The sequence below is a fragment of the Thiolinea disciformis DSM 14473 genome (assembly GCF_000371925.1).
Taxonomy (GTDB): Bacteria; Pseudomonadota; Gammaproteobacteria; order Thiotrichales; family Thiotrichaceae; genus Thiolinea; species Thiolinea disciformis.
The window spans coordinates 115343-322078 of sequence record NZ_AQVE01000001.1 but is presented as its reverse complement, the minus strand read 5'-3'; the positions used below and the strand labels follow the sequence as shown (position 1 = coordinate 322078).

Genomic DNA, 206736 nt, shown 5'->3' with positions numbered 1-206736 from the left:
AGCGCTACGAGCCCCCCAGCCTGCATTGAAATTAGGGCCAAATACACCGCCGAGGCTAGGCTTATAACCCATCAGGTCACGGCCAAAGCCACCAGGTAACAAACCACGGCCAAAGCCAGCCGTTGGTAAGCCACGACCCATATCACCAAAGCCACGGCCTAAACCAAAACCACGACCCATATCACCAAAGCCACGGCCTAAACCAAAACCACGACCCATATCACCAAAGCCACGGCCTAAACCAAAACCACGGCCCATATCACCAAAGCCACGACCCACATCACCAAAACCACGACCTAAACCCAAGCCACGGCCTAAATAGCCATCATTAATCATAACAGTGCTAGTTGAAATAGATTTAGCGGTCGCTACAGTTGCAGCAGAATTGCCTGCCCAAGGTGAAACTGAAAATCCCATGTTTAGATCTCCTAAATGAATATTTACTTAGGTGGTTATAAAAAAGCCAAACCATAAGAAAAATTAATTAATAATTTTCCTGTATTTAGGACTTTATTAAGCTGTCCGTGCCGCTATAGTGCTTAATTTACTATTTCAACTAAACCCCAACAATGATCACCGCCTAGTAAATGACGATAAAATGTAATGATACATGCTGAAGCAAGAAATTCTTTCCCGAAAAATATCCTTTGAACCCAGTTACATACCAAACAGACCATAAAAAATTGGATAGAATTATTACACTTCAGCAAGTTAAAATATTAGGATTTTCTGTAAAAAAACAAGCACAGGATGTGTGATCCTATAACTCAAAAAATCAACTTTAGCCAATCTTAACCAGAATAGTATTTTCTATTATCAATAATAAGCGTTTTTAAGCCGAAAAATAGACGTTTTATGTAAGCCAAAAATCCAGCAACTTAATGTTTTAACTCACTATAATTTTGCAAGAATATTAATCCCCAGAAAAGCCAAAGATTAATTTTAGAAACAATTACTATACTGAAACAGCAAAACAAAAAGGCTAGCATATCTGCTAGCCTTTTTAATAATATTCAGTTCTTTTAAGATAACTTAAAAGTAGTATTAGTGAATATTACGTTTCCAACCGCTGAAAAGATTTGCAAAGTGGTTGTCAAAACGATCACCACGTGGGCCATGGTTTGCACCCCAACCCCAGTTACCACGACCAAAGCCATAGTCACCACGTGGGCCATGGTTTGCACCCCAGCTACCACGACCAAAGCCATAGTCACCACGTGGGCCATGGTTTGCACCCCAGCTACCGCGACCCCAGTTACCACGGTGATCATTGTCACGACCCCAGTTACCACGGTGATCATTGTCACGACCCCAGTTACCATGTGGACGGTCATTACCAAAACGATTAATTGAGTTCATTGGAATCTCCAGTTTAAATAAATTGTTATAAAATCAAGCTATAAATTAGCTGATTTTTTCTCAGCTTGTGGAAGCTATATACTGCTTGTCCACGCCTATAATCATCCATCAGGCTTTATTTTAAAGATAGCCACTGGGCGATGAACGTAGCATAAGGCACGATAAAATCTGCAAATTCCATATAAAACCAAAAATATAAAATATCTGTACAGCTTAACAAAAAAGTTAGCATACATTTTTGAAAAAAAAGATAATAGGAGCTTAAAGCTTGCTTTTTTAAAATAACTATAAACAGAAGATTTTAAAGTATTTAGTGAGAATAGGACTCTGAGAAGAGTCAGCTATTCAACAACAGATAGCAATCAAACGAATTTTATTTATCCTATAAGGGCTTATCAAAAAAAAGAGACTGTTTTTAAACAGTCTCTTTCCAAGCTAACTGACAAATGTCAGGATATTAATGCATTAATTAGCAAATATCACAGAAATTGTCATATAAACGGCCAGCTCTCAAATCAAGATCACTGTTCCAACGTGGTGAAAAACCGAAACTACCCCAGTTGTTACCGCGATCAGGATTACCCCAGCTGCTGCCCCAAGCGTCAGTTTGTGAACGGCCTTCAGTGCGATGACGTACAACTTGCTCATCACCCCATGAATTGCGATCTAATACAACTGGACCATAGTTTCTGCCGTTGCCCCAGTCATTAAAACGACCACCCCAGCTGTCACCGCCCCAGCGACCGAAGTCACCACGACCACCCCAACGACCACCGAAGTCTGCTAAATCACCACGATGATGACGGCCACCCCAGTTGCCCCAGTCACCTGAGTTGCCCCAGTTGCCCCAGTTGCTACCGCAAGCACCAGTGTTGCAATCATTATAAGCACGTGAAATACCAGTCATGAGAATATCTCCTTATATTCGGAATTTATATTAATTTAAAGTATTTAGAACGCATAGCTAGTTCCAAGCTTTTCTATCTACTTATGAACAATTGCCTTGTCCATGTGCTAGAGAATGAAACAAGAACTGGTCAGCGTTAAATAATCAGTATGACTGTCGTAGCATAAACGACGACAGAGTGTGCATTCTTGGAAAATTGCTGAGTTAGTAAAATGGAAAAGGTCAGCGATTTACTGACCTTTTGAAACTATCGCATTGAACTCAAATGGTAGTGATTACCAAAAATTCTTAACGTTTGAAGTAGAATTTGAATTCGAAATCGCAGTGCTAGATAAATTGTTAATAATATTAATAATATTAGTATCTTGACCACGGCCCCACTGTGGACGATTAGCACCCCAGAACTGAGGACGATTCCAAGCATTGAAACCATGGTTATAGCCGTAACGGCCTTTATCAAAACCGTGACCTTTGTAAGCCCAATCCTTATTAAAACCGTGGAAAGAAGGTCCCCAATCTCCACGATGAGCATGGTGCCCATGGTGACTATGACGATTCCAATCATTTTTCCAGCTTTGCGTTGGGTGGAAATTTGGGCGATAAACTGCTGTCATAATAAATCCTTACTGAATTGTTTAGTTTTAGAACGGCAAATAAAGGTATTAATTTAGAGGCTGACCTTTATATTTTTAGGGCAAAGAACCTTGCCTCTGGAAACAAATTCTACTTATAGGTTTCATTTAGCAAACCCTAGTAAGGACTATCGAGCTTGAATTATTGATGAGCTGCACTTATGAGAGATAAGAAAAAAATATATTTTCTAAACCGAGAAAGCTAAGGAAAACATAACCATGGACTATAAGTAGAAGATGCCATTGATCTAAAACAGCCAGATTGCACGGAAAAATAAAGTAGTGTGCTACGGTTGCGGAGCACTAAGTGTTAACTTGGAAAGTAAGTGACCATCATATAGATTGAGACAAATGCCACAAGAAGCAAGCAATAAGAGGGTAATCAGCCTACAGTTAGCTTAGCAAGCGAAGAAAAACGGCTAAGTGTATTAGCCGCCTTCTAAATTTTTTGCAAGCGCAAACTATTTATAGAATGCCGCCTAAAATACCGCGAAATAGATTACCTAAGAGACCACCTTGTGGTGCTTTCGGTTGTGGTGCTACAGGCTGTGCATAAGGCTGTGGAGCATAAGGCGCATAGCCGTATGGAGGGTAATACATAGGAAAACCATATTGAGGGTAGCCCTGAAACACTGGTGGCTGAGCTACTGGCTGAGCAGGAGCACCTCCGAACAAACCACTGCCAGCGCCCATAATTCCGTTTAGGACATTAACTGGGATATTTAACCAACTGAATGGATTTAAGGGATTAACACTATTAAACATGTAGAAACTCCTGAGAATTTAATAACCACTTAGTCGCTAAGTAGTTTTAGGAAGAACACAGCAAACATATAGGTTTTATGAGAAAATTGCTTTCTAGTCTTGCAAAGGCTGAACATCAGCATATTCTGTATCAAAATTGATCTAACTATTATCAAAATAATCGGAGCGCATCTTGACTCAACAAATTGTGGACTGCGTGCAATTTCATCATGAGACTCATGGCCTTTAGCATGAAAGAAATCTTAATCAAAAGCTTAGAGAGATTTGATTACCGCGAAGAGTGGAGCGACAAAGTGTAAAGTCAATGTGTCTGCTAGGCGTTGTCGGCAGCTAGGTGGGTCAATTTGGCAGCTTTAATAATAAATTACATTTATATAAATTTATTTTATAAAAAAATTTATTTTGACAATAATTTTATCTTATCCTTTATTTTTCCCAAATATAAAATTTTCAATAAAAACAATTAAAATCAAAGACTTAATTTGATATTAATTATACTTCAAGACAAATCAACTTAGCGACCAACTGCAAATTACGGACTACCAGAACTATCCAATTATCCATTAAAAAAAGCCTTCAGTATTTTAAATAGTCGCACGGATCAGTGCTTTTCTGGATTATGACATCAGTATAAGAGCATAGACGCTCTATATGAAACGTTCATACTCGTAAAAAAAAGGTGACAAAATGCAACCTACATATCCAATGCAACCAATGCAATCTATGTATTCACCACAAGGCATGTACCCAGCTCAAGGCATGTATCCACAGGGTTATAATCCAGCTCAATTCGGTGCGGGTTATCCAGGCATGGCCGGTAATGGTTATACTGTTCCTTATCCTGTTCCTTATCCTGTTCCTTATACCGTACCAAGAGCACAACCACGTCAAGAATCTGGCCCTGCTGGTCTAGGTGGCGCTTTAGCGGGTGCTGTCTCTGGTTTTTCCTTAGGCGGCCTGTATGGTTATAAACCGGGCGGATTAACTGCCTTAGTCGGTACACCAGTATTAGCCATCGCTGGTGGTATTTTAGGTGCACTCTATGGTTTAGTTAATAGTGAACAAGATGTTGATGATATGATGGACAGCGTACCAGCATCTGCTGCATTAGGCATTGGTACCACTAATCCAAGTACTATTATCTAATAGTTCTTGCTAGCAAGATCGAAAATCCTCAAACAGTGCGTCTGTTTGGGGTTTTTTTTTTGCTTCCATTGAAAATAGATTAAGTTACTCCCCCATCTATAGACCAATTTTTAATCAGCCCCTCGGTGCACAATCCAGTAGATTGCTGGCATAGACTAGGCATAACAAGATTTACAGCCAGTCTATAATTAATGCTGTATTCATAAAATACGTTTATGCTGTATTAAGCACAAGGATAGTTTGCTTGGATGGAAGTTTGGAGCTTGACGAGAAAAAACTTACTCGACGCATAAACGACTACAGCACGCCGAGTAAGGTATTCTTAGATTTCTAATAAGATATCGGCAGTGACTAATTACCAAATATTAGCTAAGTTATCGCCAATCATATGGTTCATGCCAACAGAAACTTGTTCAGAAGTACGTGTCTGACTATAGCCATTGGTTTCAGCAATTCCTACAGGACCACCCCAAGGGTAAGGGCTACCCAAAACAGTGGTCTCACCCCAACGACGATTGCTTTCCACATCTTGGCCACGAGTCCACTCGTCACCAACCACTTGTGTATCATTACCGAGCCAATTATTGGCACCTAATCCAAAGTCAGGTAATTGGTTATACCAAGGATTATTCCAAGCATAGTTTGGCAAAGCACCCCAATTATTTGGCATATACATACAATATCTCCTTATTCATAAGTCCATCATAAATTGATTAGTATTTTAACTAGCTTTTATCAAAAGCATTCTTCAATGCTCTCAATTAAGGATTCTTTAGAAAACGGGTGGAGAAATAAATTACTAGGCCGATCACCGCTTTTCTAAAAGCGATGAAGTGAGGATAATTTGTGGCAACAATTTTTAATAAATTATTTTTATAAAAATAAAAAAGGGCTAGCTAGATAGCAGCCCTTAGATATGTCTTAGGTAGTGAGCTGCTTACGAAACAGGACGACCAAAAATACCGCCAACTAATCTATTCAGGATTCCCCCTAAACCGAAATCGATACGTTGACTACGAACTTGTACTGGCGCTGGACGCTGTTGAACAGGGATGACCACAGGATAAGGAATCTCATTCATCATGGGCATCATACCCATGTAAGGGTTCATCATGCCCATGCTTTGGTAAGGATTTGCCATGCCCATTGCTTGGTAAGGATTCGCCATACCCATACTTTGAGGTGCCATACCCATTGCTTGGTAAGGACTCGCCATACCCATGCTTTGAGGTGCCATACCCATGCCTTGAGGTGCCATACCCATCGCTTGGTAAGGATTCGCCATACCCATGCTAGCATAGGGGTTAGCACCACCTGCAGCAGGATTCATACTTGGCATTGCCATGATCGTATCTCCTAAGTACTGACTAATATTGTCGTGCTAGTCAGTCTATTAATGTAAAAAAATACATAGACTAAAGTTTTCTTATTAATCTTTGTGAGGTTCGTTTACTACCGAGCCTTAGACATTAATGACCTGAAACTTTAAAGAGAACTTAGACACGGATCATCGCCCGTTAAAATACGACAATCTGTAATACTAAAATGGCTTAGCTTTCCTCCACTCCCAGCTCTTTCAGTTTACGGGTTAAGGTATTGCGTCCCCAACCAAGCAACTCAGCGGCTTCAATTTTGCGCCCACTGGTTTTATTCAAGGCACCTTGCAACAAAATACGTTCAAAAATAGGACTTAATTCATCCAAGAGGTTTTTAGCGCCATTGGCTAAACGTTCTTCCACAAACTGCGCTAAAGCCTTTTCCCAGTCTAACATTTGCTCAGAACGCACGAGCTCCCGATCGAGTAGTTCTGACGGCAAATCCTCCATCACGACCTCTTGCCCCGAAGCCATGACGGTGAGCCAACGACAGGTATTTTCCAATTGCCGAACATTACCAGCCCACGGCAAACCTTCTAAAAAATGACTAACTTGTGGCGATAAAACTTTCGCTTCGACGTGTAATTCCTCAGCAGCGCGATGCAAGAATTTTCGCAGTAATAGTGGTATATCTTCGCGTCGCTCGCGTAAGGGAGGGTTATGAATGCGGATCACATTTAAGCGATGAAACAAGTCCTCACGAAAATTTCCGCGCCGCACTAATTCTTCTAAATTTTGGTGGGTCGCTGCAATAATTCTGACATCGACTTTGACTGGCATATGCCCACCTACTCGATAAAAAGTCCCTTCTGCCAGCACCCGTAATAGGCGGGTTTGCAGCTCAGCAGGCATATCACCAATTTCATCTAAAAATAAAGTACCACCGTCCGCTTGTTCAAATCTGCCTTTGCGCTGTGCATAAGCGCCGGTGAATGCACCTTTTTCGTGCCCAAATAATTCTGACTCTAATAATTCACTGGGAATGGCTGCTGTATTGAGTGCAATAAACGGTTTATTGGTACGTGGACTGTGTGTGTGAAGTGCTTTAGCCACTAATTCTTTACCGGTACCCGACTCTCCCGTGATAAGTACCGTAATGCTGGATTTGGATAAGCGCCCAATGGCACGAAATACCTCCTGCATGGCGGGGGCTTTACCGATAATATCCCCACCACTCATTAATTCTGAAGAAACTTCGGCTGGCTCAGGGCGACGGCTTTCTTGACGCATGCGATAAGCACGCTTCACCAAATCCACCGCTTCATTCACATCAAAGGGCTTAGGCAAATATTCAAATGCCCCACCTTGATAAGCTGAAACCGCACTATCTAAATCGGAATGTGCTGTCATAATAATGACTGGAACATCAGGATGCTCTGCTTGCATCCGTGCTAATAATCCCAAACCATCCGTACCGGGCATACGAATATCGGTCAACAATACATAAGGTTCTTGCAGGCGTAGGGCTGAAATGACTTGATCGGCATCTTCGAAAGTTCGTGCTTTTATACCCACTTTTTGCAAAGCCCGCTCCAAGACCCAACGTATGGAACGATCATCGTCCGCAATCCAAATCGGCTCAGCCTGTTTCGTTTCCATCGTTGCCTTCTCCTTTTTCTAGGGGTATTAAGATTGAAAAACAGGTTCGCCCAGGCACCGATTCGCACTGAATCAAGCCACTGTATTGACGTACGAGCGCTTGCGCTATCGCTAGGCCCAAGCCACTACCACCCGTATGCCCACTGACCATCGGTAAAAATATCTTATCTTGTAAATGCTCTGGCACACCTTCGCCATCGTCACAAATATCGGTACGCAGCACTAACCGATAGCGGTGTTTTTGGATCGTAAATTGACGCAACACGCGCGTGCGTAAACAAATCGTGCCCTCACCTTTTACGGCACGGACTGCGTTTTTCACAATATTGAGACACACTTGCACCATGTGACCTCGATCCCCTTCAAACTCCGGAATACTCGGATCATAATCTCGCACAAAATGCAACTGCGCTGAGCCTTCAATTTCAACTAGCTGGCGCACATGCTCCAAAACTTCATGAATATTCACTGACTCGCGGCGCGGCAATTTGCCAGGCCCCAAAATACTATTGACTAGATTTTTCAGCCGGTCCGCTTCGGAAATAATAATTTGGGTATATTCCCTCAGCTCGGGATCATTCAATTCCGACTCTAATAGCTGTGCAGCCCCACGAATACCGCCCAGTGGATTTTTGATTTCATGACTGATCCCACGAACCAATTCATGCGCGGCTTGCTGTTGATTAAGAATTTGTTTTTCACGCACGATGCGCAGCTGATGATCGACACGTTGCATTTCCAACAACAACCCATCGGGTGGCAATAATTCAGACGTATCTGGGGTATGAATCGGCGTAATGATGCAGTCTAAAGTAATAAACTGATCATCAAATAATTGGAGAATCTGCTCACGTACTGCCTGCGGCCCCCCACTCATACCGATCACTTGCGCCAGCAACTGATGAAAGTCCTCGCTCTGCACCAAATAAGTGATATTCACTTTACGCATACGCTGCAGACTTTGCCCAAACAGCATTTCCGCCGATTGGTTCATATACGTAATGCACATATTATGGTCAAGCACCACAATAGCGCAGGCCATCATATCCATTAGATTAGATTGATTTAATTGGGATAATGTCATAGCTTCAGCCAAGCAAATTTGATGCCAAACACTTGCTAGATAAAGTGCGCCCTTTGGCAAAGTGCAGCAATAAGCACTAAAAAGAGGCAAGCACTTGATAACTAAGCCAGAACCGTTTGAGTTTATCGCTTTTTAGACGTTTAGTCAGATTGTCGACAATCTTGCTAAACTTGGATAAAAAAACTTCTAAAAACCAGTACTATAATCAAAAAGATTCTACAGAATCCCGAAAAACCCTAAAAAAACCCTTATAAGGGAATTGCTTGCCTGTTTGTATTCACGCTACACTCGCTTTGTTTGTACAACAAACGGAGGAGCTATTCATGTCAGCACTAGCCTCATTGGCTAAAGTACGCATTTTTAATAGTGTCAGTGCGTCAGATGAAGATAACTACTTTCCGCTCCGGCTTGATATCACCACAGGATGATAAGAGATCCTTGTTCACAGTGTAGGATTGTTTTTGATAGAGAGTGCTATCACGAAAACCACAATGAGCCATCAATGGAGTTTTTCGGCGATAGCGTGTCAGTGTTTTACTAAACGGAGGAGTCATCTCGATGGCGCAAGAACAAACGGTCAACTGGGCCGCTATAGATAACGACCCACGCTTTCAAGCGTTGCACAAGAAAAAATCTGGTTTCCTTTGGGGATTGATGATTTTTTCGGTTGTGTATTACTTCCTATTGCCAATTGGAGCGGGCTACTTCCCTGAGCTATTTAAGATCAAGGTTTGGGGTCCCGTTAATGTCGGCATTCTGTTCGCATTATCTGAATTCATTGTGGCATGGGGTATTGCTTTCATTTACTCCACGCGTGCTAACCGCACCTTTGATGCAATGACCGCCGAAATTGCGCGCGAAGCTTATAACATTAAGTAGTCGTTAGGGATCACACTATGAGAAAAGTTCTTTGGACAAGTACCTTCATCGGTCTTAGCTTGATGCTAAGCGATGCAGCGATGGCCGCCAGTAGCGGTGCTGTTGCTGACAAGTATAAATGGCTAACCTTCTTGGTTTTTGGTGCGATTATTGGTTTAACCATGTTCGTTACCTATCGTGCTGCGAAACAAACCCACTCGACTGCTGATTTCTATGCAGCAGGTCGTTCCGTTTCTGGGATTCAAAATGGTTGGGCGATTGCGGGTGACTATTTATCCGCGGCATCCTTCTTGGGTATTGCTGGTTTAATCTCACTCTATGGTTATGATGGATTCATGTATTCCGTCGGTTGGTTGGTTGCTTATATTACCGTATTGCTCCTCATCGCTGAGCCTTGCCGTAATATTGGTAAATATACCTTAGGTGACATCTTAGCCTTCCGTAATAACCCAAAAGCTTCTAAAACGATTGCTGCGGTTTCTACCGTATTGGTCTCTACTTTCTACCTCACTGCCCAAATGGTCGGTGGCGGTGTATTGGTAAAGACCTTGATCGGTATTGACTACACAGTTTCTGTCATTGTGGTTGGTATCTTAATGTTGACCTATGTTGTTTTCGGCGGCATGAAAGCAACGACTTGGGTACAAATCATTAAGGCAATTTTGTTAGTTACCGCTTCTATCTTGTTGGTCATTTTCACGTGGGGCAAGTTTGGTTTCTCTTTACCCGGCTTCTTACAAGCTGCGGTAGACAATCCAGATATTCAAGCACAAGTTAAGAAACTATTAGGCGAATCTGCGGCTAACATGGCTCCTGCTGACTTAGGGCAGCGCTTTTTAGAACCCGGTTTATATCTGAAAAGTCCTATTGACCAAATCTCTTTAGGTATGGCCTTAGTATTAGGTACTGCTGGTATGCCACACATTCTGATGCGTTTCTTTACCGTTCCAACCGCACAAGATGCACGTAAATCCGTTATTTGGGCAATGGGAATTATCGGTGGCTTCTATGTTCTGACATTGTTCATGGGCTTAGGCGCTGCGATGAATGTAACCTCTGCTAAGATTGCTGCTTTGGATGCGGGTGGTAATATGGCTGCTCCATTATTAGCGCAATATGTGGGTGGTGGACCAGACTCCATGTTAGGTAATCTGTTCTTAGCCTTCGTAGCAGCGGTTGCCTTTGCCACTATCGTTGCTGTTGTTGCTGGTTTGGTATTAGCCTCTGCCTCTGCGATGTCACATGATTTATATGTTGGCGTATTCCGTGGTGACCACGCTTCTCCACAAGAGCAAGTTATGGCTGCTCGTGTTTCTACAGTTATCGTTGGCGCATTAGCAATCTATGTAGGTATTGCCGCTCAAGGTCAAAACGTTGCGCACTTAGTTGCTTTAGCGTTTGCGGTAGCCGCTTCTTCTAACTTACCGGCTGTATTCTTAACACTGTATTGGAAAAAGACTAATACTTGGGGCGTTGTGGGCGGTATGTTAGCAGGCTCATTGACTGCGATTTACCTCGTGATGATTTCCCCTAATATGTCTTATCCAAAAGCCATTATTGCTAACGCTAATAAAGTGTTGGACGGTACTCCAGAAGTCACTGAAGCTAAGCCAGCGGTTGCAGCAAGTACTGGCCTATGCACTCTGTGGGCCATGGAAGGTTGTGTGGCGGCCTCTCCAGCCGTTGCGGTAGGCCCAGCCAAACCGGGTGCACGTGCTAAGTTAGAAGCAGCTAAAACTGAATTAGCTACTTTAACAGACGAAGCAGCTAAAGCCGCTAAGCAAAAGGAAATCGAAGGTTTAGAAAAAACCATCGCCAAGGCGGAAGGCGACCTGAAAAAATGGGAAGGCCAAACCACCAGCATGATGGGCTTTGAAAAACCTAAGTTCATGTTAAAGAATCCTGGCTTAATCTCTATTCCCGTTGGCTTCTTAGTAACGATCTTGCTGTCTTTATTCACACGTGATCGTCGCTCTGAAGAAATGTGGGATGAACTTTATGTTCGCCAGAACACAGGTATCCATGCTGAAGGTGCCGTTGCACACTAAGTTAGGCTGCTTTGTGTAAGTTTAGAAAACCCTCCTTGTGAGGGTTTTCTTTTTATAGATCAATGCCTTTTTGAGCTTGGATACCTGCACGATAGGCATGTTTCACATCCACAAGCTCTGACACCGTATCTGCTAAGGCTATCAAGGCTGGGGAAGCCGCACGTCCCGTGATGATTACATGCTGCATAGCAGGGCGATTACGTAGCGCGTCCAATACACGCTGTTCTTCAAGCCAATGGTAATTGAGCAAATAGGTCATTTCATCCAATACCACCACCTGATAACGCGCATCCGCTAAGAAACGTTCTGCGACTAACCAACCTTGCTCAGCGGTTTGAATATCCTGTGCTAAGTTCTGGGTATCCCAAGTAAAGCCATCCCCTAACACATGCCACTCAACATTCGGGTGTTGGTTGAAAAACGCCTCCTCACCGGTATCACGGCGATTCTTAATAAATTGTGCCACGCCCACCCTCATCCCATGACCAATTGCGCGTGCCACCATCCCAAACGCAGAACTCGACTTGCCTTTTCCATTGCCAGTCAGCAACACGATCAGACCTTTGTCCTGATTCGATTTAGCAATTTGCGCATCAATATGAGACTTTTTGCGCTGCATTCGGAGCTGATGCTTGATTTGTTGTTGATCATTCATTTGTCATCATATTTATTTAATAGGTAATTGGAAAACTTTGCAGAAAACAAACAAAGTTGCAATAATGCCCTTCATTATTCAGGGCACATTCAGCCAAAAAAACGGCTAAACTTAGTGAAAGTATAAAGGCAAAACTCTATTGAGCTTGAGTTTATTTAACTTTTTACATGAGCCTTTGCTTAATTTTTCGGAACTAATAATCAGTTTTAACAACAAAACCTCAGGTGCAAGCTCTGGGCTAGCTAACACCTTCAGGAGTGTCTATGGCATTTGGTAAAACAGGCATTGACTGGCGTTCAACCACCGCTGCGGTATGGCGTTCTAATCGCCATTTTCTAAAACCCATCGCACGGGTGGATATGATAGACCCAGATAGCTTACTGGGTATCGATGAGCAAAAGGCTTTGCTCTATAAAAATACCGAAAATTTTTTACGCGGTAAACCAGCCAGTCATGCTTTATTGTGGGGTGCACGGGGTGTAGGAAAATCATCATTGATTAAAACCCTACTCTCGCGTTATCACCATTATGGGTTGCGTATGATTCAAATCTCACACGACGACCTGCATTTATTGCCAGATATTACCGATGATATTGCCGATAACCATCAACACTTCATTATTTATTGCGATGATCTCACTTTTGAGGCCGGTCATAACGAACATCGTATGCTAAAAAGCAGTATGGAAGGTACGCTTGAACAGCCATCTAATAATGTACTGATTTATGCAACCTCCAACCGTCGCCATTTATTACCCCAATATATGGCTGACAACATGAGTATGCGCGATGAGAGTGTACCCGCTCCTGATACGGAAAGTTTGGAAGAGTATTTATCATTAGCGGATCGGTTTGGACTGTCTCTAGCATTTGAGCCTATGAGTCGCGAAACCTATCTAAGCATTGTGGATAGGTTATTTAAAGGCAAAAAAGTGGACCGAGAAACCCTGCATACAGAAGCCGAGCGCTTTGCGATGCAGCGTGGGGGGCACAGTGGACGCATGGCCCGTCACTTTTTAAATCATTACCAGATGTACTTGTAGCCCTATGAATAGACACATAAAATTCTCAGTTGTCGCCTTACTGGCAACAACCCCTTTAGGCGTCAGTCTTGCCGAACCCGGTGATGCTAACGCGTTTTTTAATAATCGCCCAACCACTACTCCTGCTGCTACCCCAGCACCACCTCCCCCAAAACCTGAGCCTATTGTGGTAGCACCCACACCCCCAATAAACCCTGCACCTGCTATAAGTAATCCAGTTGTCATTAGACCAGCTGTAGCTACGACACCAGCGAATCGTGCTTTACGTTCCAGCTACACGCCTCCGGATAGCTACGTACCCCCTAGCAGTAATATCAGTAGCGCGCCCACTATCAACACCAGACCTACCGTTAGCAGTGATAAGCAAGCTGAACAACCACAAATGTCTCAACGTGAAATGGACGAGCGTTTATGGTTAGCAGCCTTAGCAGGTCATTATAATGTGGTAGTCGACATGATTGAGCAAGGTGCTAATCCAATGATTGCTACGCAGTTCGGTGAAACGGCCATGCACGCTGCCGCTGCTCGGGGGCACACACAAGTTGTGATGTATCTTCGAGAGCACGGTGCCAATATTCACGCACGGACTTCCAAAGGTTGGACTCCCTTGCACCATGCTGCTCGCTTTGGACAAGTAGCTGTTGCAGGTTATTTGGTTAAACAGGGCGCAAACCCTAATCACCCCACTACCGATAATGCACACAAAACGCCTTTGGATTTAGCATTGGATAAAAACGATCTGCGCATGGCAAGAACTTTAGGATATTAAAAGACACTGCTACACTAGACTTTTCACTATACCGTTGTAGCAAGGAATCAAGATGCGCAATTTAGCAAAAGCGTTGATCGTGAGTGCAATCGCCGCTGTAGCAATGTCTGCTTGTACTCAAGAAACCCAAAATAAATTGGGTCGAGCGATTAATAACTGGACAGGCACGAATGGTGTGCTAGAAATTTATGCGGGTGACAAAGTCGCTAGACGCTTTATTCGGATCGATAAATTGACCACGGCTGAAGGTACAAGTAGTTCTGATGCACGTCCTTATCGTTATGGCTATGGCTATTTGGACTCCAATCTAAACGGCATCGTGGATAAAACCGAAAGCTATGTTTATTTTGAAGTGAGTGACTATTCCACTCCTTATGTGTTCTTTGAAGAACCTAAGGGCGGCGCTGTAGCTGCGCAATAAACCCTGCAATAAAACCTACTAGATGACCGACTTCTCGTGAGTCGGTCACTTATCTGTTTTCACCGTGGGATTCCACTGACTGAATCAGTGTATCTAGATGCAATGACAAAGCTCTTGAGACTAAGCCACCTAATTGACTAATAAATAAAGTCCCCATAGCAGGGTGAAAGCGATCCGCTTGTTTACTACCCAAAGCCAAGACGCCTATTTCACGCGCTTCAAATAATGGGATCAACACTGCTGATTTAATCGCCGAGCTATCCTCGCCAAATAAAAACACTTGCTGGCGCGGGCGTAAACGACCACAAACAGGCTGACGCTTTTGAAATAAGCCAGACATTTGCTTTAAGGAGCGATCTTCTGGATCAATAAAATAAAGGCTATTCTCACGTGACTTGCCCCGACCAATAAGACGCAATACCACCTCATCGGCATCAAACTCCGATAACATTAAATCACGGCAGGTGGCCACTACATCATCTAAATCATCGCAAGTCATCAACTCCAAGGCTAAATGATGCAAGCTTACGACAACACGTTCATTTTCACGCGCCACCCGCAAAATATCTTCGAGCTGTCTTCCTAGTTGCATTTGACGATCGCGCTGGCGTTGCACCAAACGCTCTAACAGGGAAATAGCTTCACCGCTTTGTGGGTGTGGCAATTTGAGGACATCCAGCAAGGTTTCATGTGCCTCAAAAAAATCACGATGCTGATCTAAATAGCTCGCTACTTGTTCTGCTGTGAGTTCTGCTTTATTGCTCATATTGCCAAGACACCTGAATAAACTGTTGTTGTCGGGCCAGTCATTAACACAGCCTGCCCTTCACCATACCACTGAATCGCTAAACGACCGCCGCGCAAATCGACTTGCACAGCCTCATCCAGCAACCCTTGCAAACGCCCTACTACGACAGCCGCACAAGCGCCCGTACCACAAGCCAAGGTTTCACCCACACCGCGCTCAAATACTCGTAAACGAATATGCCCACGATTAAGAATTTGCATAAAACCAATATTGGCGCGTTGTGGAAATACCGGATGAGATTCTAACCAAGGCCCAAGGTTTGCAACGGGTGCTGTATCGACATTCTCAACTACAATTACACCATGCGGATTGCCCATGGAAACGGACGCGAAACTTAGTGCAGTCCCATCCCAGTCGACAGTATAGAGGGTTTGGCGCTGTTCGGAAACCAGCGGAATTTGCTTAGGCTCTAATTTAGGAATTCCCATATTCACGGTAATCTGACCATCGGCTTGAACATTCAATACGATACGTCCACCCGAAGTCATCACCGGAATTTCTGTTTTCGTTGTTAAGCCTTGTTCACGTACAAATGTTGCAAAACAGCGCGCACCATTACCGCATTGCTCAACTTCACCACCATCCGCATTAAAAATGCGATAACGAAAATCGGCATCATTGCCCTGATAAGGCCCTACCACGAGCAGTTGATCAAAGCCAATCCCAAAATGCCGATCCGCTAATTGTTGAATCTGTGCTGTAGAAAGATTAAAGGACTGGCGTACAGCATCCACGACCATAAAATCATTCCCTAAACCGTGCATTTTGCTAAAGCGTAACGGTGAAGCTGCCATGAATTTACCTTGCATTCCTTTGGTATATTAGTATAGAAATATATAGCGAAACATTAAAATTGATGCTATGTTAGCGCACAATAATAGACTGTACGTCTTTATACTTAACGTCAACTGAAATCAGGAGAGGAAAATGACCGATTTCAATATCGAGCTGGATGCGCGTAACTTGAATTGCCCCCTACCCATTTTGCGCACCAAAAAATCCATGAACGGCATGAATGCTGGTGAAGTTTTAAAAGTCATTGCAACCGACCCCGGCTCCGTTAAAGATATGGAAGCTTATGCACGTCAAACGGGTAACGAGTTAGTGGCTACTGCTGAGAATAACGGCGAATTTGTTTTCTATATTAAGAAAAACTAAGTCACGCGCGCCCAGACCTAGGCATAATAAAGACACCTTCGGGTGTCTTTTGCGTTTTAGGAAAGCCTATGAGCCTGTCACAACGTATTCAACACACGCTTGAGCAACGTCGGACTGCATCCCTTTATCGTTCCACACGTAGCTTTGAGATGGCGCAACAGCCGCAACGCCTCTTAAATGGCAAGCCCATCCTAACTTTTTGTAGCAATGATTATCTTGGCTTAGCCAATCATCCTGCTGTCATTCAAGCTTTCCAACAGGCCAGCAATCAGTATGGGGTTGGCAGTGGGGCTGCTCATCTAGTGAGTGGTCATACTCGCCTTCACCAAGCCTTAGAAGAAGCACTAGCAGCCTTTACCGGTCGAAAGCGAGCCTTGCTTTTTTCCACAGGCTATATGGCAAATCTGGGGGTGGTAACTGCTTTGTTAGATCGGCATGACACGGTTTTCGAAGATAAATTAAATCATGCCTCCTTAATTGATGCTGGCAGCCTATGTGGTGCAAAACGGGTGCGTTATCCGCATAACGATGTCGCACAGTTGGCTAAGCGCTTGGCGCAAACTGAGACGGGCGAAAAACTGATTGTCAGCGATGGCGTATTCAGTATGGATGGTGATGTAGCGCCTATGCGCAATCTTGCCCAATTGGCACACCAATATAACGCTTGGTTAATGATAGATGATGCACATGGTTTGGGGGTCTTGGGGAAAAACGGCGCGGGTGTGGTGGAAGTTGAAGATTTGACACAACAGGATGTTCCTGTATTGATGGGTACGCTGGGGAAAGCGCTGGGCACAGCCGGTGCTTTTGTAGCGGGGAGTCAGGATTTGATTGAATATCTGATTCAAACGGCACGCCCTTATATTTATACCACCGGACAACCGCCCGCAATTGCCGCCGCGAGCTTAGCTAGTCTGAAATTGGTACAGACTGAAGCGTGGCGACGTGACTATTTGCAGCAACTCATTCAGCGTTTTCGCCACGGCGCGCAACAACTTGGCCTAGCCTTAACGGATTCTACCACGCCGATTCAACCGATTATCTTAGGTAGCAGTGAAGCGGCCTTGCAAGCAAGTCGGCAATTAGAACAAAAGGGCATTTTAGTAACCGCCATTCGCCCGCCTACAGTACCTGCCAATACAGCTCGTCTGCGCGTGACCTTGAGTGCTGCTCACACGGAACAAGAACTGGATCAATTGCTTAGTGCATTGGCTCAACTTGCGTACTAAAACGTCCTAATTGTGCCAAAACCACAGTGGCATAAGCACCCGCTGGTAAACTAAAACTTAAAACGAATGTGGCTTTTGTTGCATCGAGGCTGCGTAATTGTAGATTTTCTACTTTAACACGCAAGGCGCGGCGTTCTTGTTTCAAACCTTGCTGCTCTAAACCTTGGCAAAATAAACCAAACCTCGCCGCCTGTTCTGTTTCTAAATGCAGCATCTCCGCTTGCGTCGGCAAAGCGCCACGCCCCCACAAAGCGCCTGTTGGATGAATCTCCAAACGCTTTAAACGCTCGCTCAAATCAGGGCTAGCATCATCTGCAAACCAAGCACTGCCACCCTCAAACTGAAAAATATCGCCCACCATGCGCTGATGCCATGTCCTGTTCCGCACGCGCTTGGCCAGAATATGATTAAAAATCCATGAACGTGCCGCTGATAAATAAAGGCTGATTTGTTGGCGTTGCTTGGGCTTAAATGCTCCATTAAACCAAGCTTCGGCTTTATGCAAATTGCCGAGTTCATTGCCAAAACGTTGTGCACCAAAATAATTAGGGACACCCTGCTGAGTGATTTCCTGACAAAGCTGTTGCGCTGCTGACCAATCACCCCTGCACTCGCGCAAGGTCAACTCAAAATAATTTCCTAATAAAGCACCACGGCGCAATTTCTTATCGTGACGCTGCGCTTCAAGAATTGCAATTTCGGGTGGTAAGGCTTGAAAACTGGGATCAGTCTTACCGGCTAATTGCAAGCTGAACCATTGGGTAGTGACAGCATGACGATCTTTTAAGCCTGCATAGCCCACTTCTGCTGGACTAAGTCCCGCTACCCGCGCTAATTGACCTGCCACCCAGTCGGTATTGGAATTAGTTTTACGCACTTTGAGCCATAGGTGTTCGCCCTGACCTGATAAAGGAATATCCAGCAGCTCGTCTACCCGAAAATCCTCAGGCTTTACACGATAAAGACCCTCAAGGGAAGACATATACGCACTCGGAAAGTCAACAATATAGGCTGTCATGGAATATTATCTAAGCAAAGAAGCACTTAGTGTGCTAAATAAGCAGCGTTACGACAAGGTTTACATACATGCACTAACACCTAAACATTTTACACAGCCCTAGACATTAAAAATAATGTTAACAAAATGTGAATTATTTTTTTGGAACAGGTGCATTTTGAATAAAAATAATTACAATGCGCGATGTGCATTCATTATGCACACTTTCTATACATGGTGATGGTCTTGGAGTGTCATCCTTATCCATCATTACCCCCTTATTAAGGATTATTGGAGGAGTCACCAATATGAAATCATTCACTACGATTATTAGCGCTGCTTTATTAGCACTCAGTCTGAATGTCATGGCAGAAGATGCTAAACCAGCCGCTCCTGCAGACATGGGCACTGAAGCTGAAGCGCAAGAAATGAGCGAAAAAGCAGCCAAATTAGTCGATGAAAAAGGCGAAGCCGCTTTCGAAACCTTCAAGGCTAAAGATAGCGGTTTCATCGCTAAAGACCTGTATGTGTTCTGCATGGATGAAGCAGGCAAAATGTTGTCTCATGCTTTGAAAGATGATTTAGTTGGCAAAGACATGCTAGGTTTTGACAAATACGGCGATAAACCTTTCGAAAAAATGGTTGAAGTTTCTAAAAGTGCGGAAGGCAAAGGTTGGGTTGATTACAAATGGCCTTTACCGGGCGGCACTGAACCACAAGATAAAAAAAGCTACATCATTAAGAACTCTAAAGGTTTCTTCTGTGGTGTTGGCGTTTACGTGAAGAAATAAGTCTCGGCTGATTTCCCTCGGGTTGTAGGTTTTGCTTACAACCCATTTCACTCAAAACTGCTACGCTCGGCAAAAAATCTCAACACCTAGCAGCTTTAAGCAATCTGATTTTTCTTAACCACCTCCGTCACTGCCGCACTTGCTCCATCGGTTCTAGCTTACAACACAAAGTGGTTACTTCTAGCCTAATTGCCTAATCCCACTAAAACCATCATCCAAAGCGGCAAGGCTTGTAGGTATTCGGACTATAATAATTAAACTGAACAATATTTATAAAAATTCTTGGTTTAAGGGAGATAACCATGAACACAGTCAAGCAGTATTTAATGTTTTTGCCACTCTGCTGGATGATCACTTACGCCACCACTTATGCCAGTGAAGCCAATCTAGCTGCCACTCAAACTACCATGCTCAGTGTGAATAAAGTACCACCAAAAGGACGGGGAAGCCTGAGCGAAACGGAGCTAACTTATTATAAAGAATTGGGACCACTGCAATTAGCGGCCCATCAACTACCCTTACCCCAATATCCGACATGGCGTTTGTACTTTGCCCTTTATCCCAGCCTAGATGCCGAGGGCATTTTGTCTGGCTATCAGGTGAAGGCGCAGCGGATTAATTTATCGCCGTTGCTGTATCAGTCATTAGTGGAGGAATATGGCAAAGAAAATGCTGACCCCACATTAAATAATAAAACGCCCTCAGACCAATTCACTCTGACTTATCAAATTGTGCAAACTATCACTGCCGACCCCATTGAAAAGGCCATTAAATACATCCCTAAGCTCCTCACCAAGCAAGCATGTGGCCTGCAATTACAGTGCAATCAGCTGTGGAATGACACGCCCGCCAAGTGGAGCAAAGCAAAACCAATCCAATTGGAGCGTGCGCCTTGGGATAAGCAATTACATTTGCCTGCTGCACTGATTCGCGCACTCGCCCAGCAAACTAACTGGCTGCAAAAGCAAGGAAAAGTCTGGCAATGGGTGACACCAGAATTGCCGGAAGGCATTGATGCTAAGCATCCTTGGGTCGAAGTGGTGATTGATAATTATACGGGTAATGGCGGTATGATAGCTGCCGATTGGATTGAGCGGGTAGCCGATGATAGTGTGACGCAAAAAGTCACCCGCATTATGCTGGGCGATGATGAAGTCAAAGGTTTAGCGTATCAAGCCAATCGTTGTGCACGGGGTAATAACAAAACGTTGTTACCAGTTTGCCCTTAAGCGAACCTTGTACACTAAAGACTTATCCATAACTTAGATCTGACGGCTAAACTCAAGCGCTATGAAAATGAATAGATTGTTCGAATTTTACGACCAATCAATGGTGTGCTGTCATGATAGCCTGACTTTTTCAAGTGCTTATTCAAGGAGCTTGTATGCGAATTAATCTTGATCATTGTGTTATTCATGTTTCCAACTGGGAACGCTCTAATGCGTTTTATCAGAACGTTTTGGGTGCAGAAGTCATTCCTCGCGGTAATGGTTTTGCCTATCGCCTAGGAAATGCCCAATTAAATTGTCATGGCCCCAATGTCAATGCAGCACCCGTGGCACAAATTCCCGTTCAGCCTGGTAATAGTGACTTGTGCTTTATCTGGTCTGAGTCGATTGAAAGTGCCATTGAACATCTAAAGCAGCATGGCATTCTTGTTGAACTAGGCCCAGTAGCACGCTTTGGGTCAAAAGGTCACGGAACCAGTGTGTATTTCCGCGACCCTGATGGCTCATTGTTGGAGTTTATTTCGTATAAGGTTTAAGGTTTTAATGTGGGTTGCAAGGTTTGTCTTTGCATCCAGACATTCACTAGCATTACCAAAGCCAATACCACCAACAAGCCCCTATTCAAGCCCTGCCAGCTAAAGATTTGAATTAATAAACCACCCGCCGCTACACCAATAATGGCGGCGATTGCAATAATCAATTCCGCAATCCCTTGGGCACGTCCCTTTTCATTCGCAGGATAGGCTTTATTGTATTGGTTGGTACCTGCCACATACATCAGGTTCCAAGCAATCCCTAAGAGAAAAAGACTAATGTGATAGTGCAGCTCTGTCGTCCCTAAAATCGAAGCAAGTGCACTCAAGGCAAAAACCACTAAGCCTGCTAACAGTACAGGTTGCGTCCCCCATTTATCGACTAATTTTCCACTGATAAACGAAGGCAGGAACATCCCAATAATATGCCAGCCAATCACCGATATACCTGCATCGACTGAATAATGGTGTTGATGCATGGCTAAGGGGGCGACCAACATCATTAACATCATAACACCCTGCCCAAAGGCTGTATTACCAACCCCTAACCAATAAGCTGGTAGTTTTAAGAAGTTGGCAGTGCTTGCTTTATTCACAGCTTGGGCGGCTGGTTTTGCCCCCAAAAAACTAATCATGACTAAGGCGAATAGACTAAAACAGGCGACTAAGGCATAAGCGCCCCAATACTTAGGTTCAGCTAGCCATTGATTAGCAAATTTTGCCAAGCTCGGGCCTAGAATCGCCGCTAATAAGCTCCCACTTAAAACCCAACCAATAGCCACACCGGATTGTTGGGCTGGCATTTCATCCAATGCGGCAAGGCGATAATAAACCGAAGATGCTTGATAGATGCCCATTAATAAACTAGCGATACAGAAAATTAAGAAGCTTTGCAACGATAGAGCTAGCATAGCGAGCAAGGCAGCAATCACACCAGCCAAAGCACCGACTTGAAAACCTAAACGCCGCCCAGAGCGCTGCATCAGAATGGATAATAGATAAGTTGCTCCCAACGCACCTAGGCTAATTAAAGCATAAGGTAAGGTTGCCAAACTGGAATGGGGCGCTAATTGCAAACCAATCACAGTGGATAAACTAATACCAACCAAGACCGCAAACCAATAACAAGCCTGCGCAAGTGACAAAATCATAATTTTAGGATGCATGGTCTAAATCCTCTCGATAAACAGAAAAACGCTTGCGATAGTCGGCAGGCGCGACATTTAAGGCTTGCAGGAATTTGCGGCGTAAGATTTCGCTACTTTGAAAACCACATTGTTGTGCAATACGCGGAATGGATAAATCGCTCGATTCTAATAACCAACGTGCTTGATTGAGACGGGCTTGCGCAATATAACGCGAGGGGGCTAAACCTGTGGCTGCACTAAATTGACGGGAAAAATTCCGCACACTCATGGCAACTAAATCAGCCAATTGAGCAACCTCTAAGGCTTGGTCAAGATGCTGATGAATATACTGTTGCGCTTTGCGTAACGCAGGATGTTGCAATTCACGCAGCCCCTTTATAGGTGAACTAAATTGATTTTGCCCACCTGGGCGATGATAAAACGCCACCATCTGCCGTGCCGTTTCCAAAGCTAATGGCTGCCCACAATCGTCTTGTACCAATTGCAAAGTAAGATCAATACCCGCTGTGACTCCAGCTGAACAATAATATTTGCCATCGTGGGTAAATAGCGCATCAATATCCAACTGTACTTGAGGAAAACGTGTTCTAAACTCTGCATAACGTTTCCAATGCGTGGTTGCGCGTCGCCCATTGAGCACGCCTGTTGCTGCTAAAATAAAAGCACCACTACAGACGGAAGCGACCCGTCGTGCCTTGGATAATAAATCTTGTAACGGTTTAATCAGGGTCTGATCTTGAGAAAGCGTGGTGGCAGGTGTCCCGCCAACAATAAGGAGTGTATCTAAGCTGAACTGCGCTAACTCCGCCAAACTCGTATCACACAGCACCCGTGTTTGCGTGGCAAGGGTGATTTGTAGCTGATTCTGTAAAGAAACTAAACGCGTGCGATAACGGGGTTTGGAAATATTTTGTGGCTGTGCATCCAATAATTCATTGGCTGAAGCAAACACTTGTAAAGGGCCGAATACATCGACTGCATTGGCATCATCGTAAGCAAGCAACGCGATTTCAATGAAGGTTGGGGTCATGACAGCCGCTAATAGGATTTGAATAGCCGTCATTATAAGGCGCACCAGCATGGCTGATAGGACAGAAAAGCTCTAAAATCGGACAAATTAGCTTTTGTCCACGCATTTAGATAAATAAATCTCGATTTTTCTCTTGCTTCTAACGTTTTTACGCTTGAATGCGTTATGCTGCGCGCGCTAATCCCAGCTTTAAAGGTACAGAATGACATTTTCAGATTTAGGTTTAGATGCCGCCTTGGTTCGCACGGTAGAAGAGAAGGGCTATCTCGAACCCTCGCCCATTCAAGCGCAAGCCATTCCCGCCATTTTACAAGGCAGCGACATCATGGCTGCGGCACAAACGGGCACAGGCAAAACCGCTGGTTTCACTCTTCCCTTATTGCATCGCTTAAATCTCGGCAAGCCCGTACGCAACAATAGAGTGCGTGCCTTAGTACTTACTCCAACCCGCGAATTGGCGGCACAAGTGCATGAAAGTGTGCAGACCTATGGGCAACATCTGAAATTACAATCTAGCGTGGTCTTTGGTGGCGTCAAGATTAATCCGCAGATGATGCGCTTGCGCCGTGGTGCTGATATTTTGGTGGCAACGCCTGGGCGCTTAATCGATCTCTACGAGCAAAATGCCTTACAATTCAACGACCTGGAAATCCTAGTGCTTGATGAAGCTGATCGTATGTTGGATATGGGCTTTATTAATGACATTCGCAAAATCCTAGCGTTATTGCCCAAAAAACGCCAAAACCTTCTATTCTCTGCAACTTTCTCGGATGACATTCGCAAACTTGCCAAAGGTCTATTAAAAGACCCGCTCGAGATCAGTGTTAGCCCACAAAATTCCACCGCTCCTGCAGTCGAGCAAATCATCTACGAAGTCGATAAAACAAACAAAACCGCTCTGCTGGCTCACTTAATCAAAGAGCAGCAGTGGAATCAAGTGCTGGTATTTGGTCGCACTAAACATGGGGCAGATCGCTTAGTACGCCAATTAACTGCACTAGACATTCCCTCTGCCGTCATTCATGGCAACCGCAGCCAAAACCAACGCACCGAGGCCTTAGCTGGCTTCAAACAAGGCAAAGTACAGGTGTTAGTGGCAACCGATATCGCGGCACGGGGTATTGATATTGACCAGTTGCCTTATGTAGTGAACTACGACTTGCCACAAGTGGCGGAAGATTATGTGCATCGGATTGGACGCACAGGACGCGCTGGAGCAAGTGGCTACGCGATTTCCTTAGTGTCTATGGATGAAAAAAAACAGCTCGTGGATATTGAAAAACTCACCAAACAAAAATTCGAGCGCCAACAAGTACTCGGGTTTGAACCTGATCCTCATGCCCCTAAAACGGATACCAAACCGAAAAATTCGCAGAATATCAAAAGCCCCAATAGCACTGTCAAAGTCAAAATGAATCATAGTGCGAAGGCGCTGGGAGCAAAATCAAAAGCGGGTGCTAAACCGAAAGCAGCTAGCCAACCAGCCAATACTCCAGCACGCTCTAAAAATCGTCCGCGTCAGCAGCGCGCACCGTAACGCAATGGAAAACTTAAATCTTTTTAGCAAGCCGATAGGGTTATGATGAAACTGTTCTACTCTCCCACTTCACCGTATGCGCGCAAAGTTCGTCTATTGGCTATCGAGAAAGGTCTGGATACGCTGATTGAAACGGTAACGATTGATACCGCCAACCCTGCACCAGAATTATTAAACGCTAATCCACTAGGTAAAGTGCCTGCATTATGGCTAGACCATGGTGAAACTATTTTCGATAGTCCGGTGATTTGCCGCTATCTGGACAATCTTAAACAGCCTTATTGGATTCCGCGTGAGCCGACTGCTGAAATTGAGGTGTTGCGTTGGGAAGCTTTGGCAGATGGGTTAACAGATGCGGCGTATAATTTGGTGATGGAGCAGCGCGGCCGTCCGGAACAAGAACGTTCACCGCGCGCGATGGAGCGTTGGACGACAGAAATTACGCGTACTTTGCGCTATATCGAAACGCACATGGCAACGCTTCCTAGTGGAACTACTTTAGCACCTTTGGCTTTAGCTGCTGCACTAGGCTATTTAGATTTTCGTCTATCGCATTTACTACGCAGTGAGCGCAGTGAGCAGTATCCTACACTTCTTGCGTGGTATGACACCCTGCGTGAAAGCCCTGCCATGCGAGCGACCCAACCAAGTTAAACCTTAGTCACCTGCCAAAAACGAGGTCATTTTCCACTTACCGTTTTTCTTTTCAAAAAAAGCGCGGTAATCAATGGGACTACGTGCATAGATGTTAGATACATATCCCTTTTTACCATTAGGCGCTATGACACTCACCCACTGTTCAGTCCATTGACTATTAGGGCTAATAGGTAAAATGACATAGCTAACAGTGGTAATAACTTTGCTAGTAGTACTCGGTTTTTCACGAATACGTACATCCTTACCCACGATAGCAATATTTTCAAATCCATCCTTATTGTCAGGCCATGCTGCGGCCACATAAGGAGCATTGAACGTCGTTCGATCGATAAATTTTCCACCTAAGGCTAAGACTGTGCCCAATTCTTTCCACAAAGCACTATGCTTGACATTCGCTTGATTAAGCTTCCAAATTTTTTTGAAGTTCTCGAAGCCATTATCGTCGCCAAACCCATTTTGGATTTTCAAATCAACCACTGCTAAAACAGCTTTCGTGTCGTGACGGGCGACCGCTGTACTTAATTGCTGGCGAAACGCGAGAAAGTCACGTTGCTTAGCAGCTTCATCCACGGGTTTGAAAGAAACAGGCGCCGCAAAAGCACTCGTAAATACGAAAGCGCAGGCTAGGCTCAATCCAGCGACACTGCTATGCAAACCTTTCATTCACTCAACTCCCTCGTGATGATTAAGCTAGTAAGGTATCTGATCTAGCACCCAAAGCTGGTGCCCTAGGATGTTAAGGCTTACGAATACCGGTCTCAATGGTCTTGAGCAACATCTCTTCATAATAAGGCAACGGTTGATCCAACATGCCATCCAAACGTAATTGGATCAGGCGAATCGCCCCGCCAAATACACTAGCGGACATGACCCAAGGGTCAAGTGCGATAAATTCGCCACATTCAATCCCTTTCTTAATGATGGAGCGCATCTTAATAAAAGGTTGTGACAAGGTAGCGAGTGGATCTTCACTCAAAAACTCATTGTGTTTCGCATGAAAAATAAAGGCAATAATATTACGGTGGGTTTCGGTATAACCAAATAACTGCCTAATTAAGGAGGCGCATTGTTGCCATGGTGAGGCATATTCAGCGACTACACTATCCACTAAATCATCTAATTCTTTCAGAATATGCTTATAAAGTGCCTGTGCTATCCCTTCTTTGCCGCCGAAATAATTGTATATTGAACCGATACTGACGCCCGCACGCTTTTGCACTTCGTGAATCGACACATTATGGTAGCCATTTTCAACAAACAGGTCTAAAGCCGCCGTCAAAATACGGCAGTCAATAGGTTCAGGTTGTGGTGGACAAGTTCTTAAATAAGGCATAAGAGTTAGCGTAATGAATTACTTGCTAAATATCAATTGACAAGAATGAACATTCATTCTATTTTGACTTAAAGTCCCTTGAAAACGAGAGGAGAGTACTATGAAATGCCGTGCAGCGGTGGCTTGGGAGCCACAAAAACCCTTAGTGATTGAAGAAGTTGAAGTCGAAGGACCACGCGAAGGCGAAGTGCTCCTCAAAGTTGTAGCCACTGGCGTATGCCACACGGATGCGTTTACGCTGTCTGGCGATGATCCTGAAGGTGCTTTCCCTTGTATTTTGGGTCACGAAGGCGGCTGTATTGTAGAAGAATGTGGCCCTGGTGTGAAAAATCTCAAGCCCGGCGATCATGTGATTCCTTTATACATTCCAGAATGCGGGGTGTGCGAATACTGCCAATCGCCAAAAACGAATCTTTGCCAGTCGATTGCAGCCACCGTTTGGACAGGTTATATGCCGGATCATACCCGTCGCTTCAAGTGTAAAGGCCAAGATATTTTCCATTATATGGGCTGCTCAACTTTCTCCGAATACACCGTAGTTCCAGAAATCGCCCTCGCCAAAATCAATCCTGCTGCCCCTTTAGATAAAGTTTGCTTACTGGGTTGTGGTGTAACGACTGGTATCGGTGCTGTCTTGAATACTGCTAAAGTTGAACCAGGTTCTACCGTGGCTGTATTTGGCTTAGGGGGTATCGGTTTGTCCGTCATTCAGGGGGCGGTGATGGCACAAGCGGGACGCATTATTGCCGTGGACTTGAATCCAGCCAAATGGGAAATCGCCAAAGCGCTAGGTGCTACGGATTTCGTGAATCCTAAAGAGGTGAATGGTTCAGTGGTGGAGTATATTAAAGACCTAACCAATGGTGGCGTAGATTACTCCTTTGAATGTATTGGTAATGTTAAAGTCATGCGTGATGCGCTTGAGTGCACCCATATGGGCTGGGGGGTTTCTACCATTATTGGCGTCGCTGGCGCAGGCCAAGAAATTTCTACTCGCCCCTTCCAACTCGTCACCGGCCGTACTTGGAAAGGTACAGCTTTCGGTGGTGTAAAAGGCCGCACTCAATTGCCAAGTTATGTCGAGAATTACATGAATGGCAAGATTGAATTGGATAGTTTAGTCACGCATACCATGCCACTAGAAGACATTAATAAAGCCTTTGATTTAATGCATCATGGCGAAAGCATTCGCTCAGTGATTATTTTCTGAGGTGAGTATGCAGCAGATCGAAAGTATTAAAGAATGGGGCGGTTATCTCAATCGCTACACACATGAATCACAAGCCTGCGCTTGCACCATGACCTTTTCGGTCTATTTGCCGCCGCAAGCTGAAACCCAGAAAGTGCCAGCCTTGTATTGGCTGTCGGGCTTAACCTGTACTGATGATAATTTCCGCGTCAAAGCCGGTGCACAGCGCTATGCAGCAGAACACGGCATTGCTTTAATTATCCCCGATACCAGCCCGCGTGGTGATGATGTGCCGGATGCACCCGAGCGCTATGATTTAGGCAAGGGTGCAGGGTTTTATGTGAATGCCACGCAGGCACCTTGGGATAAAAACTATCACATGTATGCCTATGTCACTGAGGAATTACCTACTTTAATTGAGGCCAATTTTCCAGTGATAGCGGGTGTGAAGTCGATTTCTGGACATTCGATGGGTGGGCATGGTGCGCTGATTGTAGCGCTGAAAAATCCACAAGCTTATCGCTCAGTATCGGCGTTTTCACCGATTTGTAATCCCGTGAAAGGTGCATGGGGTCAAGGCTGCTTTACAGCTTATATCGGCTCGAATCAACTGGATTGGCAAGCCTACGATGCGACTTGTTTAGTACAAGCAGGCGCACGAGTACCGGATATTTTGATTGACCAAGGTACGGCAGATGAATTCTTAACTGAAGGTCAATTGCTGCCAGAAAACTTTAAAGCGGCCTGCGAACAAGCTGGGCAAAAGCTAACGCTGCGGATGCAAGATGGCTATGACCATGGCTATCATTTCATTGGCAGTTTTATTGGCGAACACATTGCTTGGCATGCACAACTGTTGAAGCACTAACTAGCTTCGGCAAGGGCGTTTAAGTGAAGCGCCCTTGACCGCAAGTAAAGATGATCAGAATCAAATCAAACGATGATTCATGACAAAATGATCAATGATTTGATGAACCTCATGGGAACGTTGTGGGTTTTCTTGGCTTTCGACATGCTCTAAATAGGTTTGCAAATACTGCAACATCCGCCTTGAACTTCTAGCACTTTGCTCAGCATCCTGTGCCAACACACAAGCTTCTAGGGCATTGACGCCTGCACCATATTGAATGGCAGACACAGCATCATCCGACAGACCACAATAATCGACACAATCTTTTAAACTCAGCATAACATCCTCCTCTGACAAAACATGGGCATGTTTTGTAGGCAAATCCCTCGTGTTTGCATTTCTCTCTAATCTAATTCACTAGACTAAAGAGCGTAACTTATTGAAATGTAATATTTTTAACTTAACGAACGAGAAGTCATACAGCTTTTTAGTGTTGTTGGTAATGTTTAACAAAACATTCAACTATTCTTATAGCATAGATATTTAACAAAACCTTATTAAACTTTAATGAAATTTTTTGAGCTGCTTTTCTGAAAAAAAGCTAAGCCGCCACCTTGAGTAGCATCTAACGCTACCTTTGCACTGAGTGATTGGCATAAGGTCACAAAACATCGTATGGTGTGTCATCCTATAACCACTCAGTCAGCTAAGGAGAATGCGGATGTGGCAGCTATTACGTGTTCAAGGTTTTAGCGCCTTTATCACTATGGCATTTTTGAATGCTTTCGTGATTTTTGGCCATACCATTATTCTGCAAAATACCATTTTCAAGTTAGCTAATAGCCAAGAACAGGTGATTCGAGCCGCTTTAGCCAATGCATTATTATTAATTCCTTTCGTATTAAGCCTGACTCCCGCTGGTTTTGTATCGGATAAATACCCTAAAGTAACTATTATGCGCTATACTGCTTGGGGAAGTTTAGCTACAACTTTATTAATTACCTTAAGTTATTACATGGGATGGTTTTGGCTATCCTTTTCTCTAACTTTTGTTTTAGGCTTATTAGCTGCCTTTTACTCTCCTGCTCGCACTGGCTATATTCGTGAGTTAATTGGTGAATCCCGCCTTACTCAAGGCAATGCTTTTCTCCAATCTGCAACCATGATTGCTATTTTGCTTAGCTCTTTTTTCTTTTCTATGCTATTTGAAATGAAGCTCGCTAATGAAATTTTTAGCAGTGAATCGCAAGTTTTGGCTTTAATAGCTAGTTTAGGCTGGGCTTTATTTTTACTTTCTGGTTTTGTTGTCTGGTGCTCCTATCAACTCCCCTTAACACGATCTACTAACCATGAGCTAATATTTGACAAGAAACGTTATGTTGCAGGTCAATTCGCACGTGCCAATTTCCAAACAGTCTATCGAAGCCAAATTATTTGGCTAACTATTATTGCCCTATCCGTATTTTGGGCGGTTTCACAGTTTATTGTTTTAGCTTATCCAGCTTATGCAAAGCAATACCTGAATATTCATAATACCGTGACTGTCCAAGCGCTGATTGCCTGCTCGGGCATCGGTATTATGCTTGGATCGCTATGGGCGGGAAAATTATCGCGCAACTATATTGAAATCGGCCTTATTCCGGTTGGTGCGCTAGGCATTATGATCAATGTGGCTTTGATCACTTGGTTGGATAGTTTATTTTTCCAAGCCTTGAATTTTTTCAGCTTAGGGATTATGGGTGGTTTATTTGTAGTACCGCTGAATGCTTTAATGCAATACCATGCTCCCCTTGAAAAACTAGGTCGTGTCTTATCTACTTTCAATCTAGTCAGCAATATCCTCATGCTCAGTTTTATTGGCATTGCGGTGATGCTTACCTTAAGACAAGTCGACAGCCAAGCCTTATTTACCTTTCTTAGTTTTCTTGTCAGTGCTGGTGCACTTTATACAGTTTATAAAATGCCGCATTCTCTATTACGTTTTTTGGTGGGACGTTTATTTAAAGTACGTTATCGCTTAAAAGTTCTTGGATTCAATAATCTACCTTCGAAAGGTGGAGTTTTATTATTAGGCAATCACATTAGCTGGATTGATTGGGCTTTAGTACAAATCGCCAGCCCTCGTGCTATTCGCTTTGTAATGGACAAGGGCTATTATGAACAGTGGTATTTAAAAGGCATTCTAAGCTTCTTCGGTGTTATTCCCATTAGCTCTGGCTCTAGTGAAGGAGCTTTAAGTGAAGTAAAACGCTATTTAAATGAAGGCGATGTGGTTTGCTTATTTCCTGAAGGCACCATTAGCCGTACAGGGCATTTATCAGAATTTAAACGCGGCTATGAAAAAGCGGTTAAAGATACTAATGCGATTATTATTCCCTTTTACTTACATGGCCTTTGGGGTAGTCGTTTCTCACGCTCTAGCGGCTTTTTGCGCGAAACCCGCCCCTCAGGTTTAAAACGTGACTTGATTGTGTCTTTCGGCCAACCCTTGCCACCAGACACCAAAGCGCCTGAGCTGAAGCAAAAAGTATTTGAACTATCCTTCGAAACTTGGCAAGTCTATTCGCATATGATCGACCCCATTCCCGTCACTTGGCTGCATGTTGCCAAGCGTCTTGGAATGCGCATGGCAGCGACTGACGTGCTGGGTGAGCCATTGGGCAATTATCGCTTTATGACTGCCGTGTTCCGTTTTGCCAAGCTCATCAAACAAGGGAATCCGGAACAAAACGTCGGTATTTTATTGCCCACCAGTATGGGTGGAACCATGGCGAATATGGCGGTATTGAGCTTAGCCAAAACCGTGGTCAACATTAACTACACCGCTAGCCCTGAGGCCATCAAAAGCTCGGTAGAACAAGCGGGCTTAAAACGCCTATACACCTCGAAGTTATTTCTCAAGCGTCTCGCTGAGCAGCGCAGTTTGGATATTCAAGCGATTTTGCCGAATACCGAGATGGTGTTTATGGATGATATGAAAGCAGCTATTCCTAAACATCAGCTCTTATTAACGATGGCAGCAGTGATTTTGTTACCTGCACGCTTGTTAGAACTGCTGTATTTACGCTATACCTCGCTTGAATTAACGGCTGCGATTCTTTTTTCTAGTGGTAGTGAAGGTACACCAAAAGGGGTTGAATTAAGCCATCGTAATTTGGCTATTAATGCACGTCAGGTCGCGGATATGCTTAACACGCGTGAGGATGATGTATTGATGGCAACCTTGCCTAGCTTTCATGCCTTTGGCTTGCTCGCCAATATTCTCATGCCACTTTCTGAAGGTATTCCCATCGTTTGTCATCCTGATCCCACTGATGCCGTGAATATTGCCAAAGGTGTGGCAAAATACGAGGCCACTGTACTATTTGGGACCTCGACATTCTTACGCCTCTACGCACGCAACCAACGTGTTCATCCATTGATGTTCCAAAGCTTACGCTATGTGGTGGCAGGCGCGGAAAAGCTTGCGCCCGAAGTACGTCAACTGTTTAGTCAGCGTTTCAATAAATCTATCTTAGAGGGCTATGGCATGACAGAAACTTCTCCCGTAGCCAGTGTGAATGTGCCCGACAAATTAGACTCCAGTTCTTGGAAAATACAGATGGGTAGTCGCGAAGGCACCGTCGGTATGCCTTTACCCGGCACGACTTTCCGCATTGTTGATCCTGAGACTATGGAAACCTTAGCGGCAGGTACAGATGGCTTAATTCTCGCCGGTGGTCCACAAGTGATGAAGGGCTATTTGAATGCACCCGAAAAAACAGCACAAGTGATTGCGGAATTAGACGGTAAACGTTGGTATAAGACCGGTGATAAAGGTCATTTAGACGAAGATGGCTTCTTAACCATTGTGGATCGTTATTCACGCTTCGCCAAATTAGGCGGTGAAATGGTGAGTTTGACCGCAGTTGAGCAGGCGATTCGCAAAAGCCTGCAAGATCCTGAACTCGATATTGTTGCTATTAACTGTCCTGACGAGAAAAAAGGCGAGAAAATCATTTTGTTGCTCGGTGGCGAGCATGAGCCAAAAGCAGTCCGCGACCAATTACTGGCAGATGGTAGTTTCAATGGCTTAATGTTACCGGCTGAGATCAAAAAAGTAGCTGAAGTACCAAAACTCGGCAGTGGTAAAACAGACTTCGCCACTTCTCGCAAACTCGCGCAAAGTTTAATGTCCTAAACTTTTTCGCCAATAGGCTGCCTAAGCACACAGGCAGCCTGTGTAACTGTTGTGATACGACGATCTTGTTATACTAGGCGCAGGAATCCACTCTTACAGACTAAGGAAGGCAGATATGCGCTATTTCCGTTCTACACTTTTTTTGCTATTTTCCGTGGCCAGTACGTCCGCTTGGGCTGATTGCCGCTCTCCTGATTTCGATGCATGGTTAAGTGATTTTAAACAAGAAGCCGCTGCTTCAGGTATCTCTGCCGCCACGCTAGACAATGCCTTAACCAATATTCGTCCCGACCCTTCCGTTATTCAGCGCGACCGTTCTCAGGGGGTGTTTGCACAAACCTTTTTGGAGTTTTCCTCTAAAAAAGTGAATAGCAATCGTATGAATTTGGGGCGTGCCAATATTGCCAAAAATGGCGCTTTATTTAGTCGTATTGAACAGCAATTTGGTGTTCCCGCTGAGATTCTGGCTGCGTTCTGGGGCTTGGAAACTGATTTTGGGGCAGTGACAGGCGACTTTCCCACGATTCGCTCTTTAGTCACACTGGCACACGATTGTCGCCGCCCCGACTTATTCCGCCCCGAATTAATGCACGCCTTGCAATTAGTCCAAAAAGGTGACCAAACGCCAGCCAGTATGCGGGGCGCGTGGGCTGGTGAATTAGGGCAAATGCAATTTATTCCGTCTAGTTATAACAAATTCGGGATTGATTTTGATGGCGATGGGCATCGTGATTTGATTCACTCCAGAGCGGATGCCTTAGCCTCAGGGGCTAGCATGTTGCGCAATTATGGCTGGCGGGCGGGTGAACCGTGGTTGCGCGAAGTACGTGTGCCAAAAGATATGGATTGGTCACTGGCACGCCTCGACAATAAACTGCCCATTAGCGAATGGGCTGCACAAGGTGTTACTACCCCAAGCGGCAAAGCGTTAAATGGCGGAGGCAGTGCCGCGTTATTACTACCCATGGGACGACTCGGCCCTGCGTTTTTGGCCTATCCCAACTTCGATGTGTTATTACAATGGAATGAATCAACTGTTTACACTACGACCGCTGCCTATTTTGCCACGCGCCTAGCAGGAGCAGGTGCTATGAGTCCGGGCAATGGTTTAGTGCCCAAGCTTTCGTTAAACCAAGTCCGTGATTTGCAAGCGCGCTTACAAGCCCGTGGTATGAATGTGGGTAAAATCGATGGCATTATCGGCGAGCAAACCCGTGCAGCGGTACGTTCTGTACAAAAACAATTAGGTTTACCTGCGGATGGTTATCCTGACCCTAGCTTATTAAGCAAACTGTGAGAGCGTTTCGTCCCGAACTATTAAGGCCGCCACGTGATTTTGTGCGCCCACAACTGCCCCATGATCGGCCTATTTGCTTGGAAATTGGTGCAGGCGTGGGCTTACACGCCTTAAGTTTTGCGGCACAACATCCTACGATAGAGCTGTATGCGATTGAGCGTACGGCTGAGAAATTTCAGAAGTTTTGGCACAGTTATCAAGCCAATCCGCTTAGGAATTTGCATCCCATTCATGCGGATGCGATTCCTTGGGTGGTACATGCTTTACCGCCAGAAAGCTTGGAGCGGGTCTTTATTCTCTATCCCAATCCCGAACCCAAAAACCCTGCGCAACGCTGGCTCAATATGCCATTTTTCGCATTTTTGTTATCACGCCTCAAACCTCGGGGACACGTTCATTTAGCGAGCAATATTCCCGAGTACCTTGCCGAAGCGAAGCAGCAAGCCGAACAAACTTGGCAGCTACCTTACGAAGAAAAGACTCTTTCAGAACCGGGGCGAACACACTTTGAGATTAAGTATTTACAGCGCGGTGAACCTTGTCGAGAGTTAGTGTTTACGAAACCTATTATAGGCAGCTAAGTTAGGGGAAGGCCTTCTTCAATAGGCTTTGCAAAGCTTATTTCTGGCTTATGCCAAACTTAGGTTATGGAGTGAGTAGCCTACTGCCGCAGTAAGCTACTTATCAAGTAAATCAACTTATTGAGCAGGCAACAATTCTGCTTTGCCAGATTCAGTCACAATAGTTTGTAAATGTTGTGGATCTGAGCGATATAAATCCAAAGTAGGTTTGCCAGTTTGAATAAAAGACACAATATCTTTGGCTATTTCTTTAGGTGCTTCCCATTGAATATTATGCCCTATATCGTTTTCTTGTGAACCAGAAGCAGGTAAAGGAATAGTACCATATTGCTTCCAGAAATAGTTGGTTTTGCCTGCTTTAGCCGCTTCAGTCAAAGCCGCTTTTATGCCAGTTTGATCAGGGTCGTTATAGAAGATTGCATCTTGTGTACCCCACAGTACTAAAGCGGGAATGGTTAAATTTTTGAGTCGTTCAGTATTGTCCTGCCCCAGTAAGGCTTTGGTTGCGCCCATCCATGTACCTAATTTGACGTGGGCAGTTTCTTTAACGATAGCGGCAACTAATTTAGGATCAGCTATGACATCCACATCCCAAGAGTTGGCCAACCATGCTTCAATATTAGGGTCAGCATCACTGGGGCTGGCGTTATAAATAGCTTCAGGCTGTGTGATTTTCTTTTCATCCAATGCTTTTTTCCACGCTCCCTCCACTGGCTCCTTCAATACATAATCACGTAACACTGGATTGTCTAGCCCCTTATTGGAGGTAGCAACGAGCACTACCTTATTGACTTTATCAGGGTGTGCCAATGCCATTTCTTGGGTAATAAAACTACCCATCGAATGCCCTACGAAGTGAGCTTTAGCAATATTTTTAGCTTGCATAAAGGCCACAATATCGTCTGCAAAATCACTCATCTTGTAGCAGGTTTCCGGCTTTTCCGCGCACTTTTCTGCGGGTGGTAAAGAGCTAGCACCATGTCCGCGTTGATCTAAGGCAATAATGTGCCAATCAGGTTGCATTTCACGCAATGTCCGCATCACCAGAGACCACGAGCGACTACTATCGGTTAAACCGTGGAGCAAAAAAACGGTTTCACCATCTGGTTTACCCGCTTCAACATAGGCCATTTTAATGCCTGTGCTCAGTTCAAGCGTACATTTACCTTGATCCACATCTTCACAAGATTCAGCAGCGAAGCCCTTACTGGTACTCACTAAAGCAAGGCTCATTGCCATAGCTGCCATAATTTGCCGATGCCATTTACTGAGTGGCTGCTGCATATCTTCTCTCCTCAAGTGGTGTGTAACTTTAAGAAACGCTTCTTCAAACACTGGGCTTTCAACAGCTACCTAAGTTGTGATTAGGTGAAGTTAACAACTTCGCTTATTTATTTGACCTAAGAAACGCTCAGTGTTTGTAACTTAATAAAGTTATCACTTCTAGGTTTTTACAAAAAGAACCCTGTTAAAGTGATTCTTTTTTCATGAGCACGACCACCGTGCGAGATCCGTCCTACGGGGCAGTCGATAACCCTCTGAATTGGGCGTTTAATCCCAGCCATATCAATCAAGTGTGGGCGGCTGACATCAATTATCTACATGCCTTTGAAGGTTGGTTATACTTGGCTATCGTGATGGATTTATATTCTCGACGGATTATTGGTTGGGCACTATCGGCACGTATCACTACCGATGTAGTCTTACAGGTATTGCACAATGCCTTAGTGTACGACAGCCGACTCCTCAAGCATGGTTGTTGTTTCATTCCGATCGGGGATCGCAATACACTAGCCTGCGCTTTCAACAAACACTTGCTTTACACCGCATCCAGCCTTTATGGGCGTTAAAGGCGCTCGCTATGATAATGCAGTGGTTGAACGTTTCTTCGGCAGCCTTAAACACGAGTGGTTAAACAACCTAGTTGAACAAAAAAACGCTTAAACAGGTATCTTAAATCACTTGACCAGAACATAAGTAAGGAGCGCAATGGTCTTGTAAAAGGTGATGAATTCGTTGTTGGCTAATTAAAATAAATGATTATTTTGTGAGCATTGTTGTCCAAGTGACGACTTGTTAAACTAGTTATGATAATAATCTAAAAAACAATTCGGTAATGGGATGATAATCACACCACATAAGCATTAATCGATTTTAATTTCACGCTTATGTTTACCACCAAAGGAACAATTTATGCAGCAACTCCTACAGGGTGAGCCTTGCCCTGATCAGGCTGTAAATGGCTTAATGCCACATTTATTACATCAATTACACGCCATTCAACAACAGTATCGTTATATACCTACACAGCAATCTAAACAGGTTTCTGAAACCCTGCAATTACCACTAGCACAAATCGAATCCGTTATCGACTTCTATTCCTTTTTCACCCGCACACCACGCGGTCAGTACACTCTGTTATTTAGTAATTGCACCAGTTGTGGTGATTTAGCATTAATGCGCGAGCTTTGCCAATTGCTCAAAGTAGAACAAGGTATTACACGCACAGATGGACTGGTTAGTATTGATGAAACCTCTTGCATTGGTATGTGCGATCATGGCGCTTCACTACTGATTAATGATCGAGTGATCGCGCATTTAGATTCAACGCGTCTTAAACAGATTGCCGAGTACATTGAAAGCAAAACACCCTTAGATCAATGGTCACCTGAACTGTTTAGCATTAACACCCAAATTTATAAAAAGGGTTTGTTGCTGGAGCAACCTTTGGAACAAGGTAGTGCTTTAACTGCCGCATTTAAATTAGGTAGCGATGCTTTAATTCAAACCCTTAAACAATCTGGCTTACGCGGTCGTGGTGGCGCAGGGTTTACTACAGGGATGAAATGGGAGTTTTGTCGTCAAGCGCAAGGAGCACAACATTATGTAGTGTGTAATGCGGATGAGGGTGAACCTGGCACGTTTAAAGATCGGATTTTATTAACCGATCATGCACACGAACTGTTTGAAGGTATGACCGTGGCGGCGTATGCGCTTGGTGCACAGCAAGGTTATTTATATCTGCGCGGTGAATACCGTTATCTTGTGCCGCACATTCAACAAGTACTGACTGAGCGCCGTCAGCAACAGTTATTAGGGCAAAACATCTTAGGTCAACAAGGCTTTACTTTTGATATTGAATTAGTGGTGGGTGCGGGGGCTTATATTTGTGGTGAAGAATCAGCACTACTAGAGTCTTTAGAACAGAAACGTGGTGTACCACGCATTCGACCACCGTTTCCTGTGACACACGGTTATTTAGGCCAACCTACTGTGGTGAATAATGTCGAGACCTTTGTCGCTGCGGCACATATCGTATCTAAAGGCGCAAACTGGTTTAAAGCACATGGTACGGAACAATCAGCGGGTTCTAAACTGTTGAGTATTAGCGGCGATTGCACCAAAGCGGGCATTTATGAGTATGCGTTTGGTGTTACGGTGCAACAAGTATTAGACGATTGTGGGGCTAGTGATGCGCAAGCCGTACAAGTGGGTGGCCCTTCAGGTACTTTAGTGCATCGCAAAGACTTTGGACGCCAATTAGCATTTGAAGATTTAGCCACGGGCGGCTCGATCATGATTTATGGGCAACAGCGTGATCTGTTGAAAGTCGTGCGTAATTTCACCCATTTCTTTGCGCATGAAAGCTGCGGCTTTTGTACACCCTGTCGTGTGGGTACGCCGTTATTGCGCAAGTACTTAGATAAAATCGAAGCAGGACACGGCACAGCTTATGACCGTGAAGAAATGGCACGCTTAGCCAAATTGGTAAAAAAACGTTCGCATTGTGGTCTGGGGCAAACCGCAGCCAATCCGATTTTGGATTTATTAGAACACTTTCCGCATGTGTGTGAGCAACGCTTATTGCATCAAGAGTATGAACCATTTTTCAATCTGGATGCGGCGCTGGAAACAACACGTCAACTCAGCCATCGCGACGATGCGGAGGCGCATTTAGCATGAATCAATTATTAGAAAACACCCTGACGATTGATGGTCAGGTAGTACCCTTTAGTGCAGGGCAAACCATTATGGATGCAGCCTTGGCGGCAGGGATTTACATTCCGCATTTATGCCACAAGCCCGAACTCAAACCACATGGCAGTTGCAAACTGTGCACGGTAGATGTGGACGGGCGCAGCATGTCGGCGTGTACCTTTCCCGCCAGTCAGGGTATGCAAGTTGCCAATAATACGCCTGCCTTAACCGAAGTCCGTAAGACCTTAGTGCAAATGTTATTTGTCGAGGGCAATCATTTATGCCCCACCTGTGACAAAACGGGTGACTGTACCTTGCAAGCTTTGGGCTACCACTTAGGGATGCTCGATGGGCATTTCCCACCCTTTTATCCGCGTCGTGAAGTGGATGCGTCCCACCCTGATCTGATTTTGGATCGTGACCGTTGCATTATGTGTGGTTTGTGTGTGCGTGCCAGCCAACAGATTGATGGCAAAAATGTATTTGCTTTAAGCGGACGGGGTGCGCAAAACCATGTAATTGTAAACTCACCCTCTGGCAAATTGGGCGATAGCGATTTAAACAAAGACGATTTAGCTGCACATATTTGTCCTGTAGGGGCAATTCTGCCGAAAAATCACGGGCATGAAGTCCCGATTGGACGGCGTACCTTTGATTTGCACACGGTTGCAGAATCGGATATTGCCACCTTCAATCTGCACAAAACGGAACACCATGATGACTAATAAAGTACGCGTTGCTACGACCTCGTTGGCAGGTTGTTTTGGTTGCCATATGTCGTTTTTAGATATGGATGAACGCTTGGTGGGTTTGCTCGAACACGTGGAATTTGATCGTTCACCCTTGACCGATATTAAACACTGTCAGCCTTGCGATATTGGTTTGGTCGAAGGTGGTTTGTGTAATGCTGAGAATGTGCATGTACTGCGCGAATTTCGCAACAACTGCAAGATTCTGATTGCGGTCGGTGCGTGCGCTATCAATGGTGGTGTGCCTGCGATGCGCAATCATTATGAGGTGCAAGAGTGTTTGCAAGAAGCCTATTTGAATGGCGTGGGCGTGGATAATCCGATGATTCCCAGTGATCCTGAATTGCCCTTATTGCTTTCCAAAGTACATCCGCTGCATGAAGTGGTGCGTGTGGATTATTACCTACCTGGTTGTCCACCGTCTGGTGATGCATTTTATGCGATCTTAAGTGATTTACTCGCGGGGCGTGAGCCGTCTTTGTCGAAAACCATGCTGCACTACGATTAAGGAATTACTATGTCAGACAAGCACTTACGCCGTATTGCCATAGACCCGATTTCGCGGGTAGAAGGTCACGGCAAAATCACTTTATTGATGGATCAAGATAATCATGTGCAAGAAGCACGTTTGCACATTGTCGAATTTCGCGGTTTTGAAAAATTCATTCAAGGTCGTCCCTTTACTGAAGTCCCTTATTTCGTACAGCGTTTATGCGGGATTTGCCCTGTTTCGCATCACTTAGCCGCAGCGAAAGCCGTTGATCAATTGGTCGGTGTTGACCCAGAAAGTGTCACGCCCACAACCCATAAATTGCGTCGTTTATTGCATTTTGGACAAGTGTTGCAATCACATGCTTTGCATTTCTTCCACTTGTCTTCACCGGATTTATTGTTCGGTTTTAGCTCTAATCTCGCGCATCGTAATATTGTGGGTGTACTGGAAGATTATCCCGATATTGGCTTAAAAGGCGTGAAGCTGCGCAAGTATGGGCAACAAGTGATTGCCGCGATTGCAGGTAAACGTATTCACGGTGCTGCAACCGTACCAGGGGGTATGAATAAGTCGTTGAGCGATGAGGAACGCAAAGCCTTATTGGTCGATATTAAAGATATTATTCAATGGTCACAGGATGCGGTCGATTTAAACGAACAGATTCACTTGCAACACCCTGAAAATCATGGCTTTGCCACCCTCACGACCAGTTATTTAGGTATGGTCGGCAAGCAAGGTGAAATGGAGCTGTATCACGGCGGTTTGCGGGCGCGTCACGCCGATGGTTCAGCCATTATTGATCAGTTTGATTATACGAATTACACGCAATTGCTACGTGAAGAAGTGCGCAACTGGTCGTATATGAAATTCCCGTACTTAACTAGCTTGGGTAGGGAAAACGGCTGGTATCGGGTAGGGCCGTTAGCACGGGTCAATTTAGCTGATTTCATTACTACCCCTAAAGCCGAAGCCGCACGCCAGAAGTTTCGAGCCTTTGCTCATGGTGGCTATGTGCATGACACGCTGGCTTATCACTGGGCGCGTATGATTGAAATGTTGCACTGTGCCGAAGCGATTGAGGAACTGTTACATGACCCTGACATTATGGGTACGGATTTAGTAGTAAAAGGCACGGCGCGGCGTGAAGGTATTGGTGTGATTGAAGCACCACGTGGTACGTTGTTCCATCATTATCAAATTGACGAACAAGGCTTGATTGAAAAAGCTAATCTGATTGTCTCCACCACTAGTAATAATCAGGCAATGAATGAGTCGGTACGTTCGGTGGCGAATCAGTACTTGGAGGGGCAAGAGATCACTGAAGGTTTGCTCAATCATTTAGAGGTGGCGATTCGTGCTTATGACCCCTGTTTATCGTGTGCCACACACGCGTTGGGCAAAATGCCGCTGCAAGTGGAATTGCACAATGCACAGGGCGACGTGATCAGTTCCTTAAGCAAAAGTGCCAATGGTACTATTGGATGCACATTTGATTAAGCCAGCCCCGATTCTACTGTTCGGCTATGGCAACCCAGGGCGCGGCGACGACGCTCTGGGCTATCTCTTCATCGAAGCCATGAATGCCAAACCGTTACCCCATGTCGAGTGCCTCACCGACATGCAACTGCAAGTCGAACACATCACCGATTTAGTCGGGCGTGAAAAAATCATTTTCATCGATGCGGATGTCAGTTGCGCTGAACCTTATGTGTTTGAGCCTTTAACAGCACAACAGGATTGCAGCTACACCAGCCACGCGATGACACCTGCGGCGTTGTTACATGCTTATCAGGAAGTGTATCAATGTGAAGCCCCACCTGCGTATCTGTTGAGGATTCGGGGGTATGCGTTTGAGTTGGGGGCGGGGTTGAGTGAGGGAGCTATGAAAAATTTGGGTGAAGCGTTTAATCAGGTGAAAGAGGTTTACCGAATCCAGTAGCCCTAACCCATGATATACTCAAACCTAACCTCAGAAACGAGTCGTACTCCATGACGCAGCGCAAAAAACTACCCATTGGCATCCAGACCTTCCGCGAAATTCGCGTGGATAATCATTACTATGTCGATAAAACCGCACTAGCATTAGACTTGATCAATCATGGCAAACACTACTTTCTCTCACGTCCGCGTCGTTTTGGTAAAAGTCTATTCCTAGACACGTTAAAAGAGCTGTTTGAAGGCAACGAGTCACTATTTCAAGGCTTAGCCGCACAAAATCAATGGGATTGGTCAGTTAAATATCCCGTACTACGTTTTAGCTTCGGGAGTGGGAAATTTACGGATACTGAGGGTTTGGAAAACTCGCTAAATACCCAATTACTTTTACTGGAAGATAAATGGGGTATAACTAAAAGAGTACCTGATATTGGTGGTCGCTTTGCTTATTTAATAGCTGAAATTTACAAAGTAACGCAATTACCGATAATTATATTAATTGATGAATATGATAAGCCGATTTTAGATGCTTTAGATAAGCCCGATTTAGCAAGAGCTAATCGTGACGCACTACGCAGCTTCTACGCCACTATCAAGGATTACGATCCTTATATTAAGTTTAGCTTCCTAACTGGAGTTAGTAAGTTTTCTAAAGTCAGCTTATTTTCTGGTTTAAATAATCTATATGATCTTACTTTAGACCCTCATTATAGTTCTATTTGCGGTTATACAGATTATGATATTGATACTATATTTGCGCCTGAATTAATTGACCTTGATCGTGAGCAAATAAAGCAATGGTACAATGGTTATAATTGGCTAGGTGAAGGTGTTTATAATCCGTTTGATATATTGCTACTATTTAGACAACGTCACTTTAAAAACTACTGGTTTGAAACAGGCACGCCTACCTTCTTGATTAACCTACTAGTAAAACGAAAAGTAACAAGTCTAGCACTAGACAAAATGATTGCCAACTCAGCTCTTTTATCTAGTTTTGACGTAGAGGATATTGCAACAGAAGCCCTATTATTTCAAACAGGGTATTTAACCATTCATCATTATGAAAACTTAGCAGGGCAAGAGTTTTTTACTTTAGGATACCCTAATCAAGAGGTACGTCAAAGTTTAAATGAAAGTATACTGCAAGCTCTCGTAAAAGATGCGTCTAAACAAGTTGTGAATAGCGCCCAACTCTATCGCTTACTATTAGTCAATAACTTTGATGGTTTGCGACAACTCTTTCACTCGTTTTACGCCAGCATTCCTTATAACTGGTATAGTAGTAATGATATTCAAAACTATGAAGGCTATTATGCCAGTGTATTTTATTCCTACTTTGCAGCCTTAGGTTTAGATGTCATTATTGAAGATGCCTCTAATCATGGTCGCCTCGATATGGCATTAAGATTTAATGGACAAGTGTACTTATTTGAATTTAAAGCCGTTGATGAAAAACCCACAGGTGCAGCCTTACAACAAATCCATGACAAACGTTATGCCGATAAATATCGTGCTTTAAATCAGCCGATTCATCTAATTGGTGTAGAGTTTAGTAAGCAGGATCGGAATATAGTAGGCTTTGTGGTAGAGCAAGGTTAATTATCAAACCAAACCACTAGCCGAACATGTTCTTCGCCGTAACGCTGAGCCATTGCCCCCATTAAAGCCATTAAGTCATCAAAACCGCATTAGCATTTTTATCGAACAACGCCTTTTCACCTCCTCTAAATCATGTCCAGCCTTTAAATATAGAGCTCCGTCAAAGCGTTTTCAACTCCCTCAAATCATGACCGAGGATTGATCAGTATTATAGGGTAGCTTAATTAGCAGAATTTACTATATATGATTGAACTTTAATTTTTCCATGATAAGCCACAATGGCCACATTGATGGATGTCAGCTTGCAGAAAATGATGATATGACTTGGATCGTCTAAAGCCACTCATAAAAAAAGGAGCTGATTTTCTTTCAAAAAAGAACTGTGAGCATCTTGGACAAATAGATAAAGTGCAACTAAAAAAAATAGATTAATATAAGCAAAATACCTAATAAAGCTCCCAGCATAAAATATTCTTTTTGCAGAATAGTATAAAAACTCAAAGATAACAAGAGAAGCTCTAAACCGACACAAGCCATCAAATAACGAAATTTTAAATTTTTTAATCTATTGATTTCGAACTCAGATTTCGAATCATCGACTTTTAGATCTTTGTTATTTACAATAAACAACTTGAACAAATGCACTAGAATATAGACAGCGGCAAGCAAGCCGATAAATGCGAGGATAGTATCTACATACTGCGTGAAAAATAATAGGAAAACGATCCACGCAATAAGCCTAAAAGAGAATTTTTTACTTAACTTGAAGAGCCTTTCCATCTAAATTTTAAAAAACCTTAAAGTCATGCATCTTACTCCTGTATTTAAAAAGTCGGTAAGTATACTTACCGACTGGTATCTTTATTCAGCTAATTACAGCTTTCAAATATCAAATCTCACACCCTGAGCCAGCGGCAAACTGCGTGAATAATTCACGGTACTTGTTTGTCTACGCATGTACGCTTTCCACGCATCCGAGCCAGATTCACGTCCACCACCCGTTTCTTTTTCGCCGCCAAACGCCCCGCCGATTTCTGCACCAGATGGGCCGATATTCACATTGGCGATACCGCAATCGGAACCGGTAACCGATACAAAGGTTTCCGCTTCGCGCACATCGTTGGTGAAGATGCAGGAAGATAAGCCTTGAGGGACATTATTTTGCAGAGCGATAGCTTCATCCAGTGTTTTATAGCGCAACACGTATAAGATAGGCGCGAAGGTTTCTTCTTGCACCACGGCGGTTTGCACTGGCATTTCGACTAAGGCCGGTTTCACATAAGCACCACCTTTTACCCCGTCCACCAACTCACCACCGTGAACTGTACCACCTTGGGCTTTAGCATTTTCGAGAGCATGTTGCATGGCTTGAAGTGCCGCTTGATCAATGAGGGGGCCGACTAAAGTGCCTTGCTCCAAAGGACTGCCAATCGGGACAGACTTGTAAGCGTTCAATAATTTAGGAAGCAATTGATCAGCAATCGATTCGTGCACAATCAAACGTCTTAGGCTGGTACAGCGCTGCCCACAAGTACCAATCGCCGAGAACGTAATTGCGCGTACTGCCAAATCTAAATCCGCACTCGGTGCAACAATCATGGCATTATTGCCGCCCAACTCCAGCAAACATTTGCCGAAACGTGCTGCAACTTTGGGGGCAATGGCGCGTCCCATGCGTGTTGAACCAGTTGCTGAGATCAATGCTACTTTAGGCGATTCCACCAAAGCATTGCCCAAACTCGCGCCACCAATAACGACTTGCAATAAATGTTCAGGCGCATCACCAAACCGTTTTAAGGCACGCTTGGCAATTTCATGCGTTGCTAAAGCGGTCAATGGCGTTTTTTCGGACGGCTTCCAAATAACTGCATTACCGCAAATCAAGGCGAGCGCGCTATTCCACGCCCACACTGCGACGGGGAAATTGAATGCGGTAATCACACCGACCACCCCCAAAGGTTGCCACGTTTCCATCATGCGATGGCCGGGGCGCTCTGAGGCGATGGTGAGCCCAAATAATTGGCGCGATTGTCCTACGGCAAGATCGCAAATATCGATCATTTCCTGAACTTCGCCCAAACCTTCGGAGAGTATCTTGCCCGCTTCCAGAGATACTAAACGCCCCAGTTCTTGCTTGGCAGCACGTAATTCTTCACCTAATAAACGTACTAATTCACCCCGTCGTGGAGCCGGAATGGAACGCCATGCTAAAAAGGCTTGCTCCGCATGGGCTATTATTTGCGCCATATTTGCTTCAGGGGTTTCTTGCAGCTTGGCTAATTCTGAGCCATCGACAGGGGTACGCACACTCAAGCTGCCATTGGCTTTATTAAACTGCTGCAAATCAAATACGCCCAAAATATCTTGATAAGGCATGTTTCAAGCTCCTTGCGTTTCAAATCGGTTATACAGCGAACCATTACGCGTTTTAAGCAATAAATCCAGTGGAATGTCTTCTTGTTTTAAAAAGCCCTGTTGCGGCAATAAGCCTTGGCTCACTAATTCAATCACTGCACAGGCAGAGGCCGAAGTCGTCCACGCAATCGCGGTGCGCATAACAGCATTGACCTCTACAGGATAATAAGCGCGTACCAATTCTTTGCGCCCCAAACGCCCATGTTGCCAACCTTCCGCAGCCGCATGGACATAGACCACATCATCCGCCACAGGTGGTTTCGCATTCGTAAGAATCTGCCCCGCTTCCTCGCGCCGCTCACGCATCAAAAGCTCATGAAAAAAGAAATTCATCAACTGTACATGCCCCGGATAACGCATGGTTTTGTAATCGAGATTATCAATTTTGCCTAAATAGGTTTCGCACATCGTACCTAAACCACCCGAGGTGGTGAACGCCTCTAACTTAATCCCGTGAATATAAATCGTTTCCAGCCACTCCATTGCTGACACCCATTTATGCTGCCCGCCCTCAATCACCTCACAATCATTGAGATACTCATTTACCACCCCTTCTGGCGACCAATTGAAAGCATACCCTAACAGTCCCGTTGGATTTTGTGGTAAAGCACCAACCCGCAAACGTAATGAGCGCACTTTATCAAACTGGTTTACCAAGTGTGCCCCCACAATCCCAATAAAACCCGGTGCAAGCCCACATTGAGGCGCCATTAAACCTTTAGAGGTTTTGCTCAACTCAATAATCGCTTGAGTAGTAGGCACATCTTCGGTCAGATCAAAGTAGTGCATACCAAGATCATGCGCAACCTTGGCAATAGCTTTATTGAGGTGATAAGGCAAACATGAGAGTACAGCTTGATAAGGGGTTAGGGTGGTTTGCAGACTAGCAAGATCGGATAAATTTGCCACTTGGGTCTTGAACGTTTTTGGTTCAAACGCTTGGCTATCGATACCGGTGACTTGAAAACCCGTATCGTGCAGTAATTGAGCGGCAAGAGCACCCACTTTACCCAGACCGAGAACAGCGATGCGATTAAATGTCATTGTTATACTTCCTCCTAGTTGAAGCACTTATACGGTGCTTTTTGTCAACTTTGCAGAGTTTGCGCTGAAAAGTCAAAGCGCTGCGGTAGCTGGTGCTAGCTTTATCTTCCAGCTTAAAGTAAGCAGGAAATTATCAAGTACATAGCCATAATTCGGGTAAAAAACCACTATTTTTGTCTATGCGTCACCAAAAATAATACTCAAATCAATTTCAGCTTCAGCAAACGGGGGAATACGCACTTTAGCCGCTTGTACATCGCGGTATTCGGCAGAAAACACCACATGATAATGCTCACCCACTAGTTGATAAGCAATCAGGGTGCGATCTTCAGGTGAGATAATCCAATAAAAGGGCACACCATAACGTTGTAAAGCCATAAATTGAGTGAAAATATCTTTGCGCTCATGCCCTGGGGAGGTAATTTCGCACACCCAATCTGGCAACAACTCCATTACACCTTGCGGGCGTTTTGGATGGCGCTCTTTACACCACCCTGCTAAATCGTGAGTGGGCGCGTGATGTTCATTATAGCGCACACTGATTTCGGTCATGACCCACCAACCACCTTCATCTGAGCGGCGTTTGAAAGGCAGGATTTCGTCAGATAATCCTGATTGAACTAAAGCGTGCTCAGAACGCGCCATGGGGCGTTTTACTATCTCACCATGGATTAGCTCAATACGTTCTTCATGCAATTCAAGTAGATTGGCAACGGTTTTTAAGCGCTGAGCTTCCACAATTGAGTACTCCCGTTATAAAGGTTTCTTTTAACATGCAGTCAAGACCTTACACAAATCTTAGATATTGGCGTTATTGGATCGAAGCAACGCTTTTAGCTGCCCTATTTCTAATGGTGGATTAGCAGTATGCAACATCGCATGGCAATTAGGGCAAACTGGCCTGAGATCATTGATAGGATCAACTTGATAGTGTTCACCAATATATGCCACGGGCACTAAATGGTGCACATGCATAAAACCATCACCAATAGCGCCATAAACTTTAGAAAATTCAAACTCACAGACCGAGCACCGCTTACCCCAGTAAGCAATGCATTGTTTACGGGCTTTTATATTTCTTTCATAAGCGTTAACGATGATGGTTTTTTTGCACCCTCATAAAACTCTGTTTCTGGATCAAAAACTAATTCTTCAGCATAAGGTTGCTCGCCTGTTAAGTGGCAATCTACTAATGCATCTACAAGCTCTGGCTTTAATTGCCATACAAAAAAACGCCCCTCTTCCCAGCCATTGAAAAACAAATCCCAGTATTTATACCTTTTTGAGCTGCGTTGTGTCAGTTGAATATCGTAAAATCTAGCGATACGTTTTGCATACCTGCCAATCTCCGAATTTAAAGGGGCATGAGGGTGGGTACCTTGATAACCCAACAAAATACCTATTTGACTAGCATAAGCCTTATACTCATTAGACGAGTACAAAATTTGAAAAATAGCTAAGTCCATTTCATGGGTTAATTCTGTATTGCGAAGAATTTCAGACCATTGTTTCTTGCTTAACGTGCTTGCCATTATGCTTTCCTATCAGTTATCAAAAGAAAACTTTATGATAAAGCTGCCTAAACACTAACGGTTTTAGAACCCTAAACTAATCGTGGCTGCGTCAACACCTCAGGCCGCAAAATATCATCCAGCTTTTCTTTTGATAATAGACCTTTAGCCAGCACTAAATCGTAGACACTCCCGCCTGTTACCAAAGCCTCTTGCGCAATTTCCGTCGCATTGGTGTAGCCAATATAAGGGTTCAGCGCAGTGACAATGCCAATTGAGTTTTCTACCGTGCGACGCAAGTGATCACGATTAGCAGTAATGCCATCCACGCATTTATGAGCCAAAGTCAAGCAGGCATTTTGCAGATGATTCACGCTTTTATAGAGGCTATGCGCAATAATTGGCTCAAAGGCATTGAGTTGTAACTGACCCGCTTCCGCCGCAAATGTGACCGTCACATCATTCCCGATGACCTCAAAAGCCACTTGGTTCATGACCTCTGGAATCACCGGATTGACTTTGCCCGGCATAATCGATGAACCCGCTTGCATCGGCGGCAAATTGATTTCCCCAAAGCCTGCACGCGGCCCGCTCGAGAGTAAACGCAAGTCATTACAAACTTTAGAAAGCTTTACTGCAATACGTTTCAACACACCCGACAATTGCACAAAGCCGCCGCAGTCTTGGGTCGCCTCAATGAGATTGGGGGCAGTGATGACCGGCACACCGGTTAATTCGCGTAAGTGTTTACACACCAAGGCTGCATATTCAGGACGCGTGTTAATACCGGTACCAATCGCGGTTGCACCTAGATTTATTTCGGTAATTAAGGACAAAGCCTCACGCAAACGCTGTTCATCTTCACCCAACATTACCGCATAAGTACTAAACTCCTGTCCCAAGGTCATAGGCACTGCATCTTGCAATTGGGTGCGCCCCATCTTCAAAATATCTTTGAATGCTTCCGCTTTCGCTTCAAACGATTGACGCAATACCGACATCGCCGTGAGTAATTTCATCACGCCAAAATAGCCTGCGACTTTCAATGCACTGGGGTACACATCATTGGTTGACTGGCTCATATTCACATGCTCGTTTGGATGCAGCACTTTATAAGCGCCTTTCGGCTCACCCAAACTTTCTAAGGCTAAATTGGCAATAACCTCATTCGCATTCATATTGGTGGAAGTTCCTGCCCCGCCTTGAATCACATCCACTACGAATTGATCATGGCAGCGCCCCGCATAAATTTGCTCGCACGCTTTGGCAATAGCCGTGGTTTTGATGTCGTCTAACAACCCTAAGTCGTGATTAGCGAGAGCAGCCGCGTGCTTGATATAAGCCAGTGCCAAAATCAAATCGGGATAAATGGAAATCGAAACGCCTGTGATAGGGAAGTTTTCGACAGCGCGCAAGGTGTGTACGCCATAGTAAGCCTCGGCTGGAATTTCTTTGTCGCCGAGTAAATCATGTTCTATACGGGTGGTGGTCATGTGGTGGCTCGTATTTTTAGGATATAGAAGCCATCTATTATTACCGAAATAGCCGCGTTTCAGAGTGAATTTTAAGTGGCAAGTGAAAATAGTGAGGCTTTCGTAAGGCTAAACGCAATTGACCACATCGTCACCCCGACAAGTGTATCCAGTAGGCGCCAGCTCATGGGATTGGCAAACCAAGGTGCTAAACACCGTCCACCCCATGCTAATAAACTAAACCACGTGAGCGAAGCAAACCCCGCTCCAATTGCAAACCAAATATTTTGCGGTTGGGGCAATTGACCACCCAGACTACCCAACAAAATTACCGTGTCCAAATACACATGTGGATTGAGTAAGCTCAAGGCTAAGGTTGTTAAGATGGCGGCTGGTAGACTAGCAGCCGTTGCACTATTGGCCGTCAACTGGCTAGGATGTAACGCACGTTTAAACGCTAGCAAACCATAGATAAACAAAAACACTGCACCGCCCCAAGTGGTTATTTGTAATAGCCAAGGAAACTGTTGAATTAATGTGCCTAGCCCCCAAACCCCTGCGCTAATCAACGCTACATCAATCAGAATACATAAGCCTGCCACCAGCATCACATGCTGATTGCGCAATGCACTGGTGAGAACGAAAGCATTTTGCGAACCAATCGCCACGATTAAGCCAGCGCCCATGCCAAAACCTTTCATGAATGCGGTTACGGCCATTTCACGTTTCTCGATAAAACTACGAATCTGAGCTAGCCCATCGCTTGAGTAATTATGGTTCTAGCTCAACGCTGATGAGCAAAGCAGGTTAATCGGGGAAATATTCGGTATGACTTTCGCCGTCACGTCCCCAATACACTACACGCCGTCCATTTAAAAACGCAAAATAGCCTACCACACCCGCAGCCATGGAGCGGCGTGTAAAGATTTCGTAAGACTGATGATTAACTTGGCTGTCGAGAATAATGGTTTTGAGGGTGAGTTTATCTAAAGCCCGCGCAATAGGCGGCAAATTTTGATAATGAATCAGGGTCTCCACAGTTTGCCCGTCATTGCTATAAAAGGTTTTGCCCTGCTTTACATAATCCACATAATAGTAATCTACATCGGCCTTGAGCAGATTGCCGACCACCTCAGGAAAAGCCATTCGACTGGCTAAAGTGGCATCGGAGACGTGCTGAATTAAAGCTTTGTCCATTAATAAAACCCCTCAATAAAAAAATTATTTTTGTGTTGCGTTAAAAAATTCCCAATAAAACGCCTTCGGCCATGGCCTCGCCCAACTCTTCGCAGGTTTGCAAAAACTCAGATCTGAATGCACCTTTCAGTACAATAGGCTCTTGTACCAGCTTCCAGCGTAGGCCGATCATAATACGTTCCACGCTATTCACGGTACCCGTTCCATCAGTCCCCGCACGGACATAAAGCGCCACTGGCAACGCTTGGGTCTGCTCTAAACAAGGGTAATAAATGCGCTCGAAAAAGTCCTTCAGCGCACCACTCATGTAGCCAAAATTCTCGGTTGTGCCCAAAATAATCGCGCTAGCATTCAAGACATGCTCAGCATTAGCCTCAAAAGGCGATAGCTCAAGTACTGGCAAATCAGTACGCTTTGCACCAGCCGCCACCGCTTGGCGCAAGGCTAGCGTATTGTCCGAGGGCGTGTTCGCGATAAGCAATAAGGGGCGCATCTTCAGTTTTCGTGTTGGCCAATAAGTTTGATAGTATCATGCACGCTTCAAAGCCATTCAAACTACCCGTGTATTGATTAAGATGTCGAAAAAACCTCCCATTCCAATTTTCAATCACCCGATTATCGAAACGCATTGCCACCTTGATTATCTTGAAGGTGAAGTGCTGGAAGCGGCACTAGAAGCCGCCAAAGCCGTGAATATTGAGCGGATTATTACCATTGGCGTATCGCCGGACAATCTGGAAGCTGTGATGCAACTGGCACAACACTACGCGCAAGTTTGGGGGACACAAGGGATTCATCCACATGATTCCAAAGACTATAACGTGGCTGTTGAAGCACAGATTCGTGCGAATGCCCAACACCCCAAAATGCTGGCGATTGGCGAAATTGGTTTGGATTATTACTATGATCACTCCGACCGTGCCGTCCAGCGTCAAGTGTTTGAAAGCCAATTACAAATCGCCATTGACTTAAATATGCCCGTCGTCATTCATACCCGTGATGCGGATGAAGATACGCAAGCGATTTTGCAAAACTTCGTTGGATTAATGCAGCAACGCGGAGTCATTCATAGCTTCACTTCGAGTAAAGTCTTGGCGGAATACTGTTTAGGCGAAGGTTTCTGTTTAGGTTTCAATGGCATTAGCACTTTTAAACCAGCGGACAATGTGCGAGAAATTATTGGTTTAACACCGGTCGAACAAATTCTATTTGAAACCGATGCACCATATTTAACCCCTATCCCCTATCGGGGACAAAAAAACGAACCGAAGTATCTACCCTTTATTGCGGAGCAAGTGGCAAGAGTGAAGGGTCTAGCGGTGGAGGAGCTATTACCGCAGGTCTGGCAAAACAGTATGCGAGTGTTTTGGAATGGTTCTCATTAAAGGCTAAGCTCAAACCCTAGGGATTCAACACTGGGTTTAAGCGATAAACGCTATTTAGGCCACTGCCTTATTCTGTTTTACCAGCTCAGTTACATTCGCCCAACCACGTCCAGACCCCACATTTGATGAGCGGGTACGTCAAGCTTTAGAACCGCCTTTTTGTGGGCAGAGTTAGGGTATTTTGGTAAAGGCGTGGGCAAGCATTATCACGACGTGAATGAGCTGTTAAAGTGGATTGATAATCATACTCGCGGATCAACCCCTAACTCCCCTACCACTGCCCCCGCCAGCAACACTTTTAAGTGTGTGGTATGTTTCATAAGCTCCCTCGTTGCCTTGGTTTTTTGCTGAGCTCCGCAATCATTTGGGGCGGTTTTTCTTGAAATAAGCGCTCGAACTCATTCATCTCCCCTAGCACATACGCGATTTTCAGTAGGTTCTGAAAGTTAATCTGCCCAGTGGTTTCAAAGCGTTTGATATTGGCCTCCGCTACACCCGATTTACCAGCTAAGGTGCGCCGTGTCAGTTTTTCCGCCAAACGCCTTGCCTTCGCCCTAGCTGCTATGACAAGTAATAAAGATTCTGGTGTATTAAAACTAAAAGTCATTATATTACCTTTAATAGTTAATCTTTCTTTACTATAGCTATAATATTAGCTTTTAACTTTAAGTAGATAAAACTTAATCTGCAATTTCATTCAATCATTCCCAAGCGCGAAGCGGTAAACTAACGACTATTGAATCTATCTGTCCTTAAGTTTATGAAGTTTGATATGCAGCAGCCCAGCGTTTGGCTTAAACGCTCAAGCGCAGCTATGGCGATTGAGTTGCGTCGCAATTGGCGCAGTTCAATCGGCTATGATCTACATACTCATGCTGAGTATTCAATCGGGCTAGTGGATGAGGGGCAGGCACTGTATCAATCGGGTCAACAACAGTGCTTCATTAAAGTCGGTGATCTCATCACCATAGATGCTGCATTAGTTCATGCTTGCAATCCCAGCGCTGAACCTTGGTCTTATCGTATGGTATTCGTCGAAGCACCCTACTTAAACACATTACTCCAAAGCTCTCAAACACTAAGCTTTGCCCACCCTTATCAAAACTCTCCAAAGCTTCACAACTTATTCAATGCACTATTTACTAGCGTGGTAGAGGACGAGACGGCCTTCATTATCGAGTCTCAGCTCATCGATTTATGTGGTGCTTTGTGGCGAAGACACGAACCCACTGTTCAAATGATTGAGCCAGCCGGTTTGCGGCGGGTAAGAAATCTACTACATGAACAAGCGGATCAGGAATTCCATTTGCAAGAACTCAGTGCAGTAGCTGGTTTGACACCTTATCAGTTGGTGCGGCATTTTAAGAAAACTTATGGTTTACCACCTCATGCGTTTCAATTGGATCGGCGCATCCAACAAGCTAAACCTTTATTGCGGCAAGGTGCTCATTTAAGTGAAGTGGCTCAAACACTAGGCTTTGCAGATCAGGCTCATTTTCAGCGCCACTTCAAAAGACGCCTGGCCCTTACCCCAAAAACGTATCAACAACATTTTATGAGAATCTAATGCGATGAAATATCAACTCGCTCAATTGAATATTGCGACATTATTAGCACCCCTTGATTCACCGGAACTCAAGGACTTTGTCGATAATTTAGATCGCATCAATGCGCTAGCAGAACAATCTCAGGGCTTTGTGTGGCGCTTACAAACAGCAGCGGGCGACGCGACAGCCTTACGTCCATTTGGTGAGGATGTGATTGTTAATTTATCCGTGTGGGACAGTGTAGAAGCCTTGCATCAGTTTGTCTATCGTAGCGCCCATGCGCCAATTATGAGTCGCCGCCGCGAATGGTTTGCACGCATGGCGCAGGCTTATATGGTGTTATGGTGGGTTCCCACAGGCCATCAGCCAAGCGTCGAAGAAGCGAAACAGCGTTTGGAGCAATTACAAACGCAAGAGCCCAGTGCAGAGGCTTTTACCTTCAAAAAACTGTTTCCGCCCGAAGCCCTTGACGCATCATTTTAACACCCATTTCCTCTTAACACCCGCTTCGCAAAAGGCGAGGAGGATAACAAGACTTAGCCTAGGCGGCGGCAGCCATGCGTAATTGCGTTTGTTCGGCGACCAAACTTTGCCCTTGCTTGACTAACTGGTCAATTTCAATACTCACCAAGCGCCCCAAAATACGCTCATTTAAGCCGGATGCACGTGTCAGCGCTTCTTGTCGGGTATAAATGAAACTTTCGATAATCAAACCACACACCGTAGCATGTAACTTGTGCAGAATATGAATAACCTGTTGCGCTTCTTGCGCTGGTAACTCCGCCAGTAAGCGCTCTTGCAAGAAATTCATAATCCATGACCACATACTCAGTACTGCCGAATTGGGGACATTATGTTTCACCCGCACAATGCCCATTAAGGCTTGCCAATTCCAATACAAATCATCGAAACCGGCTGACATGGTAACACGATACCATTCTTGCAAAATGGACTCACGCTGCTGGCGTGTCATGCCGGTGATATGCGCATGTGCTTCAGGATCAGAATAAATGAGGTCGTAAAAGCCTTTGATAACCGTTGTTTCATAACGCGTAAAAAAATCACTGTAGCGGCGCAGTGTTATCCCATCTTCTACCGTGGGGCGCATAAAAACGGGAATATTTTGCAGGATTAACTGTGTCATTGCTGAGAGGTTCATAGCCCATTCCTTTGAACGTTTGTCATTAAGCTTTAGTTGTTATAGTGCCCAAATGCATTCGCTTGAAGCACGCTAAAAGATAACGAAATCAGTCAACATTTCCTAGTAATATGGTGTAAAACAAAAGGTAACATGAATTCATAATACCTAGCGGCTTGCTAACAAATATTGCAACTTAGTTTCAATTTTTATAGAGCTTTGACCCCGTTTACTCTACACTAATCTACCTTCTGTGTTATACAAGGAATAGCGGGTAATGATGTTGTCTTACTCATGGCACAAACGCGTTTTATGGCAAGCTTTTGTGTTGATGCTTCTTTTTTTTACCCAAGCAAGCCCTGCTAGTGATGAAACTGTGTTGCGTGTTTTTACCAGTGTTGTCCCTCAACAATATTTTGCGCAGCGTGTGGGCGGGGCCTTCGTCAAAGCGGAAGCCTTAGTGCAACCGGGTTTCAGTCCAGAATTATATGAGCCCAGTGCGCGTCAAATCGCCGAATTAGCGCAAGCGGATATTTTTGTACGCGTTGGAATGCCTTTTGAAGAGGGTTTATTACCGCGTATTCAAAGTATTAATAAAACGATGCGCATTGCTGATGCACGTACTGGTTTAAACTTACGCAAGTTGGAAGCACACCAGCATGGCGACGACCATGCCCACGCTGTGGAAAATGAATTAGACCCACACTTATGGACGAGTCCGCGCCTTGCCAAACAAATGGCAGCTCAATTACGGGAGCTATTTAGCGAATTACGTCCTGTACACAAAGCTGAATTTGAGAAAAATTACGCAGCGTTTGTCGCTGATTTGGAAACACTCGATAAAGAATTAAGCGCGCGCTTTGCCAAGACTGGGCAAAAAACCTTTATGGTATTCCACCCCGCTTGGGGCTATTTCGCCGATGATTATGGTTTAGTGCAATTGTCGATTGAATCAGAAGGCAAAGAACCGAGTGCAAAAACCTTGGCGACGATTATCGAACAAGCAAAACAAGCCAAGGTTAAGACCATTCTTGTGCAACCTGAATTTAGTCAACGTGCCGCTGAGCAAGTTGCAAAAGCCATTGAAGGACAAGTCGTCGCAGCCAATCCTTTAGCCTATGACTATCTAGAAAATTTACGTCAGGTCTCTAGGTTGATTGCTGGAGAAAAGTAATGAATGAGCAACTTGCTGCGATTGATATTCAGGATGTCAGCTTTGCTTATGGACTAGCGCCGGTACTACAAAACGTTAATCTAAGCATTGCCCAAGGCGAATTCTTAGGGATAGTTGGCCCCAATGCTGGCGGCAAAAGTACGCTTCTGAAAATCATGCTCGGTTTTCTACCCTTACAACACGGCAGCGTGCTCATTTTTGGCAAGTCCCCTGAACAACAAAGGTCGTTAATTGGTTATGTGCCACAATATCCCGCTTTTGCACGCGACTTTCCCATTACAGTAGAGCAAGCCGTTTTATTAGGCCGTTTAGGCGCTACCAAACGTTTCGGGCCTTACAGCGCCGCAGATCGTCAGGCCGCACGACAAGCATTGCAGGAAGTGGAAGCCGACCAACTCGCCCAGCGCGTTATTTCAGCCTTGTCAGGTGGGCAACTTCAGCGGGTTATGTTGGCACGCGCATTGGTGAGTAATCCCAAAATTCTGATCTTGGATGAACCCACCGCGAATATTGATATGCGCTTGGAAACCGATATTTTTGACCATCTACGCAAATTGAATAAGCGTATGACCATTGTAGTGGTTTCGCACGATGTCGCGTTTATTTCCGATTATGTCAGTCGTGTGGCTTGTTTAAATCGCACGCTGATATGCCACAACACCGACGCCATTGACGGGCAGCTCATTCAAGAGCTTTATGGTTATCATGTACACCATGTTTCGCATCAACACCTGCCATTCGCCCCTGCCGCCTAAAGATGATCACTGAATTTCTACAAGCGCTTAGCACGCAAAGTTTTCTACAAATGGCGTTGATCGCCGGTTTACTTGCCAGCCTTGGCTGCGGTGTTGTGGGTACCTTTGTCGTTGTTAAGCGTATTACCTTTCTGGCCGGTGGCATTGCCCACTCTGTCTTAGCTGGCATGGGCGCAGCGGCTTATTATGGTTTTGACCCGTTATTGGGGGCTTTGGTGGCGGCGATTCTCTCCGCCCTTTTAATGGGCTGGATTCATCTGCACTGGCAAGCCCAAGAGGATACCTTGATTGGCGCACTTTGGGCGATTGGCATGGCGATTGGCCTCTTATTTATCTCCCAAACCCCGGGTTATACCAGCAATCTCACCAGCTACTTATTCGGCAATATCCTACTCGTCCCCGAACAAGATTTATGGTTGATGGCAGGCTTAAATGTGCTTTTGCTTCTACTGGTGGGGCTATTTTATCACCAATTCCTTGCGGTGATTTTCGATGAGGAATTTGCACGCTTACGCAATGTGCCCGTGACCTTTTTCTATTTATTATTACTGTGCCTAATCGCTGTCACAGTAGTGTTACTCATTCATGTGGTGGGATTAATTTTGGTCATTGCACTCCTTACTTTGCCAGCAGCGATTGCTGGGCATTATGTGCATTCACTCGGCAAAATGATGGTGATCGCTACGGTATTAGGTAGTATTTTTACTTCGGGTGGTTTAGCCTTATCGTATGCACCCGATTTACCTGCAGGACCTACGATTATTCTGCTAGCTGGCAGTGCTTATGTAGGCTCAGAAATCGTGCGCCGCTACCGTGCCCAACGTTTAGCACGGCGCAGCATAGCATCGCTCTAAAGCTTAAAAGCAGCCTGCATCGCCTGAATACGATCTTGTGCTTGCTCAGGCGTATAGGCCTGCGCGGGATGCTTTCCCCACACCGGTGCAGGCCATGCAGCATCGCTTTTGAAACGCGCAATATGATGCAAATGCAATTGCGGAACCATATTACCCAACGCCGCGATATTCAGCTTATCGGGTTGAAAGTGACGCATTAATTCACGACTGAGCCAATCCGACTCCTGCCATAATTGCCGACGCTCATCCTCACTTAACTCAATAATTTCACGAATACCCGCACGGCGTGGCACGAGAATAAACCACGGATAATGGCTATCGTTCATTAGCAATAAACGGCATAGCTCCAAATCGCCCACCACAAAACAATCTGCCGCTAATTGCGCATGGAGTTCAAAACTCATGCTTTCGCCTCAGCACTGAGCGCACGCAAGGTATCTAAACCATATTCAAACGAGTCAGAATACATTTGTTCGCTAGGTAAACCACGCTCCATAAACGCCACACGTGCGGCTTGAATCATAGGCGGTGGGCCACTTAAATAAACATCATAGCTTGCTAAATCACTATTATCTTCCAAGACCGCTTGATGCACCCAACCAGTACGACCTTGCCACTGATCTTCTGGCTTTGGTTCGGACAATACAGGCACATAATTGAATAATGGCGAGCGCGAAGCCCAATCACGCGGCAAATAATCCATGTATAAATCCGCTTGACTACGCACTCCCCAATAGAACTTCACGGGTTTGTCAATACCCTTAGCTTTGAGCTGCTCCACTATGCTTTTGAGTGGTGCAAAGCCTGTGCCGCCGCCGATTAAGAGGATGGGGCGATCCGAGTCGCGTAGATAGAAATTTCCTAATGGCCCTTCAATACGCAACAGCGCTTTTTCCTTCATCTCGCCGAAGACTTGCGTGGTGAATTGGCCGCCTGGTACGTGGCGAATATGCAATTCTAAATATTGGTCATCATAAGGCGCATTGGCGAGTGAAAAGGCGCGGCGCTTACCATCACGCAAAATAACTTCAATATATTGTCCCGCCCGAAACCGCATTCGCTCCGTAGCAGGCAATTTTAGGGTTAACTCCATCACATCATGATTTAATTTGCGCATTTTCTCGACACGAGCAGGCAAGGTCTTCACCTCTAACTCAGGCTCCACGCCGACCTGAGGGTTATGCACAACCAAATCCGTCATAGCTACTGCTTGACATAATAAGGCTTTGCCACGCTCCATATCGTAAGGCGCAAGCGCAAGCGGCTCACCTTCTGGGTAATCCACAATGCCTTTTTCAATCTGGGTCAAACACGACCCACAAGAACCGCCACGACAGCTATAAGGCAAAGCAATCCCTTGGCGCAAACCTGCTTCAAGAACATTCTCACCTTCTTCAACCGTAAATTGTTGACCGGATGGATTCACTGTAACTGTGTACATAGTGCGCGTGCCTAAGCTAAAAAAACCATTTTAGACTGAGACACATCACACGACAAATCCCCAGAGTTCTACACGGCTTTGCTTATGCTATGCTTAGCACTATGATTAGATTTATCTTTAGCTTAGTTATTTTATGTTGTGCTACACCCAGTCTTGCGGCAAGCAATCCTTTTAGTACACCCTACTCAGCCTTAGACGCCCATGATCTGGCTGCGGTAAAATCCTATATTCCGCCGCATTGGCAAGCGATAGCGCTAAGCGCTGGCTTATTGAATCAGGATCAAAAAACTGATTACGCGATAGTATTGGAAGCAGCTCCTCAAGAAGCACCCCAATCCCTGCCCGCCTTCGTAAAACCACCCAAAGCATTGATCCGCCTCTGGCAAAATCAACATCCTCTTAATGGTAGGCGTTTGGTCGTGGTATTGAGTGGTGAACCTGTTAAAGTCTTAAGCTACGCAAAGTTCTTGCCCGCAAAACCTTCTGAAACCAAAGACGAAACACTAGCGCATATTGCTATTCAGGATCAGGTCTTGGAGTTTCGCTTTAGCCAAACGCGTTCTAATGCCGCTGGTGGGCAACGCATTGAACAAATTTTTCAGTTCAAACCTGATCAGAATGGCTTAATCCTAACTAGCTACCAACAATCCAAAACGAATCGTGCTACCGCCATGTTCAATGAAGTAAAAATAGACTGGCAGAAAGGCCAGTGCCAAACCACTTCCGGCAGCATGTCCAGTCCGCGTCACAAAAAATCCACGGAGGCATTCAAGGGGAAAACTTGGGCTTTGGATGAAATTAAGGATGCCTTGCGTTTTGAACCCTAAGCAAGCTTAGGGAAAGTGTGTAAAACTGCTTCAGCTTAGCTATTAGACTGGGCTTTGAGCCATTGTTCAACCGAGGGCGAAACACGCTAACCCACCCTCGTCATCTTACTTCTTACCCAATAAACTCACGCCCCCAATAACCAAAGCCATCCCGAGTAAATGCGTCCAACCGAATGGCTCATTCAAGAACATGACCGCTAATAAAATGGTAATAATTGGGCCTGCTGTACCCATGATGCTGGCACGCGCTGACCCAATGCGCCCAATCGCTTCACTCAACATAAAACTCGGCAAAACGGTACTGAAAAAACCTAAGAGGATCGCATAAAACCATGCATTAGCATTGACCCATAAAGCACTCACAGGATGCGTGACTAAGAAATGGATAAACACAAACCCCGTCGCTGCTAACATGGCGATGCTGGTAAACAGGGTGCTACCCACTCGACCAATCACACGTTTGCTAAACACCACGTAAAACGCAAAACTGAAGGCGGCAATTCCTACCAAAACTGCACCTAAGCTTACATGCGCACCACTTAATTTGGCTTCATGTGCATAGAGCAATAAGACACCGCTATAAGTGAACAACAAGGCTAGCATGATGCGTTTAGTAATCACCTCGCGAAACACTAACCAGCCCAATAAAGTGGTCATAATCGGATAGGTATAGAGCATTAAGCGTTCTAACTGTGCCGAGATGTAATTCAATCCCTGCATATCGAGAAACGATGAGAAATAATAGCCGATGAAACCCAGCCCAATCATCATACCGAGATCAGAGTGAACGGGTGGAGTGAGAGGAGTTTTATAAAAAAGCCACAACAGCACACCGAGATAAAAAGGTGCTGCCACCAGCATACGCAAGGTTAGCAATGTAACCGTATCCACGCCTTGTGCATAAGCGAGTTTGATAAAAATAGATTTCACCGCAAAGAGCACGGTGCCGCCAAACGCTAACCACAACCCGATACGAAAATGGTGTTTTGTGGTGAAAGATGTTAAGGCTTGTTCCCGCATGAAGGTACTCCTAAAAGCACTACGGGATAAAAAGACTTAGCTGAGGGTTATCCCGCAGCCAATAACGATAAAACTAGCTGCTCCGTGAGGTATCGCGGAGACTTAGCCAGCCGAGGATGGATAGAGTAAAAAGTGTCTGTTGATTCATGTGGGACACTATACAAGGAATCCCGTATTTTACAAGTTGCGCCTATTGAAGCGGCTTCTCAAGGCGCATCGGCAAAAAGTAGACTAATTCCCCCAAGAATCAGCCTACTTCCAAAACCCTATTACTTATTAAGCATTAAGAAACACGCAATAACTGACCGATTTCGATGTGGTTGGCTTCATAAGCACTCATATTATTGAGGCGCATTAAGCGTGAAACGGTAGTACCACGACGTGCTGCAATTTTGGATAAGGTATCACCGGGTCTTACCACGATGACTTTGTAGTTATGATGCTTATTCCAGTTTTTGCCCCAACGCTTTTCGAAACGATCTTGGTGATAACGTGCACCATGACGATCCACACGAATCGCTGGGCGCATACCTAAACCATAATCGCCTACTACACTAATGCTCGTTGTAGCACGTGGGGTAGCATGACCATGGTGAGTGGAAATGTTAGTCATGGGTTGGCTAACATAAGTGCGCATACTATCGGCAAAGCTTGCGCCTGAAACCGCTGTGATAGTGAAGGCTAAGATACTGGCGACGATGTGACGAACTTTCATGACTGTGCTCCTAAGATTGAAGTTTGTTTGTTTCGGTCTGCTGGTTGACCATGAAGCCAGTATCAATCAAAGCACTAAGTTTGAAACTCCCTTGAATAAAGGTGAAGCTTAAAAAATCACCTCCCTTAAATGAGGGATCAAAGACTGCTTACGGGAGTTTAGTGGGTCAAACTGCACAGTATCTGCACAAAAGCTCTGCGATTTCTCAGCACACTCCACACCGTAGCTGCACGTTCAAATCCTAAGCTAGTCTTCGAACTCTCTCAGCTAAACCGGAAAGTTGGACGATGAAAAAAATAATCCTCTTCTTAATGTCCATCGTAGCACTGGGATTTTTGCTCCCAGAATCGGTTCGGATTCCAGTGCAGGGTGCTACGCCAGCCGACTGGAATCCGCGCTCCTTTTGGTACTATCCGTGGGGACGATCCGGAGCCCATAAAGGTATCGACATCTTCGCCAAACAAGGCACGCCTGTCATTGCCGCCGCTAGCGGATTGGTACTGAATGCTGACTATGATGAAATGGGTGGAAATTTCGTTTGGATTTTAAGTGCGCATTGGCGTGTACATTACTATGCGCATCTTCAACAAAGCACGGTGAGCGCCGGACAAATCGTTAAATCAGGACAGGCGCTTGGTACAGTGGGTTCCACCGGCAACGCTAGCGGCAAAGCACCACACCTGCATTATGCAATCCGCAGCCTTTTCCCGCTACTTCGTCAATTAGATCGCACAGCACCGCAAGCATGGCATAAAATGTTTTTTGTGAATCCTGATCCTCTGCTGCGCAAAGCGAGTGTAAACCATGAGTAAACATATTCTAGTGGCTGATGACGACCTACATATCCGTGACGTGATTAGCTTTGCTTTAGAAAAAGCGGGGATGCAAGTCACGCTCGCCGAAGATGGTCGTCAAGCAGTAGAGACTTTCCGTAAACAACCAGCGCACCTGATCGTACTGGATATTAATATGCCGGAAATGGATGGCTTGGAAGTGTGCCGCGAATTGCGTAAATCCTCTAATGTGCCCATTCTATTTCTATCGTCGCGTGATGATGAAATTGACCGTATCTTAGGTCTCGAAATTGGCGGTGATGATTATGTCACTAAACCGTTTAGCCCACGCGAATTGGTAGCACGCATCAATGCGATTCTAAAACGCTCAACACCAGTTCGTAATGAAGAAACCAAAGCGGAAGATGAAATCCAGCGCGGTAAACTCAGCATGAGCCCCGAACAACATCAAGTACGTTGGGATGGGCAGTTAGTCAGTCTAACAGCTACCGAATTTGCCATGTTACTGCTGCTAGTACGAGCGCCCAATCGTGTTTTTAATCGCGACCTCATTATGCAGCAAGCGTATGACAATAATGTGTATGTGAGTGATCGCACTATCGATAGTCATGTGCGCCATATTCGCCAAAAATTCGCTGAAGTAGGCTGTGAGGCCGTGATTGAAACGGTTCATGGTGTTGGTTATAAGCTCGCCGCATGTTAATTAATGCTCAGCTTCCACTTCCGCGTCGTATTCGATTCAGCTTACGCAGCATCTTATTGATTATGATGTTAACTTTGCTGCTCTTGCCATTAGCCGGCTTATACTTTTTTCGCATCTATGAAAATGAATTGGTACGCCAAACCGAGCTGGAATTAATTTCTCAATCGGCCGTATTAGCCGCCAATTACCGACAAATTATTAGCTTTATTCATCCAAACCCTAAAACTTATGGTTATCTGACGCCCGATTCACCCTTGATTGGGGGCAAAATGATACCGGCTGTACCCAGTAAAGTTTATGCCAGCACCAGCCGTCAAACCCCAACACCGGAAGCCTATTATACTCCGATCACACCCGAATTAGATTTAGTACGTCCGATTTTACCGCCTCGTCCACCTGCTTGGGCCCTGTCGCAACCCTTGCCAGATCCCTATGCACTTAAGGTCGGCAAGGCGATGCAATCGGTGATTCAAAACACGCAGCAAGTCACCTTGGTTGGCGTGCGTATTTTAGACATGAATGGTCTTGTAGTGGGTGGGCGAGAAGAAAATCGTCTTTCGATGGCCCATATTCCCGAGATCAAACAAGCCCTGAGTGGCTATTACGCCAGTACGATTCGTCAGCGTCGCTCGGACGAACCTTCTCCGCCGTTATATTCCATTAGTCGCGGCACAAATATTCGTGTTTTTACGGCTTTTCCCATTATGGAGGGGCAGCGTTTACAAGGGGTCATCTACCTTTCACGCACCCCCAAAAACATCCTGAAGCACCTCTATACCGTACAAGATAAACTATATATGGTGACCGCTTTATTATTGGCGATTGCTATATTTTTAGTAGTGTTTGTATCGTCCAGTATTTCGCGCCCGATTCGCGAACTCATCCATCAAACCCAATTAGTCGCTAAAGGTGAACAAACCAAAATTGCGCCTATTAAACACCCCGTCACTTATGAGATCGCCCAACTATCCGACAGTTTCGCGTCGATGTCACACACCTTGGCCGAGCGCTCTGACTATATCCGCCGCTTCGCTACTCATGTTTCACACGAATTCAAAACCCCACTAACCTCCATGCAAGGTGCTTTGGAATTATTACAAGAACATTTTGACGCCATGACTCCCGAGCGTCGCCAGCATTTTTTGGATAATTTACTCAGCGATACACAACGCCTCAAAAATCTGGTCAACCGTTTATTAGAATTAGCGCGTGCTGATGCCCTAGAACCCAGCACTCAAACCACCCCTTGGCCAGACTTCTTACAAACCGTGAAAAATCGCTATCAAGAGCGTGGTTTAAGCTTGGAATTATTGGAATCACCCAATGTAGAATTGGCTATTGCACCTGATGCCTTGGAAACGGTGCTATGTAATTTATTTGATAATAGCTTGTCGCACGGGGCCACTAAAGTAGTGATTCGCGGCCAACCAATTCACCACCAACTTCAATTACAAGTGCATGACAACGGTGAAGGTATTTCTGCGGCCAATCGCGAACGTATCTTCACACCGTTCTTCACAACACGCCGCAATACCGGCGGCACAGGCTTAGGTCTGGAAATTAGCCTATCCTTATTGAAAGCCTATAATGGGCATATTCAGCTCGGCTCAGCCACCGAAGGCGCAGAATTTCTGTTGCACCTGCCGCTTGCCTAATCGCAGAACATCACCATATTCTCCTACATCGATCATTATATGATAAATAATCGTATGGATTTTGATCGGCTTTATCATTAGAATCCGCTTTCATTAATCGTTTTATTAAATAATTATTTTGTTTTCATTCTATTAAGGAGAATAATATGCTACCTAATCACGAGGGTAAACCCGTTCCAAATGTGACGTTCCACACACGTCAAGATAATGCGTGGGTTGATGTAAGCACTGAGCAATTATTCAAAGGTAAGACAGTGGTAGTGTTTTCATTACCCGGCGCCTTTACCCCAACTTGTTCTTCTACGCACGTACCACGCTATAACCAATTAGCCGATGCACTGAAAGCCAATGGCGTGGATGACATTATTTGTATGTCTGTGAACGACACCTTTGTCATGAACGAGTGGAAAGCAGCGCAAGAAGCCGACAAAATTACCTTCATTCCAGATGGTAATGGCGAATTCACACAAGGCATGGGTCTATTAGTTGACAAAGACCAGCTTGGTTTCGGCAAGCGCTCTTGGCGTTATTCTATGCTGGTGAAAGATGGTGTCGTAGTAAAGATGTTCATCGAGCCTGAGAAAGATGGTGACCCCTTCGAAGTCTCTGATGCTGACACCATGTTGAATTATATTGCGCCAAATGCGAAAAAGCCTTTGGATGTCACGGTGTTCACACGCCCCGGCTGCCCATTCTGTGCAAAAGCCAAAGGTATGTTGAAAGAAAAAGGCATTGCCTTCGACGAATTGGTTCTCAATAAAGACTATCGCAATGTAACCTTGCGTGCGGTTGCTGGCGCCGATGCCGTTCCACAAGTGTTTATCAATGGTAAATTAATTGGTGGTTCTGACAAATTAGAAGCTTGGTTGGCAAGCAACACGTAATTGATCCTACACTAGCCCGCTCACTAGCAGTGCGGGCTAGTTGCACATTTTTCACCGACTCTATGACGAGAATAATCCATGAACCAGCATTATGATGTGATTGCAATTGGCGCAGGCAGCGGCGGTTTATCCGTTGTTGAAAAAGCTGCCGTGCACGGTAAAAAAGCGGCAGTCATTGAGATGAATGATGACCTTGGTGGCACTTGTGTGAATCGCGGTTGCGTACCTAAAAAAGTTATGTGGTATGCCGCCGAATTAGCCCACACGCAACATCACATGCTGGATTATGGTTTTGCTATTAAAACCGGTGCGATTGATTGGGCTAAATTAGTCATGAAACGTGAAAACATGATTAGTGGCATCAATGATTGGTATCTGGATGAATTCTTAGGCAAATCGGACATTGACTTAATTCGTGGTCAAGCGCGTTTTTTGGATGCCCATACTGTAGAAGTTAATGGCGAGCGCTATACAGCAGACCATATTGTTATTTCAACCGGAAGCCGACCCATTATACCCAAGGATATTCCAGGTGCTGAGTTAGGCATTACCTCTGATGGATTTTTTGAATTAGAAGAACAGCCTAAGAAAGTTGCTGTAGTAGGTGGTGGCTATATTGCCCTAGAATTAGCAGGAGTATTGAATGCTTTAGGGAGCGAAACCCATGTCCTGCACCAAGGCTTTCCTGTATTAATTGGCTTCGATGAAATGCTTCAACGTGGCTTACGTAAGCAAATGGAAGCAGATGGTCTAATTTTCCATGATAATGACAAAATAATCCGCGTTGAAAAACAAGCGAACGGGCAGTTAACCGTCCATTATCAAAGTGGTGAAACCTTAAAAGATTTAGATCAATTACTCTGGGCGATTGGCCGTTTGCCGAATACCGATGATATAGGTTTGGATAAGATCGGTTTAAAACCTGCGAAAAATGGCTTAATTGATGTCAATGAATATCAGGAAACCTCAGTCGCAGGGGTATATGCCATTGGTGATATTATTAATATGCGCGGTGTGCAATTAACACCAGTCGCCATTGCAGCAGGTCGACGTTTATCCGATCGTTTATTTGGTGGTATGAAAGATCGCAAAGTGGATTATAACTTAATCCCAACCGTGATGTTTACTCATCCACCGATTGGTACAATTGGTTTGTCAGAAGAAGCGGCTCGCGAAAAATACGGTGATGAAGTCAAAGTTTATCAAACTGATTTTAACTCCATGTATTACTCTTTTGTGAAACACAAAGTAAAAACCTATATGAAGCTCATTGTGGTTGGCAAAGATGAGAAAATTGTCGGCTGTCATGCCATGGGCAAAGGTGTGGATGAAATGATGCAAGGTTTTGCAGTAGCACTCAAAATGGGTGCCACTAAGAAAGACTTTGACGATACGATTGCTATTCATCCTGTCAGTGCGGAAGAAATGGTAACGATGAAATAATCGTTACTGCTCATTTGAGGATTGATTAACCCCGCTTAGGCGGGGTTTTTGCTATTGCCCTTATTCATACTGGTTGCTCATCTTAGCTTGTTGGTTATATTTGCTTTCTACAAGAGGCGTGATAAGCATAATTAGCGCTATAATGCACAAGGCATATCAAGCCATAACCGTGGAGGAGCTACCGCATGAATGATTTCCCGATGAGTCGTTTCCCTATCCCAAGCTTAGACACCCTGCCAGCGGATATTCGTGAGCGTATACAGGCGGTACAAGAAAAATCGGGATTTATTCCGAATGTGTTTCTAGCCCTCGCACACCGTCCTGATGAGTTTCGCGCCTTTTTCGCTTATCACGATGCGCTGATGGAAAAACCTAGTGGTTTAAGTAAGGCCGAGCGCGAAATGATTGTGGTTGCCACCTCAAATGCAAACCAGTGCCACTATTGCGTGATCGCGCATGGGGCAATTTTGCGGATTCGCGCCAAAAATCCGCTGTTGGCAGACCAAATTGCGGTGAACTATCGCAAAGCTGACATTAGCCCTCGCCAACGCGCGATGCTTGATTTCGCCATGAAAGTGTCTCAGGCAGCCTATGAGGTCAATGAGAGCGACTATAAGTTGCTATATGAGCATGGCTTTAGTGATGAAGACATTTGGGATATTGGCGCGGTTGCTGCGTTTTTTGGTATGAGTAATCGGATGGCAAATATGCTATCCCTGCGTGCTAACGATGAATTCTATCAGTTAGGCAGAACCTCTTAACTATCTGCGTCTAAATTTTCATTCCCTATTCATACAGCGTTTTTCATCGGTGTTTAACAATAAACAAACCTGTTGTTAAACTATTCATCTTTATAAAAATAACTATGAAAAGCTATCGTATTGTCTGGATTGCTATCACCCTTGCAACTGTTGCTGTAAGCGCTTGTACTACCACCTTAAGCGAGTTTAATCCCCTAGCGAGTGACGTTGAAACGCAAGTTAGCAATCGGGCCAGCGGCGTAGAAACTGACACGCGTAGCCCTCAAAATTGGAATATGGCGTTTCGTATTGCACAAGTTTATGCGCCCCCCAAACCGCGTTGGACGCCACAACAAGCTGAGCATTTCGCCGCACATCGCCAATATTTTGAAATAAATTTAGCGACAGGACAGATTCATTCTGATGCCGAATCCACCACTAAACGCTGTCAATCAGCAAAACTAAACGTACAGGCTATTAATCTTGCTCAGTATTTAAAAAATAACTACGGCTTATCATCCACTCAACTAGCCACTAACTTAAATCTACAAGCGCGTGAATTAAAGCGTGCCACTTTAGTAGAAAGTGATTGTGAGATGCCGTGGGCCAAGCAATTTATCGTGCTAGCTGATAAAGCGAATCTAAGAAGTGCTGATATTTTCAAAGCGAAATTACTCCTATTACAAGGTGGCGTGGTATTTCTAGCAACCCCCTATAACCATCCGCACTAAACTTTTTTGGGTATCAAGCCCTGCAATCGCAGGGTTTCTTGTGGCTTACGACAAATCCTTGCGAACCTTCTACACTAAGCTGTCACATTAATAAGGATCGCGGTATGCAAGCACAGGGCGCAACACCGAACGCACCGATTATGGAGGTGCGTAATCTCATCAAACATTATCCCAAAGTTCAGGCCGTCAATGGCGTCGATTTTGTCGTACCCCAAGGTATTTGTTTTGGCTTATTGGGGCCTAATGGCGCCGGTAAAACCACTACTATTGAAATGATGGAGGGCATCACCAAACCTACTTCGGGTGAAATTCTCTATAAAGGTGAACCGATTGGTGCACGTTTTCGGGCTGAAGCGGGCATTCAATTCCAATCCACCGCCTTACAAGATTTTCTGACGGTGCGTGAGAATCTAACTTATTTCAGCAGTCTTTACCCCAAACACTTACCGCTAGAAGAATTAGTCGCCATTTGCCGCCTACAGGATTATTTGGATCGCGATGCGAATAAACTTTCCGGTGGTCAACGCCAACGTATGTTATTAGCGCTTGCGTTGGTAAATGACCCTGCTGTGGTATTCTTGGATGAACCGACCACGGGTCTTGATCCACAAGCACGCCTCAATTTTTGGGACTTAGTGAATAGCATTAAGGCGCGTAATAAAACCATTTTGCTTACTACACATTACATGGAAGAAGCGTATAACCTCTGTGATGAAATCGCGATTATGGATCACGGTAAAATCATCGCGCACGGCTCGCCTGCTAGCCTATTAGCAGAGCACTTTCAGGATGTCGTGATTGAATTGCCTGCTAAAGATTTTCCTGAGGCTGCCGCCATTAAGATTCCGCATCGCGTGCTAGATAAAGTCACCCAAGCGGTACAAATTAATACTGCAGATGTGAATAATACGCTTTCTGAATTAATGAGCCATGGCGCATCCCTTGCACAATTACAGGTGCGCCCACGTACTTTAGAAGACTTATTTATTGAATTAACGGGCAAGGAGTTACGTGCATGATGAAACGCATTTGGGCCACTTTCTATGCGCGTAGCTTGGAATTTGTGCGCGACCGCTCCACCATGGGCTGGAACTTAATTCTGCCAATCGCCTTAGTTTTTGGCTTAGCTTTTGTATTCTCTGGTACAGGTCAACCTTTATTCAAAGTGGGCGTGATTGCCGATCAGCAAACCAGCGATACTGTTAATAAGGCGGCGCATCCCTTTTTAAATACCGCACATATTGATTTTTATCCTGTTGCCGCCAACGACAAAACCGTGACCATGCGCAAAGTGGGGCGCCACCAAATCGATATGCTAGTCGATGTGCGTCCCCATGAAATGCACTATTGGGTGAACCAAGACTCTGCCAAAGGGGATGTGGTAGAAAAATTACTACAAGCTAGCGGCGGTACAGCCTTAACCAAGGAAAATGTCACGGGTCAAGAAATCCGGTATGTGGATTGGGTGGTGCCGGGCATTTTAGGTATGAATCTAATGTTTAGCTGCTTATTTGGCGTAGGTTTTGTGATTGTACGTTATCGCAAAAGCGGCTATTTAAAGCGCCTCAACGCAACACCGTTAAGCGCTAGCGAATTTCTATTAGCACAGATTTTCTCGCGTTTACTTTTAGTCGTGTTGGTCACTTGTATCGTCTTTGTAGGTACTAACTTATTCCTACACTTTACTATGGAAGGTAGTTATTGGCTGTTGTTCTTGGTCTTGGTACTGGGTTCATTTTGCTTAATTTCGTTGAGTTTAGTGGTGACGGCACGCGTCAGCAGCGAAGAATTAGCCGGTGGTTTATTGAATCTGCTGACATGGCCAATGATGGTTTTATCCGGAGTGTGGTTCTCGATGGAAGGGACACACCCAGCCATGCAAATGTTAAGTCAATTATCACCACTGACGCATATGCTCAGTGCTGCACGTGCGATTATGTTGGATGGAGCAGGCTTAGCGCAGATTAGTACTCAGATGCTGGTCATGGGGTTCATGTCGATAGTATTTTTGGCAATAGGTGCTGTTATGTTCAAGTGGACTACGGATTAAATTTCTGATTTAAAAATGAGCTAGTGCTTTACAGCACACTAGCTCCTAACCGTATACTATATCGTCTAAATTAGGCTGTTGGTTTCATCCCATTGTCATTAGCAAGGTCTATCCTCGCGGCTGTCAGCCTATTCCAATCACCACGGAGGAAATGCATGTTTACACCCCGCAAAACCCTATTAGCTTGCAGCATGGCCCTATTATTAACTAGCCTGAATACTGCTCAAGCTGACTTAGCTGAAATCGAGAAAGCTGCTAAAGCAGAAGGCATGTTAACCACTATCGCTCTACCTCATGACTGGTGTGGCTATGGCGACATGATGGAAAGCTTCAAGAAAAAATACCCTGACATTAAAATTAATGAATTAAATCCTGATGCTGGCTCAGCCGATGAGTTAGAAGCCGTTCGCGCTAACAAGGATAACAAAGGCCCACAAGCACCAGACGTTATTGATGTAGGTTTCTCCTTTGGTACAACTGCTCAGAAAGAGGGTTTATTGCAACCTTATAAAGTGTCTACTTGGGACAGTATTCCTGCTGAATTAAAAGATGCTGAAGGCCATTGGTATGGTGACTATTATGGCGTTTTGACCTTCATGGTCAACAAAGACATCATTAAAGAATCACCCCAAGATTGGGCGGATTTACTCAAGCCTGAATTCAAAAATAGTGTAGCACTCGCAGGGGATCCACGCGCGTCTAATCAAGCGATTTTGGCAGTCTATGCAGCCGGTTTAAGTGCTGGTGCGAAAGATGCAGAAGGTGCTGCTACCGCTGGTTTGGACTTCTTCGCCAAGCTCAATAAAGATGGCAATTTCATTCCAACCATTGCAAAGACAGGTACCTTGGCTCAAGGTGCAACTCCTATCATTATTTACTGGGATTACAATGGTTTAGCAGGACGCGATACCTTAAAAGATAACCCGCCAGTAGACGTAGTGGTACCAAAATCAGGTGTGGTAGCGGGGGTTTATGTCCAAGGCATCAGTAAGTATGCACCTCATCCCAATGCAGCTAAATTATGGATGGAACACATCTACTCCGATGAAGGCCAGTTGACCTATTTGAAGGGTTATTGCCACCCCATTCGCTTCAAGGATTTGGTGGCCAACAACAAAGTGCCCAAAGAGTTAATGGACAAACTGCCACCTGCTGAAGCCTATGACAAAGCCATTTTCCCAACGATTGCCGATCAAGAAGCCTCCAAGGCTATTATTACTGGCAAATGGGATAGTGTTGTCGGTGCTAATGTAAAGTAATTTGCCTACTAACACGCTCTTTCCATGTGGGAAGAGCGTTTTTCTAAGAGAGTTTCGGTATGTCCAACTCACTCACCGTACACCAGCGAACGACACTATCTTGGGCTTGGCTTGGTGTACTACCTTTTCTTTTGTTTGCTTTACTGTTTCTTATTTTACCCACTCTGAATATTGTCATTGGCGCCTTCCAAAACCCTGAAGGTAATTTTACCTTGGAGAATATTGCCAATTTATTTAAACCCTCCATACTCGACTCCTACTGGATCAGTATTAAGATCAGCCTAGCCTCAGCGTTGTTAGGTTGTATTGCAGGGTTCCTGATCGCCGTCGCAGTCGTATTAGGTGGCTTACCGCGCTTCATTCGCTCACCCATTATGACTTTCTCAGGTGTTGCATCGAATTTTGCGGGTGTACCTTTAGCGTTCGCCTTCATTGCAACCTTGGGGCGTGTCGGTCTAGTGACGGTCTTATTGCGTGATTGGCTGGGTTTCAATCTCTACGGAACAGGCTTTAATATTCTAAGTTTTTGGGGGCTAACACTCACTTATTTATTTTTCCAAATCCCCCTGATGATTCTGATCATCACCCCTGCTTTAGATGGCCTAAAGCGTGAGTGGCGTGAAGCAGCGGCAATGTTGGGAGCATCCGGCTTTCAATATTGGCGCATGGTTGCTTTACCCATTTTATGGCCTGCTTTGCTAGGCACTTTTGCGCTCTTATTTGCGAATTCCTTTGGTGCAGTAGCAACTGCCTATGCCTTGACAGGGAGCTCGCTCTCTATCGTTCCCATTTTGCTGTTCGCACAGATTCGCGGTGATGTCTTACATGATCCACATCTAGGTTATGCACTCGCGTTCGGCATGATCCTGATTACTATGGTTGCTAATGGCCTTTATCTATGGATGCGTGCACGCAGTGAGCGGTGGATGAAATGAAAATCAGTTTCCTGCAACGCTTTTCTTCATGGATTATTTTACTCTTAGGTATTTTGTATTTTGCCTTGCCACTCCTAGGAACTTTTGAATTCTCGCTACGCATGAAGCGCGGCGAATATAGCCTAGAAGCCTATCGTGTTATTTTAAGCGACTCACGTTTTCAGCAGACCTTTTCGTTCTCAGTCATGATGGCACTATTAACCATCGTACTGGGTGTTTTGCTGATCGTTCCTACCGCTTATTGGGTGCGTTTGAAGCTGCCACGTTGGCGTCCGATTATTGAGTTTATCACCCTCTTGCCCTTGGTTATTCCCGCGATTGTCATCGTATTTGGCTATATCCGTTTATATAACACCTCCTCATGGCTACCATTGACTGGCTCGTCATTTGGCACAGATATTCTGATGGTGTGTGGTTATACCACGCTGGCTTTGCCTTATATGTATCGCGCGGTGGATACGGGTTTACGCACTTTGGATATTGCCACTTTGACCGAAGCGGCAGAAATCTTGGGCGCTAATAAAATTACCATTTTGTTTCGTGTTATTCTGCCCAATGTCACTGTTGCCATTCTGTCCGGCGCGTTCTTAACGTTTGCCATTGTCATTGGTGAGTTCGTATTCGCCGCCTTATTGAATCGCCCTGCTTTTGGCCCTTATATGCAATTGGTGGGTGCAAATCGTGCCTACGAGCCTGCGGCTTTGGCAATTATTGCATTTGGCATTACTTGGATGTGCATGGGTTTAATTCAACTGGTAACCCGCTTACAGAAACATACACGCATACAAGCACCGCGCTAAGGATTTCTGCACTATGGCATTTTTAGAAATTAACCATTTAGTAAAAGACTTTGGCGCTCAACGGGTTGTCAAAGACTTTAACTTGTCCGTGGAAAAAGGGGAGTTTGTCTCCTTCCTCGGCCCTAGCGGCTGCGGAAAAACCACCGTATTGCGCATGATCGCAGGTTTTGAAACGCCAAGCTCTGGCCATATTCTGGTGGATGGCCGTGATATGGTGAAACTCAAACCTAATCAACGCAATATGGGCATGGTCTTCCAAGCTTATGCACTGTTTCCGAATATGACCGTAGCGCAAAACATTGCGTTTGGTTTAAAGGTCGCAGGCAAATCGAGTAGTGATATTCAAGCCACCGTTAAAGAAATGTTGAGTTTGATTAAGCTGGAAGAATTAGGCGAGCGCTATCCATTTCAACTCTCAGGCGGACAACAACAGCGGGTTGCGTTGGCACGTGCCCTAGCGGTCAAGCCAACCTTGCTTTTATTGGATGAGCCCCTGTCCGCCTTGGATGCAAAAATTCGTGTTTCCTTACGCGAAGAAATTCGCAGCATTCAACGCAATCTCGGTATTACTACCATCTTCGTGACCCACGATCAGGAAGAAGCCTTATCAATTTCCGACCGTATTGTTGTGATGTACCAAGGTAAGGCAGATCAAATCGGGACACCCTTTGAGATTTATAATCGTCCTGCTACACGCTTTGTAGCATCGTTCGTCGGCACGATTAATGTCTTGGAGGCACAGGTGGTTGAACCCAGCACCGGCCAAGTAAACCTCGCGGATCAAACGCTTCATCTACAGCGAGCGCTGCCCCAAACCCATGGTAACAGTGTTAGTCTGGCACTACGTCCTGAGACAGTCGTTTTGGGAAATAGTAGATCGGTGGTACTCAATGGAATGGTACAAGAAGTTAGTTTCTTAGGCTCTGTGATACGTCTACGCATTAGTATAGGTTCGCAAAGTTTATCGATGGATGGTTTCAATCAACCCAATACGCAACCGCCCAGCATAGGGCAAAGTGTACAAATTAGTTTTGAACCGAATGATGTATTAGTACTGGCTGACGCTTAATACCAATCAGTCTAAGAGTAGGTTAATACCTACTCCTCAACAGCATAGCTTTTTACGACAGAGCTCATTCACAAGGCTGAGCTTTGCGCCACTTGCTCACACCACGCATAACATCAGTTATGGTGTTTTTCCCTTGTTTGTTAGTATTAGTCGTTATCGTTTCCCATTTAAAAGCACTGATAGCCTTAGCTTTATAACTTAGCGGCATAGCCCAATATTCGGTGGTAGAAATACTGCCGTCTTCTTCGCGACAAATCTCTTTTGTACCAAATTGCCAATTAGCTTGTCCCTGTTTGCCGCGCTGTTGAGCGATTAACGGCTCACAATCCTCTTCACCATCACTAGGCGCTAAAGCCTCTTTGCGCCAATCAGAATAATTGGTACAAAGCTCTACGGCAGCAGAATCATTTTTCACTGTATTGCCATCTTCGTAGCTCACCTCATTAAGCCATAAGCCCGTTAATTGAGGAATAGGATCTGTTAAAGGCATTACACCCGCTGCTGACTCTACTCTCAATGCTTCAGGCGTCGTTTGCTTAGTGGAGACCAGCTTATCCCCTTCGAACGTATAAACGTTTTCCTCTTGGTAGGTAGCACTGCGTTTTTTCTCAATCACTTGTTTTTTATTCGAATCAAAAATCAGTTCACTAGCCTCTCGTGCAGAAAGTGCTTTAGACATCTCAGTGGTTTGAAAGCGCTTTTTTGTAGGATCATAGAACCAAAACTGATAGGCTAACCATGTTGCTCCTAAACTACGCGGAGCAGCTATATCCAAATAACCATCAAAATTAAAGTCCTCTATTCTTAGCCAGCAAAACGCATCACTATAAGGAAAATCAGGGGCCAACTCAGCATTTAACTCAAGGGTCTGTAAAGGCTTAGCAGGCTGGCCTTGAGTAAGAGTAAAGATACTGGTTTGCGCATAAGCATTTCCCTTAGCTGGGATTAATTTAGCGGGTATTGTTAGCTGAATGTCAGACCCTAACTTATTGGGCTTAAATTGTAGAGTGAGATCTTTTTTTCCGATTACTGAGCGGCACGCTTGACTATTCTTGGTTGTATTAAAATCATCCAATTTTAATGCATTTGCCTGACTAACAGAAAATAAGTTAAGCAATAGCACAGAAAATACAATTTCAGCTCTCATTACAACCTCCTTATTCAGGTCGATAATAGACCTCTCGCGAAAATCATTTTTCAAACAATTTTTCAGGAAAGTTTTTGACCAAGATTAGGTATAGACCCTATACAGGACATACGTTAGCGAAAAAATGAAATTGCTCAATTTTCAACTCTCGCAGGAAGCCTAATAAATTTTTTTATCTACATTGCTCGCGTCCAAGACGCTTTCTGGTATGCATAGATACAAGCTCAACGTAAGCACTTCATCACTTTGTAGCATTCATTTTAACTTTAATTTATTGGCATTAAATATATATTTATTGGTATTAGTAAAAATATTTAGTTACTAGGCTGTAGTGGCTAGGTAAATTAAAAGCTAAATTAAGTTACAGGTGGTGTAACCGTTGGCTGCGTCAACGCTTCTGCCGGTGTCTTTGGTTCATGAATATCAGCACGTAATACCCTTGCTTCATAAAACTCTTGCTCAATGGAAGGAATGCCACTCGCTAGTTTATTAATTAAACGCGCACGTGTTTTATCACGCCACTCGACTCCCAAACTTTCACACAAACTATTCGCGAGCAAAAAACGTTGCGTCACCTCTAAACGCCCTTGGAATAAATTTAATTGGGCTAAGGTTCTGCCATACAAATAAAAATTCACTCCAGCAATCACCTCAACTAACCCACCGCTGATTAAAGTAATCGTAGAGAGTTGGGTGGATGTGTTCCATAACATAAAAGCAATCGCTGCTACAAAGAACGCCATACCAATGATGCTAGCGACTAATGCCCAGCGAAAACTACGCCCTGCCTGCAATAGCGACAGATCATAAAAGCTGGATAAGAGTTGGATTTGTGAAGCAGCAATCGCCTTCACATCCCCCTCATTCGCATCGGATAAATGTTGTAACGCTTGTCGTGTGGCACCCTCAATTGAATGCTGACGCGGATTGAGCAGATTGTCTAAGCGGCTAGGTTGTTCGGGCTGATTCATGACTTGCACTCTTAACTAGCAGATTCTCAGCAAGTATAGCAGTTACAGGTTCACTATCCTTTGCCGCCCTAAAACCGGATCAACTTTGATCATATTTAGATCAAAAATTCCGTTTATCTTAAAAATCAATTTAACTAATGACAAAATCATGGATAAACCCTAACCTATGTTAAACGCAATATGAACAACCTTGTACTTACTGGCTTAGTAAGCAGATCAATAAGCGTTTGAGTGCCCTCGACGACCTAGCAGCCTTAACACGCAATTTATAAAAATAATCAAACCCAAAGTTTTTAGACCTAATAAAAAATCATACTATGACTAAAAAATCAACTTTATCTCGTCAAGTGTTCGTGACTGCTTCGGTTAGTATATTACTAGCATTCAGTAGTGCTAGCTGGGCTGCCCCTAATGAAAACGCCATGGGTTATGGCTTAAAAAATCCCATCACTGTAGACACCTTGCCGGAAGGAGACTTCAAAAAGAAATTAAAAACCTTGCCGCCACAAAGCCAGAAAAATGCTGAAAAATGGTTAAATAAAATCAACTTTCACAAGCATGATTTGCAACACATGCGTGTGGATAAAACAGGGGGTATTTATTTTGCTGATACCTTCACCGTGCCACCACCAACAGCTGGTAGCACCACAACGACCTCGGCTACTGACCCTGTGGTAAGCACGATTACGGCACTCACAGACGTCTTTAAATTGCATAGCAAAAAAGACTCTAAAAATACTATCTATTTAGACTTTAATGGCGAAACAATCAGTAATACCGCGTGGAATAATTCGTTAGGAGTGGCAACTTATAATGCCTTGCCTTATGACACTGATGGCGTAGCTGATACTTTTAGTAGTGAAGAGCGCACGAATATTGCTTCAATCTGGCGCCGTGTTGCAGAAGACTTTGCTCCCTTCGATGTCAACATCACCACCGAAGCACCCAGCGCTTTTACTAACGTCATTGGTCATTTACTGGTAACCAAGAGTGTCGACGCTAATGGTGTGCCAATGCCTTCTACAAATGCAGGAGGGGTTGCTTATCTCAATGTATGGGGTTCGAGTTCATTCAATTATTACTCGCCCGCTTTTGCTTATTACAACAATCTCTATGATCCCGATGTCATTGCTGAAGCTGCCTCTCATGAAATAGGCCACAATTTGGGTTTATCCCATGATGGTAGTGCCACAGGCTCTTATTACTGGGGGCATGGCACCGGCAATATTAGCTGGGCACCTATTATGGGGGCTGGGTATTATAAGACCGTCACTCAATGGAGCAAGGGTGAATATACAGGTGCTAATCAAACCCAAGATGACCTTGCCATCATTAGTAGTAAATTACCCCCGATTCTGGACGATCATGGTAATCAAGCCAGTCAAGCGACTGCACTCATAATAGGGGATACTGGATATATTTCCGCCACAACGCTACTGACTGACCCTGATAATCTTAAAACTGAGAATAAAGGCATCATTGACTCTAATACCGATGTCGATTTCTTCAAGTTTAACACTAATGGTGGTTTAGTAACCTTACAAGCAACACCAGCTTATGAACCCGCCAATACACGCGGCGCTAATTTGGACATTGCCTTATCATTGTATGATAGTAATGGAAACTTAATCACGGATAGCAATCCTGCTGACGATACAGATGCAGGAGTGAGTCTAAGTTTGGCGGCAGGTACTTATTATCTTGCCGTAAAAGGTTCAGGCAGTGCTAACTACAGTAATTATGCTAGCCTAGGACAATACACCATTCAAGGCCAAATCCCTCCAACTGTTGTAGACACCACACCCCCTAATCCTAATCCCATGGGCTGGTCTGTTGCACCCAAAGCACTTGATTCACAAAGCATTCAAATGACTGCCGTGCAAGCAACTGATGATCGCTCTAGTGTAGAGTATTATTTTGATTGTACGTCAAGCGGTGCAGGTTGTGTTGATAGTGGTTGGATTCCGACTAACAGTTATACACTCAAAGGTTTAAGCGCCAATACCGCTTATAGCTTCACGGTTAAAGCACGCGATGCCTCAGGCAATGAAACCGGTATGTCCGCTACAGCCAGTGCTACAACAGCCGCTTTACCCAATCAAGCACCGGTTGCAATGGCTGACATCATCACCATCAGAACCAAAGCGGCAACCACGATTGATGTATTGAGAAATGATAGTGATCCAGACAAAGACCCCTTAACCATTACTTCGGTTAGTGCAGGCCAAAGAGGTTTAGCGACCCTATCCAATAATACGATTGTGTATCAGGCTTATAACTTACGCGGCTCGGATACCCTAAGCTATGTTATCAGTGATGGTCATGGTCATACTGCTACCACAACTGTAACCATTAAATTTAGCAAATAAGCTTCGCAATTAAATAAAAAGCCAGTAACTCTACTGGCTTTTTAGTAAGCGTCATTGTTAGGCTTAAGTGCTCGACAACACGCGTTCCAGTTCTGCCATACCTGCCGGTAAATCTAATTCAGCACCCGCGAAACGCATACTTGAGCCAAGCGCGTGTAAAGTACGGAATAAATTATGGGCACGGCTTTGTTCACCCATTTGCCCAATACGCAGAATGTTCAAGCCAAAGGCTCCTGAAATTTCTACTTTATGTGCTTGTGACATATGCGCACGAACCATGTCCGCAGAAACTTGCTCAGGCACGACTAAGCCTACGACCGAATTTAAACGATGCTCTTTTTTGACTAATAAGCGTAAGCCCATTGCCTCAATACCCGCTTGTAACGCATTCGAGCAGCGCTCATGGCGGTAGAAGCGTTTTGGTAAGGTTTCTTCACACACCAAACGTAAGGCTTCGTGCAAGGCTAAAATCCCAGAGACCGGTGCGGTGTAGTGATAAGACTTTTGATTCCAGAATTTATCGGCTAAACCAGCATCCAAACACCAATGAAAAGGCAATTCAGCGCGATGTGCAATTTTTCTTTCCCAAGCCTCTTCTGAAAACGCCAGCAAAGAAACCCCAGGGATGGACGATAAACCTTTCTGACCACCCGTAATAATCGCATCGACTTGCCAGCGATCCATTTCTAAAGGCATGGTACTTAAAGTACAGACTGCATCTACAATTGTTAGGCAACCATAACGCTTAGCAAGTTTAGCAATATGCTCAAGGTTCTTATTACAAACAGTATTCGAGGTTTCGCCTTGCACCATGGTCACCACATCGTAGTTTCCGCGCTGCAATTCTTTCTCGACACGCTCAGGGTCAGCACTTTCATTATTGCCAAACTCTAAGAGGGTTGGCTCACCCCGCACACGACGCACTAACTCGGCTAAGCGCGAACTGAAATAACCATTACAAATACACAATACCCGTGACCCCGGAGTCACGAGATTGGCAACCGCCATTTCCATCGCGGCGGAACCAGGGCCGCTCACACCGAGCACATGCGAAGAGCGCGTCTGGAACACATAACGCCCCAAATCCTTCACTTGCCCAATGACACGATTCATGGTTTCGCCTAAGTGATTAATCACAATTGAATTCGCCGCCGCGACGCGTTGCGGAATCGGAACAGGACCCGCCCCCATCATTAGCAACGGTTCATCAGGCAATATATGCTCAAGCGGTACGATACTCGGCGCTTGGACGGATTCAATCATGGATAAAGATTCCTATGGTTTAGTTAAAGGGGGACGTTGTACGCCAAGCTATGTGCGATTGCAACAATCCTATGGTGCTATGCCTTAAGAGCCTCTTAAGATTTCACACGCAAACTACCTCCCATCGTAAATAAGATTTTTATGGACAAACGGGAGCGAAGCATGGTTAAAAATATATTACTGATTACGCTAAGTGTTGTGACGCTAGCTAGTATGAATACTGTTTATGCAGAAACACCTCAGCAAATCTTGGATAATTATCGTACTCAAGCAAAAACAGAAGTGGCTAACTTCAAAGATTTCTCGGCCACAAATGGCGAAACCTTCTTTAAAAACACCCATGGTTCAGATTGGAGCTGTGCGACCTGCCACACCAGCAATCCTCTGAAGCAAGGAAAACACGCCAGCACCAGTAAAGCGATTGATCCTTTATCACCCAATGCGAATGCCAAACGCTTTACTGAACCTGCTAAAGTTGAAAAATGGTTTAAGCGTAATTGCAAAGATGTATTAAAACGTGAGTGCACCACTTTAGAAAAAGGTGATGTGATGGCTTATTTAATGGCGCTAAAACCTTAAGGAGTGGCCATGAGAAAGTTACATAAATTTCTTGTACTCGGTTTATTGGCAACCGCCTTAACTAGCCTTGGCGTATTTCAGGCTTACGCCGATGATGATGAAGATGAGAAACAAGAATATAGCGAACATAAGGGTGACAAAGGTAGAGGGGAGCATGGAGAGAAAGGTGAAGCGAAAAATCTTGGCGTAAAACTCACCAATGAAACGTGGAAGACTGAATGCAGTGCTTGTCACATGGCCTATCCCCCAGGCTTATTACCCGCTGCCTCATGGCAGGCTTTAATGGGGGATTTACCCAATCACTTTGGTACAGATGCAAGTCTGGATGACCAAGTGATGAAAGAAATTCTACCGTTCTTAACTGAAAATGCTGCATCCGAGCGCCGTCAAGAAACGAATAAAGATGGTAAGCCGATGTTACGCATTACGGAAACGCAGTGGTTTAAAAAAGAGCATGATGAAATCTCCGCGGCTACTTGGAAGAGTGACAAAGTAAAAAGTGCCTCCAACTGTCTTGCCTGCCATACCACCGCAGAGCAAGGTAATTTCGACGAGGATAATGTGAAAATTCCGCGCTAAGGAGTGTTTATGTTGCAACGTATTTTGGTGTGGGACTTACCAACACGTGTGTTCCACTGGTCATTGGCTCTGAGTTTTCTTGGAGCCTATTTAAGCTCGGAAACTGAACGTTATCGCAATCTTCATATTGCTTTAGGCTATGTTCTAGCGGGCTTAATTATTTTCCGGCTGATCTGGGGACTTGTAGGCTCACCTTATGCCAAATTTAATTCATTTTTGTTTAAACCTAGTGAAATTATTGCTTACTTAAAATCACTGTTAACCACTAATCCTTTGCATTATATAGGGCATAACCCAGCGGGCAGTTTAGCGGTGTATTTATTGTTGGCATTAGGTGCGCTCACTGCATTTAGTGGTATGGGTCTATACTTTGAATGGGGCGGAAGCTTTGAAGAAAGTGAAGATTTCTTTGAGGAAATTCACGAATTTGCTGCTAATGGAATGCTGATCGTTGTGCTAATACACATTGCTGGTGTGGTAGTGAGTAGTGTTATGCACAAAGAAAACCTTCCCCGCTGCATGGTAACGGGTTATAAGCAATGCCAACACGATGAGGCTTCTTCGTCCAATCATACTTGGCTCGGCCTTGCCATGCTGGTCAGCATTGTGGGCTTTTTAAGTTATTACCTGTTGAGTTAAACATGCGCATTTTAGTTGTCGAGGATGACAGCTTACTCGGGGACGCACTGCAAGTCGGCCTGAAACAGGCTGGCTATGCGGTGGATTGGGTACGCGATGGTATTCAAGCAGAACAAGCTCTCGCCCATGAACCCTATGCGGCATTGGTCTTAGATCTGGGTCTACCCAAGCGCTCTGGCTTACAAGTGTTACGTCAACTGCGTCAACAAGACTCTGCGCTTCCGGTCATCATTCTCACCGCACGTGATACCGTGGATGATCGCATTCAAGGTTTAGATGCGGGGGCAGACGACTATCTCATTAAACCCTTCGATATGGGCGAGCTCTCAGCTCGTTTACGCGCTTTATTACGTCGCTCCAGTGGTTTTAGTCAGCCGTTATTACAAGTTGGTGACGTTGAGCTAGACCCAGCAGCACATCGCGTTACTTATAAAGGCAAAGTAGTTGAACTGGCGGCGCGTGAGTTTATGGTATTACAAACCTTTATGCTCGCGGCAGGACGTGTTTTATCACGTGCACAACTCGAGGAACGTTTATACGCATGGGGCGAAGAAGTAGAAAGTAATGCCATTGAAGTGCACATTCACCATCTGCGCAAAAAACTGTTTCCACAAGTCATTGAGACGGTGCGTGGAGTCGGTTATTTAATGCCACGTGATCGTCACCCATGACTAAAAATCTCTCTTTACGCAATCGCTTATTGATACTGGTATTAGGAGCGGTAAGCTTGGTCTGGGCGGCCGCGGCCATTTTTACCTATTACGACGCACGACACGAACTCAATGAAATACTCGATGCCCATCTGGCACAGTCGGCCACCTTGCTAGCCGCACAGTTTGCCGAAGAATTGGATGATATAGATACCGAACACGTCCCACTCTTACATAAATACTCAAGACGAGTGGCCTTCCAAGTCTGGGAAGAAGGCAAATTACGCTTACACTCCGAAAACGCTCCCTCAGAACCTTTAGCCACTAAACAAGAGGGCTTCAGTGATAGCACTATTCGTGGACAAAATTGGCGGGTATTCAGTACGCACTTGCAACATGAAGATGAGGAGTTAGCCCTTTATGTCGCTGAATTACGCGAAGTTCGTAATGAATTAGCACGCCATGTGGCACGTAATTTAATTGTACCTTTATTGATTGCCTTACCTATCTTGGGGCTATTGTTATGGTTTGCTGTGCGTGCCAGCTTGCGCCCCTTAGTCAGTCTCACCCAAGCGGTTGCCAAGCGTCAGCCAGAAAATCTTACCGATCTTACGATTGATGCCCCCAAAGAAGTGACGCCCTTAGTCGAGCGTCTTAACCATTTATTTCAGCGTACCCGTAATTTGATCGCTAATGAACGACGTTTTACAGCCGATGCTGCTCACGAATTACGTACACCCATTGCAGGCATTAAGGCACAAGTACAAGTCGCACAAGCAGCAGACAATCTAGCCGAACGTCAACGCGCCATGCAGCAAGCTTTACAAGGTTGTCATCATGCCACACACCTGATTGAACAATTGCTCACCTTGGCACGCTTGGAAAGTACTGCCAACGTGGCATGGCAAACCGTCGATCTCCATGCTTTAGCTGCTAAAGTCATTGCTGAGCGCGCCCCCGAAGCATGGCAGCAACAGGTCTGGTTAGAATTACATGCGGAGTGCGCCTGTGCGGTGCAAGGCTTACCCGCTTTGCTGGAAGTGTTGCTAAACAATTTAATTGATAATGCGATTCGTCACACCCCACCACAAACGCGCGTAAAAATTAAGGTAGTGTGCACTGGAGAAGAGGCTTGCCTTGAAGTCTGTGACAATGGCACGGGTGTAGCCGCTGATGAGTTGGAAAAAATTACCCAACGCTTCTACCGCCCGGCGGATAGCCTCACCAAAGGGACTGGTTTAGGCTTATCCATTGTGCAACGCATTGCCGACATTCATCACGCCCAATTGAAGCTTGAGCCAGCGGATCAGCACCAAGGTTTATGTGTTAGTGTGGTGTTTAGCTTATAATAGCCCGTTTCAAGCCCACTAGCGCGAGATACTATGAAGCACGACTATGACGATGATGAAGCAATCGAGATCATCAGCAAAGGCCAAACGCGCCGCGAAGCCGAAGCCTTACAAGTCCTTGGCGAGAAATTGATTGAGCTACCGCATGACAAATTAGTCCAACTCGATTTGCCTGAAAAACTATTGGATGCGGTGATCGAGGCGAAACGTTTAACCGCCCATGGTGCCTTACGTCGCCAACGCCAATATATTGGCAAACTCATGCGTCAAGTTGAACCCGAACCCATTCAAGCCAAATTTAATGAATGGGAAAACCAAGGCCGTGTTGAGATAGCCAAATTTCATCGTTTGGAGCAATGGCGTGATAAATTGATTGCCGATGAGGAGGCTTTAGGCAAATTAATGCAGGATTATGCTGAGGTCGATGTGCAGCATGTGCGTAATTTGATTCGTAATGCGCGCAAAGAAGCCAGTCTGCAGAAAGCGCCAAAAAGTAGCCGCGAACTGTTTCAGTATCTAAAAAACTTAAGCACTTGATAAGTGGAGGGGAAATCACTCTCCACTACCTTTATCTCGTTCATTAAACGCGCCGAAAACCTTCATCAAGGCTATAAAACTGCGGATTTAATGCAGCTAAGGGGGCTTTTAGCTTGTCGATTTCGGCGGCTGGGGCATGAATTTCAAGCCGAGCCAGTTTAGAAATTTTTAGCGCCTCTTGCAGTAAGTCCCCAACATTTTCCAGATGTGCCAATATAGCGGCACCATCTACGTAGCCTTCGCGGCAATGCGCCATATTCTCATAAAATGAAAAGGCATAATGCACGCAACCCGCTTCCGAGCGTGTTTTCTCAACAAACTTTATCCCCAAAGCTTTAAATGCCTCCATCTGTCCCTCTTGCACCTCAAAATAAGGTACTAAAGTGCAGCAAGTATCTCGCTCCAACATACGCTCCTCCTGATTAGTTGAATTACTCGAAAACCAAATGGCTTCTTTCCTCTTCATTATAGTCAGATTTTAACTGTACACTCACCAGCCTTATCACTTAGTCCTGTGCGTGATCGAAAGCTTTTTGTTATAGTCACCCTTCCCAATCCCATCATGATTCCTCTGGCAGGCGAGGTGCCTATGAAAGAACGTATTCAAAAATTGCTAGCGCGTGCCGGTTATGGTTCACGACGCGAGATTGAGCAGTGGGTCGTCGCCGGAGAAGTATTAGTTAATGGCCAAATGGCGCACCTAGGCCAACAAATTAGCACACAAGATAAAGTCTCTTGGCGTGGTAAAACCTTACATCTCGAATCGCGTCTACAGGCCACCCCTAAGGTTTTGCTCTATCACAAAACAGCCGGTGAGGTATGCACTCGTACCGACCCAGAAGGTCGCCCAACAGTCTTTGAAAATCTTCCGCGCCTTCGACAAGGGCGTTGGGTAATGGTCGGGCGTTTAGATGTCAATACCGATGGCTTATTACTCTTCACGACCGATGGCGAGTTGGCCAATCGTTTAATGCATCCTTCTTCGGAAATTGAACGCGAATATGCGACCCGTGTATTAGGGGAAGTGGATGCTGAGATGCTCCACCGCTTACAAACAGGGGTTGAATTAGAAGATGGCCCTGCCAAATTCTTACGCATCACCGATGCAGGCGGCGAAGGTGCTAATCATTGGTATCATGTAGTTCTAGCAGAAGGACGCAATCGCGAAGTTCGCCGTTTGTGGGAATCACAAGATGTCCGCGTTAGTCGCCTCATTCGGATTCGTTATGGGCATATTAGCTTACCTCGCCATTTGCGCGGCGGACATCACGAAGAACTCGATGTGAAAGGGATGCGCCGTTTGTATGAATCGGTGGGTTTAAGCTTTGATGATGGCTCATTGCAGCAAGAACGACCGCGTCGTACTGTCAACAAAGCACGCTCAGAACCAACATCGGAGCGCGGCGATTTTCGTAAATCCTCTACACCGCGCCCCCGTGTTGAATCACGCGAAAAACCTTATGCAAACGCACGCGCCAAATCCACTGGTCGCCCAAATCTAACCTCATCTAAACCGCGCTCACGCGATTAACCGAATTTCTGTAGGGCTAGTCTAGCAGCTACTGTTGCGTCTCCTCATCAATTGGCAAGCTTAAATCATAAAGCTTGCTTATGGAGATTAATATGATTCGCAGCACTCTTCTGATAGTCTCAACCCTACTGACGCTTAGTTATAGCATTACAGTTCAGGCAGTAGAAAAACCCAACGTGGATTTAATCCTCACCGAACACATCGATGAAGCCTGTCAGGGTACAGTGAAAAAGGCGAAAACAGCCGCCCCTAAAGACTGTATTCAATACCGTGTCACTATCACCAATCACGGTACTAGCACGATTCAACATTTGCGCATTAATACCAAAATTCCAGAGCATACCGTTCTAGAACAGATGCCCGAAAACGCTTTATGGCGCATCGAAGGCCAAAATTTACGTTTAGTGTTAAATGAATTACCCGCAGGGGAAGACAATAGCATCAGCTTTAATTATCGCGTCAAAGTTTTATAAACGTGATGGAGGCTCTTGCAGCAAATTGTTCAACACTGCTTGGTGGTGTTGAACTTGCCGCGCTAATTGCAAACGATGGCTATTAAAAATAGCGAGCAAGTTTTCCAAGGTATCACCAAAATCATCATTGATGACTAGATAATCATATTCATCATAATGCGACATTTCTTGGCGTGCATCACGCATACGGCGTTGAATTACCGCTTCATCATCTTGATTACGCGCCCGCAATCGCTGCTCCAAAGCTTCGCGACTGGGCGGTAGTATAAAAATACTGACTACCTCTTCAGTCGCTGACTTGACCAAACGTGCGCCCTGCCAGTCAATTTCTAAAATCACATCCACCCCCGCATCCAATAACGTCTGCACCGCAACACGCGAAGTACCGTAATAATTATCAAATACCTTGGCATATTCCAAAAATAAGCCCTGCTCGATTTCACGCTGAAAAGTTTCCACATCAACAAAGTGGTAATGGACGCCATTTTCCTCCCCGGGGCGGGGCTTGCGAGTCGTGTGAGAAACCGACACTTTGACATAGTTTAGACGCGCGCATAAGGCATTCATTAGACTGGTTTTTCCAGCGCCTGATGGCGCAGAAACGATATAAAGTTGACCTGGTTTCATAAGCAATCCTAAGCTAAAGCCTGAGCCAGCTTGACCTAACAGACAAGCGCACATAGCAGTAAAGTTGTGAATGTGTTAAAGATGTAATTATAAAAGGAAGCGTAAGCGAGTGAACATGACAGGATGCACAAATTCAGTAAGCGGGAGGTGCAAAGCATGATTCAAGTTATCCGAATTCCTGCCTTTACCGATAATTATATCTGGTTAATTACGAATGAAGCGCGCCGATATGGCGTTTTGGTGGATCCGGGTTCAGCGGCTCCCGTCTTAGCCGAATTAGAGCAGCGTCAGATAGAGCCGCTCGCGATCCTCATTACCCACAAACATAATGATCATATAGGTGGTATTAACGCTATTCGCGAAAAATACCCCCACATTGAAATTTATGGACCCGCTACAGAAGAGATTCCACACCGCGATCACGCCCTAACAGAAGGCGATTTAGTGCATTTTGATAAACTGGACGCTACCTTCCAAGTGATGGATGTTTTCGGACATACTGCGGGGCATATTGCTTATCACGGTGAGGCGAGTTTGTTCTGTGGTGATACCATTTTCGGTGCAGGCTGCGGCCGTGTTTTTGATGGCACGATGGAAGACTTACACCACGCCCTCCACCGTATTGCCCAATTGCCACCGGAAACGCTTATTTACTGTGCCCATGAATACACCTTGGATAACCTAGGTTTTGCCAAATGGGTAGAACCGGATAATAAGGATATTGACGAGCGCCAAGAAGATTGCTGGGAATTATTGGATTCAGGTCAGGCAACCGTACCTTTTACGCTAGAAATGGAATTTAAAACCAATCCCTTCTTGCGCACCCATATACCCGAAGTCATTGCTAAAGCCGAAGAAGTGGCTGGGCGAGAGCTGGCAACACAATCAGAGGTTTTCGCAGCCTTGCGCATTTGGAAAGACACCGAATACGACTAACTCCATAGCGTTAAGGCTAGTGCTATTGAATAAAATTATGTTAGCTATCGTTTTATGCTTGCTAGCCTTAACCCTAAGCTGGCTGATCTCCCAAGTCAAAATAGATCGCTGTTTAGATAATGGTGGGAGATGGAATTATAAAAACGAAGGGTGTGAGTTTGACTGAAGCACCCTCTAGGTACGGCGTAATACATCCAAAAATGCCTTGCCATAACGCGCTAATTTTTGCTGCCCAATCCCGCTGATTTGTGCCATTTGCGCTAAGGTCTGTGGTCGTTCTTCGAGTAAATTTGCAAGGACTTTATTACTCAAAATGACATAGGGTGGAACGTTTTGCTCGCGCGCAAGGAGTAAACGCACTTCGCGCAACAATTCCCACAAAGTCTCATCGGCAATTTTCATCAAGCTTGGCTTAACGGCTTTATGCTTTTCTTTTGAGATTTTACGTTCGCGGCGCAACGATAAACGCTCCTCACCGCGTAATAAAGGGCGGGCTTTTTCGCTGAGTTTTAGTGCACCATATTCAATATCGCTGTCTAAATACCCCAAGGCGATTAGCTGGCGGAACAAACTACGCCATTGTGCAACACTTAACTCTTTACCAATTCCGAACGTGGACACGCTATCATGTCGATTCGCTTTAATGCGCTCGTCATCTTTGCCGATTAATACTTCAATCACATAATTCACCCCGAAGCGCTGTCCAGTGCGATAGACACAGGATAAGGCTTTGCGGGCAGCCTCACTAGCCTCCCACGTTTCAGGCGGATTCAAACAATTATCACAATTGCCACAAGGCTCACTACCCTCCTCCCCAAAATAACTCAACAACGCTTGGCGACGGCAAGAACTCATCTCACACAAGCCCAATAAGGCTTCTAATTTGTGATGTTCAACACGCTTATGTTGCACACTTGCAGTCGACTCATCGCTCATGCGTCGTAAAGTGATGGCATCTTGTAAGCCATAAGCCATCCACGCATTTGCTGCCTCACCATCACGTCCGGCACGCCCCGTTTCTTGGTAATAGGCTTCAATACTTTTTGGCAAGTTTAGGTGCGCTACAAAGCGTACATCAGGCTTATCGATCCCCATGCCAAACGCAATCGTAGCGACAATAATAATACCGTCTTCGCGTAAAAAACGCTCTTGGTGATAGCGACGTAATTCCGCCGGTAAACCTGCATGATAAGGTAAGGCAATACGTCCTTGTTCAGACAACCAGTTCGCAATTTCTTCTACTTTTTTACGCGACAAGCAATACACAATACCTGCATCGTCCGCATGATGGATTTGAATAAAACGCCATAATTGTTGACGTGCACTACTTTGCTCCGTTTCTTGAATCTGATAGCGGATATTAGGGCGATCAAAGCTATTAATGAAAACGACTGGATCTTGTAGCGCGAGATGATCGATGATTTCTTGGCGGGTACGCAAATCGGCCGTGGCGGTTAAGGCCAAGCGTGGCACCCCTTCGAAGCGCTCCGCTAAAATAGCAAGCTGTTGATACTCAGGGCGAAAATCATGTCCCCACTGTGATACGCAATGCGCCTCATCAATGGCGAATAAGGCCAAGCCATGATTCGCGTGCACCAAGGTTAATAAATTCAACATCCGTGCCGTTACTAGACGTTCGGGTGCGACATACACTAAATCCAACTCACCTGCTAACAAATGCCTTTCAGTCGCTTGCCATTCCTCCATAGTCAAACTGGAGTTAATGAAGGCGGCACGAATGCCTAATTGTTTTAAAGCATCGACTTGGTCTTGCATGAGGGCGATCAAGGGCGAAATCACCACCCCGACACCTTTTAGGGTCAACGCAGGAATTTGATAGCAGAGTGATTTACCGCCTCCGGTAGGCATTAAAGCCAACACATCCCGTCCCGCCAACACCGATTCGATAATAGACTGCTGGTTGAGACGAAACTCGTCATAGCCATAGATGGTTTTAAGGATTTGTTGGGCACGTTTCATGGAGTGGTATTATGCGGATTCTCTTAAAGCTTGGGTATAAAGTTTTGTTAAGCAACCCCAGAGCGGCAGCGTAGTTTTTGAAAAAAACGACTCTAGACCGCTTTCATAAATCAACTATTAAGCAATTCGCAGTGGTAGAGACCGATGATTAAATTAAAACCTAACAGAGGCAGTAGCGGCTGATACGGTTTGTCTAAAAATTAAAAAATCGACTCATTGCTTATGCTATATAAAGAAATTTAATTTAATAAAAATAATCCGTTTTCTAATTTAGAGAAACTTATGTATTGCTTTAATGTAAAAGTATCTAGCTTGAGTTTTGGCGGTGAAAGTGCTGGTACAGAACCCATTTTTTTTAGTAGTTCAGTGGAGGTCTTGACGGTTGCTGCCTTGATTGAACGGACTGTTACTGAGCAAATTAAGCAACAAGCTAAGCCAAAAACAATGGCTAAATTACCAGAAGAAATACACCGTGCCCAACAAGCATTTCAAGAAAATCACTATTTCATTATTGCTGATGGTCGGCAGCTGACTACGCTTGATGAGACTATTACGCTACGAGCGAATAGTGAGGTGCAATTTATACGCTTACTGCCCTTAATAGGAGGATAAAAATGACAATAACACTCGAAGAACCCCCACAAAGCACTAAGCTAACCACAGAGTCGGTCAATCAGGAAAGCAGCTATTTAAGTTTACTAAAGCAGCAAATTGAGCCAGGTGAAGCTTGGGCGGATGATGCACACATTTTTATGGCAACATTGGATGCTACACAGCAGCAAGCATGGTCAGAATTAATTGAGTTGTGTCGCACTGCTAAGAGTACTGCGCCCTCAGCAAAGTGGCTAAAAAGCGCTCGAAAAATGATGGCAGTGATTGGCGCACATCATGTTGAAGCCAAACTACTAGATTGGTTACCCTTACTAAAACACGACCGCACTGACGATAGGGATCAAAGCGATGCGTTTGCGCCTTGGACTAATGAGTGCATTACACCAGAAAAATTTACACTCAATAATATATCTGTCCTTAAAAGCTTAATTTGGTTAGCACAAGATTTTAATACGCCTGCCATGCGTAGCTGCTTACGTCAGGTCGCTAGCATGATGTATAAGAAAATCCCCTATGTCGGTATGCGTAGTGTAAAGCTTGCTAATACAGCGGTCATGACGTTAGGGAATATGGGTGACGACGGCATGGCACAAATTATTATACTGCGTGCCAATACTAAATTTATCTCCGCCTCAAAGCAGATTAATCGTATCCTCGAAAAGATTGCTAGTGCAGAAGGTGTTACCGTTCAAGAATTAGAAGAACGCTCTTTGCCGGATTATGGTCTTACGGAAATAGGGCTGCATCGTGTAAAGATACGGGACTTTACTGCAAAAATCACACTCACACAGGTGGGGGAAGCAGAGGTAGTCTGGCTGAAGTCGGATGGCACAGAGCAGAAAACTGTACCTACTGCCATTAAGTCTCTGGCTCTGACCAAAGAGACTCAGGCGCTTGCGCAGGAATTAAAAATTATTAGTTCGGCCTACAGTAAGCGTTTAGAACAAAGTTATTTGAATCTTGAAAGCTATTCGCTTGAGCAATGGCTAAAAAAATATATTAATCATCCTATTATGGGGGTATTAGGCCGGCGTTTAATTTGGCGTATTGAGCAGGATAAGCAAATACTTGATGTTATCTATCAGCAAGATCATTTTGTTGATGTCCAAGGTCAAGGTATTGCGCTGCCTGAAGCTGGCCAAGTCCGCTTGTGGCATCCTATTCACGCTCGCACAGAAGTGATTGAGCAGTGGCGACAATTCATTATGCAGCAGCAAATTACGCAGCCGTTTAAACAAGCACACCGTGAGGTTTATAGTGTAACGGAGGCTGAGCGTACCAGCGTCGATCATAGTTTACGCTTTGCTGGACATGTATTGAGCCAATACCAGCTACATGCTATTGCTACCCATCGTACTTGGGAGCAAAAGCGTGGTGGCGATTGGGATAGCGGCGACAACACTGCTGCGTATCGCAAACTTCCACAGCACAATCTCATTATTGCTTTTAAAAATACCCCGATTAGCTTAGCAGGCGAGGGCGTTTATACTTACTTAACTTCACAAGAAGTTCGTTTTGCCGCGATCAATGCTCCCTATGGACAGTCATTGGCACTAGACAGCGTGCATCCACTCATCTTTTCAGAGATTATGCGCGACATTGATCTCTTTGTGGCGCTTGCCAGTGTAGGTAATGAGCCTGAATGGCGCGAGCGGATGAATACTGCGCAATGGCATGATTATTGGGATCGCTATAGTTTTGGTGATTTGAGTCTGCTAGCTAAAACCCGTCAGGCCACACTGAAGAGCCTAATTCCCAGTTTGAAAATTGCGAAGCAACTAGCGCTTGAGGGGAATTTTTTATGTGTGCAAGGTCAATTACGCCGCTACAAAATCCACTTAGGTTCAGCCAATATTTTAATGGAGCCGGATGACCGCTATCTCTGTATTGTAGAAAGTACAGGCAGTACTAAGTGCTATCTACCTTATGAAGGTGATGTACGTTTGTCGATGATTTTATCCAAGGCAATGTTGTTGGCTGCGGATGATAAGATTAAAGATTCAAGTATTTTGTCGCAGATTCAGCGTTAATCCATGTAAAAAACTAAGGCTATCTGCAAGGATAGCCTTGTATTTAGAATTTTGCCCACCATTATATTTACTTGCCTCTCTATACTCATGAGTGTTGCATCGTTTTTGATTTATGAAAGCGCTCTTCTATATTTAGGCTTAATGGCGATACGAGGGAGTTAAATATGTTAGAACTTAGACTAAGTGAAGCGCGTGGCAAAGCCAATTTGGGTTGGTTGGACTCAAAACATAGTTTCTCATTTGGTTCTTATTACGATCCCGAACAAGTAGGCTTTTCCGATTTATTGGTGATCAATGATGATACAGTCCAAGCGGGACAAGGTTTTGGTACGCATCCGCACCGCGATATGGAGATTTTTTCCTATGTCTTAGAAGGTGCGTTGGCACATAAAGATTCCATGGGTAATGGTTCAGTCATTGAAACAGGCGATGTGCAAATGATGAGCGCTGGCACAGGCATTACGCACAGCGAATTTAATGCTTCACCATCAGCATTAGTCCACTTTTTACAAATTTGGATCGTACCCAATCAAAAAAGTGTCAAGCCCCGTTATCAGCAAATCCACTTTAGTGATGAAGAAAAACGTGGGCGCTTACGTTTGATTATTTCCCCCGACGGAGCACAAAACTCTTTATCTGTGTATCAAGATACGCGGGTTTACGCAGGCTTATTCGATGGTAATGAGCAAGCACAGTTGACATTAGCTGAGCAACGCTATGCCTATGTGCATGTGGCTCGCGGATCCATAAAGGTCAATGGTCAGCGATTAGAAACGGGTGATGGTGTACGGATTCGCGATGAGACAAGCTTGAACTTTAGTGAGGGTAAGCAAGCGGAGGTCTTGGTGTTCGACTTGCGTCCTAAAGAAAGACCGCAACTCTAAGGTGCTCCTACGCCGTTTAACACTTCTATAAACACACAAAACTGGCTTGCTTGCCACGCCTTTTTGCGTTAAAACCGACTTATATTTTAAGCGGAAGCTAATGCAATGACATCCGAAACCACAGTGGCGCGTGCGCTCTGGCGGCACTTACCTTCAGTTGATCGCTTATTGCAATCAACTGAATGCCTAAACTGGCTAGCTAGCTATGGTCATACAGAAACAACTCAAGCCCTGCGCCGAGCTTTAGAGCAAGCGCGTCAACACTTGACTGAGCTAACCCTCCCCCCTAGTGAGGCTGAGTTATTAAAATCCGCTCACACTATTTTGCAAAAGCGTGCTAGCTCCCAATTGCGAGCGGTATTCAATCTTACCGGCACGGTGCTACATACCAATCTTGGACGTGCTACCTTAGCGGAAAGTGTCATCGAGGCTGTGGCGCGAGCGGCACGTTCGCCTTGTGCCTTGGAATATGCTTTGGATGAGGGTGAGCGTGGCGATCGTGATGAGGTGGTACGCGAATTATTGTGCGAATTGACCGGTGCCGAAGCGGCCACTGTGGTCAATAATAATGCCGCTGCCGTATTTCTCTTGCTTAATACCCTTGCCAACCGTAAAGAAGTGATTGTTTCGCGTGGCGAGTTGGTCGAAATCGGCGGTGCCTTTCGTGTGCCAGACATTATGAAGCGTGCAGGGGCAAAATTAGTGGAAGTCGGCTGTACTAATCGCACCCATGCGAAAGATTATCGTGAAGCGATCAGTAAGCGTACTGCTCTCTTAATGAAAGTTCATGCCAGTAATTATGCGATTCAAGGTTTTACGCATACGGTGCCCAATACGGAAGTGGCTGCCATGGCACATGAACATGGTTTAACGTTCGTGGAGGATTTGGGCAGTGGTACTTTGATTGATTTGGAACGCTGGGGATTGCCTCATGAACCGACACCGCGTGAAGCACTCAAGGCTGGTGCAGATTTGGTCAGCTTTAGTGGCGATAAATTATTAGGTGGGCCACAAGCAGGTATTTTGGTCGGGCGCAACGATTTGATTCAAAAGCTGAAAAAGAATCCACTCAAACGCGCCTTACGCTTAGGCAAATTGACCCTTGCTGCGCTAGAGGCAACTTTGCACTTATATCGCAATCCAGAAGCTTTGCCGCAACAACTCGAAACGCTGCGCTTACTCACCCGTTCTAGTGATGAGATTGTCGCACAGTGTCGACGCATTCTGCCCAGTATGCAGTGTTTTATGACCCCCTTAGATGCGCAAGTTACGATTGAGCCTTGTAGTTCGCAGCTCGGTTCTGGCTCACTCCCCATTGAACGCTTGCCTTCTGCTGCTTTAGTGATTCGCACGAATGCAAAACGTGGCGCTGGCTTAAATCAAATCGAAAAACGTTTAAGAGCCTTGCCGACGCCGGTCATTGGGCGGATTGCTGAACGTGCTTTGTGGCTTGATTTACGCTGTTTGCGCCCTGAGCAAGAAGCTGACTTACAAAGCCAATTAATGCAAGTGCAAACGACATGATTATTGGCACAGCAGGACATATTGATCACGGCAAAACCAGCTTAATCCAAGCACTAACCGGTATTGATACTGACCGTTTACCTGAGGAAAAACGGCGCGGTATCACGATTGAGCTGGGTTTTGCTTATTTACCAACGCCTGATGGGCGCATTCTTGGTTTTGTCGATGTGCCCGGACATGAAAAGTTTGTCCACACCATGACTGCGGGCGCGAGTGGTATTGATCATGCCTTGCTAGTCATTGCGGCGGATGATGGCATTATGCCCCAAACGCGCGAACACTTGACCATTCTGCAATTTATGCAGGTTCGTGGTTTAACGGTAGCGCTGACTAAAGGAGATCGGGTCGATGCCAATCGCCTTGAACAACGCAAAGCTGAAATTAAGGCTTGGCTTCAGGAACACGCTTTAACCGCTCCTATTTTCCCCGTCGTTGCCCCCACTCAAACTGGCATTCCTGCATTACGCGAACATTTATTTCATTTAAGCTATGCTCACACATCTAGTAAGAAACAAGGCTTACGGTATGCGATTGATCGCTGCTTTATTTTACAAGGTCACGGGGTCACTGTTTCTGGCTTAATCCATAGCGGTAGCGTGCAAGTGGGTGACACACTTACCCTAAGCCCCGCTGGTATTCCAGTGCGCATTCGTTCGATTCATGCCCAAAACCAAGCAAGCCAGCAAGCGCAAGCGGGTGAACGCTGCGGCTTGGTGCTAGTCGGTGTGGAGCGTGAGCAAATTGAGCGCGGTGCTTGGCTGTTGGCTAATGATTTACACGCACCTGTTGAGCGTTTTGATGCCTATCTACAAGTCGCCAAAGAGACTAACAGTGCGTTACAGGATGGCCTACAAGTCATGTTGCATCATGGCGCAGAACGTTTGCCAATGCGCTTGGTCTTGCTCGATCAAGCACGATTAAAAGCGGGCGAATCAGGCTTGGTACAATGCTGTTTGGAGCGGCCTTTGCCGGTTTTTTGGCAAGATCGCATCGTGCTACGGGATATAGCAGGGCAAAGTACCTTGGCGGGTGGCACAGTATTAGCTATCCAAGCCCCCTTAAGAGGCCGCAAAAAGCCTGAGCGTTTTCCTGCTTTACAGGCCTTGCGCCAAACTCATCCCGCACAAGCGTTAGCAAGTTTAGCCCTCTTAAGTGATCACGCCGTTTCAGTGCAAACTTGGGCGCGTGCCATGAATCAAGTACCAGCAGATTTATTGGCGGCCACCCAGACGCTCCTACCTGAAAGTAAGGTACTCGAACCTAACAAGCAGGCATGGCTAGTCACAGCTAAACAACAACATGACTGGCAAAACCGCTTACAGGAACGCTTAAATCACTTTCATGCACAACAGCCTGATGAAGCTGGTTTATCCACCGAACGCTTGAGACGTATGTCATTTCCGCATTTAGACAAGCATTTATTTGCCGCCTTAGTGGACGACTGGCTAGTACAAGGTTTATTAGCCCAAACAGGTAATTTTCTGCACTCACCGACGCATGTTTTAAGTTTATCTGAGTCAGAACAAGCTATTTGGGAACGCTTAAGCCCTCTCCTAGAGCAAGGCGGGTTCGAGCCACCTTGGGTGCGCGAGTTAGCGCAAGAAACGCAATTAGCGGAGCATGTAGTACGTCAAGTGTTGAGCAAACAAGCGCGACGTGGCGAGCTTTATCAAATTGTGCCCGATTTGTTTTATCTGCCTGCGACATTAACTGGTTTAGCGCAGATTGTGCGCGAGCAGGCACAACCGATTTTAAATGTGATAAGTTTTCGTGATGCACTCGGGATTGGACGCAAACGTGCGATCCAGATTTTGGAGTTTTTTGATCGTGTAGGCTTTACGCGCCGTATAGTGGGTCTTGGCGCACAAGGGAAAAAGCGTGATGAACGTTTATTACGAAACCCAGATTTGTTTTAAGTAGGGTATAGTTGAAGCGTGGAAGGGTGGCGCACTCCGGTGGGGCGTCCAGACTTCAAATTTGGGAGAGGCTGTCACACGGCTTCTGGTGGGTTCGACTCCCATACCCTTCCGCCATTTTTAGTGATTACATAGGCAAAGTTTCACATTCTAACCAAGCCAAATAATCCAACGCTTGCTCCCTATCTGTTCCACACATTTCCAAACTTGGCTGCAAGGCAGCACATACCTTGGGTCGTAATGGACTGGTAAATAATTCGCAGCGCCAGTCCCCTATTAAATGCAAGCAAGCACTAGCAGCCGGTTTGCCTTGCGGATGCTTGGGCATTGGCGAAGAAATGGAAGGTGCGATACAACACGCTGCACAAGCTTTGCGACATTCCACTTAACGTCGCTCCAAACGCATTTTTAGCTCACCCTTTGGGCGCAAGGTTAGTCGACACTCATGAGTCACGACCGTAGCGGGTGGCAAGCTTAAACGAAAACGTTGTGCCAAAATCGCAATGGCTAACACCGCTTCCACCATACCAAACATCTTGCCAATACAGACCCGTGGCCCCACGCTAAAAGGAAGGTACAAAAACTTGTCGGGGCGCTTATTAGCATCCATAAAACGCTCGGGTATAAAAGCATCTGGCTGCTCCCAATAATCACGGTGGCGATGCAATAACCACGGCACTACTAGCATCATCGAACCGGCTGGAATCTTGGTTCTTTTCTTATCCAGCATCACATCATCATGCTTGGCTTGACGCGAGAGAATTGGAACGGGTGGATATAAGCGCATGGTTTCTTCAAAGACCGAGCGTGTATAAGGCAAGTTCACCACATCCTCATACGTCGGCAAGCGCCCCGCTAAAACACGCTCCAATTCCTCGTGTAATTTTGCCTCCACCTCGGGGGCTTGCGATAAACAATACCAAACCCATGACAGTGCATTGGCGGTCGTTTCATGGCCTGCCATAAATAACACAATGAGTTCATTACGAATGCCCTCAAAGGAAATGGCTTGACCTTTGCTCGCTTGATTGGCAGCCAGCAATTCTGACAACAGCGTATGTTCGTACTGACTCTGATCAGCCTTGGCAATAATAGTGTCAATGATTTGATGAATGCGCTTAGCGGCCGGTTTGGCTTTACCCATGTGTAACATCGGCCACCAGTCGGGCAAACCGAGGAAATTACTCATATGGATTTGCTCAATCGCGCGTTGATAATCGGCAAAAGCATCAATCACGGCTTTGGCACTTTCATTTAAGCGCGTACCAAATAACGCACGGGCAATAATTTCTGAAGTTAATTCGCCCATCGCAGATAAGACACTTATTGAAGCCCCCTCAGGTAACGCTGCCCAGCGCTCCACCATTTCCAGCGAGGTATCAATCATGACTTGGCTATAGGCGATAATATGATTTTGATCGAATAAGCCATTTTGTAATAAACGGCGGTTTTTCCACACTTCCCCATCACTAATAAATAAGCCATCGCCCAATAAAGGCTCTAGGGCTTTGCGCATTTGCGGGCTTTTACTTTCATAATTATCTTTTTGGGTGAGAAAAACGTATTTAACAAACTCTGGTTTATTAACAATAAAAATATGGCGATTAAGGATTTTTCGCGCCATGAATTTGTAGCGGAACGAGTCCTCGCTCCAAAACGATAACAAGTCTCGCCGCGCACTGAACAAGGTAGCCAGAGCACCTAAATCGGAGCTATGGCGTTTGGGATAGGGGGGAATGAACGGCGCAGTCATGGTAGTAGATAATCGGTATTGGCGAAAAAGCTCCATTATACCACAAGCGTGCATTGGCTTAGGAGGATTGCCATAAGACCTAAGTCAAGCAATCCGATTTCAATAAAAGGCGGCTAACGATTAGGCAAACAACTTTTCCTGCCAGCAGTGCAGCTTGGCAAGACGCAAGCATTGAAGCTGTCTCAAGGGTGGTATAGGAAAGTTCACCTATATGATTTCGCTAAAGCAAGGCCGTTTTTTGTGTATTTATTTTAAGCCCGCTTGCCCTATGGGTTGTATTTATACACTGTCACTACGTCCAAATTTTATGTTACAGTAATGTTTTATCATTCCACATGGGAGGCACGCAGATGATTGTTCAAACTCAACTCAATGCACATACAGCAAGAACAACGATCACTGGGTGCTGGGAATAGTTTAAGCAAAACTTATTCATCACTTGCTTATTCCTCGCTGATATTTATTCAGCCTTCTGTTATTCCCGCCTTCATTTCTACCCGAGTGCCCTCGTTTTAATTGCTCTACTAACTTTTAAATCTAGAGTGGCATTTACTCATGCAAACAAACGTATTACTAAACCTTGGGTGGCGTCCTGCCTTCCAGCAACAATTAAGTTTAAATGAATTAGAAACTTACACACCTGCTCGTATTATCGCGCAACATCGTTCGGAATATGTGCTACAAACTGAGCAAAGTGAAATTCACCTTCCCATTCTGCACTCCCTGCCAGCGCTTACGGTAGGTGATTGGTTATTATTAGATAGTCAACACCATTTTGTGCGCGAGTTGGAACGCTTTTCACTGTTTAGTCGCAAAGCAGCGGGTCATAAAAATGCCTTGCAATTGATTGCGGCGAATGTGGATACCCTGTTTATTGTGATGTCGTTAAATCATAATTTTAATTTGAATCGGCTTGAGCGCTATTTAGCTTTAGCGCATGAGGCACAGGTTGAGCCGCTCATCGTACTAAGCAAAGCCGATTTATGCCCTAATCCTGACGATTATGTGCAGCAAGTACAACAGCTGGGTGGGCGTTTATTAGTAGAAGTAATTAATGGGTTGGATGCCAACAGTGTGGCAAAGCTGAAACCTTGGTGCAGCGCCGGACAAACCATCGCTTTATTAGGTTCTTCAGGGGTTGGAAAATCAACGTTGATTAATAGCCTATTGGGACAATCCACGCAAATGACAGGCGCGATTAGCGCGGAACAGGATAAAGGACGCCATACCACTACTTCACGCTCATTGCACGTCATGCCCATGGGTGCTCTATTACTCGACACGCCCGGCATGCGTGAATTGCAACTCAGCGATTGTGAGGAGGGGGTGGCAACCACTTTTTCCGAAATCAGCGACTTAGCGCAACATTGCCGCTTTGCCGATTGCCAGCACGAACATGAACCCGGTTGTGCGGTACAAGCTGCGATTCAAACAGGTGAATTAAGCTTAAGGCGTTTGCAAAATTATCGTAAATTGCAACGCGAACAAGCGCATAATTCAGCCAGTTTGGCCGAGAAACATGCGCTCGCACAAAAACACGGGCGTTTAATCAAGGCTATTCAAGCTGAAAATCGCAAGGAAAAGAAAGGTTACTAAATGCAAACACGATGGACTGTGGAACACTTATTCGCCGCGAAACAAGCTCAAATAATCGGTGAGCAGCGTGAAGCGACCGGTATTTGGAAAACACCGCTAGTGCAAGCCGAAGTCACCTCACTGGGCATTGAGGGCGATATTCAAGTGGATAAACGCTTTCACGGTGGTGTGAACAAAGCGCTACACCAATACGCCCTAAATAGTTATGCGCTATTGCAGCAAGCTTTTCCGCACTTAAGCGCCCAACTTATTGCGGGAAGTATGGGTGAAAATCTAAGTGCAGCAGGCATGAGTGAAGACACAGTTCATATGGGCGATATTTTCCGCATGGGCGGCGTACTGGTGCAAATTGCTGAACCACGCTCGCCCTGTTGGAAAATTAATAGCAAATTTGGTGAGCCGCGCCTAGCCAAAGCCATGGCCGAACAAGCCATTTCTGGCTGGTATTATCGTGTATTGGAAACAGGCACACTTAAGATAGGTGATCCGATCCAATTAGTAGAACGCCCCAATGCCGTGTCTATGTCGGAATTTTTACGAACCTATGCAGAACATCGACCGAGTTTGAACGCTATGCAGCGCCTAGCGCAGTGCCAAGGTTTAAGTCCGCTATGGCAAAATAAAGTGCAACAACGCCTCCAGTTTTTAAGCCAATTGAATTTACCTATTTGAAAAATATCATGTCTAAACCGCTATCTAATCTCTGGCAACAAACGGCTCCCAATCAATTACAAACCCAAGCTTTACAAGGTTCGCACCAAGCCGATTTAACTATTATTGGTGGTGGCTTTACGGGTTGTTCGGCGGCGTTACATGCTGCGCAACAAGGCGCAAGCGTCTGCTTATTAGAAGCCAATCAGATCGGTTATGGGGGTTCTGGGCGCAATGTAGGCTTGGTAAATGCCGGTCTATGGTTGCCGCCAGAAACCATTGCCAAACAATTGGGAGAGCCAGCGGCGACGCATTTGACCACTATGCTGGGAGCTGCGCCAGAATTGGTATTCCAGCTCATTCGTCAATATGAAATTGACTGCGAGGCGGTGCGTAATGGCACTTTGCATTGCGCACATACCGCTAGTGGTTTAGCAGATTTGCAAGATCGCTACCGTCAACTAAAAGCCTTAGGTGCACCTGTGAGCTTACTAGATGCAGAGCAAACAGCACAGCGGACTGGCTCACGCGCGTTTCAGGGTGCGCTACACGACGCACGTGCAGGTACGATTCAACCGTTGGCCTATTGCCAAGGCTTAGCGCGTGCGGCGCAACAATTGGGTGCACAATTATATGAGCAATCACCTGTGCAACAGGTGACGCGGGTTGGTAATGACTGGCGCGTACAAACTGCGCAAGGCCAAGTACTTAGCAAAGCTTTATTGCTTGCGACTAATGCTTATCACCAAACGATTAACGCGCTACCTTCGCCTGAATCCATTCCCGTTTATTATTTCCAATTGGCAACTAAACCGCTGAGCTCTAAAGCCTTGCAAAGTATTTTGCCCAATCGTGAAGGTTGCTGGGATACTGCGACTGTGATGTCCTCGTTCCGACTTGATCAATCAGGGCGCTTATTAATTGGTGCGATTGGCTCGCTGGAACATGCCGGCAAAACCATTCATGAACGCTGGGCACAACGTAAATTGGCTGAGTTATATCCAGAACTAGCGGATCAGACTTTAGAATTCGCTTGGTGTGGGCGTATTGCCATGACTTCAGATCATGTGCCGAAAATTCTGCAACTGGGTGAAAACGCTTATGCAGTATTTGGTTATTCAGGCCGTGGGATTGGCCCTGGAACGATGTTTGGTAAAACCTTAGGTGAATTCTTAATAGGCAAAACCGACCCAGCTAGTTTGCCCTTGCAGCCTATCGCGCACTATCATGAATCGTTACGCAGCGCTAAACAGGTTTATTATGAAATGGGCGCTAGTTTGATGCACCTCGTGAGCGCTCGCTAAAGCCGAATATCCCTATCTCTAGTGGGTAGTAAGGTCTAGCTCTGATGGAGTAGCTAATCCCGCAAGACCTTCGCTGCCCACACTTGCTAATCCGCATCAGACCTTGGCATTCGCTGTTTTAAAGCATTTAACATCGAAAAATCCGATGTTAAACCCGCACAAATATCATTATTCAGCGCAAGGTGCGCTTCCTAGAATGAGCCGCAACACAACGCAACGCGGCTTAAGATATGATGCAAGAGCAATTTCCTTGGTTAAAAAAAGAATATCAACACCATGTGGAGAAGATTCTTTCTTCTGTGGGAGGATTGGTTAGTTTATTAGGTTTATTGTGGGTCAGTAATCTCAGCATTGGACTCAATCATGGAGTCATGCTGGTTGCCTCGATGGGTGCTTCAGCAGTGCTACTCTTTGCCATGCCGCATGGCGCTTTATCGCAGCCTTGGCCGTTATTAGGTGGGCACATGTTATCAGCATTTATCGGTGTCACTTGCGGATTAATGACTTCTGATATCTTCTTTGGCTCAGCCTTAGCGGTGTCTTTGGCGATTGCGGGCATGTACTATTTGAATTGCCTGCATCCTCCAGGAGGTGCTACCGCTTTAAGTGCCATTATTGGCGGCGATGCTGTGCACCAATTGGGCTATCAATATTTGCTTACGCCCGTCTTACTCAATGTTTTGACGATTTTAGCCATTGCGATTGTCTTCAATTATCCGTTTAAATGGCGGCGTTACCCTTTCAATAAAGCATCGTGAATGGATCTTGAGCAAGTTCGTACTTTTCTCGCTGTCGCAGCGCATGGCAGCTTCATGGAAGCCGCAACACGCCTACATATTACGCAATCCACAGTGAGTGCTCGGATTCAAAATCTTGAAGCTTATCTGCGCACCTCGTTATTCACACGTAATCGCTCCGGCGCAAGCCTCACACCAGCAGGCAAACGCTTTTTACGTCACGCTAAAACACTGCAACTGACCTTCGAACAAGCCCGCCATGATGTGGGTTTGCCGCAGCGTTATCAAGCGAGCCTAACGATCGGCGCACGAATTGCCTTATGGGATGCAGGGCTACTGTCGCAATGGGTCGGTGAGATTCGCAGACACATGCCCGAAGTATCGATTCGTAGTGAAATTGGTTTCGAAGAAGACCTCATGCGCCGTTTAATGGCCGGAACCATGGATATTGCGCTGATGTATACACCGCAACATGGTTATGGCTTAACAGTAGAACATCTCTTTGACGAGACTCTAGTACTGGTTGGTAATGCAGCTGATCAGGCGTGGCCGGATGAAAATTATGTTTATGTGGACTGGGGGCCCGGCTTTTATGCGGAACACAGCAATCGCTTCCCTGAATTAGAACGGCCTGCTTTAGTGGCTAATATCGGCTGGCTCGCGGTGCAATTGGTGATTCAAAATGGTGGTTCTTGTTTCTTACCAAAACGCATGGCCGATCAATTAGTGGCCGAAGGCAAACTCGCCATTATTGCCAATAGTCCAACCCTGCGCTTACCCGCCTATATGGTTTACCCTACCCAAACACAAGCTGAATGCCAACGCGCGTTAAAATTATTAAGGCAATTATTAAAATAGTTTACTTTAGTAGCAAAGCTTACGACTTTTCACTAATAGTGAGATTAAGAATTAATCATTATACTAAATACTAGCGTGTTACTAAGCTCTATTCTATTAATCTATTATTATCTTTTATCAAGCCCCACAAAGGATTTTTTATGCGCAAACTTGTTATTCTGTTGGCCACCATCGGCCTTGGCTATGCCAATTTCACCCAAGCCACTGAACCGCCTAAATGCTATAACGAAGGACACTACGTGGTCATGGGAACAGCAGTGCCTGACGACAATGTGGGCACAAACTTCACTATTTATAAAAAGGCCAAGGCTAGTGAAAAAGTTACCTGCCCGCTTAAAAAAAATAGCACATGGACTATTCCTAATAACGAGGCTGAATATTATTTGGGTCAAAAAGGTGACTTGCTTATTTTAGATAGTGGCACATCCGAGCAAGGACGGAGTATTATTATTTGGAACTTAGCGCAGCGTAAAAAGATAAAAAACTTCCCTTACGAAGCAAGTGCCACTATTAAGGGCAATAATTTAGTTTACTGGACACGCTCAAAAGACAAAGTTACCCCTCAAAACTGCCCCAATTTAAAACAATTTAAGAAAGCTGGTTTAGATACCGCCATTGACTATCAAGAGTTATTAGACCTTAAAACCTTAAAAGTTAAGAAAACTACGATTAAGCAGTGCTCAGGTGTATCCTAAACGTTTACAAGAACCTTCAAGTCGTCGCCTGTTTTGCTTTTTTTAAGAGGAAGAATCATGAAAGCTTTATGTATAGCAGCCCTTGTGGTGAGTAGTTTCCTATCACAACAGGCTTTAGCGGCCTGTGTTGGTGGCAAAACGCTATTCTTCTGCAATACGAAAACCGCCAATAAGCAAATTGAACTTTGCGATGCAGGCAAAACCATCAATTATTCGTTTGGCAAGAAAGGCAAAAAACCTGAGTTAGCTATCTCGATACCACGCGCCCAAGCCAGTACCTATCAATGGTCAGGCGTTGGACGCTGGATGTCATACAGTGTAGATGTACCAAATAATGGTTATGTGTATAACGTCTTTTGGGGCGTAGATCGCATCACGGAAGAACATGCCATTGAGGCTGGTGTGACGGTAACAAAGGGCGATGCTGTCAAAGCCACTATTTACTGCCAAGAAAAAGGTTTAGTAAATAACTTGGAAGGAGTTAAATTGAAGGCGGCTCAATAAATGCCTTCTTCGCCGAGGGCGATTTGGGATTGGAGGGTTGGTAAGTCCATTTAATTTACCCAATTTTCCAGTTTCAAATTAGGCACACGTTCAAACTCACGTACATTATTAGTCACTAGCGTCAGGTTTATACTTCTAGCATGACCTGCAATCCATAAATCATTTACACCAATTGGCTTACCTAAGCGAGTTAAATGCAAACGAATATCGGCATAATGCTCATAAGCTGATTTCTCTGGATATAAAATAGCAAACGGCTCAACATTTTTAGCCAAAATATCGATATAACGCTCTGCATGTGGGTGCTTTAATGCACCATAATATAACTCACCATAGGTAATAGCAGAAATAGCAACTTCGCCTATTTGCAGTTGTTGAAATCGTGCTAGCACTTCTGGTGGTTGCTGTTTAAATAGATAAATACAAATATTGGTATCTAACAAATATTTTATGTCCAATCTTCGTACTCCTGTGGCAAGTCCTGCTCTCTTCCGTCTGCCATAAAGTCCTCTGGCATTTTAGGAATCGAAGCAAAAGCCTCAGCTAGATTTTTAGCACGTTTACGCAGCACGATCTCATCTCCTCGTTTGAAGATTTCGATTTCGTCCACATCAAACTGGAACTCTTTAGGAATACGCACGGCTTGGGAGTTGCCGCTCATAAATACTCGGGTGGTTTGCATAATAGGTATATACTCCATATAAAAGTATTTACATAGAGTATATACCCCTAAACTCAATAGTCAATTTATGGCTTTAAACACTACTTGCGACTAACTCACTCGCTGGTAGAGCTTTAATAGGCACATCAAAGCTAGTCAACTGTGGCAAAATTGCATTGTGATGTTTTCGAATAACTTGGGCGCTGGCATGTGGTTTATCATGAGTGGTGTGGGCATCTGCCACTAGTTCAATGTGGTAGCCTAATGAAGCCGCTTTACGTACTGTAGTATCCACACAGAATTCAGTTGCATAACCACAAATAATTAAATGCTCGATAGCATGTTGATCTAATAAGGCTTTTAAATCAGTACGCAAGAAGGAATCAGGTGAGTTTTTTCTAATATAAAAATCAGTAGATTGATGTTCTAAGCCGTTCGCTAAAGTCCAACCCGCACTTTGATAAGCCAGGGGTGTATCTGGGCGATCATGCTGAATATAAATGATAGGAATTTTATTTACTCTTGCCCATGCAATGACTTGATTGATATTTCTGATCACTGATTGGGCTTCATAAGGTGGTTGCACTGCAACAAATAAAGCCTGCTGAACGTCTATAACTAGTAATGCTTTTTTCACGGCGAACCTTTATATTTTATAAAAATAAGCAAAATAATTTCGAGAAATGTAATTACTCCCACTTCAACGCCCCACCCGTCTGATACTCCGTCACCCGCGTTTCAAAGAAATTCTTTTCTTTACGCATATTCGATTGCTCGTCCAACCACGGTAGGGCATTTTTCGCACCTGCGAACGGTTCTTCAAAGCCTAATTGACGCGCACGTCGATTCGCGGTGAAGCGGAATTGTTCATGATGGTCTTGAGCGCTATAGCCGAGGATAGGGTTTGGTAATAAGAAATTGGCATAGGCCATTTCCGCCGCTTCGGCTTCGTCCCACATATCACGGATATCGCGTGGGTCGAGAGTGACGTTTTCTTCCTGCATGATTTGACGCACGACGCGAATACCGAATGAACAGTGCATCACCTCGTCGCGCATGATGTATTGCAATTGCTCCGCTGTCCCTTTCATTAAACCGCGCCGTTGCAAAGCAAAGATTGGCGAAAAGCCGTTATAGAACCAGCAACCTTCGAAAATCCCCGAGAAGAAAGCGTAGGACAGGACAAATTCCTGCAAATCATCGGAATTACGCAGGTTAATATCGGAGCGCATCACCGCATTCAAACGGCGATTCGCGACTTGAATTTTCTGATTGATTTCCGGCACAACACGATAACGGTTATAGATCTCGCTTTGATCCAAACCAATCGTCTCGATGCAATGCTGATACGTCCAGGTATGCAACGACTCTTCATACACCTGACGCGCTTGATAAATCTGCAATTCGGGTGCGGTCATCTTTTCCATCACCGCCAAACCGATATTACGCATTGCCAGAATGTCGGATGTTGTTAAGTACGCCAACACGTTTTCATAAACATGGCGTTCTTCAGACTTAAGATTATGATGATAATCGTGGACATCCTGCGCCATATTAATGTCGAGGGGTGTCCAGTGATTTTTGTTGGCATTGATGAAGAATTCCCACGCCCAAGGGTACTTGAATGGCGCGAGCTGATTGATATCGCCCATGCCATTCACGACGCGCTTATCTTCCGAATTAATCGGCTTCATCGGCGTAAACGGTTCTGCTGTCCCCCGCTCACGCCGACGAGCCGATACACCCACACTTAACGTTGCTGGCGGCGTCTGCGCAGTAGCTGTTGCTTCTTGCGTAGTTGACGAACGTCGTTGCGGGCCGGATTCTGCGTCATTAGCACTGTCCTCATAAGTCGCAGGTTTAACAAGATTTATCCCAGCGGCGGGAAAATCCGAGTTAATCTCGGTCTGTATAAGTTGTTGTGTCTGATCCGTCAATTTTATCGGACGGGTTAAGGCATCAGTCGGTGCTAATGCGTTATCCTGTCCGGCTTCCACGGAGCGCGATTGTACACCTGAAGTCGGCGCAGCTAAAGGATTATCCCAGTTTAATGTCTTCATTTTTACTCTCACTCATCAAATAGCTTTAAAACTTCAAGCAGATTTTTTGAATTGGATTTAAGTTCTGCATCGTGCAAAACTTTGACTTGTGAGAAACATAGCTTTTCGATCAAGAGCTGGTACAGAGCGGCAACTCCATACCAGCAATCACTGGGGCTTTAAGACTTTCTTAAAGCCTTAGCCTTTAGGTGGATAGGGGTCATTACCATGACTGTCGCGCCTATCTATAACACTGTTACGTTTATGAATAGCTAACTCTGTTTCTTGATTACGGCTAATTACTCTGCCAGCAGCAATAGCTTCTTTCTGAGTTTCATAAACACCTGATGCTCGACTAGCACCATCTCTTTTAACACACCAGCCATCTTCATGTGACAATACTCTATGGGTATCTACCATTGATTTAATCCTAGGTCTCAACTTAAAAAAGAATCCAATATTGAGACCATAAAGAAATATTGGATTCCCAAAAATTAGTTCACTACTGACACGCTTCGCAATCAGGATCCAACAACGAGCACGCTTTCGGTGCTGCCGATCCCACCTCCAACATCGACGTTGCAACTTTCAATACGGGTTTTTTCTCCACCACGGGTGTGGTGGTTGAGGTTTCATTCAGCTTTTCCGCGCCTGTTGCACCAATCGAACGTAAGTAATAGGTGGTTTTCAGACCCCGCACCCACGCTAATTTATATAAATTATCCAGCTTCGCGCCATTCGGCTCAGCCATATACAAATTCAGCGATTGACCTTGGTCGATCCACTTTTGACGGCGACTGGCGGCCTCCACCAACCAACGCGCATCCATTTCAAACGCGGTCGCATATTTCGCCTTAATTTCTTCTGGCACACGCTCCAACTGCTGCACAGAACCGTCGAAATATTTCAGATCGTTAATCATTACCTCATCCCACATATCCAATGCCTTCAAATCCTCAACTAAATAAGGATTGATCACCGTGAATTCGCCGGACAGATTCGATTTCACGAACAAGTTTTGATAAGTCGGCTCAATCGATTGGGAGACTCCACAAATATTAGAAATAGTCGCCGTCGGAGCAATCGCCATCGTGTTGGAGTTGCGCATACCTTGACGTTTAACTTGTTGGCGTAGGCTGTCCCAATCCAAAGTCTGGGTTTTGTCTACAAAGCAGTATTCACCACGCTCTTGCTCTAATAATTCCAAAGAATCAATCGGCAGAATACCCTTACTCCATAACGAGCCTTCATAACTTGGATATTTACCGCGTTCTGCCGCTAAATTACTGGACGCACGAATCGCAAAATAAGATACGGCTTCCATGCTTTGATCCGCAAAACTTAAGGCAGCTTCGGAAGCATAAGGCAAGTCCATGATATATAAAGCATCTTGGAAGCCCATAATGCCTAAGCCCACTGGACGATGGCGCAAATTCGATTTACGCGCTTGTGGTACGCTGTAGTAATTGTAATCAATCACATTGTCCAACATACGCATGGCGGTATTTACAGTGCGCTCAAGCTTTTCCAGATTCAAGCCATCTTTGTTGGTATGCGCCACCAGATTAATAGAGCCAAGATTGCAGACTGCAATTTCGCTGTCGGTGGTGTGCAGGGTGATTTCAGTACAGAGATTCGAGCTATGCACCACACCCACATGCTGATTGGTATAGCGAATATTGCAAGGGTCTTTAAACGTAATCCAAGGATGACCGGTTTCAAACAGCATCCCAAGCATCTTGCGCCAAAGCTGGGTGGCTGGCAGTTTGCGGAATAACTTAAGATCGCCACGCGCTGCTTTAGCTTCATATTCGACATAGCGCTTCTCAAATGCTTTGCCAGTCAAATCATGCAGATCAGGTGCATCATCCGGCGAAAATAAAGTCCATTCTTTATCTTCCGCGACCCGCTTCATGAACAAATCAGGAATCCAGTTGGCGGTGTTCATATCGTGCGTACGGCGACGCTCATCACCCGTGTTTTTGCGTAGCTCTAAGAAATCTTCAATATCGATATGCCAAGTTTCGAGATAGGCGCAGACGGCGCCTTTTCTTTTGCCACCATTGTGAGCTAATGCAGCCGTCGTCATGTAAGACTCATCGCCTTCCACAATTAAATCGAGTACGAAAGGCACAGTAGGAATGGTTTCAACACTGCGTATCCGACTAAATACATAGCCATTGTGTGTAATCCAATTCTGCTTAGTTAAGGCTTTGCAATTGACCAGCTCAGCAATCCCAGCCACAGCAGGAATGCGAATGTCATAGACTTTGGTGGTGCCTGTAAATTCAATTTTTGAGCCATCCGAGCGTGTACCTGCATGAGCATTATCACGTTCGCGATATTGCCCCGCCGTTGGTACACCTAAGCGTAAACATTGATAACGTAAGCCTTCCGCCAGCGCACGTGAGGTATTAGTGAAGTAAATTTCTTTACCACGACTTACGCCACCATCGGTTTCCAGCAAACCTTGAAGCAGTGCTAGGGTTTGTGGACGTGGCAAATGCGCAAATTTACGGGCAATACGCTTTTCACCCTTAGCATTGTAAAGGTCGTTATAAGTGAACGGCAGCGTTGCAGCACCCGCGCCGACAATCCGCCCTGTAGTGCCATCACGCACTACACCTTGACCACTCGCCCAATGAATTTGTAGGTAGGTTTCGCCACGTCCGGTTTCCCAGCAATGAATGCCGCGTGCGCTTAAATAATCACACACGAATTGCAAATGGCTATCCTGTTGCGGGTTACCAGAAACACCCCATTCCATGCCATCTTTGCTCATGTGACCATCGCCGAGCAGAATACCGTAAAGCCGAGCATCCTCGTCTGTGAAGCCCTTCACCATAACCGTTTCAGTTGGAATGACTTGAGCCACATAATCGCCTGCTTGTAATTGACCCGCATCTACCCAAGCAGCCTCGACCTTGCCACTCTCTAACCATTTGCGAGTACGTGAATTAGCTTGCTCCAGCGGCACGCCTTTTATCGCCCAGAACGGGTGGCCAGCCGTTACCTTGACAGGCTCAATCGAATGTTTCACATCCAAAGCCACCATAGGATCTTGTTGGTTATAGGTCATCACCTTTTTGACTTCGCGGTAAGTGCCGCTAATGCCCAGCACTAAATCACCGACCACGATCTCTCGAATCGCTTTTGTACCATCCGCAGTGTGCAATAAGGTATCGGGAGCAAAGCACTGATTCACCGCTACCGCCGTGTCATTCGCCACTTTCAAAAATGGAACCACACCCTGCGATTTACCATTGGTACCTTTGATATGTGAACCCATACCACGTACACGACTCCAGTCATTGCCTAAGCCACCCGCAAATTTAGACAGCAAGGCATTGTCTTTAATTGCGCCATAAATACCATCAAGGTCATCCGGTACAGTGGTGAGATAGCAGGAAGATAATTGTGGGCGTAAGGTGCCAGAGTTAAACAGAGTAGGGGTGCTACTCATAAAATCGAAGCTAGATAGCAGATTATAAAATTCAATCGCGCGGGTTTCACGGTCCACTTCATTAATCGCTAAGCCCATTGCAACTCGCATAAAGAACACTTGTGGTAATTCAAAGCGCGTGCCTTGATGATGCAAGAAATAGCGGTCGTAGAGGGTTTGTAAACCTAAGTAACTGAATTGTAAGTCGCGTTCGGGCTTGATAGCAGCTCCCAACATTTTTAGATCGAAACGGCTCAGTTCGTCAGCGAGTAGATTGACCTCGATACCGCGCTTAATCGCTTTGTGTAAGGCTTCTGGATAGAGGGCTTGCATCTCATGTTGTGTGGCCTCTGTGATTTGCCCCTCCAGAAAACTTAAAGATTCGCGGCGTAGGCTGTCCAGCAGCATACGCGCAGCCACTTGTGAATAATTAGGGTGGTGATCAATCAAAACGCGCGTGCTAATAATCAGCGCTGTCGCCACTTCTTTCTCAGAAATACCATCATATAAATTGCGTAATGCGCCTTGAGTCACTTGCGCCGCATTAACACCCTCTAAGCCTTCGACTGCTTCCGCAATAATTTTATGCAAACGCTCTTCATCCAGCGGATGAAGCTCACCATTTTCGGTTTTTACCTTGATCGCCAAATCGACCTTGGATTTGCCTTTTTTATCTTTTTTGGCGCGTAACTTGGCGCGCTCTTCACGGTATAACACATAACTACGGGCTACTTTATGTTCGCCTGCACGCATTAACGCTAATTCAACTTGGTCTTGAATATCCTCAATATGGATCATGCCACCATCGGGCATACGGCGTAACAGTGCTTCCGCCACTTGCTCCGTCAGCTTTTTAACCGTGTCGTGAATCCGCGCAGAACCGGAGGCTGTGCTGCCTTCTACCTCTAAAAACGCTTTGGTGAGCGCAATTTGAATCTTGCTGGCATTAAACTCCGTCACCTCGCCATTACGTCGAATTACCTTACATTTTGATGAATTCACAAGCGATGGCGTAGATAATACGGACATAGCGTCCTTCACCGGCAATTTGGCGTTTGTCGTTTGCATGGAAACCTCTGCCCCTACGATAGAAGCGCAACAAGATTAATAAATGGGAGAATAAAATTCTTTACTAGAATAGCTATCCCTATAGTTTAAATCACAATGGAATGTGTTTGAAGACTGCTACAAGCACAATATATTGTCATTAAGCTGTGTATAGCCTGTGGATAAGTTGTGAACAACACGCTGTACCGCGCTTTATCGCTGGCCTCAAGATAGATAAAAAATTTTCTCACCTGATTCCTTCAGGTTCATAAATTTCATGTCAATTCAGATGAAGAATGGCCTGTGTGACTTTTCCTCACCTTCTGAATCAGGCATTCTAGCCGGTCACATCAAATCCCTTAATTATTTGGAGTTCCCCATGAAATTAGGCTATTGGGCGGCGCTAGTTTTAGTGAGCAGTGTTGTATTACAGGGCTGTGCGGCTGTTCCTGTTGAGGATGCCAGCGCAACAACGGCTGACACAACCCCCGAAACAGACGCCACAGAGAGCACTGTCAGTGCCACCACCAAAACGGAGACTACTAGCACAGCACCAAGTGCTTCAGTTACCAAAAGCCCTGCAACTACCTTGGTGGCTGCCTCCATTATGGAAAAAAACAAGCAAGATGCCTTAGCACTCTTAGATGAGGCAAAAAAACAAAATCGTAAACTGACAGCGGACGAGCTAGAAGCAGTGATTCGCAAACTGAGCGTGTGTAGTCCCTCGTAAAAGTTACTTTACGGACTAGGTGAAACAGTTCATAATTAAATTCTAATATTGTGAATTAGCCTTACAAGTAGGAGCATCAAGATGACGATTGATCGTATGGTCATGGCACTCGCTGGCACAATGGTATTGTTGAGTGTATTACTAGCCGTTTATCACAGCCCGAATTGGCTTTGGCTGAGCGGTTTTGTGGGATTAAACCTGCTGCAATCAGCGTTTACGGGTTTTTGTCCAGCCGCCATCATCTTTAAAAAGTTGGGCATTAAATCAGGCACAGCGTTTTAATAAGCTTTCTGGAGCGAAACCCTGTTTGACAGGGTTTCACGCCAAGTCCCATTTAACGTTTTCTTATTTCAGGTTCAAAATGCGAAAGCGGCTTGAAGTCTGCCACACAGCGCATAATAGGAATCCATTCCGCTAAATGCTGTGTGGTAAACACACGGCCTTGATGCATACTTTTGTCCATGCCGTCGTGGAATAGCACCGTGCCACCTTTACGACGCGAACACATTTGCTCCATTACATTGCTAATAATCTTATCGCCTGCTTGATTTTTTTCGTCCCAATCAAATGATGACATTTCCCACGCCAGATGCTGAAAACCATAATCACGCAACGCATTTAAGACTTGAGGCTGTTTGTCACGATTAAACCAACCATCGCCATACGGCAAACGAAATAAAGGTGGATTGGTATTCAAAAAAGGTTCGCTCACATCCATCGCCATTTTCACATATTGACGCATGGTATTGGGGTCTAGCTCGGAATGGCGTACATGATAATAGCCATGTGAGCCAATGGTATGTCCTTCACGTGCGGCACGCTGCATAATCTGCTCACGATCATGGCACTCTTTAAGCGCTTGACAATTAGTTTCACCTTGAGTGCATTGAGTTTGCTGAATCTTTTCACAATCAATTTTTTCGCCAATCACAAAAAAGGTGGCAGAAATCTTTTCACGTTTTAGGACATTTAAGACATCACTGGTCTGTAGGGCTGGACCATCATCAAAACTCAGATGTAATGGGTAGTATTCGCTTGCCATGCACTGATAGCGAGCGCGAACTTGTGCGCAATCGACGGCGGCATAAGCTGTATTGACGGCGAATAGTCCAACTAATAAGCCAGATAAATTCCACTTCATGTCAGGATTAACCCCTTTTTGCATTCTGTTTTAAGATTGATTCAGGTAAAGTTTACCCGACTATGGCACATTTCGCTGAAACACCCGCAAGAGGGTTCGTCTTTGGAATTCGCCAATTTATTTAACTAATTTTATGATTGCGTCATTCACAAAAAATCTGGGGGCTTCCATGCTGACTCCACGCATTACATTACTAACCGCGTGCTCGGTGATTCTTGCTGCTTGTAGCACTGCACCTGTGCAAGAACAGGCACAAGAAACTCAACCTATTAATAGCCATATTCCACAAGCACAAGCGCCGACTTATATAACACAGCAGCGCCCTGCCCAAGGTATGACCGCACAACAATATGCGATGCAACAACGTCAGCGCGAAGCACAGCAACAACTTGCTATGAATGCAAGACGCCAAGCACAGCAACAAGCGTCAGCTAGACCACCGGTACAAACTGAACGCTCTGCTACGATGCCGCGCCCTAGTTTGAGACGTCGCCCACCGATTCTAGAACAGCAGCGCCAAGCCCAACAAGAACCCTCCATGATAGCACAAGCGCCACGCTTAATTCAGCGTCCTATCATGCGACCTGCGCCACCACGCAATATGGCACCACCGCCTAGCTCTGGCACCGTACAATTTGCTGCGGGGCGCATGTATACCGGCCCTGGGCAATTTAATCGCTTGCCAGATGTGGTGGCCGCAAAATTACGCGCTGATGGTATTGCTGAACACGGCTTTAGCGCTTATGTACGCCCTGCTTCAGCCGGTGCCCCAGCCTTATTAACCGCCAATGCGGATATGCCACGTAACCCAGCATCAACCATGAAGCTAGTCACGACCTATACCACCTTAGGGGTATTAGGCCCTGATTATCGTTGGCCGACCGAGATTTATACAGCCGGTGCGGTGAATGGTGGCGTGTTATATGGTGATGTGATTATTAAAGGCTATGGTGACCCGACTTTTTCTGAAAATGATTTTCGCAACTTACTCCAAGCCTTACGTGGACGTGGCATCAACGCCATTAAAGGCAATTTGATTGCAGATAGCACCTTCTTTAGCGTCCCTAATACTAACGAAGGCGCTTTCGACGGCAATGTGGGTGCAAGCTACAATGCGATTCCAGAAGCCATTCTGTATCAGGAGCGCGGCGGCTGTTATGAATTCACCAACTTAAAAGGCAAAATCGAGCGCATTTGTCCAGTCTTACCCACCAATGCCAGTGCCCGTGCTGATTTGAATACCAATTTATTCGGCGGCTTCTGGAAAATTTGGGTCGGTGAAATGCGTGGTCGTATGGATGGCCAATTCGTGCGCGGTGTCACACCATCGAATGCCCAATTGGTTTATACTAATATGTCACGTCCAGCCCGCGATATTATTATGGAAGTAAATAAAGACAGTAATAATGTTATGGCACGCCAATTATTATTATCGGTTGGAGCCAAACAATTTGGTGCGCCGGGCACTCCTCAAAAAGGCGCGCAAGCAGTGGGGCAATTTCTTGAGTCACGTGGTTTGAGTTTTGATGAATTACGCATTGAAAATGGCTCAGGTTTAAGCCGTATTGAACGTATTAGTGCGCGCCACATGGGTGAATTATTAGCGGATGCCTATAATAGCCCGTATCGTAATGAATTTATGAATTCGCTGGCCGTATTAGGCGTGGATGGCACACTCAAAAATCGTATGAAAGGTAGTCCACTCACAGGACGCGGTAAATTTAAAACCGGCACTTTGCGTGATGTGCGTGCTTTAGCAGGTTATTTACAAGCCGCGAATGGTCAAACTTATATTGTGTCCGTTTTACACAATGACCCACGAGCGCGCACTCAGCGTGATGCACAAGATGAATTAGTGGAATGGGTCTATTGGGGACCTCGCAATAATTACGCGATGGCCTATTAATTCAAAAGTGGCTATTAAAAAAACCGGCGAAAAGCCGGTTTTTTATTTTGTAGTATTTTAAGGATTACGCTTCCAACAATCTGCCACATGATCATCGACTAAACCCACGGCTTGCATATACGCATAGATAATCGTCGTTCCAACAAAAGTCATCCCACGCTTCTTTAAATCCTTTGCAATAGCATCGCTAATCGCTGTACTGACAGGAACCTCGGCAAAAGTTTTCCAGTGATTCACAATCGGTTTATTATCAACAAATCGCCATAAGTAACAATCAAAACTACCAAACTCTTGCTGAATTTTAATAAATACTTGCGCATTTTTACGGGTAGCAAATACTTTTAAACGATTGCGAATAATCGTAGGGCTTTTTAAGCAGTTTTCTAGCGCCTCATCACTCATTGCAGCGACTTTTTGTACATCGAAATCATGAAAAGCCGCACGATAACCTGCACGCTTTTTGAGTACGGTCTCCCAGCTTAAACCAGCCTGTGCCCCTTCCAAAATCAACATTTCGAATAAGTGCTGATCGTCGTGCTGCGGCATTGCCCATTCGTGATCGTGATAATGCGCGTAAAATTCTTTACCCGCACTACCCCCAAAACAACGCTTTTTACCATCCGCGCTCACGTCGAGCATGGTTTAGCCTATGATCAAAGCTTGTTTAAGGAATTGGGGTAAGACGGCACTGGCTTCATGAATGTCCGCATTGTAATACCGAGTCGGGAAAGTAAGCTGCTGGGCTGCTGCTTTACGCTTAAACGCGATCTGGCCTTGCTTAGCCGCAATCGTGCAACTCCACCAACCAGTTGGATAACAAACTTGTTGGAATTGGTGGAATTGAATCGCCGTGAAACCTGCTTGGCGCATGGTCGCGTGCATCGGTTGAATGATTTTTTCTAAATGCACTAAGGGCGATTCACTTTGTTGCACCAACAAGCCACCCTCACCTAGCGCCCGCCAGCAACCTTTGAAAAACGCTTCACTGTATAAGACTGCGCCAGGCCCAATCGGATCAGTGCTATCCACAATCAAAACATCCAGTGAACCCGCAGGCGCATTATTAATCCAAGCAATGCCATCTTCAAAGGCCAATGTTGCACGTGGATCATGATTGGATTCGCATAACTCAGGGAAATATTTTTCACTCATGCGCGTCACGCGCTCATCAATATCAATTTGAATCACCGACTCAACCACGTCATGCTTCAATACTTCGCGCAACGTTCCACAGTCACCACCCCCAATAATGCAAACCCGTTTGGGCGCCGCATGGCTAAATAAGACTGGATGGGCCAGCATTTCGTGGTAAACGAAATTGTCACGAGTGGTGACCATCGTGAAACCATCCAAAGTCATTAATTTGCCAAACGTTTTGGTATCGTAGATTTCTAAATGCTGGTATGAAGTCTGTTCTTCGTGCAACTTTCCATTTTCAGTTAATTCAAAACCGAATAAGGTGCCTGCATCGGAAATTTCGGTGAACCAGTTCGATTGCTTACTCACTGTTGCCGTCCTAGTTAAACTAAAAAAGGCGCTATTATGCCATAAAGCGGGGCTGGTATTGAGTAAACCCGCACTAAATAAGTTTTGCATAGACATCCACCAGACGTTCCTGCTGACTAGTACTTAGCGCAACGAGCAAGTCTTTGGCGATATTTTCAAAACTCACACTAGCCTCATTAAACACGCGTTGACCCGTCTCGGAAAGTTTCACCAAACTCTGACGTGCATCGCGTTGGTTGGCCACCTTATCCACGAGATGATTTTTCTCCATGGGTGCTAGTAAGCGCGTCACACCGGAAGCACTCATCCCCACATGCTCTGCTAACGCAATACGTGGAACCGCTTTATGAGGAGCATTATCCAGATAATCCATCACAAGGTATTCTGTGAAACTAAGACCATGCACACTCAAACGATTCTCAACTTTCCGAGCTAGTCTTGATGCTATTAAGGCATTCTGGATTAAGCAGCTCGCGCTGATAGTTTTTTTAGTCATATTTCTCTTCACATTTAATTGATTAAGCAAGTATATATGAAGTTTAAAGCAATTAAAATAAGTTTTAAGTCATGACTATTTCTCAGACACCTAGACAACTGACTGAGAGTCAGTTAACCTAATGTTATTAAATGACCCGTAGTCAGTTACCATGCCACCTCGTGCGATTAATCCGGAAGACAAAAGTCTAAAACGCGAATCCATTTTGGATGCTGCTCAACACCTTTGGGTTGCTCATCCCGAACATGTCAGCAGTATGGATGCCCTAGCGCGTGCCAGTCATGTTGCCAAGGGCACCTTGTATTTGTATTTCGGTAGCAAAGAAGAAGTACTCTTGGCGTTACACGAGCGTGATGTAAAGCATTTTTTCGAACAACTGGTACTACGTGCTAAACAGCCAGAACCTATGACACTGGAAGAAATGGCCGACATCGTCATTGCAAGCATTCGTCATTCCCCCACTTTTCTGCCTTTAGCCTCTCTATGTTTAGGTACGATGGAACGACAAATTCCAGATCAAGCGGTGATTGAATTTAAAAGCCGTATTTCCGAGGGCTTAGATCAAGTCGTGCAAGCTTTGCGCGCTCACTTCCCCGCCATGAGTTGTGTGGTGATGATGCAGGGCTATGCGCTGATTTTAGGTTTGTGGCAATTATTACAGCAAAACTCTTTTAACCGCCTAATGGCTGAAAAACAAATTGAGCTAGCTTGCGCCTTTTATATGGACGAAGACGAATTTCTAACACTACTTAGTCACTCTCTTGTCACCTTGTTTCAAGGTCTATTAGCGAAAACCTCTCAGGATCAAGCATTATGAAAATCGGCTGGATTGGAATTGTCGCTTTATTAAGCTTAAGCGGCTGCAAAGAAGAAAAAGTGGAAGCAGAACCGATTCGCCCAGCCCAAGTTTGGGAAACACAAGCGCAAGTTGGCGAAATCACAGAGCGCTACAGCGGCGAAGTACAAGCGCGCCAAAGTGTTGACTTTGCCTTCCGTGTGGGTGGCAAATTAGTGAGCCGCTTAGTTAATGTGGGCGATACGGTCAAAAAAGGTCAAGAATTAGCGCGTCTCGATGATCAAGACTCCAAGTTAACGGTCAACCAATCAGAGTCTGGCTTGCAAGCCACTTTAGGTAGCTTAGCCTCGGCGCAAAGTAATTTTAGTGGGGCACAAGGCCGTTTAGCGAGTGCAAAAGCTAATCTTACGGCTGCGCAATCAGGCTTGGAGGCTGCGCAAACTGCGGTAGACACCGCCAAAGCGAGTGCTAGCGCAGCACAGGCCGCTGTGGGCGTCGCACAAGCTGAATTAGATAATGCCCAACTTGAATATAAGCGTAGCGAACAGCTGGTACAAAAAGGGTTTGCGAGTAAGGCGGTCATGGATCGTGATACTCAGCGCCTGCAAACGGCACAAGCGAATTTAAAATCGGTCAAAGCGAATGCCGCCGCCGCTCAATCTCAAGTGCCATCAGCCTTAGCACGTGTCAAAACCAGCCAAGCCCAAGTGAGTGCTGCGGAAGGTGAAGTAGCTGCCGCCGCTGGTAGTTTAGAGGCTCTCAGTGGGCAAATTAAAAGTGCTCAAGCCCAAGTGAATAGCACCCAAGACCAATTGAAACTGGTAAAAAATCAATCTGGCTATACGGTTTTAACCAGTACGGTTGATGGTGTTGTGACTAAAGCACCGATTGAGGCAGGCCAAGTGGTAGGAGCGGGACAAGCGATTCTAAGTGTGGCGCGTGCAGGGGAATATGAGGTTTATATTCGTGTGGGCGAGCAGGCCATTAAAGATTTAACAGTGGATCGTCCTGCGACTATTTCACTCTGGGCCGATCAGCAAGTGACCTTACAAGGCACGGTACGTGAGATAGCGCCGGCAGCCGATGCTAATCGCACTTGGCTAGTCAAAGTTGCCGCACAAGATCCGAACCAAGTGCTACGTCTTGGGATGACTGCAACCGTGCTATTTTCACAGCCTTTACCTGAAAAAATAGCTTGGCTACCGGCCACTGCTTTATTCCAGCAAGATAAAAAGCCTGCTATTTGGATTGTCGGCAGTGACAACAAAGTTAATCTACAGCCCGTCGTTGTACAACGTTATTTGCAAGATGGTTTATGGGTAGCCGGTTTGAATGCCGGTATCAAGGTGGTGGCTGCTGGTGTCAATCGCTTACACGCAGGACAGCAAGTCAATCCTGTCCCTTATAACGGCCAAGCCAAGCCCACCGGCTTATAAGAGAACCCCATGCACAAAAATAACTTATCCGGCTGGGCGCTGGCCCACCAAAATATTGTCGGCTATTTTTTCTTTTTGATGTTGGCGCTGGGTGTATTTGGCTATATGCACCTCGGTCAAGCAGAAGACCCACCTTTTACTTTCAAAGTTATGTTAGTACAGGCACGCTGGCCGGGCGCATCCGCTGTCGAAGTTGAAAAGCAAGTGACGAATCGGATTGAAAAAGTGATTATGGAATCACCTTATGTATCTGATGTACGCAGCTTTTCGCAACCTGGGATGAGCGTCATCACTGTTATTGCGCGTGATAGTACGCCTTCTGTGAATATGCCGGAAATGTTTTACCAAGTACGCAAACGTGTACAAGATATAGCCTACACCCTGCCCCAGGGCGTTCAAGGACCTTTCTTCAATGACGAATTCGGCGACACTTTCGGTAATATTTATGCGCTCACAGGCGATGGTTTCAGCATGGCACAATTGCGTGACGCCACTGATGGCATTCGCAAAGAGCTATTGCGCGTTCCGAATGTAGCAAAGGTCTTGTTGATTGGTGATCAGCCTGAGCGAGTATATATTGAGTTAAGTAGCACTAAAGCGGCTAATCTGGGTATTAGTTTGCAGCAATTACAAAACACGATTGCACGGCAAAATACCATGGTGGCGGCTGGCGAATATTATACCAGCCAAGATCGTATTATTGTTTATCCCAGCGGACGCTTTACTGATGTCGAAAGTATCAAAAATATGCCGCTGCAAATTGGAACTCAGACCCTAAAACTCGGCGATGTTGCGGAAATAAAACGTGGTTACACCGATCCTGCTTCTGAGCACTTTCGTTACAGTGGCACACAAGCGTTGGGTATTGGCGTATCCATGCAAAAGGGTGGCGACATTATTCAGCTAGGCAAAGATTTGGATGCAGCCTTGCAACGTATCCAAACCCAATTACCCATAGGCATGGATTTACATCCGGTCAATGATCAGCCGACCGCAGTGAAAAGCTCGGTACGCGAGTTCCTCCAAGTTGTATTTGAAGCCGTTATCATTGTACTAGGCGTGAGTTTTTTCAGTTTGGGTGTTCGTGCAGGAACGGTGGTTGCACTGTCTATTCCACTGGTCTTGGCAGGCACCTTTTTCTGCATGTATCTATTCGGTATTGGCCTACACAAAATCTCGCTTGGCTCATTGATTTTAGCGCTCGGTTTATTAGTCGATGACGCGATTATTGCGATTGAAATGATGGCGCTAAAACTGGAAGAGGGCTATGACCGTATCAAAGCCGCCACCTTTGCTTATAGTACAACCGCCTTCCCGATGCTCACTGGTACCTTTGTGACAGTTGCAGGTTTTTTACCAATTGCCACCGCCAAATCATCCACCGGCGAATATACGCGCTCTATTTTTGAAGTGGTTTCCATCGCCTTAATATTATCGTGGTTTGCAGCAGTCATTATTGTTCCTTGGCTGGGCTATCATATTCTAAAAGCTGAGCCACATGAGGCGAGGTCAAACAAAAAAGGCTTGTTTAGTGGTCTAATCAGCCTCCAGCATAAAATTGCTGAAGGATTCTCTACTTTATTCCGTAGTTTAATTAGCGTTTGTGTACGCTTTCCCCTCACGGTAATTTTGCTAACCGTATTAACTTTTGCTGGCTCTGTCGTGTTATTCGGCCTTGTGCAACAGCAATTCTTCCCAATGGCTACCCGCTTAGAATTATTAGTCGATTTGAAATTACCCGAAGGTACGGCTATTGAAGCGACGGAGCGCGAGGTTAAAAAGGTCGAAGCTTATTTAAATACGCAGTCTGAATATATTAATAATTTTGCTAGCTATGTCGGTACAGGTTCACCGCGCTTTTATTTACCTTTGGATCAGCAATTGCCGAATCCTAGTTTCGCCCAATTTGTGATTACCACTAAAAATATTCCGGCACGCGAAGCCTTGCGCCTGAAATTAATTAGCTTGATGGATAGCGAACAGTTTTCCCAACTGCGTGGCCGTGTGTTGCGTTTAGAAAATGGCCCTCCGGTTGGCTATCCGGTGCAATTTCGTGTGTCGGGCGATGATTTATGGCAATTGCGCAATCTTGCTGAGCAAGTCGCAACCTATATGCGTGGTAATCCGCATTTGCGTAATGTTCATTTGGATTGGAATGAGTTACGCAAGTCGCTGAGTTTAACAGTGGATGCCAATAAGGCGATTGCGTCAGGTATAACGCAAGCTGATATTAATCAAATCTTGTCCACCACTTTACAAGGTGCTGGGGTGGGTGAATTCCGCGAGGGGGATCAAAGCATTCCGATTTTGGTACGTGGCTCGCATCCGGATCGCCAAAATATTGAAGCCCTGATGTCGCTTAATATCCCGACTAGCAATGGGCAAAGTGTTCCCTTAAGTCAAATCGCACGACTGGAAAACACCCAAGAAGAAAGCATTATTTGGCATCGCAATCGCACACCCACTATCACGATTCGGGGCGATATTTATAGTTCAGTCCAAGCCCCTACCGTCACGACAGAGGTAATGAATCGCATCAATGCCGATCAGTTCATTGAGAAATTGCCCTTAGGGTATCGCTTTGAAATTGGCGGTAGTGTGGAAGAAAGCGCCAAGGGTGGGGCATCGATTGCCGCAGGCATTCCGCTTTTTATCGTGGTGGTACTCACCATGCTGATGCTGCAATTGCAAAGCTTCCAACGCGTCATTATGGTGGTTTTGACGGCGCCCTTTGGTTTGATTGGGGTGGCAAGTTTCTTACTGATATTCAATAAGCCCTTCGGTTTTGTCGCCATGCTCGGCACGATTGCGCTATCCGGCATGATTATGCGTAACTCGGTGATTTTAGTGGATCAAATTGATCGTAATATTGAGCAAAACATGGTTCCACGTGAAGCAATTATTGAAGCGGCTGTGAGGCGTTTCCGTCCGATCATGCTCACGGCCTTAGCTGCTATTTTGGCGATGATTCCTCTCTCACGCAGTGTATTTTTCGGCCCTATGGCAGTGGCGATTATGGGTGGTTTATTAGTCGCAACGTTATTAACCCTGTTATTTTTACCAGCGGTTTATGCAGTGTGGTTTAAGGTGCGTAAGGGACGAAAAGCATTTTTGGGTGAAGACCGCAAGCCAGTTGCTACAGTAGAAATAGCTAACACCGTTTAAGCGGCTATGAAGACGACGGAAGCTTCTTGGATTATAGCTGCGATACTTATCTTAGTGTCGTACCACACTTACCTAGTTTGGATGGTAAAACGCCATCCTTTGCATGCCGACATTGGTATTAACACTTGTGTTCGCCAAGCATGGGTTCAAGCCATTATGCAGCGTCAACCAGGTGATGTGCTAGCCGTACAGACGCTACGTAATGCATTGATGTCAGCTAGCTTTTTAGCATCTACTGCTATTTTATTAGTCGCTGGTTTGCTGAGCTTTATCCTAACCAATAAAGGTAGCTTAGAGAGTTTTAATAAAGTTTTGGATATGTTAGAAGCCAGACATCCGGATGTTTTGTTATCACAGTTACTTTTATTAGTCGTAACCTTCTTTTTCGCTTTTTTCAATTTTGCCTTGTCGGTACGCTATTACAATCATGTTGGTTTTATGCTGAATGCAGTAGATAAAATAGCAGGACATATCTTACCTGAAACCTTTATGACAGCCTCACTGCAACGCGCAGCGTTTCATTTCATGCTGGGAATGAGAGCCTTCTTAATGATTTTGCCGTTTGGCTTGTGGCTGCTAGGTGGCGTGTGGTTCTTGCTAGGCAGTGTACTGCTCGTGATTATCTTGTGGCGTATCGACTTTCCTAGTCGCAAGCTTATTCATACTACTCAATGCCAAGTTAATAAAAACTAGAGGGTGGTTAGCGTATAAATCGCCGTCGTTTGGTTCTGTGTCGTCTTGGACTCAGCCGTGGTCAGCGTTTGCGTTAGCTGTTTAGCATTTTCACTATTGGTGAGGCTACGCACTTCACCATTGGCCATATGCAAAATGACTTTAGTTGGAATCATGACTGTGATCTGAACACGGGCTGAGGTGGATACTAGGCCGGTTTCATGACTACTGACAACACTACTTTCAGCAAAGCTCAAACCGCTACACAAACTAAGCAGTATGAGTTTCAATATGGATTTGGACATGATTCGCCTTGTTAAGCGCTAAATGACAGTGGTTTAACTATAACTCACTAAACCCTCGGGGTGGACGACAACAACGATAAAACATTGGATTTTCATGATAACAACGTTTGCTAGCGGCTCTCTGAGCTGGTGAGTTCCCTTATGCACACCGCATCTGTCCATAGTTAAAACTAAGCTGAACTACTCATAAATAGCATTCAGCTTGGCTTATTATTAGTGCGGGGGGTGTGTTTCAGGCTGCTTTTCGACCAACTGTCCCGCCATCAAGGCTTGTACTGCAACCATGGGAACGGTTTCATCCGTTATTTTCACGTGCACACCTTGTGCTGCAAGCTTACGTATAAAACCCTCGCCACACCCCGCTGTGATTAAGTAATCCAGCGAAAATAAAGGATGCGTTGATTGGCCATTCCACGCGTGGATAGACATATCCATTGGCAAGTCTAAGCGCTCAATTTCTTGAGGCGTTTGCCCCAATTCCGCTTCAAAAATCATAAAGCGGCGTCCTTTACCTGCATGTCCTGTAATGGTACGAAAGTTTTGGCTACTAACTCCTATTTTCATCCTAGCACTCACTGAGACCTTATAATGCTTAAACAAACTACAGGCTCAGCTAAGGATAGACCTTGAGAAACTGCAATAATTAAAAAATTATTTAAAGTCGACGCTACAAACGCTCGATTTGTCAGCTAAATGCCGCGACAGCACTGGTTCTAAGTACTTATTTTTCAACAAAAGCACGCTCAATCACATAATCGCCTGCTTCACCTTGGCGGGGCGATATTTGAAAACCATAGTCATTGAGCATAGTGGAGGTGTCGTTTAACATCGCTGGGCTGCCGCAAATCATGGCACGATCAGTGGAAGGATCAAGCGGCGCTTCGCCAATATGGTTAAATAACTCCCCCGAACGAATCAGATTGGTTAAACGGCCATGGTGTACGAAAGCTTCGCGCGTTACGGCTGGATAATAAATCAATTTTTCGCGTACTAATTCACCTAAGTATTCATTATTCGGTAGTTCGTTTTCCAAATAATCTTTATAAGCTAGTTCATTTTTCCAGCGTACTCCGTGCATGAGAATAATCTTGTCGAAGCTTTCATACATGTCGACATCGTGAACCAAGCTCATAAAGGGTGCTAGACCGGTTCCAGTGGCAAATAAAAACAGACGTTTTCCGGGCTTTAGGTCGCGCAATACCAAAGTTCCAGTAGGTTTCTTGCTCATAATCACCGGATCGCCCACTTTTAGGTGTTGTAGGCGTGAGGTGAGCTGCCCATCTTGAACTTTGATGCTGAAAAACTCTAAAAACTCTTCATGATTGGCACTGGCAATACTATAAGCACGCATTAATGGGCGGCCTTCTACTTCCAAACCAATCATGACAAATTGACCATTAATAAAACGAAACCCTTGATCGCGGGTAGTACGAAACGAAAATAGGGTGTCATTCCAATGCTGAACCGAGGTGACGGTTTCAGTCGCAAACGAACTCATTGATTCAAATCTCCTGCAAAGGAATTTTGTTAAAACTGTTCCAGCCTTTGCTGCTGGCTTCTTCAATGGTGCGCACTGTGCAGCGAATAACATTGTTAGTCAAATTTCGGGGTTTTCGCTTTGTGGAATGTCAATGTTCAAAGTAGAAGACACTAAAGTGACAGACTTATCATCCTACTCCCACCACGCTTGAAGGCTGGGCTAATAACCCCTTATGATCAGCACACAGTGCCATGAGGAGAATAAAAACATGCCACCACGCAGCTATGATCCTAGCAAACTCCAACAGCTCGCCGAACGCGAAGCACAGACCTTCTCGAAACATCATCCGCGCTCTGCCCAATTAGCGGAAGAAGCGAAGCATTATTTATACGGTGGCGTGCCTATGCATTGGATGTCGGATTGGTCGACACCTTTTCCTATGTTTGTCCAACACGCCCGAGGTGCTGAATTTACGGATGTTGATGGCTTGCGTTATGCCGATTTCTGTTTAGGTGATACCGGCTCAATGTTTGGTCATTCGCCTGAGCCAGTGGCAAACGTAATTGCAGAATATGCAGCACAGGGTTATACCACGATGCTACCGAGCGAAGATGCGATTGCGGTAGGACGTGAGCTAGGGCAACGTTTTGGCTTGCCTTATTGGCAAATGGCGACCACCGCCACTGATGCAAATCGTTGGGCTTTACGCTGGGCGCGCGCCGTCACAGGGCGCAAAATTATTATAGTTTTTGATGGCTGTTATCATGGCACAGTCGATGAAACCATGGTGCGCCTCCAGCAAGGCAAAACCGTACACCGTAAAGGTTTAAGTGGTCAAGCCTTAGACCTGACTCAGTATATGCGTGTGGTGGAATTCAATGATCTTGAAGCCTTAGCACACGCCTTAAAGCCTAATGATGTCGCTGCCGTATTATGCGAACCTGCAATGACTAATATTGGCATGGTCTTGCCAGATAAAAACTACCATCAAGCCCTACGTCGCTTAACACGCGAACAGGGTACACTACTCATTATTGACGAAACGCACACGATTTCGACGGGTTTTGGTGGCTATACCAAAGCCTTTGGTTTAGAGCCGGATTTATTCGTGCTGGGTAAACCGATTGCCGGTGGTTTACCTTGTTCAGTACTCGGCGTCAGTGCTGAGGTGGCACAGCGAATGCAACAGCTAAAAGCACAACAGCGCACTGATCCGGAACAACATGCAGGCCATGGCCACAGTGGCATGGGCACCACGCTGTCTGCCAATATGTTCACTATGCGGGTCATGCGCGCCAACCTAGAGCAGGTCATGACCGAGGCCGCTTATGCCGACATGATTCCCAAAGCGGAGTATCTTGCTCAAGGTTTACGTGAGCTTATCAGCAAGCATCAATTGCCTTGGTGCATTACACAAATTGGTGCAAGGGTCGAGTTTCAATTTAGTGCCACCGCCCCACGCACAGGCCGTGAAGCGGAAGCTGCTTTTGATGACGAGCTGGAACAATGTATTCATTTATACCTCCTAAATCGCGGCATGATGATTACACCTTTTCACAATATGATGCTGGCCTGCCCTGCCACCCAAACAACTGATATTGACCAGCTTGTCACAACGCTTGATGCGTTTGTTCAAGAGTTATACCAAGGATAAATCATGCAACCCACCGCACCCAATCGCTCAGCCGAAGTCACTAGCTTTCTCGCAGCACACCCCACCTTGACTCAAGTTGCACTAATTCTCACCGATATCAACGGTATTGCTCGCGGCAAATTCCTACGCCCTCATGAACTGCATGGGCTTTATACCAGTGGACGCCCCTTACCTAGCTCGATTTTGTCACTCAACCCCTTGGGTGAAGATGTCGATACCACCGGCTTGGTTTGGGAAGTCGCTGATATGGATTGCATTAGCCGTCCGGTACCGAACTCCTTAAAGCTGTCGCCTTGGCTACCGAATACCGCACAAGTACTCGTCAGTATGGATAAAGTCGCGGGGATGCCAGCCGCCGCTGCCGATCCGCGCCTAAAATTAGTGGATATTGTTAATGTGTTGCGTGCCGACAATCTGCATCCAGTCTTAGCTTGTGAATTAGAGTTTTATTTACTAGATGCCTCTGCATGGAAGCAGGGTAAAGTTATTCCTGCCACAACTACCTACGGCCTGCCCCTTACCCAAACACAGGTGTATAGCGTTGATGATTTGGAGGCCATGCGTCCCTTTTTTGCCGATATTTATAAATATTGTGCCGTGCAAGGTTTACCGGCCGAAACTGCCATTTCGGAATACGCGCCTGGGCAATTTGAAATAACGCTACTGCATCGTAAGGATGCGGTGCAGGCCGTGGATGAAGCGATTCAATTCAAGCGCTTAATTAAAGGGGTAGCTGAACAACATGGCATGATTGCCTGCTTTATGGCCAAACCATTTTCTGATCGTGCTGGTAGTGGGATGCATATTCATATCAGTCTGAATGATGAAAATGGCATGAATTTAATGAGTGCTGGCGAAATCGATACTAATAAAATTTTACTACATAGCATTGGTGGTATGGCCGCAAGCGTGCAAGATAGTATGGCGATTTTCGCACCTCATGCAAATTCGTATCGCCGCTTCAAAGCGAATAGTTATGCCCCCACGGCAGCGACTTGGGGTATCAATAATCGTAGTGTTACCTTCCGTGTTCCCAACGGCTCACCAGCGAGTCGCCATGTGGAACACCGTGCATCCGGTGCAGATGCCAATCCTTATCTAGCCGTGGCGGCAGTGTTGGCAGGTATGCATCGCGGGATTCGCGAGAAACTCCATCCAGGAAAACCCGCTGAAGGCAATGCTTATGGCACCCAAGCCAATACCTTGCCCTTGAATTGGTATGAAACCCTAAAAAACTTTGAGCAATCGGCCTTTATTCAAGAGTACTTCGGTGAAGCATTTCAGCGTATTTTCTCGGCGTTAAAGCGTGAAGAATGCGAAGCATATAACACGCATGTGAGTGAATTAGATCACCGTTGGCATCTACGCTTGGCTTAAATGGATCAATCGGAGATGACATGTTTAAGACTATCCCCCTGTTTTCAAGAGGGCAAACACCAATCCCACCAAGGCACTTACGGCAATAACCTTAGTCACATCCACTTTGTAGCGCCATAGGGCTAGGAAAGAAACCATAGCCAGCAAGACCGCCCAGTAATCAAACGATCCTGCAAACGGTGCCTGCTCGGTCGCATGTGGCCAAAACGTGTGCCATGCAAAAAATAAGGCAAGGTTCACAATAACACCCACCACCGCCGCAGTAATGGCAGTGAGGGGGGCAGTAAATTTTAAATCCCCCCGTGTACTTTCGACTATCGGCCCACCGGCGATAATGAAGAAAAATGAGGGTAAAAACGTAAAAAAGGTCGCCACCAACGCGCCCATAACCCCAGCCAGTACAGGATTCACCACCACCTCCTTAGTCACGCCACCGATATAACCAATCCACGTTACAACCATAATCAAGGGTCCTGGTGTTGCCTCACCCAGCGCTAGACCGTCCATCATTTGTGCACCGGTTAGCCAAGCATAATGCTCCACCCCACCTTGATAGACATACGGTAAAACCGCATAAGCACCACCAATCGTTAAAAACGCGGCTTTCGTAAAGAATAAACCCATCTGCTGCAAAGTCGATTGTCCGCCAACCACCAAGAGCGCCACTACCCAAATGGCTAAGAAAATAATAAGCGTCAGCATAAATTTACGCCATGAGAATTGCGCATGTATTGGCGTGGGGCTATGGTCATCAATCACGGCTGCGCCATAACTTTTCCGAACCGTATTATGTGCATAATTCGCTTTAAATTTTTCAGGATATAATTTGCCACCCAACACACCCAAGATGATGGCGACCAATACTACCCATGGAAAGCTAATTTTAAAAAAGAACACCGCCATAAAGGCTAGGGTGGCAATACTCCAAAGCCATGTATTGTTTAGGACTTTCGAGCCAATCCGCCAAGCGGCGAATAACACAATCGCCACCACTGCGGGTTTGATGCCGTAGAAAATTCCCTGAATCCAAGGCAAATCGCCCCAAGCCAAATAAATGCCCGCCAACGCTGACAGCAAGAAAAAAGCGGGTAAGAAGAATAAAATACCAGCCATCACTGCACCCAACACTCCATGCATGAGCCAACTGATATAAATAGCCAATTGAATCGCTTCAGGCCCTGGCAAAACCATGCAGTAATTCAGCGCGTGCAAAAAACGCTGTTCGGAGATCCAACGTTTTTTCTCCACTAAATCCGTATGCATAATGGCTATTTGACCGGCAGGACCGCCAAAACTGATGAGACCTAAGTGGAACCAATAACGAAAAGCTTGGCCTAAACTAGGAATAGCGGGTGGAATATTCAGGGCGTTCGTCACAAAAAATCCTTAAGTCACTGCTACTGTTGCCACCAGTCTAGAGGAATTCTTTTACACTGGCTTATATTGTTTGTGTTGGGAGCAAGATCATGTTCAAACAACTTAGTTTAAGTATTGTGACAGCAAGCCTATTAATCGGCTTCGTGAATTCTGTTGAAGCGCGCATCATGCCAAATCCAGCAATCTACGGATGCCAAACCGCCTTATCACAACAAATCAGGCGACAGTTTGGGCCAAATATAAACGTGGAATATGGCTCGATGAACGTGAACAACCTTAATCGAAATCTAGTGCAAGTGTTAGGACAAGCAACACTGAGGGGAGCAAGGTCTTCAGCCAACTTAAATTTTAATTGTTTGTATAATCAAAATAATAATAGGGTAGTGCGCGTGACTTACTCCAGACCTAGACCGATGCATTAGGCAGAAAAAAACTGGCAATATGTTTCAAGGCATATTGCCAGTGAGCAAGCTTATTGACTTACACCACACACCACGCGCGCCCCACCACCGCCCAGCGGCTGAGGATGGTCGGCATGATTGTCACCCCCCGCATGAATCATTAATGAACGACCTTTCAGGTCATCCATTTTCAAGCGTGGTGCTAAAACCGGATTCATGGCATTTCCCTCAGCATCGACATACAGTGCTGGCAAATCACCCAAATGGCCGTCACCCCAAGGCTCGCCATGTTTCTTCGTTCCTGCTGGATCATAATGCCCACCTGCGGCTAATGCAGCTGTCATTTTTCCATCTTTTTCTTTTGGCTCACAACTCGGATTTTCATGCACATGAAAACCGTGTAAACCGGCTGGTAAACCTTTCAAACTAGGGGTAAAAACTAAACCATAGGGCGACTCACTCACGACCACTTGCCCCACTTCTGCACCAACGCCCTTTTCATCCACCATATTCATCTTAATCGTCAAATCGGCAGCCTGTGCTGTAGCTGCTAAGCCTAACGCTACTACTAAGCCATAATAATAACGCATGGTTATACTCCTTCGTTGATCACTAGCCTTTCGATATAGCCTGCATTTCAGGAACTGTCAAATGCGCATCACAATCCCTAATCAGGCTTACGGTCTATCGAGTTTCAAACGTTTTATAAATTGCCCCGTTTGCGCATTCAAAGTAATAGCCAGTAATTCTTGTCCACAACGCTGAATAAAACCGAGTAAAGTTTGAGTGGGGTTAATATCTTGCGCCAATGTTTGGCAATTCGCTTCAGCATTAAGCGGCTCATACACACCAGTCGCTAAATCATAACGCTGTAAACCTTGTGCATTAGCCACAACAAGCTTTTGATTATCGTTGGTGAATGTAGCTCTATTGGCTCCTACTAAGTGTTGCACCGCACCGCTGGTTACATGAATCAAATAGGGTAGCCAGACTAAATAATTGCCATCCTGACTCAATACAATCGGTTGAGAAAAGACGGTCTGACTTGACACCTGTGGCAAAGCAATACTTTTTTCGGGCTGATTTTTATAAAGATTATAAATCTGCACGCGGTAGCCACCTGTTGCAGCGGGTATAACAAAGGCCACTTTGCGACCTTCTGTATCCATCCCTAAGGCAATTGGATCAGCACTCAAATCAACATGCCCCAACTGTTTACCATTGCCTGTATGCACCACCCGCAATTGCTTTCGCTTCGGTGCGTAAAATAATTGTGCTGTGCCACTCGCATTGGTGACTGCAGTTTTGGGTTGGTACTTGGAAATGCTATCGGGCAAGTCTGGGACTGGTAAAGTCCGCAAACGCTTACCGGTTTGGTTGTGCCAAATGCTTAGACCCGCTTCTTCCAATACCGCCAATTTAAAACCATCCGGTGTAAACCCCATCATCAATTGGCGCGCTGGATCGTACGCTAAAGGAGTAGAATGCGTTAATGCACCTGTACTTTGATCAAAAAACTCAATCACAGGCTTTGTAGCACTGCTATCCAAGTACAACCATTCCTTATCATTTTGACTAAACGCTAAATACTGATCAGCCTGTGCGTTAGTAGCAAGGCAGCAGCCCATGCCTAAAAACAAGACTTGCTTCATTAACCCTAATTTTTTCATTATTACCGACCTTGCTTTTTTGCCTTATTGTGCATGACGAGCGCTTGAGCAGCCTTATGCTACATCAGACCCAGTCTACTCCCTCTAAGTAGTGCTATACAAAACCTAGTCAGGCGCGCTCTAATACGCTCATGAACTTACAAAATAATGCTATGGGTCGAACTGAAGCGCCTCACACGAATCGTCGTGATCTACACAATCTCAAATCGATGCTGCCGTTCATTATGGAGTTTCGAGGCCGCGTCATTTTTGCACTGACTTGTTTGATTCTCGCCAAAGTTGCCACCGTGGGCGTTCCTGTGGTGTTAAAAGCGATTGTCGACGCCTTGCAGCCTATGCCGAACCAAACGCTATTATTACCCCTAGGCTTATTATTAGCCTATGGTGCTTTGCGGCTCGCTACCTCACTATTTAATGAGTTACGCGATGCCGTATTTGCACGAGTGCGCTATCGTGCAATTCGGCGCGTTTCGACTAAAGTCTTGGAGCATCTGCATAATCTTTCTTTGCGTTTTCATCTAGAGCGCAAGACGGGCGCTATTGCGCGTGATATTGAACGCGGTACTTCTTCCGTCAGCACACTGATCAATTATTTAGTTTTTAGCATTATTCCTATTGCTGTCGAATTTGCCCTAGTCGCTTTTATTTTACTTAAAAATTACACGCCCATTTTCGCGATTGTAACTTTCTCCACCGTTGCGATTTATGTGATTTTCACTTTTAAAATTACCGAGTGGCGTATGGACTTCCGCCACGAAATGAACCGTCTAGACTCTTCTTCCAGCAATCAGTCGATTGATAGTTTAATCAATTATGAAACCGTCAAGTATTTTAATAGCGAGCAAATAGAATTAAAACGCTATAACGAAACTTTGGAGAAATGGGAAGAGATGGCGGTGAAAAGCCAGACTTCCATGTCACTACTAAACTTCGGCCAGTCCGCAATTATCGGTGTGGGTGTGACGATTATTATGTTTTTCGCCGCCCAACAAGTTGTACAAAAACAAATGAGCCTTGGCGACTTGGTCATGGTGAATGCGTTTATGCTTCAGCTTTTTATGCCGCTCGGGATGCTGGGAATTATCTATCGCCAATTAAAATATACGCTCGCTGACATGGATATGGTATTTCGCCTCTTAGAAACGCCCCAAGAAATTCAAGATAAGCCTGATGCTAAGGGATTGGTCGTTAAACAAGCCAATATCTGCTTTGAAAACGTTAATTTTGCCTACACGCCTGAACGCCAAATTTTATTTGATGTCAGCTTTACCGTGCCCGCTGGTAAAACGGTCGCTGTAGTAGGTCATAGTGGCGCTGGAAAGTCGACCTTACCGCGTTTGCTCTATCGCTTCTACGAGGTCACGGGTGGAAGGATTTTGATTGATGGACAAGACATTCGCGAGGTCACCCAAGCCAGCTTGCGTCGCGCTATTGGCATAGTGCCACAGGATACCGTGCTGTTCAATGATACGCTACGTTATAACCTGCAATACGGCAATCCCGATGCCACTCACGCGGATTTAGAGCGCGCTGCGGAGATGGCGCATATTCGTGATTTCATTGAGTCTTTGCCAGACGGTTGGAATACCATGGTGGGGGAGCGCGGATTGAAATTATCCGGCGGTGAAAAGCAGCGTGTAGCCATTGCTCGTGCGATTATTAAAAATCCACCGATTTTGATCTTCGATGAAGCCACTTCTTCATTAGACTCAGGAACCGAGCAAGCCATTCAACAAACTTTACAAGAAGTGGCAGGTCAGCATACCAGCCTTATTATCGCGCACCGTTTATCCACCGTAGTCGATGCGGATCAGATTGTTGTCATGAATGCAGGAAAAGTCGTAGAGCAAGGCACCCATAGCGAATTACTGGCTAAAGAAGGCCTGTATAAACAAATGTGGGAATTACAATTAGGTGAGGAATCGACCTAAATATTATGAGCAAAAAATAGGGTATATCAATGTATATACCCTATCGTTTAATCCACAACCTTACTAGCGCAAGGTGTCGTAGGCTTGGTCGACTACGTCTTGATTTAACACCACGAAACGTAGGGATGAACCCGTAGCGCATAAGCCATCGGTGCCGCTAGTTCTAGCAATATCACCCGCTGATACATTGCGTGATAAGTCGGTGTCAAACACATCAACCACCCGAGGGTTGGGCATTCCATACAAACCACGACTATCTGCTAAGGCATCGCTAACAGCTCCTAACTCAGAGCGGGACAAAGGCAATTTCGGTCCTAAACCACGCTCTAAGGAGCTGGTATAAGCTAAATTCTGCCATAGCGGACGCATGAGTGAATTAGAGGGCCAACGATAACCCGCAGCGCCATAGTTATCGTAGATATAAGGACGATAACCAGTACTACCATAGCGACCATAACCACCATAGCCTAGGCTACCCAAATTACCGTAGCGTCCGTAGTTACCATAGCCCAGACCACCCCAAGCACCTCGTCCACCGAAAGCATCCAGAGAACCTAAGCTACCCCAAGAACTTAGCCCTCCCAGCGAACCGAGACCACCGAACGAACCTAGTCGACCGACAGAATCCAGCGAACGAAGACCGCCCAAAGCACCTAAGCCACCGAAAGAATTGAAGTCGCTCAAAGAACCCAAACTTTGCTCTACTACAGTGTCAGTTTGCTGTCTGGCATGAAGGTAATTTAAGCTTGAGCGAGGAACCACAGAGTAACTGGTATTCGACCATGTTTGTGGCTCAAAACTTTTATAATATGACCTGACTTGCATAATATCTCTCCTGATATTTTTAATTTTCTTAGGCCTTCCTTAGCTTAAAATTGTTGTTAGCCCATACTAGATTAGAAGAAAGGCCATCATTGCCAGCACACAAATTAGGATACAAGGTGGTTTATATAGGATAATCGCTGCGATAAATAAATTATCTTTTTGTATTTAAAGCACTTTTTAACAAGCTTGTGATGATTGCAAAACAAGCCAAGCGAGCAGCTAGCACATCCAGCTAAAATCGGTTATGTTCCCTGTATGAATACAGCATTAAAATTTGAACCTGTGACTTGGGTTACGCCACCTAAATCCTTAATTCGTAACGTTGGCAAAGCCATAGGCGACTATGATTTGATTCGTGCGGGTGACCGCATTTTATTGGGGTTATCGGGGGGAAAAGACTCACTCTCATTGCTCCATATTTTGCGCCACTTCCAGCGCCAAGCCCCGATTAAGTTTGAATTAGCAGCAGTAACGATTGATCCTCAATCAGGTGCTTTTGATCCATCGCCTTTGATTCCTTACTTGAAAAGCTTGGGTTTGCCTTATTTCTATGTGCGGGAACCGATTATGAGCTTGGCAGAAACACATATGGATAATAATTCCTATTGTGCGTTTTGCTCACGTATGAAACGTGGTTTGATGTATAAAACCGCGCGTGATGAAGGCTACAACGTGCTGGCATTAGCCCAACATTTAGATGATTTGGCCGAAAGCTTTTTAATGTCAGCCTTTCATGGCGGCAAATTAAAAACCATGAAGGCGCATTACAGGATTGATGCAGGGGATTTGCGTGTAATTCGCCCGCTTGTGCGTGCGCGCGAACGCCAAACGGCGGACTTTGCTAAAGCCGCTGGCTTGCCGGTCATTATGGAAAATTGCCCCGCTTGTTTTGATATGCCGACACAACGGGAACATATGAAACAGCTACTGCACCGTGAAGAACAAGAAAACCCTAATTTATTCAAAAGCCTACTAACTGCAATGCAGCCTTTGATCCGTGACGGATTGGAGAATAGTCATGTGATTGAGCAGGACTAAAGGAATATTGTTGACAATTTTGGGGTAATTGCACGTTTTATAAGGGCTTTGACTAGACTTTTAGTCGTGATTGTATAAATATGCCTGCCTAGCGAGAAGACTAATAATACTATTGCTGTTACACAGGTTAGGAAACTATTTTTAGTTAGTGAGGAGTCAACCTATGTCTAAAACTTATCCCGTTCCTGCTGCGGTCGCGGCACAAGCGAATGTCACGGCTGAGCAATATCAAGCCATGTACGAGCGCTCACTCAACGATCCAGATGGTTTCTGGGCTGAGCAAGCTGAAAAATATCTTACTTGGACCAAGAAATGGGACAAGGTTCTAGATTGGAGTTTCACTGACAATATTCATATTAATTGGTTTACTGGCGGTCAACTTAACGTTGCTGAAAACTGCCTAGACCGTCATTTAGCCACACGCGGCGATCAAGTGGCGATTATTTGGGAAGGCGATAGTCCTAACGAAGATCGCAAAATCACTTATAAAGAATTACACGAAGAAGTTTGTAAATTCGCCAATGTATTAAAAGGTCGTGGCGTCAAAAAAGGGGATCGCGTATCGATCTACCTACCGATGATTCCTGAAGCTGCGGTTGCCATGTTAGCGTGCGCACGCATCGGTGCTATCCACTCTATCGTATTCGGTGGCTTCTCACCTGACGCTCTCCGTGATCGTATCCAAGACGCAGAATGTGGCATAGTCATCACTTCTGACCAATCTATGCGCGGTGGTAAGAAAGTTCCATTGAAAACCAATGCGGACAAAGCTATCGAGCAATGCCCAACGGTACATACTTGTATCGTGGTACAACGCGGTGGCGATCCTGTGAAATGGAATGCGCATGACGTTTGGTATCATGAAGCGATGGCAACAGCTTCTGCGGACTGCCCTGCTGAAGTGATGGAAGCGGATGATCCTTTATTCATTCTCTATACTTCAGGCTCTACCGGCAAACCCAAAGGCGTATTGCACACCACAGGTGGCTACTTATTACAAGCGGCCATGACACACAAATTAGTCTTTGACTATAAAGATGGTGAAGTTTATTGGTGTACCGCAGACGTAGGCTGGGTAACGGGTCACTCTTATATCGTCTATGGTCCATTAGCCAATGGCGCTACCTCCTTAATGTTTGAAGGTATCCCCACCTATCCCGATTCTGGTCGTTTCTGGGATGTGTGCGACAAACACAATGTCTCTATTTTCTACACCGCACCGACCGCAATTCGTATGTTAATGGGCGCTGGTAACAAATTTGTTGAGAAAGCGAAACTCGACAAATTACGCCTCTTGGGTTCAGTCGGCGAGCCAATCAATCCAGAAGCATGGGAATGGTATTACAAAGTCGTAGGTAAAGAGCGTTGCCCTATTGTTGACACTTGGTGGCAAACTGAAACTGGCGCGCACATGTTGACTCCATTACCCGGTGCAACACCGCTAAAACCAGGTTCTGCGACTAATCCATTCTTCGGTGTTCAACCTGTGTTATTAGATGACAAAGGTAATGAAATCGAAGAAAGCCCAGCCGAAGGTAACTTGTGCATCAAAGCACCATGGCCTTCCATGATGCGTACCTTGTACAAAAACCACGACCGTTTTGTTGAAGCTTACTTCAGCATGTACCCCGGCTATTACTTCACTGGTGACGGTGCGCGTCGCGATGAAGATGGATATTATTGGATCACTGGCCGCGTGGATGACGTATTGAACGTATCAGGTCACCGCTTAGGTACGGCGGAAATCGAATCTGCGTTAGTGTTACACCCACAAGTGGCAGAAGCAGCCGTCGTTGGTTATCCACATGAGCTAACTGGTCAAGGCATTTATGCTTATGTAACACCGATGGCTGGTGTTGAAGGCACACCAGAACTGGAAAAAGAATTGATTGATTTGGTACGTAAAGAAATCGGCCCTATCGCGAAAATCAATATTATCCAGTGGGCGCCCGGTTTACCGAAAACACGTTCTGGTAAGATTATGCGTCGTATTCTGCGTAAGATTGCTGCCAATGAACTGGATAGCTTGGGCGATACTTCTACCTTAGCGGATCCAGGTGTAGTGACTGATTTGATCACAGTGGCTGGTACGATTAAGCATTAAGCTTAAACAGCATTATCAACGGCGAGCCAGTCTCGCCGTTTCTATTGGCATCGATGTCGATTAGTGTACCAAACGGTTTTGAACTAAAACCCAAGGTGCTACCACCACGGCCCACAAATGTGAATCATTTTGCGCCCATAAACGTGCAGAATCATCTGTGGCGCGACAAACCTCACCGCTTTCTAACCAGATTTGGCACTGCTGTGCATTATCTTGAGCAAAAGCCGTCGCCACATTCACTAGATCCAAATGACCGGCGATCTCAATTACTTGCCCTTTTGCAAAAAATAGTTGTAACTCCTTCCAACTAATGCGCCCTGTTTCCAAATTTAGGCGGGTTGATAAAGATAAACCACTCTCGTCCATCGGTATTTCCTTGTCACAAATCACAAAAAACAGTCATTGTATTAGACGGTCTATCATACCTAACAGACGGCATAAGCGGTCATATAACGTATGAATACATCCGACTATCATCATGCCACTCGCTCAGTTTCTTGGTGTGCAGAATAATTGAGGCCATTACAACAAATACTGACAACCAATGAAAACTCAAGCAACGGACCCAGCACGCAAAAACAAACTGTCGCAATTAGCGTGGGAATTCAATTTCCGCCCTGATCACTACACGCACGACAGTTGGTTTGAACAAATGCCTGATGGTCAGCTCATTAAGAAACTGGTTGGTTGTCATCGTAGTGCGGATCGTGTTGTAAACCATCTTTTGCAGCGTTTTGGTTTAGAAAACCAAGTCTTTTTTAACTTCTCCAACTCCTTAACCCGTTTGGCTTTGTGGTCTGGAAAAGATCTTGAGAATTTAGTACTCCATACCGGTGCTGTGTTTTATCACAACAAAGTTCGCCAAGTAGTGGTTCGTGAAGAAGTTCAGGAAATCCATGACCAGTTAGGCAGTGATTTGTTTTTATTTATGCAGCGTCGCGCTAAAATGATGCTAGGCAAGTTGGTATTTACCTTAGAGTTGCCTGATGCTTTAGATGCGCGTAGTAGCGTTATTGGTGCGGGTATGTTATGCCTGCAAGAAGCATTAAGCGACTATCCTCCTGCCTTACGTAAGCGCATGATGTTAAAACTACCCCATGAATGGTATGTTTTGTGGAAACGTGTCGCGCCTTTAAGCCGTGAGTTAAAAGGGCAAAACAAAGAATGTGCTGCCCTCATACAAAAAATAGCAATAGAAACTCGCATAGGGGTCAACAGTAATGGACAAATTCGTTTCGATTAAACCGCTAGATTCGCAGCTAGAACCGGGTAAAACCGTCATCAAAGCAAACGAATACCGCCAAATCGTCCATTATGAAGAGTTGATGCGTAATCTCGCCCAACGCGAAAAAGAGCGTGAACTCAAATCGACAGCCACACTAGCCAAATCGATCCAAAGTGGCATTCAGCAAGGTAAGGAACAAGTTCATCAACAATTAATTGAACAATTGTTGGAATACAGTTTGCGTATGCACGAAAGTTTACGCGATGTCGAACAGTCTTTAGTAGAGGTAGTCATTGAAGCTGTACAACAAATTGTGCGCAGTTTTGATGATGAAACTTTAGTGCGCAGCACCGTTAGTCGTGGCGTCGAAATGGTGCGCGGCAGTAAGAAATTAATCTTACGTGTCCATCCACAGATGCGGGATATTGTGGCTGAGCAATTACAAGATTGGCAGCAACACATAAGCCATATTGAAGTCTTAGCCGATAATCAGATCAAGCTAGATGAGTGCGTCATCGAATCTGACATAGGCATTATCCATGCCAGCGTGGATTTGCAACTTGAATCCTTAGTTCGCTCTTTACGGAAAGCGTTCCCTGTCGTCCCTAACGGCAATGGCGCCTCAAACCGTAACACAGCGCCCACTCAGTAAGCTTAGGGTTGTTGCGCTTGCCATTCTTGAATAACCTCCTGTGCTGCACGAAAGGCCTCCTGAGTTGCTGGAACACCGCAATAAACGGCTGAGTGCAGTAAGACTTCACGAATCTCTGCTACGCTACAACCATTATTCAAAGCACCGCGAACATGCCCTTTTAATTCTGTGGTGCATTTCAATGCGGTCAGCATAGCAATGGTAATTAAAGAACGCGTCTGGCGCGGCAGATCCTCACGCTGCCAAACCGAACCCCAAGCGTGCTCATTAATCCACTCTTGCAGTGGTGCATTAAAATCCGTGGTGTTTTGCACAGCACGCTCAACAAAAGTCCGCCCCATAACTTCGGTACGGGTTTTTAATCCTTGAGAAAACTGTTGGTTATCCATAGTTCTTTAATCGATTGAGGTGTAAACACATTTGTATGTCAAATTAACCGCGTAGTACGAGCTAATTATCTGTTAGACAACCTACACGCTACTAACTGTGCAATTTAAAGACCATTAGCTTGTGTATAATAAATAATCTCTAACCATAATCGAAGTTTAATCATGCCATGTGAGCCTCTGGTTGGTAAACTACGCTAATTCAAGCTTGAACCACGAACAATGGCAAAGCTCTTAGCTTATAAGAAATACACAAAACCCTACTTGCTACATGATTATTTTTTCATAAGCTCCTATCATAGACGTTCGCACCACAATAAGACTGAACACCCACCGGAGGAGTACAATATGGCAGAAGATTTAACCAAAGCAGCACTGGATTATCATCGTTTTCCCACGCCCGGAAAGCTCGAAGTCAGCCCCACCAAAAATATGGTCAATCAGCGTGATTTAGCCTTGGCCTATTCGCCTGGTGTTGCGGCTGCAAGTTTAGCTATCGCTGAAAATCCTCAACTGGCTGCGGAATACACTACGCGCTCCAATTTGGTGGCCGTTATTTCTAATGGGACGGCAGTACTTGGTTTGGGTTCTATTGGCGCACTCGCTTCTAAACCCGTCATGGAAGGGAAAGCGGTTTTATTCAAAAAATTCGCTGGGGTAAATGCCTTCGATATTGAAGTGGATACCTTAGATGTCGATCGTTTTGTTGATGCGGTAAGTTTATTAGAACCCACGTTTGGTGGCATTAATTTAGAAGATATTAAAGCGCCCGAATGCTTTGAAGTCGAAAAACGCCTCAAAGCCAAAATGAAAATTCCAGTTTTCCATGATGACCAACACGGCACCGCGATTTGTGTTGCGGCGGCGATTCGCAATGGTTTACGTGTTGCGGGTAAAAATCTAAGTGACATTAAATTAGTTTGCTCTGGCGCGGGCGCAGCAGCCATTGCCTGCTTAAATTTATTAGTCGAGATGGGCTTAAAGAAAGAAAACGTCACGGTCAATGACCGCTTTGGCATTATTTATAAAGGCCGTGTCGAGGAAATGAATCCCTACAACTCGGCTTATGCGATTGAGACGGACGCACGTACTTTAGACGATGTCATGGATGGGGTGGATGTATTTTTAGGTTTATCCGCGCCTCGTGTCTTGAAACAAGAACACGTTAAAAAAATGGCAGCCAATCCTTTGATCCTAGCCCTTGCTAATCCTGAGCCAGAAATTCGCCCTGAGCTGGTTTATGAAGTACGGACAGATGCTATTGTGGCGACTGGGCGCAGTGATTATCCAAACCAAGTCAACAATGTTTTATGTTTCCCTTTCTTATTCCGTGGTGCTTTAGATGTTGGTGCGACAGAAATTAATGAGGCGATGAAAATTGCCGTGGTGGAAGCCATTGCAGATTTAGCCACCAAAGAAGCCTCTGATGTCGTCGTTTCTGCTTATGGGGGTTCAGCTTTCAAATTTGGGCGCGACTATTTAATTCCTAAACCTTTCGACCCGCGCTTAATGACTATTATTCCACCACGCGTGGCGAAAGCTGCTATGGAAACAGGGGTAGCAACCCGTCCGATTCAAGATTTTGAAGAATATGGCCGTCAGTTAGAATCCTTTGTGTTCCGTTCTGGCATGGTGATGAAGCCTTTATTCGATCTGGCTAAACAAAATCTCAAGCGCGTGGTCTTTGCAGAAGGTGAATCACAGCGTGTGATTAATGCCGTTCAAATTCTGGTAGATGACAAAATTTGTAAGCCTATTTTGATTGGCGATCCCACTAGCATTGAGCAAAATATCAAATCTTATGGTTTACGCTTAAAAGTGGGTGAGGATGTAGAAATTATTGATCCACGTGCTAATCCACATTACCAGAAACACAAAAAGACTTATTACGAACTGATGGCACGCTCTGGCGTAACCCCTGCCTATGCTAAGCGTGTGATTGCCTCGCGTAATACGGCGCTGGCGGGCATCATGGTGCGCTGTGGTGATGCTGATGCCATGCTTTGTGGTGTAGAAGGAAATTATGCGTCACACTTGCGTCATCTGCATGATGTGATTGGTGTTCAACAAGGCTTAAATGATTTTGCCGCTTTAACCTTGCTGATTATGAAAAAAGGCACTTATTTCCTCACCGATACCCACGTCAATATTGATCCAAGCCCCCAGCAATTAGCGGATCAAACAGCCTTAGCTGCACAATTTATTCGTGGTTTTGGCATTGAACCGAAAGCTGCTTTATTATCCTTCTCGAACTTTGGTAGCCGCGAAAGTGAACAAGCTCGCAAAATGCGTAAAGCCCTTGCCATACTGCGAGACAAGCATCCCGAGCTATTAGTGGATGGTGAAATGCACGCTGATGCAGCCTTGTCCCAAGAAATTCGAGATCGCTTATTCCCGAATTCGGCTTTTTCGGGTGAAGCCAACTTGTTGGTGTGCCCAACCTTAGAGGCGGCGAATATCACCTATAACATGACTAAAATGTTGGCAGATGGTATGCCAGTTGGCCCTATTTTATTGGGCACCAACTATCCAGCCCATATTCTCACTGAAAGTACGACCGTACGTGGCATTGTAAATATGGCCGCCGTTGCCAGTGTGGACGCCCAATTACACGCTAAAAATCAATAAATCTTGTCTTACATCCAGCCTAGCTCACCCACTAGGCTGGCGCTTCAGGCTAGCCTCAGACAGCCGCTTTTAAACTTGGCTCTATGTAAAACACTTGAGTCAATTCCATGGAATTATTTACAGAATCATTAAAAAAAGCACGCAATTATGGTTTAGGCGAATTTTTAGAAATTATTGGTGAATTATCCCAAGAAAGTACTAAAAAGGGTTTATTAGATCGTAAGCAAAAAGAATTAATCACCCTCGGTATGGCCTTAGCAAAACAATGCCGCCGTTGTGTTGATATTCATACTGAAGTGGCCAAAAGGCTAGGTGCGAGTGACCACGAATTATTACAAGTACGCAAAACGGCCCTCTTTTTATTAGCAAGCCCCGAACACCAAACTGAGTTATGGCACGCTTGGAAAGATTCATGGCGTGAATTTTCCTTAAGCAAAGGCTGCATGGATCGCCGTTGTCGTGAATTAATTGGCTTAGGCATTGCTTTAATCCATCAACAAGCACGCTTGATTGAACTGCATGTGGAAGCTGCTTTAGATTATGGCGCCTCACCGGAAGAAATTTTCGAAGTCATGCCTATCGCCTTATTAATGGATGGTGCGCCGGCGTTGTCACAAATCCCTTATTTAGTCTATGCACTAGAGCGCGCTCAACAACATTTATTAGTGAGCGAAGCCTAAACTTTAAACAGAACCAGCCAATTGTCGTGCTAGCCCCACCTATTGGCTGTAGTTTGTTACAGTAGCGTCTGGACTCCATCAATAACAATAACCCCTCGGTGAAAGTCTATGACAAACAGTCTATTAATCTTTATCACGTTGCTGGCCGGTGTCGCTTTATGGGCAGTGGTTCTTTATAACCAATTAGTGCTCATCAAAAATAATGCTGCAAAAGCCTGGAGTAATATCGATGTATTACTCAAACAGCGCAATGAAGAATTACCAAAATTGATTAATGTGTGTAAAGAACACATGCAGTATGAAAAAGATACGCTACAACGCGTGATGGAAGCGCGTAACAAAATCGCCTCGGCTATGCAAAGTAGCAATATGACTGCCTTAAGTGCGGCTGAAAATCAATTGCGCTTAGGCTTAGGCAATCTGTTTGCCACGGTAGAAGCTTATCCTGAATTAAAAGCCAGCAAATCTTTTCAGCAATTACAAAATCGGATTACCACTTTAGAAGACAGCATCGCGGATCGGCGTGAATTTTATAACGACTCGGCCACCATTAATAATGTACGCATTGAACAATTCCCTGATGTAGTAATAGCACGTATGGCCGGTTTTCAGCCCTTTCGTTTAATGAGTTTTAGCGAGTCTGAAATGGCGGATGTGGATACTAAAGCCCATTTTCAATCCTAGTTGCTATGGCCATCCTCACCGTCCTTCAAAGCCAATATGCGCAATACAATGCTTTTGCCACGTGGCAGCGGAGTGGCTTATTACATGTTTCGGCACGCCTAGGGTTTATCCTATTTTGGCTAGGCTTGAGCTATTACCTAATGCAGCTTGATAAAAGTTGGCTCTGGCTAACGGCCTATTTGAGTCTGTATTTTTCCGTGGGCTTATATCAGCGCTATCGCCTTATCACTGATACCGCTGAATCGCGCTTAATGTCGGGTGCTCAAGGTTATGTACGCCTGCAAGGCACGGTGCGTTTATTGGATCATGAAGGTTTTCGGGGTGATCCCCAATTGCCTGCTACCGCATGGCTAGCAGGGTTTTGTGAATCGACGCCTTTTATTCTGGAAGCGAGCAAACAACGCTGTACTATTTATCCGCAGCATGCCGAGGTAGTGGTGCGCCCTGCGGATACCCATCTGTATTGGTTGCACGCTATTTACCCCGGACAACAAATTTACGTGTTAGGCGATTTGCGCACTTATACTGGCGAAAATCTGGGTATTACGATGCAAGAACGTCTTAGCCGATTATTAGCCGAGTGGAAACGCCATCCACAGGTTTTGCTCGAAGCTTACGACCAGAATGGTGATGGCAAGTTAGACGAACAGGAATGGGAACATATTCGTCAGCATGCGCGAAGCGTCGCACAAAGCGATCATGATTATGACAGCCAGCAAGTTGAATTAATCATTGATCGTAGTTCACTCGGCAAGAAACTCTTGATTAGCAATATTCCTTGGGAGGAATTAGCACAGCGCTACCGATACATGGCATGGTTTCATGGCCTGTGCTGGCTAAGCTTCATGTTGCTAACCCAATAAGTTGATGGCTATTCTATGCAGCGCTGCACCATGAGTTATAATAGCTATACAGCCATCGTTCGGCTTAATTAATAGGCTTAACCGGAGACCCTCATGGTCAGATATTCAATTTCAGCTACGTTGCTCTTAGGCTTAGTAAGTTTTTCGGCTTTCGCACAAAATGCTTCCGAAGAAGTAATTAACAAAAGTTTTTTTAGTTCTGGTGGTCCTTCTAAGGCCAATGCTTTACCAGACCCTAACACCTTTAGCCCAGATCCCAAGCCAGATCAAAATGCGCGGCAACATGCGATTGATACATCCTCCCCTAATGTCAGTCACAATGGGGCAAAAATTCCTAATCCTGAATTATTCACTAAAGGCCCGCCCGCCGATCAAGTACGCGAACATGCCTTTAATTTATTTGGAAGCGCTAATAAAGCTAAACCAACTGTCAAAACTCTCCCTGGTCAACCCTTAGTAATAAATGGTCAACTGAGTGATATGCCGCCTCCGATGGCAGGCACTACTACCAGCACCAGTGCTTTACCTAATCCCTCCTTATTTACTGAATCGACTTCGCCACGGGAACAAGTACGCGAACATCCCATTAAGCTATTTTAATTTTTGCACAAAGGCTGCGCATGAAAGACGTGATCATTGTAGGCGGTGGGCTAAAAGGACTGCTAAGCGCTTTATTCCTGCATGATGCAGGTTTAAGTGTCATGATATGTGATCGAAGTGAATTGGGAAGAGAATCTTCGTGGGCAGGCAATGGCCTTACCGTGGCTAATTATCCATGGCGTATGGATGAAGCGGTGAGTACCCTCACGCATTATGGTCAACAACATTATCCAGCGTTGTGTGAGCGCTTACGCGCTGAAACAGGTATTGACGCGCAATGGCAAAAAACTGGCTTACTGTTTCCAGATATACAAGATAGGGCACTCGCCCAACATTGGGCAGCCCTGCACCAGCAGCGTTTGCTATTACTAGAGCATCCTAGCGAAGTAAAACAGCATGAACCCAATATTTCGCCCACTATTGAATGTGGTCTCTATTTTCCCGAGATAGGCCAGATTCGTAGCCCGCGTCTGATTGCTGCCTTAAGGGCGAGCATCCGTAGCCGTTCTATTTTAGTGAGTGAGCATTATCCGGTTACACAGTTACACGTGGAACATGGTGAGGCCAAAGGTATTTATTTGGGTGACTGGCTATTTGAAGCGAAACAGGTCATTCTCACCGCTGGTGCGTGGACACCCAACTTATTACCAGAGGTAATTAAAGCAAGCGTCTCTGTCCGTGCGGTTGCAGCACAATCAATTTTATACCGTGGCTCCCCCCATCTATTACAACGCTCTATCGTGCACAATAATAAATACCTCGTACCACGTGAAGATGGGCGGATTATTTGTGGTTCTGTTTACCAAACGGATAGTTTTGATACTAGTATTTCTGAGCAAGCCAGTGAGGATTTACACCAATTTGCCGTGCAATTATTACCAGCGCTCAGCTATGAGCCGATTCGCGATACCTGGAGTAGTGTGTTCGCCTTAACGCCCAATGGTATACCTTATATTGGCCCACACCCTGAGTTAGCCGGTTTATCCCTAGCCATAGGGCACGGGAATATGAGTGTCGCGACTAGCCTTGCTTCTGCCCGTTTATTGGCCGATCAAGTGTTAGGAAAAACCAGTTTTACCAACCCCAGCGCTTACCACATAAAATCTCGCACGCTTCAACCCAGTGCGGCTTGGTAAGCTCAGCCCAATAACAGGAGCTTGATGTATGTTAATTCGCTTCGAAAGCAAGGCCGGTGGTGGCTTTTCGATGTATGAAGAAGATGCCAAACAACTGCTTAAATTAATGGGACACAGCGGTACGATCCCTAGCGCGATTGCGGGAGCGGATGTGGCTAGTGTATTAAAAACCTTAGAAAATAACTTAGCCGCAGCCGCCCAACAAGCTGCGCCCAACTCGCAAGATGCTGTTGAAGAAGAGGAGAATGAAGATGGCGAAAAGAAAGAGAAAATCTCTGTAAATCGCCGCGCTTATCCTATGTTGGAACTACTCAAATTAGCCGCAGCACAAAAAACGGATGTGCTCTGGTTTGAAGATCGTAGCGTATTTTAACTGCGATGTCGGCTGGCGTGCCACTTAGGGGCGCCAGTTCATGAAGTTTTCGAGCAATTTTAAACCGTCCGCTGCCGATTTTTCAGGATGAGCCTGAATGGCAAAGATATTATCTTTAGCCAAGGCTGATGGGTAGCGAATGCCATACTCTGTTTCACCACTCGCTAATGCTTTATCTTTCAGCACCGCATGATAGCTGTGCACAAAATAAAATCGTGCGCCATCAGCAATACCAGTCCATAAAGGATGATTCTCCTGAGTATGATAAATTTCGTTCCAACCCATTTGCGGGGTCTTTAAACGCTCGCGATAAACCTCATTGAAGTGTTTCACTTCACCTTGGAAAATACCAAGGCAATCAACACCGCCATTTTCAGTGGAATGCTCCAACAATACCTGCATGCCCATGCACACCCCTAGAAAAGGCTTAGTCAATGCCACCTCACGTACTACTTCATTCAAGCCACGAGCCTGTAATTCTTGTATACAATCACGCGCAGCACCTTGCCCTGGGAATACAATTCGGTCTGCCGCCATAATCACTTTAGGATCAGAACTGACCTCAATTTTGCTAGCAGGCGGTGCCACATGTTCAACAGCCTTACGTACTGAAAATAAATTCCCCATATTATAATCAATCACCACAATCTTCAGCATTATAGACTTCCTTTAGTGGATGGCATAATGCCTGCCATACGTGGATCAAATTCTAAGGCCATCCGCAGCGCGCGCCCAAAGGCTTTGAATACTGTTTCCACAATATGATGCGCATTGCGCCCACGCAGATTATCAATATGCAGGGTCACATTCGCATGATTCACAAAGCCTTGGAAAAACTCATAAAACAGATCGGTGTCAAATTGACCAATATGCGAACGGCGATAATCGACATGATGTTCTAAGCCGGGGCGACCTGAGAAATCCACGACAACACGTGATAGCGCTTCATCGAGTGGCACATACGCATGACCGTAACGGCGCAAACCTTTTTTATCGCCCACCGCACGGGCGAATGCTTGACCTAAAGTGATACCAATATCTTCCACACTATGATGATCATCAATATGACGGTCACCCTGGCAACGAATGGTTAAATCAATCATGCCATGGCGTGCGACTTGATCCAACATGTGCTCCAGAAAAGGAATGCCAGTCTCAAAATGCGATTTACCACTGCCATCCAGATTAATGGTGACATGAATTTGTGTTTCTAGCGTATTGCGCTCAACCGTTGCCATGCGATCTGTCATGAGAATTTCTACCATTCAAAGGAAGTACTCATTTTATCATATTGCGGCGTTTGCGCTGTTCTCAATCGTGATCTGCTGATCATGGATGCGAACACAAGACCGACCGGACAATAAAGCCTCAAACGTATTGTTCACCAAGCTACCACGCCAATCATCCGACAGGCTGCTTCGACCATCCGTCAGCATTTTTTCAACTTGCTGGCGGGTAGCGAGCATTTGCGGGGAAATATTATGCTGTAGCGCTTGTTGATTCACGATCACCATCAATAGATCGGCCACTAAAGAAAGTTGATTATCTAATTTACGCCGACGAGGTAATTGTGGCCACGAGTCTGTTGGCAAGTTATAGCCTAGAGCGATTAACTCCAGCCACTGCGCACCATAGCGCGCAATTTGCTCATCGGATAAGCCGCGAATCGTTTTGAATTCACTCAGATTGTTCGGCTTCATGCGTGCCATATCAATTAAAATTTCATCCGACACTAACCAACGCCGTGGCAAATCCTTTTCTATGGCCAAGCTTTCGCGCCAAGCGGCTAACTCACGCAAAATCGATAATTGGCGCGGCTTCAAAAGCTGCACCATCTTCACGCGCTCCCAGCTCGAACGCGGGGCAGGTTGATATTGGTCCGCCTCACTTAATTGCTTAAAGGGCTTACTCACCCAAGTAGCGCGCCCTGTGCTGGCTAGTTTTTCTTGCAAAATAGGATACAAATCCCGCAAATAACGCACATCGTCAATCGCATACGCCAATTGCGCTTTATTCAACGGACGCCGCGCCCAATCCGTGCGTGATTGTGACTTATCCAATTGCACACCCAATAAATCCTCGACTAAACGCGCATAGCCTAATTGATCCCCCAAACCTAATACTGCTGCTGCAATCTGGCTATCAAAAATAGGGCTGAGGGTCTGACCACCACTCAAATAATAAAAAATTTCTAGATCTTGCCACGCGGCATGAAGCACTTTGACTCGATCAGTCTGTCGTAAAAACTGAAAAAAGGGCTCGAGATTTGTGATGGTAAGCGGGTCGATACACGCCAGTTGCTGATCCGTAGCGAGTTGAATTAAGCAAAGGCGCGGATAATAAGTCTTTTCGCGAATAAACTCCGTATCTAAAATGACCCATTTAGCTGTTTGAATTGTTTGTAAAAAATTTTCCAGCTTTATGTTGGTGTCAATGTACTCAAACATTTATATCGTCTATTGAATTAAAACAGCTAGTATAAACCTATTCCGCTAAAAACCCTATTTAAGCAAATGATTATGTAACCACATACAAAATCAACAACTTATCTGTTTTATCTCATTGACTTTATTCGAAATAGAGTTAAAATTAGTAGAAATTCTATTGGTTGTTAACCGTTTTTATTCCTCAACCGCTAGTGAGGATAATTGCTGCGCTGCAATAATTCGCAGCATTTTAGGCTCAATACAGATAATGCTGTAACGAGCCTTTATTTTATCTATAACCTTTAAAATACTTTAACTATTCTGCTGTGCTTCTAAACTTTCCCACCGCAAAAAAGCAAGTTCCAAATCTTTATCCAACTGTGCTAACTCAGACTGAGTTGCCAAAATGCTTGCACTATCACCTTGGTAGAAACTGGCCTGACTCATTAAGGCTTGTAAATCAGCAATACGCTGTTCTAACTGCTCAATTTGCTGAGGGAGTTGTTCCAATTCGCGCTGCTCTTTATAGCTGAGCTTTTTAGCTTTATTAGCCGGCTGCATTGGTTTTGCTGGCTCAGGTTTTGCGGTAACCACAGGGGTTTTGCTGGGTACAAGGGTTGGGCGCTGCGCCAACCAATCATCATAGCCACCGGGATATTCAGCAATACCACCATTTTCAAACACCCATGTACGGGTAACGACCGAGTTAATAAAGCTGCGATCGTGCGAAATCAATAGCAAAGTTCCACTGTAGTCGACTAACAACTCCTCCAATAACTCCAGTGTTTCCGCATCCAAATCATTGGTGGGTTCGTCGAGCACTAAAAGGTTAGAAGCTTGTGCAAACAAACGTGCTAGCAATAAACGGTTCCGCTCCCCACCTGACAACACCTTAACCGGCTTTTGGATTTGTAGCGGTGTGAATAGGAAATCTTGCAAATAACTAATGACGTGTTTGCGCTGTCCATTGATTTCAACAAAATCATTACTGGGTGCAATGTTCTCGCGTAGATTTTTTTCATCGTCAAAGCCGGCACGATGCTGGTCAAAGTACGCTACTTGGACTTTAGTCCCCATACGTACTTGCCCAGCCGTAGGCTGCAAATCACCCAACAATAATTTAATCAACGTGGTCTTACCGATCCCGTTCGGACCAATAATACCGACCTTATCGCCCCGCAATAAAGTGGTATTAAAACCGGTAATGAGTTGTTGATCACCCCAGCCATAGCCGACTTGCTTGGCTTCAATCACCAATTTACCTGACGCCTCGGCCTGCTCAATTTGGGCTTGAACTTTACCTTGTACATGACGGCGTTGGCGAAAATCTTCACGCATCGCTTCTAAACGTCGAACACGCCCTTCATTCCGCGTGCGGCGCGCTTTAATACCTTGACGAATCCATGCTTCTTCTTCCGCTAAACGCTTATCGAATAAAGCAGCTTGCTGCGCTTCAGCCTCCAGTGCGGCTTGCTTATTTTCTTGGTATTTTTTGAAATCACCCGCCCAACTACTCAGTCGGCCACGATCTAATTCAATGATGCGTGTTGCGAGTTTTTGCACAAACATACGATCATGGCTCACAAACAATAGTGTGCCTTTGTAGCCAAGCAGAAAGTTTTCCAACCACTCAATCGCTGGAATATCCAGGTGATTGGTCGGCTCATCCAGTAGCAATAAATCAGGGTTGCCAACGAGTGCTCTTGCTAATAAAGCGCGTCGTTTCCAGCCACCGGATAACGACTCAAACGACACCGAACCATCTAATTGTAAACGTGATAAAACCGCTTCAACCTGCCATTCATGTTGCCAAGCCTCATCCGCTGCGTAAACCTCAGCAAGACCTGCGGCAACAACTTCGAATACACTGGCATTGGTTCCATGTGGAACATCTTGCTGTAAACGAGCAATGCGTAATTCAGGCGAATGAATAATTTCACCATCATCAGCTTGCACCTCACGGCACAGCAATTTCATTAAGGTTGATTTACCAGTGCCGTTACGCCCAACCAAACATAAGCGTTCGTTCGGCTCAATGACTAAGTCGACACCGTCAAATAAACGGTTATCACCATTTTCTAAATGGATATTGCGTAGATGTAATAATGACATGCGGCGAATTATGGCAGCTTTCGGGGCATCTATACCAGACTAAAGGCGATTAAAAACCTCAATTCGTCTCCAGCGTTTTAATATGATTTTGTAAGCGCTGACTATGTTTATTGAGTGCGGCTAAGGACTGACGCAACGCTTGCAAATTTTCACTAGCTGCATCTAATTCATTACTGCGCCACAACATATCTGGAATTTCCACGCCTTTCTTTTCCGGTTCCCATTCGCGCAGCGGTACGACGATTTCACTGAACAAACGCTCCATATCAGAACTCGCCTGATGAAAAACTAATTCGTTTTTCACCTGTAGGCGTTGACGAAAATATAAGCGTATTGGCTCCGGCACCAAGAGCATATGGTGTGAGCCCATCTGGCGTGATTCCACCAATTGTAAACGGCGTAAATTCTCAATCACCCAATGCCAATGGTCATGCTTTAAACGGCTGAGGGGCGCTAGAAAACGTAAATAATCATCACGTCGCACTAACCAACGTTCTAGTAACGAAGCACTAAACGTAAGCTTTAAAGCTTCTTGTGAGACCGGGTGATCGGTGAGACTCAGCAGACTTAATAAAATGAGATCAGAGGACTCGGCGAATTTGTTCTCAAAACCCGCTAGTACCCGTTTGAGTGGACGCCCTTGAGGAACAGCTTCTAGTAAAGCAGGTAGTGAGTCTATGCCTACCAAACGCCCTGCATACCAGCGGCATAAATACGCGGCGAGTAAGCGCAACGTCAAAGGATCATTTTGGAAATTGGCAGCGACGCGTTTTAAATCGCGTACATCTGCCTTGATGCCCGCTTGACTCAACACAGTATAGGCAGCTTCATCCCTCGAAGGATTAGGCGTATTTAATAGATTAAGCGGCTCTTTCACAGTTTCCACTTGGAATCACTCACGTTATCCGATAAACGGTAAGCAGCGATGCTAGTCTGTGTCAAATGAACCGCTTATGAATTATGAAGCAGGCCACCGTTTAGTGGTTAGATAGTGTAATACACTATCAGGAAGTGGCACTGATTTCCCAGTCTTGTGGTTCATCCAAACGACTTTAGCATAACCTTCTGTTGCAACAACCTCAGGTGCTGAAGCCGTATACAATTTATAGTAGGTCATAAAACTAGAGCGTCCCGGCTCCCCTACATAACAATCAATGCGCAGATCATTTGGATAGCCAATAGGTCGTAGAAAGGTACAACCTACCGTAATAACAACCGGCGCAAGTTCGTTGGACTCGATGTTTCCCTCACCCATATCTATTAGCATTTGCACGCGCGCCTCTTCTAGATAACGCAGATACAAGGTGTTATTCACATGCCCATAGGCATCCATATCACCCCAGCGCACTGGCATGGTGCAGGAATAAACTAAACGCATTGACGAACTGGATGAGTGTTCCATTGATTAGACCTTACGGCGTACATAAGTTCCGGGGGCATCTTCTAGCGCCGGTAATTCACCTGCTCCCGCTTGGCGCGCAGCGACTTTACCGCCTGCATAGGCTGATACCCATTGATCCCAGTCATGCCACCATGATTGTTTCACTTCTTTGGCATTATTAAACCAAGTGTCTGCATCTGCTTCTAAACGGTCATTAATCCAGTGACCATATTTGTTTTGCGCAGCCGGATTAACAATACCAGCGATGTGACCCGATTGGCCTAAGACAAACTTGACAGGGCCTGAGAATAATTGTGCACCCTTATAGGTGGAGCGCCAAGGAGCAATATGGTCATCATAAGCTGATACAAAATAAGCAGGCGTTTTGATCTGACGTAAGTCAAGCTCTGTACCATTTAAGGTAATGCCGCCTGCCTCACGCAAACGATTATGCAGATACATATTCCGCAAATAATAACCGTGCATTTTGGCTGGCATACGGGTGCTATCCGAGTTCCAATATAATAAGTCAAAAGGAGCGGGATCTTTACCGAGCAAATAGAGATTAATAAAGAATGACCAAATCAAATCATTAGAGCGCAGCATATTGAAAGCGGCTGCCATATTCTTGCCATCTAAATAGCCGCCGTTGTCTTGCATACGTTTTTCTAAAGCATCGATTTGAGCTTCGTCGAGGAAAACGCCTAACTCACCTGGTTCAGAAAAGTCTAAGAGTGTCGTAAAAAACGTCGCACTTTTTACCCGATCATCGTTTTTCGCGGCTTGATAAGCCAAGGTCATACCGGTCATCGTGCCGCCCAAACAATACGAAGCCACATTGATGTCATGTTCACCCGTAGCTTTTTCTATAGCATCCATCGCCGCTAGCGTGCCTTTTTGCAGGTAATCGTCAAAACCAACATTGCTATGCTCAGCACCCGGATTCACCCATGAAATCATAAAAACGGTATGCCCCTGATCAACCGCCCATTTCACAAATGAATTTTGTTCGCGCAAATCCAAAATATAAAACTTGTTAATCCAAGGCGGAACGATCAACAGCGGATTTTTACGTACTTCAGGCGTGCTAGGATGATATTGAATTAACTCAATTAACTCATTGCGAAAGATGACCTTACCTTGTGTGGTGGCAATGTTTTTACCCACTTCAAAGGCATTCGGATCGGTCATGCGAATACGAAGCTCACCATCCTGATAATCCAGCAATAAGTTCTGCATCGCTTTAACTAAATTAGCGCCATTGGTGTCACGAATCGCTTGCCACACTTGTGGATTAGTCAACGCGTAGTTACTAGGTGATAAAGCATCCACTAAATTTTGAATAAAAAACTCTGCTTGACGGGCTTCACGTGGCGTCAAACCTTGTTTGATTTGCGCTAACGTTTTCCAAAATTCTGCTTGGTTAACATAGCTTTGCGATAAAACTTCACCCGCCCACGTTTGCCACGCGTTATCTTTAAAACGACGGTCACGCTTCGCCGAGTCGCTAATATCTTTATCAGACCAGCCCCATAGCTTAGTAATGGCGCGTTGCCACACCTGAGTCTGTTTCTGCATTAAGGTGGTACTGGCTGCAAACACGGTGGCAGGTTGAAACAATAGATTCAGCCCCCAGTGGTTTAAGGTTTGTTTAAAAGCGGGATCTGGTGCAGCCTGCTCTAACTGGCCTAAAGCAGCAGCGGCTGCCTTCAGGCTAAATTCCTGCCATAACCATGCACTTTTCACCAAATTACTTTGTAGTTCTTGCACATCGAACTCAACACTTTCGCTTACTGGAAGGGGCTTGCCCATCTTGAATCATCCTTTCTTTGCACACAGAAGCTGCGCCTTAGCTTAAACTTAGGGCACAGTAAATTAGCATATGATAATACTTTTTGTGCACTGCACAAGCAGTTTATCGATGTTTTGTTGCGTGCAATAAAAAGCTGCCTAAAAAATGCTTTAGCGTTATGCTGCGCACACTCACAAGCTTTTGCGGTAGGACGCTATGGAACAATATAAAGACTGGTCAATTGACGCCGCTCGTCAGCTTTACAGCATTGATCATTGGGGCGATGGTTATTTCGATATTAACCCGACTGGCAATGTGGCAATGCAGCTGCCGCAGCTAGGTAAAAAAGGGCTGGATCTTTATGAACTGGCTACACGTATTCATCAGCAAAATGGAATGCGTTTTCCACTCTTAGTACGTTTTGTCAATATTCTGCAAGATCGTGTACAACGTCTACAAAAAGCTTTCAATCAAGCTATTCAAGAATCGGGCAAACACAGTCGTTATACCGCCATCTATCCGATCAAAGTCAATCAACAGCGTAGTGTCATTGAACAAATTCTAGCAGGCGGTGGGAGTCAGGTCGGTTTAGAAGCAGGGAGTAAACCTGAATTAATGGTAGTGCTAGCAACCGCTCCCAGTGGTAGCACGATTATCTGTAATGGTTATAAAGATCGCGAATACTTGCGTCTTGCCCTGATTGGCAAACAAATGGGGCATCGTATTTTCATTGTTATTGAAAAACCTTCAGAACTATTAGAAACCCTAGAAGAAGCCGACAAACTAGGCATTGAGCCTTTACTGGGTATTCGTGTACGCCTTTACACCTTAGGTAAGGGTAAATGGCAAAATACAGGCGGAGAAAAATCAAAATTCGGTCTTTCTGCCGCTCAAGCTTTGCATTTAATTGAGCAATTGCAATACGCGGGCAAAACAAAATGCTTACAATTGCTACATTTTCATATGGGATCGCAAATCGCTAATATTCAAGATATTCAGCATAGTATGCGCGAAGCTAGTCGCTATTTTGCTGAGTTACACCGTTTAGGTGTGCCGATTCGTTATATTGATGCAGGTGGCGGATTGGGCGTTGATTATGAAGGCTCACGCTCACGCAGTGAATGTTCGATCAATTACACCTTACAAGAATATGCGAATGCAATCGTGCGCGGTATTTTTGATGTGTGTGATGAAAAACATTTACCTTATCCTGAATTTTTTACTGAATCGGGTCGCGGCATGACCGCACATCATGCCATGCTTATTACCAATGTCATTGATACCGACCCTCAGCAGCCAGAAACACCCCTGGAAATTGTTCCACCGGCCAACGACGCGCCCATGATTTTGCACAATCTCTATCGGCTGTATTCAAATAGCACCACCATTCCGCCTTCAGAGATTTATCACGATGCTGCGTACTGGTTAAGCGAAGCGCATGGTATGTATGCTTATGGTTCAATTAATCTAGACGAAAGGGCACGTGCGGAAGAATTACACCGTGCGATAACGAGTAAATTGCTGGCTGATCCTATTCTCTTTAAGCGTTTAGGGCCGGAAATTCAAACCAGCTTGCAGGAAAAATTAGCGGATAAATATTTCTGTAATTTTTCTTTATTCCAGTCCGTGCCTGATGTTTGGGCGATTGAACAAATTTTTCCGATTATGCCGCTGCATCGTTTAAATGAGCGCCCTACACGCCGTGTAACGATGCAAGATTTAACCTGTGACTCAGATGGGACTATTGAGCGCTATGTAGAAAATGGGCGTTTATCAACGACTTTACCGCTACATATGCTGAAATCTGGGGAACCTTATCTATTAGGCGTTTTCTTAGTCGGTGCGTATCAAGAAATTTTAGGCGATTTACATAACCTATTCGGCGATACGGACTCCATTAATGTAGAATTACTAGCAGACGGTAGTTATCAACTCAGTGAACCAGAGCGTGGCGATACCATTGATGAATTATTGCGCCAAATTCACTTTGAACCTAAAACACTCTTAGCCCAATGTCGTACTAAACTTGTGGCTGCAGTCGATGATTTAGAGCGCCAAAAAATGTTACTACGTGAAATTGAAGCAGGTTTAGTGGGTTATACTTACTTAGAAGATTAACGTGCGCACAAGCACCTTGAGGAAATAGAGAGCGTGGAATCTATACTAATACCTGCCCTAACGCTCGGGTTATTATTGCTTTTATTTGGCTGGATACGTGTTATTTTCGCCAGTTTTAAACATCATTCAACCACTGGGTTATTATCGTTAATCCCAGTAGTGAACTTATTGACCCTTCCCAGTGTTTGGCATCGTGTGGGTGGATCGGTTATCGCTGGCTTCATCGGCTTCGTCCTGATTATCGCAAGCTTAGTGTTAGGAGCAGGCACACAATTGTCCAAAGTGAGTGGCGATATGGGTGTGAAACTTCCTAGCGCTGCCGAAAAACCTGCGCAACCCACGGAAACGGTAAGCAGTTCTCTTGCTTTACCAAACTCGTCTGCTACCGCTCAGCCAACACCAGCACCTTTAGTGACGAAACCCCCTACGGTAGATGCGGTCACCGGTGCCATGGAACTTCCAAAAGCAGCTTTGTATAGCATGGTCTATAAGCCTTTAGCCTTCGAAAAATTACCTGAGCATTATGGCAGTTATTTACGAATTACCCGCAAAGATCGTAGCCGTCTAGAAGGTAAATTGCTTAATGTTGAAAATCAGCAAGTGATCATCAAACAGCGTACCGATACAGGTGAAATAGAACAGAAAATTCCGCTAGCGCATATCAATACGCTAGAAATGATGGAGCGCGAGTAATGCAGTGCTTTGTTTATCGCAGTCAGCGCAAAAAAGGCACTTATTTATTTACGCTGGAACGTGATGATTTTTCGAAAGTTCCAGAATCGTTAATGAATTTATTTGGCACGCCAGAATTTTCTTTTGCCTTTGAACTGACACCCGAACGTAAGCTCATTCAAGCCGATGCACAGCAAGTTGAAGCTAATTTAAAAGCCAATGGTTTCTTCCTGCAAATGCCACCGGGCGATGAAAGGTTCTGCTAATGACCATTGAAGCATTTGAAGGGAAGTCTCCAGACATTCATCCTCAAGCTTGGGTCTCGCCTCACGCTTATGTCAGTGGTGATACGGTAATTGGTGCTGATAGCTCGGTGTGGCCAATGGCAGTCGTGCGTGGTGATGTGAATTATATTCGCATTGGTGAGCGCACCAATATTCAAGATGGCGCTGTATTACACGTCACTCATGGCGGGCCATTTACCCGCCCTGATGGATTACCACTCATAGTGGGCAATGATGTGATTATAGGCCATAGTGCTGTTTTACATGCTTGCACAATTGGCAATCGCTGCTTGATTGGAATGGGCGCTATTATTCTGGATGGCGCCATTATCGAAGATGACACTATTATTGCCGCTGGTGCTTTAGTTCCCCCTAGCAAACATTTAACGAGTGGATTCCTATGGTCAGGCCGACCGGTTACGCAAAGTCGAGCCTTAAGCGACAAAGAGCTGGCTTATTTTACTTACTCGGCTGCTTATTATGTAGAACTGGCGAAGCGCACGGCTGCCAGCATAGCAAGTAACACTTAGTCTAACGCTAAGACCACTCGGTTATTCGTATTCTCCCGCACATGAAACTGACGCTTTTGTATGCGTCCCTCATGACTGGCAACGACTTCATATTCACCGGGCGGAATGACGACCGTTTGCGAGTGCATATGATAAGTACTGTAGTAACGACGTTTATCCTTTTCTAACCGATAAACCTCCCACTGCATTGGCTTAAATAAAGGCATATTCGCTTGCGTTGCGACCAAATTTAAACGTCCAATCGGCACATCAATCTTAGCTGTTGTAGTTTGACCCGATTGCACCACTAAACGACGCTGCTTGAGCACTTGTGCTAAATTGACTGAAACCGTGTAAGTGCCAACCGCTACAATCTCATGTAAAGCACGACTGGTTTTATTGGTAAATGCACCTTGTGCACTGCTGACTTGCCAAGTCACAGGATGTGTAGCATTCACATCTAAACGCCCTAGCTGAGCACGAAAATAAGGCTTAATGCGTTTATTAGCAGAGAGTTGCACGGGATGATGTTCACGATATTTTCCAATTCTCAAAACTATATCGTAAAGACCATCGGGTAATTGTAATTGATGATAAGCCCCCACCACTTCGCGTACCGATACACCAGCGCGCTCCACTTTCCACTGAATATCTTGTGCGCTAATCTCAAGGCTAGGGGATAACTGAACAGCTAATTCAAGATTGTAGTCTGGAATAGGGGTATCTTTTACAGACAAATTATTCTTTACCAAAGGTTTGTTCAAGACGGCGAGATCAAGAGGTGAAAGTTCAGGCTGATGCCATTGCGTCGCACTGAAACTAAACATAGGCAATAGGCATAAACCAGCCAAAACACTCTTATACACCCAAGTTGGGAGTTTATTTTTCATTATCGTGACTTTGTAGGGTTTGTGTTGGTCTGGCTATCAAACGGCTAACCACGTTAAACCTCAATCAATACCCGATAGGAAATGATGCTTTTACGCTTGGCGGTGTAAACCTTAAAAACGGCTAAGTTGCGATTCAGCTAAACTCGAGTTAGGGTGGGGCATTGTCTTGTAGCCATTTAGCTAAAGGACGTGCGACTTGTGAACTATGCGTATCAAAAGGAAATAATGCGCGAAAGTGGTGTGTATCGGTTTGAATATCGAGTTGTGCTTGCCACTGCATATGGCGTTGGGTACAAATCGGCAGGGTAAAGTTCCCTTGCCAAGTCCCTTGCTCAAGCTGTAGATCAACATACTGATAGCCCATAAACATATTGAGGCCAGTGATAGTGAGCTTTGCACTTTTAATGGTCGAAAAACCGTTGGCCTGCACTTGAACTTGCACCGTTTCCATAACGGGAACTGGCCGGGGGGCAAGAGAAAGTTGAATGTGATGCCCCTGACTATCGCGCGCTTGACAAGAGTCCTGCTCAAGATGACAGGACTTTGGGGTCGGTAACACAATAGGGGCTCGCACAGTTTGGGGCAGTAACTGATAGCTTACCCCCCCCAAAAAACCAGCTATTAGCACAGCAAAGGCTAAGCCCCATCGTTTCATAGGTCTAGGCAGCTTCGACTAGACCACTATGGCGTAATAAAGCATCAATCTCGGGTTTGCGACCACGAAAGGCCACAAACGAATCCATAGCTGGGCGAGAACCACCCACTTGCAGAATGTGGGTTAAGAAATCAGTGCCAATGTTGGGATTGAATAAACCCTCTTCTTCAAAACGCGCGTAGGCATCAGCGGATAATACTTCTGCCCATTTATAGCTGTAATAACCAGCCGCATATCCTCCTGCAAAGATATGGGTAAAGCTATGCGCCATACGATTGAACGCAGGGGGCTTTACCACAGCTACTTGGTCACGCACTTGTTGTTGAATATACTGCAAACGGCCTGCTTCACTGGCTTTGGGATCCATATGCAAACGCATATCGAATAAAGCAAACTCCAGCTGACGCACCATGCCCATCGCTGTTTGGAAATGGCGTGCCGCTTGCATTTTGGCATACAGCTCATCTGGCAGAGGTTCACCGGTTTGCCAATGCCCTGACAGCATATTCAATACTTCACGCTCCCAACACCAATTTTCCATAAATTGGCTTGGTAATTCGACCGCATCCCATTCCACCCCATGAATGCCCGCGACATCCGGATAATCCATCAATGTGAGCATATGATGTAGGCCATGACCAAACTCATGGAATAAAGTCACGACCTCATCATGCGTAAACAAAGCAGGTTGCTCACCAATCGGCGGCGTACCATTACAAGTCATATAAGCCACTGGCAATTGTAGCCCTGATTCGCGCTTAAAACGCCCGCAGAAATCATCCATCCATGCGCCACCACGCTTATGTTGGCGTGCATACAAATCTAAATAAAACGCGGCACGGGGAGTACCATCTAAGTTCAACACACGATAAAACGAAGCATCGGGATGCCAAAGATCGACTGAGTTGTCTTTTTCAATTTTCACACTGAACAAACGTTCTACTAATGAAAACAAACCTTGAATAACACGATTGACTGGAAAATAAGGTTTCAATTCCTCTTCCGTAAAAGCGAATAAAGTCTGTTTCATTTTCTCGCTAGCATAGGTTACATCCCATGCTTGTAAGTCATCGATGCCTAATTGCTCACGCGCAAATTGTTTGAGTTCAGCAAATTCTTTTTCAGCAAAGGGTTTGCTACGTTCCGCCAAATTCTCCAAAAATGCCGTCACTTCCTCCGTATTAGTCGCCATTTTGGTAGCCAAGGAAAGCTCAGCATAATTTTTATAGCCTAATAACTCGGCCTCTTCTTGACGTAGACGCAAAATATCTTGCATCACCGGCGTATTATCCCATTTAGGATCAGCCCCTAGTTCTGAGGCACGTGTGGTATAAGCGCGATACAACGCTTCACGCAACGCGCGATTATCAGCATAAGCCATGACCGAAAAATAGCTGGGGAAATTAAGGGTAATCACCCAGCCGTTGACATCACGTTGTTCAGCCGCCTGCTTAGCCATGGCTAAACCAGATTCAGTCATACCCTTTAATTCAGACTCTGTTTCAATGACTTTATGCCAGCCATTGGTAGCATCCAAAACATTGTCTGAAAAGCGGGAAGTGAGTTGTGATAACGCTTGATTAATTTCACGATAACGTTGTTTTTGAGTCTCAGGTAAGGCCACACCACTTAGCTCAAAAGACAATAAGCTATTATCCAAAGCTTTCAATTGCGCTTGATTTAAACCTATTCCCGCTTCACGCATTTGCTTAATTGCTTGATACAAGGCTTGGTTTTGTCCTAGCTCGGTATAATAATCACTCAAGCGTGGCAGACTTTTATTATAAATTTCGCGCAGTTCCTCGCTATTAGCCACAGCATTCAAATGACTCACTGGTGACCAAGCGCGGTTCAAGCGACGACCACCCTCATCCATGGGATACACCAAATTTTCCCAAGTGGGTGCTTCATCCTTGGCTAGACGCTTTTCCAGCCAAGCACGATTCGCACTTAATACTTCATCAAGTGCAGGCTCGATATGCTCCGGACGAATTTGGCTGAACGCCGGTAGCTCTTGTTCTTGTAATAACGGGTTATCCATTTTCATCACCTCAACGCGTTTCACGTGAAACGCCAACTAAATATCTAAATTCTCAACCGCTAGTGCATTACTTTCGATAAAATCACGCCGTGGTTCGACTTGATCCCCCATTAAAGTCGTGAAAATCTCATCTGCACTCACCGCATCTTCAATACGCACCTGCATCAAACGCCGTGCCGCCGGATTCATAGTGGTTTCCCATAGTTGATCAGGGTTCATTTCACCTAAACCTTTGTAGCGGCTAATGGCCAAACCACGATTGGCTTCGTGCATCAACCACGCTTCCACTTGATCAAAGCGATTAACTTCTAATTTACGCTCTCCACGTTGAATATAAGCGCCCGTATTTAATAAACCATCCAATTCTTGGTTCACCTGAAGCAGCATTTTCATTTCGGGTGTTAAGAACAAACTTTGGTCAAATACCAAGGAATGATCCAAACCATGCTGACGGCGTTTCACTTCAATATGCCATTGCTGCTCATCGTTCTTATGCAATTTTTTGCTATAACTACGTTCGCCATTCATCCGCTGGTTTAATTGCGCAACCGCCCGTTTCATCCAACTGGCATAATCATCTGCGCTCAATTGAGTCGGGGATTTTTGCAAAGGCTCAAACAATAGACTTTCCAACAAATCCACATCATAGCGACGCCCTAAACGCTTGATGGTTTGACGTGCGGCATGATATTGACGTAATAAACTTTCTAAAGCCTCCCCACTAATAGGCGGGGAAACACTATCCAAATGCAATTGCGCTCCATCTAAAGCGATTTGCACCAGATAAGCATCCAACTCTAATTTGTCTTTGACATATTGCTCTTGTTTCCCACGCTTCACTTTAAATAGGGGTGGTTGAGCAATGTAAATATGGCCACGCTCAACTAACTCGGGTAATTGGCGATAGAAAAAGGTAAGCAACAAGGTACGAATATGCGAACCATCCACGTCCGCATCGGTCATGATAATAATACGGTGATAACGCAATTTATCGGGATTGTATTCTTCACGCCCAATGCCACAGCCCAGCGCTGTAATCAAGGTACCCACTTCGGCAGAACCAATCATTTTATCGAAACGTGCTTTTTCTACGTTTAGAATCTTACCTTTCAAAGGCAAAATGGCTTGCGTACGACGATCACGTCCTTGTTTTGCAGAGCCGCCCGCTGAATCACCCTCTACTAAGAATAACTCGGATTGCGCCGGATCTTTTTCTTGGCAATCGGCCAATTTACCTGGCAAACCCGCAATATCCAAAGCACCTTTACGACGCGTCATTTCACGGGCTTTACGTGCAGCTTCGCGAGCGCGTGCTGCATCCAACATCTTGCCGGTAATCGCTCGTGCTTCTGCAGGATTTTCCAATAAAAAGTCATTCAAACACTCAGCAACCGCTGCTTCCACAGCGCCTTTCACTTCCGAGGAAACTAGCTTTTCTTTGGTTTGAGATGAGAATTTTGGATCAGGTACTTTAACCGATAAAACGGCCGTTAAACCTTCACGTGCGTCATCGCCAGTTGGCGCGACTTTTTCTTTTTTGGCTAAGCCTTCACGCTCCATGTATTGATTCAGGGTACGTGTTAACGCCGCACGGAAACCGGATAAGTGGGTACCGCCATCCCGTTGAGGAATATTATTGGTGTAGCAGAAAATATTTTCCTGATAGGAATCATTCCATTGTAAGGAAACCTCTACACCAATATTGTCGCGCTCGCCTGAGAAATAAATAATGTTTTGATTTACTGGTGTTTTCATGCGATTTAGATGTTCCACGAAGGCACGAATGCCGCCTTCATATTGGAAAACTTCCTCGCGCCCTTCACCGCGCCGATCAATTAAACGAATCCGCACGCCAGAGTTCAAGAACGATAATTCACGCAAGCGTTTAGCCAAAATATCGTAATGAAATTCGGTTTGGGTAAAAATTTGTGGACTCGGTAAAAAACGCACCGATGTACCAGTTCCTTCCGTATCTCCAATAATTTCCAAGCCCGTTTGTGGGTCACCAAGCTTATACATTTGGCGATAAACTTTATTATTACGGCGAATAGTGAGTTCTAGCTCTTCAGAAAGCGCATTAACTACCGATACACCTACACCGTGTAGACCGCCAGAAACTTTATAGGAGTTATCGTCGAATTTACCGCCTGCGTGTAGAATGGTCATAATCACTTGCGCGGCTGGAATGCCTTCTTCCGCGTGGATATCCACAGGAATGCCACGACCATCATCGGTTACTTTGACTGAGCCGTCGCTAAAAATCTCGACTTTGATTTCTTTACAATGGCCTGCCAACGCTTCATCAATAGAGTTATCCACAACCTCGAACACCATATGGTGCAAACCAGTACCATCATCGGTATCGCCAATGTACATGCCAGGGCGTTTGCGAACCGCTTCGAGTCCTTTTAGAACTTTGATATTACTGGAATCGTATTGTTGTTCGCTCATGACTGTCCTTCAATAATCAATACAAAGCCGTCGCCAGACTAATGTGGCCATGTTCCACATGAAACAAGCGCGTTTGATTTGGTAAAAAATGATCCGGTGGTGGACGAGTGCCAGTAATCATTAATTGTTGTGAAGATTGACTCAACACCTGATACAAGCGCTGCTGATTAAGGCTATCCAATTCGGACGCTAAATCGTCGATCGCTATTATACCGCGTTTTGTGATGTCTTGGGTAATGGCATTACTCTGTGCGAGCAATAAAGCAATCCCCAAGATTTTTAATTGTCCGCGCGATGCCGTACGTGCGGCAGCTTGTTCATCCAAATGAATCATTAAATCGCCACGATGCGCCCCATAGAGACTCACCCCATGACGCAATTCCATATCTTGCTTTTCTTTAAAAAATTGCTCCAAGGTATCAGCATCTACGTTATCCACCTGACTGGGAAAACCGGTGGATAAGTACAGTTGTACACAGCCTAATGGCTCTAATAAAACCGCCAAATTTTTTAGTGATTCCTGTAAAGCCAACAAAGCCTGCTGACGATAACGATTAAACTTTGGCTGAAGCTGAATCAATTCATTCGTCCAATATGGCAAGGCATAACGCTGACTCAATTCACGTAAACAACTATTACGTTGCTTGAGAATACGCTGATACGCACGCCAATCACGGTGAAATTCAGGCTCAGCATAAAAGGCCAACCAATCTAATAAAGCGCGACGTTGCACGGGAGAACCGCCCGCCAGATCAATCGTATCAGGATGAATCACGGTTACCGGCAAATGCCGACTCAATTCCGCTTGTTGATAAATATCCTGATGATTAATACGAATGCGGGTTTGGCGGGTAGTTTTGTGAATACCCAGTGGATAAGTTTGTAAATCATCCGTTTTCACCCGCCCCGCTATTGTAAGCGCAGTGGCATCCTGGCGAATCACCTCCGCTATACGTGGGGTACGAAACGAGCGCCCGCGCGACAAAATACACAAAGCTTCAATCAAACTTGATTTGCCTGACCCATTATCACCACTAAACACATTAAATTGTGGGGATAAGTCCAAGGATACTTGTTGCAAAGCGCGACAATTTTCCACGCTCAAGCTTTCTAACCACACAAGTTTGACCTATAAACGAATCGGCATAATAACGTTACGAATCGCTTCATTCAGTGGATCAGTGACTAAAGCACTACTTTCAGGCGCATTTAATTGCAAGCGTAAGGTGTCATGTTGCAAATGATTTACTGCATCTAATAGATAATTGACATTGAAACCAATATTAAATTCTTCGCCTTGATATAAAATATCTAATTCATCTTGCGCACTTTCTTGCTCAGGATTATTAGATTGCACCACTAAAATATTATCGCGCAAACTTAAACGCACGCCTCGGAATTTCTCATTGGATAAAATAGCAACGCGGGTCAGCATATCTTTAAAAGCTTTCCGATCCACATCCACTTGAATTTGGCCTTTCGCTGGAACGGCAGCTTTATAATCGGGATAACGCCCATCTACTAATTTAGTGGTGAAACGTAATTTTCCAAGTTGCACGCGCAAATGATTTTGACTTAGTTGCACTTGAACTGGCACTTGGCTATCAGCACGTAATAAACGCGAGAGCTCTAAAACACCTTTACGCGGAATAATAACTTGGGTTTCTTTGTCTATTGGCTTATCAAGCTGTGTATAAGTATAAAGCGACAAACGATGCCCATCTGTGGAGACAGTGCGAATGTAATCAGATGTCAACTCCAAAAGCATGCCGTTTAAGTAATAACGCACGTCTTGATTGGCCATCGCAAAAGCAGTGCTTTCCAATAAAGTTTTTAGTTCGGCTTCTGGCAAAACAAGCTCATGCGTTTCGCCAATATCGTCCAAGTCAGGAAAATCGCTAGCTGGTAAAGTGGCTAATTCAAAACGACTACGTCCACAACTGACTATGGCACGTTGCTCTTGTACATCAATCGCAATCAAACTTTCTGCAGGTAGCGCTTTACAGATATCCGCTAGTTTACGAGCGGGCAGGGTAATTTCGCCATCTGTTGAATCAAGCAAAGGCGAGGTGCTAGCAATTTCAAGTTCGAGATCGGTGCCACGCCAATAGCTAGTTTGCTTCGCGATCTTGAGTAATACATTTTCCAAGATTGGAGAGGTATTACGTTTTTCAATAGCACCTAAAGTAGCCTGCAAGTCTTCCAGTAGAGCTTCACGGGTTTGAGTTAGTTTCATAATTCTATATCTTTATATATCTTAATAATCATAATAATAAGGAGCAGTACTTTCTGTGGATAAGTTGATAAAATTTAGCATTATCAGTAGCTTAAAGTATATCATTCCAGTGACTAGACTGTCAGTAAGCACTGGTATATCCTGTGGATGAGTTGTGGATAAGTTTTCATCCACAGTTTATCCACAGGTAATTTCATGACTTATCCACAAGTTATCCCTAGCTGGTCAAAGTACGAATCAATATACGGTAATCTTCCTCAATACGGCTGTCTGATTCCCGTAGTTCTACCACTTTGCGACAAGCGTGTAACACGGTGGTATGATCACGCCCACCAAATTCATTGCCGATTTCAGGCAGGCTATGATTAGTTAATTCCTTGGCCAAAGCCATCGCTACTTGGCGTGGGCGCGCCACTGAGCGTGTGCGGCGCTTGGCATCTAGTTCATTGACACGGATGTTGTAGTGTTTAGCAACGACCTTTTTGATATTAGCAATGGATACCATTTTGTCTTGGCTTGCTAATTGATCGCGCAAAACATCATGCACAAAATCCATCGTTAATTCGTTCGCATGTCTTAAGCGCATACTCGCCATCACGCGTTGTAAAGCACCTTCTAAATCACGAATATTGGATCGGAAATTCTTTGCAATAAAAAAGGCGGCATCTTGCGGTAATAAAACCTCTAGGTCTTCGGCTTTTTTACGCAAAATGGCAACACGCGTTTCTAAATCTGGGGGTTCGACTTGCACCGTTAGTCCCCAATTAAAGCGCGAGCGTAGACGATCATCGATCCCCTCCACATCACGTGGAAAACGATCACTGGCTAAAATAATTTGTTTTTGCCCTTCCAATAAAGCATTAAAAGTATGGAAAAACTCTTCCATCGAACGATCTTTATTGGCGAAGAATTGAATATCATCAATTAATAAGGCATCAACGCTACGATAATGCTGTTTAAATTCTTCAATGCGTGATAAGCGTAAGGCATTTACCATGTCATTAACGAAGCGCTCCGCATAGACATATAAAACGTGAGCTTGGGGATTGCGAGCGACAATACAATTACCGATAGCGTGCATTAAGTGGGTTTTACCTAAACCAACACCACCATAAATAAATAAAGGGTTATAGGAAATACCCGGATTCTCGCCTACTTGTAAGGCTGCAGCACGTGCTAATTGATTCGATTTACCTTCGACGAAATTAACAAAGGTCATTTTTGAATTGAGTGCATTAACAAAACCCTCGCTGGCTGCACTAGACAAGCTAGGAGCAGGCGCCGTGAACGAGCTAAGCTGGTTTGCTGTAGTGGGCGATGGGCTCGGCTCAGCGGGAGGAATGGTGGCGCGTGGTAATGGGCGCGAGCCAATTTGCAACATCACATCAAATTCACGATCGCCTGATAAATTGCGTACATGATTGACAATAGCGGGCAAGTAATGTTCGTGGATATGTTGGAGCACGATAGGATTAGGCGCTAATAAAAACAAGGTATTATCACGCTCAACCGCTTGTAAACTGCGTAGCCAAGTACCAATTTCTTGGCTAGGAAACTCGTGTTCTAATTGAGTCAGGCATTGTTGCCAAAGCATAAAAAAGGCGTCCCGTAAGTAAATGACAGGATTGGTTTGTGTTGAGGTGAAGGGACTGAGTATAGCCTGTGCGCTAAGTTATCCACAAGCAAACTTCCTTTACCCTATGGTTTTTAAGCGCTTGACAAGCGTCGGTTTATCTTTTATTGTGCTGAACCTTTTTGTGAGCTGCCGGATTCGGCTGCTTAGTTAGCCTATTCAATTTTAAATATCGCTGGTGGATCGCCATGAAAAGAACATTTCAACCAAGTAAGTTGCGTCGCGCTCGTGTTCACGGTTTTCGTGCTCGTATGGCTACTGCTGATGGTCGCAAAGTATTAAGTGCTCGCCGTGCGAAAGGCCGGAAACGCCTAATTCCTTAATAGCGGTTTATGCGGGCTGTGGCGTTTTCCTATCCGCGCAGCTATCGAATAACCCGCGCCAGTGAGTTTCAGCGGGTTTTTGAACGAGGCTTACATCGTCGTATCTCTGTGATTGGTTTATTGGTTCGAGTACGTGAAAGCACTTCGGGTCGAGCACGTTTAGGTTTTGCCTTATCAAAACGTAGTTTAAAACGTGCGGTTGATCGTAATCGAGTTAAACGCCTCACACGGGAGAGTTTTCGCCTGCACTATTCCCAATTACCTGCTGTTGATTTTGTTATCTTGTCACAAGCTGAGGTGGCAGGCTTAGATAACACTGCTATACTGCTCCAGCTTGATTTGTTATGGCAGCAAGCGATCAGATTGTATCCCAAACTATCTCCCGCCGCTGTGCCGAGCCAAGCAGACTAAACCCGACTAACGGATTGAGGCTTTATGGATTCTCAACGTCCTTTCCTATATATCACCTTGTTATTCCTTGGCTTTCTGATGTGGACCACTTGGAAACAAGATCATGCACCTGCACCACCCACACCAGTGCAAGTGACCCAAACCACCAATCAGAATAGTGCAGTACCCACTGCCACTGACACTACAACAGCATCGCCTAATACGGCTTTGCCGACTGCTTCGAATGTTGCGGCTGGTCAATTGATTCGTGTTAGAACCGATGTCTTGGACCTCCAAATCAGTACCCGTGGCGGCGATGTGGTGACAGCTGATCTACCTACTTATCCAGTAAGTTTAGATCAAAAAGATAAGCCTGTACGGATTCTTGATTTAACTAACCGTGGCTATGTTGCGCAGTCTGGCTTGGTGCATGGTGCTGTGCAAGGACAGGATGTTTCCCAATTAGCCCCTAGTCACACGGCCGAATATAAGTTCGAAAAAACGGACTATGTTTTAGAAAATGGCCAAAATGAATTAATTGTACCTTTAACATGGACGGGGTCGAATGGCGTTGTGGTGACCAAGGCTTATCGTTTCCAACGTGGACACTTTGAGGTTGAGGTCAATCATTTAGTCAAAAATAATTCTCCAACCACTTGGAGTGCGTTGCAATATAGCCAGCTTCAACACGGCCCTGCTGTGACCAATCGGAATCTTTTAACGAGTGGTGTGCAGGCTTATGAAGGGGGCGCCTACTATTTAGATGATAAATATACCAAACTGCAATACACCAATATTAAGGATTTGGCGGCTGGTACGGCTAAAGCTAATGGAGGTTGGATTGCTATGCTTCAACATTATTTCGTTGGAGCTTGGGTACCTGATCAAACTCAAGAAAATTATTATTATGGTAATGAGTTTAATGAAAATGGCACGGTCTTCTACCGTCTAGGTGTAAAAGGCCCTTTACTCAATGTAGCAGCGGGTGGTGAGGGTGTATTCACCAGCAAATTATGGGTAGGTCCTAAGCTACAGGATGATTTAGAGAAAGTTGCCAAGGGTTTGGATTTAACAGTGGATTACGGTATTTTCGCTGTGGTATCGAAGCCGATTTTTGCGGTGATGAAGTGGATTCATGGCGTAGTAGGTAATTGGGGTTGGACGATTATACTTCTCACTATATTCATTAAATTATTATTCTTCTGGCCGTCCGCAGCGAGCTATCGTTCTATGGCCAAAATGAAAGCAGTTGCACCGCGTTTAAAGGAAATCACCGAACGCTTTGCGAGTGATCCACAAGCCAAGCAAAAAGCAATGATGGATTTGTATAAGAAGGAAAAAATTAACCCGTTGGGCGGTTGTTTGCCGATTTTAATTCAAATTCCTGTCTTTATGGGCTTGTACTGGGTTTTGCTAGAAAGTGTGGAGCTGCGCCAAGCCCCTTGGATTCTGTGGTATAAGGATTTATCCATTAAGGATCCTTTCTATGTGTTGCCATTAATTATGGGTGCAACCATGTTCTTGCAGCAGAAGTTGAATCCGCCTCCAGCCGATCCCATGCAACAGAAGATTTTCCAATTTTTACCGGTCATTTTCACGGTCATGTTCTTATTCTTCCCTGCGGGTTTAGTGCTATATTGGGTAGTCAACAATGCCCTTTCAATTGCACAACAGTGGGTAATCAATAAGAAATTATTGGGACACGTTTAATAGGAAAGGTTCCATGTGGAACACTAACGACACCATCGTGGCTATTGCAACGCCTTTAGGGCGCGGTGGTGTCGGTATTATCCGACTGTCTGGGCCTTCAGTAAGATTGATTGCTGAAGGTATCTTAGGTTCTTTACCCCGCCCCCGTACTGCAATTCACCGCCCTTTTCTCGCAGTAAATCAACAAACCTTAGATGATGGTATTGCGCTTTATTTTCCTGCACCGCATTCCTTTACGGGTGAAGACGTACTGGAATTGCAGGGGCACGGTGGCAGGGTTGTTTTAGATACAGTTTTAAAACGCTGTATTGAATTAGGGGCGCGTTTAGCGCGACCTGGTGAGTTTTCAGAACGTGCTTTCTTAAATGGCAAACTCGACTTAGCCCAAGCCGAAGCCATTGCAGATTTAATTGATGCGAGTTCAGAACAAGCAGCTCGTTCAGCCTTACGCTCCTTGCAAGGCGATTTTTCACAAGCTGTGGATAAGTTGTTAACAACTTTGATTGAGCTACGCATCTATGTCGAAGCAGCCCTTGATTTTCCAGAGGAAGAAATTGACTTTTTAGCAGATGGTGTAGTGGCTGGACGTTTAGCGCAATTACAGCAAACTCTACATGAATTAATGCAAAAAGCGCAGCAAGGCAGTTTATTGCGTGATGGTATGCACTTGGTGATTATTGGCCGCCCCAATGCAGGAAAATCGAGTTTATTAAATGCTTTAGCAGGCCAAGAAACCGCTTTGGTGACACCGATTGCAGGTACTACACGTGACGTCCTACGCGAACAAATTAATCTGGATGGTATGCCTTTACACATTGTCGATACAGCAGGTTTGCGCGCCAGTGAGGATTTAGTGGAGCAATTAGGCATTGAGCGTGCTTGGCAGGAAGTGGATAAGGCCGACTTGATTTTATTACTGGTGGACGATACAGCGCCCCTAGAAACCGGTGATATTATCCAACGTCTACCGCCATCGATACCGCGCTTAGTGGTGCATAATAAAATTGATCTCAGCGGCAAAACTGCCGGTCAGCAAGGCGAACAGTTATATATATCTGCCAAGCAAAACTTAGGTTTGGATGTCTTGCGCGAGGCATTAAAAGCGCGCATGGGATTCCAAGGTGAAAACGAAGGCATATTTATGGCGCGTCGTCGTCATTTACAAGCGTTAAAAGAAACGCAACAAGCCTTAGAAGCCGCCTCTATTCAGCTAAACACTTTTCAAGCGGGTGAATTAATGGCGGAAGAATTACGCGTAGCTCAAGAGGCTTTGGGGCAAATCACCGGCAAATTTACTCCCGATGATTTATTAGGTGAAATTTTTAGTTCGTTCTGTATTGGCAAGTAGTGCTATTCAAACTCGCTAAAGGCTGTTAAATTTTCTGCTCATTAAGTCTATTTTGAGCTATTGATAATGCCTTATCGTTCTATTCCAGTAACGCCATTCGAACAAAACTGTAGCGTTGTTTGGTGCGATGTCACCAAAGAATGCGCGTTTGTTGATCCGGGCGGTGATGTGGATCAGTTGCAGGCTTTCGTAACGCAACAAGGTTTAAAGCCAGTTGCTGTATGGCTGACTCATGGACATTTGGATCATGTTGGCGGGACGTTGCCATTAGCCGAGGCTTATCAGATTCCTATTATTGGCCCGCACGAGGGCGATAAATATTGGTTGGATGCCTTGCCACGCCAATCGCAAATGTTTGGTTTCCCGCCGCACGAGGCATTTACGCCCCATCAATGGCTAAAACACGGCGATACCTTAACCTTAGGGAAACAACGTTTCGAAGTGCGCCATACCCCTGGCCATACGCCTGGCCATGTGGTTTTAATCGATCACAGTGAAAATAGAGTCTTTGCCGGTGATGTGTTATTTTCAGGCAGTATTGGGCGTACTGACTTTCCGGGCGGCAATCATCAGCAATTATTGGACTCGATAACACAACAATTATTCACCTTGGACGATCACGTTACGGTCATCCCTGGCCACGGGCCTAATACCACTATTGGCGAGGAGCGTAGCTATAATCCTTATGTACGCCAGCAATAAGCTTAAATGGCTCGGTATATTACCGTTATTTTTACTGAGTGCTTGTACCAGTACTACACCCGCTGATCGACCCGTGTCGGTAGTGGCGGGCGTAAGCACGCTAAATCCTGAGGAGATGGTACAAGCTCACAATCAAGTACGTGCCATGCTGGGCTTGTCGGAGCTAACTTGGTCTCCCTACTTGGCCAATTATGCGCAAGAATGGGCGGGCAGTTTGGCACAAAATTACGGTTGCCATCTCAAGCATCGCCAAGAATTGGGTCAAGATCGCGAAGCATTTGGTGAAAATTTATATTGGGCAAGCGCACTTATCTGGTCAGATGGTAATCGTGAGCCGAGCCTAGTTAGCTCTAGTGAGGTTGCTCAAGCGTGGTCAGATGAACAAAGTGATTACCGTTATGGGAAAAACACTTGTCGTCGCGGCAAGCAATGCGGACATTACACCCAAATGGTATGGCGCACAACCCGCCAAATAGGTTGTGGTATGGCCTATTGCCCTAATGCTGGTCAAATTTGGGTGTGTAATTATGATCCGCCCGGTAATTGGGTGGGCGAGCGTCCTTATTGAAGCGTTAGTTTAAGCGTTTGCGCACGTTGTTTTTCTGGAGCTGAACGGCGCTCTATACCAATTTGTACTTGTTCGCCAGGGCGATATTGCGCCAATGTCAGAAATAAATCGCTACTACTATCAATCACTTGATCATTAATCCGTGTAATACGGTCGCCTTCTTGTAAACCAGCTTTGGCTGCAGCGCTATTGGGGATTAATTTGCCAATATGCACACCATTTGGTTTTGAATCTAGCCACACACCTAATTTGCTGGTAGGTGGCAGGCTTTGATATTCACTTAAAATAAAATAATCCGCTTGGCCCCGCTGTATATCGCGTGCACTGGTGCTATGAATGGTAAGCATACTTTCTTTGGGCAATTGCCGTTTCACGTCGGCTGGGATACCTGAGCCAAAACTCATATGCCCTTGCCCTGCTAATACCACCATGCGCGTTTGAGGATTTTGTTTAAGAAACTGCACAATATTAGCCGCCATGGTTTCATCCCATACGCGTTGTGCCAAGGCAAAGTTTTTAAAGTGGCTTTCTTCACGCGAATGTTGGGCAAAAACTTGTTTTAAGCGTTGTTGATACGATTCACTCGGTGGCGTAATTTGAGCAGGAATTTGTGCTCGCTCGCTAGGTGTTAATTGACTTAAGCCACTCAAGGCAATTTTACGTGTAATTTCACTCGGTGCATTTAAAGCAAGGACGGGAATTTTGTTAGCTTTGGCGAATTCTAAAATCGGGCGTAACATACGGAAATCATAACGCCAGCGCTCATAATAATCCGTTTGGCGCAATAATTCGTTTTCATTGATCTTACCGGCTAGATACGCATTAACCACGTGTTGGAAGGGCTGCTGAAACCACTCCACACCTAACGCTATATTAGGGTTTTGTTGGTGCATGGCTTTTAAAATCGCCAGTTGATTCAGGTGATGATCGTAACGATCATGAATTTCGCTAACAAATACAATACGTTTGTTTTTTAGTTGTGCACTTAACTCAAGAAAACTTAATTTTTTCTCGCCATTTGAGGCGGGTGGCTGGTAATGCTGGATATAACTCAGTACATCGGCTTGGGTCTGATGTTGTAAGGTTGCCGTGGAAGCTTGAGCAGCGTTGAAAGCGAGCGGGTTCATTAGAGTGAGCACAGTAAGTGCATAACAGCGTATTTTTTTCATAAAAATTCCATAACACTTAAAAAATAATGCAGACTACTGAGTTTTACTAGGCTTCACGCTCTTACGCTAACAGCATACACAATGATCAAGGGAGGCGAACAACGCAATGGATAGAATGCGACAAGGTTTCAGGTATTGGCTATGGCTGTTGTGTGGGTTGCTTTATGCTTTTCCAGTTCTCGCTACTGACAAAGACACCGACTTAATCATTCATCACCAATTACAAGTCACACCTGATCTATCTCTTGGTTCTGTGTCGATTAAGGATAACATCGCGTTCAATGTGCCACCCCATCAAACGTTAGAAGTATCCTTAAATAAGAAGTTCCGTTTAACATCTAAGCAAACGTCACGCATTCAGGGTGATAGGCGCCTTATTGCAGTGGCGCCTAATCAATCGATCACGCTGGAATATGAGGGGCAATTCACCTCAACCCCTGACTGTGATTGGCTCCAGCAAATCTGTGTCATGTTGAGTGAGCGTGGTCTTTACCTCGACCCCAATTTAGCGTGGTATGCACAATTACCAAATGCACGCCATACCTTTACGCTAGCAGTAGATTTGCCGCCGAATTGGCTGAGTATTACTCAGGGCGAGTTGCAAGGGAAAACATGGATTGAGCAACATCCACAAGATGCGATTTATTTGGTCGCTGGCGCCTTTACTTTCTATCAAGCTGGTGCTGCACAAGTTTATTTATTGAATAATAATGAAACGCTAGCGAATCAATATCTAAAAGCGACACAGGAGTATCTTAGCTTTTATACCAATCTATTAGGTGAGTATCCTTATAAAAAATTCGCAACCGTAGAAAGTTTTTGGGAAACAGGTTGGGGAATGCCGTCATTTACTTTGCTTGGCTCAAAAGTTATGCGCCTACCCTTTATTCTGGAGACATCATTACCGCATGAAATTTTGCATAATTGGTGGGGAAATGGTGTTTATACTGATGCCAGTCAGGCGAATTGGAGTGAGGGTTTAACTGCCTATTTAAGTGACTATTATTTAAAAGAATTAAAAGGCTTAGGTGCAGATTATCGGCGCGATGCTTTACAACAATACGCTGCTTTTACGCAAGCTGGTCATGACCTGCCCTTAAATGCTTTTCGCAGCCGTCACGATAATGCAACCCAAGCCGTGGGTTATAGTAAAGCGTTGATGTTGTTTCATAGCCTGCGCTTACAAATCGGCGATGCTTCATTTTTTACTGCACTAAAACAGTTTTATCAAAACTATCGTTTTCGTGCAGCAAGCTTTGACGATCTCCAAAAAATGTTTGAGCGCGTAAGCCAGCAAGATTTAAAAGGGTTATTTGAACAAGGTTTAAACCGTACCGGTGCACCTCAATTGAGCTTAAAGCAAGCAAGCTTGAAGCTAGTAGGTACACAAGTGCAGTTAGGGTTAAGCTTAAAACAACAGGGTGATAAACCTTGGCAAATGCGCGTGCCGATTGTGGCAAGCTTTGCTGATGGACAGCAAAATACCCAATGGTTTCCCGTGTATCAAAGCGAGCAAACCTTAAGCCTGCTGTATGAAAAATTGCCTGTGGCGGTCGCGGTTGATCCTTATTTTGAAGTCTTGCGCTTGCCTAATGCGAGAGAAGTACCAGCGGCCTTGAATGTTTTGTTTAATGATGAACCCAAGTATTTTGTATTGCAGCGCAAATTAACCACAGGCATGGAGTTCGCTTGGGAAGAGTGGGCCGAACAGCTTGCTAAAAACAATCCACAGTCTCGCATCCAATATGATGATGAACCCTTGCCGGAGAGTGGGATTATGGTGTTATTGGGAGGCGATAATGAAGCACTGACGCGTTTGCTCATGCGTGCCAATCAGCCGTTTAAATTGAACGATACGGCTTTTACCTTAAATAGCGAAACTTATATGTGTGGACTGCATTCACTAGGCTTGGCTTTAACGGCAGGTCAGCAACCTGTGATTTTGTTGGATGCGCCCACACCAGAAGCTTTGCAGGTATTAGCACGTAAATTACCGCACTATGGCAAGTATAGTTATGCCATTTTCAATAGTCTAAGTGGTGATAATGTTGCAAAAGGCCAATGGAACGTGACGGACTCGCCGTTGACGCTTACACTACCGACGTTAGAAAAACTTAATAGTCTTCGGCCTATTCCCTAATGAATAGTGGGCTAGTGACTTAGCCCTATTCATCTTACTATCAAGGTTTTGGTACTTTAGGCCAATACATTCGCTGCGGGACAATCAGTCGGGCTTGACATGGATTTTTTAATCGTTTTGCTATTGCTACCTCTCGGTGGCGCCTTATTTATTTTGCTTTGGCCGAATGCCTCACCGCGTTTAATTCGTCTGTTGGCGCTTAGTACTGCGAGCCTAGCTTTATTATTGAGTGTAGTATTAAGCTCAGCCATTGATTTTAATAATCCTGCTGTGCAGTTGTTTAGCAAATATACGTGGAATCCAAGACTTGGTACTTATTTTGTCTTCGGTGTGGATGGTATCTCTTATCCTTTAATTGTATTAACACAGCTCTTAATCCTAATTGCCCTCAGCGTATCGGGTTCCATCAAAGAACGTATTAAAAGTTATTATGTGCTGGTGTTATTACTAGAGTTTGCTACGACAGGCGTTTTTATTAGCCAAGGCTGGGCATTATTTTATGTGTTTTGGGAATTAGTCCTCATCCCCCTATTTTTTCTCATTGATCGTTGGGGAGAATCACAGCGTCAAACGGCCGCATTAAATTTCGTTTTATATACCATGGGTGGCTCAGTATTTATGCTATTGAGTCTATTATTATTATTCGATGCCAATCCTGCGCATTCTTTCTTATTTGATTCTATTAAAACGGCAGCACAAGCGCTACCCGCTAGCGAACAGACCCTCATTTTCTTAGGGCTGTTAATTGGTTTTGGGGTGAAAATGCCTATCTTTCCCCTGCATGGCTGGTTGCCTTTAGCGGATGTAGAAGCGCCAACGCCTGTTGCCATGTTGCTGTCCGGTATTCTAGTGAAAATGGGCGCTTATGGTTTGATTCGTAGCGTAGACATGCTGCCGCAAGCAGCACTGCAATTACAGGGTCTATTAGTCGCTTTAGGTTTGATCGGCATTATTTATGGCGGTTTATTGGCGTGGCGTCAGCAAAATCTTAAGCGCATGGTCGCTTATGCGTCAGTGAGTCATATGGGCGCTGTATTGGTGGGGATTGCCACTTTAAATCACTATGGCTTAACCGGTGCTCTCACGCAAATGTTAGGGCATGGTTTGGTGAGTGCCTTGCTGTTTATGTTGGTGGGATTACTGTATGAGCGTACACAGACTTATAACATTGATGACTATGGCTCGATGTTGGCGACAACGCCTTTGCTGGCTGGTCTGATGGTATTTGCTTTATTAGGCAATGTTGGTATGCCGGGGACGATCGGTTTCGTGGCTGAATTACACACTTTAGTGGGTGGTTTTCAGCGTTGGACTTGGCTTATTGCAATTTTATCGTTAGGAGTTCTGATTTCAGCTACCTATAGTGTGCGTACTGCTAAACGTTTATACACGGGCCCAATGCGTGGGGATTGGAGCACGATGAAAGACCTGAACTTAAGCGAATGTATGGCGGGAATGGCTTTAATGGCAGCAACCCTATGGCTAGGGTTTTATCCCACACTGCTAATAAGTCGTTTGCAAGTCTCAGTGAGTCAGTGGGCTAGCGCTTTTGTCCAAGGAGGCTTGTGATGAAGCATCATCATGATAAAGCGTCCAAGCCATTTGCTGAACGGCTTGAGCATCTATTAGAGCACTTAAATCATGTATTGCCGAATCAAGCACCGATTCGTGATTTCGTCCATCACAATACCCTGCATGGGTTTCAACATTTACCCTTTCCGGATGCCGTGCGCACTGCTTCTGAATTAACCGGCAATCGCGGCTATTGGCCACTGGAAAAATTTCGTGAGCAGTATCAACAGGGGCGGATTACCCAAGCTGATTTGGATACTGTTTTGCAGCAAGCGGACGTAGCGGCGGATCAAGTCATCATAACGCTTAAGGATAAAACGCTGACACGCGCAGATGTTTATCGCGTGGTCTTAAACTATCCGATTCAAGCCATTACACCCCACCAATTGGTTTGGAAGATTGAAGAAGAGCAAGCCTTAGCTGGTTGCCAAGCAGATGTTCCACATGAAACCAAAACACAGTGGTTAAAGCGTGCTATCCAACAAGGTCTGGCGAACGAAGGTGTTGCGATTCAGCAGTTGTGGCAAAGCTGTTTAGAGGTTTTGCATTTCGATCGTGCCTTATCTCATGCTGAGGAGTTGGTGCATGTTGCGCCTGATAGAGCTTCACGCTTATTTGGGCAGACATTAGCCGCAGGCGAAATGAGTTTGAATCCTGTGTTGCATCAATATGCGCGTGAAGTCTTGGATGACCTATTGCATCAAGTTGGGCACAAGATGACCTTGCGTGGTTTGCTGCAAGTCTTGTTGGGGCACGATATTTTGGAGAGTGCGCGCCCCTTATTATTACGCCCATTGTCGTTGTGGCTAGATCAAGGACTGGCACCCAATTCAGCCACTTTACCCACCAAGAGTTTTTATACGTGGTGGAAAATGCAGGCAGCGACCGATTGGAGTGCGAATCTGAATGGTGTGCCAGATTGGATTGAACACCTAGATTCTTTACCTGATGAAGCGAGTGCCACGATTGAGGCTGAGTTACGGCGTTTGGGTATTCCTGAGGCGAATTGGGAAACGTATTTAGAGCACCTTGCCTTAGATTTACCGGGGTGGTCGGGTATGATGTTATGGCGGCATCGCACACCAGCATATCAGCATTTACCCAATGCGGTTGATATGCGCGATTATTTAGCCGTGCGTTTGCTATTGGAGCATATTACGGCACGCCAAGTTTGTCGGGATCAGTGGTTGATTGAGGCGAGCTTGCCGGAGTTACGTGGTTATTTCCTTGACCATCTGGATGAATTTTTGGTGCGTTATGAGCGCTTTAAAGGTGAATTACCCGAGTATCTCATGGTATTGGCACACCAATTATTAGATCGGCAACAAATCGATCTCCACCAACGCGACCATTATGATGCTGCGGCTTGGTTGCATTTAGCACAAATGATTTGGGCGTGGAAACATTCCTCAGTTACTGATGAAGGGGTGAATATTCAAGCGTCCGATCGTGCTTGGCGTTTGTTTCGTTTGGCACAACACTTAGGATTAACAGGTGTAGATATTCAGCAGCTAGGTTCAGAAAAAGTAGCGGAGTTACTGGCTAGTCTTGAGGTAATGGATGAGCAGCAATTAAGCTTTTTGTGGTTGCAGGCGTATGAACTGAATTATCGTAATGCTATTTACAACGCGATTTTACACAATCATCAGAAAGGTACTTGGGCTAATCGTTCGTGTCGGCCACAAGCGCAAGTGATTTGCTGCATGGATGACCGCGAGGAAGGTTTCCGGCGGCATGTGGAAGAATGTGACCCTAGTATTGAAACCTTGGGGGCAGCGGCATTTTTTAATATTCCCATGAATTGGCAAGGTATGGATGATGAGCGCAGTAGTAAGCTTTGCCCTGTGCCCGTCACACCGGTGAATCTGATTCAAGAAAAAGCGCTAGCCGAGTCAGCGACGGCTTTTGCACTTCACCAGAAACGCCGTCATGAGCGTTTAGGTTTCTTTAATGGCCTGCATCAATGGACACGTACGCGTTTGGGCTTGGGGACATTAACGGCGCTCGCCGCAGCGCCAGCTGCTTTAGGGGTAATGGCGGGTAAATCATTTGCGCCATTACGCTTTGGTAGTAGTGTTCAGCGGGCTAAAAAGCGTTTTGAAGGTGTTGTGCCCAGTCGTTTACATCTGACGGCTAGCCACATTGATCCTCAACGCTCTGCTCAGCACAACCAAGTGGGGTTTACGAATGAAGAGCAAGCTCAATTAGTGGGCAATTTCCTCAAGGCGACCGGTCTGACTCAAGGTTTTGCCCCTTTAGTCATTATGTTGGGACATTATTCCACCAACCAGAATAATCCCCATCAAGCTGCTTATGGCTGTGGCGCTTGTAGTGGGCGTTATAGCGGCCCTAATGCGCGTAGTTTTGCGGCCATGGCTAATCGCCCTGAAGTGCGAGAATTATTAGCTGCTGATGCTATTCAGATTCCCAAAGATACATGGTTTATCGGCGGTGAGCATGACACCTGCACCGAAGAAATCCGTTGGCAGGATTTGGATTTAATCCCTAAACGCTTGGAATTAGCGTTTAATGACTTGCAGAAAACCCTATATTTAGCGAGCCAGCATTCCGCCCATGAACGTTGTCGCAAACTAATGTCAGCCCCGCGAAAACCTAGTCTACTCGCAGCAGCGCAGCATGTTGCAGGACGTGGAATGGACTATAGCCAACCGCGCCCTGAGCTGGGTCATGTCACGAATGCGGTAGCATTTGTTGGGCGACGCCATATGAGCCAAAGTCTTTTCTTAGATCGGCGTGCCTTTCTGATTTCTTATGATTGTCATGGTGATAGCGATGGGCGTTTATTGGAAAGCGTTTTGCTCACGACGGCTCCGGTCGGTGCTGGGATCAATTTAGAATACTATTTTTCCACGGTGGACAATGATCGCTACGGTTGTGGCTCGAAAGTCACTCACAATGTAATGGGCTTATTGGGGGTGATGGAGGGTGCCAGTAGTGATTTACGTACTGGCCTACCTAAACAGATGATTGAAATTCACGAGCCTATGCGCTTGCAGGTGGTAATTGAGGCCGACCTTGCCATAGTTGAAGCCGTTTATCAGCGTCAAGCGGTGTTACAAGAGTTAATCGGTAATGGTTGGGTGCTATTAGGGGTAAAGCCTCCTGCTTTACCCGAGATTTATCATTTCTATCCTAAACAAGGTTTTGTACGCTGGATTGGCTCCAGTGAATTAGCACAGTTTGAGCATTCAGTGGATTGGTATCAGGGGGAAAAAGTCCATTTACCGCCGGTGCGCATTGTTTCGGGGGCTGTTCATGTCTAAGTTGGCCTTCATGATTGCGCTGGTTCCCTTATTGCCTTTATTGGCTGCGGCTTGGATTGCCTTAGGGTATATGTTAGGTTGGAATCGAGGCGAAGCGGGTGAGCGTGAAACACATTGGGTGGCGCTCAGTGCTGCCACGGTAGCACCTATCCTGTTAACAGCGACAGGTTTATACACATGGCTCAGTGGGGGTAGCACTAGCTACTGGCTCGGAGCTTGGCTAGATTTAACGCATTTCACGGCGGCTATCAGTTTCCGTCTTGATGCACTCAGCCTTACCGTCGGCGTGTTATTTAGTGTGATTCTGCTATTAGTGACGCGTTTTTCTGTCAATTATCTACATCGTGAAGCTGGTTTCCAACGCTATTTCATGATTCTGTCCTTATTTCACAGTGGCGTTTTGTTAGTAGTATTGGCGGGTGAAGCGCTATTAGCCTTCATTGGTTGGGAGTTAGCAGGCATCAGTTCCTATTTACTAATTGCTTATGCGTGGCAGCGGGATATTGCTACTTACAATGCCACCCGTGCGTTTGTGACCAATCGTATTGGCGATGCGGCCTTCATTTTGGCACTGTTCACTGCTCTAAGTTTTTTAGGGACGACGGATTGGCAGGGTTTATTTGCGGCAGCGCAGCCTGAATCGGATCTTATGATGAGCTTAATCGGCTTTGGCATAACACTAGCAGCCGTGATTAAGTCAGCACAATTTCCTTTTTCCGCGTGGATTACGCGCGCTTTAGAAGGGCCTACTCCCTCCAGTGCGGTATTTTATGGTTCGGTGCTGAGTCATGCGGGCATTTACCTGTTACTGCGTATCAGTCCTTTATTGGAACAAGCCACGCTACTCAGCTACCTGTTATTCACGATGGGCTTGGCAACGGTAGTGTATGGCTGGCTAACAGCACAGGCACAGACCGATATTAAAACTTCTTTAATTCATGCGACTTTGGTGCAAACAGGCTTAATGCTGATCGAGATTGCTTTAGGTTTATATACCTTGGCAACGATTCATTTGGTTTTGCACACCTTATGGCGCACTTATCAGTTTTTACATGCGCCTTCCTTCATGCAGCAAACCACTAAAGCGGTTGAACCACCCCCACTGTGGTTACGCAATAAGACGTGGCTCAATGCAGCGGCCTTACAACGTTTTTGGCTAGATCCTATTGCTGATAGTTTATTAGTGCGTCCCACGCGCAAATTGGCTCAAGAGGCACAACTGTTTGATGAACGTATTATTGAACCTTTAACGGGACAACCTGGTTCCTCTAATTTATTGGCCATTTTATCCAGACGCCCCACCATCGCAGGCTCAATGCCAAGTTTGGAAAGCCAAGTAGGGACAGGTGTTGGCGTATTGGGCGTTTTAATGCAATGGGCTGCTGAAGCTTTAGAGTGGTTTGAAAATCGTTTGGTACTACAAGGCAGTGGCAATGGCCTGTCGCGCTTAACCCGCTTCTTGGGCGCACAAGCCGAATTATTGGATAATTATTTGCGTCAGCCGCGTTATTTGCTGGTATTGATTGCCGCCACGCTGGTCGTGATTCTATAAAAGGACTGTGCATGATCACGTATATCGAAACTTCTCATGCTTGGCCTTTATTAGGATTGTTGCAATTAACGCCATGGCTGGCGGCATTGCTATTAATTCGCCTACGCGGGCAAAGTGCTTTTATGGTGGCGAGTATTGCGGCCTTACTCGAATTGGCTTTAGCGATCACCTTATATTGGGGCTTTGACAGTAGCCAAGCCTTCAGTGTGATGCAATACGCGGAACAGGTCAAACTATGGCGCGCCCTACAATACCATGCAGCGGTTGACGGTGTGAGTGTGTTATTTGTATTGCTCACCGCCGTGTTGGGTTTCCTATCCATCGTGTTTATGGTGTTTCGTAATCAGCATGGCAGCGCCATGTTGGGCATTGTGATGGCGATTCAAGCCACCCTCATTAGTCAGTTTGTCACCCTGGATTTATTGTGGTTCGTGATGGCTTCAGCCTTACAAATCCTGTTTGTCGCTTATCTCACCAAACGCTGGGGAACCACGGAAGATATTACACCCGTCCTAGTGCGCTTTCTGCAATTTATGGGCGTGGGCTTAGTACTGCTCATGATTGCTACCTTATTATTAGGCTGGAGTCATGCCACCCAGCAGAAAGTTTGGTCTTTTGACTTAATCCAGTTGTCACGTGTGCCTGTAAAAGAAGAAATCGCGCCCGTGGTATTTTTTGCCTTGTTTTATGGTTTAGCGGTACGTGTTCCCTTATTTCCCTTCCATGGTTGGCTGCCTGATTTTATTAAGTTCGGCAATATTGCCATGGCACCCATTGCCTTGTTGGGCATGAAAGTCGGTATTTATGGCCTCTGGCGCTTTGCTTTGATTCTCACGCCCCAAGCGGCGTGGCAATGGCATAAAGTTGCGGTAATTTTTGCCGTCACAGGCGTGTTTTATGCCGCTTTATTAGCCCTGCGCCAGCAAAATCTCCGCAGTCTCTTAGCATACGCGGTCGTCAGTCATACTGGCATTATTACCATTGGTTTATTCAGCCTTGATAAGGTGGCAATAAAGGGCAGTCTCTTAATGTCACTGAATACAGGTTTGGCGATTTCCAGCTTGCTGTTTATGACAGGCTTGATTTGGCAACGCACCCGCACCACAAATTTAAATCGTTTAGGCATGATGTTCGATTATATCCCCATGGTAGGCATTGCATTTTTTGTCGCAAGCCTTGCGATTGTGGGGATGCCCGGAACCCCGGGTTTTGATGCGGTGCATTTTGTATTAGAAGGGGCAATTGCAGGTATTGGTGCACCGATTACGATTTTGGCGGCCTTAGGCAATTTAATTGCGGCCGGTTTTTTATTGCGTGCTTTTCAACGGGTGTTTTTATCCTTGCCGGAAGCGGATACGACACATTGGAATACCAAACCAGCCGAATTAACTGAAAAAATCTTAGCCACGACCGTAATCTTTATTACGCTTGCCGTTGGTTTTTACGACGCGCCTTGGTTAGCATTAATTGAAACCCCTACTGAAGGCGTAGCGGCATTCATTAAACAGGCTAATCATTTAGGGTATGAGGCAGGGCATTAAACGATGAATGAATTAGTGGCTGTCACGGTGCCCTTATTGCAAGCAGATTTTCCTTGGTTGAGTTTATTATTATTGCTATTGCCTTTAGGCGCAGGCATTACACTTCTCATGCCTGCACGCGAAGCACGCTGGACGAGTTTAACCACCGCCATAGCTGCTTTTACAGTTAGCCTTTGGATAGTCTTTCAATTTGACCCCCAACAAAGTGGCTTCCAGTTTGTGGAACGCAGTCCATGGATTCCTAGCCTACATATTGAGTATTTGCTCGGTGTTGACGGGCTTTCTTTATTATTGTTGCCAGTTACAACTTTATTATTTATGGCGGTGATTATCAGTAGTTGGAACGCGATGCGTTTTCTGCCCAACTTATTCTTTTCACTGCTTTTATTATTTGAAGCCTGCCTAATAGGAATTTTTAGTGCATTGGACACTGCGCTATTTTTTCTATGTTGGGAGTTGAGTTTACTACCTTTATTTTTCTTAGTTAGCTTATGGGGCGCTGGCCCCAATCGCCGTCATGCAGCGGTGAAATATACCTTATTCATGATGTCAGGGGGCGCTGCAATTTTGCTAGCCTTTATTGCACTGGCCGTACAAGCTCCCGAAGGGATTGGCTTTGATTACACGCTCTTACTGCAAGTGGTACATCAGCCTAATTTTCAGTATGAAACGGCTATCTTTTTCCTATTGCTATTTGGTTTTGCCCTGAAACTCCCGACGGTACCATTTCATGCTTGGCTGCCTGTTTTGGCGCAAGAAGGGCCTGCTAGTGTGGTTGCCACCGTTGTGGGTTTGAAGGTAGGCGTCTATGGATTAATCCGCTTTGCCTTACCGCTAGCGCCTAGCGCTGCTCAAGATTACCAATGGCTTTTAGTCGGTATGGGAATGCTTAGCGTGTTATATGGCGCTTTAGCTGCCTTGAGCCAAACCAACTTGCGCCGTATGTTAGCCTATTCCAGCTTAAGCCATGTCGGTTTAGTGGTATTAGGGGTGGCTAGTTTAACGCATGCGGGTATTCAAGGCGCTATTTTTCAACTACTCAACTTTTCCTTAATCGCTAGCGGCTTATTCTTAATCTTGGCTTTTGTCCACCAACGTTTAGGATCAACAGAATTTTTAAATTTAGGGGGTATAGCAAGCTCCATGCCCTTACTCGCCAGTTTATTTTTCTTCTTCGGTGTAGCGAGTATTGGTTTACCACTCACCAGTGGTTTTCCAGCTGAGTTTTTGCTGATCATGGGCATTGCGGAAACGCATCTGGGGGCAGGTTTGTTGTCGTTAGCGGCCATGATTATTACTGCAGCTTATTTTTTAAGTAGCTACCGACAGAGTTTCTTAGGGGCGGTTCGCCATGCAGCGGTGGCACAGTCGGTGGATTTAAAACCACGCGAGCTAGCGGCTTTATGGTTATTAGGCGTGCCTATTTTAGTCTGGGGTTTTTATCCACAGGGTCTATTGAGTATACTTCAAACCAGTAGTACCGATTGGCTCAGTCATATCTTAATGCAGCAGTAACTTGTCAGTGACGCGGCGCTTAGGCAGTATTTAGCTAACTTTTTTAATTGAAGCTGGATTCATGATTATAAAAATAAATAAACGTAGCGGAGTGCGTGCTGCGCTGCTTGCTTTACTGTTGTCAGCTTGTTCCGCACCGTCTTTAAAAGCAGAAGATAGTGCTTACCAACTGACTATTTTGGATCAAATCACCCTAGCACGCGATACGCTGAATCAGCAAGTCATCACCGAGCTTTCCGATTTAGCATGGGATGCAGATGAGCAAGTTCTGTATGCGATTTCGGATAAAGGCATTTTGTTTCACTTTAAATTATCCATTAAAAATAATAATTTGAACGTCAAACCTATCGCAGCCTTCCCTTTAGTCGATGGAAAAGCTAAGCCCCTTAAGCCACGTGATGCGGAGGGTTTGACGGTATTGAATGATCAAAATGGACGTAAGGGCGATTCGCAGTTGGTAGTTGCTATGGAAGGCATTCCGCGCTTAGTGCGGACTGACACAAAAGCGCGCCAAATCGGGGAAGACCCACTGAATCCCTTGCTAAAAAATCGCAAATTGTATCGTAGTGGCAATGACATGTTGGAATCAGTCATTTTTCATCCGCGTCTTGGACTGTTGACCGCGCCCGAAATGTCATTAAAAACCCAAGCGGAAACGATGCATACGATTTATTCCCCAACCCGTACTTGGTCATTTCCCGCTTATCCCTCTGCCAAAAGTTCGATTACGGCCTTGGAAGTCTTGCCAGATCAGAGCCTCTTAGTATTAGAGCGAGCATGGGCGGGGTTTCCGAATCCTTTTGTCATTAGTTTAAGGCGAGTGGATATTTTGAATTGCAAACCCAAGACCCCTTGTGCTGTACAAAACTTAGCTGTTTTTTCTGGCCTTCTATCCATTGATAATTTCGAAGGTCTGACACATATTAAAGATAATTTATACTTGATGGTCAGCGATGATAATCAAAGTGACTTACTGAGTACTAAACTAACCCTATTCAAAATAGACTAAGCGCCATCCCTGCGCGATCCAAAGTGAGTGTGATATGCAAGTGAATCCGATGGTCAAGAATATACTGTGGCTGCTGATTGGCGCTTCTCTAGTCATAGCCGCCGTAGCGATTTGGAATAATCGAGCCGAAGGGGAAGCTGCTCAGCCTCGCACGGTTGGCAAGTCACTAGGATTCAGTTCAGAAGAACAGCGTATTATTGATATTTTTGAGCGTAATAGCCCTTCTGTGGTTTATATCACAACCACGCAGCGTGTCGTTAATCGCTGGACACGTGATGTCATCGAGCAACCTAGTGGTACGGGAACCGGTTTTATTTGGGATAAACAAGGCCATATCGTTACCAATAATCATGTGGTTGAAGGTTTTAAATCCGCCAAAGTTCGTCTATCCGATCAGCGTATTTTTACGGCCGATGTAGTGGGAGTGAGTGCACAACATGACTTAGCCGTTTTAAAAATTCGCGAACGTAAAGATATTCCCCCGCCTGTCCAAATTGGCAGTAGCCGTGAGCTCAAAGTAGGTCAGACCGTATTGGCGATTGGTAATCCTTTTGGTTTAGACCACACCTTAACAACGGGCATTCTGTCTGCGTTAGGGCGCAGTATTGAAGCGGAAGGTTCTAGTAGCATGGCTGATTTAATTCAAACCGACGCTTCTATTAATCCGGGTAATTCTGGTGGTCCTTTACTCGATAGTTCGGGGCGTGTGATTGGGGTAAACGCTGCTATTTATAGTCCCTCGGGTGCTTCAGCCGGCATTGGTTTTGCGATTCCGATTGATACGGTGAACCGCGTTGTGCCCCAATTGATTCAAAATGGACACTATGTACGCCCGATTTTAGGCATTACCATGAATGATGATGTGAGCACGCGTGTCAGTGAACGTCTAGGCGTCAAAGGGGTTTTAGTATTGGATGTCGCGCCGAATTCACCTGCGGCTAAAGCCGGTCTGCGCGGTACAGCACTGACTCAAAACGAAGAACTCGTATTAGGCGATTTTATTCAAGCGATTGATGGCAAACCTATTACTAAGAGCAGTGACTTAATTACTATTCTAGATGGCTACCAATTAAATGATACAGTGAAGCTAAGTTTATTGCGGGATTCGCGCCCCATAGAAGTTGAGGCGCAGTTGACCTTGCAAAAATAAGCTTAGGTCTTCACTTTTTTAAGCGCTAACGCATTCATGCAATAGCGCAAACCGCTAGGTGCTGGGCCATCAGGAAACACATGGCCCAAATGCGAATCGCATACATTGCAGATGGTTTCAATACGTTGCATACCATGTGATTTGTCCTCACGATAAGCAATCGCATTGATTTTCACGGGTTGGGTAAAGGATGGCCAACCTGTCCCAGAATCGAATTTTTCACGCGCATCAAATAATAAATTGCCACAGGCCGCGCATTCGTATTGTCCTGCTTCAAACAAACTGCACATAGTAGAGCTAAACGGTCGCTCAGTCGCTTGTTGGCGAGTGACTTGATACACATCTGGGGCTAACACTTCTTTCCATGCAGCATCGGTCTTTTCAACGCGCCGCTCAGGCTCTGGATTAGCATGACGTGCATAGTTCAATACATCCTGCCAAGTCAGTATATCGGCCATCTCATCTTCTCCCAAGTAGAGCTGAATTTACATAATGACTCTTAAGGCGCTTCGTGTCTAATAGTAAGGAAATTAGCAGGATAGTGCGTGGCTTGGTGATTTTTATCAAATAAATATTGGCATTGGTTGATTTTTAATCTAAAGTCTGAGCCAAGCTATAGCTCAATTCGGACTTTTTTATGCAGAATTTATTCCATGAATTTAGATGAGTTAACCACGCATATACTCGAAAAAATACCTCAAGTTATGTTTCCCACCGTGGCAGATGCGCAACTAATTCGCGCTCACCGAAGCTTTTTTGAAAAGCATGAAGCAGAATTGATTAAAGGGTTTTATGACACCTTGTATCAAGAGCCAGTGATGCGCATGAAGTTAAAGCTAGAAGAACGTAAGCAGCGTGAGCATTCCTTAAGGCAATGGTATCGCGTCACCATTGGTGGCAATTTTGATAGAGACTATTGGAACTGGCAGACCTTTGTCGGTATAGTGCATGTGAAACATGAAATTGCCAATTCGGCTTTTCTGAGCATGTGGGGTTGGATGCTGACTTTTTTAAGTGAGCGTATCTTCCAAGAATTGCCATCCCAAGAAGCACAAGCGCTTTTGAATGTATTGCAAAAGTTGCAAGTAGTTGTTACCAGTTTGATTGTTGAAAGCTTCATTATCACAGAGCGTGAAGCTATCAAACGCTCTTCCGGCCTAAAAGAAACGTTATTGGCACGTTTTGTCTATCTAGAAATTGACCAATTGCTTAAGCAAGGGGTAGAAATTATTCAGGGTTACACCTTATCAGAAAAATTGGCGTAATCGCTTGCTAGAATCCACTAGCCGAGCTTGATACAGGCATGTTATACATGGTTTGGGCAATTACACCAATAGAGAGGAGACCCCTATGTATAAAGTCATCAAACGTTGGTCAGCAGGTTTAGTATTAGCTTGTTTATTCATGCCATTAGGTAGTTATGCGGCGGATGCTTTTCCCGCGCAACAAGCCTTTGCTGGGCAGAATTTAAGCCTTAACGGTAAGGGCGTCCGTACCAAATTACTGTTTAACTTATATACGGCTGGATTATACCTAACAGCCCCTAGTACCGATGCCAATGCCATTTTAAAAAGCAACGATCCGATGGCGATTCGTTTGCATATTACCTCGGGCATGATTACGAGCGAAAAAATGGAAGAGGCCGTGCGCGAAGGTTTTAAGTTATCAGCAGGTAATCAGGCAAGCGCTTTGCAGCCACGTATTGAGCAATTGATTGCTGTGTTCAAAACACCGATTAAGCAAGGCGATATTTACGACCTCGTGTATAAGCCCACCAATGTTATCGTGGTAAAAAACGGTAAACCGGCTGCGACTATTGCGGGCGCCGATTTTAAAAGTTCACTTTATAGCATTTGGCTAGGTGCACGACCGGTACAAGGCAATTTAAAACAAGCTTTATTAGGAGCGGGGCAGTGAGGCAACGCTGTCGGGTAAAGGTTTGCGGTGTGACTTCCGTTTCCGATGCACAGATAATTAGTGCAGCGGGTGCTGATGCGATTGGCTTAGTGTTTTATAGCAAAAGTTCGCGTTATGTAACACCTGAGCGGGCGGCTTTGATTGCAAAATCGTTGCCGCCGTTTGTAGCCAGTGTGGGTTTATTTTTGGATGCTGAGGCTGATGTTGTGCGAAGCGTGTTAGCACAAGTTCCTTTAAATCTGTTGCAATTTCACGGTTCAGAAACGGCTGAGTTTTGTGAGCAATTTAATAAACCTTATCTCAAAGCGCTGGGTATGTTAGGTATGACTGACGCTGATGCTTTGGCAAGCTATATGGCCCAATATCCGCAAGCGCAGGCGTTTTTGGTAGATAGTCATGCGCCCGGCGCGGCAGGTGGTACCGGCAAAACCTTCGATTGGCAAACCTTACCTAAACACACTATGCGCCCGTTGATTTTAGCGGGTGGCCTTAAGCCTGACAATGTGCAAGAAGCCATTCTGACGACCGGTGTTTACGCGGTCGATGTGAGTACGGGTGTGGAAGCAAGTCCAGGGATTAAAGACCCGATGAAAGTTCAAGCATTTATGCAAAATGTGTATAAAACCTTGTGACTATGATTTGTGTTGCAATAAAAAAGGCGGTTAAAAAAACCGCCTTTTATTTTTAGCGATGAGTCTTAAGCACTAGCCGGTTTAGTCTCAGGGCGTCCCAATTCATCCGCTTTGGGTGTTTCTACTGCGGGTGGCGTGGATTCATTTGCCGCATGAATCGCTGGCTCAATTTTTGTTAAGGTCTGCGGCTTTTCCGGAACAGGCTTCAATTCTTCCAAGCGGCGACGCATACGCTCAGCAATACGCTTTTCTTCTTCTTCCAAACGTTGTAGTTCACGTTGACGTTGATGAGCGCGCCACACCAAGGAAATAATAAATAGCAGTGAAGCCAAAGCAATTAGCCAAGTAATGGGAGAAATGCTAGAACGAGAGCTTGGCTGTGATGCAGTGGAGTTAGTGATGCTTTGAGGGCTTGCCATCATTTGCGTAATAGGAACACCAGAGCTTTCGCGTACCGCATTGCTGGCTTGTTTGCTATCAGTACCTAGTACAGGCTTAATTGGTGTAATGGCTTCAGTGGGCGTATTTGTAGTCGGTTTGCCATCTTCCATCCAAACACTAACTGGACCAGGGGGGGCGGGCGGTGTTGCTGTTTTCCCTGTTTCTGCTTGAGCGTTACTCGCTTGTGGGACTGTCGTGGTTACAGTCGTTTCTGCTTTATTCGCGGGTGCTACAGCGGGAGGTATCGTAACCGTTTCGCTAGGCACTTGTTGCGTTTCTACTTCTGCTAATTTTAAGACAGCCTGACCAGATGCCTGTGGCTTAGCGCTCGCCACACTCGCAGGACTCAGTTCTTTTAGCTTCTCATATAAGCGCATATTATCAGCATGTTGCGATTTAATCGCCTCGCTCGCACTTTTCAAAGCAGCCTGTAAGGTTTTGATATGATTATCTTTTTGCTCAAGAATCGTCTTTAGCTCGGTCAGTTCAGAACGTAAGGCATTAATTTGCTCTTGAATCTGCGCATTTTCATTACTCGCTGGGGCTGTTGGTTTACTTTGCAGAACTTTTAATTGCGCGGTTAATTCAGCATTTTGTTGTTGAGTCTGCTTGAGTTGTGTTTGCAGCTCATTAACCTTGCTCTGTAATTCTGTGCTACTGGGTTCATTATTCGTCACTAAGGTGCTACTAGGTGCAACGGTAGCTTTAGCATTCGGGTCAGCCACACCAGCGCTTAAGCCTGCCGGACGATAGGGATTGCGATGATTGCGTAAACCGCGACGCCAAGCACGGTTTTGCTGAGCAATATCGCGTAGCGTCGCATTACGGTTATAACGCTTAATATCGTCAATACTAGGCAAGGTCAGATAAGCGCCTTTCTGCAAAGTATTGATATTACGGCTATTAAAAGCATGAGGATTGTAGTTATACAGTGCGAGCATCGTTTGCTCGACACTGATACTAGGATCAGGATTTAATTTTGCAGCCACACTCCACAACGTTTCATTAGCAGTGACTGGCCCATAAGTGGATGAAGTGGGCGCTGCGGTCAACGGCATCGATAATGCTAGCCCTAGTAGCATCATCAGCAGTATTCGTTTAAACATATTCGGTCGCTTCGTTTGGTTGCTAGGTAATGATTATAATGGCAAGTTGATTCTTGCTAAGCCCTTAAAAGCTGTAGCTTTAGTTATAGCCGATTCTGCCACCGAATGCTGTCAGCGAATAGATATTAACCACAACAAAGCGGATTTTTGGCGAAAAAACCAAAATTTTAGGTTAAAAATAGGATAACCAAGGATATTTACTAAATTTTAGCTATTTAAAAAACGCTCTGCCAAAACATACTTGGGTTTTCCCATCCCACCGTCTGCATTCAATTGTATGACTGTCTCACTGGCTAATTGTTCCAAGATCGACTCAGCCATTTTTTGCTTTTCGGGCTTCCCTATTGTGGAGGCTTGAATACCCAGTGCAGCACCTTTTTCACGAATAATAAGGGTGACTGCATCGGTGACAGGGCGTACTGTTGGTTTTAGCTTGCCGCGCATGATCTGATGACGAATATCACTATAGATAATTTGAAAGAAGCGTTTCTGGGTTAGGTCATGCACCTTATCCGAGTAGTGGGTGGGTAAAACTGTGGTATTTAAGCTAGGTGCTGCGGGCGCTTGTTGAAAGCTCATATTCGGCTGAGTGGGTGCTAAGTTTGAAGCAGCATTTTCATTATTCAATGGCTCTGCTCTGTCGGGGACTGTTTCAGCACTTAAGGGCTGCTGAAACTGTTGTTCCATAGACAAGGATTCAGGCGTTTTTAACCACTCTGGATGAATCAATTGGCCTTGCGTGTCGCGCCCTAATAAACGTAGAGCAGCTTTGTGATCAGCGACATAAGCGCCGACAAAATGAAAGGCGTACTCAAAGGTTCCAATAATAATCAGTGAAAAAAGAAACGAGGCCCAAATGCCGGTAATGCCTAAAAATTCTTTAATCAGGCGAATCATGGCGTAGTGTTTGTCTTCGTCATATTCCAAGGATTTGGCTTGTGCAATAGCACTATTGAGAATAATGGAGCGATTTTGGCCTTGCTGACTCACTTGATGCGCATAAACCTCAACAAGACGTTGGTAGTCTGCAATTTGTCGGTCAATGGTACGCTGCGAGTATTTTACTGCATGGTGATTGGCATGTTTTTGTTCTTGAAGGTTTTTCCAATAGGCGAGCTGGGCTTGAGCATCAGCATAAGCTTTTTGTTCACTAGACAAGTTTGAGGCTGCGCCAGCCACTTGGCTAATACTATTAACAGCGGCTTGGAAGACCGCAGAATTTTCCGAACGATGACGCACGGTCGCATCTTCGCGTTCCATGGATTGGGAGATTTCCGAAAAAATTCCGAAAAATACCACAATGGCGGTGGCTACGACGACGGCTGGGCCTTTATAGCCAGATTGATATAAAAAGGCTTGTGCAGCGGTGATCACAGCGGTAATGCCTAAGCCAACGCTTGCATTTAGCCATTGTTCCGAGGTCCATGTTTCGGGTTCTAAATTGCCACCTGCAAAGTATTTGACCACAAAGAAAGCGGAGGCTAAGAACGCAGCTACCGCAGCAATCATGAGCCAAGTTTGAGCATTTTGATAATCTTTTAATAAGTCGTACAAGGACTTTTGGCTAGCTAAGAAAGCTGGCCGGTCGAAGCTGGTTTTCATAGCCTGATCGTCCATTATTGCTCATCCTTTATCAGTGCTTGGCACTTACATCCAGCCCGCTAACAGTAAGAGCGCGCCAAGAAACCAAAGAAAATGACCATCCAGTTCAAGTTTATAAGCAACAAACAATGACACTAATAAGCCTAAGCCAATGAATACACTGGGGAGGTGTAACATAGCCGAGGAAAGACCGCTGATTTGTTCCATCCCGGGCAACATCACTAATAAAATCCATACAGCACTGGCCCAGACCACTAAAATGCTACGTAAGATCGGCCATGCTACTTGAAACTGTTGAAACCAGTGCAATGGCTCATCCTGTAAAGTTGCACTGGTAAAACCAATCCCACCTGCACTATGCAGTGCTGTGGCTGCTTGTAAACTAGGTGAGCTGGAACGATTAACAACGCCATGATGGGTTTGTCCAATCGGGGTTTTACGGGATAAGTTAGTAGTTGCTTGTGCAATCGGTGTCACACGCTGATTAGCGCTGGGGCGTGTTAGGGTGTGATGCCGTTGTGTTGGGGTGCGCGTTGTGGTTTTAGTTAAGGTTTTTGTGGGTTGGATAGAAGGGTTAGTTACTTTATTCATATTATCTCTCCTAAGACAAGGCAAAACGCGATAAGAATACAAACTGCTAATACACCCCTTCATCCAGCAACAAGCAAAAAAACGGCGACGCCTTAAACGCCGCCGGTAACATAACCTCACGTTGGTAGGTGAGGTTTAGGGGCATGTCTATGCAATTAAGTAAGGTGTTTGAGGATGTTATTGCGACTTCATCTAAGTGGTTCGCTAAACATGTTCCTACTATACGAACAAAATACGAACCTTTCCAATCAAAAAATTTTGCGCTTAATTCGTATTTTGTTCGTTTTTCCAGATGAAAGGTATAAAAAGTAGAATGAAAGGCGGATTGACTAGCGACTGGGAAAAAGCAAGTTTAAGAGAAACGAGGCTGAACGATTACTTCTAATGCCTAACGTTGGCTGGACATAAGTAAAGCTTGAAAATTGAACTACATGGTATGCTGTGGATAAATAGAAAGTCGCAATAGCCAGAAGAACTACACACCCATATCCCCAATCCACGGGTGATTGATGCTAACTACGAAATCTGCTGCGACGAAACAGATTACCTATGACTAAATTTTTCCCATACAAAATCTTTATAGACGACCATTATGTTTGAACATTACCTCACTATCGCTCAACCTTGGCTTGATCAATACGGTTACTTTGCGTTGTTTATTAGCGTATTCCTCGAGGGTTTCGGGATGCCCACCCCTGGTGAAAGCCTGATTGTAGCGTCTTCCCTATTGGCAGGACGGGGGGATATGCATATTGTCCCTATATTGTTGGCCGCGTGGTCGGCAGCGGTGCTAGGGGACAATACTGGCTATCTACTAGGGCGCTGGGGTGGGCTGCGTTTATTGCACAAGCTTAGGGTAAAGCCTGATCATCTGTTAAAGGTTGAGGGGTTTTTCCAGCGTTATGGCGGTGGGATTGTCGTGGTTGCACGCTTTTTCCCGATTCTACGCCAACTTAATGGCGTGGTGGCAGGTAGTATGAAAATGTCTTGGTGGCGTTTTTTGATGTTCAATTTGTTAGGCGCCGCATTATGGGTTGGCTTTTGGGGTGGTGGAGTCTATTTTCTGGGCGGGCATTTTGAACAGGTGGAGCAAATTTTTCACGGTCTTGTACCATTCGTTGTCGTGGCAGGTTTAGCCGCGCTCTTAGGTTTGGTTTGGTATCTCAAACCTTGGATTAAAGGATAATCCATACGTATTTTGCTGGCCAAAGCAAACTAACCTAAGAATCTGGTTTGAAATCATCGGTATCTTGTCAGGGATTTGGGTGGCTAGCAGCTTGTCCTTACGGATAAGTAGTGCGACCAGAGAATTGGGGAAAATTAATGCCATTAAAGTGCTGACAAGCTAATTTTTGAATGACTCTGTTTTTGGCGGCTCACTGGTTTCTGACTTATCCGCTTGCAAGGTTTGCACTAAATCCTCATACGCACGTCGGGCTATTGAAATATAGTTTTTCGAGGCAAATGGATAGGCCGCTAAGTGATCTGAGGTTTTTTGATCATGCTGTACAAAATAATTAGCTTTAGTATGCGCTTCATGACTAGGAACCCCTAAAGCTTCTAGCGCAGTTCTTCCCAGATTAATAGACCCTTGAAATAATTCCCGCTCAATATAGTCCACCTTCAAAAGCTTTAATTCTTGATAATGCACTAAATCATAAGCTCGGACTAAAACTTTTAAATGAGGATAATGGCGCTTAGTCACTTTAATCAATTTGTTGATTTGAGTGCGATCATCTAAGGCTATGATTAATAGCTGTGCTTGTGATGCGCCAGCGCTAAATAATAAATCTTCTCGCGTCGCATCCCCATAAAAAATCTTATAACCAAAACGTCTTACCATTTCAATACGCTGCGCATTATTATCCAATACGGTAACAGGATAACCACTAGCATGAATCAAACGCCCCACAATCTGACCGAAACGCCCAAAACCCGCAATAATAACTGGATTATGTTGTAGGGGCATGATTTCATCTTGATAAGGATTATTAGGTTCTTGCTGTTTTAGACGTGGTTGTAGTAATTTTTCATTGAGTAAAATTAGAATGGGAGTCACTACCATCGATAGTGCAATCGTGGCGGTCAATAATTCAGTCATTGTTTTAGTTAATACATGGTCGCTATGAGCGAGTGCTAAGAGAACGAAGCCAAACTCACCGCCTTGAGCCAGACTAAAGGCAAACCAATAGCGATCCCCTAAGCCTAGGCGAAAAAGCTTAGCCAAACCAAATAATAACGCAAACTTAATGCTCACCAATCCGAACACTAGACCTACCATCAGAAGCGGTTGCTTGAGAATGAGGGCGAAATCGATTTGTGCACCAATAGAAATAAAGAATAACCCTAGTAGTAAACCTTTAAAGGGTTCAATACTAGCTTCGATTTCATGCCGGTATTCATTTTCTGCTAAGACTACTCCCGCAATAAATGCGCCCATAGCTGGTGATAAGTCAATGCTATCCATCAGTAAAGTAATGCCTACGACTATTAATAATGCGGCAGCCGTAAAAAGCTCGCGTAAATGGCTTTCAGCAATAAAACGAAATAGTGGTCGCATCAGGAATCGCCCTGCTAAAATAATACAGCCAATAATTCCAACAACCATCAACGTCTTTTGCCATGCCATCAAATGATCAAAAGCTGTAGCTGGAGTATTATTGAACATAGGCTGGGTGGCTAATAAGGGTAGTAGTGCAATAATGGGAATGACGGCAAGGTCTTGAAATAAGAGCACTGAAAAACTATCTTGGCCCATGGCCGTGTTTAATAATTTTTTCTCACCAAGAATTTGCAAGGCGATCGCCGTAGACGATAGGGCGAGAATCATGCCGATGGTTAAGCTGACGCGCCAATTTTCGCCAAAGGCTAAGGCAACTCCCCCAAGAGCTAGGCTGGAAAGAATAACTTGAATACTGCCTAAGCCTAAAATGGGTTTACGTAAGCGCCATAATAAAGCGGGTTGTAACTCAAGACCGATTAAAAATAACATGATGACCACGCCGAATTCCGCTATGTGCATAATATGTTCGGCGTTTAGCACTAATCCTAGGGCAAAGGGGCCAATAGCTGCGCCTGCTATTAAATAGCCTAGTACTGAGCCAAGCCCTAATCGGCTCGCTAACGGAACAGCAATCACGCCTGCTGTCAAAAATACAAAGGCTTCTTGTAATGAATTCATGCGTTAGGCTCTATAGAAAGATTGGTGGTAAATCTTTTGTTGGAAACTGTGAATAGAGTCGGCTATCAGTCGCTGTTTATTAAATTACTTTACCGATAAACGCTTCGACCAACGCCGACTGCGGATCGGTCAGGTCATTGATGACTGAAAAATGATGGTGATTCGGGGCATGATAATTTTGCAGGGGAAGATCAAAGCTCGTCCACATATTAGCCAGTAGATCATTCTGACGTATAAATTCAGGGCGTTCATCCGCACCTACCCAGCAAGTTAATTGCACATCGTCCAAGGGCGCTTTTAGCACCGGACTCTCCTGCCATGCTTCGGCTTTATCCATTTGCCATTGAGCATTCATGCTGGTGTTGAGCAGTGGGCGCAGATCGTGCAAGCCGCTAATCGAGGTGACTTTGCGCAAGCGTGTTTGCATTTCTCGGCTTAAGGGTGAGTCCTCACACATCATACGCGTCACCAGATGCCCACCGGCGGAATGCCCTGCTAGACACAAAGGGCCAATCACTTTACTCGCGGCAAAGTTGATTGCACGTCCTATTTGTTGCGTGATGTCCTTAATATGGGCTTCGGGAGCGAGGGTATAAGTGGGCATTGCAACAGCCCAGCCTTGCATCAAAGCACCCGCTGCTAAATGCGACCAAGAGGAGCTATTAAAATCTAACCAATAGCCGCCATGGACAAATACAGCCAGTCCTTTAGGCTCATGGATGGGCATAAATAAATCCAATACCTCACGCTGATGATCACCATAGCTCATAAAGTGATAATGGCTACCTTGCGCTAAGCGAAAAGCGGCGGCCTGTTCAGCCCAGTGGAGACGGTAATTGCCTGCGTCTTTGATATAAGGTGCATTCGCATAAGCATCATTCCAATCCATGAGGGTCTCCTTGCTAGGCTTATTGAGTGTGATGGCTGTTTTTTATAGCGAATCGAGTTAGGCTTGTGCAGTATAACAATGATCAGGAAATGTGTTTATGGCAAGCAGTTACGATCCCGCCCAAGAAGGTGCGCAGATGACCTTTGACGGGCGTATGTCTTATGGCGATTACTTACAACTTTCCCGCATTCTTAGCGCACAGCAGCCACGTTCTACCGCACATGATGAAATGCTATTCATTATCCAACATCAGACCGCTGAGTTGTGGATGAAGCTCATTGTGCATGAAATTAATGCAGCACGTAACGCCTTACAGATTCAGGATTTACAATTAGCCTTCAAAGTACTGACACGCGTAGCACGAATTTTTGAGCAGATTAATAATTCGTGGGATGTCTTGCGTACGATGACACCCAGCGAATACTCGCAGTTTCGCACGGCGTTAGGGCAAAGCTCGGGTTTTCAGTCTTATCAATATCGGATGATTGAATACATGCTAGGCAATCGCAATCAGGCGATGCTAAGGCCACACGCCCATCAGCCTGACATTCTGCAAGCGCTGGAAGCCGAGTTGGCTAATCCTAGCCTGTATGATATTGCCCTGCGCCTTGTCCACGAAGGGGGGATCACCATTCCAGACGACATTTTGCAACGTGATTTAAGCCTTCCCCATCAAGCGGATGCGCGTGTACGTGCCGCTTGGGCTGTGATTTATCGTGACCCGAATCGTTATTGGAATCTGTATCAAATGGCGGAAAAGCTGGTTGATTTTGAGGATTATTTCCGGCGTTGGCGCTTCAATCACGTCACTACCGTGGAGCGCGTGATTGGTTTTAAGCGAGGCACGGGTGGAACCGGTGGTGTTTCTTATTTGAAGCGCATGTTGGATGTAGAGTTATTTCCCGACATCTGGCATGTGCGCACTGAGCTTTGAAGACTCAGTACGCCGTAATTCACGCGGCAAAACAAAGGCAACATGCTCGGTAATCCCTGAATCTTGAATTTGTACATTATTTACACCCAGTAATTTTAAGCGTTCAATCACACCTTCGACCAAGACCTCAGGGGCAGAGGCGCCTGCGGTCAAGCCAATGTGTTGTTTATCCTGCAGCCATTCAGGCTTAATATCGCTAGCATCATCAATTAAATAAGCGGGGGTATTACGTTTTTCTGCCATCTCGCGCAAACGATTGGAATTGGAACTGTTAGGCGAACCGACCACTAAAATTAAATCGCAATCTTCCGCTAATTGTTTCAAAGCATCTTGGCGGTTTTGGGTGGCATAACAAATATCATCTTTCTTGGGGCCAATAATCGCTGGGAACTTGTGGCGTAAAGCATCAATGACAATCGATGTATCATCTACCGATAAGGTGGTTTGCGTGACAAAGGCAAGCTTGGCAGGATTATTCACTTGTAGAGCATTCACTTCCTCCGGCGAGTCCACGCGATAAATTTGCCCACCGTGTTGGATTTCATATTGTCCCATCGTGCCTTCGACTTCAGGATGGTTTTTATGACCGATAAGAATGGTTTCGCGTCCCTCACGACTATAACGTGTGACTTCCACATGCACTTTAGTGACTAAGGGGCAAGTGGCGTCGAAAACTTTTAAACCGCGCTGTTTGGCTTCATCTTGTACCGCACGCGACACGCCATGTGCACTAAAAATGACGGTTGCGCCATCAGGAACTTCATCCAATTCCTGTACAAAGATCGCTCCTTTATCGCGCAAATTATTAACGACAAAACGGTTATGCACGACCTCATGGCGCACATAGATAGGAGCGCCGAGCACTTCTAAAGCGCGATCGACAATTTCAATGGCACGATCGACACCAGCGCAAAAGCCGCGTGGATTGGCGAGAGTTACTTGCATAATGAAGTTCTAAACATCAGGGTAAAATACCAGTATACAGGTGCATCAAGCGCTTTTCACATCAATCACCAAGCCATCGGCTTGATCCAACTGAATTTGTTCTAGACGTTGCCCCAAAATAAAGGCTCGCCCTTCGCGTCGCTCATAACCGGCCAAACTAAATTCAAAATTATAAATGCGGCGCAGATTCAGGCGTCCAGAAGCAGCACGCGCAGGACGCAAACTTTGTAAAGCGACGGTTTGATCCAGTAATTGCGCCCCAATACGCTGGCAAGCTTGGGCGGCTGCCAGCACGGCCCGCTCACGCGCTCGCAAGCTATCTTGCCAAAACCAAATCAGCGTTCCAAAAATCGCAAAAATAACAAAATATCCCATGGCTTTAACTAACTTTTAAAATTAAGAATAAGTGTTGGTTAAATTGGAGCAATGCGCAAATGGCCTTGCATTATTGAATGCCGGGCGCGGTCATAAATTCGTAATCCTTTTCCGCTTCATGCCCGTTGATACGGCTTTTGGAGTTTAGATGTAGCGCGTTACCTGCAACAGACCCTTGATAACTTACTTCTCCCATCATACTTTGGGTAGCGAACTCGAGCTTACCTTCGGGCGTTAATACATAGCTTCCTTTGGAGAGCACATTGCTATTTTTGCCAAACCAGCTCACGACTTCACCCGCATTAGCACTGCTTAGTACCGAGCCTTGTATGACCTGCCCATCGGGATAAAAGCGCAAATAGCTGGTGGATTCACCTTTGCCATCCACTTCGCGCTAAAAACCATTGAACTGTAATTCATGATTGGTCGGTGCTGTCCAACGCTTCACCAAATCAGGGAAAAATTGATTGACACCCAGTGCGGTGAGAAAGGCTGCGATAGCACTTAAACCGGCAATCCAACCCAATTTAGATTTTTTTTCTACTGCTTCACTCATCTCGATTCTTGCGGCCTAATTTTTTTAATGAATGGCGTTAATCATTAGTCAATGGTCATACCATCATGCAGTTTTACTGCCTTATGGAACGGGTACAAATTCAAAACTGCTAACATTATCTTTGTCACTACCGGCTTTTCGCCACACAACATCAAGCTTTTGGTCTTGAGCTAAACCTTTATATTCCGTGACACCATTCCAACCGGATACTGAAAACGCTAGCTGGCCTTGTTCATTCAGTTGGTAAGTGCCGCGTGCCAGCGAGTGCGCTGTGGTATCAAACCATATCATCATATTTTCAGGCTTAATGCCCACATCAGTCGCACCAGCTAACACCTGACCATTCGCCGAAAAGCGCAAATACTGAGCAATACGTTGTGTAGGATTGAGCTCACGGTAAAAACCATTGAAATGTAAACCCCCTTGCGTACTAGGTTCAGCAAAGGGATGAAAAACTTGTGGATAAAAAGACGTGACTAACAACGCTGTTACCCAAAGCAATAATGCTATGGCAAGCGGGATCATGCCACGACGCTTGAATAAACGATTGTTTTGCATTATTGAACCATCCCATGAGCTAAGCCGAGCTTATTATGACGAATTCTGGTGAAGAAGCTAAGCGTGAAGCGGTGTTACTTGCAAAAATCCTCACGCTCTCTAAGCATCTAAAGTACATCTAAAGCAATTTTTTACCCGATATAAAAATTTTTTGTGCTGCTAGGCTAGCGAAGTTCTACGCGATTATGTTATAAAATAATACCAAAATAAAACCAATAGATTGCGTTTTATACACTCTAGCTTTCCCCCCTCCACTTGTTGATTTATCAACACTCTCAGCAAGTGGTTTTTTTATTAGCATAAAAATAGTAAATCGTTAGCCACCATTATCTGAGTAATAGCGGCATTTACTTATTTTTTATTCGGTATTCTTGCCAAGCTATGCTATCTTCAAGCCTTGTCAGAGCTAGGTTTAAGCACCATTTTGCTCAACGACAAGGATAGATAACCATACTATAAACATCCACGTCATTCTCCTACACCCTATCTGCTTGAATGGAATATAAGCTGTTTATGAACAAGGCTAAGCTAAGTTATGTCTGCTAGCTCGTTAGAGAATTGCTTAGTGCGGATTAGTATGGAAGCTAAGCCGCCTAATACGCTTGCTACTAGCGCTCTGGCACTACTCATTAAGCCAGATCGGCAAGCCGCCATCGCTTATCTCATCAGCTCGAAACGATGGCTGAGTGCTATTGCGCCTAAACCAAACTGGCATATGGCAAGTGATGGCCTAAACATTTATTTGACTCATCAGGCCACTCAACAGACCTTAACCTTGAAAGATGAGATCTTGTATGGCTTGCCTGACAGTGAATTAGCATTTGGCATTATTGAGCTGCAAGCGTTTCCTTGTCTGAATCAGCTTGACCCTATGGCCATTATCGACAGTTTAAGTGCTCAGGCTGAAGCAGCTAGCAATAACTTTCAGCTTATGAGTGTTAAGCGTCATGCCCCCAGTCAAACTCAAGTGATTAGCCTACTAAGCTCACAACAAAATCGAGCAGATCAGGAACAAGAAACTTTTATTAGTCTAGAAAACCTCGACCCGTTGAGTCTGGAAGGTGCTCTGGTTGTATTAAACACAGCTGAGCAGCAGACTTATCTGAAATCTATCGTGTTGTATAAAAGCGTTTTCAATGAGCTACAAGCCTTAAAACTGTCGGCTAGTTTAGACAGTATCAACAAGTACATTAAAACGATTAAAAGTGATTTGCCCTTAATTAGCGTGGCGCCGGTTGAATTAGAGGATGATTTAAGCCTAAGCTCGACTTTAAAAGCATCAGATAATTTACTCAGTGATCAAGCTTTACAAGATGCTTTAGTTAAAGTTGTGCAGGAGGAAAGTGCGTTAAAACAGCAGCGCGCTGAGTTGACCGCCAAATATCTGCACTTAGCGGGTCTAGCAGAGCACACTAACTCACCAAGTCTTAAAGTGTCTGCGCTACACAAAGCGCTAGAGTGGGATAAAGAGGCACTTGCGCAATTGCGGTTTGCACAAGCCTTAAAGACGAATAATAAAGCTGCAATTGGTCGTTATCATCCGCTGTTGTTGTCCGAAAAAATCAAAAAATATGATGCCCTTATCAGCTTAGCGCAGGAGCCTGAGCAGCAAATTAACCTGTTAAAGCAAGCCTTGCAGCAGATAACCAATGAAAAGCTTTATAAAAATGATCTGTCCGAAACTAGTGAGTTAAAACAAAAAATTGATGTTTATGCGGCTACGTTGAATCAGCTTTATGAAAGTAATGAGCTATATCGTGATATACCTAAATATAAGCAATTAGCCGATTTTTATTTTACCTTATCCAATCAACATCAAAACCCACGACAACAAGCTGCCTACTATTATCAACTTACCCAAGCCTTATTGGAAAAAGCCCCTATGTCTCAGTTGAATGAAGCACTAGCTAAAGAAATTGCCCAGCAATTAGAGGCTCTCAGACAACGTCAAGTTGATGTGATTCTTGAGAAAGAGCAGGCTTATGAACGTGCCAAAGCCCTTATTAACTCTCAAGAAGATAAGGATATTCGTGAGTTATTAGTAGCGTTGGCAGAAGAAAGTAAAGAAATTAAGAAATCTGATTTACAGCAAGAAAATATCCAACTACTGCTCATCGGTGTCTTATCCTCACTTAATCAAAACCTTGATCAACAGAATAGTTTATCTTCGAAGACGCATAGTCAGCTTGAACAGGCTGTTAATCAAGTGAAGGCGCAATTATTAGCTTTAGAGGCAACAAATAAAGATCAACTGTCAACTGCTAAGGAATCACTAAAAGAATCTTTTAAAGTATCTTACGAAGACTTGGTCGATAAAATAACCCATTCTGCATTTAACGAGCAGCAGAAGAAAGATTTAAGTGATGTTTTGGCAGCAGCTAATATGGCTTTTGTGCAAAATTTAGATAGTCTAAGACAGGATCATACAACAGCCAGCAAAACCTTAGAGGAGTTATATAGTTTGAATCGTGAACATCGCAGCTTATTAGCGAATATCCATTCAACCTTAAACGATTCCAATGAAATTGCTCAGATGAATCAAGCAAATAGTTTGGGTTATTATGAAAAGTTTGGCAATTTACTACTCGAGCAACAAAATTCCATCTTATCGGCTTTAAGTTTGAATCCCATAGAAGTTAAGGCTGAGCCAAAGAAAAAATCATCATTCTTTAAAATGACACTAGCCTCCATTTTGTTATTAATTATTTTGGTGACGATTATTTATCTACCTATGGCAACCATTGCGGAACAGACGCGTGGCTTATTACAAGCTTGGCGTTAGTTTACTTCGATTTAGTATTGGATCCGAATAAACTAAGTAAAATACCTAGACCGTCGTTTGGTACTTCGCCTTCTTTAGTAGTCACGCCAATCGGAATTAAGTTTATAACAGCGCCTGCTAAAGCAGCAAAGCCAAGGACTTGTAGAGCCAGTTTGCTATAATTGTCTTCAATAAAAAAGAAATTATCTACGCCCATGATTGCCAATAAAATAAAAAATACTAACAACTCAATACCCGGGCCTGCGAAATAGATTAGGGCTTGTCTCCATGAACCCGAGGCTTGATTAGCGCGTGGTTCAAACTGGACAAAACCCTCAATAGGAAATAAGCGTAATTCTAGCGGTGCATTAAATAATCTGCCTTCATAAATAACGCGACCAAAACCGATC

At 45.1% G+C, this 206736-nt stretch carries 200 protein-coding genes and 1 tRNA gene (1 of these 201 running past the window's edge); 113 read left to right on the top strand and 88 right to left on the bottom strand.

The annotated features are described in order from the left end of the window. From A3IE_RS23030 to A3IE_RS0101530, 5 genes are all read right to left on the bottom strand, one after another. Window positions 1-417 (bottom strand): hypothetical protein (locus A3IE_RS23030; RefSeq protein ID WP_020393813.1); only part of this gene is annotated, 417 nt, incomplete at its 3' end. A gap of 627 nt (window positions 418-1044) precedes the next feature. Beyond that, the gene (locus A3IE_RS19605) at window positions 1045-1359 is read right to left on the bottom strand and encodes a hypothetical protein (protein ID WP_020393812.1); all 315 of its coding nucleotides are present in this window, start codon (window positions 1357-1359) and stop codon (window positions 1045-1047) included. 469 nt (window positions 1360-1828) lie between these two features. Beyond that, window positions 1829-2266, bottom strand: coding sequence for a hypothetical protein (locus A3IE_RS19600; protein WP_020393811.1), 438 nt, complete (start codon window positions 2264-2266; stop codon window positions 1829-1831). Window positions 2267-2541: 275 nt separating this feature from the next. Then, window positions 2542-2880, bottom strand: coding sequence for a hypothetical protein (locus A3IE_RS0101535; protein WP_020393810.1), 339 nt, complete (start codon window positions 2878-2880; stop codon window positions 2542-2544). 483 nt (window positions 2881-3363) lie between these two features. Further along, window positions 3364-3663, bottom strand: coding sequence for a hypothetical protein (locus tag A3IE_RS0101530; RefSeq protein WP_020393809.1), 300 nt, complete (start codon window positions 3661-3663; stop codon window positions 3364-3366). 687 nt (window positions 3664-4350) lie between these two features. Between A3IE_RS0101530 and A3IE_RS0101525 the strand changes: the two genes are divergently transcribed. Further along, entirely contained in the window at window positions 4351-4809 is a 459-nt protein-coding gene (locus A3IE_RS0101525) for a hypothetical protein (protein ID WP_020393808.1), read from the top strand. A 355-nt stretch (window positions 4810-5164) separates the two neighbouring features. Here A3IE_RS0101525 and A3IE_RS0101520 read toward each other — a convergent pair whose 3' ends face one another. The 4 genes from A3IE_RS0101520 to glnL form a co-directional block, all read right to left on the bottom strand. Continuing rightward, entirely contained in the window at window positions 5165-5485 is a 321-nt protein-coding gene (locus A3IE_RS0101520) for a hypothetical protein (RefSeq protein WP_020393807.1), read from the bottom strand. A gap of 261 nt (window positions 5486-5746) precedes the next feature. Continuing rightward, a complete protein-coding gene (locus tag A3IE_RS0101515) occupies window positions 5747-6154 on the bottom strand; it encodes a hypothetical protein (protein WP_020393806.1) in 408 nt (135 codons plus the stop codon). Window positions 6155-6359: 205 nt separating this feature from the next. After that, window positions 6360-7784 (bottom strand): nitrogen regulation protein NR(I), encoded by a 1425-nt coding sequence (glnG, locus tag A3IE_RS0101510; protein WP_020393805.1) that lies wholly within the window; start codon window positions 7782-7784, stop codon window positions 6360-6362. Then, entirely contained in the window at window positions 7765-8868 is a 1104-nt protein-coding gene (gene glnL / locus A3IE_RS0101505) for a nitrogen regulation protein NR(II) (protein ID WP_020393804.1), read from the bottom strand. Before glnL ends, glnG begins: the two co-directional genes overlap by 20 nt. A 558-nt stretch (window positions 8869-9426) precedes the next feature. Between glnL and A3IE_RS0101495 the strand changes: the two genes are divergently transcribed. Continuing rightward, window positions 9427-9747 (top strand): DUF485 domain-containing protein, encoded by a 321-nt coding sequence (locus A3IE_RS0101495; RefSeq protein ID WP_020393802.1) that lies wholly within the window; start codon window positions 9427-9429, stop codon window positions 9745-9747. A gap of 17 nt (window positions 9748-9764) precedes the next feature. Beyond that, window positions 9765-11795, top strand: a complete 2031-nt coding sequence (locus tag A3IE_RS0101490) for a solute symporter family protein (protein ID WP_020393801.1) — start codon at window positions 9765-9767, stop codon at window positions 11793-11795. 52 nt (window positions 11796-11847) lie between these two features. On the opposite strand, the gene cobO is transcribed toward A3IE_RS0101490, so the two are convergent. After that, the gene (cobO, locus tag A3IE_RS0101485) at window positions 11848-12450 is read right to left on the bottom strand and encodes a cob(I)yrinic acid a,c-diamide adenosyltransferase (protein ID WP_020393800.1); all 603 of its coding nucleotides are present in this window, start codon (window positions 12448-12450) and stop codon (window positions 11848-11850) included. A 263-nt stretch (window positions 12451-12713) separates the two neighbouring features. Here cobO and A3IE_RS0101480 point away from each other — a divergent pair, with 263 nt between their 5' ends. From A3IE_RS0101480 to A3IE_RS0101470, 3 genes are read left to right on the top strand one after another with little or no spacing between them, the layout of a single operon-like run. Continuing rightward, the gene (locus A3IE_RS0101480) at window positions 12714-13493 is read left to right on the top strand and encodes an ATP-binding protein (RefSeq protein WP_020393799.1); all 780 of its coding nucleotides are present in this window, start codon (window positions 12714-12716) and stop codon (window positions 13491-13493) included. A gap of 4 nt (window positions 13494-13497) precedes the next feature. After that, window positions 13498-14262 (top strand): ankyrin repeat domain-containing protein, encoded by a 765-nt coding sequence (locus A3IE_RS21775; protein ID WP_020393798.1) that lies wholly within the window; start codon window positions 13498-13500, stop codon window positions 14260-14262. A 52-nt stretch (window positions 14263-14314) separates the two neighbouring features. After that, a complete protein-coding gene (locus tag A3IE_RS0101470; RefSeq protein ID WP_020393797.1) occupies window positions 14315-14683 on the top strand; it encodes a hypothetical protein in 369 nt (122 codons plus the stop codon). Window positions 14684-14732: 49 nt separating this feature from the next. Here the strand turns inward: A3IE_RS0101470 and A3IE_RS19590 are convergent, their stop codons facing one another. Together A3IE_RS19590 and dapF are read right to left on the bottom strand one after the other, a co-directional pair. Then, window positions 14733-15449 carry a DUF484 family protein gene (locus tag A3IE_RS19590; RefSeq protein ID WP_020393796.1) on the bottom strand — a complete coding sequence of 239 codons (717 nt, stop codon included), beginning with the start codon at window positions 15447-15449 and terminating at the stop codon, window positions 14733-14735. Beyond that, window positions 15446-16285 (bottom strand): diaminopimelate epimerase, encoded by an 840-nt coding sequence (gene dapF, locus A3IE_RS19585; protein WP_020393795.1) that lies wholly within the window; start codon window positions 16283-16285, stop codon window positions 15446-15448. Before dapF ends, A3IE_RS19590 begins: the two co-directional genes overlap by 4 nt. A 133-nt stretch (window positions 16286-16418) precedes the next feature. Between dapF and A3IE_RS0101455 the strand changes: the two genes are divergently transcribed. Further along, window positions 16419-16649 (top strand): sulfurtransferase TusA family protein, encoded by a 231-nt coding sequence (locus tag A3IE_RS0101455; RefSeq protein ID WP_020393794.1) that lies wholly within the window; start codon window positions 16419-16421, stop codon window positions 16647-16649. Between the two features lie 68 nt (window positions 16650-16717). Then, on the top strand, window positions 16718-17878 hold the full coding sequence (bioF, locus tag A3IE_RS0101450; RefSeq protein WP_020393793.1) for an 8-amino-7-oxononanoate synthase: 1161 nt from the start codon (window positions 16718-16720) through the stop codon (window positions 17876-17878). Here the strand turns inward: bioF and truD are convergent. After that, the gene (gene truD, locus A3IE_RS0101445; protein ID WP_020393792.1) at window positions 17850-18896 is read right to left on the bottom strand and encodes a tRNA pseudouridine(13) synthase TruD; all 1047 of its coding nucleotides are present in this window, start codon (window positions 18894-18896) and stop codon (window positions 17850-17852) included. The genes bioF and truD overlap by 29 nt on opposite strands. Before the next feature lie 287 nt (window positions 18897-19183). On the opposite strand from truD, the gene A3IE_RS0101440 reads away from it, so the two are divergent. From A3IE_RS0101440 to A3IE_RS0101430, 3 genes are all read left to right on the top strand, one after another. Then, window positions 19184-19666 carry a cache domain-containing protein gene (locus tag A3IE_RS0101440; protein ID WP_020393791.1) on the top strand — a complete coding sequence of 161 codons (483 nt, stop codon included), beginning with the start codon at window positions 19184-19186 and terminating at the stop codon, window positions 19664-19666. Between the two features lie 302 nt (window positions 19667-19968). After that, window positions 19969-20895, top strand: coding sequence for a hypothetical protein (locus A3IE_RS0101435; RefSeq protein ID WP_020393790.1), 927 nt, complete (start codon window positions 19969-19971; stop codon window positions 20893-20895). A 155-nt stretch (window positions 20896-21050) separates the two neighbouring features. Next, on the top strand, window positions 21051-21431 hold the full coding sequence (locus A3IE_RS0101430) for a VOC family protein (protein ID WP_020393789.1): 381 nt from the start codon (window positions 21051-21053) through the stop codon (window positions 21429-21431). On the opposite strand, the gene A3IE_RS0101425 is transcribed toward A3IE_RS0101430, so the two are convergent. Both A3IE_RS0101425 and A3IE_RS0101420 read right to left on the bottom strand, forming a co-directional pair. Further along, entirely contained in the window at window positions 21428-22594 is a 1167-nt protein-coding gene (locus A3IE_RS0101425; protein WP_020393788.1) for an MFS transporter, read from the bottom strand. The two genes, A3IE_RS0101430 and A3IE_RS0101425, sit on opposite strands and share 4 nt — an antisense overlap. Then, on the bottom strand, window positions 22584-23639 hold the full coding sequence (locus A3IE_RS0101420) for a GlxA family transcriptional regulator (RefSeq protein WP_020393787.1): 1056 nt from the start codon (window positions 23637-23639) through the stop codon (window positions 22584-22586). The genes A3IE_RS0101425 and A3IE_RS0101420 overlap by 11 nt, the downstream gene beginning before the upstream one ends. A 169-nt stretch (window positions 23640-23808) precedes the next feature. Between A3IE_RS0101420 and A3IE_RS0101415 the strand changes: the two genes are divergently transcribed. Both A3IE_RS0101415 and A3IE_RS0101410 read left to right on the top strand, forming a co-directional pair. Then, complete coding sequence (locus A3IE_RS0101415; RefSeq protein WP_020393786.1) at window positions 23809-25143, top strand: DEAD/DEAH box helicase; 1335 nt, start codon at window positions 23809-23811, stop codon at window positions 25141-25143. Between the two features lie 42 nt (window positions 25144-25185). Then, complete coding sequence (locus A3IE_RS0101410; RefSeq protein ID WP_020393785.1) at window positions 25186-25797, top strand: glutathione S-transferase family protein; 612 nt, start codon at window positions 25186-25188, stop codon at window positions 25795-25797. Between the two features lie 3 nt (window positions 25798-25800). Here A3IE_RS0101410 and A3IE_RS0101405 read toward each other — a convergent pair whose 3' ends face one another. Together A3IE_RS0101405 and A3IE_RS0101400 are read right to left on the bottom strand one after the other, a co-directional pair. Next, window positions 25801-26463: an SH3 domain-containing protein gene (locus A3IE_RS0101405; protein WP_020393784.1), complete on the bottom strand. Its 663-nt coding sequence runs from the start codon at window positions 26461-26463 to the stop codon at window positions 25801-25803. Window positions 26464-26536: 73 nt separating this feature from the next. Next, window positions 26537-27133, bottom strand: a complete 597-nt coding sequence (locus A3IE_RS0101400) for a TetR/AcrR family transcriptional regulator (protein WP_020393783.1) — start codon at window positions 27131-27133, stop codon at window positions 26537-26539. A gap of 100 nt (window positions 27134-27233) precedes the next feature. On the opposite strand from A3IE_RS0101400, the gene A3IE_RS0101395 reads away from it, so the two are divergent. Continuing rightward, a complete protein-coding gene (locus tag A3IE_RS0101395) occupies window positions 27234-28343 on the top strand; it encodes an S-(hydroxymethyl)glutathione dehydrogenase/class III alcohol dehydrogenase (RefSeq protein ID WP_020393782.1) in 1110 nt (369 codons plus the stop codon). 7 nt (window positions 28344-28350) lie between these two features. Continuing rightward, a complete protein-coding gene (gene fghA, locus A3IE_RS0101390; protein ID WP_020393781.1) occupies window positions 28351-29190 on the top strand; it encodes an S-formylglutathione hydrolase in 840 nt (279 codons plus the stop codon). Between the two features lie 60 nt (window positions 29191-29250). On the opposite strand, the gene A3IE_RS19580 is transcribed toward fghA, so the two are convergent. Beyond that, window positions 29251-29511: a hypothetical protein gene (locus A3IE_RS19580; protein ID WP_020393780.1), complete on the bottom strand. Its 261-nt coding sequence runs from the start codon at window positions 29509-29511 to the stop codon at window positions 29251-29253. 382 nt (window positions 29512-29893) lie between these two features. On the opposite strand from A3IE_RS19580, the gene A3IE_RS0101375 reads away from it, so the two are divergent. From A3IE_RS0101375 to A3IE_RS0101365, 3 genes are all read left to right on the top strand, one after another. Next, complete coding sequence (locus tag A3IE_RS0101375; RefSeq protein ID WP_020393778.1) at window positions 29894-33352, top strand: acyl-[ACP]--phospholipid O-acyltransferase; 3459 nt, start codon at window positions 29894-29896, stop codon at window positions 33350-33352. A 115-nt stretch (window positions 33353-33467) separates the two neighbouring features. After that, window positions 33468-34649: a lytic murein transglycosylase gene (locus A3IE_RS0101370; protein ID WP_020393777.1), complete on the top strand. Its 1182-nt coding sequence runs from the start codon at window positions 33468-33470 to the stop codon at window positions 34647-34649. Further along, window positions 34646-35230 (top strand): class I SAM-dependent methyltransferase, encoded by a 585-nt coding sequence (locus A3IE_RS0101365; RefSeq protein WP_020393776.1) that lies wholly within the window; start codon window positions 34646-34648, stop codon window positions 35228-35230. The genes A3IE_RS0101370 and A3IE_RS0101365 overlap by 4 nt, the downstream gene beginning before the upstream one ends. 117 nt (window positions 35231-35347) lie before the next feature. Here A3IE_RS0101365 and A3IE_RS0101360 read toward each other — a convergent pair whose 3' ends face one another. Continuing rightward, window positions 35348-36514, bottom strand: coding sequence for an alpha/beta fold hydrolase (locus A3IE_RS0101360; protein WP_020393775.1), 1167 nt, complete (start codon window positions 36512-36514; stop codon window positions 35348-35350). 203 nt (window positions 36515-36717) lie between these two features. On the opposite strand from A3IE_RS0101360, the gene A3IE_RS21575 reads away from it, so the two are divergent. The 7 genes from A3IE_RS21575 (at window position 36718) to A3IE_RS0101325 (ending at window position 43987) form a co-directional block, all read left to right on the top strand. After that, complete coding sequence (locus A3IE_RS21575) at window positions 36718-37080, top strand: DDE-type integrase/transposase/recombinase (RefSeq protein ID WP_051062460.1); 363 nt, start codon at window positions 36718-36720, stop codon at window positions 37078-37080. Window positions 37081-37423: 343 nt separating this feature from the next. Next, window positions 37424-39193 (top strand): NADH-ubiquinone oxidoreductase-F iron-sulfur binding region domain-containing protein, encoded by a 1770-nt coding sequence (locus A3IE_RS0101350; protein ID WP_020393774.1) that lies wholly within the window; start codon window positions 37424-37426, stop codon window positions 39191-39193. Continuing rightward, a complete protein-coding gene (locus A3IE_RS0101345) occupies window positions 39190-39933 on the top strand; it encodes a 2Fe-2S iron-sulfur cluster-binding protein (RefSeq protein ID WP_020393773.1) in 744 nt (247 codons plus the stop codon). Before A3IE_RS0101350 ends, A3IE_RS0101345 begins: the two co-directional genes overlap by 4 nt. Further along, window positions 39923-40465, top strand: a complete 543-nt coding sequence (locus A3IE_RS0101340) for an NADH-quinone oxidoreductase subunit B family protein (protein WP_245539161.1) — start codon at window positions 39923-39925, stop codon at window positions 40463-40465. The genes A3IE_RS0101345 and A3IE_RS0101340 overlap by 11 nt, the downstream gene beginning before the upstream one ends. A 9-nt stretch (window positions 40466-40474) precedes the next feature. Then, entirely contained in the window at window positions 40475-41947 is a 1473-nt protein-coding gene (locus tag A3IE_RS0101335; RefSeq protein ID WP_020393771.1) for a Ni/Fe hydrogenase subunit alpha, read from the top strand. Next, the gene (locus A3IE_RS0101330; RefSeq protein ID WP_020393770.1) at window positions 41919-42389 is read left to right on the top strand and encodes a hydrogenase maturation protease; all 471 of its coding nucleotides are present in this window, start codon (window positions 41919-41921) and stop codon (window positions 42387-42389) included. Before A3IE_RS0101335 ends, A3IE_RS0101330 begins: the two co-directional genes overlap by 29 nt. Window positions 42390-42439: 50 nt before the next feature. Next, window positions 42440-43987 carry an ATP-binding protein gene (locus tag A3IE_RS0101325; RefSeq protein ID WP_020393769.1) on the top strand — a complete coding sequence of 516 codons (1548 nt, stop codon included), beginning with the start codon at window positions 42440-42442 and terminating at the stop codon, window positions 43985-43987. A gap of 882 nt (window positions 43988-44869) precedes the next feature. Here the strand turns inward: A3IE_RS0101325 and amaB are convergent. The 9 genes from amaB to A3IE_RS0101280 form a co-directional block, all read right to left on the bottom strand. Beyond that, window positions 44870-46363 (bottom strand): L-piperidine-6-carboxylate dehydrogenase, encoded by a 1494-nt coding sequence (amaB, locus tag A3IE_RS0101315; RefSeq protein WP_020393767.1) that lies wholly within the window; start codon window positions 46361-46363, stop codon window positions 44870-44872. Window positions 46364-46366: 3 nt separating this feature from the next. Beyond that, window positions 46367-47446 (bottom strand): saccharopine dehydrogenase family protein, encoded by a 1080-nt coding sequence (locus tag A3IE_RS0101310; protein ID WP_020393766.1) that lies wholly within the window; start codon window positions 47444-47446, stop codon window positions 46367-46369. A 177-nt stretch (window positions 47447-47623) separates the two neighbouring features. Then, a complete protein-coding gene (locus tag A3IE_RS0101305) occupies window positions 47624-48184 on the bottom strand; it encodes a Uma2 family endonuclease (protein WP_020393765.1) in 561 nt (186 codons plus the stop codon). 60 nt (window positions 48185-48244) lie between these two features. Beyond that, window positions 48245-48499: an HNH endonuclease gene (locus tag A3IE_RS23355; RefSeq protein WP_281167166.1), complete on the bottom strand. Its 255-nt coding sequence runs from the start codon at window positions 48497-48499 to the stop codon at window positions 48245-48247. 17 nt (window positions 48500-48516) lie between these two features. Next, on the bottom strand, window positions 48517-48978 hold the full coding sequence (locus tag A3IE_RS0101300) for a hypothetical protein (protein ID WP_020393764.1): 462 nt from the start codon (window positions 48976-48978) through the stop codon (window positions 48517-48519). Window positions 48979-49049: 71 nt separating this feature from the next. After that, a complete protein-coding gene (gene aspA, locus A3IE_RS0101295; protein ID WP_020393763.1) occupies window positions 49050-50450 on the bottom strand; it encodes an aspartate ammonia-lyase in 1401 nt (466 codons plus the stop codon). 71 nt (window positions 50451-50521) lie between these two features. Continuing rightward, entirely contained in the window at window positions 50522-51148 is a 627-nt protein-coding gene (locus A3IE_RS0101290) for a LysE/ArgO family amino acid transporter (protein WP_020393762.1), read from the bottom strand. 88 nt (window positions 51149-51236) lie between these two features. Then, window positions 51237-51626: a DUF1398 family protein gene (locus tag A3IE_RS0101285; protein ID WP_020393761.1), complete on the bottom strand. Its 390-nt coding sequence runs from the start codon at window positions 51624-51626 to the stop codon at window positions 51237-51239. Between the two features lie 40 nt (window positions 51627-51666). After that, the gene (locus A3IE_RS0101280; RefSeq protein ID WP_020393760.1) at window positions 51667-52119 is read right to left on the bottom strand and encodes a flavodoxin family protein; all 453 of its coding nucleotides are present in this window, start codon (window positions 52117-52119) and stop codon (window positions 51667-51669) included. 82 nt (window positions 52120-52201) lie between these two features. Between A3IE_RS0101280 and A3IE_RS0101275 the strand changes: the two genes are divergently transcribed. Then, complete coding sequence (locus tag A3IE_RS0101275) at window positions 52202-53011, top strand: TatD family hydrolase (RefSeq protein ID WP_020393759.1); 810 nt, start codon at window positions 52202-52204, stop codon at window positions 53009-53011. Window positions 53012-53327: 316 nt separating this feature from the next. Here A3IE_RS0101275 and A3IE_RS0101270 read toward each other — a convergent pair whose 3' ends face one another. Next, window positions 53328-53618 carry a hypothetical protein gene (locus A3IE_RS0101270; protein ID WP_020393758.1) on the bottom strand — a complete coding sequence of 97 codons (291 nt, stop codon included), beginning with the start codon at window positions 53616-53618 and terminating at the stop codon, window positions 53328-53330. A gap of 165 nt (window positions 53619-53783) precedes the next feature. Here A3IE_RS0101270 and A3IE_RS0101265 point away from each other — a divergent pair, with 165 nt between their 5' ends. Further along, window positions 53784-54578 (top strand): AraC family transcriptional regulator, encoded by a 795-nt coding sequence (locus tag A3IE_RS0101265; protein ID WP_020393757.1) that lies wholly within the window; start codon window positions 53784-53786, stop codon window positions 54576-54578. Window positions 54579-54582: 4 nt separating this feature from the next. Beyond that, the gene (locus A3IE_RS0101260) at window positions 54583-55041 is read left to right on the top strand and encodes a DUF3291 domain-containing protein (RefSeq protein ID WP_020393756.1); all 459 of its coding nucleotides are present in this window, start codon (window positions 54583-54585) and stop codon (window positions 55039-55041) included. 58 nt (window positions 55042-55099) lie between these two features. On the opposite strand, the gene A3IE_RS0101255 is transcribed toward A3IE_RS0101260, so the two are convergent. Next, on the bottom strand, window positions 55100-55717 hold the full coding sequence (locus A3IE_RS0101255) for a protoglobin domain-containing protein (RefSeq protein WP_020393755.1): 618 nt from the start codon (window positions 55715-55717) through the stop codon (window positions 55100-55102). A 256-nt stretch (window positions 55718-55973) separates the two neighbouring features. Here A3IE_RS0101255 and A3IE_RS0101250 point away from each other — a divergent pair, with 256 nt between their 5' ends. Genes A3IE_RS0101250 through A3IE_RS0101240 form a run of 3 tightly spaced genes read left to right on the top strand, consistent with a single transcriptional unit; the run spans window position 55974 to window position 58479 of the window. Beyond that, window positions 55974-56870 carry a metal ABC transporter solute-binding protein, Zn/Mn family gene (locus A3IE_RS0101250; protein WP_020393754.1) on the top strand — a complete coding sequence of 299 codons (897 nt, stop codon included), beginning with the start codon at window positions 55974-55976 and terminating at the stop codon, window positions 56868-56870. Beyond that, window positions 56870-57625, top strand: coding sequence for a metal ABC transporter ATP-binding protein (locus tag A3IE_RS0101245; protein ID WP_020393753.1), 756 nt, complete (start codon window positions 56870-56872; stop codon window positions 57623-57625). The genes A3IE_RS0101250 and A3IE_RS0101245 overlap by 1 nt, the downstream gene beginning before the upstream one ends. A 2-nt stretch (window positions 57626-57627) precedes the next feature. Further along, window positions 57628-58479, top strand: a complete 852-nt coding sequence (locus A3IE_RS0101240) for a metal ABC transporter permease (protein WP_020393752.1) — start codon at window positions 57628-57630, stop codon at window positions 58477-58479. Here the strand turns inward: A3IE_RS0101240 and A3IE_RS0101235 are convergent. Further along, window positions 58476-58883, bottom strand: coding sequence for an HIT domain-containing protein (locus tag A3IE_RS0101235; protein WP_020393751.1), 408 nt, complete (start codon window positions 58881-58883; stop codon window positions 58476-58478). The genes A3IE_RS0101240 and A3IE_RS0101235 overlap by 4 nt on opposite strands. Further along, window positions 58880-59920 (bottom strand): CDP-6-deoxy-delta-3,4-glucoseen reductase, encoded by a 1041-nt coding sequence (locus tag A3IE_RS0101230; RefSeq protein ID WP_020393750.1) that lies wholly within the window; start codon window positions 59918-59920, stop codon window positions 58880-58882. The genes A3IE_RS0101235 and A3IE_RS0101230 overlap by 4 nt, the downstream gene beginning before the upstream one ends. A gap of 101 nt (window positions 59921-60021) precedes the next feature. On the opposite strand from A3IE_RS0101230, the gene A3IE_RS0101225 reads away from it, so the two are divergent. After that, window positions 60022-60747, top strand: a complete 726-nt coding sequence (locus A3IE_RS0101225) for a hypothetical protein (protein WP_020393749.1) — start codon at window positions 60022-60024, stop codon at window positions 60745-60747. Window positions 60748-60852: 105 nt separating this feature from the next. Here A3IE_RS0101225 and A3IE_RS0101220 read toward each other — a convergent pair whose 3' ends face one another. Both A3IE_RS0101220 and A3IE_RS0101215 read right to left on the bottom strand, forming a co-directional pair. Then, window positions 60853-61767, bottom strand: a complete 915-nt coding sequence (locus tag A3IE_RS0101220; protein ID WP_020393748.1) for a DMT family transporter — start codon at window positions 61765-61767, stop codon at window positions 60853-60855. Between the two features lie 283 nt (window positions 61768-62050). Further along, entirely contained in the window at window positions 62051-62482 is a 432-nt protein-coding gene (locus A3IE_RS0101215) for a LysM peptidoglycan-binding domain-containing protein (RefSeq protein ID WP_020393747.1), read from the bottom strand. Between the two features lie 287 nt (window positions 62483-62769). Here A3IE_RS0101215 and A3IE_RS0101205 point away from each other — a divergent pair, with 287 nt between their 5' ends. The 13 genes from A3IE_RS0101205 (at window position 62770) to A3IE_RS0101145 (ending at window position 75545) form a co-directional block, all read left to right on the top strand. Then, the gene (locus A3IE_RS0101205) at window positions 62770-63294 is read left to right on the top strand and encodes a M23 family metallopeptidase (RefSeq protein ID WP_026154717.1); all 525 of its coding nucleotides are present in this window, start codon (window positions 62770-62772) and stop codon (window positions 63292-63294) included. Continuing rightward, the gene (locus A3IE_RS0101200; protein WP_020393744.1) at window positions 63287-63979 is read left to right on the top strand and encodes a response regulator transcription factor; all 693 of its coding nucleotides are present in this window, start codon (window positions 63287-63289) and stop codon (window positions 63977-63979) included. The genes A3IE_RS0101205 and A3IE_RS0101200 overlap by 8 nt, the downstream gene beginning before the upstream one ends. Next, window positions 63973-65634, top strand: coding sequence for a HAMP domain-containing sensor histidine kinase (locus tag A3IE_RS0101195; protein WP_020393743.1), 1662 nt, complete (start codon window positions 63973-63975; stop codon window positions 65632-65634). The genes A3IE_RS0101200 and A3IE_RS0101195 overlap by 7 nt, the downstream gene beginning before the upstream one ends. A 146-nt stretch (window positions 65635-65780) precedes the next feature. After that, entirely contained in the window at window positions 65781-66518 is a 738-nt protein-coding gene (locus A3IE_RS0101190) for a glutathione peroxidase (RefSeq protein WP_020393742.1), read from the top strand. 78 nt (window positions 66519-66596) lie between these two features. Further along, complete coding sequence (gene gorA, locus A3IE_RS0101185; protein ID WP_020393741.1) at window positions 66597-67961, top strand: glutathione-disulfide reductase; 1365 nt, start codon at window positions 66597-66599, stop codon at window positions 67959-67961. A gap of 185 nt (window positions 67962-68146) precedes the next feature. Beyond that, on the top strand, window positions 68147-68722 hold the full coding sequence (locus A3IE_RS0101180) for a peroxidase-related enzyme (protein WP_020393740.1): 576 nt from the start codon (window positions 68147-68149) through the stop codon (window positions 68720-68722). Between the two features lie 104 nt (window positions 68723-68826). Next, window positions 68827-69432 (top strand): hypothetical protein, encoded by a 606-nt coding sequence (locus tag A3IE_RS0101175; RefSeq protein ID WP_020393739.1) that lies wholly within the window; start codon window positions 68827-68829, stop codon window positions 69430-69432. A 104-nt stretch (window positions 69433-69536) separates the two neighbouring features. After that, complete coding sequence (locus A3IE_RS0101170; RefSeq protein ID WP_020393738.1) at window positions 69537-70451, top strand: ABC transporter ATP-binding protein; 915 nt, start codon at window positions 69537-69539, stop codon at window positions 70449-70451. After that, window positions 70448-71482 (top strand): ABC transporter permease, encoded by a 1035-nt coding sequence (locus A3IE_RS0101165; RefSeq protein ID WP_020393737.1) that lies wholly within the window; start codon window positions 70448-70450, stop codon window positions 71480-71482. The genes A3IE_RS0101170 and A3IE_RS0101165 overlap by 4 nt, the downstream gene beginning before the upstream one ends. Before the next feature lie 155 nt (window positions 71483-71637). Further along, window positions 71638-72741, top strand: a complete 1104-nt coding sequence (locus A3IE_RS0101160; protein WP_020393736.1) for an ABC transporter substrate-binding protein — start codon at window positions 71638-71640, stop codon at window positions 72739-72741. 59 nt (window positions 72742-72800) lie between these two features. Further along, entirely contained in the window at window positions 72801-73676 is an 876-nt protein-coding gene (locus tag A3IE_RS0101155; RefSeq protein WP_020393735.1) for an ABC transporter permease, read from the top strand. Continuing rightward, entirely contained in the window at window positions 73673-74476 is an 804-nt protein-coding gene (locus tag A3IE_RS0101150; RefSeq protein WP_020393734.1) for an ABC transporter permease, read from the top strand. Before A3IE_RS0101155 ends, A3IE_RS0101150 begins: the two co-directional genes overlap by 4 nt. Before the next feature lie 13 nt (window positions 74477-74489). Further along, a complete protein-coding gene (locus A3IE_RS0101145; RefSeq protein WP_020393733.1) occupies window positions 74490-75545 on the top strand; it encodes an ABC transporter ATP-binding protein in 1056 nt (351 codons plus the stop codon). Window positions 75546-75609: 64 nt separating this feature from the next. On the opposite strand, the gene A3IE_RS0101140 is transcribed toward A3IE_RS0101145, so the two are convergent. Both A3IE_RS0101140 and A3IE_RS0101135 read right to left on the bottom strand, forming a co-directional pair. Further along, window positions 75610-76692 (bottom strand): XAC2610-related protein, encoded by a 1083-nt coding sequence (locus A3IE_RS0101140; protein WP_020393732.1) that lies wholly within the window; start codon window positions 76690-76692, stop codon window positions 75610-75612. 356 nt (window positions 76693-77048) lie between these two features. Then, entirely contained in the window at window positions 77049-77663 is a 615-nt protein-coding gene (locus A3IE_RS0101135) for a TRADD-N-associated membrane domain-containing protein (RefSeq protein ID WP_020393731.1), read from the bottom strand. Between the two features lie 317 nt (window positions 77664-77980). Between A3IE_RS0101135 and A3IE_RS21770 the strand changes: the two genes are divergently transcribed. Further along, entirely contained in the window at window positions 77981-80032 is a 2052-nt protein-coding gene (locus A3IE_RS21770) for an Ig-like domain-containing protein (RefSeq protein ID WP_020393730.1), read from the top strand. A gap of 63 nt (window positions 80033-80095) precedes the next feature. On the opposite strand, the gene A3IE_RS0101125 is transcribed toward A3IE_RS21770, so the two are convergent. Then, entirely contained in the window at window positions 80096-81295 is a 1200-nt protein-coding gene (locus A3IE_RS0101125; RefSeq protein WP_020393729.1) for a pyridoxal-phosphate-dependent aminotransferase family protein, read from the bottom strand. A 162-nt stretch (window positions 81296-81457) separates the two neighbouring features. On the opposite strand from A3IE_RS0101125, the gene A3IE_RS0101120 reads away from it, so the two are divergent. From A3IE_RS0101120 to yjgA, 6 genes are read left to right on the top strand one after another with little or no spacing between them, the layout of a single operon-like run. After that, window positions 81458-81874: a DUF1924 domain-containing protein gene (locus A3IE_RS0101120; RefSeq protein WP_020393728.1), complete on the top strand. Its 417-nt coding sequence runs from the start codon at window positions 81458-81460 to the stop codon at window positions 81872-81874. A 9-nt stretch (window positions 81875-81883) separates the two neighbouring features. Then, window positions 81884-82453 (top strand): diheme cytochrome c, encoded by a 570-nt coding sequence (locus A3IE_RS19565; RefSeq protein WP_020393727.1) that lies wholly within the window; start codon window positions 81884-81886, stop codon window positions 82451-82453. A gap of 9 nt (window positions 82454-82462) precedes the next feature. After that, the gene (locus A3IE_RS0101110; RefSeq protein WP_020393726.1) at window positions 82463-83092 is read left to right on the top strand and encodes a cytochrome b/b6 domain-containing protein; all 630 of its coding nucleotides are present in this window, start codon (window positions 82463-82465) and stop codon (window positions 83090-83092) included. Window positions 83093-83094: 2 nt separating this feature from the next. Continuing rightward, entirely contained in the window at window positions 83095-83763 is a 669-nt protein-coding gene (locus tag A3IE_RS0101105; RefSeq protein ID WP_020393725.1) for a response regulator, read from the top strand. Next, complete coding sequence (locus tag A3IE_RS0101100) at window positions 83760-85091, top strand: ATP-binding protein (RefSeq protein WP_020393724.1); 1332 nt, start codon at window positions 83760-83762, stop codon at window positions 85089-85091. The genes A3IE_RS0101105 and A3IE_RS0101100 overlap by 4 nt, the downstream gene beginning before the upstream one ends. A 33-nt stretch (window positions 85092-85124) precedes the next feature. Continuing rightward, window positions 85125-85628: a ribosome biogenesis factor YjgA gene (gene yjgA / locus A3IE_RS0101095; RefSeq protein WP_020393723.1), complete on the top strand. Its 504-nt coding sequence runs from the start codon at window positions 85125-85127 to the stop codon at window positions 85626-85628. Window positions 85629-85671: 43 nt separating this feature from the next. Here the strand turns inward: yjgA and A3IE_RS0101090 are convergent, their stop codons facing one another. Further along, a complete protein-coding gene (locus A3IE_RS0101090) occupies window positions 85672-86037 on the bottom strand; it encodes a putative quinol monooxygenase (RefSeq protein ID WP_020393722.1) in 366 nt (121 codons plus the stop codon). A 180-nt stretch (window positions 86038-86217) separates the two neighbouring features. Between A3IE_RS0101090 and rluB the strand changes: the two genes are divergently transcribed. Further along, the gene (rluB, locus tag A3IE_RS0101085; RefSeq protein WP_020393721.1) at window positions 86218-87159 is read left to right on the top strand and encodes a 23S rRNA pseudouridine(2605) synthase RluB; all 942 of its coding nucleotides are present in this window, start codon (window positions 86218-86220) and stop codon (window positions 87157-87159) included. A 92-nt stretch (window positions 87160-87251) separates the two neighbouring features. After that, window positions 87252-87632: a hypothetical protein gene (locus A3IE_RS0101080; RefSeq protein WP_020393720.1), complete on the top strand. Its 381-nt coding sequence runs from the start codon at window positions 87252-87254 to the stop codon at window positions 87630-87632. Here the strand turns inward: A3IE_RS0101080 and gmk are convergent. Then, window positions 87627-88259 carry a guanylate kinase gene (gene gmk / locus A3IE_RS0101075; protein ID WP_020393719.1) on the bottom strand — a complete coding sequence of 211 codons (633 nt, stop codon included), beginning with the start codon at window positions 88257-88259 and terminating at the stop codon, window positions 87627-87629. The two genes, A3IE_RS0101080 and gmk, sit on opposite strands and share 6 nt — an antisense overlap. 156 nt (window positions 88260-88415) lie before the next feature. Here gmk and gloB point away from each other — a divergent pair, with 156 nt between their 5' ends. Beyond that, window positions 88416-89195: a hydroxyacylglutathione hydrolase gene (gene gloB, locus A3IE_RS0101070; RefSeq protein ID WP_026154714.1), complete on the top strand. Its 780-nt coding sequence runs from the start codon at window positions 88416-88418 to the stop codon at window positions 89193-89195. Window positions 89196-89369: 174 nt separating this feature from the next. Here gloB and recQ read toward each other — a convergent pair whose 3' ends face one another. Next, window positions 89370-91175: a DNA helicase RecQ gene (gene recQ, locus A3IE_RS0101065; RefSeq protein WP_020393717.1), complete on the bottom strand. Its 1806-nt coding sequence runs from the start codon at window positions 91173-91175 to the stop codon at window positions 89370-89372. Window positions 91176-91457: 282 nt separating this feature from the next. Between recQ and A3IE_RS19560 the strand changes: the two genes are divergently transcribed. From A3IE_RS19560 to A3IE_RS0101035, 6 genes are all read left to right on the top strand, one after another. Continuing rightward, a complete protein-coding gene (locus tag A3IE_RS19560) occupies window positions 91458-91787 on the top strand; it encodes a hypothetical protein (RefSeq protein WP_020393716.1) in 330 nt (109 codons plus the stop codon). Window positions 91788-91789: 2 nt separating this feature from the next. Further along, window positions 91790-93817 carry a DUF4132 domain-containing protein gene (locus tag A3IE_RS0101055; protein WP_020393715.1) on the top strand — a complete coding sequence of 676 codons (2028 nt, stop codon included), beginning with the start codon at window positions 91790-91792 and terminating at the stop codon, window positions 93815-93817. 164 nt (window positions 93818-93981) lie between these two features. Next, on the top strand, window positions 93982-94701 hold the full coding sequence (locus tag A3IE_RS0101050; protein WP_020393714.1) for a pirin family protein: 720 nt from the start codon (window positions 93982-93984) through the stop codon (window positions 94699-94701). Between the two features lie 105 nt (window positions 94702-94806). After that, window positions 94807-96225 (top strand): L-seryl-tRNA(Sec) selenium transferase, encoded by a 1419-nt coding sequence (gene selA / locus A3IE_RS0101045; RefSeq protein ID WP_020393713.1) that lies wholly within the window; start codon window positions 94807-94809, stop codon window positions 96223-96225. Next, window positions 96222-98141: a selenocysteine-specific translation elongation factor gene (gene selB / locus A3IE_RS19555; protein WP_020393712.1), complete on the top strand. Its 1920-nt coding sequence runs from the start codon at window positions 96222-96224 to the stop codon at window positions 98139-98141. Before selA ends, selB begins: the two co-directional genes overlap by 4 nt. A gap of 20 nt (window positions 98142-98161) precedes the next feature. After that, window positions 98162-98258, top strand: a tRNA-Sec gene (locus A3IE_RS0101035). Between the two features lie 10 nt (window positions 98259-98268). Here the strand turns inward: A3IE_RS0101035 and A3IE_RS0101030 are convergent. Next, entirely contained in the window at window positions 98269-98526 is a 258-nt protein-coding gene (locus tag A3IE_RS0101030) for a hypothetical protein (RefSeq protein ID WP_020393711.1), read from the bottom strand. After that, window positions 98527-99894 (bottom strand): cytochrome P450, encoded by a 1368-nt coding sequence (locus tag A3IE_RS0101025; RefSeq protein WP_020393710.1) that lies wholly within the window; start codon window positions 99892-99894, stop codon window positions 98527-98529. It abuts the gene before it with no gap. A 555-nt stretch (window positions 99895-100449) separates the two neighbouring features. Between A3IE_RS0101025 and rsgA the strand changes: the two genes are divergently transcribed. The 7 genes from rsgA (at window position 100450) to A3IE_RS0100990 (ending at window position 106239) form a co-directional block, all read left to right on the top strand. Next, the gene (rsgA, locus tag A3IE_RS0101020) at window positions 100450-101490 is read left to right on the top strand and encodes a ribosome small subunit-dependent GTPase A (protein ID WP_020393709.1); all 1041 of its coding nucleotides are present in this window, start codon (window positions 100450-100452) and stop codon (window positions 101488-101490) included. Continuing rightward, the gene (locus A3IE_RS0101015; protein ID WP_020393708.1) at window positions 101491-102162 is read left to right on the top strand and encodes an MOSC domain-containing protein; all 672 of its coding nucleotides are present in this window, start codon (window positions 101491-101493) and stop codon (window positions 102160-102162) included. An 8-nt stretch (window positions 102163-102170) separates the two neighbouring features. After that, the gene (locus A3IE_RS0101010) at window positions 102171-103445 is read left to right on the top strand and encodes an NAD(P)/FAD-dependent oxidoreductase (protein WP_020393707.1); all 1275 of its coding nucleotides are present in this window, start codon (window positions 102171-102173) and stop codon (window positions 103443-103445) included. Between the two features lie 230 nt (window positions 103446-103675). Continuing rightward, on the top strand, window positions 103676-104203 hold the full coding sequence (locus A3IE_RS0101005; protein ID WP_020393706.1) for an HPP family protein: 528 nt from the start codon (window positions 103676-103678) through the stop codon (window positions 104201-104203). Beyond that, window positions 104204-105040 (top strand): LysR family transcriptional regulator, encoded by an 837-nt coding sequence (locus tag A3IE_RS0101000; protein ID WP_020393705.1) that lies wholly within the window; start codon window positions 104204-104206, stop codon window positions 105038-105040. Window positions 105041-105180: 140 nt separating this feature from the next. Further along, on the top strand, window positions 105181-105735 hold the full coding sequence (locus A3IE_RS0100995; RefSeq protein ID WP_020393704.1) for a hypothetical protein: 555 nt from the start codon (window positions 105181-105183) through the stop codon (window positions 105733-105735). A 57-nt stretch (window positions 105736-105792) separates the two neighbouring features. Next, entirely contained in the window at window positions 105793-106239 is a 447-nt protein-coding gene (locus A3IE_RS0100990) for a hypothetical protein (RefSeq protein ID WP_020393703.1), read from the top strand. Window positions 106240-106289: 50 nt separating this feature from the next. Here the strand turns inward: A3IE_RS0100990 and vapC are convergent, their stop codons facing one another. The 6 genes from vapC to A3IE_RS0100960 all read right to left on the bottom strand — a co-directional run bounded on the left by vapC (window position 106290) and on the right by A3IE_RS0100960 (window position 113410). After that, complete coding sequence (gene vapC, locus A3IE_RS0100985) at window positions 106290-106697, bottom strand: type II toxin-antitoxin system tRNA(fMet)-specific endonuclease VapC (RefSeq protein WP_020393702.1); 408 nt, start codon at window positions 106695-106697, stop codon at window positions 106290-106292. Continuing rightward, the gene (locus A3IE_RS0100980; RefSeq protein WP_020393701.1) at window positions 106688-106921 is read right to left on the bottom strand and encodes an antitoxin; all 234 of its coding nucleotides are present in this window, start codon (window positions 106919-106921) and stop codon (window positions 106688-106690) included. The genes vapC and A3IE_RS0100980 overlap by 10 nt, the downstream gene beginning before the upstream one ends. 73 nt (window positions 106922-106994) lie before the next feature. Beyond that, window positions 106995-107537: a cysteine hydrolase family protein gene (locus A3IE_RS0100975; RefSeq protein ID WP_020393700.1), complete on the bottom strand. Its 543-nt coding sequence runs from the start codon at window positions 107535-107537 to the stop codon at window positions 106995-106997. 52 nt (window positions 107538-107589) lie between these two features. Further along, window positions 107590-108960 (bottom strand): ribonucleotide-diphosphate reductase subunit beta, encoded by a 1371-nt coding sequence (locus tag A3IE_RS19550; protein ID WP_020393699.1) that lies wholly within the window; start codon window positions 108958-108960, stop codon window positions 107590-107592. Between the two features lie 177 nt (window positions 108961-109137). After that, entirely contained in the window at window positions 109138-109359 is a 222-nt protein-coding gene (locus tag A3IE_RS0100965) for a DUF2188 domain-containing protein (protein WP_020393698.1), read from the bottom strand. A gap of 82 nt (window positions 109360-109441) precedes the next feature. Beyond that, window positions 109442-113410, bottom strand: coding sequence for a ribonucleoside-diphosphate reductase subunit alpha (locus tag A3IE_RS0100960; RefSeq protein ID WP_245539163.1), 3969 nt, complete (start codon window positions 113408-113410; stop codon window positions 109442-109444). Between the two features lie 295 nt (window positions 113411-113705). Here A3IE_RS0100960 and A3IE_RS0100955 point away from each other — a divergent pair, with 295 nt between their 5' ends. Continuing rightward, complete coding sequence (locus A3IE_RS0100955) at window positions 113706-114158, top strand: hypothetical protein (RefSeq protein WP_157832818.1); 453 nt, start codon at window positions 113706-113708, stop codon at window positions 114156-114158. 81 nt (window positions 114159-114239) lie between these two features. Next, window positions 114240-114440 carry a YgaP family membrane protein gene (locus A3IE_RS0100950; protein WP_020393695.1) on the top strand — a complete coding sequence of 67 codons (201 nt, stop codon included), beginning with the start codon at window positions 114240-114242 and terminating at the stop codon, window positions 114438-114440. 52 nt (window positions 114441-114492) lie between these two features. Here A3IE_RS0100950 and A3IE_RS0100945 read toward each other — a convergent pair whose 3' ends face one another. Then, complete coding sequence (locus A3IE_RS0100945) at window positions 114493-115299, bottom strand: polysaccharide deacetylase family protein (protein ID WP_157832817.1); 807 nt, start codon at window positions 115297-115299, stop codon at window positions 114493-114495. Between the two features lie 169 nt (window positions 115300-115468). Here A3IE_RS0100945 and dacB point away from each other — a divergent pair, with 169 nt between their 5' ends. Beyond that, window positions 115469-117205, top strand: coding sequence for a D-alanyl-D-alanine carboxypeptidase/D-alanyl-D-alanine endopeptidase (dacB, locus tag A3IE_RS0100940; protein ID WP_245539160.1), 1737 nt, complete (start codon window positions 115469-115471; stop codon window positions 117203-117205). Between the two features lie 57 nt (window positions 117206-117262). Here dacB and A3IE_RS0100935 read toward each other — a convergent pair whose 3' ends face one another. From A3IE_RS0100935 to A3IE_RS0100925, 3 genes are read right to left on the bottom strand one after another with little or no spacing between them, the layout of a single operon-like run. Continuing rightward, entirely contained in the window at window positions 117263-117844 is a 582-nt protein-coding gene (locus A3IE_RS0100935) for a DNA-3-methyladenine glycosylase I (RefSeq protein ID WP_020393692.1), read from the bottom strand. 3 nt (window positions 117845-117847) lie between these two features. Next, window positions 117848-118801 carry a polyamine aminopropyltransferase gene (speE, locus tag A3IE_RS0100930; protein ID WP_110721348.1) on the bottom strand — a complete coding sequence of 318 codons (954 nt, stop codon included), beginning with the start codon at window positions 118799-118801 and terminating at the stop codon, window positions 117848-117850. Then, on the bottom strand, window positions 118785-119207 hold the full coding sequence (locus A3IE_RS0100925; protein WP_020393690.1) for a MarR family winged helix-turn-helix transcriptional regulator: 423 nt from the start codon (window positions 119205-119207) through the stop codon (window positions 118785-118787). Before A3IE_RS0100925 ends, speE begins: the two co-directional genes overlap by 17 nt. Window positions 119208-119358: 151 nt before the next feature. On the opposite strand from A3IE_RS0100925, the gene A3IE_RS21765 reads away from it, so the two are divergent. The 4 genes from A3IE_RS21765 to A3IE_RS0100905 are packed head-to-tail and all read left to right on the top strand — an operon-like array spanning window position 119359 to window position 125297. Next, on the top strand, window positions 119359-120024 hold the full coding sequence (locus A3IE_RS21765; protein ID WP_020393689.1) for a TetR/AcrR family transcriptional regulator: 666 nt from the start codon (window positions 119359-119361) through the stop codon (window positions 120022-120024). After that, entirely contained in the window at window positions 120021-121439 is a 1419-nt protein-coding gene (locus A3IE_RS0100915; protein WP_020393688.1) for an efflux RND transporter periplasmic adaptor subunit, read from the top strand. The genes A3IE_RS21765 and A3IE_RS0100915 overlap by 4 nt, the downstream gene beginning before the upstream one ends. Window positions 121440-121448: 9 nt before the next feature. Beyond that, complete coding sequence (locus A3IE_RS0100910; protein ID WP_020393687.1) at window positions 121449-124604, top strand: efflux RND transporter permease subunit; 3156 nt, start codon at window positions 121449-121451, stop codon at window positions 124602-124604. A 6-nt stretch (window positions 124605-124610) separates the two neighbouring features. Beyond that, a complete protein-coding gene (locus tag A3IE_RS0100905; protein WP_020393686.1) occupies window positions 124611-125297 on the top strand; it encodes a DUF599 domain-containing protein in 687 nt (228 codons plus the stop codon). Here the strand turns inward: A3IE_RS0100905 and A3IE_RS0100900 are convergent. The 3 genes from A3IE_RS0100900 to A3IE_RS0100890 form a co-directional block, all read right to left on the bottom strand. Beyond that, a complete protein-coding gene (locus A3IE_RS0100900; protein ID WP_020393685.1) occupies window positions 125294-125581 on the bottom strand; it encodes a hypothetical protein in 288 nt (95 codons plus the stop codon). The genes A3IE_RS0100905 and A3IE_RS0100900 overlap by 4 nt on opposite strands. Window positions 125582-125794: 213 nt before the next feature. Then, complete coding sequence (locus tag A3IE_RS0100895; RefSeq protein ID WP_020393684.1) at window positions 125795-126145, bottom strand: NifB/NifX family molybdenum-iron cluster-binding protein; 351 nt, start codon at window positions 126143-126145, stop codon at window positions 125795-125797. Between the two features lie 157 nt (window positions 126146-126302). Then, a complete protein-coding gene (locus A3IE_RS0100890; protein ID WP_020393683.1) occupies window positions 126303-127079 on the bottom strand; it encodes a ferredoxin--NADP reductase in 777 nt (258 codons plus the stop codon). Between the two features lie 250 nt (window positions 127080-127329). Between A3IE_RS0100890 and A3IE_RS0100885 the strand changes: the two genes are divergently transcribed. Together A3IE_RS0100885 and A3IE_RS0100880 are read left to right on the top strand one after the other, a co-directional pair. Then, entirely contained in the window at window positions 127330-128715 is a 1386-nt protein-coding gene (locus A3IE_RS0100885; protein WP_020393682.1) for an aspartate aminotransferase family protein, read from the top strand. Between the two features lie 3 nt (window positions 128716-128718). Further along, complete coding sequence (locus A3IE_RS0100880; protein WP_020393681.1) at window positions 128719-130092, top strand: glutamine synthetase family protein; 1374 nt, start codon at window positions 128719-128721, stop codon at window positions 130090-130092. A 30-nt stretch (window positions 130093-130122) separates the two neighbouring features. Here the strand turns inward: A3IE_RS0100880 and chrA are convergent, their stop codons facing one another. The 3 genes from chrA to A3IE_RS0100865 form a co-directional block, all read right to left on the bottom strand. Beyond that, on the bottom strand, window positions 130123-131469 hold the full coding sequence (gene chrA, locus A3IE_RS0100875) for a chromate efflux transporter (protein WP_020393680.1): 1347 nt from the start codon (window positions 131467-131469) through the stop codon (window positions 130123-130125). 472 nt (window positions 131470-131941) lie between these two features. Continuing rightward, window positions 131942-132460 carry a superoxide dismutase family protein gene (gene sodC, locus A3IE_RS0100870; RefSeq protein WP_020393679.1) on the bottom strand — a complete coding sequence of 173 codons (519 nt, stop codon included), beginning with the start codon at window positions 132458-132460 and terminating at the stop codon, window positions 131942-131944. A gap of 87 nt (window positions 132461-132547) precedes the next feature. Next, window positions 132548-133540, bottom strand: a complete 993-nt coding sequence (locus A3IE_RS0100865; protein ID WP_020393678.1) for a YncE family protein — start codon at window positions 133538-133540, stop codon at window positions 132548-132550. Between the two features lie 152 nt (window positions 133541-133692). Here A3IE_RS0100865 and A3IE_RS0100860 point away from each other — a divergent pair, with 152 nt between their 5' ends. After that, window positions 133693-135471 (top strand): ABCB family ABC transporter ATP-binding protein/permease, encoded by a 1779-nt coding sequence (locus tag A3IE_RS0100860; protein WP_110721347.1) that lies wholly within the window; start codon window positions 133693-133695, stop codon window positions 135469-135471. 63 nt (window positions 135472-135534) lie between these two features. On the opposite strand, the gene A3IE_RS19540 is transcribed toward A3IE_RS0100860, so the two are convergent. Continuing rightward, window positions 135535-136296 carry a hypothetical protein gene (locus A3IE_RS19540; RefSeq protein ID WP_020393676.1) on the bottom strand — a complete coding sequence of 254 codons (762 nt, stop codon included), beginning with the start codon at window positions 136294-136296 and terminating at the stop codon, window positions 135535-135537. Window positions 136297-136551: 255 nt separating this feature from the next. Here A3IE_RS19540 and A3IE_RS0100850 point away from each other — a divergent pair, with 255 nt between their 5' ends. Both A3IE_RS0100850 and acs read left to right on the top strand, forming a co-directional pair. Further along, the gene (locus A3IE_RS0100850) at window positions 136552-137334 is read left to right on the top strand and encodes a PP-loop family protein (RefSeq protein WP_051062455.1); all 783 of its coding nucleotides are present in this window, start codon (window positions 136552-136554) and stop codon (window positions 137332-137334) included. Between the two features lie 163 nt (window positions 137335-137497). After that, window positions 137498-139438 carry an acetate--CoA ligase gene (gene acs / locus A3IE_RS0100845; protein ID WP_020393674.1) on the top strand — a complete coding sequence of 647 codons (1941 nt, stop codon included), beginning with the start codon at window positions 137498-137500 and terminating at the stop codon, window positions 139436-139438. 60 nt (window positions 139439-139498) lie between these two features. On the opposite strand, the gene A3IE_RS0100840 is transcribed toward acs, so the two are convergent. Continuing rightward, window positions 139499-139804 carry a DUF2288 domain-containing protein gene (locus A3IE_RS0100840; RefSeq protein ID WP_020393673.1) on the bottom strand — a complete coding sequence of 102 codons (306 nt, stop codon included), beginning with the start codon at window positions 139802-139804 and terminating at the stop codon, window positions 139499-139501. Window positions 139805-139982: 178 nt separating this feature from the next. On the opposite strand from A3IE_RS0100840, the gene A3IE_RS0100835 reads away from it, so the two are divergent. Both A3IE_RS0100835 and sctL read left to right on the top strand, forming a co-directional pair. After that, complete coding sequence (locus A3IE_RS0100835; RefSeq protein WP_020393672.1) at window positions 139983-140681, top strand: SctK family type III secretion system sorting platform protein; 699 nt, start codon at window positions 139983-139985, stop codon at window positions 140679-140681. Beyond that, window positions 140659-141315: a type III secretion system stator protein SctL gene (gene sctL / locus A3IE_RS0100830; RefSeq protein WP_020393671.1), complete on the top strand. Its 657-nt coding sequence runs from the start codon at window positions 140659-140661 to the stop codon at window positions 141313-141315. Before A3IE_RS0100835 ends, sctL begins: the two co-directional genes overlap by 23 nt. Window positions 141316-141317: 2 nt before the next feature. On the opposite strand, the gene A3IE_RS0100825 is transcribed toward sctL, so the two are convergent. Beyond that, the gene (locus A3IE_RS0100825) at window positions 141318-141704 is read right to left on the bottom strand and encodes a carboxymuconolactone decarboxylase family protein (RefSeq protein ID WP_020393670.1); all 387 of its coding nucleotides are present in this window, start codon (window positions 141702-141704) and stop codon (window positions 141318-141320) included. Window positions 141705-142049: 345 nt separating this feature from the next. On the opposite strand from A3IE_RS0100825, the gene A3IE_RS0100820 reads away from it, so the two are divergent. The 7 genes from A3IE_RS0100820 (at window position 142050) to A3IE_RS0100790 (ending at window position 148665) form a co-directional block, all read left to right on the top strand. Beyond that, the gene (locus tag A3IE_RS0100820; protein WP_020393669.1) at window positions 142050-144329 is read left to right on the top strand and encodes an NADP-dependent malic enzyme; all 2280 of its coding nucleotides are present in this window, start codon (window positions 142050-142052) and stop codon (window positions 144327-144329) included. Between the two features lie 107 nt (window positions 144330-144436). Then, on the top strand, window positions 144437-145009 hold the full coding sequence (locus tag A3IE_RS0100815; RefSeq protein WP_020393668.1) for a carboxymuconolactone decarboxylase family protein: 573 nt from the start codon (window positions 144437-144439) through the stop codon (window positions 145007-145009). 108 nt (window positions 145010-145117) lie between these two features. Beyond that, on the top strand, window positions 145118-145693 hold the full coding sequence (locus tag A3IE_RS0100810) for a LemA family protein (RefSeq protein WP_020393667.1): 576 nt from the start codon (window positions 145118-145120) through the stop codon (window positions 145691-145693). A 5-nt stretch (window positions 145694-145698) separates the two neighbouring features. Next, on the top strand, window positions 145699-146556 hold the full coding sequence (locus A3IE_RS0100805) for an EF-hand domain-containing protein (protein ID WP_020393666.1): 858 nt from the start codon (window positions 145699-145701) through the stop codon (window positions 146554-146556). A gap of 93 nt (window positions 146557-146649) precedes the next feature. Further along, complete coding sequence (locus A3IE_RS0100800) at window positions 146650-147156, top strand: hypothetical protein (protein WP_020393665.1); 507 nt, start codon at window positions 146650-146652, stop codon at window positions 147154-147156. 20 nt (window positions 147157-147176) lie between these two features. Continuing rightward, window positions 147177-148292, top strand: a complete 1116-nt coding sequence (locus tag A3IE_RS0100795) for an NAD(P)/FAD-dependent oxidoreductase (RefSeq protein WP_020393664.1) — start codon at window positions 147177-147179, stop codon at window positions 148290-148292. Window positions 148293-148320: 28 nt separating this feature from the next. Continuing rightward, complete coding sequence (locus A3IE_RS0100790; RefSeq protein WP_020393663.1) at window positions 148321-148665, top strand: DUF1840 domain-containing protein; 345 nt, start codon at window positions 148321-148323, stop codon at window positions 148663-148665. 24 nt (window positions 148666-148689) lie between these two features. Here A3IE_RS0100790 and hisH read toward each other — a convergent pair whose 3' ends face one another. The 7 genes from hisH to A3IE_RS0100755 all read right to left on the bottom strand — a co-directional run bounded on the left by hisH (window position 148690) and on the right by A3IE_RS0100755 (window position 156396). Beyond that, entirely contained in the window at window positions 148690-149322 is a 633-nt protein-coding gene (gene hisH / locus A3IE_RS0100785) for an imidazole glycerol phosphate synthase subunit HisH (protein WP_020393662.1), read from the bottom strand. After that, on the bottom strand, window positions 149322-149915 hold the full coding sequence (hisB, locus tag A3IE_RS0100780) for an imidazoleglycerol-phosphate dehydratase HisB (protein WP_026154710.1): 594 nt from the start codon (window positions 149913-149915) through the stop codon (window positions 149322-149324). The genes hisH and hisB overlap by 1 nt, the downstream gene beginning before the upstream one ends. 36 nt (window positions 149916-149951) lie before the next feature. Beyond that, a complete protein-coding gene (gene rnd / locus A3IE_RS0100775; protein ID WP_020393660.1) occupies window positions 149952-151112 on the bottom strand; it encodes a ribonuclease D in 1161 nt (386 codons plus the stop codon). 291 nt (window positions 151113-151403) lie between these two features. Further along, window positions 151404-153203, bottom strand: a complete 1800-nt coding sequence (locus tag A3IE_RS0100770; protein ID WP_020393659.1) for an ATP-binding cassette domain-containing protein — start codon at window positions 153201-153203, stop codon at window positions 151404-151406. A 58-nt stretch (window positions 153204-153261) separates the two neighbouring features. Then, window positions 153262-154080, bottom strand: coding sequence for a hypothetical protein (locus tag A3IE_RS0100765; RefSeq protein WP_169333045.1), 819 nt, complete (start codon window positions 154078-154080; stop codon window positions 153262-153264). A gap of 81 nt (window positions 154081-154161) precedes the next feature. After that, window positions 154162-154605 (bottom strand): acyl-CoA thioesterase, encoded by a 444-nt coding sequence (locus tag A3IE_RS0100760; RefSeq protein WP_110721341.1) that lies wholly within the window; start codon window positions 154603-154605, stop codon window positions 154162-154164. Between the two features lie 3 nt (window positions 154606-154608). After that, window positions 154609-156396 carry a PHA/PHB synthase family protein gene (locus A3IE_RS0100755; protein WP_020393656.1) on the bottom strand — a complete coding sequence of 596 codons (1788 nt, stop codon included), beginning with the start codon at window positions 156394-156396 and terminating at the stop codon, window positions 154609-154611. A 196-nt stretch (window positions 156397-156592) separates the two neighbouring features. Between A3IE_RS0100755 and speA the strand changes: the two genes are divergently transcribed. The 4 genes from speA to A3IE_RS0100735 are packed head-to-tail and all read left to right on the top strand — an operon-like array spanning window position 156593 to window position 159980. Next, on the top strand, window positions 156593-158494 hold the full coding sequence (speA, locus tag A3IE_RS0100750; protein ID WP_020393655.1) for a biosynthetic arginine decarboxylase: 1902 nt from the start codon (window positions 156593-156595) through the stop codon (window positions 158492-158494). A gap of 33 nt (window positions 158495-158527) precedes the next feature. Further along, entirely contained in the window at window positions 158528-159187 is a 660-nt protein-coding gene (locus tag A3IE_RS0100745) for an LSm family protein (RefSeq protein WP_020393654.1), read from the top strand. Further along, window positions 159187-159432: a YcgL domain-containing protein gene (locus A3IE_RS0100740; protein WP_020393653.1), complete on the top strand. Its 246-nt coding sequence runs from the start codon at window positions 159187-159189 to the stop codon at window positions 159430-159432. Before A3IE_RS0100745 ends, A3IE_RS0100740 begins: the two co-directional genes overlap by 1 nt. Further along, window positions 159432-159980, top strand: coding sequence for a gamma carbonic anhydrase family protein (locus A3IE_RS0100735; protein ID WP_020393652.1), 549 nt, complete (start codon window positions 159432-159434; stop codon window positions 159978-159980). The genes A3IE_RS0100740 and A3IE_RS0100735 overlap by 1 nt, the downstream gene beginning before the upstream one ends. Here the strand turns inward: A3IE_RS0100735 and A3IE_RS0100730 are convergent. The 7 genes from A3IE_RS0100730 to dnaA all read right to left on the bottom strand — a co-directional run bounded on the left by A3IE_RS0100730 (window position 159977) and on the right by dnaA (window position 169826). Next, window positions 159977-160849, bottom strand: coding sequence for a hypothetical protein (locus tag A3IE_RS0100730; protein WP_020393651.1), 873 nt, complete (start codon window positions 160847-160849; stop codon window positions 159977-159979). The genes A3IE_RS0100735 and A3IE_RS0100730 overlap by 4 nt on opposite strands. Window positions 160850-160997: 148 nt before the next feature. Further along, on the bottom strand, window positions 160998-161504 hold the full coding sequence (locus A3IE_RS0100725; protein ID WP_020393650.1) for a hypothetical protein: 507 nt from the start codon (window positions 161502-161504) through the stop codon (window positions 160998-161000). A gap of 4 nt (window positions 161505-161508) precedes the next feature. Continuing rightward, window positions 161509-163545 carry a M3 family metallopeptidase gene (locus tag A3IE_RS0100720; protein WP_020393649.1) on the bottom strand — a complete coding sequence of 679 codons (2037 nt, stop codon included), beginning with the start codon at window positions 163543-163545 and terminating at the stop codon, window positions 161509-161511. A 36-nt stretch (window positions 163546-163581) separates the two neighbouring features. Beyond that, window positions 163582-165996 (bottom strand): DNA topoisomerase (ATP-hydrolyzing) subunit B, encoded by a 2415-nt coding sequence (gene gyrB / locus A3IE_RS0100715; RefSeq protein ID WP_020393648.1) that lies wholly within the window; start codon window positions 165994-165996, stop codon window positions 163582-163584. 16 nt (window positions 165997-166012) lie between these two features. After that, complete coding sequence (recF, locus tag A3IE_RS0100710; RefSeq protein ID WP_020393647.1) at window positions 166013-167116, bottom strand: DNA replication/repair protein RecF; 1104 nt, start codon at window positions 167114-167116, stop codon at window positions 166013-166015. A gap of 9 nt (window positions 167117-167125) precedes the next feature. After that, entirely contained in the window at window positions 167126-168232 is a 1107-nt protein-coding gene (gene dnaN, locus A3IE_RS0100705; protein ID WP_020393646.1) for a DNA polymerase III subunit beta, read from the bottom strand. 217 nt (window positions 168233-168449) lie between these two features. Then, window positions 168450-169826 carry a chromosomal replication initiator protein DnaA gene (gene dnaA, locus A3IE_RS0100700; protein WP_020393645.1) on the bottom strand — a complete coding sequence of 459 codons (1377 nt, stop codon included), beginning with the start codon at window positions 169824-169826 and terminating at the stop codon, window positions 168450-168452. A 227-nt stretch (window positions 169827-170053) separates the two neighbouring features. On the opposite strand from dnaA, the gene rpmH reads away from it, so the two are divergent. The 6 genes from rpmH (at window position 170054) to A3IE_RS0100670 (ending at window position 174906) form a co-directional block, all read left to right on the top strand. Next, window positions 170054-170188, top strand: a complete 135-nt coding sequence (gene rpmH / locus A3IE_RS0100695) for a 50S ribosomal protein L34 (protein WP_020393644.1) — start codon at window positions 170054-170056, stop codon at window positions 170186-170188. A gap of 9 nt (window positions 170189-170197) precedes the next feature. After that, a complete protein-coding gene (rnpA, locus tag A3IE_RS0100690; protein WP_020393643.1) occupies window positions 170198-170599 on the top strand; it encodes a ribonuclease P protein component in 402 nt (133 codons plus the stop codon). A 24-nt stretch (window positions 170600-170623) separates the two neighbouring features. Then, window positions 170624-172288 carry a membrane protein insertase YidC gene (gene yidC / locus A3IE_RS0100685; protein WP_020393642.1) on the top strand — a complete coding sequence of 555 codons (1665 nt, stop codon included), beginning with the start codon at window positions 170624-170626 and terminating at the stop codon, window positions 172286-172288. A 13-nt stretch (window positions 172289-172301) separates the two neighbouring features. Beyond that, window positions 172302-173636 (top strand): tRNA uridine-5-carboxymethylaminomethyl(34) synthesis GTPase MnmE, encoded by a 1335-nt coding sequence (gene mnmE, locus A3IE_RS0100680; protein ID WP_020393641.1) that lies wholly within the window; start codon window positions 172302-172304, stop codon window positions 173634-173636. 66 nt (window positions 173637-173702) lie between these two features. After that, window positions 173703-174338, top strand: coding sequence for an MBL fold metallo-hydrolase (locus A3IE_RS0100675; protein ID WP_020393640.1), 636 nt, complete (start codon window positions 173703-173705; stop codon window positions 174336-174338). Next, window positions 174322-174906, top strand: coding sequence for a CAP domain-containing protein (locus A3IE_RS0100670; RefSeq protein ID WP_020393639.1), 585 nt, complete (start codon window positions 174322-174324; stop codon window positions 174904-174906). The genes A3IE_RS0100675 and A3IE_RS0100670 overlap by 17 nt, the downstream gene beginning before the upstream one ends. On the opposite strand, the gene A3IE_RS0100665 is transcribed toward A3IE_RS0100670, so the two are convergent. Further along, window positions 174900-176075 carry a ChaN family lipoprotein gene (locus A3IE_RS0100665; RefSeq protein WP_020393638.1) on the bottom strand — a complete coding sequence of 392 codons (1176 nt, stop codon included), beginning with the start codon at window positions 176073-176075 and terminating at the stop codon, window positions 174900-174902. The two genes, A3IE_RS0100670 and A3IE_RS0100665, sit on opposite strands and share 7 nt — an antisense overlap. A gap of 106 nt (window positions 176076-176181) precedes the next feature. Between A3IE_RS0100665 and A3IE_RS19535 the strand changes: the two genes are divergently transcribed. From A3IE_RS19535 to A3IE_RS0100625, 8 genes are all read left to right on the top strand, one after another. Beyond that, complete coding sequence (locus A3IE_RS19535) at window positions 176182-178215, top strand: M1 family metallopeptidase (RefSeq protein ID WP_020393637.1); 2034 nt, start codon at window positions 176182-176184, stop codon at window positions 178213-178215. 99 nt (window positions 178216-178314) lie between these two features. Next, window positions 178315-179784: a complex I subunit 4 family protein gene (locus tag A3IE_RS0100655; protein ID WP_020393636.1), complete on the top strand. Its 1470-nt coding sequence runs from the start codon at window positions 178315-178317 to the stop codon at window positions 179782-179784. Further along, window positions 179784-183071 carry a DUF2309 domain-containing protein gene (locus A3IE_RS19530; RefSeq protein WP_020393635.1) on the top strand — a complete coding sequence of 1096 codons (3288 nt, stop codon included), beginning with the start codon at window positions 179784-179786 and terminating at the stop codon, window positions 183069-183071. The genes A3IE_RS0100655 and A3IE_RS19530 overlap by 1 nt, the downstream gene beginning before the upstream one ends. After that, window positions 183064-184623, top strand: coding sequence for a proton-conducting transporter transmembrane domain-containing protein (locus A3IE_RS0100645; RefSeq protein WP_020393634.1), 1560 nt, complete (start codon window positions 183064-183066; stop codon window positions 184621-184623). The genes A3IE_RS19530 and A3IE_RS0100645 overlap by 8 nt, the downstream gene beginning before the upstream one ends. Before the next feature lie 11 nt (window positions 184624-184634). Beyond that, a complete protein-coding gene (locus tag A3IE_RS0100640) occupies window positions 184635-186164 on the top strand; it encodes a complex I subunit 4 family protein (protein WP_020393633.1) in 1530 nt (509 codons plus the stop codon). Window positions 186165-186167: 3 nt separating this feature from the next. Beyond that, window positions 186168-187679, top strand: coding sequence for a complex I subunit 4 family protein (locus A3IE_RS0100635; RefSeq protein WP_020393632.1), 1512 nt, complete (start codon window positions 186168-186170; stop codon window positions 187677-187679). 61 nt (window positions 187680-187740) lie between these two features. Then, the gene (locus A3IE_RS0100630; RefSeq protein WP_020393631.1) at window positions 187741-188688 is read left to right on the top strand and encodes an esterase-like activity of phytase family protein; all 948 of its coding nucleotides are present in this window, start codon (window positions 187741-187743) and stop codon (window positions 188686-188688) included. Between the two features lie 34 nt (window positions 188689-188722). After that, window positions 188723-189838, top strand: coding sequence for a S1C family serine protease (locus A3IE_RS0100625; protein WP_020393630.1), 1116 nt, complete (start codon window positions 188723-188725; stop codon window positions 189836-189838). A gap of 2 nt (window positions 189839-189840) precedes the next feature. Here A3IE_RS0100625 and msrB read toward each other — a convergent pair whose 3' ends face one another. Next, entirely contained in the window at window positions 189841-190296 is a 456-nt protein-coding gene (gene msrB, locus A3IE_RS0100620) for a peptide-methionine (R)-S-oxide reductase MsrB (RefSeq protein ID WP_020393629.1), read from the bottom strand. A gap of 195 nt (window positions 190297-190491) precedes the next feature. Between msrB and A3IE_RS0100615 the strand changes: the two genes are divergently transcribed. The 3 genes from A3IE_RS0100615 (at window position 190492) to A3IE_RS0100605 (ending at window position 192387) form a co-directional block, all read left to right on the top strand. After that, the gene (locus A3IE_RS0100615) at window positions 190492-191103 is read left to right on the top strand and encodes a protoglobin domain-containing protein (RefSeq protein WP_020393628.1); all 612 of its coding nucleotides are present in this window, start codon (window positions 190492-190494) and stop codon (window positions 191101-191103) included. An 85-nt stretch (window positions 191104-191188) separates the two neighbouring features. Further along, complete coding sequence (locus tag A3IE_RS0100610; RefSeq protein ID WP_020393627.1) at window positions 191189-191755, top strand: chalcone isomerase family protein; 567 nt, start codon at window positions 191189-191191, stop codon at window positions 191753-191755. Next, window positions 191752-192387, top strand: coding sequence for a phosphoribosylanthranilate isomerase (locus tag A3IE_RS0100605; protein WP_033406106.1), 636 nt, complete (start codon window positions 191752-191754; stop codon window positions 192385-192387). The genes A3IE_RS0100610 and A3IE_RS0100605 overlap by 4 nt, the downstream gene beginning before the upstream one ends. 65 nt (window positions 192388-192452) lie before the next feature. Here the strand turns inward: A3IE_RS0100605 and A3IE_RS0100600 are convergent, their stop codons facing one another. The 3 genes from A3IE_RS0100600 to A3IE_RS0100590 form a co-directional block, all read right to left on the bottom strand. After that, entirely contained in the window at window positions 192453-193934 is a 1482-nt protein-coding gene (locus tag A3IE_RS0100600; protein WP_083900557.1) for a FimV/HubP family polar landmark protein, read from the bottom strand. 207 nt (window positions 193935-194141) lie between these two features. Next, on the bottom strand, window positions 194142-195551 hold the full coding sequence (locus A3IE_RS0100595; RefSeq protein WP_020393624.1) for a hypothetical protein: 1410 nt from the start codon (window positions 195549-195551) through the stop codon (window positions 194142-194144). Between the two features lie 30 nt (window positions 195552-195581). Next, on the bottom strand, window positions 195582-196127 hold the full coding sequence (locus tag A3IE_RS0100590; RefSeq protein ID WP_020393623.1) for a hypothetical protein: 546 nt from the start codon (window positions 196125-196127) through the stop codon (window positions 195582-195584). Window positions 196128-196719: 592 nt separating this feature from the next. Here A3IE_RS0100590 and A3IE_RS0100585 point away from each other — a divergent pair. Next, complete coding sequence (locus A3IE_RS0100585; RefSeq protein ID WP_020393622.1) at window positions 196720-197313, top strand: DedA family protein; 594 nt, start codon at window positions 196720-196722, stop codon at window positions 197311-197313. A gap of 159 nt (window positions 197314-197472) precedes the next feature. Here the strand turns inward: A3IE_RS0100585 and A3IE_RS0100580 are convergent, their stop codons facing one another. Then, a complete protein-coding gene (locus A3IE_RS0100580) occupies window positions 197473-199308 on the bottom strand; it encodes a monovalent cation:proton antiporter-2 (CPA2) family protein (protein ID WP_020393621.1) in 1836 nt (611 codons plus the stop codon). Window positions 199309-199387: 79 nt separating this feature from the next. Next, window positions 199388-200197 carry an alpha/beta hydrolase gene (locus A3IE_RS0100575; protein ID WP_020393620.1) on the bottom strand — a complete coding sequence of 270 codons (810 nt, stop codon included), beginning with the start codon at window positions 200195-200197 and terminating at the stop codon, window positions 199388-199390. Window positions 200198-200294: 97 nt separating this feature from the next. Between A3IE_RS0100575 and kynA the strand changes: the two genes are divergently transcribed. Then, entirely contained in the window at window positions 200295-201131 is an 837-nt protein-coding gene (gene kynA, locus A3IE_RS0100570) for a tryptophan 2,3-dioxygenase (RefSeq protein ID WP_020393619.1), read from the top strand. Here kynA and ispH read toward each other — a convergent pair. The 5 genes from ispH to A3IE_RS0100545 all read right to left on the bottom strand — a co-directional run bounded on the left by ispH (window position 201093) and on the right by A3IE_RS0100545 (window position 203565). After that, the gene (gene ispH, locus A3IE_RS19525) at window positions 201093-202076 is read right to left on the bottom strand and encodes a 4-hydroxy-3-methylbut-2-enyl diphosphate reductase (protein ID WP_020393618.1); all 984 of its coding nucleotides are present in this window, start codon (window positions 202074-202076) and stop codon (window positions 201093-201095) included. The genes kynA and ispH overlap by 39 nt on opposite strands. Window positions 202077-202121: 45 nt before the next feature. Beyond that, on the bottom strand, window positions 202122-202451 hold the full coding sequence (locus A3IE_RS0100560) for a DUF3301 domain-containing protein (protein WP_020393617.1): 330 nt from the start codon (window positions 202449-202451) through the stop codon (window positions 202122-202124). 70 nt (window positions 202452-202521) lie between these two features. After that, window positions 202522-202839: a hypothetical protein gene (locus A3IE_RS0100555; protein WP_020393616.1), complete on the bottom strand. Its 318-nt coding sequence runs from the start codon at window positions 202837-202839 to the stop codon at window positions 202522-202524. Window positions 202840-202845: 6 nt separating this feature from the next. Beyond that, window positions 202846-203007, bottom strand: coding sequence for a hypothetical protein (locus A3IE_RS22795; protein ID WP_020393615.1), 162 nt, complete (start codon window positions 203005-203007; stop codon window positions 202846-202848). 81 nt (window positions 203008-203088) lie between these two features. Beyond that, window positions 203089-203565, bottom strand: coding sequence for a hypothetical protein (locus A3IE_RS0100545; RefSeq protein ID WP_020393614.1), 477 nt, complete (start codon window positions 203563-203565; stop codon window positions 203089-203091). 535 nt (window positions 203566-204100) lie between these two features. Between A3IE_RS0100545 and A3IE_RS0100540 the strand changes: the two genes are divergently transcribed. After that, a complete protein-coding gene (locus A3IE_RS0100540; RefSeq protein ID WP_020393613.1) occupies window positions 204101-206347 on the top strand; it encodes a hypothetical protein in 2247 nt (748 codons plus the stop codon). Between the two features lies 1 nt (window position 206348). Here A3IE_RS0100540 and A3IE_RS0100535 read toward each other — a convergent pair whose 3' ends face one another. After that, a protein-coding gene (locus tag A3IE_RS0100535) for a site-2 protease family protein (RefSeq protein ID WP_020393612.1) crosses the window boundary here: on the bottom strand, window positions 206349-206736 show its 3' portion. 233 nt of this gene lie beyond the right edge of the window; only the last 388 of its 621 coding nucleotides appear in the window; its start codon lies beyond the right edge, outside the window — the gene reads right to left on this strand; its stop codon occupies window positions 206349-206351.

Coding starts and splice junctions, on each gene's coding strand:
- A3IE_RS0100995 (WP_020393704.1), top strand. CDS start 105,181: ATGCGCAAACTTGTTATTCTGTTGGCCACCATCGGCCTTGGCTATGCC.
- A3IE_RS0101025 (WP_020393710.1), bottom strand. CDS start 99,894: ATGACTGCGCCGTTCATTCCCCCCTATCCCAAACGCCATAGCTCCGAT.
- A3IE_RS0101260 (WP_020393756.1), top strand. CDS start 54,583: ATGAAATATCAACTCGCTCAATTGAATATTGCGACATTATTAGCACCC.
- A3IE_RS0101080 (WP_020393720.1), top strand. CDS start 87,252: ATGATTCGCAGCACTCTTCTGATAGTCTCAACCCTACTGACGCTTAGT.
- A3IE_RS19550 (WP_020393699.1), bottom strand. CDS start 108,960: ATGAAGACATTAAACTGGGATAATCCTTTAGCTGCGCCGACTTCAGGT.
- A3IE_RS0100805 (WP_020393666.1), top strand. CDS start 145,699: ATGGCCATCCTCACCGTCCTTCAAAGCCAATATGCGCAATACAATGCT.
- A3IE_RS0101010 (WP_020393707.1), top strand. CDS start 102,171: ATGTCTAAACCGCTATCTAATCTCTGGCAACAAACGGCTCCCAATCAA.
- A3IE_RS21765 (WP_020393689.1), top strand. CDS start 119,359: ATGCCACCTCGTGCGATTAATCCGGAAGACAAAAGTCTAAAACGCGAA.
- A3IE_RS0100820 (WP_020393669.1), top strand. CDS start 142,050: ATGGCAGAAGATTTAACCAAAGCAGCACTGGATTATCATCGTTTTCCC.
- A3IE_RS0100790 (WP_020393663.1), top strand. CDS start 148,321: ATGTTAATTCGCTTCGAAAGCAAGGCCGGTGGTGGCTTTTCGATGTAT.
- acs (WP_020393674.1), top strand. CDS start 137,498: ATGTCTAAAACTTATCCCGTTCCTGCTGCGGTCGCGGCACAAGCGAAT.
- A3IE_RS0101005 (WP_020393706.1), top strand. CDS start 103,676: ATGATGCAAGAGCAATTTCCTTGGTTAAAAAAAGAATATCAACACCAT.
- A3IE_RS0100760 (WP_110721341.1), bottom strand. CDS start 154,605: ATGGAACACTCATCCAGTTCGTCAATGCGTTTAGTTTATTCCTGCACC.
- A3IE_RS0101530 (WP_020393809.1), bottom strand. CDS start 3,663: ATGTTTAATAGTGTTAATCCCTTAAATCCATTCAGTTGGTTAAATATC.
- A3IE_RS0101310 (WP_020393766.1), bottom strand. CDS start 47,446: ATGACATTTAATCGCATCGCTGTTCTCGGTCTGGGTAAAGTGGGTGCT.
- A3IE_RS0100770 (WP_020393659.1), bottom strand. CDS start 153,203: ATGTCATTATTACATCTACGCAATATCCATTTAGAAAATGGTGATAAC.
- cobO (WP_020393800.1), bottom strand. CDS start 12,450: ATGAATGATCAACAACAAATCAAGCATCAGCTCCGAATGCAGCGCAAA.
- gyrB (WP_020393648.1), bottom strand. CDS start 165,996: ATGAGCGAACAACAATACGATTCCAGTAATATCAAAGTTCTAAAAGGA.
- truD (WP_020393792.1), bottom strand. CDS start 18,896: ATGACAGCCTATATTGTTGACTTTCCGAGTGCGTATATGTCTTCCCTT.
- A3IE_RS0101090 (WP_020393722.1), bottom strand. CDS start 86,037: ATGTTGGAGCGAGATACTTGCTGCACTTTAGTACCTTATTTTGAGGTG.
- A3IE_RS0101190 (WP_020393742.1), top strand. CDS start 65,781: ATGCTACCTAATCACGAGGGTAAACCCGTTCCAAATGTGACGTTCCAC.
- A3IE_RS0101290 (WP_020393762.1), bottom strand. CDS start 51,148: ATGGCCGTAACCGCATTCATGAAAGGTTTTGGCATGGGCGCTGGCTTA.
- A3IE_RS0101215 (WP_020393747.1), bottom strand. CDS start 62,482: ATGAAAGTTCGTCACATCGTCGCCAGTATCTTAGCCTTCACTATCACA.
- gloB (WP_026154714.1), top strand. CDS start 88,416: ATGATTCAAGTTATCCGAATTCCTGCCTTTACCGATAATTATATCTGG.
- A3IE_RS0101535 (WP_020393810.1), bottom strand. CDS start 2,880: ATGACAGCAGTTTATCGCCCAAATTTCCACCCAACGCAAAGCTGGAAA.
- A3IE_RS0101480 (WP_020393799.1), top strand. CDS start 12,714: ATGGCATTTGGTAAAACAGGCATTGACTGGCGTTCAACCACCGCTGCG.
- A3IE_RS0101150 (WP_020393734.1), top strand. CDS start 73,673: ATGAAAATCAGTTTCCTGCAACGCTTTTCTTCATGGATTATTTTACTC.
- A3IE_RS0100625 (WP_020393630.1), top strand. CDS start 188,723: ATGCAAGTGAATCCGATGGTCAAGAATATACTGTGGCTGCTGATTGGC.
- A3IE_RS0100900 (WP_020393685.1), bottom strand. CDS start 125,581: ATGTCCAAATCCATATTGAAACTCATACTGCTTAGTTTGTGTAGCGGT.
- A3IE_RS0101110 (WP_020393726.1), top strand. CDS start 82,463: ATGTTGCAACGTATTTTGGTGTGGGACTTACCAACACGTGTGTTCCAC.
- A3IE_RS0100840 (WP_020393673.1), bottom strand. CDS start 139,804: ATGGACGAGAGTGGTTTATCTTTATCAACCCGCCTAAATTTGGAAACA.
- aspA (WP_020393763.1), bottom strand. CDS start 50,450: ATGACCACCACCCGTATAGAACATGATTTACTCGGCGACAAAGAAATT.
- A3IE_RS0100960 (WP_245539163.1), bottom strand. CDS start 113,410: ATGTCCGTATTATCTACGCCATCGCTTGTGAATTCATCAAAATGTAAG.
- selA (WP_020393713.1), top strand. CDS start 94,807: ATGACATCCGAAACCACAGTGGCGCGTGCGCTCTGGCGGCACTTACCT.
- A3IE_RS0101160 (WP_020393736.1), top strand. CDS start 71,638: ATGTTTACACCCCGCAAAACCCTATTAGCTTGCAGCATGGCCCTATTA.
- A3IE_RS0101220 (WP_020393748.1), bottom strand. CDS start 61,767: ATGCGGGAACAAGCCTTAACATCTTTCACCACAAAACACCATTTTCGT.
- A3IE_RS0100835 (WP_020393672.1), top strand. CDS start 139,983: ATGAAAACTCAAGCAACGGACCCAGCACGCAAAAACAAACTGTCGCAA.
- A3IE_RS0101325 (WP_020393769.1), top strand. CDS start 42,440: ATGACGCAGCGCAAAAAACTACCCATTGGCATCCAGACCTTCCGCGAA.
- A3IE_RS0101490 (WP_020393801.1), top strand. CDS start 9,765: ATGAGAAAAGTTCTTTGGACAAGTACCTTCATCGGTCTTAGCTTGATG.
- A3IE_RS0100925 (WP_020393690.1), bottom strand. CDS start 119,207: ATGACTAAAAAAACTATCAGCGCGAGCTGCTTAATCCAGAATGCCTTA.
- A3IE_RS0101205 (WP_026154717.1), top strand. CDS start 62,770: ATGAAAAAAATAATCCTCTTCTTAATGTCCATCGTAGCACTGGGATTT.
- A3IE_RS0100720 (WP_020393649.1), bottom strand. CDS start 163,545: ATGGATAACCCGTTATTACAAGAACAAGAGCTACCGGCGTTCAGCCAA.
- A3IE_RS0100915 (WP_020393688.1), top strand. CDS start 120,021: ATGAAAATCGGCTGGATTGGAATTGTCGCTTTATTAAGCTTAAGCGGC.
- A3IE_RS0100755 (WP_020393656.1), bottom strand. CDS start 156,396: ATGGGCAAGCCCCTTCCAGTAAGCGAAAGTGTTGAGTTCGATGTGCAA.
- A3IE_RS0100635 (WP_020393632.1), top strand. CDS start 186,168: ATGAATGAATTAGTGGCTGTCACGGTGCCCTTATTGCAAGCAGATTTT.
- selB (WP_020393712.1), top strand. CDS start 96,222: ATGATTATTGGCACAGCAGGACATATTGATCACGGCAAAACCAGCTTA.
- A3IE_RS0101405 (WP_020393784.1), bottom strand. CDS start 26,463: ATGAAAGGTTTGCATAGCAGTGTCGCTGGATTGAGCCTAGCCTGCGCT.
- rsgA (WP_020393709.1), top strand. CDS start 100,450: ATGCAAACAAACGTATTACTAAACCTTGGGTGGCGTCCTGCCTTCCAG.
- A3IE_RS0101340 (WP_245539161.1), top strand. CDS start 39,923: ATGATGACTAATAAAGTACGCGTTGCTACGACCTCGTTGGCAGGTTGT.
- yjgA (WP_020393723.1), top strand. CDS start 85,125: ATGAAGCACGACTATGACGATGATGAAGCAATCGAGATCATCAGCAAA.
- A3IE_RS0100885 (WP_020393682.1), top strand. CDS start 127,330: ATGCCACCACGCAGCTATGATCCTAGCAAACTCCAACAGCTCGCCGAA.
- recQ (WP_020393717.1), bottom strand. CDS start 91,175: ATGAAACGTGCCCAACAAATCCTTAAAACCATCTATGGCTATGACGAG.
- A3IE_RS0101145 (WP_020393733.1), top strand. CDS start 74,490: ATGGCATTTTTAGAAATTAACCATTTAGTAAAAGACTTTGGCGCTCAA.
- A3IE_RS0101225 (WP_020393749.1), top strand. CDS start 60,022: ATGATTAGATTTATCTTTAGCTTAGTTATTTTATGTTGTGCTACACCC.
- A3IE_RS0101345 (WP_020393773.1), top strand. CDS start 39,190: ATGAATCAATTATTAGAAAACACCCTGACGATTGATGGTCAGGTAGTA.
- kynA (WP_020393619.1), top strand. CDS start 200,295: ATGGCAAGCAGTTACGATCCCGCCCAAGAAGGTGCGCAGATGACCTTT.
- A3IE_RS21575 (WP_051062460.1), top strand. CDS start 36,718: ATGAGCACGACCACCGTGCGAGATCCGTCCTACGGGGCAGTCGATAAC.
- A3IE_RS0100740 (WP_020393653.1), top strand. CDS start 159,187: ATGCAGTGCTTTGTTTATCGCAGTCAGCGCAAAAAAGGCACTTATTTA.
- A3IE_RS0101335 (WP_020393771.1), top strand. CDS start 40,475: ATGTCAGACAAGCACTTACGCCGTATTGCCATAGACCCGATTTCGCGG.
- A3IE_RS0100665 (WP_020393638.1), bottom strand. CDS start 176,075: ATGAAAAAAATACGCTGTTATGCACTTACTGTGCTCACTCTAATGAAC.
- A3IE_RS0100850 (WP_051062455.1), top strand. CDS start 136,552: ATGAATACAGCATTAAAATTTGAACCTGTGACTTGGGTTACGCCACCT.
- hisB (WP_026154710.1), bottom strand. CDS start 149,915: ATGACAGATCGCATGGCAACGGTTGAGCGCAATACGCTAGAAACACAA.
- A3IE_RS0101520 (WP_020393807.1), bottom strand. CDS start 5,485: ATGTATATGCCAAATAATTGGGGTGCTTTGCCAAACTATGCTTGGAAT.
- A3IE_RS19565 (WP_020393727.1), top strand. CDS start 81,884: ATGAGAAAGTTACATAAATTTCTTGTACTCGGTTTATTGGCAACCGCC.
- A3IE_RS19590 (WP_020393796.1), bottom strand. CDS start 15,449: ATGAGCAATAAAGCAGAACTCACAGCAGAACAAGTAGCGAGCTATTTA.
- A3IE_RS0100595 (WP_020393624.1), bottom strand. CDS start 195,551: ATGGACGATCAGGCTATGAAAACCAGCTTCGACCGGCCAGCTTTCTTA.
- A3IE_RS0101235 (WP_020393751.1), bottom strand. CDS start 58,883: ATGAGTTTTGAACTCCATGCGCAATTAGCGGCAGATTGTTTTGTGGTG.
- A3IE_RS21770 (WP_020393730.1), top strand. CDS start 77,981: ATGACTAAAAAATCAACTTTATCTCGTCAAGTGTTCGTGACTGCTTCG.
- A3IE_RS0101435 (WP_020393790.1), top strand. CDS start 19,969: ATGAACACAGTCAAGCAGTATTTAATGTTTTTGCCACTCTGCTGGATG.
- A3IE_RS19605 (WP_020393812.1), bottom strand. CDS start 1,359: ATGAACTCAATTAATCGTTTTGGTAATGACCGTCCACATGGTAACTGG.
- glnG (WP_020393805.1), bottom strand. CDS start 7,784: ATGGAAACGAAACAGGCTGAGCCGATTTGGATTGCGGACGATGATCGT.
- A3IE_RS0101140 (WP_020393732.1), bottom strand. CDS start 76,692: ATGAGAGCTGAAATTGTATTTTCTGTGCTATTGCTTAACTTATTTTCT.
- rpmH (WP_020393644.1), top strand. CDS start 170,054: ATGAAAAGAACATTTCAACCAAGTAAGTTGCGTCGCGCTCGTGTTCAC.
- A3IE_RS19540 (WP_020393676.1), bottom strand. CDS start 136,296: ATGCAAGTCAGGTCATATTATAAAAGTTTTGAGCCACAAACATGGTCG.
- A3IE_RS0101515 (WP_020393806.1), bottom strand. CDS start 6,154: ATGGCAATGCCAAGTATGAATCCTGCTGCAGGTGGTGCTAACCCCTAT.
- A3IE_RS0101430 (WP_020393789.1), top strand. CDS start 21,051: ATGCGAATTAATCTTGATCATTGTGTTATTCATGTTTCCAACTGGGAA.
- A3IE_RS0100935 (WP_020393692.1), bottom strand. CDS start 117,844: ATGCTCGACGTGAGCGCGGATGGTAAAAAGCGTTGTTTTGGGGGTAGT.
- A3IE_RS0101455 (WP_020393794.1), top strand. CDS start 16,419: ATGACCGATTTCAATATCGAGCTGGATGCGCGTAACTTGAATTGCCCC.
- A3IE_RS0100730 (WP_020393651.1), bottom strand. CDS start 160,849: ATGAAAAATAAACTCCCAACTTGGGTGTATAAGAGTGTTTTGGCTGGT.
- A3IE_RS0101400 (WP_020393783.1), bottom strand. CDS start 27,133: ATGCCTTATTTAAGAACTTGTCCACCACAACCTGAACCTATTGACTGC.
- A3IE_RS0100950 (WP_020393695.1), top strand. CDS start 114,240: ATGACGATTGATCGTATGGTCATGGCACTCGCTGGCACAATGGTATTG.
- yidC (WP_020393642.1), top strand. CDS start 170,624: ATGGATTCTCAACGTCCTTTCCTATATATCACCTTGTTATTCCTTGGC.
- A3IE_RS0100800 (WP_020393665.1), top strand. CDS start 146,650: ATGGTCAGATATTCAATTTCAGCTACGTTGCTCTTAGGCTTAGTAAGT.
- fghA (WP_020393781.1), top strand. CDS start 28,351: ATGCAGCAGATCGAAAGTATTAAAGAATGGGGCGGTTATCTCAATCGC.
- A3IE_RS0101425 (WP_020393788.1), bottom strand. CDS start 22,594: ATGCATCCTAAAATTATGATTTTGTCACTTGCGCAGGCTTGTTATTGG.
- A3IE_RS0100735 (WP_020393652.1), top strand. CDS start 159,432: ATGACCATTGAAGCATTTGAAGGGAAGTCTCCAGACATTCATCCTCAA.
- A3IE_RS0101000 (WP_020393705.1), top strand. CDS start 104,204: ATGGATCTTGAGCAAGTTCGTACTTTTCTCGCTGTCGCAGCGCATGGC.
- A3IE_RS0100560 (WP_020393617.1), bottom strand. CDS start 202,451: ATGGGATATTTTGTTATTTTTGCGATTTTTGGAACGCTGATTTGGTTT.
- A3IE_RS0100795 (WP_020393664.1), top strand. CDS start 147,177: ATGAAAGACGTGATCATTGTAGGCGGTGGGCTAAAAGGACTGCTAAGC.
- A3IE_RS0101170 (WP_020393738.1), top strand. CDS start 69,537: ATGCAAGCACAGGGCGCAACACCGAACGCACCGATTATGGAGGTGCGT.
- A3IE_RS0101370 (WP_020393777.1), top strand. CDS start 33,468: ATGCGCTATTTCCGTTCTACACTTTTTTTGCTATTTTCCGTGGCCAGT.
- A3IE_RS0101195 (WP_020393743.1), top strand. CDS start 63,973: ATGTTAATTAATGCTCAGCTTCCACTTCCGCGTCGTATTCGATTCAGC.
- A3IE_RS0100590 (WP_020393623.1), bottom strand. CDS start 196,127: ATGAATAAAGTAACTAACCCTTCTATCCAACCCACAAAAACCTTAACT.
- rnd (WP_020393660.1), bottom strand. CDS start 151,112: ATGTTTGAGTACATTGACACCAACATAAAGCTGGAAAATTTTTTACAA.
- hisH (WP_020393662.1), bottom strand. CDS start 149,322: ATGCTGAAGATTGTGGTGATTGATTATAATATGGGGAATTTATTTTCA.
- gorA (WP_020393741.1), top strand. CDS start 66,597: ATGAACCAGCATTATGATGTGATTGCAATTGGCGCAGGCAGCGGCGGT.
- A3IE_RS0100945 (WP_157832817.1), bottom strand. CDS start 115,299: ATGAAGTGGAATTTATCTGGCTTATTAGTTGGACTATTCGCCGTCAAT.
- A3IE_RS0101125 (WP_020393729.1), bottom strand. CDS start 81,295: ATGATTGAATCCGTCCAAGCGCCGAGTATCGTACCGCTTGAGCATATA.
- A3IE_RS0101155 (WP_020393735.1), top strand. CDS start 72,801: ATGTCCAACTCACTCACCGTACACCAGCGAACGACACTATCTTGGGCT.
- A3IE_RS0100955 (WP_157832818.1), top strand. CDS start 113,706: ATGTCAATTCAGATGAAGAATGGCCTGTGTGACTTTTCCTCACCTTCT.
- A3IE_RS19530 (WP_020393635.1), top strand. CDS start 179,784: ATGAAGCATCATCATGATAAAGCGTCCAAGCCATTTGCTGAACGGCTT.
- A3IE_RS0101265 (WP_020393757.1), top strand. CDS start 53,784: ATGCAGCAGCCCAGCGTTTGGCTTAAACGCTCAAGCGCAGCTATGGCG.
- A3IE_RS19580 (WP_020393780.1), bottom strand. CDS start 29,511: ATGCTGAGTTTAAAAGATTGTGTCGATTATTGTGGTCTGTCGGATGAT.
- A3IE_RS0101285 (WP_020393761.1), bottom strand. CDS start 51,626: ATGGACAAAGCTTTAATTCAGCACGTCTCCGATGCCACTTTAGCCAGT.
- A3IE_RS0101180 (WP_020393740.1), top strand. CDS start 68,147: ATGAATGATTTCCCGATGAGTCGTTTCCCTATCCCAAGCTTAGACACC.
- ispH (WP_020393618.1), bottom strand. CDS start 202,076: ATGCAAGTAACTCTCGCCAATCCACGCGGCTTTTGCGCTGGTGTCGAT.
- A3IE_RS0100825 (WP_020393670.1), bottom strand. CDS start 141,704: ATGGATAACCAACAGTTTTCTCAAGGATTAAAAACCCGTACCGAAGTT.
- sctL (WP_020393671.1), top strand. CDS start 140,659: ATGGACAAATTCGTTTCGATTAAACCGCTAGATTCGCAGCTAGAACCG.
- A3IE_RS0101440 (WP_020393791.1), top strand. CDS start 19,184: ATGAAATCATTCACTACGATTATTAGCGCTGCTTTATTAGCACTCAGT.
- A3IE_RS0101470 (WP_020393797.1), top strand. CDS start 14,315: ATGCGCAATTTAGCAAAAGCGTTGATCGTGAGTGCAATCGCCGCTGTA.
- A3IE_RS0101395 (WP_020393782.1), top strand. CDS start 27,234: ATGAAATGCCGTGCAGCGGTGGCTTGGGAGCCACAAAAACCCTTAGTG.
- A3IE_RS0100585 (WP_020393622.1), top strand. CDS start 196,720: ATGTTTGAACATTACCTCACTATCGCTCAACCTTGGCTTGATCAATAC.
- A3IE_RS0101280 (WP_020393760.1), bottom strand. CDS start 52,119: ATGCGCCCCTTATTGCTTATCGCGAACACGCCCTCGGACAATACGCTA.
- A3IE_RS0100865 (WP_020393678.1), bottom strand. CDS start 133,540: ATGAAAAAATTAGGGTTAATGAAGCAAGTCTTGTTTTTAGGCATGGGC.
- A3IE_RS0101270 (WP_020393758.1), bottom strand. CDS start 53,618: ATGACTTTTAGTTTTAATACACCAGAATCTTTATTACTTGTCATAGCA.
- A3IE_RS0100980 (WP_020393701.1), bottom strand. CDS start 106,921: ATGCAAACCACCCGAGTATTTATGAGCGGCAACTCCCAAGCCGTGCGT.
- A3IE_RS0101420 (WP_020393787.1), bottom strand. CDS start 23,639: ATGACGGCTATTCAAATCCTATTAGCGGCTGTCATGACCCCAACCTTC.
- A3IE_RS19600 (WP_020393811.1), bottom strand. CDS start 2,266: ATGACTGGTATTTCACGTGCTTATAATGATTGCAACACTGGTGCTTGC.
- A3IE_RS0100965 (WP_020393698.1), bottom strand. CDS start 109,359: ATGGTAGATACCCATAGAGTATTGTCACATGAAGATGGCTGGTGTGTT.
- A3IE_RS22795 (WP_020393615.1), bottom strand. CDS start 203,007: ATGAGTGAAGCAGTAGAAAAAAAATCTAAATTGGGTTGGATTGCCGGT.
- A3IE_RS0100615 (WP_020393628.1), top strand. CDS start 190,492: ATGAATTTAGATGAGTTAACCACGCATATACTCGAAAAAATACCTCAA.
- A3IE_RS0100860 (WP_110721347.1), top strand. CDS start 133,693: ATGGGTCGAACTGAAGCGCCTCACACGAATCGTCGTGATCTACACAAT.
- A3IE_RS0100670 (WP_020393639.1), top strand. CDS start 174,322: ATGTACGCCAGCAATAAGCTTAAATGGCTCGGTATATTACCGTTATTT.
- amaB (WP_020393767.1), bottom strand. CDS start 46,363: ATGCCTTATCAAGATATTTTGGGCGTATTTGATTTGCAGCAGTTTAAT.
- A3IE_RS0100575 (WP_020393620.1), bottom strand. CDS start 200,197: ATGGATTGGAATGATGCTTATGCGAATGCACCTTATATCAAAGACGCA.
- A3IE_RS0100725 (WP_020393650.1), bottom strand. CDS start 161,504: ATGAAACGATGGGGCTTAGCCTTTGCTGTGCTAATAGCTGGTTTTTTG.
- A3IE_RS0101105 (WP_020393725.1), top strand. CDS start 83,095: ATGCGCATTTTAGTTGTCGAGGATGACAGCTTACTCGGGGACGCACTG.
- A3IE_RS0100540 (WP_020393613.1), top strand. CDS start 204,101: ATGTCTGCTAGCTCGTTAGAGAATTGCTTAGTGCGGATTAGTATGGAA.
- A3IE_RS0101330 (WP_020393770.1), top strand. CDS start 41,919: ATGGTACTATTGGATGCACATTTGATTAAGCCAGCCCCGATTCTACTG.
- A3IE_RS0100545 (WP_020393614.1), bottom strand. CDS start 203,565: ATGCAAAACAATCGTTTATTCAAGCGTCGTGGCATGATCCCGCTTGCC.
- A3IE_RS0100910 (WP_020393687.1), top strand. CDS start 121,449: ATGCACAAAAATAACTTATCCGGCTGGGCGCTGGCCCACCAAAATATT.
- A3IE_RS0101100 (WP_020393724.1), top strand. CDS start 83,760: ATGACTAAAAATCTCTCTTTACGCAATCGCTTATTGATACTGGTATTA.
- A3IE_RS0100675 (WP_020393640.1), top strand. CDS start 173,703: ATGCCTTATCGTTCTATTCCAGTAACGCCATTCGAACAAAACTGTAGC.
- gmk (WP_020393719.1), bottom strand. CDS start 88,259: ATGAAACCAGGTCAACTTTATATCGTTTCTGCGCCATCAGGCGCTGGA.
- A3IE_RS0100640 (WP_020393633.1), top strand. CDS start 184,635: ATGATCACGTATATCGAAACTTCTCATGCTTGGCCTTTATTAGGATTG.
- A3IE_RS0101250 (WP_020393754.1), top strand. CDS start 55,974: ATGATGTTGTCTTACTCATGGCACAAACGCGTTTTATGGCAAGCTTTT.
- A3IE_RS0101165 (WP_020393737.1), top strand. CDS start 70,448: ATGATGAAACGCATTTGGGCCACTTTCTATGCGCGTAGCTTGGAATTT.
- A3IE_RS0101410 (WP_020393785.1), top strand. CDS start 25,186: ATGATGAAACTGTTCTACTCTCCCACTTCACCGTATGCGCGCAAAGTT.
- A3IE_RS0101255 (WP_020393755.1), bottom strand. CDS start 55,717: ATGAACCTCTCAGCAATGACACAGTTAATCCTGCAAAATATTCCCGTT.
- A3IE_RS0101245 (WP_020393753.1), top strand. CDS start 56,870: ATGAATGAGCAACTTGCTGCGATTGATATTCAGGATGTCAGCTTTGCT.
- A3IE_RS21775 (WP_020393798.1), top strand. CDS start 13,498: ATGAATAGACACATAAAATTCTCAGTTGTCGCCTTACTGGCAACAACC.
- rnpA (WP_020393643.1), top strand. CDS start 170,198: ATGCGGGCTGTGGCGTTTTCCTATCCGCGCAGCTATCGAATAACCCGC.
- A3IE_RS0101360 (WP_020393775.1), bottom strand. CDS start 36,514: ATGCAGCAGCCACTCAGTAAATGGCATCGGCAAATTATGGCAGCTATG.
- A3IE_RS0101350 (WP_020393774.1), top strand. CDS start 37,424: ATGCAGCAACTCCTACAGGGTGAGCCTTGCCCTGATCAGGCTGTAAAT.
- A3IE_RS0101415 (WP_020393786.1), top strand. CDS start 23,809: ATGACATTTTCAGATTTAGGTTTAGATGCCGCCTTGGTTCGCACGGTA.
- dnaN (WP_020393646.1), bottom strand. CDS start 168,232: ATGAAACTAACTCAAACCCGTGAAGCTCTACTGGAAGACTTGCAGGCT.
- A3IE_RS0101275 (WP_020393759.1), top strand. CDS start 52,202: ATGTCGAAAAAACCTCCCATTCCAATTTTCAATCACCCGATTATCGAA.
- A3IE_RS0101055 (WP_020393715.1), top strand. CDS start 91,790: ATGACAATAACACTCGAAGAACCCCCACAAAGCACTAAGCTAACCACA.
- A3IE_RS0100610 (WP_020393627.1), top strand. CDS start 191,189: ATGTATAAAGTCATCAAACGTTGGTCAGCAGGTTTAGTATTAGCTTGT.
- A3IE_RS0101495 (WP_020393802.1), top strand. CDS start 9,427: ATGGCGCAAGAACAAACGGTCAACTGGGCCGCTATAGATAACGACCCA.
- A3IE_RS0100810 (WP_020393667.1), top strand. CDS start 145,118: ATGACAAACAGTCTATTAATCTTTATCACGTTGCTGGCCGGTGTCGCT.
- A3IE_RS0101525 (WP_020393808.1), top strand. CDS start 4,351: ATGCAACCTACATATCCAATGCAACCAATGCAATCTATGTATTCACCA.
- A3IE_RS0100890 (WP_020393683.1), bottom strand. CDS start 127,079: ATGAGTTCGTTTGCGACTGAAACCGTCACCTCGGTTCAGCATTGGAAT.
- mnmE (WP_020393641.1), top strand. CDS start 172,302: ATGTGGAACACTAACGACACCATCGTGGCTATTGCAACGCCTTTAGGG.
- A3IE_RS0100895 (WP_020393684.1), bottom strand. CDS start 126,145: ATGAAAATAGGAGTTAGTAGCCAAAACTTTCGTACCATTACAGGACAT.
- A3IE_RS0100580 (WP_020393621.1), bottom strand. CDS start 199,308: ATGAATTCATTACAAGAAGCCTTTGTATTTTTGACAGCAGGCGTGATT.
- A3IE_RS0100905 (WP_020393686.1), top strand. CDS start 124,611: ATGAAGACGACGGAAGCTTCTTGGATTATAGCTGCGATACTTATCTTA.
- A3IE_RS0100990 (WP_020393703.1), top strand. CDS start 105,793: ATGAAAGCTTTATGTATAGCAGCCCTTGTGGTGAGTAGTTTCCTATCA.
- A3IE_RS0101120 (WP_020393728.1), top strand. CDS start 81,458: ATGGTTAAAAATATATTACTGATTACGCTAAGTGTTGTGACGCTAGCT.
- speA (WP_020393655.1), top strand. CDS start 156,593: ATGGAACAATATAAAGACTGGTCAATTGACGCCGCTCGTCAGCTTTAC.
- msrB (WP_020393629.1), bottom strand. CDS start 190,296: ATGGCCGATATACTGACTTGGCAGGATGTATTGAACTATGCACGTCAT.
- A3IE_RS0100880 (WP_020393681.1), top strand. CDS start 128,719: ATGCAACCCACCGCACCCAATCGCTCAGCCGAAGTCACTAGCTTTCTC.
- A3IE_RS19560 (WP_020393716.1), top strand. CDS start 91,458: ATGTATTGCTTTAATGTAAAAGTATCTAGCTTGAGTTTTGGCGGTGAA.
- dapF (WP_020393795.1), bottom strand. CDS start 16,285: ATGGCAGCTTCACCGTTACGCTTTAGCAAAATGCACGGTTTAGGGAAT.
- A3IE_RS0101240 (WP_020393752.1), top strand. CDS start 57,628: ATGATCACTGAATTTCTACAAGCGCTTAGCACGCAAAGTTTTCTACAA.
- speE (WP_110721348.1), bottom strand. CDS start 118,801: ATGCAAAACTTATTTAGTGCGGGTTTACTCAATACCAGCCCCGCTTTA.
- bioF (WP_020393793.1), top strand. CDS start 16,718: ATGAGCCTGTCACAACGTATTCAACACACGCTTGAGCAACGTCGGACT.
- A3IE_RS0101200 (WP_020393744.1), top strand. CDS start 63,287: ATGAGTAAACATATTCTAGTGGCTGATGACGACCTACATATCCGTGAC.
- A3IE_RS19535 (WP_020393637.1), top strand. CDS start 176,182: ATGGATAGAATGCGACAAGGTTTCAGGTATTGGCTATGGCTGTTGTGT.
- A3IE_RS0100600 (WP_083900557.1), bottom strand. CDS start 193,934: ATGTTTAAACGAATACTGCTGATGATGCTACTAGGGCTAGCATTATCG.
- glnL (WP_020393804.1), bottom strand. CDS start 8,868: ATGACATTATCCCAATTAAATCAATCTAATCTAATGGATATGATGGCC.
- A3IE_RS0101050 (WP_020393714.1), top strand. CDS start 93,982: ATGTTAGAACTTAGACTAAGTGAAGCGCGTGGCAAAGCCAATTTGGGT.
- dacB (WP_245539160.1), top strand. CDS start 115,469: ATGCTGACTCCACGCATTACATTACTAACCGCGTGCTCGGTGATTCTT.
- rluB (WP_020393721.1), top strand. CDS start 86,218: ATGAAAGAACGTATTCAAAAATTGCTAGCGCGTGCCGGTTATGGTTCA.
- A3IE_RS0101300 (WP_020393764.1), bottom strand. CDS start 48,978: ATGGCAAGCACGTTAAGCAAGAAACAATGGTCTGAAATTCTTCGCAAT.
- A3IE_RS0101135 (WP_020393731.1), bottom strand. CDS start 77,663: ATGAATCAGCCCGAACAACCTAGCCGCTTAGACAATCTGCTCAATCCG.
- A3IE_RS0100815 (WP_020393668.1), top strand. CDS start 144,437: ATGGAATTATTTACAGAATCATTAAAAAAAGCACGCAATTATGGTTTA.
- A3IE_RS0100630 (WP_020393631.1), top strand. CDS start 187,741: ATGATTATAAAAATAAATAAACGTAGCGGAGTGCGTGCTGCGCTGCTT.
- A3IE_RS0101175 (WP_020393739.1), top strand. CDS start 68,827: ATGAAAAGCTATCGTATTGTCTGGATTGCTATCACCCTTGCAACTGTT.
- sodC (WP_020393679.1), bottom strand. CDS start 132,460: ATGCGTTATTATTATGGCTTAGTAGTAGCGTTAGGCTTAGCAGCTACA.
- A3IE_RS0101230 (WP_020393750.1), bottom strand. CDS start 59,920: ATGTACACAGTTACAGTGAATCCATCCGGTCAACAATTTACGGTTGAA.
- A3IE_RS0101015 (WP_020393708.1), top strand. CDS start 101,491: ATGCAAACACGATGGACTGTGGAACACTTATTCGCCGCGAAACAAGCT.
- A3IE_RS0101375 (WP_020393778.1), top strand. CDS start 29,894: ATGTGGCAGCTATTACGTGTTCAAGGTTTTAGCGCCTTTATCACTATG.
- A3IE_RS0100655 (WP_020393636.1), top strand. CDS start 178,315: ATGGATTTTTTAATCGTTTTGCTATTGCTACCTCTCGGTGGCGCCTTA.
- A3IE_RS0100645 (WP_020393634.1), top strand. CDS start 183,064: ATGTCTAAGTTGGCCTTCATGATTGCGCTGGTTCCCTTATTGCCTTTA.
- dnaA (WP_020393645.1), bottom strand. CDS start 169,826: ATGCTTTGGCAACAATGCCTGACTCAATTAGAACACGAGTTTCCTAGC.